This window comes from Actinocorallia aurea (assembly GCF_054783995.1).
On sequence record NZ_BAAGPQ010000019.1, the window covers coordinates 1 to 172,395 of the forward strand.

Here is a 172,395-nt window from a genome sequence, read left to right on the forward strand (position 1 = left end):
GGCCTTCAAGTACTGGATCAAGCAGGGCACCTACGGCTACGACCCCCGCAAGGTCAAGTAGCGGGACATCCCCTGGTCAGGAGGTCTGGTGGGGGATGAGGAGGCCGGTGGAGTCGAGCAGCGCCCGGGTGCCCAAGGGCGCCTTGAGGGGGACGTCGACGTAGGCGGTGGGCGAGTCGCCTTCGGCGGGCGGGACGGCGGTCTTGGGGAAGCAGAGGGTGACGGTCACCTTGACCTCGTCCTGCTTCTCGGCGGCCTTGAGGCCGCAGGATGCGGTGTCGTCGGTGGGGAGGGCGACCCACATGCGGACGGTCCTGCCGTCCGGCTGGACCTCGTAGTCGAGGACCTCGGCGGGGAGCTTCCGCAGCTTGCCCGAGAGCTTGGCGGCGGGCAGGGCGCGGGTGCGGTCGAGCGTGTTGGCGGGGGCCCCGGTCGGCTTGCGCGCGGGCTTCTCGGGCTTCGCCGCCTCATCGTCGCCGCCGGAGCACCCCGCGGCCAGCAGCACCGGGAGCAGGAGCGCGACGGGGATCAGCCGTGAACGCGTGAGAGAAGCCGAGAACGCCACTGGGAAACCGCACCCCTTGATACCTGTGCACCTCCGCCGACCCCCGGCGGCCCCAGAATTCTAGATCATCTCGCCGCTCCGGCCGTCCGCGCGAACGCGGGCGGGTCCCTCCCCTGCGTCGAACGCCGGGAAGGAACCCGCCCCGCGGTCAGGCGAGGGAGGCGAGGACCTCGCGGAGGTGGGCCGTGCTGTCGGTGACGAACGCCAGGCGCTCCTCCACCGGGACGGGCCGGGACAGCTCCTCGTACCCCGGGCGGAGGCCGTCGGCGACCGCCCTGCCGTAGCCGTCCGAGAGGCGGACGAGTTCGGCGAGGTCCCGGGTCGTGAGGTCCGGGTGGCCCTCGTGCCACTCGGGGTCGTAGATGGACAGGGGCAGGGGGAAGCGCCGCCCCATGACGCCCTCGATGGAGAGGGTCAGCCGGGGCGCGTGTTCGACCAGCGGACGCAGGAGGGCCGGCCAGTCGATGACGCCGCGGCCGCACGGCATCAGGAAGCGGCGGATGCCGTCGGGGGTGAGCAGCAGGGCGGCGTCGCGGACGTGCGTCTGGCGGACGTACGGGGCGACGCGGTGTGCGGCGGCGACGGGGTCCTCGCACCGCAGCAGGACGTTCGCGGTGTCGAAGGTGATGCCGAAGGCGTCCGGGCCCGCCTCCTCGATGAGCCGGACGAGTTCGAAGGTGGTGATCTCCTCGTGCGTCTCCAGGTTGAGGTGGGCGCCGACATCGCGCAGCAGCGGGCCGAGCCGGGCGAGGACCTTCGCCGTGGCCTCCAGCTGCTCGGTCCAGGTGACGTCGGTGCGGAACCTGTCGCAGCCGAGGCGGCCGGGCAGTGCGAACTTGTAGTTCGCGGTCGCCGACCACAGCTCTCGCACGCCCGCTTCCGCGCAGGCGACGATAAGCCTTTCCAGTCCCCGCAGGTAGTCGCCCTCGCCGAGTTCCCTCACCTCGGGCGCTTCCGGTGCGGCGAAGGGGTTCACCTTCGCCGTCCCGACCTCGACGTACAGGCCGAGCTCGTCGGCGAGCTGCACCACGGCGCGCAGCTCCCCGGGGTCGAGGGTCGGGCTCAGCTCCAGCGCCGACCGGAAGAACACCCCTTCGAGCCCCGCCTTGTGGACCTCCCTGAGGGTCCACTCGGCCCCGTTCTCCGGCGCTCCGGGGAACTTGCTGCTGTCCGTCCCGACGGGGACGGTCCGGGCGTCAGGCATCCGTGCCGCCCGACAGGTCCACGAGCCCGCGCCGGAACACGTTGTGCGGGTCGTACTCCCGCTTGATCCCGACGAGCCGCTCGTACTTCTCGCCGTAGATGTCCTTGGCCTCCATGGCGCTCACGACCTCGCTGGTGAAGTTCACGTACGAGCCCGCCTTGAACTCGTCCATGGCCGCGTCGAAGTCCCGCGTCCACTGGATCAGCTCGGGTCCCTCGGACGGGAACACCCACTCGGCGCCGGCGCTGGACATGAACTTCGCCTCCACCCGGTCGCCGACGGCGGTCGTCCACGGGTCGACGCGGGCCGCCTGGCCGCCGCGCGGGAACAGCTGGAACGGGCACGCGAAGTGCGGCGCGATGGTGGAGCCGGCCTGCAGGGGGCGCCCCGGGTAGCGGTCGGACCAGTGCAGGATCGTGTCGATGGCCTTGTCGGGCAGCTCGCGGAGGTTGCCGTTGCGCCAGTAGTGCCGGACCCCGTACCGGAAGTCGTCGTCGCAGGCGCGCTGGAGTTCCACGTGCGGGACGCTGTAGGAGGTGTCCCACACGGCCTTGGCCTGCGCGAACATCGGGTCGGTGACGGTGGGGTCGTCCGCGCCCCACTGGATCGTCGCGACGCTGACGATCTGGGTGCCGCGGTGCTCGGTCGGCACGACCGTCCAGTAGTCGGGCACCTCGACGGTCCGGGCGTAGGTGACGACGTTGTCGGGCGCGTCGTACGACCAGTCGCGGAAGAACCGCAGGACGGCGTGCCGGTCGTCGGTCGCGAAGAACGCCTGCCGGACGTTGGCGAGCTTCGTGAAAGGCACGTACTTGTACGTGAAGGACACCGCGACGCCGAAGTTGTGCCCGGCTCCGCGCAGCGCCCAGAACAGTTCGGGGTGCTCCTCGTCGGAGGCGGTGATGATCCGCCCGTCGGCGAGGACGAGTTCGACCGACAGCAGGTGGTCGACGGTCAGCCCGTACATGCGCGACAGGTAGCCGTTGCCGCCGCCGAGGGTGAGGCCCGCGACGCCGGTGTGCGAGACGGTCCCGGCCGGGACGACGACGCGCTCGTCGGCGCACGCCCGGTCGAGGTTGCCGAGGCGGCAGCCCGCGCCGACCTTGACGGTCCCGGCGGCCCGGTCGAAGGCGACCTCGCGCATGCCGCTCGTGTCGATCATGACGGCGCCGTCGGCGACGGAGCTGCCGGCCAGGTTGTGCCCGCCGCCCCGGACGGTGATGTCGAAGCCCTGGTCGAGGCACCAGGTGAGGGCGCGCGACACGTCGGCGGCGTCCCGGCAGGAGACGATCGCGGCGGGTTCGCGTTCGATGTCGGCGTTCCACACGTGCTTGGCCTGGTCGTAGCCGTGGTCGCCGGGGAGGATGACGGGGCAGGCCACGACGTCGCGCAGCCGTGCCGCGGCGGAGAGGGTCGAGGTGCTCAAGGGGGTTCCTTTCGGGGTCAGGCGGAGTACTGGCCGGGGGCGAAGCCGCCGAGGCGGGCCGCGCCGTCCGGCTGGGGCAGGCCGAGCACGTCGCGCAGGTGGCGGGCGCTCAGCGCGGTGAAGTCGTCGCGGGTGTAGGGGCTGCCGTCGCGCCACGCGTCCCGGTCGGGCGCCGCTCCGGCGGAGACGAGCGCGGCGTAGGCGGCGACCTGCCTGTCGATCTCGGCGAGTTCCGCCGCGGACAGGTCGGGGTGCGCCTCGCGCCAGACGGGCAGGGCGCTGTGCACGGTCATGTCGCGCTGGCCGTCGCCCGCGGGCTCGATCGTCAGCCGCTCGACGCCCGACAGCACGTCGAGCAGTGCCGTCCAGTCGATGACGCCGGTGCCGCAGGGCACGAGGTAGCGGCTGAGCCCGTCCGGGCAGCGGAACAGCGCGACGTCCCGCAGATGCGTGGCCCGTGTGTAAGGCGCGACCCGCCGGGCCGCCGCCAAGGGGTCCTCGCCGTGCACGTAGACGTTCGCGGAGTCGAAGGTGACGCCCAGGACGTCGGGTCCGACGCTCTCGACGAGCCGGACGACCTCCCACGAGGTGATCTCCTCGTGCGTCTCCAGCAGGAGCCGCGCCCCGTTCGCGCGCAGGCACGGCGCGAGCCTGCGCAGGAACCGCTCGGTGGCGGCGAGCTGGTCCGCCCAGGGCGCCTCGCCGCGGTACCGGTCGGTGGCGTGCACGCCGGGCAGGTGGGCCTTGTAGTTGCCGGTGGCGGTCCACAGGTCGGTGCAGCCGATCGCGGCGGCCGCCTCGATCATCGCCTCCATGCCGGCGAGGTAGCTGCCGCCGCCGAGGTCGCGCACCTCGGGCAGCTCGGCGATCATGTACGGGTTGACCTTGCCGACGCCGAGGTCGAGGTACAGGCCGAGGGAGTCGGCGTGCGCCCGCAGCTCCCGCAGGAACCCGCGGTCCAGCGAGGGCGACAGCTCGGCGAGGGTGCGGAACAGGACGCCGTCCAGCCCCGCCGCGCGCACCTCGTCGAGGATCTCCAGCGGGGGAGTGGCGACGGCGCCCTTCACGGGCCGCAGCGCCGAAGGCAGCTTGACGTCGAGGCCGATGCGCTTCATCGGGTGAGCTCCTTGTTGCGGAGGCGGCGCGCCCGGTCGGCCGCCGGGTCGGGGATGGGCACGGCGGCGAGCAGATCGCGGGTGTAGGGGTGGCGGGGGGAGCCGTAGACGGCGTCGCGGTCACCCTCCTCGACGACCCTGCCGTCCTTCAGCACGGTGATCCGGTCGCAGAGCTGGCGGACCACGGCGAGGTCGTGCGCGACGAACAGGATCGTCAGCCCGAGGTCGCGCCGCATGCCGCGCAGCAGGTTCACGACCTGCGCCTGCACCGAGACGTCGAGGGCGGAGACCGGCTCGTCGCACACCAGCACCTCGGGCCGCGAGACGAGCGCGCGGGCGATGGCGATGCGCTGGCGCTGACCGCCGGAGAATTGCGCGGGGCGACGCGGCAGCGCCGACCCGGTCAGCCCGACCCGCTCCAGCACCTCCACGACCCGGTCCCTGCGCTCGGCGCGGGACGCCTTCGGCTCGTGGACGCGCAGCGGCTCGGCGACGATCTCCTCGACCGTCATCCGGGGGTCGAGACTCGCGTACGGGTTCTGGAAGACCATCTGCACCTCGCGCCGGAACCTCCGCAGGTGCGCCCGGTCGGCGCGCAGCGCGTCGAACCCGGCGTAGGAGACGGTCCCCGCGTCGGGCCGCTCCAGCCCGACGAGGCAGCGCAGAATCGTCGACTTGCCCGACCCCGACTCACCGACGAGGCCGAGGGACTCGCCCTTCGCCAGCGCCAGCGACACGTCGTCCACCGCCTTGTGCTCCCCGAACGTCTTGCTCAGCCCGGAGATCTCCAGGAGCGCGCTCACGCGACCGCCCCTTCCGTGCCCGTCACGTGGCAGGCCACGGACCGGTTCCCGGCCAGCAGGGTCAGCGGGGGGTGGTCGGCGATGCAGCGCTCGTCCCAGCGGTCGCAGCGCGGGTGGAACGCGCAGCCTCCGGGCGGTTCCGCCGGGTTGGGCGGGACGCCGGGGATGAGGTCGAGGTCGGCGTCGACGTCCCGGTCGACGCGCGGCACCGACCGCAGCAGGCCCTGGGCGTAGGGGTGGCGCGGTCCGGCGAAGAACGCGTCGACGGCGCAGTCCTCGACCTTGCGGCCGGCGTACATGACGGCGACGCGGTCGGTGTACCCGGCGACGACGCCGAGGTCGTGCGTGATGAGCAGGACGGCCATGCCGCGCTCCGCGGCGAGTTCGTCGATGAGGTCGAGCACGGCCTGCTGGACGCGGACGTCCAGCGCGGTCGTCGGCTCGTCGGCGATGAGCACCTGCGGGTCGCCGATGATCGCCATCGCCAGGCAGACGCGCTGGCGCATCCCGCCGGAGAACTCGTGCGGGTAGGCCCGCATCCGCTCCTCGGCGCGAGCGACGCCGAGCCGGTCGAGGGCGTCGCGCGCCTTCGCCCGGGCCGTCGCGCGCGGCACACCGCGCAAGGTGAGGGCCTCGGTGAGCTGGTCGCCGATGGTGAGGACGGGGTTGAGCGTCGTCTGCGGGTCCTGCATCACCATGGCGATGCCCGCGCCGCGCACCGCGCGCAGTTCGCGTTCGCGCAGCGCCAGCAGGTCGCGCCCGCCGAAGCGGACCTCCCCGCCGAGGGCGGCGTGCCGGTCGAGCCGCAGGAGCGCGCGGGCCGTCACCGACTTGCCGGAGCCCGACTCGCCGACGAGCGCGACCCGCTCGCCGCGGCCGACCGCGAGGTCGAGATCGCGGACGATCCGCACGGACCTGTGCTTGGCGGCGGGGAAGTCGACGGTCAGCCCTCGGATGTCGAGGAGCGGCGCGGTGTCCGCCGGGTCGGCGGTGTCCGCCGGTCTGGTCTTGCTCTTCATCGGTCCTCCTGGCCGGTGCGGGCGCGCAGGGCGTCGCCGGCGAGGGCGAACGCGAGGGCGGTGAGCGCGATGACGGTGCCGGGGACCACGGCGGTCCACCAGGCGTTGGTGAGGAAGCGGGACCCGGTCTCGACCATCGCGCCCCACTCGGCGCTCGGCGGCTGGGCGCCCGCGCCGATGAACGACAGGCCCGCCATGATGAGGGTCGCGCCGCCGATCTCCAGCGTGACCTGGACGTACACGCTGTCGAGCGAGTTGGGCAGGACGTGCCGGGTCATCAGCCGCCACTTCGAGACCCCGGTGATGCGGGCCGCCTCCACATAGGTGGAGGCCATGGCGGTGCGCATCTCGGCGCGGGCGAGCCGGGCGAAGCTCGGCCACCACGACAGCAGCATCGCGATGATCGCCGAGCGCAGGCTCGGGCCGAGCGCGACGGAGATGCCGAGCGCCATCACCATGATCGGCAGGGACAGGGCGATGTCGCAGAGCCGCATGAGCGCCTCGTCGAGCCAGCGGGGCGCGAGCGCCGCGACCGCCGCGACGGCGACGCCGACGAGCGCCGACAGCGTGACCGCGGTGAGTGAGCCGAGGATCGTCGGCCGCGCGCCGACGAGGACGCGGCTGAGCACGTCCCGGCCGGAGCCGTCGGTGCCGAACCAGTGCTCGCCCGACGGCGGCAGCAGCGCCTTGGCGAGATCGACCTGGTAGGGGTCGTGCGGCGCGAGCAGCGGCCCGAACGCGACGACGAGCAGCAGCAGCCCGACGGTGGCGAACGCGGCCCGGTCGAGGGGTGGGAAGCGGCGCAGCCGCAGGAGGCCGGGCAGCCGCAGCACGCCGCGGCGCGGAAGGGCGGGGGCGGTCATGCCTTCGCTCCGAGCGGGGAGGCGCCGAACCGGTCGGCGCGGACCCTGGGGTCGCTGACGAGGTGGAGGAGGTCGACCAGCAGGTTGACCAGGGTGATCGTGACGCCGGTGAACAGCACCACGCCGAGGACCGCGAACGTGTCCTTCTGCTGGACGGCCTCGGTCAGGTAGGCGCCGACGCCGGGCCGTCCGAAGACGCCCTCGACGAGGACGGCGGCGCCGACCATCCAGCCGGCCTGCATCCCGAAGAGGGTGACGACCGGGCCGAGGCAGGTGCGCAGCCCGTGCCGGGTCATCACCCGCCACGGGGGCGTGCCCTTGGCGCGGGCCATGACGACGTGGTCGGCGTCCAACGCGGTGATCATGCTGCTGCGCACCAGCCGGACCGCGAACGCCACGAACGGCACCGAGAGCGTCGCCGCCGGGAGCACGAGGTGCTGGACGGCGTCCCACCAGGCGAACAGGTCGCCGGCGAGCAGCGCGTCGAGGGTGGTGAGGCCGGTGACGCGCGGCACGTCCACGCCGAGGGAGTGCGTGCCGGAGATCGGCAGCAGCCCCCACCGCGCGCCCAGCACGTGCTGGAGGATCAGCCCGAGCCAGAACAGCGGCAGTGCGCCACCGGCGATCGCGCCGAGCCGGATCGCCGCGTCGGTCCTGCCCCGCTCGTGGGCCGCCGCGAGCACGCCGATCGGGATGCTGAGGGTGACGAGCAGGACCAGGGCCGTCGCGACGAGTTCGACCGTGGCGGGCAGGGCGGTGCCGAGGTCGGCGGTGACCGGCCGGAACGTGAAGATCGAGCTGCCCAGGTCGCCGTGCAGGAGGCGGCCGAGGTAGGCGAGGTACTGGCCGAGGACCGGACGGTCCAGGCCCAGCCGCTCCCGGACCGCCTCGACCTGCTCGGGGGTGGCGGTGATGCCGGCGGCGCTCTGCGCCTCGTCGCCGGGGATGGCCTTGATCATGAAGAAGACGAGCGTGGCCAGCCCCCAGACCGACAGGGCGGCGAGGCCGAGCCGCTGGAGCAGATACCGTGTCAGGCGCCGTTCCATGGTCAGCCGACCTTGTAGGCCTGGGGCACGTAGCCGACGTGCGCCGGGTGGAACTCGATGCCGGTGACGCCCTTGGGCGCGACGACGACCGTCTCGTGGTCGGCGATGTTCATCGTGGCGGCGTCGGCGTCGATCAGGGTCTGCGCCTCCTTGTAGGCGTCGCACTGCGTCGCCGCGTCGCCGCTGCCGACGGCCTTGTCGAGCAGCGCGTCCACCGCGGGGTTGCTGTACTGGCCGTAGTTGGTGCCGGAGCCGACGAACTTGGAGCTGTAGGTGCGGTAGAGCAGCGAGCCGGCGTCGGGGGTGGGCGGGTTGTCCCACAGCAGCGACATTTGCGGGGTCGTCTCGACCTTCTTCAGCGAGGCGATGAAGTTCGGGTAGGTGACCGGCTTCAGCTCCAGCGTCACCCCGATCTCCTTGAGCGAGGACTGGAGCGCGGTCGCGGCCTCGGCGTGCTCGCTGAACATCGACTGGTAGGCCATCGTCAGCTTGACGCCCTTGTTGCCGGACTCCTCGACGAGCGCCTTCGCGGCGGCGAGGTCCTGCTCGGCGGGCGCGATGTCGGCGCGGCAGCCCATCGTGTCGGGCAGCGGGCCGGAGGCGACGCCGCCGAAGCCGCGCAGGATCGTGTCGGCGTGGCCCTGGTAGTCGTAGGACAGCCGGATCGCTTCGCGCAGCTTCTTGTCGGTGGTCGGGCCCTCCTGGGTGTTGAAGAAGACGTAGAGGCCCTGCGGCTTCTTCAGCCGGACGACCTGGCGGTTCGGGTCGGCCTCGAACTCGCCGACGTCGATCGGGTCGATCGCGTCGGACACGTCGATGTTGCCGGCGGCCAGTTCGTCGCGCTGGGTCGCGCTCTCCGGGATGAGCCGGTAGATGACGGTCTCGGCGATCTTCGGGTCGGCGCCCTCGACGCGGTGGTACTCGATCTGCTGGTTGGGCGCGTAGGAGGCGAGTTCGTACGGGCCGCTGCCCGCGGCGTGCGTGGCGAGCCAGGCCTGGCCGTGGTCGTCGCCCTCCTCCACCGCGTCGCCGTTCAGGATGTAGACCTTGCTGAGCGCGCCGACGAACAGCGACGACGGGGAGCTCAGCCGGATCGTGAAGGACGTGTCGTCGGTGATCTCGGTCTTGTCGTAGGCGGCGATCGAGTCCGCGACGCCCACGCCGAGAGCCTTGACGCGGTCGAGCGTGTAGGCGACGTCGGCGGAGGTGACCGGGCTGCCGTCGTGGAACCTCGCGCCCTCGCGGAGCTTGAAGGAGATCGAGCGGGCGTCGTCGGCGACGGTCCACTCGGCGGCGAGCACGCCGGTGATCTCGTTGTCCGGGCTGTAGTCCAGCAGCGCCTCGTACATCGGGACGACGGCCTGGTCGACGGTGGAGTTGACGGCCTGGACCGGGTCGAGGTTGGGCAGGGTGCCGTCCACGCCGAAGACGAGCGTGTCGCGCGCCCCGGCGGGTTCGGCCGCGCCGCCGCCGCCGGCGGTGCAGGCGGTGAGGGCCGCCGCGGCGAGGACGGCGAGGGGGACGGCGCGTCTGAAGTGCTTGCCCGGCAGAGCGGGACGGCGAGTGTTCACGGGTGGTCCTCCGGGAGGAGCAGGGGGTGTTTGGTATACCTTCTTCTAAGTCTTGGGGCTAAGACAAGGGCCCTGTGTAAACAAAACGAGCGAACCCTGTTTCGCCGCTGTTACTTGACCAGGCAAAACGTGAAAGTCTCTGGCGTGGGCCTGGTCTGGTCGCCCTGGTGGGCCCTAAGATCTGGCATACCAACTCCCCCCGAAGGAAGGTGGAAAGTCGTGGCGGACACGGACTTCCCGACCCTCACGCTCGCCGAGCGCGATCGCCGCTACCGCGCCCTGCGCGCCCTCATGGACGAACTCGGCCTCGCCGCCCTGCTCGTCGCCGGCACCGGCCGCGACCAGCTCGACCGCTACCTCACCAACGAGGGCACCCGCGGCCTGTGCCTGCTGCCGCGCGACGGCGAGCCGGTCACCATGGTCCCGAGCGGCAACACCACGCTCGGCCGCTACGACGTGCCCGGCCGCGCCTACGAGCGGTGGGTCGCCGACCAGCGCCTCACCGGCCGCGCCTACGGTCCCGCCGACGTCATCAGGGAGAAGGGCCTCGCCGGCGCGCGCATCGGCGTCGTCGGCCTCAGCAGCCGCGCGCCCGCGAGCATCGCCGGGACCATCCCCTACAACACCTGGAAGCGCATCCTCGACGCGCTGCCCGACGGCGAGTTCACCGACGTCTCAGGCCGCTTCGAGAGGGTGATGGTCGTGCACTCCGCGGAGGAGGTCGCGATGCTCCGCAAGTCCGCCGAGATCGGCGAGCACGCGACCGCCGCGATGCTCGCCGCGGCAGGGCCCGGCGTGCGCGAGAGCGAGATCGTCGCCGCCGGGATGCACGAGGTCACCCGGCGCGGCGGCATGTGGCTCACCGGGCCCCAGCGCAGCGGACCCGAGCGGCTCGGCTGGTCCGGCGCCGACTGGATCTGGATGGGTGGCGGCGGTCGCGTCCTGGACAAGGGCGACGCGTTCGGCGCCGAGCTCTTCACCTTCTACGGCGGCTTCGAGACCCAGCAGCAGGTCGACCTCTTCATCGGCGAGCCCGACGACGACCACCTCTTCCTGCACGAGGTCGCCGAGGCGTCCTACCGGGCGGGCGTCGCGGCCCTGCGCCCCGGCCTCACCTTCGCCGAGCTGTGCGCGGTGATGGAGGCGCCGCTGCGGGAGGCGGGCTGCTGGAACATGGGCCCGCTGGTCCAGACGGTCTCGCCCGTCATCTACAACAGCGCCACCCATGTCGGCCTCGACACCCAGCCTGGCCTCGCCGGCCTGCCGCTGCCCCCGACGACGCCCCGCGACGGCGACTTCGTCATCGAGCCGGGGGTGGCGTTCGCCTTCGAGCCGAACGCCTGCCGCGACCGCAAGCGCGTCTGCCTCGGCGGCACCGTTCTGGTCACCGACGACGGGTCCGAGGAACTGAACGCGCTCTGCAACCGCCTGAACGTAGTGTGATCCACATGGAGACCACCGCGGCCGCCGGGGTGCGGACCGGAGAGCTGAAGTCGCTGCCGGAGCAGATCTGCGACCACATCCGCGAGCTCATCATCGCCGACGAGCTGGAGCCTGGAAGCTGGCTGCGCGAACGCGACCTCGCCCAGCGCCTCGACGTCTCGCGCATCCCCGTCCGGGAGGCGCTGCTGATGCTGGAGACCGAGGGGTTCGTCCGGCTCGTGCCCCGGCGCGGCGCGATGGTGAGCACGCTGACCCTGGCCGAGGCCGAGAACCTCTTCGACGTCCGCGAGGCGCTGGAGGTGCAGGCCGCGCGGCTCGCCGCGCGGCGGCTCGGCGCGGGCGCGCAGACGCCGCTGCTCGACCTCATGGCGCGGGCGGAGGCCGCGGCCGAGGCGGGCGACCGGATGGCGCTGGAGGCCGCCAACGCGGCCTTCCACCACGAGGTGCTGGCCCTGTCGGGCAACCCCATCCTGGAGAGCCTGATGAGGTCCATCGCGGGCCGCGTCCGCTGGCTCTTCCGCAAGCTCCCCTCGCGCGACCCGGCCTCCCAGCTCGCCAAGCACCGCGAGTTGTGCGACGCCATCGCCAGCGGCAACCCCGACCTGGCCGCCGCCGTGGCGTTCGCCCAGATCAGCCGGTCCCGCATCAACGCGATGAAGGTCCTGCGGCCTCTGCTGCAAGGAGAGTGAACGGCGGCGGGCCGGTGCGCCGGCGCCGGGCCCGTCGCGGTCAGGCTTCGCCGGGGTTCGTCCAGGCGTCCATGACGGACTGGCGGAGGCGGGCCAGCACGTCGGGGTGGAGGGCGGCGAGGTCGGTCAGCTCGGCGGGGTCGGCGGCCAGGTCGTACAGCTCCCACTCCCAGCCGGGGCCCGGCCTGCGGTACTCCTCGGTGCGGCCGAAGCCGACGGCCTTCCAGCGGCCCTGCCGGGTGGCCGCGGCAGTCCGGTCGCCGCGCCCGTGGTCCTCCTTGACCTGCGACGGCGTCGTGCCGAAGTGGTTGCGGAACCAGAACAGCGGCCGGTCCTCGGGGACGTCGCCCTGGCCGGTGAGCAGGGGGCGCAGGGAGATCCCGTCGAGGCCCACCGGAACCGGCGCGCCCGCGAGGTCGGCGAGGGTCGGCAGCAGGTCGTAGTGGACGGCGGGCCGCGCCGTCGTCCGCCCGGCCGACCCGGCGAGCAGCCGCGGCGCCCAGATGATGAAGGGCACCCGGATGCCGCCCTCGTACAGGTTGCGCTTGTATCCGCGGAACTGCCCCGCGGCCTGGAAGAAGTCGGGGTTCACCCCGCCCTCCTCGTGCGGCCCGTTGTCGCTGGTGAACAGCACGATGGTGTTCTCGTGGAGGCCGCGCGCCCGCAGCCTGTCGAGGATCCGGCCCATACCGGAGTCCAGGAGGGTCACCTGGGCGGCGTGCCCCTTGGCGGCGTCGGTCCAGTCCTGTGCCGCGTACTGCCCGAGGTCGGGGACGACGGCGGGCGCGTGCGGGAGGTTGGGCGTGAGGAACATCAGGAACGGGTCCTCGGCCCGGACGTCGAGGAACGCCTCGGCGTGCTGGAGGATCAGCTCGGGTCCGTAGTCGGCGCCCGCCTCCCCGGTGTTGCCCGGGTAGCGCACCGCCTCCTTGTTGTGCCACAGGCGGGTGGGGTAGTAGTCGTGCGCCGCGTGGTGGGTGAGGTAGCCGTAGAACTCCGAGAAGCCGTGCTCGTTCGGGTGGTCGGGGCCCGGCTTGTCCAGGGAGAACCCCCACTTGCCGAACAGGCCCGTGCGGTAGCCGGCGTCGCGCAGCAGCGTCGCGATCGTGGGCAGCGGCCCGAGCGGCAGGTCGCCGCCCCGGCTCGGCGGGTTGCGCCGGACGGGGCTGTGCCCGGTGTGCAGACCGGTGAACAGGCAGGCCCGCGCGGGCGCGCAGACGGGCGCGGAGGTGTAGGCGTCGGTGAACCTGAGGCCTTCGGCGGCGAGCCTGTCGAGGTTCGGCGTCGCGATCTTGAGCTGGCCGTAGGAGCCGAGTTCGCCGTAGCCGAGATCGTCGGTGAGGACGACGATGATGTTCGGCCTACGCACCGGCGCGCGCGTGGGCGTCGCCGCCTTACCGGTCCCGGTCGAGCATCCTGCCGCGGTGAGCGCGAGCGCGCCCAGCCCGGCGAGCACCTTCCGCCGAGCCCATTCGCTCTCACCCACGCCGTGAAACCCACGGGACGGACGACGGGGGGACATGCACCACGAACTCCTCACAGACCAAGACGAATCACGGCACCCTACCGCCATGATCGGGTGCGTCGCAGGGCGAAGGCGGAGGGATGCGCCACAGGCCGGATACCCCGCGGAGGTGATCGCCAGCGCCGCCGGAGCCTTCCGCATCCGGCCGGATCCTCTTCGCCGGGAGTTCGCCTATCCTTCGTGATCGCGTTCCCCCCGACCCCTAGGAAGGCCCGGTCCATGACGGTTCTCGCGATCGACATCGGCGGCACCAAGTTCGCCGCGGCCCTCGCCGAACCGGACGGGACGCTGCGCGCCCGGTGCGAGATCCCCCTCGGCGGCGGCGACCCGACCGCGGTGCTCCACGCGCTCCTCGACCGCTTCGAGGCGGCCGGGGCCGAGGCCGTCGGGATCGGCTCGGCCGGCCCGCTCGACCTCGCGGCGGGCACGGTCAGCCCCGTCAACATCGGGGCCTGGCGGGACTTCCCGCTCGTCGCGGAGGTCGCGTCGAGGCTGCCCGGCCGTCCCGTCCGGCTCGCCGGGGACGCCCAGTGCATGGCGCTCGGCGAGTGGTCGCGCGGCGGGACGGGGGAGGCCTCCCTGCTCGGCGTCGTCGTCTCGACGGGTGTCGGCGGCGGACTCGTCCTGGACGGCCGCCCTTACCTCGGGGCGGCGGGCAACGCGGGGTTCCTCGGCCACGTCGTCGTCGACCCCGTCGGAGACCCGTGCGCCTGCGGCGCGAACGGCTGCCTGGAGACCCTCGCGAGCGGCCCGAGCATGGTGCGCCGCGCGTTGGCCGGCGGCTGGAGCCCCGGCACCGACCGCCCCGACGCCCGCGACCTCGCCGACGCGGCCCGCGCGGGCTCGGCTCCGGCCCTGGCCGCCTTCGCCGACGCGGGCGCCGCCCTCGGCGCCGTCATCGCCACCACCGCGACCGTCCTCGACCTCCGCCGCACCGTCATCGGCGGCGGCCTGGCCGCCGCCGCGGACCTCCTTCTGCCTCCGACGCGCCGCGCCGCCTCGGCCCTCCACCCCGTCGCCATCACCCCCACCGCCCTCGCCCGCGACGCCGGCCTCCACGGCGCCGCCGCCCTCGCCTCCCTTCCCGCCTGACCGCCCGGCCTGCGAGAATTGCAGTAGCGTCCCGCGGAATGGCGAGATCTGCGCAACTCCGGCGACCAAGGTGAACGGGTCCGCGGCGCGGATCGCCCTCGGAGCGGGGGCCGCCGCCGCCCCGCTCTCCTTCTGGGCCCGGCACGCAGGGCTCGACCAGGGAATGGCGCACAGGTAGATGAAATGCGCATTTCGGTCATTGGTCGACCGACTATTTTCGGTCCTGCTGGTGCTACTTGTCGGTAGGAATCCGGCCATTCATTAATGCGAAAGTGCTGCTAGGTTCTGACGAGTCAGAGACCACCCCTCGGCGGAAGCGACCCGGCACCCCGCGTGCCGCCATGCGCGGACGTTCCCGCGCGAGGCGGGCACGATGGAGTGACATGGCGATCGGCGAGAGCAGGGGGCCCTTCGGCGAGGGCAGGACGGCGAACGGCCGGCACGTGCGCGGAGGGCTCGCGACGGCCTCGGTCGAGGAGCTGATGACGCCCGAGTTCACCGCCCGTCCGGACGTCGTCCTCGACCGGCTGCGCGAGCGGTACGGACCCGTCGCCCCCGTCGGCCTGTTCGGGGTGCCCGTCTGGATCGTCCTCGGCTACCGCGAGGTCCTCGAGGTGCTGCACAACCGGAACCGGGCGTACAGCAAGGAGGTCAGGCACTGGAGGGCGCGCGCCGAAGGCAGGGTGCCCGCCGACTGGCCGATGCTCACCTCCCACGAGGCCGACAGCGTCCTGTTCCTCGAAGGCGCCCGGCACACCGAGCGCCGCGGCGCGTGGCTCGCCGCGCTGCCCCCGTTCACCGACCAGACCCACCCCCAGGCGCGCGACCTCCAGGATCGCTGCCGCGCCTACGCCGACCAGCTCGTCGACCTGTTCGCCGACGGCTCCGCGACGGGCTCGGCCGACCTCGCCGCGCAGTACGCCCGCCCGCTGATGCTGATGATCTGCCAGGAGATGATCGGCATCGAGGAGGCCACCGACGACCTCCTCCTCGACGTGTGGCGGGCCATGGACATGGGTCCGGACTCCCGGGCCGCGCTCGCCCGGGTGGCCGCGGTGATCACCGGGACGGTCAAGGAGAAGCGGGCGAAGCCGGGCGACGACCTGCCGTCCCTGATGGTCGCCGAGGCGGGCCCCGAACTCACCGACGAGGAGATCGCGGTCGACATGATCGCGCTGATCATCCACCTCGGCGACATGGCGGCCTCCCTCATCTGCACCACGGTGCTGGAGGTCGTCACCGGCGACTCCGGAGCCCGCGCCAGCCTCGCGGGCGGGCTCGTGCGCGAAAGCATCAACCGGACGATCCTCACCGAATCCCCCAACTCCCAGCTCAGCCTCCGGTTCGCCACCACCGACAGCGTGCTCGGCGGCGTCGCCATCGCGGCGGGCGATCCGGTGTTCCTGTCGGTGACCGGCGCGCACCGCGACCCGTCCTTCGCCGGGGCGCGCCAGCCGTCGGGCATCTTCAGCTCCCGCGCCCACCTCGCGTGGGGCGCGGGCGCGCACCGCTGCCCCGGCGCCGACCTCGCGATGACCCTCATGACGATCGCCGTCGAGCGGCTCTTCGACCGCCTCGCCGCCCTGGAACTCGCGATCCCCCCGGAGGAGCTGCCCTGGCGGCCCTCCCCCGCGGTGCGGGCGCTGCGCGCGCTCCCCGTCCACTTCCGCCTGCACGTGCAGACGGGGGCGCAGCCCGCCGTCGTGATCGAGGCGCCCGAGCCCCCGCAGGTGGCGGCCCGCCCGAGGCGGTCCGCGGGACGCGCCCTGCTGGGACGGATCATCCGGACGATCCGCACGGAGATGCGCCGAGAGATCTCGGACTAGGGGCCGAACGCGTTTTACCGGCGGCTTGCCTCCCGCCGACCGGAGCACCGGACGGTCCTGCCCGGCGACGGGTAGGGACAGCGCATGCGATCTTCGCCGGCCGCACCCGGCCCGGCGGCCTGAATGCTCGGGCTCGAACTCGTCGTCGCGCTCGGCGTCGCCGTCCTGGCCTGCTCGCTGGCGGCGCGCAGGCTCGGGATCGCGCCGCCGATCGCGCTGCTGCTCGGCGGGCTTCTCCTCGGGTTCGTGCCGGCCCTGCGCGCGGTGCGGCTGCCGCCCGAGGCCGTCTTGCTGCTGTTCCTCCCGGCCCTGTTGTACTGGGAGAGCTTGACGACGTCGCCGCGCGAGATCCGCCGGAACCTTCGAGGCATCGTGCTCTTGAGCACCGTCCTGGTCATCGTCACCGCCGCCGCGGTCGCCGCCGTCGCGCACGCGTTCGGCCTGCCGTGGGGGCCCGCCTGGGTGCTCGGCGCGGCCGTCGCCCCGACCGACGCGACCGCCGTCGGCGCGCTCGCCAAGATGCTCCCGCGCAGGCACATGACCGTGCTGCGGGCCGAGAGCCTCATCAACGACGGCACCGCCCTCGTCATCTACGGGCTCGCCGTGGGCGTCACCGTCGGGGAGGAGGCGCTCGGCGTCGCGCACGTCGCCTGGCTGTTCCTCGTCTCCTACGTCGGCGGCGCGCTCGTCGGCCTGGTGATCGCGCGGGTCGGGGTCGAGGTCCGCCGCGGCATCGCCGACCCGCTGCTCGGGAGCGTGGCGATGCTGCTCATCCCGTTCACGGCGTTCCTGGGGGCCGAGCTGCTCGACGCCTCGGGCGTGTTCGCCGTGGTGGTCTGCGGTCTCTTCATGAGCCAGGCGGGACCACACGTAGGCCGGGCCGCGACCCGGCTCCAGACGACGGAGTTCTACTCGCTCGCGGCCTTCGTGCTGAACGCGGCGCTGTTCGTGCTCATCGGACTGGAGGCCCAGACCGTCACCCGCGCGCTGGACGCGGCGGGCGTCGTGCGCGGGACCGTGCTCGTCGCGGTCGTCTGCGCCGTGCTCATCGCGGTCCGGATCGCCTTCCAGTTCGTCTCGGCCTATACGATCCGGCTGGTCGACCGGCGGCCGAAGCAGCGGGAGCTGCGGGTGAGCGACCGGTCCCGGATCGTCAGCGGGGTCGCCGGGTTCCGGGGCGCGGTGTCGCTCGCGGCGGCGCTGGGCGTGCCGATGACGCTGGCCTCGGGCGAACCGTTCCCCGACCGCGGCATGATCATCTTCGTGACGTTCGGGGTCATCGTCGTCACCGTCCTGGTGCAGGGGCTGCTGCTGCCCGCGGTCGTCCGGTGGGCGCGGTTCCCGGAGGACCTGTCGGTGGGGGAGGAGCGCAAGCTCGCCGAGACGCTGTCGGTCGAGGAGGCGCTGGAGGCGCTGCCCCGGCTCGTGGAGGACCTGCGGACCAGCCCGGAGATCGCCGAGCGGCTCAGGCTCGAATACGAGACGCACCTGGCCGTCCTCAACGCCGACGGGGAGGAGGCCGACACCGCGCTGCGCCGCAAGCGCGACGACACGGCCCTGCGGCTCGCCCTCGTCTCGTGCAAGCGGGCGACCGTCCTGCGGCTGCGCGACGACCGCCGGATCGACGACACGGTGCTCCGCCAGATCCAGGCGATCCTCGACATCGAGGAGGTCCGGCTGACCCGGCATCCGATCGCGGAATGAGGGCCCGACTCTCCGGAACTCCTGAAATCTCCGGAACTGGCGGAACCTGTGGTGCTGACCTGCGATTTCTCCCGGTACCGTTGACCGCCGCAGTCCCGTGGTGTCAGAGAAAGAGCCTCCCATGATCGATGAGTTCGCCGAGTTCGACATCCTGGGCGCCTGCGTCGCCCTGCTGTTCATGGCGATCGGGCTCGTGATCGTGTACCTCGGAGTGCGCGGCGTCTTCCAGGCGCGGGCCTTCGCCCGCAGGGCCCAGCGCGTCCCGGGCGTCGTCACCGACGTGAAGACCCGCCTCTCCGGAGTCGGCGACACGATGCGGGCCAGGACGCGGCCCGTGCTCGTGTTCACCACGCTGGAAGGGCGCGAGATCACCGTCGAGTCGCGTGAGGGGTCCGACCACGGCGTGGGCGCCGAGGTCGAGGTGTACTACGACCCGGCGAACCCGACCGCCGCGACCGCGGGCATGCCCACCTTCGCGGGGTTCGGGCAGGTCGCCGTGGGGCTGGCTCTCGCCGTCATGGCCTTCGGCCTGTTCTCGTTCACCGGCGGGCCGGACACGGTGCGGTCGTGGTTCGGCGACGGCGACGGCGGCTACGCCGACGAGTGCTTCATCAACGACCGGCCCGTCGACTGCTCCGACTTCGGCGGGTAGGGCTCAGCCCGCCTTCGCCGCGGTGATCGAGCGGCAGAGGAGACCGAGTTCGTCGACGACCGCGTCGAGCGGGGCGGAGGAGCGGCGGGCCTGGGCCATCACGAGGGCGCCTTCGAGGGCGCCGATGACCAGCACCGCGACGGACTCGGCCCGCTCCCGCTCGGCCCCGTCGGCGACGAGTTTGGCCGAGACCAGGCCGGTCAGCGAGCCGAACGCCTCGCCTGAGACGTCCCGGGCGGTCCGCTCGGTGCCGAGGGCCGCGGCCACGATCGGGCAGCCGATCTCGTAGTCGCCCGCCTCCAGGCCGCGCTGCCAGATGTCCGCCAGCGCGCGCAGGGCCGAGGGGGTGTCGGAGGCGTCGAGGATGCGGCCGACTGCCTTCTCCAGGTACGCGGCGGCGCTGCGCGTCGCGTCCTCCATCAGCTGGGACCTGCCCCCGGGGAAGTGGTGGTAGACCGAGCCCCGGGGCGCGCCGCTGTCGGCGAGCACGTCGGCGAACGACGTCGCGGCGACGCCCTGCCGGCGGATCATCCCGATCGCGCTCTGGATCATCGCGGCCCGCGGTCCGTCCGGGTCCTTGCGTCGCGGCACGGCCACCCTCCTCTTCGGCGCGTCCTCGTTCCTATGTATGGTTGCATACATAGGAAAACTTGTCTTCCCGCGAGGAGCCTCCGTGACCACGACCGACGCCCTGCACCCGTTCGACGAGGCGGTAGCGCTCAGCCCCGAGGCCGACGGCCGCTTCCAGGGCAAGACGGCCCCCGCCTACGCGAACATGGTCGGCCCGTTCGGCGGCATCACGGCCGCGACCCTCCTGCGCGCCGTCCAGCAGCACCCCGAGTGCCTCGGCGACCCGCTGTCCCTCACCGTGAACTTCGCGGGCCCCGTCGCCGACGGCGACTTCACGGTCACCGCGCGGCCCGTCCGGACCAACCGCACGACCCAGCACTGGGTGATCGAGCTGACCCAGGGCGGCACCGTCGCGACCACCGCCACCGCGGTCTTCGGCATCCGCCGCGACTCCTGGGCCGACGACGAGGCGGTCATGCCCGCCGTGCCCGCGCCCGAGGACGTCGAGCGCTCCGGGTTCCCCGAGTTCATCGTCTGGGCCGGGAACTACGAGATGCGCTTCGTCACGGGCGCCATCCCGGAGACGGAGGGCGAGAACCCGGACTCCACCACCACCCTGTGGATCCGCGACACCCCCGCTCGCCCCCTCGACTTCGCCGCCCTGACCTCCCTGTGTGACGTCTTCTACCCGCGCGTCTTCCTGCGCATGGGCACCTACCTGCCTGCGGGCACCGTCTCCCTCACCACCTACTTCCACGCCGACGCCGCCGAACTGGCCGCCCAAGGCACCGACTTCGTCCTCGGCACCGCCTCCGCCGCCCGCTTCTCCCGCGGCTACTTCGACCAGTCCGCCCAGATCTGGTCCCGCACCGGCACCCTCCTCGCCACCACCCACCAAATCGTCTACTTCAAGGGCTGAACCCCACCGACGTCCAAGAGACGAAGCCCCGCCCTCCCTACGAAAGGACGGGGCTTCGTCGTCTCCCTCAGCCCGTGACGGGCAGGCCCCGCCTCTCATTCCGCGGAGAGGCGGGGCCCTGCCCGTGTCCGTCTAGCGCGCGGTGCGGGCGGCTGTCATGAGGCGGCCTTGCGGGCCTCGTTGGCGCGCTGGTCTTCGACGCGCCGCCGGGCCTCGTCCCAGCCGACGGGCAGGTCGTCGGTCGGCGCCGTCCAGAAGACGAAGGTGGACTCCCGCATGACCGAGCGCTTGGCGCGCATGGCCGACCTGTGCGGTTCGGCCGAGGCGTAGGCGCGGACGGCCGCCTCGTCCTTCCAGGCCGAAAGCGTCCAGAAGGTGCGGCGGAGGAGATCGGCCTTGAGCGCGACGCCGTGCGCGCCGGGGGCGCGGCGGGCCTGGCGCCACAGGGCGAGTGAGCTGAGCAGGAATCCGGGGACGTTGCGGAAGGACCGGACTTCGAGCCGGGACGCCATGACGAGCACGGACGGGGCGGCGGGTGGCTCAAGGGAGGTCCAGGGAAGCGTGGGCACGGAAACGCCTTTCGTCGACTGCCGCGATCTAGTCACTGTCTAGATCAGCTGAAAGGCGTAACGCGGGACTCGTTATAGTCATTCCCGAGAGGAGGCGCACATCAGCGAACGCGGCTATCACCATGGCGACCTCCGCCGCGCCGTCCTCGACGCGGCGGTCGCGGCCATCGCCCAGTCGGGCACCTCCGGCTGGAGCATGCGGGAACTCGCCCGCCGCGCGGGCGTCTCGCACGCCGCCCCCGCCCACCACTTCGGCGACAAACGCGGCCTCTTCACCGCCCTCGCCGCGGAAGGTTTCGTGCTGTTCGCCGAGGCCCTGCGCGCCGCCGGAAACGACCTCGTCGACCTGGGCGTCGCCTACGTCCGCTTCGCCGTGGCCCACCGCGCCCACTTCGAGGTCATGTTCCGTCCCGACCTCTTCGACGGGGCGTCCCCCGACGTCCGTACCCCCGCCCTCGCCGCCCGCGCCATCCTCGACGAGGCCGCCACCCGCACCCTCCCCACGCCGGACGCCCCCGCCGCGTCCGGCGCCGCCTGGTCGATCGTCCACGGCTTCACCGAACTCTGGCTCCGCGGCGCCCTCCCCGAGTCCCTGGGCCCCGACCCCGAATCCGCCGCCCGCCGCACCCTCACCCTCCTCACCCGCCCCTGATCCTGCGCGAACTGGGCGCTGCCGGGCTCATCGACTTCGCCGCCGCGGTCCGCGACGTGAACGTCGTCTTCGCCTCGGGCTCCGACGACTACGGATTCCGCTCCGCTCCCTGGACGTCCCGGTCCCGTACGGCATCCATCTCGTCGAGTTCGGTTTCACCCCGCCCGGCGCGGACCTGGCCGATGCCGGCGCCCTCGCGGGGTCCGGCGCCGCCCGTGTCTCGGTCGAGGAGGTTCTCCCTCTGGCGGACGCGGCCAAGGCCGACGAGCTGAGCGAGACCGGCCGTCCTCAGGGCAAGATCGTGCTCCTGGTCGCCGAGGCCGGACTCAGGCGTCGGCGAAGAGGGATGCCGCATAGGCGTCGGCGGTGAGGGCCGCGCGGGGGAGGAGGGAGGCCAGGTCGGGGGTCTGGCGTTCCAAGGCGCCGGAGGCGGCGAGGGTTTCGAGGAAGGGGGCGGGGGAGGACCGGGGGACCGCTTTGACCGGGGTGCCGGAGGCGCGGGAGAGAGCCGCGGCGAGGGCGCGGAAGGTCCAGAGGGGGCCGGTGAGGTCGTAGGCGCGGTTCGTGTGGCCGTCGGTGGTGAGGACCCGGACTGCGGCCTCGGCCAGGTCGGCGCGGAACGCGGTGTTGAGGCCCCGGCCGCCGGTCCCGTCGGGCAGCTCGCCGGACGCGACCGCCTCCAGGAGCGACGGGTTGAGGAACGCCTCGCTGTAGAAGGGATTGCGGAGGAAGGTGTAAGGCAGGCCGCTGTCCTCGATCAGCCGTTCTGTCGCGTAGTGCGCGTCGGGAGGACCCGGCCGCTGGGTGCCCGCCCCGAGAAAACTCGTGTAGACGACGCTCCCGACGCCCGCGGACCTGGCCGCCTCCACCGCCGCACTGTGCTGGCCGATGCGCAGCGCGGGGTCGATTTCCGGGGAGGAGATGAGGAGAAGCCGATCGGCCCCGGTGAAGGCCGCGCGCAGGGACGCGGGATCGTCGTAGTCGCCCTGCCTGACGGCGAACCCGCGCGCGGCGAGATCGGAGGCCTTGCCCGCATCCCGCACCGCGGCGGTGATCTCCTCTTGCGGCAGGGCCCTGCGCAGGCCGTCCAGGACGAGCCGGCCGAGCGAACCCCCGGCCGCGGACACGACGATCATGTGTGCACCTCTCCAGCGTTGGAAGATCATCACCATGTCCGGGAGGGTGCCGGGCCGTCAACGGATTTTCGTCAGGTCCCCTCGGGGACGGCCAGGACGGGCAGCGGGGCCGAGGGCTTGATCTCCTCGAGGTGGAGCAGGGTGGTGATGCGCTGGGCGCCCTGGAGGGAGAGCTTCAGGAGGATGCGCTGGAGGTCGGGGACATCGCGGGCCATGATCACGATGATCATGTCGGTCTCGCCCGCGATGATGTCTGCGGTGATCACCTCGGGGATGCCCCGGAGCGTGTCATGGAACGCGCGTTCGAATTTCGGGGTGTGGCGGGCCAGGGAGATCGTCACGTAGACCTTCAGGGGGAACCCGATGAGGGCCGGGTCGAGATCTGCCCGGACCCGGCGGATCACACCCGATTCCTTGAGCTTCCGAATACGGTGCAGGGTCGCCGTGGGGGACAGGCCGACGAGCCGGGCGAGCTCCGCGTTGGTCCGATCGGCGTCGTGCTGGAGCTCGTCCAGCAGTCTGCGGTCGATTTCATCCAGTCCAGCGGCCATATCGCGCAATTTAGTAGCGTTCCGGCCTCGGACATGCCGATTTTGCGCTAGGACTTCCGATCCTTGAGGCATGCGAAACCTACGTTCCGGTCCTCTGATCGCCCTGATCGCCTCTGGCGTGCTGTGGGGGATCACCGTGCCCCTGACGAAGGTCGCCCTTGACGGGCTGGGGCCGATGTGGCTCACCGTCTTGCGCTTCGGGCTCGCCGCCCTGCCGCTCCTGGTGATGGCGGGCCGCACCGAACTCCGCAAGGCGTGGAAACCCAAGATCCTCGCGTGGGGCGCGGTCGGCTACGGAGCGGTGATCGTCCTGCAGAGTGTCGGGATCGCCCGGACCTCGGTCGCGCACGCGTCACTGATCGTCGGTCTGGTCCCCGTGCTGGGCGCGATCGCCGCGGTGATCCTCGGCCGAGGAGGTACCGGCCGGACCGGCTGGATCGGGTTCGGCGTCGCGTTCCTCGGTATCGCGCTCGTCGCCGGCGCGGGCGGCGGCGGCGCCACCCTGTCCGGTGACCTCCTGGTCTTCCTGAGCGCCGCGCTGTCCGCCGCGTTCCTCATGGTCCAGCCCGGCCTGCTCGCCGGACGCCGCCCGCTCGCCGTCACCGCCGTGCAGTTCACCGGCGCGGCGATCGCCGCGGCCCCGTTCGCCTACCTCACCGAAGGCGCCCCTGCCGTCCCCGAGGCCCAGGGCCCGCTGCTCGCGCTGATCGGCCTGGTCATCGCCGGCACCCTGATCCCGTACTGGCTGTTCGCCTACGCCCAGGCGTGGGTGGCCCCCGACCTCGCGGGCTCGTTCCTCAACATCGAGCCGGTGATCGGGTTCGGCATCGGCGTCGTCCTGTTCAGCGACCCGTTCGGCCCCCTGCAGATCGCCGGCGGCGTGGCGGTCATCCTCGGCCTCGTCCTCACCGCCCTCCCGCAGGGAGGCGACGACGCCCCGCCGCCCCCGCCGGAGGGCGCGGTCCCCGCACCGAGGACCGAACGCGTTCTCGCCACCACGGCGAGCGTCTAGATCGACCGCCTTCACCGCGCCCGGAACGGCCCCGGGCGTTGTGCGTTCCGCGGTCGGCTGGTGGAATGGGCTGGTGGACGCGGAGAAGGGCGCGCCCGTCGGACGGCGGGTCGTGCTCGGGATGCTGGGGCTGGGCGCGCTGGGCGTCGCGCTCGGCTCGCGCGCGCAGGAAGGCGTCGGCGAGGTGCTCGCGCCGATCTCGGGGATCATCCCCGCGGCGGGCGGATTCCGGTACTACACGGTCGTCTCGTCGGTCCCGGAGAAGACCGCGCAGACGTACCGGCTGGAGGTCTCCGGCCGGGTCGCCGCGAAGCGGAGCCTCACGCTCGCCGATCTCGCCGACCTTCCGCAGACGGCGCTGACCCGCGACTTCCAGTGCGTCACCGGGTGGCGCGTGAAGGACGTCGCCTGGAGCGGGGTCGCGCTCCCCGACCTCCTGGACGCCTGCGGGGCCGACCCGAAGGCCGCCGCGATCACGTTCACGTCGTTCGACGGCGTGTACACCGAGTCCCTGACGATGGAGCAGGCACGCCGCCGCGACATCCTCGTGGCCACCTCGATGCTCGGCGCGCCGGTCACCCACGACCACGGCGGGCCCGTCCGCCTGTTCGCCGCCCCGATGTACGGCTACAAGTCCCTGAAGTGGCTCGGCGGGATCGAGGTGGTCGACGAGGTGGAGCCCGGGTACTGGGAACTGCGCGGCTACGACGTGGACGCCTGGGTGGGCCGCTCGAACGGGAGGTCCGATGCGCCGACTTCCTAGGTTCGCCCGCGCCGAACGCGCCGTTCACCACGTCACGGCCCTGCTGATGATCGTCTGCCTGGCCACCGCGGCGCTGCTGTACTTCCCGGCGCTGGCCGAACGGGTCGGCCGCCGCGGCCTGCTCAAGCCGATCCACCTGTGGGCGGGGTTCCTGCTGCCGGTCCCGGTCCTGCTCGGCCTGCTGGCGAAGGCGTTCCGCGCGGACGTCCGGCGGCTCAACCGCTTCGCCCCCGCCGACTGGCAGTGGCTGCGCAGCCGCGAGCGCAGGGCCGTCCACGACGGAGTGGGCGTGGTCCCGATCGGCAAGTTCAACCCGGGGCAGAAGCTGAACGCGGCGTTCACCGCGGGCGCGATCCTGGTGATGCTCGGCACCGGCGCGATCATGGCGTTCCCCGACCCCTGGCCGGACGGCTGGCGCACCGGCGCGACGTTCGTCCATGACTGGCTGTTCCTCGCCGTCGCCGTCATGGTCGCGGGGCACCTCTGGTACGCCCTGCGGGACCGCGACGCCCTGGTGGGCATGGCCGTCGGAACGGTCCCGCCCTCCTGGGCCGCCGAACACCATCCCGCCTGGTACCGCGAGGTCACCGCCGACGACGAGACCCCTTCCCAGGCCCGGCCCGAGGCTTGACGCGATCTCGGCGCCAGGGCCCGCGCTCCCCTGGAAGCCGCCGGAGATCGAGCGGTTCGGCGATTCCCGCCGACCGTGTACGACGCGGCGGCCGCTGAACGCGTTTCCGCCGCGTTCGCCGCCCATGTCGACGACGGCGCGATCGCGACCTCGCGGAGCGCCGCCGGCTACGTGGACTCCGCGGCGGCGGGGTGGGGCCCGGGATGGGAGAGGGCGGCGTAGGCGAGGGCGGCGGCCAGTTGGGTGGCGGCGGCGGTGAGCAGGGTGAGGGGGAGGGAGAAGGTGGCCAGGGGCCCGGCCAGGGCGGCGCCGGCGGCGAAGCCGGTGATCTTGAGGCTGGCACCGGTGGTGAAGATCTGGCTGAGGAGGTGGGCGGGGGCCTCGCGGTGGCGGACGGCGAAGAGGGCGGTGAGCTGCGGGCCCTCGCCCAGACCCGCGATGACGGCGGCGGCGACGAGCGCGGCGGGGTGCGCGGTGGCGGCGAGGAGCAGGGCGGCCGCCAGGACCAGGGTGCTGGTCCAGATGACGGTGTCCGGGCGCATCAGGCCGGGGCGGCGGGAGAGCACGAAGTTGGCGGCGAGGGCGGAGGCGGCGACGACGGACAGGTGGAACGCGCCGTTGTCGGCGGCACCGAACGCGCGGGCGCCGAGAAGGGGGACCGAGGCGATCAGCATGCCCTGTCCCGTGCAGGAGACGACCGTCGTCGCCGTCGCGCGGGCCAGGGGGCGGGTGCGGGTGATGGCGCGGAAGCCCGCGGAGACGTCGGCGCGGAGCGGGGACGAGGTCCTCGGGCGTGGCGGCGGCGCGGGCAGCGCCAGCGCCGACGGGACGGCGAGGCAGATCAGCACGAGGGCCACGACCACCCCCGTCGACGCGCCGGCCCATCCCGCGACCGCGCCGGCCAGCGCAGGTCCCGCCAGGCTGGCCACGTTGAACGTCATCGCGTCGAGCGCGGTGGCGCGCGGCAGCCCTTCGGGGGGCACCGCGTGCGGCAGCTGGGAGGTCCAGCCGCCCGACAGCGCGGGCCCCAGCAGCCCGGCGTCGACCGCGATCGCGACGGTGAGGGCGATCGGGGCGCGGCCCAGCGTCAGCAGGATGACGGCGAGTCCCGCCGCGTAGACGGAGAACGCGGCGGCCAGCAGCCGTCCGGGCCGCGCCGCCCGGTCGAGCAGCGCCCCGAAGACCGGCCCGCCGACCGCCGCCGACACCGTGATGCCCGCCAGCAGCGACGACGCGGTCGCGGCGGAACCCGTCGCGGCGAACCCCGCCAGCAGCAGCGCGGGCCCGGACATCGCGTCCCCGGTGCGCGCCGTGACCGCTCCAGGGACATACGACCACAAGGCATACCGCTTCATCACTTGTGGGACGTTACTGTGCGACAACCCCGAACCTCGACCCCTCTGTCGGTTCCGGACCCGACGGTCTTTCTGGGATCTTTTCCGCGTTCGCCGTTGCACGGAGGCCGTCGTGCGGAAGAACAACGTTCAGAAGAACAAGGCTCAGAAGAACAAGGTTCAGAAGACCGAGACGACGCGCCCGCTGCCCCGGAAAGGTCGAAGGACATGGATCTCAATGCGCCCGCCGTGCGCGTCGCCGACCTGCCGACGATCGACACCGAGGTGCTGGTCGTGGGCGCCGGCCCGACCGGGCTCATGGCCGGGCTCGTGTGCGCCGCGCGCGGCCTGCCCGCCCTGGTCGTCGACAAGAAGACCGGCCCCACCCGGGAGTCCCGGGCGCTGGCGGTGCAGGCGAGGACGATGGAGCTCTACGACCAGCTCGACGTGGCCCAGCCCGTCCTCGACGGCGCGAACCCGGTGGTGCGCCTGCGGATCGGGGCGGGCGGCGGTCCCCTCGGGTTCGGTTTCGCGGAGCTCCAGCAGGACGCGACCCGGTTCCCCGGGGTCAAGATCTTCGAGCAGAGCCGCAACGAGCGGCTGCTGGTCGACGCGCTGGCCGAGCGCGGAGGAGAGGTCGCCTGGGGCCACCGGCTCGTGGACCTCGTCGACCGCACGCGCGAGGACGGCCCGGACGGCAGGGTCGAGGCGCTCCTGGAAGGCCCGGACGGGCTGGTCGTGGTGCGCGCCCGCTGGTGCGTCGGCGCCGACGGCGCGGCGTCGACGGTCCGCAGGGAGATCGACCTGCCCTTCGAGGGGGTGACCGACGACGCGACCTTCTGGGTCGCCGACCTCCACGACATCTCCGGAATTCCCGACGACGCCATTTCGGGCCGGTTCGGCGCGGAGACGTTCGCGATCACCTTCCCCCTCGGGCCGGGCGGCCACGCGAGGCTCATCGCCCTGGCCCCGCACGACTCCATCACCCAGGAGGCCGCGCTCCAGGCCGCTCGGGAGGACCTGGGCCTGGCCTTCGGCAGGGTCGACTGGTTCTCCACCTACCGCGTCCACCACAGGGTCGCCTCGCGCTTCCGGCTCGGCTCGGTGTTCCTCGCCGGCGACGCCGCCCACGTCCACTCGCCCATCGGCGGACAGGGCATGAACACCGGGCTGCAGGACGCCCACAACCTCGCCCTCCTCCTGGCCGACGTCGCCCAAGGCCACCTTGACCCATCGGCCCTCGACCGGTACGAGCGCGAACGTCGGCCCGTCGCGGAGAAGCTCATCAACGTCACCGACCGGGCGTTCGGCGTCATCGGGCGTCGCGGCAAGGGCGTCTCCCTGTTCCGCAACCGCTTCGGCTTCCTCGCGGCGCGGCTCCTGCCGCGGATCACCCGCTCCCGCCTCGGCCCCCGCCTGGGCGGCTACCTCGGCCAGTACCGCATCCGCTACCACTATCTGCCCGGCGGCCCGGCCCCCGCGTGGGCGCTGGACCCTGCCGTCGGCCGCCGCCTGCCCCCTTCGGACGCCAATGATGAACCGCTCCGCTCCCTGACCTGGCAGCTCCACACCTACGGCGGCGCGCCCGTCGCCCGCCCCGCACGGCCGCCCTGGATCGAGGGACCGCACGCCTTCGCCGCCGACCCGCACCAAGGGCTCCGCGCCGACCGCCTCTACCTCATCCGCCCCGACGGATTCGTCGCGGCGGCCCTTCCCGTCATCGCCGGCGCCGTCGACCAGCACGCCCTCGACGCCGCGGTGGCGGCCCACCGGCTCCTGGTCTGACCGCCGAGGAAGCGCCCGGCCTTCCGTCCTCGCGGCGGGCGGCTTTCCTTTCCGCGAATGACGTATACATTATTCTTTCCATTGGCGGGTGGGCAGGCGGGAGCGCGGCGAATGTTCATGATGCGGTTCGACATGCGGGCGCCGGAGACCGGGGCGGACGCGGCGGAACTGTACGCGGCCGCCCTCGACATGGCCGAGTGGGGCGAGCGGCACGGCTGTGTCACCGCGATGGTGTCGGAGCACCACGGAGCCGAAGACGGGTTCCTGCCTTCACCCGTCGTCCTTGCGAGTGCGATGGCGGCCCGGACGAAGACGCTGCCCATCACCGTCGCCGTCGTGATTCTGCCGTTGTGCGACCCCGTCCGGCTCGCCGAGGAGATGGCGGTCCTCGACGTCATCAGCCGGGGCCGCGTCATGTACGTCGCGGCCCTCGGCTACCGTCCGGAGGAGTACGCCATGTTCGGCGTCGACTTCCGCGCCCGCGGCGCGCTCGCCGAAGAGAAGCTCGGCGTCCTCCTCAAGGCCAAGACCGGCGACCCGTTCGAGTACGAGGGGCGGCGCGTGCACGTCACGCCCGCGCCGTTCACCGCTGGCGGGCCCATGGTCTCCTGGGGCGGCAGCAGCCGCGCGGCGGCCCGGCGGGCCGGAAGGCACGGCATCGGGTTCTTCGCCCAAGGCGGCGAGCCGGGGCTGGCGGACGTCTATCGCGAGGCGGCCATCGCCGCAGGGCACCGGCCGGGCATGTGCTTCGTACCGACGGTCGAGACGCCGACGACGGTATTCGTCGCCGAGGACGTCGACAAGGCATGGGGGGAGCTCGGCCCCTACCTGATGCACGACGTGCGCTCCTACGCCGCCTGGAACGAGGGTGCGTCCACGACCGCGAGCCTGTCGTTCGCGCGGACCGCGGCGGAGCTGCGCGCGGAGAACCGCAGCCACCGGATCCTGTCGGTCGAGGAGGCCGTCGCGCTCGTCCGCGGAGGCACGATGCTCGCCCTGCACCCGCTGCTCGGCGGACTGCCTCCGGAGATCGCCTGGCGCTACCTGCGCACGGTCTCCGACCAGGTGCTCCCCGCGCTCTCCTGAGAAGGACCTCCGTTCGTCTGCCTGCTGTTCATCTTCCGGTCGTATGCTCGGGCGCCGGACGATGTGGGGCGCCAGAGCAGGGGGATGCCGCTGTGATCAGTGTGGTGGGCGAGGCGCTCATCGACGTGCTCGTGACCGAGGACGACGAGGCGATCGCACGGCCGGGCGGCAGCCCGCTGAACGTCGCGGTGGGCCTCGGCAGACGGGGCGTGCCGGTGGCGCTGCTGACGCGGTTCGGCGCCGACGCCGACGGCGACGCCCTCGCGCGACACCTCCGGGACAGCGCGGTCGAACCGGTCGGTGATCCGCGCGACGCCCTGCCGACGAGCAAGGCCACGGCGCGGCTCGATCCGTCCGGCCGCACGGAGTACACGTTCCAGCTCGACTGGAGCATTCCGGACGTTCCGCTGCCGGAGGCGACGACCTGCCTGCACACCGGATCCCTTGCCGCGCACCTCGCGCCGGGCGCCGACCGCGTCCTCGACCTGCTCCGGGAATGGCACGGCAGGGCCGTCATCTCCTACGATCCGAACTGCAGGCCGTCGCTCATGGGAGATCCGGCCGAGGCCCGGTTGCGCGTCGACGAGTGCGCGGCGCTCGCCGACATCGTCAAGGCCAGCGCCGAGGACCTCGCCTGGCTGCACCCGCAGCTTCCCGCCGAGCAGGTCGCGGCAGGCTGGCTGACCCTGGGGCCGTCCCTCGTCGTGGTGACCCGCGGCGAGAAGGGCGCCACCGCCTACCTCGCCGACGGCACCGTGCCGCAACCGGCCGTCCGCGTGGACGTCGTCGACACGGTGGGCGCGGGGGACGCCTTCACCTCGGGCCTCCTCGCCGGCCTGCACACCCGCGGCCTCCTCACCCGCGAGGCGCTCCGCACCCTCTCCCCGTCGGCCCTCGCCCCCGCCCTGGCCGAGGCGGCCGCCCTCGCCGCCGACACCTGCACCCGCCCCGGCGCCGACCCGCCCCGCTGACCCGCGGATCCGCCTCAAGCGAGGCATCCCGCCCACTGAGCCCTGAGCCGCCGAGTCGCCGTGCGCGGGTCAGGAACGGTGCCAGCGGCCGCCGAGAGACTCGATCCAGGCGAGGGCTTCGTCGGGGTCCGCGGTGAAGGCGGTGAGGGGCACGGTCACCTCGGTGGCGCCCGCCTCGGCGAAGGCGGCCGCCCCGTCCAAGGTCCGGTCGAGGTCCGGAGAGCCGTCCGTCCGGACGACGGGCAAGGTGTGCCGGACCCTGGGGACCTCTCCTGCCCGGCCCGCCTTCGCCCAGGCGTCGCGGATGCGTGCGACGCCGTCGGCCACGCCTTGCGCGGTCTCGCCCATGATCGGGATCCAGCCGTCGCCGAGTTCGGTGGTGCGGCGGAGGTTCCGCGCCGTCAGCGGGCCGCCGAACAGGATCGCGGGACCACCGGGCTGCGCGGGCTTGGGGTCGCACCACAGGCCGGTGAAGGAGACGGTCGGGAGGTCCACGCTCGCCGGGCCGCCCGGCGCCCACAGCGCCTTGGCGGCGGTGACGGTGTCGTCGAGGAGCTGGGCGCGCTCTCCGAAGTCCAGGCCCATCGCGTCGTACTCTTCGCGCTGCCAGCCCGTTCCCACGCCCAGTTCGAGCCGTCCGCCCGACAGGGCGTCGAGCGTCGCGGCGGTCTTGGCGAGCAGCGGCGCGCGGCGCAGGCCGGCGATGAGGACGCCCGTGGACAGGCGGACCCGCGAGGTGGCGCCGGCGATGACCGCGAGCGTCGTCAGGGGCTCCAGCCAGGGCGATCCGTCGGGGAACGCGAAGGTCCCGAAGGGGTAGCGGTCGGTGCGGCCGCCCATCACCACGTGGTCGCTGTGCACGAGCGTGTCGATCCCCGCCGCGTCGGCGGCCTTCGCGAGATCGACGATCCTGTGCTGTTCGTCCGCCCTGTACAGGGTCGTCGCCACCGGCAGGCCCAACGCCAGCCGGGGCCGTCCGCCCGCGACGTCCATTCCGTGCCTCCTGCCCCGGTGCGGCCACTTCGCCTCCGGCATTCTGCGCAGGGAAGATCCACCACATCAAGCGCGCGGTGGGTGCGCCGAGGGGCACCGCGCGCCAGAGCGGGATATTTCCGGATCGACTGGCCGGATCGGGTCGATCGCGCTCAGTTCTGGAGGGACAGGACCGAGCGGATCGCGGAGAGCTCGGTGCGCCAGTCGGCGGGCGAGTGCAGCGGGGCCAGCACGAACTTGGAGAAACCGGCGTCGATGTAGCGGCGGAGTGCGCCTTCGAGGCCGTCGAGGGACGGGACCAGGTCGTCGAGGTCGGCGTCGCTCAGGTCCTTGCGGGGCACGCGGAGAGCGGGCGGGGCGGCGCCGTGGCGGTAGGCGAGGGTGACGCCGAAGTGCTCGGGGTCGATGGCGCGGCCGTGCTCGGCGGCCGTGCGCTCGATGAGGAGGCGGCCGCGTTCGGCTTCGGCGGGCATCAGGAAGGCGGCCAGCCAGCCGTCGGCGAGGCGGCCCGCGCGCCGCAGCTCGGCGTCGGCGGTGCCGCCCATCCACACGTCGAACGCGCCCTTGACGGGCCGAGGCCGCACCGACACCCCCTCGAAGGCGAACCGGGGCCCGTGATGGGTGACGGTCTCCCCGCTCCAGAACCTCCGCAGCAGCGGCAGCAGCTCCTCGAACAGCGCGACCCGCTCGCCGCGCGCGACACCGAACGCCTGGTGCTCGGCGTCGAGGCGCTGGCCGAGCCCGAAGGCGGGCAGCAGCCGCCCTCCCGAAAGCCGGTCCACCGTCGCGAGCTGCTGGGCGAGCAGCGCGGGCTGCCTTCCGGGCAGCGTCATCACCGCGGTGCCGAGCTTGATCCGCTCGGTCACCGCGCTCGCGTGCGCCAGCAGCGCGACGGGATCGCCGCCGGGCCCGGTCGCCCGCTCCGTCACCCAGAGCGAGTCGAAGCCCAACTCCTCAAGGCTCCGGCACAGCCCGGTGAAGTCGTCCCGCGCGGGGCCCCGGGCCCCCGGTGCGTACCCGATACGGATTTTCACCCCTCGATGCTAACCCGCACCTTTTGTCCCTTCCAGGCCTGTTCAGCTCCGGTTCGCGGGGAACAGCGCGGCGAGGGCCGCCGTGAAGGCGCGGGTGAGGGCGGCGGCGTCGACGGCATCGGGGTCGGCCAGGTGCTCGTGGGCGAGGCCGTTGGTGAGCGTGTGGAGGATCAGGGCGGCCGACTCGGTCGGGACCGTCGGGCGCGCGCCCGTGCGGTCCGCGACCTCGGCGATGGTGCGCGCGGCGGCCTCGCGCTGCGCGCGGCGCAGCGGGGCGAGCACCGCGCCGGTCCGCGGGTCGCGGGCGGCGCGCGCGGCGAACTCCAGGCCGAGTCGGGTCCGCTCGGTGTCCTCGACGACGCGGCGGGCCATGAGATGGGCGACGCGGTCGAAGAGTGCGGCCGGATCGTCGATGTCGCGGACGTCGGCGAGGACGTCGGAGAGCTCCGTCGAGGCCGCCTCGGCGAGGACCGCCGCGAAGAGTTCGGGCTTGCCTCCGAAGTTGGAGTAGACGGCGCCCTTGGTGAAGCCGGCGGCCGCCGCGATGTCCTCGATCCTGCTCTCGGTGTAGCCGTGCGCGGTGAAGGCGCGCGCGGCCTCGTCGAGCAGCCGCCGCCGCACCTCGGCGCGGGGGGTGCGCTTCACGGGAACGGGTGGTCCTGGCTCGGTCATGGCGTTAGCATACTCGGAGTATTCGATACTTTGAGTATTGAAATGTCGGAAAGCAACCCCGGGGGTCGTCTTGTCCACCTCTCGTTTCGACCGTGTCCTGCGTGCGGGCGGCGGAGCCGTGCTCCTGCTCGCCGCCCTCTCGGCGTGCGGCTCCTCCGCCGACGAAGCCGTGCCCGAAGACCGCGTCTTCGCCTACGACGGGACCGCGCTCACCATCGCCAAGGACCGCGGCGACCTCGAAGTCGCTCCGGCCGACGTGTCGGGGATCGAGGTGACCCGCTGGTTCACGAAATGGGCCTTCATCGGCTCCGACCCGCGCGCCACCTGGGACCTGCGCGACGGCACCCTCCGCCTCGCCACCGACTGCGACGCCCTCGTCGGCGGCTGCTCCGTCCGCTACCGGATCCTCGTGCCGCGCGGCACCGTCCTGACCGTCGAGGGGGAGAACGGCAGGATCGCCGCCAAGGGCTTCGCGACCGCCCTGACGATCCGCACCCAGAACGGCGCCGTCGCCGTCTCGGACTCCTCGGGACCACTCGACCTGCGCACCGAGAACGGCGAGATCCGCGGCACCGGCCTCGGCTCCGGCCGCGTCAAGGCCCGCACCCAGAACGGATCCGTCCGCCTCACGCACACCGCGGCACCCGCCTCGGTCGACGTCACCACCGAGAACGGAGCCGCCACCCTCGAACTCCCCGACGCCCCTTACCGGCAGTCGCTCAACTCCGAGAACGGCAAAGTCCGCAGCACGCTCCCGAACTCCCCGACAGGCCCCGCCGTCACCGTCCGGACCGAGAACGGCGCCATCACCCTCACCTCCTGAGCCGCCTCGGGAGGGTTCAGGCTCGGTGCGCCGCCGTCCCGCCGTCGGTGACCGGAGACGGCGCGCGTCAGGGACGCCGCCCGAGGGCGCGCGACCACTGAGCACGGCGGCTCGCCGCGTCTGTCAGGGCGCAGTCGCCGCATTTGCCTCCGCCGGGGATCCGGTAGTACAGGCAGCAGGTCGTACGCGTGAAGAACGCGACCCGCGGAGCGGCCTCGGTGAACGAGCCCGTTCCGCGCAGCCTCCCCATGCCGAGAAGCGCGTTCCCCAAGGCGAGCGCTTCGTCGGCCAGGTGGGGGCGGGCCGCCGCCAGCGCGCGCACGGCGCCGCCCAGAGCGGACGCGCTGTTGCCCCACAGCAGGCGGGGCGCCAGTTTCACCTCGCCGAGGACGAGCGCGTTGAGCCGCTCCTGCAACGCCTCGACCGCGCGGTAAAGCTCCCCGGCCGCTTCCACGGGATCGTCCACCGCCCGTCCGGAGATCACGGGCATCCGCATCGGAAGCGGGCCGCCGAGCGCGTCCTTCCACTCAAGGGCGTCCGCACGCCAGTCGAGCAGGACCCGATGCGCCACGAGCGCCCCCAGAACCGGCGACCACACCCTCGCCGCGATCCCCAGATGCACGACGGACGCCGCGACCCGCGCCTCGTCGGTCCCCATGTGCCCCGCGGCCGCCGCGACGCGCGCCGCGAAGCTCGCCTCGTCACCGAACAGCTCATCGAGCGGCCTCCACGGGCCCCCAGGAGCATCCCCGCCATAAAGATGGAAATACCCACTGATCTCCGACACGTCAGAGACCACCGCTTCCAGCGCCATCCGGCCCTTCCATCCCGCCCAGCCCCGAACCCCGCACCAGACGCTCTGCCGCTCCCGACCCCTGGCCGAATCCTCCGCCGAGTCTACTTCGGCCTCCCCGCCTTTCACTGTCCGAGCCTCGCGCCCCACGCTTCCAGCCGAGTCGCGCCCTCGCGGCGGGAAGGGCCGCAGGCAGGGGGCCGTCCTGCCTTGGCGGGAGCGGGGTCAGGCGCTGTGGGCGGTGATCCAGGTGGCGAGGGCTTCGGTGTCGGCGCGGGTGAGGCCGTGGCCGCCGGGGGAGCGGAGGGCGGTGACGGCGGCGCCCGACCCCTCGTGGAGGTACTTCCAGGTCCGGGCCTGGAGGTCGACGGGGATCACCGTGTCGGCGTCACCCTGCGCGACCAGGACGGGGACTCCGGCGAGGCGTCCAGGGTCCGTCGGGATTCCGGCGTCGAAAGGCAGCGTCGCGTACAGGGTGGCGAGGCCGGTGAAGCGGTCCGGCGCGTCCAGGAGGACACCGCCCGCGAAGGTCGCGCCGCCGCTGAAGCCGACGAGGATGACGGGGCGGCCTGCCTTCGCGACTTCGTCGAGCCATTCGCGGAACCAGGCGATGCCTTCACTGAGGGACGCGGCGAGCGGGCGGCCGATGCCGCGGTTGGCGAACCACGCGTAGCCGCCGCCTTCGCTGATGGGGCCCCGTACCGCCGCGTAGGCGACGTCTTCGGGGAGGAGGTCGGCGAGCCCGATGATGTCCCGCTCGTTCGAGCCTCGCCCGTGCAGGAGCACGACGAGCGGCTTAGTCGTCTTGTCTTCGCCGTGCCAGAGCACGGTCGGCCGCACTCGCGTGCTCACGCGCCCACCCCCTCGCTTTTCGTCCGAAATACTTCAACCTTGAAGGAAGGTAGCCGGGTTTAGTTCAAGCGTCAACTAAGCTTGGCGGGTGACCGAACACGTGCGCCCCGGAACGGACGAAGAGGGCGTCCGGTGGCTCACCCCGGAGCAGCGCCTTGCGTGGCTCGACATGGTCCGCGTCATCACGACGCTGCCCGCCTCCCTCGACGCGCAGCTGGAACGCGACGCGGGGCTGAGCTTCTTCGAGTACCACGTGCTATCGATGCTCTCGGAGCTCCCCGACCGGACGCTCCGGATGAGCCGCCTCGCCCAGCTCACCAGCTCCTCGCTCTCGCGGCTGTCGAACGTCGCCAAACGGCTGGAGGGGCGCGGCCTGCTGTGCCGCCGGCCCGACCCCGACGACCGCAGGGCCACCCTCGCCGTCATCACGGACGAGGGCGCGCGCCTCGTCGAGGAGGCCGCGCCGGTCCACGTGGCGCACGTCCGCGCGCTCGTCATCGACGCCCTCGCACCCGAGCAGCTGGCGCAGCTCCGCACCGCACAGCAGGCCGTGCTGGCCAGGCTCGACCCGACGGCCGCCACCCGCCCGGAGTGGCTCGACGGCTGAATCCCGCGACCCCGGATCCGCATCGACGGGGGTGGCTTCTGCGTTCGCCAGGTCGGCTGTCCAGCGCGGCCGGAGGCGGCGCTGAGATTTTTCGCTTTTTATTTTTCGGGCGAAGCGTGATGTGGTGGGATTTCGGGCGGAATGTATTTTGCTAATGTCGGGATCGCCGTCGGAATTTCCCGCCGGGTGGTGTGTTCTTGCTCCTGTGTTGAGGTGAATTCATGCGCGGTTCCGAGTTTGTCCGCTCTGGTCTTGTGATACTGGCCGTCGCCTCTCTGATCTGCGGCGTCTTCGCCGCTCCGGCGCAGGCCGTCCGCCTGCGGAAATATGTGGCGCTCGGGGATTCGTTCGCCGCGGGTCCCGGAATTCCACGGGAAGTCAATGAGAAGTGCGAAAGGTCGAGCCGCAATTACGCGCAGGTGCTCGCCCAGGGCCGCCTGGCGCTGACGGACGTCACCTGCAAAGGCGCCACCACCGACGCGCTCTTCTACCGGCAGAAGGCGGGCGTCGCCGCGCAGCTCGACGCGCTCACCGCCGACACCGAACTCGTCACGCTCACCGTGGGCGGCAACGACATCGGGTTCGGCGGCATCCTCCGGACCTGCGTCTTCGCCTCGTTCCTGCGCGGCTGCGAGCGGATCTTCACCGCCAACGGCAAGGACCGCATCGAGACGAAGATCGCCGCGACGGCCCCGAAGATCGACAAGGCGATCGAGCGGATCCGGGCCAAGGCCCCACGCGCCGTGATCGTCCTCGTCGGCTACCTGCGGCTGCTGCCCGACACCGCGCGCTGCGGCAAGTCCGTCGCCGTCAAACCCGAGGACATCCCCTACCTGGCCGCCAAGGAGCGCAGCCTGAACACGATGCTGGCCCGCCGCGCCGCCGCGGCAGGCATCCTCAGCGTCGACCCCTACGCCGCCAGCACAGGCCACGACGCCTGCCGCTCGCGCACCACCCGCTGGACCGAGCCCATGCGCGACCCATCCGGGGCGATCGCGATGCACCCCAACGCCCGAGGCATGGACGCGGTCGCCCGACTCATCTACCTGACCCTCGACCGCTGACCCACCCGAGCGCCCGAACGCGAACCGGCGAGGCGAGACTTCGCCCCCGCCGTGGGCCGACGTCGCCCCCGGCGGCCGCCGCCAGCACCATCCCGCGTCGGCCTCATCCACGACGGCCCGACAGCGGCCCGACTGTGTTGGGCCGGCAGGGGTGGTCTGGCCTTGGGGCGGGAATGCGGTGGTTCGACGGTGGTGAGCCGCCCATTGTCGGGGCTTCGCTGAGGAGGCGTAGGGAAGGGGGCCGGTTTCAGGAGAGCGGCCTCGGCCGTGCCGCGAGGCGGGTGAGGTTCCAGAGCCATCGGGCGGGTCGGATCTGAGTGGGAGCGCTCATGCGCGGGAGCCTTCACGCATCGACCCTGGGGCCGTGCGCATCAGACTTCGCTTCCGTTTCGGCCTCCGAGCCTTCGTCGCCTCCGCCTACACGCTCGTTGTCCTCGCTGCCTCCCTCGTCACGTACCTCTCCGCACGCGACGGTCCGGGCAGCATCCCGGTGTTCCTCCTCGTAGATCTCCCTCTCAGGGCCGTCCTCCCCGTGCCGGACCTGCCGAAGTGGGGATCCTCGGCGACCTCGTGATGCCCACGACCGCGGGACTCCTCCAAGCGTCCGCCCTCTGGGCGCTCTCCCTCCTCCCCGCACCCGAGTCCCACCGGAACGCCCAGGCCACCGGAACGCCCAGGCCACCGGCCACACGGGGAGGAGGGGAGGTCACCGGCGGGGGAGGGCGGGGATGAGGACGGCGGCGACGGCCACGTGGGCGAGGAGGAGGGTCAGGCGGGAGGCGGTGTCCGCCGCGCCGAGGGGGCCGAGGAGGGAGAGCGCCGAGACGGCGAGGGCGATCAGCGTCCAGGCGAAGCGGGGACGGGCGGCGCGGCGCTCCAGGACCGCAAGGAGGGCCCAGCCGGCGAGGCCCGCGACCGCGGCCGCGGCGGCGAACGACCCGGGGCCGACGGACCTGGTGCCGCCGCCCGATATGACGTCCAGCGACACGTCAAGGCACGGCACCGCGACGATCCAGACGAGGAGCGCGGCGGCAGGACCTGCGACGACAGAAAGGAGGAATCTCCGCACAGTGGTGTTCATGCCGCAAGGGTCGCCCGGGGAGCGTCGAGCCCACATCGGGCTTCCGGCCGCGCATCCCCCCACGAAAGTAGGGGTCACCACCTACTTTCGGGGCCAAGCGCTGCCCGATCAGGTCGCCCGGCCTGCGTGAGAGCTCGGCGACCTGCCGACGCCGCCCTGGGCACCGCGAGCGTCGTCGACGGCGCTGACGAGCCCATTTCTCGGCCGGCGCCGCGTCACGGAAGGTGCTCGCGGACGCGGCTCGTGTGGGGCCGCAGCCCCTACTTTGGTAGGTGACGGCGAGGCCGCGCAGCTCGTTAGCCTGGCGCGATGAGCGAGATGCGGAACCCTTCGTCCGTGGTCGTGGCCCGTGTCTCGGGTGCGGCCGGCACCACCGATGCGGGCTGCGTCGGCGGTGCGGGCGGCGTGGCTTGGACGGCCCATGTGGCAAGCGTGGTCGTCGGGATCGGGGGGCTGGCGGCCCTCACCGTGTGGGGGCGGTCGGGTGGCGCGCTGATCGCCGTCGACGTCGTCGCCGCGGTGGCGGGCACCGCTGCTGCGATCGTGCAGTTGCGGCGGCCGCTGCCGGGGGCGCTCGCCGCCGTGCTGCTGGCGGCGGTGTCCCCGGCGGCCACGCCGGCCGCGACGCTCGGCGCACTCCAGACGGCGCGGTGCGGACCGTTCGGCCGAGCGGCGGCCGTCGCGGCGCTGGGTGTCGCGGCCCACGTCGTCCAGGGCTTGGCGAGGCCCAATCCGGGCATCTCGCTCGGCTGGTGGCTGCTCCTCGTCTGCACCGCCTACGCGGCGCTGCTCGGCTGGGGCGCGCTGGCCCGATCCCGGCACGCGCTGCTCGTCTCGCTGCGCGAGCGCGCCGAGCGGGCGGAGGCCGAGCAGGGGAGGAGGGTCACCGAAGCGCGCATGGCCGAGCGCCGCGCGCTGGCCCGCGAGATGCACGATGTGCTCGCCCACCGGCTGACATTGATCGCCACCCACGCGGGGGCGCTCGAATACCGCCCGGACGCGGCTCCCGAGCAGGTCGCCCAGGCGGCGGGCGTGGTCCGCGAGGGGGTGCGCTCGGCGCTGGAGGAATTGCGTCAGGTGATCGGCCTGCTGCGCGAGGCGGACGAGCACGACGATCTCGTCCCCCCGCCGACGCTGGCCGACCTCCCGCGACTCGCCGACGAAGCCCGCCAAGCCGGGCAAAGGGTGCGGTTGCTGGACGAGACAGAAGGCGCCCTTCTGCCTTCGGGCGTCTCTCGGGCGGGCTACCGGGTCGTCCAGGAGGCGCTGACGAACGCCCGCAAGCACGCGCCAGGGCAGCCCGTGGAAGTCCACGTCCACGGCGCCCCCGGCGCATCCCTCCTCGTCGACATCCGAAATCCGCTGCCCGTCCCCCTCCGCGAAGCCCGGCCCTCGGGCCGAGGCAGGGCGCGGGACCAGACTGGGCAGGTCGGAGGTCTTCGTTCCTCCGCGCAGGGCAGGGCGCGCGACTCGCTGCCCGGCCAGGTCGGCGATCCTCCTGGCCCCGACAGGGTGCCGGACCCGCAGGCCGGGCAGGGCGGCGAAGCCCGTCCTGCTGGCCGGGGCAGGCTGGGGGATCCACAGAGCGGGCAGGTCGGCGGTGCTCGTCCGTCTGGGCCGGAAGCCGTACGGGATCCGCAGGCGGGGCAGGGCGGCCGTCCGCCTGGTCAAGGTGGTGTGCAGGAGACGCCGGGAGACCTCGACGCGGCGGCCGTGTCCGGTGGAGGCACCGGACTCGTCGGACTCACCGAGCGCGTGCGGCTGGCCGGCGGCGGGCTCGACCACCGTGCCGTAGACGGGGATTTCGTCCTGAATGCCCGGCTACCATGGCCCGCGTGATCAAGGTCCTGCTGGTCGACGACGACGCCCTCGTGCGGGCAGGCCTGCTGATGATGCTCGACGGCGCCGCCGGCATCACGGTCGTGGCCGAGGCCGCGGACGGCGCGGAGGCGGTCGCCGCGGTCGACGCGTACGCGCCCGACGTCGTCCTCATGGACCTGCGGATGCCGCGCGTCGACGGCATCACCGGCACCCGGAGGCTGCGCGCGCGGCCGCGCCCTCCCGAGGTGATCGTGCTGACCACGTTCGACACCGACGAGAACATCGTGCGCGCGCTGCGCGCCGGGGCGAGCGGCTTCCTGCTCAAGGACACTCCGCCGGCCCGGATCGTCGAGGCCGTCATCCGCGTGGCCGCGGGCGACCCGATCCTCTCTCCGGCGGTCACCCGCCGCCTCATGGACCGCACCGTCGCCCAGACCGGCGCCTACGAACGGGCCCGCGCCGCCCTCGCCGCCCTCACGCCCCGCGAACGCGACGTGGCCCTCGCGATCTCGCGCGGCGCCGCCAACGCCGACATCGCCGCGGCCCTCACCATGAGCCTCACCACGGTGAAGGCCCACGTCTCCAGCATCCTCACCAAACTCGACCTCGACAACCGCACCCAGATAGCCCTCCTCGCCCACGACGCCGGTCTCGTCTGACGCTGGTGCCGCAGCGAACGCGGCCACGCGATCCCACGTCCGGGAAACGTCAGAGGCGGGGGTTAGCGTGGGGGTCGTTCGGTGCGGGCGGGTGCGGGGCGGTCGAGGGACCGCCGCGGGGGAGGAGGGGGCATGCCTTTCGCGGAGGAACTGCTGGGACGGGAGGCCGTCGCCGGGCTGGCGGCGGTGCTCGACGGGATCGGGCGGCGGCCCGCGGCCGCAGCGGTTCGCGCGGTCGGCCCGGCGCTGGAAGGGATGGCCCTGCGCCCAAGGAGCGACGCGCTCTGCGCGGCGCTGCTCGGAGGGCTCCCTTCGGGCCACGTCGGCATGCGCGAGACCGTGCGGGCCGCGCTGCGGGATCCGGCGTTCACCGGGTGGATGACATGGCCCGTCACCGAGGCCGTGGTGTCGCGGGCGCTGGAGGAGGGGACCTCCGAGGCCTTCGACGAGGGGCTCGGCCTCCTCGCCGAACTCACCCCGAGGCTGACGGCCGAACTCGCCATCCGGCGGATGCTGATCGCCGACCTCGACCGCGCCCTCGCCGTCATCACGCCGTGGACGGCCCATCCGGACGAGCACGTGCGCAGGCTGGCGTCCGAGGGCACCCGGCCGCGGCTGCCCTGGGCGGTGCGGGTGCCGGGCATCCTGCGCGATCCGCGGGCGGCCCGCCCGATCCTCGACGTGCTCCACCGGGACACCTCGGAGTACGTGCGCAGATCGGTCGCCAACCACGTCAACGACATCAGCCATGCGGATCCGGCGCTGGCCGTCGAGATCGCCGAGGGGTGGGCGCAGGCGCCCGGTCCGAGCACAGTCCGGGTGACGCGGCACGCGCTGCGCACCGCGGTGAAACGCGGTGACCCGGGCGCGCTCGCCCTGCTGGGTTTCACTCCGGGGGCTCCGGTCACCGTCACCGGTCCCCGTATCACCTCCGGCGACATCGCCGTCGGAGGCTCCCTCGACTTCACGTTCGAGGTCGCCAACACCGGAGACCGCACGGCCCACCTGGTGATCGACTACATCGTCCACTACCGCAAGGCCGCGGGCCGCACCGCCCCGAAGGTCTTCAAGCTCACGACCCGCTCCCTGGCCCCCGGCGAGCGTGCCGCCCTGACCCGCCGCCACCCCCTCAAACCCCTCAGCACCCGCCCCCTCCACCCAGGCCTCCACACCCTCGAAATCCAAGTGAACGGCACCCCGCACAACCCCACCCCCTTCACCCTCAACCCACCCTGATCCCCGAACCCAACGGCCGACCCACCCCAGCCGCCCCCGCCCCCGGTCCGGAGGACCCCCCTGGACGCGGCAGCCGACAGGGAACCTGGCGGCTGTCGCTGTCGGTGGGCAGGTGCGCCGGGGTCGTCCGGGGCGGTGGGGGAGGCGGTCAGGGGGAGGCTATGGAGAGGGTGGTGCGGTGGTGGGTGGGGGTGTCGATCTGGTCTAGGAGGGCGAGGGCGAAGTCGGGGTAGGTGATGAGGTTGGCGGGGTCGGAGTGGGGGGTCGTCGTGTAGTGGCCGGTGGGGGTGCCGGTGTGGTCGAAGTCGCCGGTAGGGGCGGCGTAGAGCCAGTCGAAGGTGGCGGAGCGGAGTTCGGCGAGGCCCGCGGCGTGGCCCAGGATGAAGGGGAGGTGCTCGGGCGGGTAGTCCGCCTCGTCCACGAGGGGGACGCCGGACGGGCCCGGGAGGACGGGCGAGAGGCCGACGGCCACGAGACGGCCCACGCCCGCGGAGACGAGCCCGGCGGACAGGGCGCGGGAAGCGGACGTGAAGAACGCGTGCGGGTCCGCGTTGAGTTCGGCCGCGGCGTTGACGGCGGCGTCGTGTCCCGCCGCGGCGCGGTCCACGTCGGACGGGTCGGTGACGTCGCCCGCCACGATCCGGGCGCCTTCGGGGACGTCAGGGTGACGGGCGGGGTCCCGGACGACCGCCGTGACGCGGTGGCCGCGCCGCAGCCCCTCCGCGACGGCCCGCCGTCCCGCCCTGCCGCCCGCGCCGAAGACCACGAGATCCATGTCGATCCGCCTTTCCGAGGGGCCGGCGCCCGTGCGCCGACCGGTCCCCGGACGCTAACCGGAGCCCCGGTATCCGTTCGGATACCGGTTATCGTGGCGGCCATGAGAGAGCCACTGTCCGCGGACCTCTTCGACGAGCTCTGCCCCTCGTCCGTCAACCCGATCCGGGTCGGCGACAAGTGGGCGGCCCTCGTCCTGCGCTGCCTCGAAGACGGCCCGCGCCGCTTCTCCGAACTGCGCGTCCCGCTCCACCGCGTCACCCCCAAGGCCCTCACCAGCTCGCTGCGCTCCCTGGAGCGCGACGGCCTGGTGGCCCGCACCGTCCACCCGGCCGGCGCCACCCCGCACGTCGAGTACGCACTCACCGCCCTGGGCCGCTCCCTCCTCGTCCCCCTGGCCGCCGCCTGCGACTGGGCCACGGACCACTTCGACGCCCTCCTGGACGCCCGCGAGTCCTACGACGCCACCCACCCCCGCTGAGCCTCCCGCCCAGCCCCCCGAGGACCCCCACCGACCAAGCCCTGCAACGAAGCCCACCCCCGTTGGCCCGCCCGCTCAGGAGCACCCCCGCCGACCCTGCAACGAAGCCCAGCGCCCGCGCCGAGCCGTCTGCGGGTCTGCGCGAGCCGACGGGAACGAAGCACACCGCCGAGCCAAGAGGTCTGCGGGCCTACGCGAGCCGACGGGTGTGAAAGGCGCCAGCGGAGCGGTGTCGCCGATCTTCGGTGAACCTTTCGTCGGCGGAGGGCGTCGGACTGGGGGATCGAGCTCCCCCGCCCTGTCTTGCGGGCCGGTGCGCCCGCGGAGGAAGCCGATGAACGGAACAGCGCGTCCGGGGTTCGACGTGCGCGGCCGGCGGCCGGTGCGGGCGCGGAAGGCGGGCACGGTCGTGGCCGCGATGGTCTTCATGCTCCTGCACGCCGTCGTGGTGGGCTTCCTCGGCCTGGTGGCGGGGAGCCTGGCCGCCGGGGACTTCTCCGGGCTGCTCGGACTCGCGCCCGCCGGCCTTCTCGTCGTGCTCGCCTTCCTGCTCGCGTCGGGCCGCCGGGGGATCAGGACCGCCGCGCTGGTCGCGCTCGCGGCGGCGCTGTTCGGCCAGTGCGCCCTGTACTACACGGTGTTCTTCGCCGGCATCGGCGGCGACGACGGTGAGATGTTCCGGGATCCCGCCTTCTTCCTGATCTGGCTGCTGCCCACGCTCCTGCCGGGGATCGCCGCCTTCCTCTTCCTGTGCACCCGGTCCGCGCGTGCGTCGCTGAGGCCGGGCACCCGCTGACGGCACGGCCGGGACCGTCATGCGGGGCCCGGTCCGGCGGAGATCTCTGGCGATGATCGAAGGCGCCCGCCCAAGAGCGCGCGAGATTCCAGCAAGTAGTCGTGAATGTCCGTTTGATTACGCAGCGTAACGAGCAGGTTTCCTCGTGATCGCCCGTCCGTCCTCGCCCGCGCACAACGCCGTGCGCATCGGGGGCGGGCACCGGCCACCGTAAGGAGACCCGTGACATGGCCCAGCAGCTTCCTCCTCCGCTGACCCCGTTCCTGGAGCCCGCCGCCAAAGCGCTCGCCGAGGCGACGGACCCACACCCGCGCATCTATGAGGTGCCGCCGGAGAAGGGCCGGGACATCCTCGCGGGTCTGCAGAGCGGTGAGGGCGTCTCCCGCCCCGACGTGGACGAGCAGTGGGTCGAGGTCGACGCGGGCGAGTGGGGCAGGGTCCGCACCCGGATCATCCGGCCCAAGGGAGTGTCCGGGAACCTGCCCGTCGTGCTCTACATCCACGGCGCGGGCTGGGTCTTCGGCGACGACAAGACCCACGACCGGCTCTTCCGCGAGCTCGTCGTCGGCGCGAACGCGGTAGGCGTCTTCCCCGTCTACGACCGGGCGCCCGAGGCGAAGTACCCGACGCAGGTCGAGCAGAACTACGCCGTCGGCAAGTGGATCGCCGAGAACGGCGCCCAGTACGGCGCCGACCCTTCCCGCATGGCGGTGACGGGCGAGTCGGTCGGCGGCTGCATGTCGGCGGTGTTCGCGCTGATGGCCAAGGACCGGGGCGGTCCCGCGCTCAAGGCGCAGGTGCTGCTCTACCCGGTGACGAACGCCGACTTCAACACCCCGTCCTACCTCCAGTTCGCCGAGGGCTACTATCTGACCCGCGACGGCATGAAGTGGTTCTGGGACGCCTACACGAGCGAAGACTCCCAGCGCAAGGAGACCTACGCGTCGCCGCTCCAGGCGAGCCTTGAGGAGCTGAAGGGCCTCCCGCCGACCCTGGTGATCACCGACGAGGCCGACGTGCTGCGCGACGAGGGCGAGCAGTACGCGGCGAGGCTCCGCGAGGCGGGCGTCGACGTGACCGCGGTCCGCGTCGCGGGCATGGTCCACGACTTCCTGCTCCTGGACAGCCTCCGCGACACCCGCGCCGCGAACGTCGCCCGCCACCTGGCGATCGACGCCCTGAACAAGGCCCTGAACTAGACGCCGCAGGCCGCGGGTCCTCAGCGCCCGGGGTGCCGGGCTCGGTGAGCACGACAAGGCCCCCGCACGGAGCACCGTGCGGGGGCCGGGTCGCGCCTACGGCTCCTGGCCGTCGATCAGCGCGGTGAGGACGGTGAACGAGTCGTGCGCGGCGACGGCGGCGACGGCGCGGGCGACGCCGGTGCGCGAGACGTCGCGCGGCTGCATCCGCTCGCCGGCCTCGGCGGTGCAGACCGCCGCGAGGTAGGCCTCGGTGATCGCCGCCCGGTAGAGCGTCCACAGCCGGTCGGTGTCGGCGGCGACGCCCGCGTCCCGCAGCCGCTCCGCGTACCTTTCGACGAGTGGCCGCTCGATCTTGCGAAGCAGGTCGGGTTCGACGGACGTGGTCGCGAAGTAGGCGATGTCCCGGATGCCGGGTCCGGACATGGCGACCTGCCAGTCGAGGAAGCCCGGCGCGGCTCCTTCGAAGAAGAGGTTGCCGAGGTGGGTGTCGCCGTGGATCAGCGTCTGGGGCTGCGCCGCCCAGAAGGCGTCGATGTCGGCGCTGCGCTGGTAGAAGACGCGGCACTGGAGTTTCATCGGCTCGGGGATGAGGTCGGCGGCGTGCCCGTCGATCTTCTCCAGGAACCGGCGGCGGATCATGTCGCCGAGGCGGATGGCGCCGGGGGAGCGGTCGGCGAGGGGCGCGAGGTCGGTCTTGAAGCGGTCGGTGTCCCAGAACGCGGCGTGCAGCCCGGCGAGGGCGTCGGTGACGGCCTCGGCCTCCTCGCGGCTCACGGAGTCGACGACGGTCCGGAAGGTGGCGGTCTCCGAGAGGTCTTCCAGGACGAGGACGGAGCGGCGCCGGACCTCGTCGGCTTTGGCGGCATGGCAGCGCGGCACCCGCAAGGGCGGCGTCTCGCCTAGCGCACGGTAGGCGTGGATCTCCCTGACGCCCAGGTCGAACAGGTTCATCAGCACGTGCTGGAGGTAGTTGGTCGGCGGCAGCTTGAGGAACAGGTGCCCGGGGAGCTCTTCCGCGTCGGTCTCCACGGCCAGGCGGACGCGGGCGGCGGTGCCGGAGTGCTCGTCGGCGACGCGCACCGAGGTGATCGCGCCGGGGGCGAGGCCGAGGGCGTCGCTCAGCCACCGCTCGGTGATGCCGCCGACGCGCAGCGGCACGGAGCCGCCGGGCAGCGCCCGGTCGAGTCCGGCGCGGACGGCTTCCTTGACGGCCATGCCGAGGCCGGACGCGGTGACGAGGAACTGTGCGGTCATGGGGAGGCCCTCCTTCGGAGCTTCCGGATCCAACCACGTCGAAGATCCCGAATGTTGATCTTCGACGTGGTTGTCCGATGTAGGCCGTTCCGCTATCTGGCCTCCAGGCCCCGCAGGGTCGCCGTGACGAACTCCGCGACGAGCCCGGCCCGGACGGCCCTGGATCCGCGCATGGTGGCGAGCAGCGCGTACAGGCCCAGGAAGAAGAAGTAGCCGCTGTGCGCCGGATCGGCCTCCTCCCGGACTTCACCGCGTGCTCTGGCCTGCGCGATCTCCTCGATGATCATGACCATCACCGGGTGGTCGTCCCATTCGTCGATGTCGGGGCGCGAGGGGGAGAAGTAGAGGGCGAGGACGTCCTTGAACAGGGTCTTGCCGATCCGGCGCTCCGTCGCCAGAACGAGCCGGACGACCTCGCCGAGGGCCGTGCCGAGGTCGTGCGGAGCGGCGAGGGCGCGGCTGAGGCCGTCGGCGACGCGCCGCTCCTCGCGCCGGATGACCTCGGCGAGGACGTGCTCCTTGGTGGGGAAGTGGAAGTAGAACGTGCCGCGCGCGACCCCCGCCGCCGCGGTGATCGCGGCGATGTCCGCGGCCGCCGCGCCGTCCCTGCGGAACTCCGCGACGGCGGCCTCGAACACCCGCTGACGTGTCTCGATGCGCTGCGCGTCCCGCCGGGACGGTCCCTCCCGGAGTTCGGGCATCGCCTCCCCTTCCGTCCAGATCCGTCGATGAAAGTCAATGACGATCGTCAGTGACACATGTCGATCATAACGGCAGGGGCCCTTGACCGCCTCGAAAATCCGGTGGTAGACAGCTGGGGCGGGCATGCTGAGCGATCGCACAGCATGGGACTGGGCCGTGCGCCCGCGCTGCGGCGAGCCATGGAGGGAATGACGGTGGGCACTGAGGAACCGATCCGCTGGGACCCCTACGATCCGGTCATCGGCAAGGACCCCTACCCGGTGTACCGGCGGCTGCGGGAAGAGGCGCCGCTCTACTACGACGAAGCCCACGACTTCTACGCGGTCAGCCGCTACGAGGACCTCGACCGGGGCCTGCCGGACTGGCAGAACTTCTCCTCGGCCCGCGGCAACATCCTCGAGCTGATCAAGGCGGGCATCGAGATCCCGCCCGGCACCCTCATCTTCGAGGACCCCGACGCGCACGGCATCCACCGCCGCCTGCTCACCCGCATGTTCACGCCCCGCCGCATCGGCGCGCTGGAGCCGATGGTCCGCGACTACTGCAGGCGTACCCTCGACCCGCTCGTCGGCGAGAAGGGCTTCGACCTCGTGGCCGCCGTAGGCGCGGAGCTGCCCATGCGCGTCATCAGCGCGCTCCTCGGCATCCCGGAGGAGGACCAGGCGTCCATCCGTGACTCGGCCGACAAGTTCATCACCACCGAGGACGGCGGCCAGATGGACTTCAGCGCCGGCGCGGTGATGGACACCGAGCAGCTCAGCGCCTACATCGACTGGCGGATCAAGAACCCGTCCGACGACCTGGTGACGGAGCTGCTCACCGCCGAGTTCGAGGACGAGCACGGCGTCCGCCGCACCCTCGGCCGCGACGAGGTGGTCACCTACATGACCGTCGTCGCGGGCGCGGGCAACGAGACGACGGGCCGGCTCATCGGCTGGATCGGCTCGCTCCTCGCCCAGAACCCCGACCAGCGCCGCGATCTCGTCGCCGACCCGTCGCTGATCCCGAACGCGGTCGAGGAGGTGCTGCGGTACGAGCCCGCGGGCCACGCGATCGCCCGCGCGGTCATGACCGACCAGGAGTTCCACGGCCAGACCGTCCCGGCGGGCAGCGCGCTGCTGTTCATCGTGGCCGCCGCCAACCGCGACGAGCGCCGCTATCCCGACCCGGACCGCTTCGACGTCCGCCGCAGGATCCGGCACCAGATGACGTTCGGGTACGGCATCCACTACTGCCTGGGCGCGGCCCTCGCCCGCCTCGAAGGCAGGGTCGCGATGGAGGAGATCCTCAAGCGCTTCCCCGAGTGGGACGTCGACTGGGACAAGGCGAACCTCGCCTCGACCTCGACGGTGCGCGGATGGGAGTCGCTGCCCCTCGTCCTGCCGTAGGGTCCCTCAGCGCGCTAGAGCAGCTCTGCGGGCACGTCCACGGTGCGGGCGAGGAGGTATTCGCCGACGGCCTTGCCCACCTGGTCGACCCGCAGGTTGCTGGACCCGCCCGCGCCGAGGAGCCCGCGCAGCACGAAGTGGACCGCGCGCAGCTGCGGGAACTCGTGCCGGACGATCTCCAGGTCCGCTGCCTCGGGAAGGAGGCCGCGGACCGCCTCGGTGCTGAGCGCGGCGCGCAGCAAGGGCCAGGCTTCGGGGTCGGCCGTCCAGACGCCCACGTTGCTGTTGCCGCCCTTGTCGCCGCTCCGCGCGAAGGCGATCCGACCGAGCGGCACCCGCTCGGTCCGGCCGGACGGGTAGGGCGCGGGCTCGGGGTGGACGGGCTGCCCCGCGGGCGGCCTGGTGACCTTGGGCGGCGCGATCTCGATCGGCGTCCCGTCGTCGAGGACGGCGCGGTGCCCGACCGCCTCCAGCGGCAGCAGGCCCGGCCAGTACTCGACGCGCGGCTGCGGCGCGAGCGCGGGGGCCGCCGCGGTGTCGATGAAGAACCCGGGGACGCTGCTGAGGAAGAGCGCGTTCACCCGGGACGCGAAGTTCGCGTACTCCAGGGGTGCCCGCTCCTTGGCGGTGGCCATGATCCGAACCGGGACCGTGGCCTCCCACTGGCTGCGCGGATCGGCGGAGGCGGTGCCGAGCAGCGTCACGTCGATCTCCTCGACGCCCGGGGCGGCCATGGCGCGGATCTGCGCGGCGAGCAGCGCGTGCTTCTCCGCGATGCGCAGGCCCGTGAGGTAAGCCGTCATGACGATCTGGTGCCCGGTCGCCGCGAACAGCGCGACCTTCGTCGTGGGCGGCGGCGCCGATCCGGTCGTGCCCGACACCGCGACGCGGTCGGGTCCGTCCTGGCGCAGCCGGACGCCTTCCAGGTGCACGGTCACGTCGGGGTTGAGGTACTCGGGCCCCTGGATCTCGTAGACGATCTGCGCGGTGACGGTGTCGGCGGTGACCGCGCCGGGGTCGCGCCCGTGCTTGGTGATGACGCTGGACCCGTCGGCGGCGATCTCGGCGAGGGGGTAGCCGGGCCGGAGCGCTCCCGCGACGTCGGGCGACGCGCCGGGGATCGCGGTGAATCCGGAGAAGTTCCCGCCGGTCGCGTGCGGCCCGCACTCGATGATGTGCCCGGCGAGGACGGCCCCGGCGAGCGCGTCGAAGTCGTCCTCGGCCCAGCCGTGCCACCAGGCCGCGGGCCCGGAGGTGAGGGAGGCGTCCGTGACGCGTCCGCAGACGACGATGTCGGCCCCGGCCTCCAGCGCGGCGGCGATGCCCCGTCCACCGAGATAGGCGTTCGCGCTGATCGGCTCGGCCTCCCACGACGTGAGCGGCGCGCCGGTGTCCAGATGCGCGAGGTCGTGGCCCGCCTCCCGCAGCTCGGCGAGCCGCGGAAGCAGGTTGTCGCCCTCGACGTGCGCGACCCGCAGCGCGAGGCCCGCCGCTGAGATGACCTCCCGCAAGGCCGCCGCGAGCCCTGCGGGGTGGAACGCGCCGGCGTTCGTCACGACCTTGACACCGCGCTCCGCGATCGTCGGCAGATGCGGCCGGATCTGCCCGAGGAAGTACCCCACGTACCCCTTCGCCGGATCCGCCTGGTACCGCGCCGACAGCGACGCGAGGGTGACCTCGGCCAGGTAGTCCCCGACGAGGACGTCCACCGGATCCCCGCCCATGACCTCGTCGAGCGCGCTGTGGCGGTCGCCGAGATATCCGGAGAAGTTCGCGATCCGCACCGGCCGTCGGGTCATGGGGTTCCTCTCTGCACGCCGTCCGTCCGCGCGGGGGTGGCGCGCGCCGGGCTTGCGATGCTAGCCCCGCCGCGCCGAAAAAGTCAGGCTTGACTGTTTGTTTCGCGCGCGGGCATGATGCCGCGCGTGTCGTCTACCGCAGCGGGCCGGGTGCCGCAGGGCGAGCGGTCGCAGGCCATGCGCCGGCGGCTCCTCGACGCGACGGTCCGGTGCCTCGTCGAGTACGGGTGGAGCGGGACGTCCACGGTGCTGGTGTCGGAGCGCGCGGGGGTCAGCCGGGGCGCGCAGCTCCACCACTTCCCGACCAAGAACCACCTCGTGCTCGCCGCCGTCGAGCACCTGTGGGAGTCGCGGGCCGAGGCGCACCGCGCCGCCTTCGCCGCGCTGCCCGCGACACCCGAGACGCGGACGCCGGGCGACCTCCAGAACGCCCGGCGGCGCACCGACCGGGTCCGGCGGATCGTGCACCTGCTCGGCGAGCACTTCTCCGGCGATCTCTACACCGCGGCACTGGAGCTGTGGGTGGCCGCGCGCAGCGACCCCGCGCTGCACGAGGCGGTGGTCCGGCTGGAGCAGCGGATCGGCCGTGCCGCCCACCGCCGCACGATCGAGGCCCTCGGCGTGGACGAGTCGGTGCCGGGCGTGCGCGAACTCGTCCAGGCCACGCTCGACCTGGTGCGCGGCCTCGGCCTGGCCAACACGCTCACCGACGACTCCGCGCGCCGCGCCCGGATCCTCGACCGGTGGGCGCTGACGCTCGACCGCGCGCTGTGCGACCTGCCCGACACCCCCTGACCTCCGAGGAGCCCCCTTGCGGACCTGGACCCCAGAGCAGGAACTGCTGCGCGAGACCGCGCGCCGCTTCACCGAGCGCGAGATCACGCCGCACCTCGATGCCTGGGAGGACGTGGGCGAGATCCCGCGCGCCCTGCACCGGGAGGCCGCGAAGCACGGGCTCATGGGGCTCGGCTTCGCCGAGGACAAGGGCGGCGAAGGCGGCACCCTGCTCGACAGCATGGCCGCGCAGGAGGCGATGTTCGAGGCGGGCATGTCCAGCGGCCTCGCGGCGGCCCTGTTCACCCACGGCATCGCGCTGCCGCACATCGCCGCGCGCGGCGGCCCCGACCTCGTCGACCGGTACGTCAGGCCGACCCTCGCGGGCGAGCTGATCGGCGCCCTCGCCATCACCGAGCCCGGCGGCGGCTCCGACGTCGGCGCGCTGCGCACGACCGCGGTCCGCGACGGCGACCACTACGTCGTCAACGGGTCCAAGACCTTCATCACCAGCGGGGTGCGGGCCGACTTCCTCACCACCGCGGTCCGGACGGGCGGGCCGGGCTCGGGCGGCGTCAGCCTGCTCGTCATCGACAAGGACACGCCCGGCGTCACCGTCGACCGGGCGCTGCGCAAGATGGGCTGGCACTGTTCCGATACCGCCGAGCTGTCCTTCGTGGACGTGCGCGTCCCCGTCGCGCACCTCGTCGGCGAGGAGAACGCGGGCTTCGCCTACATCGCCGAGCAGTTCGTCGTGGAGCGCCTCGGTCTCGCCGTGCACGCCTACGGCATCGCCGCGCGCTCCCTGGCCCTCACCGCCGCCTACTGCCGCGAGCGGACCACGTTCGGCGCGCCGCTCGTCAGCCGCCAGGTCGTGCGGCACAAGCTCGTCGAGATGCGTCGGCAGGTGGAGGTCGCCCGCGCCTACACCCTGTCCGTCGCCGGCGGGTACGTCGCCGAGGGCCTCGACGCCGCGGTGATCGCCGCGGCCTGCCTCGCCAAGCAGACCGCGGTCGAATGCGCGACGCACGTCTGCGACGAGGCCGTCCAACTGCACGGAGGCGCCGGGTACATGCACGGCACCGAGGTCGAGCGGCACTACCGCGACGCCCGCCTCCTGCCCATCGGCGGCGGCGCCACCGAGGTGCTCACCGACCTCGCGGCCAAGCTCCTCGGCTACACGTCCTGAATGGTCATTCGCGTTCGCGGCGGGCCGCGTAGGAGCCGAGGGCGCGGATGAGGACGGCGTGGCGGGTGTACGGGAGGAGGGGCTGGAGAGGTGCCCAGGCCTCCTCCACCAGGGCGCGGGCCTCTTCCGTGCAGGCCTGGACGGCGCCGTGCGCGTGGAGTTCGGCGGCCGTCTCCCGGATGGCGGCGGTGTCGGCCGCGCCGTCGCGGACGGTGTGCCAGATGGCGCGCATCCGCGCGCGCGGGATCAGCGCGACGGCGTGGGCCAGCGGCATGGTGACCTTGCCCGCGCGCAGGTCCTCGGCGGCGTGCTTGGTGGCGACGCGCGTGCCGTCCCTGCCCGGGGCGGTGAGGCCGCGCAGGTCCATGACGTCGTCGCTGATCTGGTAGGCGAGGCCGACGGCCTCGAAGTAGGCGCCGAGCGCGTGCAGCCGGTCGGCGTCCGCGCCCGCGATCAGCGCGCCGATCTCGGCGAGGCCGCGGACGGGCGTCGCGGTCTTGAGCAGGTGCACGGTGCGGATCCGGCGTAGCAGCGCGGCGGCGTCGCCGGACTCGACCGCCGCGTCCATCGCGGCCCGGTGCCCGGCGATGTCCAGGGCCTGGCCCGCATGCCCGGCCCGCATGACGCGCAGGTACCTCCGGTAGACGCGGCGGTGCAGGCGGTCGTCGTCGGGGAGCACGTCGCGCAGCACACGGTCGAGGACGAAGTAGGCGGCAGTTCCGGAGTTGACGGCCGTCGCGTCGCCGAAGACGGTGTGCACCGAGGGCACCCCGCGCCGGGTGGGGGAGCGGTCCTCCACGTCGTCGACGACGAGGTTGCCGGTGTGCAGGATCTCGATCGCGCCCAGCAGCGGCCGGTAGGGTTCGCCGTCCACGCCGAACAGCTCGATCGCGGCGGTCGCGATGTAGGCGCGCAGGCTCTTGCCGAGACCGTCGGTGGCGTGGCGGAGCGGGCGGACGAGGGCGTCGTGCAGGTCGGCGGCGATCTGCGGGGTGAGGACCTCCGGGCGTTCCTCCAACCCCGCCAGCGCGGCGAGCGCGGCCGGATCGGGCCGGTCGGGGAGCAGGCGGCGGATCTCCCGGCCGGTGACGTCCCGGGCCCGCGCGACATACCGCTCGATGTCCCCGATCCGGGCGGCCGGCACGACCTCGACCAGGCCGCGCCCGCCGACGCGCCGCCCGGCCAGGAATCCGTCGGCCTCGACGTGGGCGACCAGGACGCCGGAGGGGAAGGCGAGCGACCGGACTTCCTGCGGCGGCCATGAGCGCAGGCGCAGCCTCAGGTCGTGGCCGGGGATCTCCAGCTTCCAGGCCGTGTCGTAGGTGGTGAAGGTGGCCAGCGACGTCCATGGCTCAGCACCCTGGAGCGACGCCTTGGCCTCGTGGCGTTCGCCGTCGGGAGAGCCGAGCACCGCATGGCACTCGTGCCGCGCGGTGGTCCCGGTGGCCACGTCGGTGCGTTCGGCGGTGAAGACCGCGACGTCCCAGCCGTTGTCCAGACGCAGCCGCGCGGAGGTCCGGCCCCAGTCCGCGTCCCCCACGATCTCCGTGACGGGCCCGGCGTCGCCGACGCGGTGCTCGTACCAGGCTTCCCCGGTCACCTCGACGGTGCGGCCCTCCCTTCGGACGTCGCCTTCCACCGCGAGACGGGGGACGAAGAAGGTGCGGACCCGGTGCGGGACGTCGTCCTCGGTGGTCTGCGCGGCGGCTCGCGGGGTCAGCCGCAGGGAGAACCCGTCAGGTCCGTCGGCCGCCATCCGGTAGGAGCCTTCGGCGTCCTTGCGCAGCCGGGCGACGCCGTAGTCGAGATCGAGGCCGTCCCCGAACCGGACGGGTCCGGGCAGCAGCCGGTCGGGCAGCGGCGGCCGATCCGCCGGAGCCTCCAGGAAGGCGCGCCGGACGCGCGGGTCGCTGGCCGGGTCCGCGGCCGCGAGCAGGCGGAACAGCTCCACGCTAGGACGGTCCACCCACGACTCGCCGGACGCGGTCGGGCGGTCGGGGCGGCCGTGCCGCCAGTAGACGGTGTGGGCGTCCAGCGGGCTCCCGTCGGGCCGGACGCCGCGGTGCCGCAGGAACCCGACGACGAGGGAGGATGCGCGGTCGCCCTCGCGCAGGCCGAGGGCGCACCACCACGCCTCGGCACCGCTGCCCGAACGGGGTGCGTCCGGATCCACGGGCTCGGGAACGGCTTCCGGTTCAGGTAGTTCGGTCCGCCGCGAATCCGCCGCCATCACGATCACTCCGTCGTTCGCCCCGTGTATGTATGATCACTTTAGGTAATCGGGTGAAGGGGATCGGGGAGGCTCGCGCTGTTGCGAAGCCGAGGCCGGCGGAGGCGGCGACACCTCCGGCCCGGCATGCGCTGGCGCCGCTTCGCCGCGGTGCTCGTCCCGTCGCTCGCCTGCGGCGGCGTCCTCGCCGCGGCCGTCGGGCAGGGCGCGCTCGCCGCGTCCGTCGCCGTGTCCGGCCGCGACATGAAGGTCTCCGCCGATCGGATCGAGGGCACCGGCTACGTCACCTACCCGTCCGTCGCCAGCTCCGCGGACGGCACCGAGCACGCCGTCACCGTCCTCGCCGTGAAGAGCGCGCGAGTGCGGGCCCTGTGCCAGTCGTCGGTCATCGACACGCCGCTCGGCCGCTACGTCGTCAGGCTCCGCTCCGCACCGGACGGCCCGCCCGTCCGGGTCAGCGGCCTCGCCCTGTCGGCGACCTCGGTCGACGCCGACCTCGACTTCACGAGCCTGGAGCTGAACCGCGACGCCGCCACCCTGGACGCGGTGCCGGGATCCACCGGAGTCCCCGGCCAGTACGGAATCCAGGCGCTCGGCTTCGCCGTCACCGACGTCCGGGTCCAGTCGTGGTCGGTGTTCAGCAGCTCGATCCACGTCAAGGGCATGCGCCTGTCCATCGGCCGCGACGAGGAGGAGTGCTTCTGATGGGCTTCCGCGCCTGGCGCGACGGCAGGCCCTTCGCCGCCGGAGTGCTCACCGCGCTCGCCGGAACCGAGATCGCGCTGACGCCCGTCGTGGGCGCAGGACTCCTCGTCCATACCGGGCTCGCCGGACAGCTCAGCCTCCTGCTCGGCCTTCTCCTCGTCGTCTTCGGGCTGCTGTTCTGGACGGCGCCCTCCCTCCGCGCCCTCGTCGGCGCCCTGACGATCGCCGTGGGCCTCGTCTCGTTCGTCACCGCCAACCTCGGCGGCTTCCTCGCCGGACTGCTGCTCGCCCTCGTCGGCGGCGCCGCGGGCCTCGCCTGGACCCCCGCTCCCGAACCCGCCCGTCCGGGCCGCCACCGCGCCGCCGCGCGCTGACCGGCTCCCACGCGATTCCAACGTGGGCCTGGGAAGGTCGGCGGATGAACGAGACGAACGGCCCCCGGGCCTGGCGACTGCCCGACGGCGACGTCCTCATCGAGGGACCGGCGTTCGACCTGCCGCCGCACTTCCACATGCCCGCCGGAGCGGAAGGTCCGGGGCTGTCCGAGACCCGCACCTACTACCGGGTCAGGGGCGGGGAACTGGTCGGCGTTCACGCGCCGATCCCGTGGAACGAGGGCTGGGAGTGCGGCATCGTGGCCCACAGCGTCATAGGGGACGCCCTGGTCGAGCACAGCGTGACCGTCGAGACGGGCCCGCCGAGCCGACGGGTCGGCGTCAAGCTCCGCGGGCTCGCCGCCCTGCCGCCCGAGGAGGCCCCCACCGCGGACCAGGTGCACGCCCTCGCGCGCCGCCACTGGCGGGAATCCGAGGCCAGAGGGCATCGCGTGGAGCACGACCACTGGCCGGGCGACGCCTACCGGAAGGACACCCCGCGCCGCTGACGCCCGCGCCCGGGAAGACGAAAGATCGTAATTCCGGGCACGGAGGGTAGGCACCCCTGTGGAAGATGTGGTCCTTCTCTTGCGTGGGGGTCGCCGTGCGGTCCGAAACCGTCGCCGTCTCCGCCCGTCCGCCCGAGGCGGGCGCCCGGTTCGTCGGGCCGCTCGTCCTCGCGCAGTTCGGGGTCTACCTGGCCTTCATCACACCGCTGGCGATCTCGCTGTCGATCCGGGTGGCCGCGCTCGCGCCCGGCAGGGTCGAGTACCTCGGCTACATCACCGGGACGGGCGCGCTCGTCACCGTCCTGGCCGGGCCGCTGCTGGGGGCGTTCAGCGACCGGACCCGGTGCCGGTACGGGCGGCGGCGGCCGTTCGTCGTCGGCGGGGCCGCGGTCGGCGTCGCGGGGCTCACCGTGATGGCGCTGGCGCCCGGCGTCGTCGTGCTGGGGGCCGGTTGGGTGCTGGCGGCCCTCGGCTGGCAGCAGGCGCTCACCAAACTCGTCGTCGTGCAGGCCGACCTGCTGCCCGCGGACCGGCGCGGGCGGGTCGCCGGGCTCGGCGGCTTCGCCACGATGGCCGCGCCCTTCGCCGGCGTCTCCCTCGCGAACGCGGTGAAGGACGATCCGCTGCTCCTGCTGGTCCTGCCGGGCCTCGTCGGGGCCGCCGCGGTGCTCCTGTTCGCGCTCACGTGCGGCGAGCCCGACAGCCGCGGGCTTCCCGCGCCGCCCCCGCTGACGGTCGGCGCGGTGTTCCGGTCGTACCTGTGGGACGTGCGCGGACACCGCGACTTCTCCCTCGTCTGGCTCGGCCGCTTCGCGTTCTACTTCGGGCTCACCCTCGTCACCACCTTCACCGCCTTCTTCTTCGCCTCCCGGCTCGCCGTGCCCGTTTCGGAGGCCGCCGGGATCCTCGCCGCGCTCGCCGGGGCGGGCGCCGCCGCGACCGCCGCGGGTTCGCTGGGCGGCGGCTTCCTGTCCGACAGGCTCGGCCGGCGACGCGTCTTCGTCCTGCTCTCCGGCGCCCTCTACGCGGCGGGCGCCTCGACGATGGCCCTGTCGCACGGCCTCGTGCCGCTCGCGGCGGGCTCGCTCGTCTGCGCGTTCGGCCTCGGCATGTTCTCGGCCGTCGACCAGGCCCTCGCCCTCGACGTGCTGCCCGACCGCACCACCGACGCGGGCCGCTACACCGCCATCCTCCAGTTCGCCACCTCCATCCCGCACTCCGCGGCCCCGGCCGCCGCCGCCCTGCTCCTGAACCTCGGCGTCGACGGCACGGCCAAGAACTACGCGCTCCTCTACCTGGTCGCCGGCGCCGCCACCCTCACCGGCGGCCTCATCGCCACCGCGGTCCGCTCCACCCGCTGACGGTCCCGTGGCGCAATGGCAGGCCAATCGTTATCGCCGCAGGTCCGGATGATCTCCGTTGGATCCGGAAGATCACTACTATCTCCGGAATGATCACCGCACGACGGTGGGCCGCCGGTCTGCTCGGCGCGCTCATCGCGATGGCGATGGCGGGCGCGGGCCCGGCCGTCGCCGACGAGACCCCCGCCAAAGAACCGCCGCGCGTGGAGCTGGTGCTGGACTCCAGCGGCTCGATGCGCGCCGCCGACATCGAAGGCCGCACCCGCATGGCCGTCGCCAAGCAGGCGTTCAACGACGTCGTGGACGCGCTGCCCGCCGAGACCAACCTCGGCATCCGGCTGCTCGGCGCCCAGCACCGCTTCCCCGGCAGCCCCAAATCCGTCGGGTGCAAGGACACCAACCTGCTGTTCCCCGTCGGCGTCGTCGACAAGGTCGAGGCCAAGACGGCGATCGCGACCCTCGCGCCGACCGGCTGGACCCCGATCGGCCGGGCGCTGCGCGCCGCCGCCAAGGACCTCGGGACCGGCGAGACGACCCGCCGGATCGTCCTCATCACCGACGGCGAGGACTCCTGCGGCCTGCCCGACCCCTGCGACGTCGCCCGGGAACTCGCCGCGCAGGGCACCCACCTGGTCATCGACACCCTCGGCCTCACCCTCGACGCCAAGGTGCGCCGGCAGCTGTCCTGCATCGCCGAGGCGACCGGCGGAACCTACACCGCCATCACCAACCAGGCGCAGCTCACCGATCGGCTCAACCAGCTCATCGACCGGGCCGAGGCCACCTACCAGGAGGCGCCCCTGCTCGTCGCGGGGACCGAGGCCTGCTCGGCCGCGCCCGTCCTCGCGCCCGGCGTCTACAGCGACCGCGAGCAGATCGGCGAGCACCGCTGGTACCGGGTGCGCGTCGCCGCGGGACAGGAACTGCGCGCCTCGGTCAGCCTCTCGCTCGACCGGCCGCTGAACCGCGACTACGGGGTGCTGCTCCGCGCGACCGGCACCGGCGGCCGCGAACTCGTCCGCGGCTCGGACGCGGGCAGCGGCAGGACCGACGTGCAGTCGGCCGGGCTGCGCTGGTTCGACGGGCGCTCCGCCGAAGACGAGGACGCCGAAGTGCGGACCGTCTGCCTCGTGGTGAGTAACTCCTTCGCCGCCGCGAACGGGGTGCGGACGTCGCCGGGCATGCCGCTGGAGCTGACCGTCGACCTCGTCGCGGCCTCCCCGGACCCGGGCGAGCCCGTGCTCGGCAAGGGCTGGGCGCTGCTCGGCGTGCTGGCGCTCGCGGGCCTGGTCGCCGGGCTCGTGCTCGGCTGGCTGGCCCGCTGGCGGATCGCGATCTGGAGGGAGAAGTGATGCGCGCGTTCCTCGCCTTCGCCGTGGGGGCCCTGCTGGCCTCCTCGACGGCGTTCCCGGCCAGGGCGGACGAGCCGGAGACCGCGGTCCCGGACCCGGTCGTCCGGACGGCGGGACCGTCGTTCCTGAGCGCGACGGAGATCCCCGCCGGGTCCGGCGCGGAGGTCTCGGCCACGACGGGCGACTACCTGTACTGGTCGTTCGCCGCCGCCGCGGGGCAGACTCACAAGATCGCGGTGAAGGTCACCCTGCCGCCCGCCGCGCAGCGGCACGGCGCGATGACCTGGACGCTCGACGTGTTCGACGGGCTGCGCCGCCGCCAGTCGTGCGCGTCCGGCGCGCAGAGCGCGACCGCGCAGCCCGCCGAGGCCGAGGCCGCGGTCGGCTGCACGCTGCGCCGGGTGCGCTCCTGGGCTGACCCGTGGTCGGCCGACCCGCTGCCCGGCACCTACTACCTGCGGCTGTCGGCCACCGGGCTGCCCGAACGCGACCTCGGCCGGCCCGTCCAGGCCGCGGTGCGGATGACCGTCGAGGAGGGCGCGGCCCAGCCCGCAGGGGCGCGCATGGAGGCGCCGCTCTCCCCGCCGGTCGACGCGGGCGCGACCCTGACGCCCGACGCCACCCCGACGGCGAGCGCGGTCGACTCCGCGCCCAAGCCCATGGTCCGGGCGGAGGGCTGGCTCACCCGCCTCACCGGCCGCTGGACCTGGACCATCGTCGGCGGCGTCGTGGCCGCCCTGATGGGCGTCCTCGGCTACACCCTCACCCGCCACCCGCGCCGCTGGTTCGCCCGCTGACCCCCGCCCCGCCGGGTGCCCCCCGCCTGGACCGTGTCCCGGCAAGGCTCCCGGCGGGGCGGGGCTCCGGCGGGAGGGGCGCGCGCGAGAGAATGGGCGGGTGAGAGCCGTCGTCATCTCCGACACGCACGCCCCGCGCCGCTGGAAGACGTGCCCGCCCGCCGTGGCGGCGCACCTGCGCGAGGCCGACGTCATCCTGCACGCGGGCGACGTGTGCACCGCCGCGGTGCTGGACGAACTGGCGGCCTTCGCCCCCGTGCACGCGGTGCTCGGCAACAACGACGGCCCCGACGTCGCCGCCTGGGGCGCGCCCGAGCGCCTCGAACTCGACCTCGACGGCCTGCGCGTCGCCATGATCCACGACAGCGGCCCTGCCAAGGGCAGGCACGCAAGGCTCCGGCGCGCCTTTCCCGACGCGGACCTCGTCGTCTTCGGACATTCGCACATCCCCTGGAACGAGTGCGCCGACGGCCTGCGCGTCTTCAACCCGGGCTCGCCCACCGACCGCCGCCGCCAGCCCCACGGCACCCTCGGCCTGCTCACCATCGAGGCGGGCGAACTCCGCGCCGCCGAAATCGTTCCCGTCACCTGAACCGCCTTCGGCGGCCCGGTGAGGCCGGAGGCCTGCTGCCGCCGCTGCCCGTGGCCCAGCTCTAACGCCCGCGACCTCCCCGACCTGCCCCGCCCCGGCAGCACGGCAGGGCCTCCAGGGGGTGGCCGCGCTGGATCCGGGCGACGGTGTCCGTCTCCTCGCGGGTCAGCAGGTTCTCCGTGGTCGGCGCGGCCGGGCCCACACCTTGGTGAGGATCCCGCACCGCAGGTGGGTCTCCGCCAGGGGCGTGATCCGGTACGCGTCGTGGTGCTCGGTGGCGCAGACCGGCCAGGGCTCGTCGGCGGGCCACAGCAGCGGGGCCGCCCACCGAGCTCTCGTGATCAACCGCATCCCATCAGGGGCCACCGACAGGATCGCGCGGCCTCCGCAACCCGCCGAGGAGTCGCGGCGGTCCCGGCCCCGGTCGGACGTCCGTGAGAGCGCCGCGTCAGGCGGCGGGGTCGTTCAGGCGGGCGACGAGGGCGGGGGCCAGCTCGTGGAGGACGTCGACGAGCAGGTCGACGTCGCCGGTCGTGGTGCGCCAGTTGACAATGGCGGGCCGGAAGACCTTGTGGCCCAGGTAGGTCGAGGTGCCGGCGTAGACCCGGCCGTCGGCGAGGAGGGCCTCGCCGAGGAGGCCGTTGAGTTCGTCCAGGCGGTCTTCGGGGACACCCGGCGGACGGTAGCGGAAGCACACGATGGACAGCCGGACGGGCGCGAGGAGTTCCAGGTCGGGCGCCTCCTCGACGCGCCTGCCGAGATGCGCGGCGACGTCGAGGTGTCGCTCCACCATCAGGCGGTGCCCTTCACGGCCGTAGGCGCGCAGCGTGGCCCAGATCGGCAGCGCGCGCGCTCGGCGGGACGACTCAGGGCCCAGCCTGTTGTAGTCGACCTGCCCGTCCGACGCCTCCGGCAGGTACGGGACGCCCCAGCCGCCGAAGGCACGCGACAGGCAGGCCCCGTCGCGAACGAACGAGAACCCGCTCTCGTAGGGCACGTTCAGCCATTTGTGGCCGTCCGCCGTGACGGAGTCGGCCCGCGCCACGCCGTCCGTCATGTGCGCGGTGCGCGGGGAGAGGGCGGCGAACAGGCCGAAGGCCCCGTCGACGTGCAGCCAGCAGCCGTAGCGGTCGCGCAGGTCGGCCAGGGCGGCGATCGGGTCGGAGTCGCCGCTGTGCACCTCCCCGACGTTGCCGACGAGGATCGCGGGCGCACCGTCGAGGTCGGCGAGGGCGGCCTCCAGGGCGGCGAGGTCGAGGGCCCCGGTGGCGTCGCGGGAGAAGGCGCGCAGGGTGTCCCGGCCGTGGCCGAGGATCTGCAGCGCCTTGCGGGTGCTCGGATGCACCAGGCCGCTGCTGAACACGGGCATCGGAGGCAGCCCGGCGAGGCCGTGCGCGGCGACGTCCACGCCGTGCCGCTCGGCCCACCACGTCCGCGCGCACGCCAGGCCGGTCACGTGCGCGAGCGTCGCGCTCGGGGTGAGCACGCCGCCGAACGGCGCGGGCAGGCCGAACAGGTCCTTCAGCCACCGCAGGACCGTCGTCTCCATCCGGGAGGCCAGCGGAGAGGACACCCAGAGCCCGGCGACCTGGTCGAGGAGGGAGGCCGTCCAGTCGGCGGCCATCGCGGCGGGCGTGGAGCCGCCGACGACGAGGTGGAAGAAGCGGGGGCCGGAGGAGTGGGTCGCCGCCCGGGTGCCGACGTCCAGCAGCCGCCCGATGCTCGCGGGCGCGCCTTCGCCGCGTTCGGGGAGCGGGCCTTCGAGATCCGCGAGGAGCCCGTCCGCGGCGGCGTCGTGCACCGCGCGGTCGGCGAGGACGTCGAGATACGGGCCGGCGGCCTGGAGGACGAGCTCCAGAGGGGAGGCGGCGGAGCTGACTTCGGAAAGCGGATCGCCCATGAGGGCAGTGAAGCACCGCCGCGGCCCGCGCGCGAGCGGCGGGCGATCTTCCCTGGCCATGTCGCGGCCACCGGGCGGACACCTCGGGATGGGAGTTTGCCGGGATGAAGAGGATTCTGGCGCTCGGTGCGCTGCTCGTTCCATTCGCCGCAGTGCCCGCGGGCGCGGCGCCGGCGCTCCCGACCGTCCTTCCGCAGGCCGAGACGCGGGCCATGCTCGACGACGAGGCGGGCGGCAACGCCAACGCCGACGACCCCGCCCTCTGGGTCCACCCCTCACAGAGCGGCAGGAGCCTCGTCCTGGGCACCGCCAAGGAAGGCGGCCTGGACGTCTACCGTCTCGACGGCTCGCTCGTGCAGCACTTCGCCGCGCCGCCCGCTCCGGGCGAGGACGACGAGAACGGCAGGTTCAACAACGTCGACGTCGTCTACGGGCTCGGCGGGCGGGACGTCGCCGTGGTCACCGACCGCGGCCGGGACACCCTCCGCTTCTACGCGATCGACCCGGGCCGCCCGGGCGAGCCGCTCTCCGACGTGACCGGCGAGGACGTGCCCTTCCTGTTCAACGCGACGCAGGAGGAGGTGAACGAGCAGCGGACCCCCTACGGCCTCACCACGTGGAAGGACAAGGGGCGCACCTACGCGCTCGTGAGCCGGCGCAGCACCACGACCGTCGCGCTCGTCGAAATCGTGAAGTCGGGACGCGGCCTGTCCTACCGCCTCGTCCGGCAGATCGCCCTGCCGAAGGAGTTCCCGATCCCCGGAGGCACCTGGACGCCTTGCGGTGACCCCGGCGACGACCCCCAGGTCGAGGGCATGGTCGTCGACCAGGAACGCGACGTGCTCTACGCGGCGCAGGAGGACGTCGGCATCTGGCGCATCCCCGCCGACCTGAAGGGCGAGCCCCGCCTCATCGAGCGCGTCCGCGAGTTCGGCACCCCGGCGGCCTACGACGCCGACGAGGACGAGTGCCTGCCCACCGGCCCCAACCCCGGCACCGGGGGGACGCACCTCACGGCCGACGCCGAAGGACTCACGATCTACGAGACCCGCGACGGCGGCGGCTACCTTCTCGCGTCCAGCCAGGGCGACAGCACCTTCGCCGTCTACTCCCGCACTTCCCCGGGCGCCTACCTGGGCGGCTTCACCGTCGGCGGTCCCGACGGCGCCCAGCACAGCGACGGCGCGGCAGTCGTCAACGTGCCCCTCGGCCGCGCCTTCCCCACCGGGCTCCTGGTCGTGCACGACGGTGAGAACACGCCGGTCCGTCTCGACGACGAGGGCGAGGTTCGCGAGAACACGAACTTCAAGTTCGTCCGCTGGGACGCGGTCGCGAACCCGCTGCACCTGAGGATCGACCTCGGCGGTGACCCCCGCCGCTGACCCCACCTGCCGACCCCACCTGCCGACCCCACCTGCCGACCCCGCGTCGCCGACCCGGCGCACCGCCCCCGCCGGGAAATGTCGGTGGGGGCGGCTACCGTCCCGATCATGGCGAGCAGCGTTGACGAAGTGGCGTGGGAGCGGCTGTGCGAGGCGGTGGAGACGGGCGATCCTCGGCGGGTCGCCGCGGTCGTGGGCGGGTTCGATGAGGCCGCCCGCAAGGAGATCGGCAAGCGGATGCCGGAGCTGCGGCGCTCCCTGGCGGAGGAGAACCGCGGCGGGAGCCTGAGGCTCGGGCCGCTGCGCGTCGCCGGGGCCGGATGCCTCGGCGGCGCGGCGGCGGCTTCCGCCTGGGTGGCGCGGCGGGATCTGCAGGGCTGGCGCGACAGGGACGGACTCGCCGAATCCATCGTCGCGGTCGTCGGCGCGCGGCCGAAGGAGTGGCGGATCGACTTCGCGCGGCGCCTCGCCGACAGGCTGCGGCCCGCGGAACTGCTCAGCTGGCGGGCGGACCGGGTCCTGTGGGACGTGGCGGCCGCGATCCTGCGCGCCGAAGGCGAAGCCCCTCCCACGAGCGCCGCCTTCGTCACCGGATGGCTGCTGTGGCGGCCCGCCGAACCCCTCGCGGCCGACCCGTTCTTCCCCGTGCTGCTCCCCGCCCTGTTCGACGCCGACGGGATCGGGCAGGCCCTGAACGAGCGCGCTCCGCTCGGCCCCCCGGCCTTCCGCCCGCCGGGCGGCGTCCCGACCCTCGCCGCCGAGATCCTCGCGCACGCCGACCGCGCCTTCCTGCTGGAAGGGTGCGTGCGCAGGTTCCTGCGCGGGGGAGACGGCAACCGCATCGCCTGGTACGTGGCGCTGCACCGCGAGCTCGCGCCGAGCCCGCAGGACGCCGCGCCCCTGGCGCGCGATTACGTGCGGCTGCTCCCGAGCGCGGCGGCGCCCGTCGCCGAGACGGCCTTCGGCCAGGTCAAGGCGATCGACGCGCTCGAACCCCTCACGCCCGAACTGTTCGCCGACGCCGCGGGCGCGATGCTGTTCCGGCCCGAGCGCAAGCTCCTCAAGGCCGCCCTCATCTGGCTCGACAAGACCGCCAAGGGCCGGGAGGACGCCGCAGTGACGCAGGCCGTGGCGGTGTTCTCCGTCGAGCACGCCGACACCCGCGACCGCGCCGTGCGCCTGGCCGTGCGGCACGCGGCACGGGTGGATCCGCTCACCGCCGAGGCGGTCCGCGAGGCGGCCGCGGCACTGCCGGGGCCGCTGCGGGAGAGGATCGCCGCCGCCTACGGGGGGACCTTCGAGCCGGAGGCGCCCGTCGAGGCGCCCCTGCTGTACGCCGCCGGCCCTCGCGACCTGGATCCGCCGATCGCGTCGGCCGCCGAGCTCCTCGAAGCGGTCATGGCCCATCTGCACGCGCCCGCCGACCGGCGCTGGCCGGAGTCGGAGCGGCTGCTCGCCGGGCTCGTCGCGCACGGCGGCGGCATCGTCGCCGAGCTGCGGGAGTACGGCGAGAAACACCCCTGGATCCTGCACCCCGACATGCGGCACCTGGAAGGCGTCCTGCTCGTGCTGCACCGGCTCGTCCACGGGCGGCCGAAGCGCGGCATGGTCGACTACCTGCGCGAACGCCACGGCCGCACCAAGGACTCCGTCCAGCGGCTCGCCCCCGCCCGGCTGCTCCACCAGCGCCTCTTCGACGCGACCGCGCACTTCGGGGCACCCGTCCTGCTCGCCACCCCGACGCTCTCGACGGGCCACGTCGACCCGGAGGTCTTCGCGGCCCGCCTGCGCGCGCTGGAAGAGGCAGGCCGCGAACCGGGCGCCTACGACCTCGACCAGGCGCTGCTGCGCCTCCCGGCCGACGCCCGCGCCTCGGTCCTGGACGGCCTGTCCTCACCCGCGGCGAAGACCGCCCGCGCCTGGATCGACGGCGGCGGGCTGCCCGGACCGCAGGCCTTCTACGAGATCGTCGGATTCCGCCGGCGCCGCCTCAACCACTGGGAACAGCAGCCCAAGACGTCGCACGGCAAGCGCCTGCGCGCCATCTTCGAGGGGAGCGCGCAGGGCACCGCGGGCCTGCTCACCGAGCTGGACACCGCCGCGGTCGCCGACGGCGCGGCGGTCCGCGCCGACGCCCGGTGGTGGGCGCCGACCCTGCCGTCGCACCGCGAGCTCACCGCGGCCCATCTGCTCCGCCAGGCCGAGCGCTGGCCCCTGGACCGCTACGAGCAGGGCGAAGTCCTCCTCGACCTCGCCGACGCGACCGGCGCCACGGGCCCGGCGACGGCCGCCCTGCTCGTCTACGCCCTGTCCTCCCCGCACGCCGCCGACCGCGCCGGAGCGCTGGACGCCCTCCTCGCCTTCGCCGCCCAGGACGCCCTCCCGGCCGCCGAGATGGGGGAACTCCTGCCCGTCCTGGTCAAGTCCGGCGACGTCTCGCTCTCCCGCACCGTCCAGGGCCTCCTCGAAGCCGCTCGGGCGGGCGCGAACCTCTGGCCGCTCTTCGCCCACGCGATCCCCCCGCTCCTGCCCGCCCCCGCCGAATCCGCCCCCGCGCCCCTCGCCGGCCTCCTCGCGGCAGCCTCCACCACCGCCACCCGCCACCACATCCGCACCCCCCTGCCCGCCCTCACCTCCTGGACCCCGAGATCCCGCACCTCCCGAGCCGCCAAGGAAGCCGAGAACCTCACCTCACTCCTCGCCTCCCCCTGAACACGACGACAGGGCCCGGTCGTGGCCGAGGGCCAGGGCCGGGACCGACCACGTCAACGCCATGACCGTGGCCTCCCAAGCCGGGCGGCACCGCGGCCCGGCCCCCTTCGTCATCCCCGGCGCCGACCTGGCCGCCCGGATCGCCGAGATCAAGGAGCGGGACGGCGGCGACCTCCTCATCCGGAGCGACGGCCGCCACACCGACGACCTCGCCCGGCACGGCGTCCTCGACGAATGCCGGATCTGGCCCGTTCTCAAGGGCGGGCGAGCCGCTGTTCCGCGCGGAGCGCGTCACCGGTGTCGGACTCGCCGACAGCGCCGCCTTCACCTCGGGCGTCACGGTCCTGACCTACCGACCGACCCCCGACTGAGCCTCGCGCGGCTGCTTTCGTGCATCAGTAGGCGACGGTGAAGCGCGATCGGTGGTGGGCGGGATGGTCGATCTCGTCGGCGAAGGCGATGGCGTAGTCGGCGCCGGAGATGTCGGAGCGCCCGGCGGCGTCGGTGATGAGGAGGTCGGTGCCGAGCCGGAACTTGCCCATCCGGGTGCCGGGGTTGACCGAACCGAAGGAGCCGGCGGGGCTGAGGTAGAACCAGTCGACCTCGGTGTCGGCGGCCTTCAGGGCGTCCAGGACGCGGGCGTGGGCCACGGCCTCGGGCTTGTACTCCTCGGGGAAGTCCGTGTCGAGGACACGCGGGCCGCCCTCGCGGATGAGCAGGCTGCCGGCGCCGCCGACCACGCCGAGCCTCGCGCCCTCGGTCTGCGCGGCCTTCAGCAGCGCCGGAACCGCGTCCTCCAGATCCGGCTCGTGCACGCCGTGGGCGCGGACGGCGACGACGACGGCGTCGGCCCCGCGCACGGTCTCGGCGAGGAACGCAGGGTCGTACAGCGAGCCGCTGCGCAGCGTGAGGCGCTCGTGCGGTGCGGCCTTGGCGGTGTCGCGGGCCACGCCGACGACGGTGTGCCCCCGGTCCAGCAGCTCCCGTGCGATGTGGCCGCCCGCGTAACCGGTGACGCCGAAGACGACGACGGTGGACATGGGATCCCCTTCCCTCGGGGGGCCGAGCCGGACGCTTCCCCGGCCACGGACGTGCCCCCGGCTTCAGACCTGCCCGGAGCCCGGAATCCCACGGGACTCGGGACGGTCAAGAACCGACAGGCAGGCCCGGTGCCGAGAAGCCGGCGGGTGGGTGGTCGCCGGCGGCGCCGTCCAGGAGTTCGCGCAGGATGTCCATGTGGCCCGCGTGCCGGGCCGTCTCCTCGATCATGTGGATGAGGACCCAGCGGAGCGTGACGGGACGGCCCCGCCAGGAGGTGCCTTCGGCCTCCAGGGGGAGGGCGGCGATGGTCTGGTCGGCGGCGGTGCGGGCGCGCGCGTAGAACGCGACGAGTTCGGCCGCGCTCTCGGACTCGGCGGCGGCCATGTCCTCGGTGAAGGGGTCGAACCACAGGGGCTCGGCGGGCAGCGCGAAGGCCTCGCGGAACCACGCGTACTCGACGCTCGCGAGGTGCTTCACCAGCCCGAGGAGGCTGGTGCCCGAGGGCGTCATGGGGCGGCGGAGCCGGGCGTCGGTGAGGCCGTCGAGCTTCCACAGGACGACGTCGCGTTGCCGGTCAAGGGCGGCGCGCAGGCTCTCCTTCTCGCCGTCGTCGGACGGCGCGTTCTCGTTCATGCGCCGACCGTAGCCGATCCCTCTGACAGTTCGGCGCGCCTGGAGCCCGCAGGACTGCCGGGGGCGGGCTCCGGGCGCGCTCGTCAGTGTTCGGCGGGCCGCTCCCGGGCGGTCTCGAAGAAGTGGGCGGCCGCGTCGTCGGCGGCGGTGCCGGGCGCGGGCCGGTCGGCGGGTGCGGGGATCGCGGCCGCCAGGGCGGCCTGGCGGAGGCGGTCGGTGTGCGGGCGGACGGGCTTGCCCGCGCCCGTCCGGCAGGGCGCGCCGACGTGGGCGGCGCAGCGGGGGCAGGCGACCTGGTAGGGCTTCACGTCGGTCGGCGGCGGCGCGGGACGCCGGTTCCGCGGCGGTCTGGGGCGTTCGGCGGGCTCGGGCGGGGCGGCTTCGCCGACCGCGGCCTCCACCGCCTCCGCCACCTCGGTCTCGGCGACCACCACGACCTCTTCGACGGGCCGCTCGTCGCTCGTCTCCACGCCGAGCATCCGCTGCAACTCCGCTTCGCGCTCCGCCCACTTGGCCAGGAGCCGCGCCTTCGTCTTCCCCATGAACGGCACCGTAGGGCAGAAAGCGGCCCCGGTGGCGAAGAAATGCCACGTCGTCAGGGTTTCCGGGTCGATTTCTGCCGCCGGACACGTTCCGTCGCCGGGCGAGGCAACGCCCGTGGGCCGGACAGGCGTCTAGAAGGTGTGAATTCTCGTGCCGTGGGGTCTTTGGCGGTGGCGCTCCTCCTCGCCGCAGGTTGCTCCGGCAGGGCACCGGACCCGCTCCCGGAGGAGCCTTCCGAGCGGCCTTCTGGGACGGTGCGGACGCTGCCGTCGGCGCCGATCCCCGCGCGCTCGTGGAGCGGCGCGGTGTGGACGGGCGCCGAGATGGTGGTGTGGGGCGGCGCGGTCGGCAAGGAGGTGCCGGAGGGGCGGAAGGTGCGGGTGGTCGTGGAGCCCCGGTCGGACGGGGCGGCCTACGACCCGGCGTCCGACCGCTGGCGGGTGCTCCCGGCCGCGCCGCTGCCGGGCCGCGAACGCCCGATCCTGCTGTGGACGGGCGAGCGTGTGCTGGTCTTCGGCGGGCACAGGCGAACCGAGGCCCCGCTGTCGGATGGCGCCGCCTACGATCCGGCCGCCGATTCCTGGGAGGCGCTGCCCGACGCCCCCGTGGCCTTGCCGGACCACGCGGTCTGGACGGGGACGGAGGCGGTGTTCGTGACGACGCGTGGCGGGACGGCCTACGACCCGGCCCGCCGCTCCTGGCGGCTCCTGCCGAAGTCGCCGCCGCTGGAGTGGGTCGAGGACGTCGTCTGGACGGGTTCGGAGGCGATCGTCCTGGGCTCGACCGGACGGCCGAATCTCGCCGCCACCGCCTATGATCCCGCCGCCGACCGGTGGCGGAGGCTGCCGGTCCCTGACATCTCCTCGTCCTCCGGCGCCGCGGCCGTCTGGACCTCCGGCAGGCTGTTCCTGGTGTCCCCGTCGCCGGAGCGGACCGACGGGGGTGAGGTGGACCCGTTCCCGAAGCCGCTCGACCCCGGCGGCGTCTACGATCCGGCCACGGACCGCTGGTCGGGGCTTCCGCTCCTGCCGCGCGGCACGCCGGGCGCGCGCGGCGGCGCCCTCACCTCGCAGGGCGTCGTCTTCTGGAACGGAGGGCCCGCCGCCACCGTCTACGATCCGGCCTCCGGGCGCTGGACCTCCACGCCCGTCCCGCGCGGCCCCGACCGCTCTGGCGGCCTCCTGATCTGGACGGGCGCCGAACTCGTCCTGTGGGGAGGCGACGGCTGCCCCGAGAACGCCGACTGCGCCCTCACGATCCCCCCGCCCGACGCCCTCGCGCTCACCCCCTAGGGGATGCGGGCCGTCCATTCGGCGGCGCCGAACTTCGTGGCGGCGAGGTGTTCGGCGCGGGCGAGTTCGTCGGGGGTGACGTGGCCGGGCGCGAGGCCGTGGCGGGCGGCGAAGGAGGCGAGCATGCGGTCGATGACGGTCTCGCGGGGGAGGCCGGTCTGACGGCGGAGCGGATCCACTCGCTTCTTGGCGCTCTTGGTGCCCTTGTCGGACATCTTCTCGCGGCCGATGCGCAGGACCTCCAGCATCTTGTCGGCGTCGATGTCGTAGCTCATGGTGACGTGGTGGAGGACGGCGCCAGGCCCGCCGTCGATGGGCGCGAGCCGCTTCTGGGCGGCGCCGCCGATCTTGCCCGCCTCGGTGGCGATGTCGTTGAGCGGCTGGTACCAGGCCTTGATGCCCATGTCGGCGAACGCGTTGAGCACCCAGTCGTCGAGGTAGGCGTAGGAGTCGGCGAACGACAGGCCCGAGACGAGCGGCGCGGGCACCGAGAGCGAGTAGGTGATGGTGTTGCCGGGTTCGACGAACATGGCGCCGCCGCCGGAGATCCGGCGGACCACCGTGATCCCGTGCCTGGCCGCGCCGTCGGGGTCGACCTCGTTGCGCAGCGACTGGAAGCTGCCGATGATCACCGAGGGCTCGGCCCATTCCCAGACGCGCAGGGTGGGCGGCCTGCGGCCTGCCGCGACCTCGGTGGTGATGACCTCGTCGAGCGCCATGTGCAGCGCCGGCGGCTGCGGCGCCTCGCGGATCAGCTGCCACTCGTAGTCGCTCCAGTCGGTGGCGCGGGCGAGCGCGCGCCGCACCGCGACGCCGATGCCCTCGGCGGTCACCCCGTACATGACCGTGCCTTCGGGCACCGCAGCCTGGATGCGCGCCGCGATCCCCTCCGCGCCGGTCTCCACGGGCGCCCCGACGAGTGCGGCGTCGATCGCCGCGAGCGCCTCGTCCGGCTCCAGGAAGAAGTCCCCCGCGACCCTGACGTCGCTCAGCGCACCGTCCACGACCTCCAGATCGACGACGACGAGCTTCCCGCCGGGGATCTTGTACTCACCGTGCATGTTGTCCTCTGCCCCTCGACTGACGGCCCCTTGAGGCAACGCCAGGCCCCCCGGTTCCCTTCCCGCGCCGCGCCGGGGCCGAACGCGTCGTGCGTGGTCAGGGCACCGCCTGCCGGCGGGCGTGGTGGGTGAGGTGGCGGTGGAGGTCGCGGACCGCGCTGGGGAGGCGGGGGGAGGGGCGGCCCTGGAGGAGCAGGCGCACCTCGGTAGGCGGGAGGGCGAGGGGCCGGGTGGTGATGGCGCCCAGCCGCTCCAGGGGGTCGCCTATGACGCTGTAGTCGGGCAGGAGGGTGACGCCCATGCCTTCGGCGACCATGAGCTTGCCCATCTCTGCGCCGTCGGTGGAGTAGGCGAAGGGGACGCGGCCGTCGTAGAGGCGATGGACGTAGCGGTGCATGAGGTAGCCGGCGCGCATGACGATGAGGGGTTCGGTGAGGAGGTCGTCGGTGGTGAGGGCGTCCAGGGAGGCCAGGGGGCTGTCGGCGCGGACGCAGGCGACGACCTTGCCGCGCAGCAGGAGGGTGCTGTCGAGGTCGTGCGGCGGGTCGTCGCCTTCCAGGACGTTGACGAGGCCGAGGTCGAGCGCGCCTTCGAGGAGGGAGCGGTGGATGTCGGCCTGCTGGGCGGGCATCACCTCGACGCGGGTCTCGGGGTGGGCGGCGCGGAACGCCCGCACGGCAGGGGCGAGCAGGGAGACGGTCGCGGCGTTGACGGTGCCGAGCCGGACCATCCGGTTGCTCTGGTGCTGCTGGTGGGCAGCCCGGTTGAGCCGGTCGACGGCTTCCAGGACGCCGGTGATGTAGGGCAGGAGCTCGCGTCCGTCGCCGCTGATGCTGGCGCCCGAGCGTTTGCGGTCCAGCAGGGTCACCGACAGTTCGCGTTCGAGGTTGCGGATGGTCTCGCTCAGCGCGGGCTGGGAGACGTGCAGTTCCTGGGCCGCCCGGCGCAGTGAGCCGAGTCGGGTGACCGCCGCCAGGTACTCCAGTTGCTCGATCCGCAATGCCGCTCCCGTCGTCGCCGGTGCAAGGGAATCCCTGCCTCCCCCTTGGCAGCGCCTATTTGACGCTGTGTGAGAACCGGGACAATACTAACAATGTCCATCGGAGAAGTAGGGAACATTCCCGCGCAGGTCACAGCCCATGGCATCGGGTGTGGTCGGGGTCACAATGCCCCGTGCGTCGGTCGCTCCCCGCGATACGCGACGGATCGGGCGCGCGACGCACTGCACGTGTCTCCCTGCCTCCCCGCGCTCCGGCGGCCCGCCCACGTCCGCACAGAGAGGTCCCCTCGGTGAACGCATCCGTCGACGGCATCGCCGTCATTCCGTCGATCCGTCAGGACGGAACGTTCCGCGGGGGCGCCGCGTGAGCGCCGCCGTGATCCGCACGGGCGAAGAGGCGGTCGCCGTCGCCCGCGACCTCGCCGTCGGCCTGGCCGAGGGCGCCTCCGCCCGCGACCTCGACCGCCGCCTCCCGCACGCCGAACTCGACGCCCTGTCCGCGGCGGGCCTCTTCGGCCTGACGGTCCCCGCCCGCCTCGGCGGCCCGGACGTGCCCGTCACCGCGCTCGTCGAGGTGTTCCGGCTGCTGGCCGCCGCCGACCCGAGCATCGGTCAGATCCCGCACAGCCACTTCGTCTTCCTCGAGGCGCTGCGCCTGCGCGGCACCGCGGCGCAGCAGGCGCGGTTCTTCGCCGAGGCCCTGGCCGGCCGCCGCTTCGCCAACGCCCAGTCCGAGCGCTCCGGCCGCACCATCGCCGACGACGCGACCACGCTCACGCCCGACGGCGCGGGCGGCTTCGTCCTGGACGGCGAGAAGTTCTACGCCACGGGCTCCCTGTTCGCGCACTGGCTCGTCGTCCGCGCGGTCCTCCCGCACGAGCCGCCGACCCCGTCCGGGGCGCTGCGCAAGGCCGTCGCCTACATCCCCGCCGACGCCCCGGGCGTCACGGTCGAGGACGACTGGGACGCGCTCGGCCAGCGCACCACCGGCAGCGGGACGGTCCGGCTCGCCCGGGTCGCGGTGCCCGCCGACGCGGTGGTGCCCTACACCGAGATCTTCGAGGTCCCCACGTCCTACGGCTCGTTCGCGCAGGTGCTGCACGCCGCGCTCGACGCGGGGATCGCCCGCGCCGCGCTCGACGAGGCGGTCCGGCAGGTCGCGCGGGCCCGGCCGTGGTTCGAGAGCGGCGCGGACCGCGCCGCCGAGGATCCGCTGCTGGTCCAGCAGGCGGGCGAGCTGGAGATCGCCGTCCGCGGCGCCGAGGCGCTGCTGCGGGAGGCCGCGACGGCCGTGGACGCCGCCCGCAGTGCGCCGGACGAGGAGAGCACCGCGCACGCGTCCGTCGCCGTCGCCGTCGCCAAGGTCGCGGCGGCCCGCGCCTGCGTGGAGGCGTCCTCTGCCCTGTTCGAACTCGCCGGGACGCGCGGCGCCCTCGCCGGGCTCAACCTCTCCCGCTACTGGCGCGACGCCCGCACCCACACCCTGCACGACCCGACCCGCTGGAAGGTCCAGCACATCGGCCGCCACCTGCTGGACGGCACCCCGCCGCCACGGCACGGCCTGCTCTGACCTGAGCCCCGGACCTCGCTCGATCCAGGAACGACCCCTCGAAGTAGAAAGACCACCAACGTGCGCAGAATCCTTCCTCCGCTGTCCGTCGCCTTCCTGAGCACGGTCCTGCTCGCCGCGTGCGGCGGCGCCGGCGGTGAAGACGCCGCGAACCTGACCCCGAAGCAGGGCGGCACCCTCGTCTACGCGACGGGCGACGACGAGCCGGCCTGCCTCGACCCGCAGACTCGCGGCAACGTCCCGCAGGCGCTGCTCGGCAGCCAGTTCCTGGAGAGCCTCTTCTACCAGGACGAGAAGGGCGAGATCCAGCCCTGGCTCGCCTCCTCGTGGAAGGTCTCGGACGACGGCAAGGCCTGGACGGTCGACGTCCGCCAGGACGTGAAGTTCTCCGACGGCACCCCGCTCAACGCCGAGGCCGTCAAGGTCAACATCGAGCGCGTCCTGAACCCCGACACCCAGTCGACGACCGGCCGGCTCGCGCTCTCCAAGGTGAAAAGCGTCGAGGTGACCGGCGAGTACACCGCGGTGATCCACCTGCTGCAGCCCGACGGCGCGCTCCTGGAGTCCCTGTCGCAGGTGTGGCTGCCGATCGAGTCGCCGACGGCCCTGAAGCGCAGCAACGAGGAGAACTGCCTGTCGCCGGTCGGCACCGGGCCGTTCAAGGTGGAGTCCTGGACGAAGCAGGACAACGTCACGCTCGTCCGCAACGACTCCTACGCCACCCCGCCGCCCGGCTCGTCGCACACCGGCCCGGCCTACCTCGACAAGATCGTCTGGCGGTTCGTGCCGGACGGCACCACCCGCTACGCGGCCCTCCAGAGCGGCCAGGTCAACGTCGTGGACGTCCTTGAGCCGCAGAACGCGGTCGCCGCCAAGAGCGTCCCGACGCTGGCGACGCTGATCGCCTCCCGGCCGGGCGAGCCGGTCGAGATCAAGCTGAACACCGGGCGCGCGCCGTTCGACGACGCGAAGGTCCGCGAGGCGTTCTTCTCCGCCATCGACGTCGCGGGCGCGCTGAAGAGCATCTACCTCGGCACCGTCGAGCAGGCGAAGTCGCCGCTCAGCTCCGCGACCCGCTACCGGGCCGACACCGTCAAGCAGTCCTACGACCCGGACACCGCCAACCGGCTCCTGGACGAGGCCGGCTGGACGACGAAGGACGCGGACGGCATCCGCGCCAAGGACGGCAAGGCCCTCACCGTCGTGCTGCCGTATGCCGCCACGATCCCGCTGGAGCCCGGCTTCTACGAGCAGGTCCAGGCGACCGCGAAGAAGGTCGGCTTCGACGTGCGGCTCCAGCCGCTGGAGACGGCCAAGTGGTGGGTCGTGAACAACGACTGGGAGTACGACGCGCTGCCGATCTACTACACGAAGAACTCCGCGGACGTCCTGCGCATCACCTCCCTCAGCTCCGCCAACACCGCGACGACGGTCGGCGGCTACCACTCGGGCAACACCGCCCTGAAGAGCCCCGAACTCGACGCGCTCCTGGAGAAGGCCGGCGAGAGCGCCGACGACACCGAGCGCGCCGACCTGTACCGCCGGGCACAGGAACTGCTGTCGAACGGCTACTACGTGCTGCCCGTCTACGACCAGCAGACCCGCCTCGGCTACGAGACCAAGGTGAAGGGTCTGCGCCTGCTCCCGTCGCTGAGCATGCCGACCTTCTACGACGCCTGGATCAACTCCTGATGGGACGGATCCTCGCACGCGTCCTGGGCGTGGTCTTCGTCCTGTGGGCCGTCGTGACCCTCGCCTTCTTCGGCGCTTACGCGATCCCCGGCGACCCCGCCGAGGCCGTCGTGGGAGGCGCGGGGTCGCGGTCGACGCCCGAGCAACTCGCCCAGATAGCCGCCCAGTACGGCTTCGACCGGCCGCTGTGGGTCCAGTACCTCGACACGCTGGGAGACCTGCTGCACGGAGACTTCGGCACGTCCTACTCGCTGAAGACACCGGTGGCGACGCTGATCGGGCAGACCGTCGGCGGGACCCTGGTCCTCGCCGTGCTCTCGCTGGCGGCGGCCTGGCTCATCGCGATCCTGGTCGCGCTCGGCTCGACCCGCGAAAGCAGGCTCGGCACGGCGCTGGGCTCGCTGCTGGAGGTCACCTCGGTGGCCGTGCCGCACTTCTGGCTCGGCAGCGTCCTCATCCTGGCGTTCAGCGTCGGCCTCGGCTGGCTGCCGCCGATCAGCACGCCGGGCGCGGCCGGGCTCGTCCTGCCGGTGCTCAGCCTGGCGCTGCCGCTGGCCGGATTCCTCGGCCAGGTGATGCGCGAGTCGTTCATCGCCGCGCTGGACGCGCCGTTCACGCTCTCGGCGCGGGCCCGCGGCGAGACCGAGACACGGGTCCGGCTGGTGCACGCGCTGCGCCACGCGGCGCTGCCCGCGATCAGCCTGTCGGGCTGGGCGTTCGGCTCGCTCATCAGCGGCGCCGTCGTCGTGGAGACCCTGTTCTCCCGGCCGGGACTCGGCCGGACCCTGCTCGCCGGGGTCCTCGCCGGGGACATCCCGGTGATCGTCGGCGTGGTCCTCGTCATCGCGGCCGTCTACATCCTGGTGACGTTCGCGACCGAGGCGGCCGACCGGATCGCCGACCCGCGGCTGAAGGCGGCCGCCCGTCCGGCGGAGGCGGCGGCATGGTGACCCGGTGGAGGTCGGTGCGGCCGGGGGAGGCCGTCGGCGCGGCCCTGGTGCTGCTTCTGATCGCGGCGATGGCCTTCCCCAGCGTTCTCGCCCCTTACGACCCGTACGAGATCAACCCGTCCGAGGCGTTCCAGGGACCGTCCCCAGGCCACTGGTTCGGCACCGACGAGTCGGGCCGCGACGCGTTCAGCCGGGTCGTCCACGGCACGCAGTCGTCGATCCTCATCGGCCTGCTGGCCATGGCGATCGGGCTGGGCCTCGCGGTCGTGCTCGGCACCCTGGCCGGGCTCGGCAGCCGCGCCCTGGACTTCGCCGTCGGCCGGGTGCTCGAAGTGCTCTTCGCGGTGCCGGTGCTGCTGCTGGCCCTCTTGTTCGTCGCGGTGCTCGGCAGCGGGGTGGTGCCGTCCGGCATCGCCGTCGGGCTGGCGACCGCGCCGGGATACGCCCGGCTCATCCGCACCCAGGTGATCAGCGCCCGCACCTCCGGTTACGCCGAGGCGGCGACCGTGCTCGGCCGCGGCCGCTGGACGTCGCTGCGCCGCCACATCCTGCCCAACATGGCGTCGCGGCTGTTCGTGCTGGCCACGCTGGGCGTCGGGCAGGCCGTGGTGTGGGCGTGCTCGCTCAGCTTCCTCGGCCTGGGCGTCGCGCCGCCGAACACCGAGTGGGGCGCCATGCTCGCCGCGGGCCGCGACTACATCGCGAACGCCTGGTGGCTGACGGTCTTCCCCGGCGTGTTCATCGTGCTCACCGCCGCGACCCTGACGCTGCTGGGCCGCTCCCTCCAGAACCGCTCCCGGGAGGCATGACATGACCCAGAACCAGGGGACCGTCCTGGAGATCGAAGGGCTCAACGTGTCCTTCGGGGAGGCCGAGGCCGTCGCGGACGTCTCCCTCGCTTTGGAGGCCGGGCGCTGCCTCGCCCTCGTCGGCGAGTCCGGCTCGGGCAAGAGCGTCACCGCGCGGTCCGTCATCGGGCTGGCCGGGCCGCGCGCGAAGGTCCGCGCCCGGACCCTGCGCGTGCTCGGCAAGGACGTCCTCGGCCTGTCGGCGAAGGGGCTCCGCGAGCTGCGCGGCCCGTCCGTCGGCCTGGTCCTGCAGGACGCGCTCGTCTCGCTCGACCCGCTGCGACCGGTCGGCAGGGAGATCGGCGACGCGCTCGCCCGGCACACCGGGCTGACGAGGGCCGAACGCCGCGCCAAGGTGGTCGGGCTGCTCACCGCCGCCGGGGTGCCCCGGCCCGAGGAACGGGCCGCGCAGCGCTCCGGCGAGCTGTCCGGCGGGCTGCGCCAGCGCGCGCTCATCGCCTCGGCCATCGCGCTCGACCCGCCGCTGCTCATCGCCGACGAGCCCACGACCGCCCTCGACGCGACGGTGCAGGAGCAGATCCTCGCACTGCTGCTGACCCTGAAGGATGCGGGCACGGCGGTCCTGCTCATCAGCCACGACCTCGCCGTGGTCAAGCGCATCGCCGACGACATCGCGGTGATGCACCACGGGAGGGTCGTCGAGCACGGCACCGCCGAGCAGGTCCTCGGCGACCCGCGCGACGACTACACGCGCCGGCTCATCGCGGCGATCCCCGGCGACCGCCCGCGCGGCGTCCGGCTGTCCGGCCCGCGCCTGGAGACGGCAGAGCGGACGCCGCCGGCGGAGGTGCCCGACGAGGAGATCCTCACCGCGACGGGCCTCGCCAAGTCCTACACCGGACCCGACGGGGTGCTCAGGCCCGTCGTCGAAGGCGTCTCGTTCGTGCTCAGGCGCGGTAGGACGCTCGGGCTCGTCGGCGAATCCGGGTCGGGCAAGACGACGACCGCGCGGATGGCCCTTGGGCTGGTGCGGCCCGACGCGGGCGAACTGCGCCTGGCGGGCCGCCCGTGGAGCGCGCTGCCCGAACCGGAACGCCGCCCGGAACGCCACAGGATCGGGGCGATCTACCAGGATCCGCTCGGCTCGTTCGATCCCCGGCACACCGTCGGGCAGATCCTCGCCGACGCGCTCAGCCGGGGCGAGACGATCCGGCCCCAACGGCACGCCAAGGAGATCGCCGAGCTGCTCGACGCGGTTGGGCTGCCCGCTTCCGTCGCCGACCGTCGCCCGCTGCGGCTGTCCGGCGGGCAGCGGCAGCGCGTCGCGATCGCCCGCGCGCTCGCCCCCCGGCCGGAACTGATCGTCTGCGACGAACCCGTCTCGGCGCTCGACGTGCTCGTCCAGGCCCAGGTCCTCGACCTGCTCGACGACCTCCAGCGCGACCTCGGCCTCGCCTACCTGTTCATCTCGCACGACCTCGGCGTCGTCCGGCATGTCAGCGACGACGTCGCCGTGATGGCCGACGGCCGGATCGTCGAGTCCGGCCCGGCCGAGCGGGTCTTCGCCGCGCCCGAGCACGACTACACGCGGGGGCTCCTCGCCGCCGCGCCCCGGCTCACGGGCGCCTGACCGATCCCAGACCCCCCTTTCTCCAGAAGGACAGAGGATGACGCTTCACTACAACGCGTTCGTCATGAACACCGCATCGCACATCCAGCACGGCCAGTGGCGGCATCCGGACTCCGGCCAGGTCGACTTCAACGACGTGGAGTTCTGGGTCGATCTCGCCAAGCGGCTGGAGGCGGGCCGCTTCGACGCGATCTTCTTCGCCGACGTGTCCGGGCTGTACGGGCCGGGCGACGGCGACTACGAGGTCTACACCCGACACGGCCTCCAGATCCCCAGCAACGACCCGGCCGTCCTGCTGTCGGCGCTCGCGGTGCACACCGAGCACCTGGGCCTGGCCTACACCAGCGGCATCTACCAGTTGCCGCCGTTCACCTTCGCCCGGCAGATCTCCACCCTCGACCACATCTCCAAGGGCCGCGTCGCCTGGAACGTGGTCACCGGCACCCAGGAGAACGGAGCCCGCAACCTCGGCCTCGACGGCCTCGTCGCGCATGACGAGCGGTACCGGCGGGCCGAGGAGTACGTCGACGTCGCCTACAAGCTCTGGGAGGGCTCGTGGGACGACGGCGCGCTCCTGAAGGACCGTGCGAGCGGGGTCTTCGCGGACCGTTCCAAGATCCACAAGATCCGGCACAAGGGCGAGTACTACTCCGTCGAGGGGCCGCACCTGCCGTCGCCGTCGGCGCAGCGCACCCCGCTGCTGTTCCAGGCCGGCGCGTCCGACGCCGGCCGCTCCTTCGCCGCCCGGCACGCCGAGGCGGTGTTCATCGCCGCGCCGAGCCCGCAGGTCGCCGCCGAAGGCATCGCCGCGACGCGGAAGCTCGCCGTCGAGGCGGGCCGTCTCGCCTCGGACATCAAGTTCTTCCAGGGCATCTCCTTCGTCGTCGGTGCCACCGAGGAGGAGGCGCGTCGCAAGGAGGCCGACCTGGAGGAGTACATCAGCACCGAGGGCCTGCTCGCCCACATGAACTTCGGGACGCGCCCCGACGGCACCGTGTACCCGCCCGAGACCCTGCTCAAGGACATCGACACCGAGGCGAGCAAGGGCATCCTCGAGTGGCTGCGACGCAGCGTTCCCGACCGGGAGCCGCGGGTGGCCGACCTCGGGGCGATCCTCGCCAAGCGCGCCCGGATCGTCGGGACGCCCGAGCAGATCGCCGACGCCATCCAGGAGTGGGCGCACGCGGGCGTGGACGGCATCAACGTCGTCAACTGGCGGCTTCCGTCCTCCTACCAGGAGTTCATCGACCACGTCATGCCCGTTCTGCGGGGGCGAGGCCTCGCCCAGGAGGAGTACGCCGACGGCTCGCTGCGCAAGAAGCTGTTCGGCTCCGACCTCATCAACGACCGCCACCCCGCCGCGCGCCACCGCGGCGCGTTCAAGGAGTCCGAATGAACGCCCCGCTGCCCGTCGCCGGCGAAGAGGCGGCCTACGAGGAGCTCGCGGCCCGGTTCCGGCCGGTGTTCGCGCGGATCGCTGAGGGCGCGGTGGACCGGGAACTCCGCCGCGGCCTCGCCTACGAGCCGATCGCCTGGCTGAAGGAGGCGGGGTTCGGCGCGGTGCGGGTGCCCGAGGAGTTCGGCGGGTCCGGCGCGAGCGTCACCCAGCTGTTCCGGCTGCTGGTCGAGCTCGGCGAGGCCGACTCGAACCTGCCGCAGATCCTGCGCGCCCACTTCGGCCTGCTCGAGGAGCGGCTGCACGACGCCGACGGGGAGGCCCGCGAGCGCTGGCTGAAGCGGATCGGCGCGGGCGCGATCATCGGCAACGCCACCACCGAGATCGGCGGCGGAGCCCTCGGCGCCGTCGCGACCGTGCTCACCGGCGACGGGCCGACGTGGCGGCTGACCGGCACGAAGCACTACAGCACCGGCAGCCTCTACGCCGACTGGATCGCGGTCCTCGCCCGCTGCGGCGACGAGGCGCAGGGCTTCGCGCTGGTGCCCGCCGACGCGCCCGGAGTCACCCGCGTCGACGACTGGGACGGCTTCGGCCAGCGCCTCACCGGCTCCGGCACCACGGTCCTGGACGGCGCGGAGGTCGAGCCCGCCGACGTGTTCTGGTTCGCCGACCGCGGCCCCAGCTACATGATCGCCTTCTACCAGCTGTTCCATCTGGCGGCGCTCAGCGGCATCGCCCGCGCCGTCGTCAGGGACGCCGTCGAGTACGTCCGGGGCCGCAAGCGCGTCTTCAGCCACGGCAGCGGCCCGTCGGCGGCCGAGGACCCGCTCGTCCAGCAGGTCGTCGGGCGGCTGTCCGGGCTGGCGTTCGCCGCCGAGGCGACGACCCTCGCCGCCGTCGCCCGGCTCGAGTCGATCAACACGCGGAGGGCCGCCGGGGACGTCCCGCAGGAGGCGTTCGACGCGGCAGAGATCGCCGCGTCCCAGGCGCACCTCACCGTCGCCGACACCGTCCTGCGGGCGGCGACCCTGCTGTTCGAGACCGGCGGCGCCTCGACCGTCCAGCGCGAGAGGGCGCTGGACCGGCACTGGCGCAACGCGCGCACCCTCGCGGTGCACAACCCGGTCATCTACAAGGAGCGCGTGGTCGGCGACCACCTGGTCAACCAGGCGGCGCCCGCCTACTCGTGGATCGTGGGAGTGAAGCAGTGAACCGACTCGACCTCGTCCCGGATCCGAGCGTCCCCGACGACCCGGAGTTGAGCCGCTGGCTGGGCGTCGCCGCCGAGGCGGCCGCTAAGCTGCGCGCCGACGTCGTGGAGCGCGACGCGGCCAACATGGAGCCGCACGCGGAGATGGCGCTGCTGCGCGCGCACGGGCTGCTCGCGCTGACTATCCCGGCGGAGTTCGGCGGGCACGGCGCGGCCTTCCGGACCGGCCTCATGGTCTCCCGGCTCATCGCCCGCACCGACGCCTCCGTCGCGCACATCCTCGCCTACCACTACGCGTGGCTGCGGGTCCTGGAGCACTTCCGGACGCCTGAGGCCGACGGGCAGCTCCGCGAGACCGCCGCGCGCGGCCTGCTGTGGGCGAGCCCGGGGCACAACCGGGCCGGATTCCCGAAGCTGATCCCGGCGGGCGGCGGCCACGTCGTGACCGGCGACAGCGGCTTCGCGACCGGCGCGCCCGTCTGCGACCGGATCTTCACCCGCGTCGTGCACGCCGAGACCGGCCACGCGATGGTCGTCGCGGTCGACGCCGCCGCCGAGGGGATCGCCTACACGGGCGGCTGGGACGTGCTCGGGCAGCGCCTCACCGCGAGCCGCGAGATCACCCTGACGGACGTGCCCGTATCCGCCGAGGCGATCGTCGCCGACCTGGGCCCGCTGGACGCGGCACCGCCGCCGCACCAGTCGCTCGGCGTGCTCAACTTCCAGCTCATCTTCGGCACCCTTCAGCTGGGCGTCGCGGAAGGCGCCCTGCTGGAAGGCGCCGAGTACACGCGCACCCGCACTCGGCCGTGGTACCACTCCCTGGTCGAGGAGGGCAGCGAGGAGCCTTTCATCCTCCAGGGGTACGGCGGTCACGTGGCCCGCCTCCAGGCGGTCTCCGCCCTCGTCGACCGCGCGGAGAGGGCCCTGGCATGGCTGCACGCCCGCGGCCCGGAAGCGACCCCCGCCGAGCGCGCGGCCGTCGCCGAGACCATCGTCAGCCTGAAGATCTCCTCCACGGAGGTCACGCTGAAGGCCGCGTCCGAACTGTTCGACCTCACGGGCGCCCGCTCCACCGGCACCGAGTACGCCCTGGGCCGCTTCTGGCGCGACCTGCGCACGCTGAGCCTCCACGACCCGGTCGCCTACAAGCAGCACGAGCTGGGCCGCTACTTCGTGAACGGCCACGAACCCGAAGCCTCCGGGTACCGCTGACCGTCCGCCGGTCCGGGCCCCGGCGACCCGGACCTCATCGGTCGGCGGAGGCCTCGTCGAACAGGGCCTCAGCCCACCCCCACATGCCGGTCCCCGCCGACGGATCCAGCACGCCCAGCACGTCGAGCACGGCGTGCAGCAACCGGTCGTCCTCGTTCACATACCCCGTAGTCATGACGGCGAGGATGCCGACACCCCCGCCGTGCCCGCTTCCCAGATGACCAGTCCTTGGCGGTCACGCACGCGAACAGTGAAGCAACCGCCGCCGAGGCGACCTTCGGCTGACCAACACCAGACCTCGCGCGAGCGCGGGGCGGGTCAGCCGAGGCGGCGGCAGACGTGCGCGCGGAGCGCTGGGAGCAGGGCCGCGGCCTCGGCGGGCGTGACGTCGGCGCGGCGGCCGGTGAACGCCGCGGAGACTTTCTCCACGATCGCGGCGGCAGGCAGGCCCTCGTCGAGGAGGGAGCAGATGGCGACGGCGCGGCGGAGCGCGCGGCGCTTCTGCGGGCCGTTCCGCACGAGGCGGGGGTCGGCCTGCGCCAGCGCGGCGAGGAACGCCCTGCGGTCGGCGGACGGCACCTGGTCGTAGGCGTCCGCCCGCGAGGTGGCCGTCTGCGCCGCGCCCTCGGCGACGGACGCGCGCCCTCCGGGCGCCTCCGCCGCCGACGCCGCGCAACCGCCGGTGAGCAGGAGGGCGGCCACCACGCTCGCGATTCGCATAAGGGCGAACGTAGCGACGCGCCGCCCGGCCCGTCCGGGAATCGGCGCAGGCGGTACGGATCGCGCCTGAAGGCCTTGCCCTTGACGCGCGGGTGAGGGGTTACGGTTCCGGGCGCCGGGCCCGGCGGAAGGGCCCGGACCTCAAGGAGGCACGTCATGGGTGTTGCGGTAGGGCAAGGTGTGATGCGGGAGATCCGGGTCGCCTCGGTGCCGGTGGGACTGCCGTCCGAGCGGGATCTCGCGTTGGTGGAGGCGCCGGTCCCGGCGGCGGGGGAGGGCGAGCTGCTGGTGCGCAACCGGTGGTTCGCGGTGTTCCCGTCGCTGCGGACGCTGCTGGGCGGCGGGGTGCCGGGCACGCCGTTCCCGGCCCTGCGGGCGGGTGACGCGCTGTTCGGGCCCGCGGTCGGCGAGGTGGTCGCGGCCCCCGCGGGCGGCCCCGAGCCGGGCACGCTCGTCGCGCATTTCCTCGGGTGGCGGGATTACGCCGCGGTCCCTGTGGCAGAGGCGGTCCCGCTGGACGACACGCTGCCCGACCCCGCCGCGCACCTGTCGCAGGGCGCGCTCGCGTACGCGGCCCTCACCCGGGACGCGGCCCTGCGGCCGGGGGAGACCGTGCTCGTGACGGGCGGAGCCGGCGGCGTCGGGTCGATGGCGGGCCAGGTCGCGCGGCTCCTCGGCGCGGGCCGCGTCATCGGGAGCACGGGCTCGGCGGAGAAGGCGGCGCGGATGACGGCGGAGCTGGGCTACGACGCCGTCGTGCCGAGAGACGCCGCCGGGCTGGCCGAGGCCGCGCCGGACGGCGTCGACGTCGTCATCGACACCGTCGGCGGCGCGCCCCTGCGCGCCGCGGTCGCCGCCGCCCGGCCGGGGGCGCGGATCGTGCTGGTCGGGACGCTGGGCGGCCAGCTCGACCCGGCCCGGACCGGCACCGACGCGCCGGTCGAACTGGACACCTTCCAGCTCGTCGCCAAGGCGGTCATGCTGCGCGGATTCGGCGGCCTCGACCCCGAGGAGCGCAGCGAGGGCACCCGGCGGCTCGGCTCCTGGCTGCGCTCCGGCGAGATCCGCTTCCCGCACACGCGTGTGCCGGGATTGTCCGGCGCGCCCAGGGCGTTGACCGAACTGCTGGCGGGCGTCCATCTCGGCACCGTCATCGTGGCGCTCTAGGCCCGGGAGGGGACCATGCGGATCGGGGACGCGGCGGCGGTCACGGGCACCACGCCGAGGGCGCTGCGCCTGTACGAGGAACGCGGCCTGCTCACGGTGCCGCGGACCCCGTCCGGTCAGCGCGAGTACGGGCCGCCCGAGCTCCGCCGCGTCCGCACCGTCCGCCTCCTGCTGTCGCTGGGCCTCACCATCGAGGACGTCCGCTCCTCGGCGGACCGCCTCGACGCCTTCGACGGCGAAGGGCTGCCCGCCTACGGGACGGCGCCCTGCCACTCCTCCCAGGGCGTCGCCGCCTCCCGCCTGGCCGCCCTCGACGCCGAGATCGCCCGCCTCACCCTGCTCCGCACCCGCCTGGCCGCCGCCCTCGCCACCCCGGCCGCCCACCCCTGCCGGACCACCCTGGCCGCCCACCCCTGACGGGAGAGGACCCCTGCACGGTGTCCACAAGTCCTCGTGCGCGCCGCGGCGCGAAGCTAGCGGCGCTTCCCGTGAGCGTCATCGGGGGAGGCGGTTCTGTCCGTCGGGGAGCGGCGCGGACGTGCTGTGGCTGGCGGTGAGTTCGGCGCCGAGGCGCGCCAGTTCGGCGCGGACGGTCTCGGGTTCGGTCACTTCGATGAGGGCGCCCCAGCCTGCCAGGTGGCGGGCGAGGTCGAGCGGGGTCGGGGCGGCGACGCGGGCCCGGGAGCGGCCGTCGCCGAGGTCGGCCTCGCTGCGGCAGTGGCGGCCGAACCTGTCGTGCAGGACGGGGAGGAGACCGGTCGGCAGCAGGACCGTCGCCCAGGTGCGCGAGCGCCGCTCCTCGATCTCGCCGACGGTCTGCGCCCAGGCCTCGGCGAGCACGAAGCCGTCCGGGCGGGCGAAGACCTCGTCCGTCGGCTGCGCGCCGAGGATGCGGTCGAGCCGGAACGTGCGGCGGCCCCGCTCCGTCCCGGCGATCAGGTACCAGGTGGCGTCCTTGTCGACGAGGCCCCACGGATCGACCAGCCGCTCGCCGGGCGCGCCGCGCACGGCCCGGTACTCCAGCCGGACCCTGGTCCGGCGCACCACGCAGCCTTGCAGCAGTTCCACCAGCGGCGGACGTCCGGTCTCGTTCTCGCCCCAGCCGGCCGGGTCGACCATGGTGGCGTCGGCGGCGGCCGCGGCGTCCGCGCGGAAGGTCCGCGGCAGGGCGCGGAGCAGTTTGCGCAGCGCCGTGCGCGCCTCGCCCGACCCGGCCGCGGCGGGGCCGAGCAGCAGGAACAGGCTGCGCGCCTCGGGTTCGGTGAGTCCGCTCAGGTCGGTGCGCGCGCCGCCGACCAGGGCCCAGCCGCCGCCTCTGCCCGGCTGCGGGTACACCGGCACTCCCGCTGCCGACAGCGCCTCGAGGTCGCGGCGGGCCGTCGCCACCGAGACCTCCAGTTCCCGGGCGAGGTCAGCGGCCTTCACCCGTTCCCGGGTCTGCAGGAAGAGAAGGGCGGCGACGAGCCGATCAGCGCGCATGAGTCCAGAATGCCCGGAAAAGTGCTCATGAGGTGAGCACTTTGCGGAGCAGCATGGGGTTCGACGAAAGGAACAGCCCATGTTGCGAGGACTCACCACCGTCAGCTTCTACGCCGACGACGTGGCGGCGGCCGCCGCCTGGTACACCGCCTTCCTGGACACCGACCCCTACTTCCGCCGCCCGGCCGAGGGCCCCGCCGCCTACGTGGAGTTCCGGATCGGGGACCACCAGCACGAACTGGGCATCATCGACGCCCGCTTCGCCCCCCACCGAGGTGAGGGCGGCGCGATCGTCTACTGGCACGTCGACGACGTCGAGTCCGCCGTCGACCGTCTGCTGGACCTGGGCGCGACCCTCCACGAGAAGCCCACCGAGCGCGGCCCGGGCTTCACCACCGCCGCGGTCCGCGACCCCTTCGGCAACCTCCTGGGCGTCATGTACAACCGCCACTACCTGGACATGTCCGCCCCCTGACCGACCGCCCCCTGACCGACCGCCCCCTGACGGACCGCCCCCGGGCAAGGCCTGCGCCCGGCCTGTTGCGCGTGGGCCCTGGCGCTCCGGCGATGCCGGTGTGAACGACTCGGGACGGCTGGTCGATTCACCCCTGAGCCGCGGTGGTCCGCGAGGACCACCGACCGGTCACCGCTGCCTGATCAGCCCGTGGGCCGTGGGTCCCGCGGCAGGGGCGCGGGAACCGCGGCGGCCGCCCGATCGGGGGCTCAGCTCTGGCCGGGCTTCAGCTCGATGGAGAGGCCCTCGAACTCGGAGCAGAGGGTGGTGTCGTGGAGAAGGCGGCCGTGGGCGAAGCGTTTGCGGCCTTCCTCGCGCACGTAGTCGATCTCGAAGTGGAGTTCGGTCTCGATGGGGGTGAGGGCGCGGAAGGAGGTGTTCAGGTAGGCGGTGCGGGAGGGGAGGCGGGTGCCGGAGGAGTTGGCGAGGTGCCCGAGGAGCGCGTCGAAGAGCAGGGTGATGGCGCCGCCGTGGACGGCCGAGGCGCGGCCCAGGTAGTACCGGCCGAAGGTGACCCTGCCGCGCAGGCGGGTGGCGTCGCAGTGGTCCACCGTGTAGACCGGGACGAAGGTCTGCCCCTGCCCCGGGCCGGCCAGATGACCCACGACCTGGAGCGACTCGGGCACCTGGTGCTCGGCGAGCTCGGCGGAGATCCGCTCGAAGTGCCCCCGCATCCGCGCGGACAGGGCCGGGGGCACGTCCGCACCCATCAGCCTGTCGTTCAGCAGGCGCAGCGCCTCGATCATCGGCGCGAAGTCCGGGCCGCCGTGATCGGCGGGCCAGACGACGCCCCAGCTCTCGGGCGCGGCACGGTGCGGGAGGGTCTGTTCGCTCATACCCGGCATTGATATCTGATCTGTCAGGGATCACTGACGGCCGGGTGGCCCTCAGCGCATCCCGAATCCGCCCGAGCACCCTTCACCGACACGGTCCATGTGATCGCGTTCCGCCACCCCGCCGCCTCCCTCACGTGAGGGAGATCGCGCTCAGTTCTCCTCGGCGATCGACTGGATGCGGAGGTCGAGGCTGCGCTGGAGGTGGGCGCGCATCTCGGCGCGGGCGGTCTCCGGATCGCGGTCGCGCAGCGCGGTCATGATCCGTCCGTGCTCGGCGTTGAGGAGTTCGAGGTCCCCGTAGGACGCGGGCGGGCCGCTGTCGTAGATCCGCAGCCGCGTCGTGAGCTTCTCCAGCAGCGACGTGATCGTCGTGTTGTGCGCGGCCTGCCACAGCGCCTCGTGGAAGCGGAAGTGGTTCGCCCGGCCCGTCGCCTCGTCGGCGGCGGTGCAGCACAGGTCGTGCTGGCGGGCCATCCGCGCGAGGTCGAGGTCGGTGCGGCGCAGCGCGGCGGCGCCGGCGGCCTCGGCCTCCAGGCCGATCCGCGCCTCGTAGATCTCCACGACGTCCTCGGGGCGGCCTGACCTGACCCGGTATCCGCGTGCGGCCCGCTCGATCAGCCCGTCGTGCTCCAGCAGCGTGAGGGCTTCGCGGATCGGTGCCCGCGACGTCCCGTAGCGGCTGCTGAGCGCGGTCTCCAGGAGGGTCGAGTCGCGCGGGAACGCGCCGTCCAGGATGTCCTGGCGGAGCTGCCAGTAGTGGGTGAGCCGGTCGGGGTGGGTGGTCTCGGTCAAGCGGGCCTCCGGGGGCGGTTTCGCCTAATCCTACCAACTGGGTAGTCTTGTGGAGACGCGTGTCGACACATGTCGACATGATGCGACACAAGGGGGAATTTTCGGAGTGCAGGAGTTGATCTCCGCGGCCGAGCTGGCCGCGATCGGCGACGCCCTCGTCCTCGACGTGACCGTGCGCCTGGCCGCGGCGGAGTTCGACGGCGACTACCGCTCGGAGTCCGGCAGGGGCCCGTGGCTCGACCGGCACATCCCAGGCTCGGCGCACGTGGACCTCAGGACGGTCTTCGCCGACCCGTTCGCGTCCTTCCACTTCGGCAGCCCCTCCCCGGCCCAGGTCGCCGCCGAGCTCGCCGAGCTCGGCGCCGTCCCGGGCCTGCCGATCGTCCTCTACGACGCAGGGTCCATGCAGTGGGCGGCCCGCGCCTGGTGGACGCTCCGCGACGCGGGCTTCGAGGCGCGCGTCCTGGACGGCGGCCTGCCCGCCTGGCAGGGCCCCGTCGCGTCCGGCGAGGAACCCGCCCGCCCCGCAGGGTGCCTTCCCGACCCGGGAAACAGCCGCGGCCTGTGGGCGAACCGCGCCGAGGCGCAGGCGCTGAGCCTCGGCAAGGCCCCCGGCGCACTCGTGTGCGCGCTGGGTCCCGACTACCTCGCCGGCGTCAACCCGACCCGCTACAGCCGCCGCGGATACATCCCCGGCAGCCTCAGCGTCCCCGCCAAGAGCCTGCTCACCGCGGAAGGCACGGTCCTTCCGGGCGCGGACCTCTCCGCCGCCCTGGCCGCCGCGCCCGGCGACCGGGATGAGCCCATCGTCGTCTACTGCGGCGGTGGCGTCTCCGCCTGCCTCACCGCCCTGGGCCTCGTCCTCGACGGCCACACGAACGTGCGCGTCTACGACGGCTCCCTTGAGGAGTGGAGCGCCGACCCGTCTCTGCCCCTCGTCTTCACCTGATCCCCCCGCCCGCCCTCAGAAGGGAACGTTCCATGACCGCCTCCGCCTCCGTCACGCCCTCCGCCGAAACCGCGGCCGCCGCGCTGGAGCGCCTGCGCGAGACCGTGCCGCTCGTCCAGTCGCTCACCAACATCGTCTCGGCCAACTACCTGACCAACGTGCTCCTGGCCGCGGGCGCCACCAACGCCGTCATCGACAACCCGCACGAGGCCGCGTTCTTCGCCGGAATCGCCGGGGGCGTCCTGGTCAACCTCGGCACCCCGACCGACTTCCAGGCCGCGGCCTTCGAAGAGGCCGCGCGCACCGCCCACGAGAAGGGCACCCCGTGGGTGCTCGACCCGGTCGGCGTCGGCGGGCTGCCCTGGCGCACCGGGCTCGCCGCCGAACTGCTCGCCCACCGGCCGACCGCGATCCGCGGCAACGGCTCGGAGATCTCAGCGGTCGCCGGGCTCGGCGGCGAGGGCCGCGGCGTGGACAGCTCCGCCGACGCCGCCGACGCGGTCCCGGCCGCGCTCGCCCTCCTCGACGTCGCCGGCGCCGTCTCGGCCTCCGGCCCCGTCGACTACATCGTCGGACGGGTCGACGGCACGCCGCAGACCGTCCGCGTCCACGGCGGAAGCGCGCTGCTGCCGCGCGTCACCGCCACCGGCTGCTCGCTCGGCGCCCTGTCCGCCGCCTACCTGGCCGTCGCCGACCCGTTCACCGGCCTCGTCGCCGCGCACGCCCACTTCGCGGTGGCTTCCGAGCGGGCCGAGAAGAACTCGTCCGGCCCGGGCACCTTCGCCCCGGCCTTCCTGGACGCGCTCGCCTCGGTCTCCCCGGACGATCTGCGCGAGAGCGCCCGAATCGAACAGGTGTGATCGCATGACCGTCAAGACCTTCTGGTACCTCAGCCCAGCCGACGGGGAGTACCCGTGGAGCCCGGACGGCCTCTACGACTTCGACCCAGCGCGCTACATCAAGCTCGCGAAGACCATCGACCAGGGAGGCTTCGAAGGCGCCCTGGTCGCGACGTGGCCGAACGACCCGTTCGTCTCGGCGTCCGTGGCTGCCGCGCACACGACGTCGATGAAGTTCCTCGTCGCGGTGTACGCCCGGATGATCCCGGCCCGGCTCCTGTCGGAGAAGGCCCTCGCCTTCGACGCGTTCTCTGCCGGCCGCCTGCTCATCAACTCGGTCAACGGGCGCGACAACATTCTCACCAAGTACGGGATGCAGACCGAGCACGACGAGCGCTACGAGCTCGGCCGCGCCTACTGGGAGGACTTCCGCCGCCTCTACCGGGAGGGCGCGGACTCCAACTTCCCGAACACCCCGCTGCGCATGGAGCCGACCGCGCCGAACGGAGTCCCGGTGTGGGGCGCGGGCGACTCCGAGGCGGGCCTCGCCAACTCCGGCCAGGTCCTCGACGCCTACCTGACGATGATGCGGCACCCGGACTTCCTCGCCGAGAAGTTCGGCACGGCCCGCGCGTCGGCCGAGGCCGCGGGCCGCGAGCTGACGGACTTCGGCGCGCTCGCCGGCGTCATCGTCCGCCCGACGGAGGCCGAGGCCCTGGACAGGCTCGCGTCCCTCTTCGAGGTCACCGGGATCGAGCGGATCACCGAGGTCCTCGACCAGGCGGTCCGCCGCCGCACCCACGGCGCCCAGGACCTGAAGACCTTCACCGCGCGCGACGCCCTCCGCCAGAGGTGGGTCGACACCCTCCTCGCCGGGCGGCTCCCGCACCCGCGCGACCTGAAGATCGGCGACAACCTCTACGCGGGCATCACCGCCTGGTCCCCGCTGGACATCTTCAGCACAGGCTCCTCGGCCGTCTACCTCGTGGGCACGCCCGACGCCCTCGCCGCGACCGTCGCCGACGCCCGCACCCGCACCGGCCTCACCGCCCTGATCCTCGCAGGCTGGCCCCTCACCGAAGAAGCCGACCAGGTGGCCGAACACCTCATCCCGAGGTTCAACGCGATCCCGTAGACCTTCGGCGGGCGCCGCACCCCGCACTCCGGGTGCGCGTTCCGGCGAACCGGATGGGTCGGACCGAGTCCGGGCCGCCGCTCGCCAGGACCCGGCGCCGCCCACGGCAGGCTGAGCCCGCCGACGGCTCCGAGCGCCCCGCACCGGCCGGGTCGGGACTCCGTGACGGCCGTCGCGGAGCCGCGCCGCCCGGCCCGGGTCGGCCTGTCCCTCATCCCGCGGTCTCGTCGGGCGCGACTCGACGCGGGCCGGGTCCTCCGCGCGAAGCGAGGGGGGAACGCGTCCGGTCTACGGGTGGGTGTGGAGGACGGCGAGGAGGCCGTGGGACGGGGTGCCGTCGGTGGATCGCCAGGGGCCGGAGACGTGGGCGGTCGCGTTCGGGGGGAGGACGGGGACGCCGTTCGGGGCGGGGGTGAGGACGCGGTGGAGGCGGAGGGTCGTGCCGTCCCGTCCGGACAGTTCGGTGGCCTCGCGGTCGTCGGTGGGGGTGCCGGTGAAGCCCGCGAGGGAGGTGCCGTTGAGGCAGGCGCGGGTGATGGTGCGGTCCGGCGTGTCGCTGGTGTTCTGGTCCTGGGGTTCGGCGCGTCCTTCGATCAGGGCGAGGAGTCGGGCGACGAGGACGGGGTCGTGGGCGCCGTCGTAGGCCCAGCGGCGGCCCAGCACGCCGTGCTCCATGGTGCCGACGAGGGCGTGGTCGGCGCCGTCGAGTGGAGCGGCCCGGTAGGTGAGCGGCACGAGGTAGGCGACGGGTTCGGGGGCGGCGGTGTCGGTCACGATGAGGAACTCGATGCCGACCTCGTCGGCGGGGTCGTCGAGGCGGAAGCCGCCCGCCTTGGCGAGGTCCGGCGTGCCCGGACCGGCGTACCAGGGTCGGGAGGGCAGCCAGGAGGTGAGGAGTTCCAGCTTGGACGGCTGGAGCGTGGTGCGGTGGATGACGGCCATGCCGGGGTCCCTCCGTTGGTCGGGTGCGCGTCCGCATCCTCGCACCGCCGCGCCGGAATCACCCGCGCTGCGCCCGGTCGCGCTCGGCGTCGAGGAGGGCGCCGATCCGGACGGTGTCCTCGCCTCGGCGCAGGGCCAGGCCGAGGAGGACCGTGCTGATGTGGTCGTGGAACGGCGGCGGGGCGTCGAGGGCGCCGGAGGACGCCAGCGCGGACAGCTGGGGGAGGGGGCGGCCGTCGGCGAGGAGGCGGTGGACGTCGCGGGTCAGGTCGCGGCCCGCGGCGGTGGCCGCGTCGGCGCGGATGCGGGCGACGGCGGCGCCGAGGGCGCAGGCGGAGACGAGGTCGTAGGCGTGCAGGGCTTCGGCGGGGGTGAAGCCCTGCCGGACGCAGAGGCCGAGGGCGGCGTCGATGTTGTCGGCCATGGCCTCGGCGCTGATGGCGCCGTCGATGTACTGCCTGAGCAGGCCGGGGTCGGCGACGAAGGCGCGCTGGATGTAGGTGGCCCACTCGTGGAACCAGACGGCCCAGTGCTGCCCGTGGTCGACGGGCAGGGCGAGGCGGCGCGCGGTCTGGTCAGCGGCGAGCGCGAACAGATCGTCGCGGCCGGCGACGTAGTGGTACAGGCTGGAGACGGTGACGCCGAGGCGTTCGGCGACCGTGCGCATGCTCAGGTCGGTCAGCGGGAGGGCGCCGGCCGCCGCCGCGATGGCGGCCCGGTCGATGCGCGGCGGCCTGCCCTTGCGGGGCGCGGTCCGCGCCGGGGCCGCCCGGTCCGCGGGGCCGGGCGGCTGGCGATCGCTCACGGTGCTCCGAAGGTAGCGGGACGGGTCAAGTCGTCAGGATCGCAGACCGACCTCCAAGGTGGGGTGCCGCCCCTGCGCGAGGAGGTCGGCGCGGGCGTGCAGTTGGGCGGCGGCGTCGCCGAGGTCGTCGGTGACGCAGTAGACGCCTTTGAGGACGCCTTCGAGGAGTTCCGCGGCGAGCTCGTCGAGCGGGCGCAGGGCGAGTTCGGCGCCGCGTTCGGCCATGAGCGCCTGGAACTGCCGGACGGTCATGCCGGGCCGCGCCCGGGGCCGTTCGCGGGCGAGATCGGAAGGGCGGTTGCGGTCGGCGGTCCACAGGCCGGTGTCGAGGACGCCGCCGCCCGGCAGGAACAGCGAGACGCCGAGGGGCGCGCCCTCGGCTTCGAGCCGCGCGGCGAGGCATTCGGTGAGGGTCGCCACGGCGGCCTTGCTCGCCGCGTACACCGACGCGTCCGGCAGCGGGTTCACCGCCCCGTCCGCGGACGCGGTGTTGACGACGTGGCCGGGCTCGCCGCTCGCCAGCATCCGCGGCACGAACGCCTGGACGCCGTGCGCGACCCCGAACACGTTGACGGAGTGGACCCATCGCCAGTCGTTCGGCGTCGTCTCCCACGGCGCGGCCGACGGGGCGCCGACCCCCGCGTTGTTCACCAGCACGTGAACCGCCCCATGGCTCGCGAACACCCCTTCGGCGAGCGCCTCGACGGACGCCGGATCGGTGACGTCGCACCGCACCCCGGTGACCTCCCCGCCCAGTTCTTCGACCGTGGCGGCGAGCGCCCCCTCCTCCACGTCGGCGAGGACGACCCGGGCCCGCTCCGCAGCGAACGCCTTCCCCAGCGCGCGGCCGATCCCGGACGCGCCCCCGGTGATGACGACGGTCCGGCCCGCGTAGCCGGTCAGACGGGCGCTCACGCGCCGCTCCCGTGGATCTCCGCGACGGTCGGCCCCACCCGCTCCACGTGCGGGGCGAGCGCGTCGAGGTCGAAGCCGTACACCTCGGCGGCGGTGAGCCCGAGGATGCGCCGCGCCTCGTCCTGCGGGATGCGCCCGAACCGCTCGGTGAGCCACGGCCTGGTGTTCGGCCAGGTGCCTTCGGGGTGCGGGTAGTCGCTGCCCCACATGAGGTTCCCGATGCCGATCTCGTGCCGCCGGTCGACCTCGACGTCGCCCATGACGGAGGCGGCCATGAAGCAGTTGCGGCGGAAATACTCGCCGGGCTTCATGGTGAGGCCGGAGCGGAAGGCGGCCGGGCCGAACTTGCGGGTGGCGTGGTGGCCTTCCCACTTGCTGTCCATGCGGCTGATGATGTCGGGCGTCCACCACGCGCCGTTCTCGGCGATGACGTACTTGAGGGCGGGGTGCCGCTCGAAGACGCCGCCGAGGATGAGCGCCCAGAGCGGGCGGGCGGCCCACCAGTAGGCCTCGGTGGCGTAGATGGCGATGAGGCCGGGGGTGTAGCCGTAGTCGTCGGGATCGGGGCCTACGCCGGAGTGCGTGTGCACGGGTAGGCCGGTCGCGGAGGCGGCCGCCCAGACGGGGTCGTAGACAGGGTCGTTGTACGACGGCAGAGCGCCCCACTTGGTCGGGATCATGATGCCGCCGCGCAGCCCGTGGCCGGCCGACCACTCGATCATCTTCACCGCGGCGCCGATGTCGTGCATCGGCACGATGGCGACGCCCGCGCGGCGCTCAGGGCTGTCCTGGCAGAACTCGGCGATCCACCGGTTGTGCGCCCAGGCTCCGGCGAGGGTCATCTCGGCGTCGTCGTCGCCGGTGGAGCCGAGTCCCGCGGAGAACGGGGTCTTGGCGACGCCGCCGACGCCGGCCGAGTCCGCGTCGGGGAAGACGACCTCGGCGGCCACCCCGTCGTGGTCCATCTCCTTGGTGCGGACGGCAGGGTCGTAGGCGCCCTTCATGCCGCCGTGGTGGCCGATCTCGGAGTTCCACTCGGCGAGGAACCTGCGGTGCTCGTCGTTCTCCGCGAGCTGCCGCATGGCCTCGGCCTCGACCTGGGCGGCGTCGAACGCCTCGTGGTACTTCGCGTCGATGTAGTCGCGGTAGCCCTCGGCGGGCAGGCCCGCGTGGGAATCGGTGGAGATAAGGACGAAGCGGTCGCTCATGGGGTGTCCTTCACTGATACCGGATCGGGGCGAACGGGGCGAACGCGTCAGGGTCGAGCGGGCCGACGACCTTGGGCGCGTTGACGCTGGACCGGCGCTGCCACGTCAGCGACAGGAGTGCGCGGACCGGCAGGTCGACGACGGGGCAGCCGGGCAGCTCCCGCAGGACCAGAACGCCCTCGACCCGCTCGACCGAGGCGGGCCTGCGGGTCTGCTCCATGACGACGAGCAGCGGTGCGCCGTCGAATCCGGCGCCGGAGACGGCGGGGGACGCCTTGATCCAGAACTGCCTGGCCGGATAGGGCTCTGGCGTCGGGAGCGCCCCGGTGACGCGCCCCGTCATCTCGATGAACGTGACGCCCTGGCGGGTGATGGTGCCGGAGACGGCGTCGCCTTCACGGGTGAGGGAGATGTCCGCGAGCTTCTTCGGCTCGCCGAACCGCTCGCGGCTGATCGCGATGGCCGGCTCCAAGTCGATCGGGATGAGCAGCGGGTACTCGCCGGGCCGCCCGTCGAGCTCGGCCTCGACGGCGAAGTAGCCGACGAGTTCCTTGTGCCGGTGCTCGCCGAACGTGAGGTCGATGTCGGTGACGCGGACGTGCACGCGCGGCTCGGCCGGCGGCTTCAGCGGGGGCGGGAGGACCTCGGCGAGGGCGGCCGGGTCGGTCAGGTAGACGGCTTCGAGGGCGGGCAGCGGCGGCAGGCCGTCGGCCAGGCTCGGGCCGGGCTTGGTCGGGGGCTGCACCCAGCGGGTCAGGCTCATCGGGTCTCCTGCTCGGTGTGGTCCGGCTGCGAATAGAACTGCCGGGACCAGCGGCGGTGCTCGGCGATGTCCTTCTCCATGGGCCGCAGGACGGGCGGGTCGCGGTAGACCTTGTTCTCCCAGATCGGGATGTCCTGGCTCAGACCGGTGCAGAACATCTCGGCGGCCTGCTCGGCGGCGTCGTCGCCGTTCGCGCGGGGCGCGGTGAAGACCCAGCGGACGTGCACGCTGTCCTCGTCGAGCGGGGTGGTGCTGGACAGGAACGTGGCGAAACCCTCGACGCGCAGGACGCCCAGGCCCAGCCCGAACCCTTCCCGCACGAAGGCCCCGCCCCGCCCTACGGCCCGCTTGTACGCGCCGTCCACGAAGAACTCCTCCTCGGGGACGGCGTCGGTGCCGTGGACGAACTTGAAGTGCGCCCGGTCCACGTTGTTCTCGGCCATCTCCTGGCAGCACGTCGCGATCTGGAACTCGCGGACGACGATCGGCAGCCAGTCCGGATCGTGGAACTCCGGCACCTCGGGCACGTCGTAGAAGGGCGCGCCGCCTTCGAGGTGGTGCCACGCCCAGATCATGTGGTTGCGCTCCAGCACCGGATACGCCCGCATGCCCGCGCGCCGGGGGATGTGCGCCACCTCGTCGTAAGGCACATCGACGCACTCGCCGGTGGCGCCGTCGAACTTCCAGCCGTGGAACGGGCAGCGGATGCACCCGTCCTCGACCTGCCCGCCGACGGCGAGATGCGCCCCGAGATGGGAGCAGTGCGCGTCCATGAGCCGCGCCGCGCCGTCCCTGCCGCGGAACAGCACGAGTTCCCGTCCGAAGCAGTGCACCGGTACGACGTCGCCGACCGCGAGGTCCGCCGCCGCGGCGACGATGAACCACCCGTTCGGCACGGGGAACGGAAAGCGCCCCCGCGCCTCCCGGAGCACCCGGGGCCTGCGCCCGGGTTCGAACAGCAACCGCGCGTCCCCGGGCATCGGCAGCCCGGGCAGGTTCCGCGGCGGAGGACCTTCCGGAGATGGGAGGACTTCGGTCCAAGGGGTGGCCACCAGCGCGACCTCATTTCCGAATGATTTTTTGAAATCTCTTCGAAAATACATCGCCGAAGCAGCCCGTCAAGGCCCGAAATCTTGGGCTCGGCGCGAGCGAGCGGGTCTGCCCGCTCGCGCCGAGCCCGGTGGCCACGGGTAACCGGAAAAGGCGTCAGATCTTGGTCGCGCCGTGGTCGACGGTGATCTGGGCGGCGGTGACGGTGCGGGACTCGTCGGAGGCGAGGAAGAGGACGGTCTCAGCGATGTCCTCGGGTTCGGAGATGTTCGGCTTGAAGAGGAGCTGGCCCATCGCCGCGCCGTAGGAGGGGTTGTCGCCGAAGACCTGCTGCCCTTCGACGCCCATCTCGCCCATCGGCGTGCGAACGCCCCACGGGTGGATGGTGTTGACCCGGATCCGGTACGGCGCGAGTTCGATCGCGGCGGACTTCGCGAGGCCGACGACGCCGTGCTTGGCCGCGCTGTAGTGGGACTGGCCCGGCAGGGACTTGATGCCGGCGACGGAGCTGGTGGCGATGATCGAGCCGCCGTTGCCCGCCTCGATCATCGCGGGCGCGGCGGCCCGCAGGGTGTTGAAGACACCGGTGAGGTTGATGTCGATCATGTCCTGCCAGCGCTGCGAGGTCATCTCCCAGAAGCGGCCCCAGGTGACGATGCCGGCCTTGGCGACGACGATGTCGAGCCGTCCCAGCTCGGCCACGCCCCGGGCGACGAGCGCCTCCAGCGCGGGCAGGTCCCGCACGTCGGCGATGGCGTGCACGACGCGGCGGCCGAGCTTCTCCACCTGCGCGACGGTCTCGGCCAGCTCCTCGGGGGTGGCGGCCGCGTAGTCGGTGTCGGTGGGGGAGGCGCACAGGTCGGTGAGGATGAGGTCGGCGCCCTCCTCGGCCAGTCTGACGGCCTCGGCGCGGCCCTGTCCGCGTGCGGCTCCGGTGATGAGGGCGACTTTGCCCTGGACCCTGTTCATGCGTTCCTTCTTTCGTCTTACGGCCGGTGGCGCGGGTCCGCGGCGCACCAGGGCCGAACTCCAGCGGCTGATCGGGGTGCGGGCCGCCGAGCTGTTCCAGGCCAAGGGTTTCCAGGCCACCACCGTCGAGGAGATCGCGGGAATCTCGCTGCGCACCTTCTACCGGCACTGCCCCGTCAAGGACGACGCGCTGACCCCGCTGCTCGCCCAGGGCGTTGACGACGTGGTGGCGGTCCTGGCCGCCAGGCCCGCCGACGAACCCCTCGTGGTGTCCGCGAGGGCCGCGCTGGTGGAGTCCACGGCGCGCACCGGCGAGAACAGTCGGAGCATCGCCCGCGTCATGCTCGCCGAGCCTTCGCTGAAAGCCCGCTGGCTCGCCGCGGGCAGGCAGGCCCAGGACCTCCTCGCGCCGGCCCTCCGCGAACGCCTCGGCCGAGGGGCCGGCGAACTCCAGGCGGCCGTCGCCGCCGGGCTGCTCATCAACGTCGCCACCACGGCCCTCGAACACTGGGCGCTGCACGACGTCGGCCCGCTCGAATCCGTCGTCGAGGAGGCCTTCGACGGCGTCGTCCACCTCATCGCGCGCTGACCGGGTGCGCGTCCGGCGAATCCGGGTAGGGGAAGAGGGCGAGGAGTGCCGGAATCCCCCCGTCGGGCGCTGGGCGATGTGAGCGAGGGGGACGCGATGCTGGAGAAACTGGAGGGCATGCCCGCCGGTGTGGACGGGGTCAAGGCCGTCGGCACCCTGACGCGGGAGGACTATGAGACGGTGATCGTCCCGCTCGTCGAGCAGGCCCGCAAGGAGGGCAGGCGCCTACGGGCCCTCGCCGAGGTGGGGCCCGACTTCCACGGCCTCACGCCGAGCGCCCTGTGGGAGGACGTCAAGGTGGGCCTGGGGGCGCTGCGCCTGTTCGACGGCTGCGCGATCGTCACCGACAGCAAGTGGATCAAGGAGTCGACCCGGCTCGCGGGATTCTTCATGCCCTGCCCGATGCGCGTCTTCCCCCTCGGCGAGCGCGAAACGGCGGCGAACTGGCTGAGCACCCTCCCGGAGGGCCCCGGGGTGTCGCATCGGCTCGTTCCCGAGTCGAACGTCCTGGTCGTCGAGGTCGCGGCGCCGCTGCGCGCCCAGGACTTCGAGGCGCTCGCGCAGACCGCCGACTCGTGGCTGGCGACGCACGCCGAACTCGCCGGGCTCGTCGTCCACGTCCGCGAGTTCCCCGGCTGGGAGAACGTGAAGGGCCTGCTGAAGCACGTCCGCTTCGTGCGCGACCACCACCGCAGGGTCCGGCGCGTCGCCCTGGTGTCCGACAGCCGCCTGGCCGACCTGGCGCCGTCCCTGGTGAACCACTTCGTGCACGCCGAAGTCCGCCACTTCGACTATCCCGATCTCGACGCCGCCATCGTCTGGGCCGGATCGGCCCCGGCCCAGAAGGTCGCCGACGCGGGCTGATCGGAGGTCACTCCAGAGTCCCGTGGTGCAGGTCGAACGCGGGCCGGATGCCGCGGATCGGCGGGATGGCGTCGAAGTTGTGGCGGGGCGGCGGGCAGGTGGTGGCCCATTCGAGGGAGCCGCCCGCGCCCCACGGGTCGTCGACCCCGACGGGGAGGGCCTGCCGGTGCGTGATCCACGCGTTCCACAGGAAGGCAAGGGTGGACGCGCCGAGCAGGAACGAGCCGAGCGAGGAGACGGCGTTGAGGGCGGTGAACTCCGAGGCGTAGTCGGCGTACCTGCGGGGCATTCCTTGCGCGCCGAGCAGATGGTGGACGAGAAAGGTCACCTGGAAGCCCGTGAAGAGCGCCCAGAAATGGACGCGGCCCCATTTCTCGTCGAGCCTCTTCCCGGTCATCTTCGGCCACCAGAAGTAGAAGCCGCCGAACATCGCGAAGACGACGGTGCCGAACAGGACGTAGTGCAGGTGCCCGACGACGAAGTAGCTGTCGGTGGTCTGGAAGTCCAGCGGAGGGGAGGCGAGGACGACGCCGGTGAGCCCGCCGAACAGGAACGTGACGAGGAATCCGACGGCGAACAGCATCGGTGTCTCGAAGGAAAGGCGGCCGCGCCACATCGTGCCGATCCAGTTGAAGAACTTGATCCCGGTCGGCACGGCGATGAGGAACGACATGAGGGAGAAGAACGGCAGCAGCACCTGTCCGGTGGCGAACATGTGGTGCGCCCAGACCGTCATCGACAGGCCGGTGATGCTGATGGTCGCCGCGACCATGCCGTAGTACCCGAAGAGGGGTTTGCGGCTGAAGACCGGGAGGATCTCGGTGATGATCCCGAAGAACGGCAGCGCGACGATGTAGACCTCGGGGTGGCCGAAGAACCAGAACAGGTGCTGCCAGAGGATCGCGCCGCCGTTCGCGGTGTCGAAGACGTGCGCGCCGTACTCGCGGTCGGCGTACAGGACGAGCAGCGCCGCGGCCAGCACGGGGAACGCGATCAGCACCATGAGCGCGGTGAACAGGACGTTCCACGTGAAGATCGGCATCCGGAACATCATCATGCCGGGCGCGCGCATCAGCGTGATGGTCGCGACGAGGTTGACGGAGCTGAGGATCGTGCCGACACCGGACAGGACGAGGCCGGCGATCCACAGGTCGGGTCCGGCCCCGGGGGAGCGGGAGGAGTCGGAGAGGGGCGTGTATCCCGTCCAGCCGAAGGCCGCCGCCCCGTTCTCGGTGAAGAATCCCGACAGGACGAGGAGCGCCCCGAACAGGAACAGGTAGTAGCCGAGGGTGTTGAGCCGGGGGAACGCGACGTCCGGGGCGCCGATCTGGAGCGGGACGAGGAAGTTGGCGAACCCGGAGAACAGCGGGGTCGCGAACAGCAGCAGCATGACGGTGCCGTGGATGGTGAACAGCTGGTTGTAGCCCTGGTGGGTCACGAACTGCATCCCGGGCTGGAGGAGTTCGGCCCGCATCACCATGGCCATCAGCCCTGCCGCGAGGAACATCGTGAAGGCCGTCGCGAGGTACAGGTGGCCGACGACCTTGTGGTCGGTGGTCGCCAGGACGCCGCTCAGCCGGGCGCCTCTCTTGGGCGCGGGCGTCGGCGGGCGCAGGCTCGCCGTGGGGGTTTCTCCGGTCAAGGGGCCTCCCGCGCCGCCGGTTGCTCGTCGCGACGACCTTGTCACATAATGGAGTCAGAGTGTCACTCCGCGTCGCGGTGTGTCATCCGTCCGCCATGCACAGGGGAACGCGCTTCCTCTTTCCCGCTTGTGGTCATGAAAAGTCACGTATGGGGCTTTTATTACGCTCGTGGTCGGGCATGGTCGGCCTATGCCCGACTGCACGGTGGGGGTCGAGGAGGAGTTCCTTCTCATCGATCCGGTGAGCGGCACGACCCGGGGACGCGGGCCGGAGGTCCTGGCCCGGGTCGGCGGCGCGGGGCCGGAACCGCCCGGCGGCTTCCACGCCGAGCTCCAGGCGACGCAGGTCGAGGCGGCGTCCGGGGTGCACACCTGTCTCGCGGGGCTGCGCCGCGACCTGGCGCGCGCCAGGAGGGCGCTCGGCGTCGCGGCGCGGGCCGAGGGCCTGGCCCTGATCAGCGTGGGCTCGCCCGTCGCGCCATCGCCCGACCCGCCCGTGGCGTCCGGAGAGCGGTACGCCCACGCCAAACGGACCTACGCGGGAGTGGTCCGGGACTACGAGTCGTGCGGCTGCCACGTCCACGTCGCCGTGCCCGACAGGGACACCGCGGTGGCCGTCGTCAACCACCTGCGCCCGTGGCTGCCGACGCTGCTCGCGCTGTCGGCGAACTCGCCGTTCGACCGGGGGAGGGACTCGGGGTACGCGAGCTGGCGGATGATCACGCAGGCGGCGTTCCCCGGCGGGGGGACACCTCCCCACTTCGCGTCGGCGGCCGAACACGACAGGGCGGTCGAGAAGCTCGTCGAGTGCGGCGTCCTCGTGGACGCGGGCACGACCTTCTGGACCGCGCGGCCGTCCCCGCGCTACCCGACGGTGGAGGTGCGGGCCGCCGACGCCTGCGGCACCCTCGACGAGGCGGTCCTGCAGGCCGCCTTGGCCCGCGCCCTGGTCGGCACCGCGCTGCGCGACCTCGCCGCGGGACGCGAGGCGGGCCGGCTCGATCCGCAGGTCTGCGCGGCGGCCCAGTGGACCGCCGCGCGCTACGGCCTCGCCGGCCCGGCCGTCGACCCGGTCGCGGGAGAGCTCGTGTCCGCCCGCGCCCGGGTCTCCGTGCTCTTCGACGCCGTCCGGCCCGCCCTGGAGGAGACCGGGGATCTGGCCGAGACCGAACTGCTGCTGCGCGGCGTCGTCGCGGGAGGTACGGGGGCGGAGCGGCAGCGCAAGGCGGGCGTCGAAGGGATGCCCGCGGTCCTGCGGATGCTGGCCGCGCAGACGGTCCCCGCTCCCCTCCAAGAGGAGGCGGACACCGGAGAGGAGACGGACAGCGCAGAAGAGACGGGCGCCTGAGACAGGACGGACACGGACGAAGAGAGGGAGCCATGACGACCACACCGGTGAGGCCGTACCGCGCGAGCGGCTCGGCCGCCCTGCCCGTACCGCGCGGACCGCTCTCCGCGGCCGTCACCGAGGCGCTCCGGGCCCCGCCCGGGACGCCGCTGCCGCCGCTGCCGCGTATCTCCGACCCGCTGGGCGAGGACGCGCAGCTCGCCCTCTACACCTGCTACGAGCTGCATTACCGCGGTTTCGCGGCGGTGGATCCCGAGTGGGAGTGGGATCCCGGCCTGCTCGGCCTGCGCGGCGCGCTGGAGCGTGGATTCCTCGACGCGCTGCGCGCGGACTTCCCGGACAGCGCCGACGTGGAGGCGGCGCTGGCGCCGCTGCTCATCGAGGACCCGACGGCACGCGGGCCGTCCCACTTCCTGAAGGACGAGGGCACGTGGCCGCAGTTGCGGGAGTTCCTCGTGCACCGCTCGATCTACCACCTCAAGGAGGCCGACCCGCACGCCTTCGTGATCCCGCGGCTCGAAGGCCAGGCCAAGGCGTCACTGGTGGCCGTGGAGTACGACGAGTACGGGGGCGGTCGCGGCGAGCGCGTCCACGCGCGGCTGTTCGCCGACCTCATGGACGACGCGGGGCTGGACAGCTCCTACCTGCGGTACCTCGACCTCGCGCCCGCGGTCTCGCTGGCCGTCGTGAACATGATGTCGCTGTTCGGACTGCACCGGGCGCTGCGCGGCGCGATGGTCGGGCACTTCGCCGCGGCCGAGATCAGCACCCCGCCCAGCGCGCGCAGGATGGCCGCCGCCCTTGCCCGGCTCGGCGCGGGGGAGAGGGCGCTGTACTTCTACACCGAGCACATCGAGGCCGACGCCGTCCACGAGCAGGTGCTCCGGCACGACGTCATCGGCGACCTCGTCGCGGGGGAGCCTGAGCTGGCCCGGGACGTCGTCTTCGGGGTGCACGCCACGGGATGGCTGGAAGACAGGCTGGGCACCTACCTGCTGGACAGGTGGCGGGAAGGCGAGTCCTCACTCCTCGCGCCGCTCTGACGGACGCGTCCGGCGGTGGCTGGTGTCGCAGAGCGGGTAGATGCGGCTGCGGCGGCACTGGCAGAGGGCGACGACGAACCTGTCGCAGACGACCAGGGACCCGTCGGGCATGACGATCTCGACGGGTCCCTCGATGAGCAGCGGCCCGCGCGGGTCGATCCTGATCCGGCGGGGCCGGTCACCGGCGTTCGGCACGGATCACCACGAGGTCGGCATGGTCCTGGCCGGGCGCGATCAACCCGGACGCGGCGAGTTCGGCGGCGCGCGGCCCCATGATCGAGCCGAAGCCGTCGGGCTCACGGCGGACCACCGTCGCGTGCAGGCCCGCGGAGCGGAGCGCGTCGAGGGTGGGGGAGATCCCGCAGAGCGCCGAGTGCACCAGCAGCAGGACGCCGCCCGGGGCGAGGAGATCGACGGCTCCGGCGCAGATCCGGTCCACGGCCGTGCGGCCGTCCGGGCCTGCGTCCCAGGCCCGCCCGCGCCCGTGCCTGCGCGGACGCCCCTGGGCCCTCGGCACGTAGGGTGGATTCGCGGTGATCAGGTCGAACCGCTCCCCGCCGACCGGGCCGAACAGGTCGCCGCGCCGCACCCGTACGCGGAGGCCGCGGAGGCGGGAGTTCACGGCAGCGCAGAGGACCGCCCTGCGGGAGATGTCGACGGCGGTCACCCGGGCGGCGCCGCCGCGGGCCGCGGCGATGGCGACCCGTCCCGTCCCGGTGCACACGTCGAGCGCGTGCGCGCCCGGTGGCACCGCGACGTCGTCTATCGCCCGGCACAGCATCCGGGTGTCACGTCGCGGTCGGTAGACCCCAGGAAGCCGCATAAGCCTCATAAAGGGCTGAATTCCCACATTTCGGTGGAGAGAAAACCCCCGGGCTCCCCATGGGACGGGAAAGGCCCGGGAGCGGGCCGGCCCCCGGAGGTCTCAGAAGCGGCCCGGCCGCGCCGTGAGGCGGTCGATCCGTCCGGGGCGGGCAGGCTACTCGGGGACCCGGTAGGACAGGGCGAGGCTGCCTGACCTGCGCAGGTAGTCGGCCGCGACGGTGAACGACTGCGGGACGGGGCGGTCCTTGCAGTCGGGCTCGGGGAAGAACGTGATGTCCTTGTCCGTGTGGTTCACCACGAGCCGGACATAGCTCATCGGCATCGGATGGCATCCCGGCGCGGGATTCACGACCTCGTGCTCGCCCACGCTCCCGGAAAGGCCCAGCGTGCCGGTCGCGGCCGAGGCCGCCGTCGGGACCGCCGCGAGCAGCGCGCACGACAGCGGGAGGGAGACGAGCAGGGCAAGGCGGCGAACGCGCAAGGGAGGCTCCGGTCGAGTCGGTCGGCAGGTCGCCTCACGTTTCCACAAGATCTCGTCACCCACCGTGACACCGCGCGGCGTGTCCGGTGCCGACGCGTCCCGTCGGCCGCGCGCTGATCGACGCATCGGTTCTTGGGCCTTGACGTCCGGCGGCCGGCGTTCTGTTGTGGGTGGCGGAGGTCACAATGTCAGGTGATGCGAAGGGTGCGGCCGCGGGTCGCCTTGAGGACGCCAAGGTCGAGGAGGCGAAGGCGGCGTTCGCGGACGGGCGGACCAGACCGCTCGCCTGGCGGCGGGCGCAGATCGAGGGGCTGCTCCGGCTGGTGCAGGAGGAGTCCGGTCGGATCGAGGAGGCACTGCACGACGACCTCGGCAAGAACGGCGTCGAGGCGTACTTCACCGAGGTCGACGCGGTCGTGCGGGAAGGGCGGATGGCGCTCCGCAACCTGCGGCGGTGGACCAGGGAGCGGCGCGTGCGGACCTCGTGGATGCTCGGGCCGAGCCGGGCGTCGATCCGGCGGGAGCCGCTCGGCACCGTGCTCATCGTCGGACCCTGGAACTACCCGTTCCACCTGCTGTTCCTCCCGCTCATCGGGGCGCTCGCGGCGGGCGACGCGGTCGTGCTCAAACCCAGCGAACTCGCCCCGAAGTGCGCGCGCCTCGTCGCCGAACTCGTCCCGGAGTACCTCGACGGGGAGGCCGTGCAGGTCGTCGAAGGCGGCGTCGAGGAGACGACCCGGCTTCTGGAGCATCCCTTCGACCACATCTTCTACACCGGGAACGGCGCCGTGGGGTCGATCGTCATGGCGGCGGCGGCCCGGCACCTGACGCCCGTCACCCTCGAACTCGGCGGCAAGTCGCCCGTCTGGGTCGACGGCTCCTATCCGCTGGAGAAAGCGGCGCGGACCATCGCGTGGGGGAAGTTCACGAACTGCGGGCAGACCTGCGTCGCGCCCGACTACGTGCTCACCACGCCGGACCTCGCGCCCGCCCTCGCCGCGGCGGTCGCCGAGGCCATCACCGAGTACTACGGGACCGAACCCCGCAAGTCGCCCGACTACGGGCGGATCGTCAACGAACGGCACGCGGCACGGCTCGCCGCGCTCCTGGACTCCGGCCGCGCCGTCGCGGGCGGCACCGCCGACGTCGCCGCGCGCTATGTCGCCCCGACGGTCCTCCTGGACGTGGCCGCGGACTCGCCCGTCATGCGCGAGGAGATCTTCGGCCCGATCCTGCCGATCGTCACCGTGCCCGACCACCGCGCCGCCGTCGCGTTCGTGAACGCCCGCCCCAAGCCCCTCGCCCTCTACGGGTTCACCAAGCGCGCCGAAGTCCGCGAGGCGTTCCTCACCGGGACGTCCTCCGGCGGCGTCGCGTTCGGCGCCGTCATGGTCCAGCTCGGCGTCCCCGCCCTCCCCTTCGGCGGCGTCGGCCCGAGCGGCACGGGCGCCTACCACGGCGAGCACACCGTCCGGACGTTCAGCCACGAGCGCGCGGTCCTCCGCCGCCTCCCCGGCCCTGACCTCGCCGCCTTCGTCCGCCCGCCCTTCACCCCCCTCAAGGCGAGACTCCTCCGCGGCCGCTGACAGTCGGCCCGCACTCACGGGGCCCGGCTTGGGGCGCCCGCGTCCCGGGATGAAGTCTGTGCGCCAGGCGGCGCCGGAGTTCACGCCGCCGTTCACCCCGGCGCCTCAGGCCGCGCGGCCGACCGCTGCGGAGTCGCCTTCGTCACTCTGACGGCGTTCGCGGGGTTCTGTTCATGTGCACCATGCATAATCCGTGCATCGTGCATACTGCTTCCCCCATTCAAGGAGTCATGGATTGAACCGTTCCCGACCTCCGGTCCGCGCCAACGCCGTCATCGCCACGCTGGCGCTGGCGGGGACGGTCGCGGCCATCATGCAGACGCTGGTCACGCCGCTCATCGCGGAACTTCCGCAGCTCCTGCACACCTCCGCCGCCAACGCGGCGTGGGTCATCACCATCACGCTGCTCGTGTCGTCGGTGTGCGTGCCCGTCACCGGGCGGCTCGGTGACATGGTCGGCAAGCGCAGGATGCTGCTGCTGTGCACGATCCCGCTCATCGGCGGCTCGGTGCTGTGCGCGCTGTCGTCCTCGCTCCTGCCGATGATCGTCGGACGCGGTCTGCAGGGCATGGGCATGGGCATGATCCCGCTCGGCATCGCGCTGCTGCGCGACGTCGTGCCCACCGAGCGGCTGAGCTCCGCGATCGCGCTGGTCAGCGCGTCGATGGGCATCGGCGGCGCGCTCGGCCTGCCGATCGCCTCCGCCGTCGCCCAGTACGCCAACTGGCGCGTGCTGTTCTGGGGCTCCGCAGCGCTCGCGGTGCTCATCGCCGTCACGGTCCACCTCGTCATCCCCGACGTCCCCGCCGCGGCCAAGGGCCAGAAGTTCGACTACGTCGGCGCGCTCGGCCTGGGCGCCGGGCTCGTCTGCCTGCTGCTCGCCGTCTCCAAGGGCGCCGACTGGGGCTGGGGCTCGGCGACGACCGTCGGCCTGTTCGCCGCGGCCGTCGTGATCCTGCTCGGCTGGGGCTTCGCGGAACTGCGCATCCACGACCCGCTCGTGGACCTGCGGACCACGGCCCGGCCCCGGGTGCTCGTCACCAACATCGCGTCGATCTTCGTCGGCGTCGGGATGTACGCGAGCATGCTCATCATGCCGCAGCTGCTGCAGTTCCCGTCCGCCACCGGCTACGGCCTCGGCCAGTCGATGCTCGCCGCGGGCCTGTGGATGGCGCCCGGCGGCCTCATGATGATGGTCGTCTCGCCGCTCGGCGGCAAGCTCACCAACCGCCGCGGCCCGAAGTTCACCCTCGTCGCCGGAGTGCTGGTCGTCGCCGCCGGCTACGCCGTCTCGTTCCCGCTCATGCAGTGGGCCTGGGGCATCATGCTCGTCGTCATGATCACCAGCGGCGGTGTGGGCCTCGCCTACGGGGCCATGCCCGCGCTCATCATGGGCTCGGTCCCGGTCTCGGAGACCGCCGCGGCCAACGGCTTCAACACGCTGATGCGCGCACTCGGCACGTCCACCGGCGCCGCGGTCATCGGCGTCGTCCTCGCGCACATGACGGTGGACGTCGGCGGCCACACGCTCACCTCCGAGGACGGGTTCCGCACCGGCCTGATCATCGGATGCGGCGTCGCGCTCGTCGCCGCCGCCATCGCCGCGCTCATCCCCGCCGACCGCGCGGGCCGCAAGCCCGAGACGGCGCCCGAGCCGGTCCGTGTGGAGGCCACCGCAGGCACCTGACCGGAACCAGCGCCGGAAGCGGCGCCGCTCACCACCCCGACGGCCCTTGCCTCCACCACAGGAGGCGAAGGGCCGTTGTGCGTTCCCGGGGGGCTCGCGACGGGGCCGAGGCTCTAGAGTCATCGGGTTCCCACCCCCAGCCCGGACAGGCGGTGCCGCATGAACGTCGAAGCAGGCAAGCAGCAGGTGGTCGACGCGCTCGTCGGCGAGTGGGCGGCGCTCGACGCCCTGCTCGACGGTCTCTCGCCCGAGCAGTGGGCGCTGCCGACCTGCCTTCCCGGCTGGCGGGTGACGGACGTCGTCGCCCATCTCATCGGCACCGAGGCGATGCTCGCCGGGGACCCGGTGCCCGAGACCGGCGTGGACGTCAAGGCGCTGCCGCACGTGCGCAACGACATCGCGGCCTTCAACGAGCAGTGGGTCGAGGCGTTGCGGGACACCGAGCCCGCCGGGATGCTCGCCGGGTTCCGCGAGATCACCGCGCGGCGGGCCGCGGCGCTCGCCGCGATGTCCGAGGCGGACTTCGCCGCGCCGAGCTGGACGCCCGCGGGCCAGGCGACCTACGGCAGGTTCATGCAGATCCGGATCTACGACTGCTGGACCCACGAGCAGGACATCCGCGCCGCGCTCGGCGCCCCCGGGAACGAGCACGGCCCCGCCGCGGAGGCCGCCCTCACCGAGGCGTCCCTGTCGATGGGGTACGTCATCGGCAAGCGCGCCGCGGCCCCGGACGGCAGCAGCGTCCTGATCGACCTCACCGGCCCGATGCGGCGCGCCCTGACCGTCAAGGTGGACGGTCGCGCCCAGCTCATCCCCGCCCCGGAGGAGCCGCCGACCTCGACGCTCCGCCTCTCCTCCTCGCTCTTCCTGCGCCTGTGCGCGGGCCGCCCCGCCTCGACCGACGCGGTGGAGCTGGCCGGGGACCGCGACCTCGCCGCCCGTGTCCTCGCCCATCTCGCCTTCACGATCTGAGATCGGACGGCTAGTGGTGGCCGTGGACGACGGCGTGGCCCTTGCCGCGGCCGATCAGCCACTTGTTGACCGGGGTGGTGACGGCGAAGGCGACGACGAAGCCGCCGAGGAGGGCCGCCCAGAAGAGGCCGTCGTCGAGGTGCGCGTCCATCGCGCCGGGCGTGACGGCGATGACGGCGTTGTCGACGAGTTCCATCACCGCGATGGACACCGTGTCGGCGGCGAGCGCCACCTTGACCGCGTCCTTCAGGCCCAGCCCGGCGCGCAGCACCGCGAACAGCGTGAACGAGTACCCGAACACGAACGCCAGCGCTATCGCCAGGACCATCGTGGGCGCGTTCCCCCACCCCAGCGCCGTGCCGACCGCCATCCCGACGATCTCGCCGATCGCGCATCCCACCAGGCAGTGCAGGGTGGCCCTCGCCGCCATCCCCCAGGACGCCCCTGCTCTGTGCCCGTGCTCCACATCCGCTCCTTCCGCAGCCCGACAGGACTGCCGAACAATATACCCCTAGGGGGTATTCCAGGAAGCGGATGTTTTCGAAGCGGAGACTCCCCGGCGCGTCCGCATGCGGGGGCGCGCGGCGCCGTGCAGGATCGGCACGTCCCGGGGACGCCTCGCGCAGGGGGAGAGGCGTCCCCGGATACGCGCCCTGTACGAGGGGCGGCCTGCGGGACCGGTCGCGCCGTCGCTAGAGCGGGCGGGTGGCGAGGGTCCGGGCGAGGCGGTCGTTCGCGCGGGCGGCCTTGCGGGCCTGGTAGGCGATGGGCATGTAGCGGACGCGCTCGGGCAGCAGCGGCGTGGTGCGGGAGATGGCCCGGCCGACGGCCTTGAGGGCGATCTCGTCGGACGCGCTCCACTTCAGGCCGAGCTTCTCGCGGGCGGCGGGCGGGAGGGTCCCGGTGGCGACGAGGCGGCCGAGGGAGCCCGCGCCCCGGTGCAGCGGGGCGAGGACGGGCCGGAGCCTCGGCGGGACGTTCGGCGGCACCTTGTCCATCATGTCCAGGACGTCGTGGGCGACGCGGTGGTCGATGAGGACGTTCTCCACCATGTCGTCGAAGTAGGTCCAGTAGTCCGCGACGGTCGGGGGCAGCAGCCGCTCGGGGACGCGCAGGATGCGCCCGAGGTCGAGGAACTCGGCGTACACCTGCTCGGCGTACGCGTCGGTCCACTTGGCGGGGTCGAAGTACCGGGCGGCCGACGCGGCGGCGTTGAACCCGGTGAGGTGGACCCACGCCCACGGCTCGCCGGCCAGGGCGTGGTGGGTGGTGCCGTGTTCGTCGACGGCCTTGAGGTCCTTGTGCATCTCGCGGAGGCGCTGCCCCTCCTCGATCGCGGTCCGGCCGCCGTAGATCCACGTCTGGACCGAGGCGAAGCTGCGCCGGGCCCGTCCGACGGGGTCGCGCCGGAAGCTCGAAAGCTGGTCCACCACGGTGCCGATCGACGGGTGCATCACCTGGAGGATGAAGGCGCTCTGCCCGGCGAACGCCGACGTCCACAGCCCGAACTCCTCCCACAGGACGGATCCGGGCCCGAAGGTGCGCAATTCCGGCGGGGCCTGTGTGCTCGTCGTCATTGGATCGCTCCTCGAATAGCGGGTGGCTTCCCAGTGAACTCCAATAAGTACTTACTTACAAGCCCGCGCCGGAGAAATCAGGCGTCGGCGCCCTACTTCGTCCCGCAGGCGCACCCGGCGTCGGCCGACTCGTCCGGGGCCGCCTCCGTGGTGGTGCAGCAGGCCTGGGGTGCGCCGTCGGCGCTCTTGCCGAGAGTGTCGGCGTCGGCCTTGACCGTGTAGACCTCCCACGGCTCGGCGCCGGGCGCGGTGACCCACACCTTGTCCTGGAGGGCGTAGCAGCACGACGTGTCGCTCTCCTCGAACGTCGCGAGGCCCGACTCGGCGAGCCGGGCGGTGGCGGCGGCGACCTCGGCGGTGGTCTCGACCTCGACGCCGAGGTGGTCGAGCCGGGTCGGCTCCCCCTCCGCGCCTTCGAGGAGGACGAGCTTGAGGGGAGGCGCGGCGATGGCGAAGTTGGCGTAGCCGGGCCGGACCTTCGCGGGTCCGGTGCCGAAGAGCCTGGTGTAGAAGGCGATGGAGCCTTCGAGGTCGGCGACGCGCAGGGCGAGCTGGACGCGGGACATGACGATCTCCTCGACGTTGTTGTCTCTAGGTTGTTGTATCGATGTCTGTCTATCTAGACTTGCACGCTGGATCGAGATACGTCAATATAGAAGAATGTCGAAACAAGAGCTGCGGGTCGTCGGCCGCGACGGCGCGGACGCCTGCTGCCCCGGTCTCCTGACGGCGCCGCTGGCGGCCGAAGAGGCGGCGGACCTCGCCCGGGTGTTCAAGGCGCTGGGCGACCCCGTCCGGCTGCAACTGCTGTCGATGATCGCCTCCCGCGCGGGCGGCGAGGTGTGCGTCTGCGACCTGACGCCCGCCTTCGACCTGTCCCAGCCGACGATCTCGCACCACCTCAAACTGCTGCGTGAAGCCGGCCTGATCGACGGCGAGCGGCGCGGCACCTGGGTGTACTACCGCCTGATCCCCGAGACCACCGACCGGCTCGCCGCGGTCCTCACCCGGCAGGGCTCGCCGACCCCCGAGGCCCGCCCGTGACCGCGGTCGCCGCGCAGGAGGCCCCGGCCCGGCTCTCGTTCACCGACCGGTACCTCGCGGTGTGGATCCTCGCGGCGATGGCCGCCGGGCTCGGGCTCGGCCGCGCGGTGCCCGGCCTGGGCGACGCGCTGGCGAAGGTCGAGCTCGGCGGGATCTCGCTGCCGATCGCCGTCGGGCTGCTGGTGATGATGTACCCGGTGCTGGCGAAGGTCCGCTACGACCGGCTCGACGCCGTCACCGGAGACCGGCGGCTCATGGCGGCGTCGCTGGCGGTGAACTGGCTCGTCGGCCCCGCCGTCATGTTCGCGCTCGCCTGGCTGCTCCTGCCCGACCAGCCCGAGTACCGCACCGGCCTCGTCATCGTCGGCCTCGCCCGCTGCATCGCCATGGTGATCATCTGGAACGACCTGGCGTGCGGCGACCGGGAGGCCGCCGCCGTCCTCGTCGCGCTCAACTCGGTGTTCCAGGTCGTCGCCTTCGGCCTGCTCGGCTGGTTCTACCTCGACCTGCTGCCCGGGTGGCTCGGCCTGGGCGAAGGCGAGTCCCTCGACATCTCGCCGTGGTCGATCGCCGGGAACGTCCTGGTGTTCCTCGGCGTCCCGCTCGTCGCGGGATTCCTCACCCGTCGTCTGGGTGAGCGTCGCCTTGGCAGGGACGCCTACGAGACGCGGTTCCTGCCGAAGATCGGGCCCTGGGCGCTGTACGGGCTGCTGTTCACGATCGTGGTCCTGTTCGCGCTGCAGGGCGACGCCATCACCGCGCGGCCCTGGGACGTCGCACGGATCGCGCTGCCCCTGCTCGGCTACTTCGCCGTCATGTGGTTCGGCACGTTCGCGCTCGGCAAAGCCATCGGCCTGCCTTACGACAGGACCGCGACCCTCGCCTTCACCGCCGCGGGCAACAACTTCGAGCTGGCCATCGCCGTCGCGATCGGCACCTTCGGCGTCGCCTCGGGGCAGGCGCTCGCCGGGGTCGTCGGGCCGCTCATCGAAGTGCCCGTCCTTGTCGGACTGGTCTACGTGGCGCTCGCCTGGCGGCGCCGCTTCACCGAAGGGAGCCCCGCCGATGCCCGGTAGGCCCACCGTCCTGTTCGTGTGCGTCCACAACGCGGGCCGCTCCCAGATGGCCGCGGCGTACCTGGCCCGCCTGTCGGGCGGCGCCGTCGAGGTCCGCTCCGCCGGGTCGGCGCCCGCGGCCTCGGTCAACCCGGCGGTCGTGGCGGCCATGGCCGAAGTGGGGATCGACCTGTCCGCCGAGACCCCGAAGGTCCTCACCCGCGACGCCGTCCAGGCCTCCGACGTGTGCGTCACGATGGGCTGCGGAGACGCCTGCCCCGTCTTCCCCGGCAAGACCTACCTGGACTGGACCCTCGAAGATCCGGCCGGTCAGGGCGTCGACGCGGTCCGCCCGATCCGCGACGAGATCGAACACCGCGTCCGCGGCCTCCTCGCCGACCTCGGCGTGCCCCGGATCGTCCCGATGCTCCCCGAGCACGCCGCCGACGTCCTGGCCATCTACCAGGCGGGCATCGACGAGGGCGACGCCACCTTCGAGACCACCGCCCCGACCTGGGAGGAGTTCGACGCCGGACGGCTCCCCGCGCACCGTCTCGTCGCCCTCGCCCCGGACGGCGCGGTCCTCGGCTGGGCCGCCGTCAGCCCCGTCTCCGACCGCTGCGCCTACTCCGGCGTCGTCGAGCACTCCGTCTACGTCGGCCCGAAGGCCCGCGCCCAAGGCGTCGGCCGCGCCCTCCTCACCGCCCTGCTCGCCTCCACGGAGTCCGCCGGGATCTGGACGGTCCAATCCGGGATCTTCCCCGAGAACTCCGCGAGCCTGGCCCTCCACCGACGCGCCGGCTTCCGCGTCGTGGGCACCCGCGAACGCCTCGGCCGCCACCACGGCCGCTGGCGCGACGTCCTCCTCCTGGAGCACCGCAGCCCGAGCCCGTGAGCGGGCACGTGGACGGGGCCGCGCGTCGAGTAGACGGGCGGCCCCGTCCACGCGGCCACCGCGGGTCGAGGTCGCGGCTAAGGGGCGCAGGTCCGGTCGGCAGGGGGCAGGACGCCGGTGGCGAGGTAGGCGTTGACCGCGGTGTCCACGCAGGCGCTGCCGTATTCGCCGTAGAGGCCGTGGGCGGTGGTGTCGCGGAGGGTGAGGAGGCGGGAGCCGGGGAGGGCGCGGTGCAGCGCCTGGCTGCCGGCGTAGGTGGTGGCGGTGTCGCCGGTCGCGGAGATGATCAGGGCGGGGGTGCGGTTGGCGACGCGGGTGAGCGGTTCGCGCGGCCGGGTCGGCCAGAAGGCGCACGGCCAGAGGTTGTTCTTGAGCGGGCCGAAGACGGGGTGGCGGGCGCGGCTGCGCTGGACCGCGGTCCAATAGGAGTCCGGGTCGGTGGGGGCGGCGCGGTCGCCGCAGACGATCGCGGCGGTCGGGCTCGCCGCCGAGGATCCGGCGCTGGTCAGGACGAACGCGAGGAGGCCGTCGAGTTCGGGGCCGGGCTCGGCGGGTCTGCGGTGCGCTGCCCGGTTCAGGGTCCGGACCATGGCGGAGAAGGACGCACGGGCCTCGGGCCTGTCGTCTCCCGAACCCGTGGACAGGAGGTAGGGGACGACCTGGCCGTCCACCTCGTGGTCGCCGACGCGCAGCGGCCGGTCCTCCGCGGCGGCGACGATCGCGTTCACGGTGGCGAGCACGCGGGCGGGCGTGGTGCCGAGGCCGTAGGCGTCGTGGCGCTGGGCGGCCCAGTCGGCCCAGCCGCGCAGCGCGCGTTCCGCCTCGTCCTCGGTGCCCCGCGTGGCCAGGGGACCCCACGTGTCCGGGTCGCCCGCGCTGTCGAAGACGGCGCGGTCGGTGCGGCCGGGGAACAACTGGGTGTAGACCGCGCCGAGGTAGGCGCCGTAGGAGTAGCCGAGGAAGGAGATCCGGCGCTCTCCGAGAGCGCGGCGCACGACGTCGAGGTCACGGGCCGTGTCGCGTGTGTTGGCGTAAGGGAGCACGTCGCCGTGGCGGGCGGCGCACCGCTCGGCGAGGTCGCGCTGGAGCGCCACCTGCTCGTCGAACCCGGCGCGGGTCGGGCCCGCCGAGCGGATCCACATGCCGACGGGCCAGCCGCAGTCGAGCGGGGTGCTGCGTCCGACGAAACGCGGATCCAGGCCGATCAGGTCGTAGCGGTCGGCGACGTCCTTCATGGCGGCGCGCACCGGGAGGGGCATGCCCAGCGAGGGCTCGCCGGGGCCGCCGCTGTTGAGGAGCAGGGAGCCGATGCGGTGGGCGCGGTCGGCGGCGGGCAGGCGGGACAGCGCGAGGGTGAGCGTGCGGCCGCCGGGATCGGCGTGGTCGAGCGGGACGGTGAGTTCCGCGCACCGCGCGCCCGCCCGGTCGAGTTCGCCGCCGACGGTGTCGTCGGAGCCTTGGGCGCACGCCTTCCATTCCAGCGGCGGTGCGGGGCTCTCTGCCCTGGCGAGGGGCACGACGGCGGCGGACGCGGCGATCAGGGCGAGCGCCGGGACGAGGCTTCTGCGGGTCCACTTCATGGCCGGGGACGCTAGTTCGGCAGGAGGCCCGCGCACGATACAGCGGGCCGCACGTGCGTTGGTACAGCCTGCTGTAGTGCCCGCCGGGGTCCGGGGGCGAAATAATGATCCCGTCGACGGGAGGTGCGCATGCGGGTGTTCCCGGGTTCGGCCTACCTGCTGGGCGTGCTCGGCACCGCCGTGGCCACGGCCCTCGCGCTGCCCGTGCTGCTGCTCGCGCCGCGGTTCGCGCGGCGCTGGGCGGGAGGGCACCTTCGGCGGGCCGGAAGGCTGCTCGGCGTCCCGGTCGGCGGGCAGCGGGCCCACCGGCGGAACCTCGCCTGGGCCCTCGCGCACATCGGCGCGGGGTTCACGCTCGGCTTGGCGGCCCTGCTGTGCCTGGGCAACCTCCTGGTCGCCGCCGTCGTCCTGACGCTCTGGTGGGCGTTTCCGCTCGACGCGCGCCCGAGCCTCTTCTCCGTCTTCGACGTCCAGGTCGGCGACTGGCCGACCGCGCTGGCGGGCGGCGTTGTCCAGATCGCCGTCCTCGGCGCGGCGGCCAGGTGGGTGCTCCCGGTGCCGGCCCGCCTGCACGCGCGGATGTGCGTGGTGCTGCTCGCCTGGCCGGCCCGCGAGGAACTCGCCGCGCGCGTCGAGGTGCTGACCCGGAGCCGGGTCGGCGTCGTCGACGCCCACGGCGCGGAGCTGAGGCGGATCGAACGCGACCTGCACGACGGGACGCAGGCGCGCCTGGTGACGATCGCGCTGCAACTCGGCCTGGCGCGTGAGTCGCTCGCCGACGATCAGGGCCCGGTGGCGGCGCTGCTCGCCCAGGCGCACGAGACCGCGGAGGAGGCGATGGTCGAACTCCGCTCGGTGCTCCAGACGATCTACCCGCCGATCCTCGCCGACCGCGGGCTCGACGGGGCGCTCGCGGCGCTCGCCGCCCGCTCGGGCGTGCCGGTCCGCGTCGACCTCGCCGACCCGGGCGCGCTTCCGGCGAGTGTCGAGGCGGTGGCCTACTTCGTGATCGCCGAGGCCCTCACGAACGTGACGAAGCACGCCGCCGCCACCCGGGCCGCCGTCCGGATCGAGCGGGCGGGCGACGTCCTGGCCGTCGAGGTCACCGACGACGGCAGGGGCGGCGCCGCCGAGGCGCGCGGCACCGGCATCGCGGGGATCCGCAGGCGGGTCGCGGCGCTGGACGGCACGGTCCGCCTCGACAGCCCGCCGGGCGGCCCTACCACGCTCACCGTCCGGGTGCCGTGCGCGCCGTGACCGTCTGAGGAGGCTTCGTGCGGGTCGTGATCGCCGAGGACAACGTGCTGCTGGCCGGCGGGCTGGAACTGCTGCTCGCGGCGAAGGGCTGCGAGGTCGCGGCGGTCGCCGCCGACGGCGAGTCGTTCCTCGCCGCCGTCGCCGCGCACCGCCCCGACATCGCCGTCGTCGACGTGCGGCTGCCGCCGTCGTTCCGCGACGAGGGGATCCACGCCGCGCTGCGGGCCCGCAGGGAGCACGGCGCGCTCCCGGTCCTGGTGCTGTCGCAGTACGTCGAGCGCGAGTACGCGGGCGAGCTCCTGGCCGACGGCCGCGGCGGCATCGGCTACCTTCTGAAGGACCGCATCGGCCGGGTGTCGGAGTTCGTCGACGCGCTGCGCCGCGTCGCGGCCGGCGGCACCGCCATGGACCCCGAGGTGGTGGCCCAGCTCATCGCACGCCGCGCCGGCGACCCGCTGGACGCCCTCACCCCCCGCGAGCGCGAGGCGCTCGCCCTCATGGCGCAGGGCCACGACAACGCAGCCATCGCGACCCGCATGCGCGTCTCCGACAACGCGGTCCACAAGCACATAGGCAACATCTTCGCCAAACTGGGGCTCAGCCCCGCCGACTCCGGCCACCGCCGAGTCCGCGCCGTCCTCGCCTACCTTGAGGACAACCCCCGCTGAGCCGCGTCCTGCGCCGTCTCGACGCGCCGTCAGGGGAGCTCGGTCCGGTCGCATGCGAGGACCTGGTAGCCGTCGCGTTCCCACGTGGGGGTGCAGTGGGCGAGGAGCGCGGCGGCGGCCTTCTGCTGGGTGGGGAGGTCCTGGAAGGGGGTCTGGAGGCGGGAGGTGTCGACGATGGCCCATTCGGCGGGGTGGGGGGCGCTGTCCCAGAGGAGGACGACGGCGCGGGAAGACAGGTAGGGGCCTACCGAGCTGACGGCGTCGACGGTGGCGCCGTCGGGGATCTGCTCGGCGGCGGCCTTGGCGGCCACCGTGTGGTCGGGGGTGCGGTAGAACGCCGGGGAGACGAGGTGGGGGAGGGGCGTCGTCGGGAGGAGGGCCGCGGAAGCGGCGACAAGGGCGGGCGGCCACCAACGCGCGGCGCGCAGCCGGGGGAGTTTGCTCGCGCCGTCGACCGCGGCGAGGAAGAGCGGGGCGAGGATGTACACGTTGTAGTGGAAGTCCGTGCTCCACCAGTTCGGCCACCGGTCGGACAGCATCCGCTCGGCCAGCAGCGGGACGGCCGCCAGGATGTGCGGCGAGCGCAGGCAGACGAACAGGAACGGCAGCAGCAGGAGGAGGACCGTCCACGCCTTCGTCGAGGGGGTGACGAGCGTCGTCGCGATGTCCCACGGGTGCGTGAACGCCTTCAGCGCGATCCCGGAGAAGGAGTCGGCGAGCCCGCCGTAGCCCCAGTAGTAGTCGGGGTCGCCGCCGAAGTGCGGCACGACGACCCGCGAAGCGAAAACCGCCCAGCCGAGCCCCGGGACGACGAACGCGGGCGCCCACCTGCGCTCGCCCCGCTGGGTGAGCAGGTACAGCCCGAACCCCGCGACGAGGAGTCCGGCGTCCTCCTTGATGAGCAGGATCGGGACGCACAGCGCCAGCGCCTGCCACCTCCGGCCCGCCTGCCACCGCTCGAACATCCAGAAGTACAGGAGGGGCGCGAAGGCGGTCTCGTGGAAGTCGACCCACAGCGCCTCGGCGACGGGCCAGGCGATCGTGTACGCGACCGCCGCGCACCAGGCCGCCGTGCTTCCGAGGATCCGCCGGGTGACGACCCACAGCGGCACGACCGCGAGCGCCAGCAGCACGGCCTGCGCGACGAGCAGGGTCGCGGGCCCGTCGTGGATCCAGTAGAGCGGCCCCAGCGTCGCGATGATCGGGGAGACGTGGTCGGCCAGCAGGTTGTAGTCGACCCCGAACCCGGCCCGCACCCCTTTGATCGGCGTGATGGGCGCGCCGAACCCGCTGTAGGCGCGCACGGCCTGGTCGAAGATGACCAGATCCCATGACCGCGTCCGCCCCGTCGAGAACCGCACGAGGGCGAGCAGCGAGTACACCAACGCCGTACCGACGGCGAAGCACAGGATTCCGACGCTCTCACGGCGGACGAGACGGCTGGCGATGACAACTCCGGACGTCGTCTGATCAGGGGGCCGCACCAGCATAGGGGAGCCCACCCCCACCCCCGCCGCCCCCGAAACAGCCGGTGCTCACCCGGTCTCTGGAAGGCACGAGGGAGGACGAGCCCGACCTCTCACTGCGCGAGGCTGCGTGGTCGCCGATGTGGTCGACCTCGACGGGTGACGACCACTTGAAGTGGGCTGTGGCGGTCGAGGGGATGCCCGAGCGGCGACGGGCAGCGGCGCATCGAGCGAGGTCGTGGTGTACGACGCGGTCGAAGCTCAGCGGGGTCGGCTGGGCGGGCGGGAACTTACTGTGTAAAGGCGGGTGGTCGGGCAAAGGTTGGGCAAGGGGGGCTTTGGGGATCGTGGAAGGGGCTCGGGGTGGGGGCGGGGGGCGTTAGGGATGGACCCTCAGTGGTCGAGAGTTGAGGGGAAGGGGCTTTCATGGGGCTGCGTTCGTGGGGGTGGGGCGGGCTTGTGGTGGCCGGTCCGCTCGTCGTCGGGCTCGGCGCGCCGGGGCATGCGGAGGCGCGGGTGCGGCTGGGGGATGTGTCGTGCACCGGGACTTATCGGATGGAGGTGAGTCCGCCGATCCGGTCGGTGGTGCTGGAGGGGGAGAAGGCGACGACGTTCACGGGGGCGATCGATCTGGAGGCGTGCGAGTCCGTCGCGCATCCGAAGATCACCAGCGGGCGGATGACGCTCAAGGCGACGGGGAAGGCGGCCTGCGACGTCACCCACGCGAACGTCCACGTCAGGGACGGTTCCGGGCGCGGCGCCATCACCTGGAACACCGGCGAGCGCTCCGCGTTCACCGCCGCCACCTGGAAGGGCGACCTCAGCGCGCTCACCCTCGGCAGGGGCGGGATCACCGACGGCCTGATGAAGGGCGGCCGGGTCGATCTGACCGCGGTCCCCGAGAACGGCGTCGTCGCCACGTCCTACGGCTGCTCGACGGTCGGCGTGGACCGCCTCGACGGCTCCATCCGCACCGCGGACTTCGCGGGCGCCTGACGCGCTGACCCGTCGGCCGGTCCCGCGGGACCGGCCGACGGCGCGGGCGTCACGGCGCGGGGGTAAGGGACGCGGCCTCCCACGGGAAGCCGTCCGGGTCGGTGAACGGGGCCTCGGCGCCGGTGAGCACGAGTCGGTGCGAGCCTGCGCCGTCGTTCGGCACGCCGGCGTCCTTGGCGAGGGCGCGGCGGCCGTAGAGGGCGAGCTTGACGGGCCCGCTGTCGAACTCGCAGTACTTGCGGCCGAAGCTCTTGGCGACGGTCAGGCCCCGCCCGACATAGAACTCCCTGGTCGCGGCCATGTCGGCGACGCCGAGGAGCAGGACGAACGCGTCGATCTCCCGGGCGGCGGGCCCGGAGTCCTTCTTCGACGACGAGGCGATCTTCCAGATCGTCCCGTCCGGGGCCTGGACGACGCCGCCATAGCCCCAGAAGGACTTCGCGGCCGGCTTGAGCACGGTCGCCCCGGCGGCGACCGCCGCGTCGAAGAAGGCGCGCACGTTGGCGGGCTGGGAGACGGTCAGGGACAGGGTGAAGCCGCGGAAGCCCGACGTCGCCGCCGTCGAGGCGCGCAGCCGCACCCGGTCGGCGACGCCGAAGGCGGTGTAGAAACGGTCGGCGGCCTCGACATCGGCCACTTCGAGGATCACGGTTTCCAGTGAGGTCATGTCCTCAACGTTAGGCTCGGCCCCCTGCCCGGGGCTTCTCGATTCCTGACCGGTCGGCTCAGCGCGCCTCCTGGATGCGGATCAGGTTGCCCGCCGGGTCGCGGAACGCGCAGTCGCGGGTCCCGTAAGGCTGCTCGGTCGGCTCCTGGACGACCTCGCCGCCCCGGTCCCGCACCTTCGCGAACGTGCCGTCGAGATCCCGGCTGGCGAGCAGCAGCCACCCGTAGGTGCCCTTGGCCATCATCTCGGCGATGACGCGCCGTTCGTCCTCGGTGATCCCGGGGTCCGCGGCGGGCGGCGCCAGCAGGATCGACGTCCCGGGCTGCCCCGCCGGACCGACGGTGATCCACCGCATGGTCCCCTGCCCGACGTCGCTGCGCACCTCGAACTCGAGCGCGTCCCGGTAGAACGCCAGCGACTCCTCCGGGTCGACGTGCGGCAGCGCGGTCGTATGAATGGTGATGTCCACCCCCCAACCCTAGGACGGCGCGGGCGCGGCGCCGGGTAGGCGGTGCCGAGGTGCAGTCAGGTGACCGATGCCGGGGGGAGGGGCGGCGGTCTAGCTTCGAGGCACGCGTTAGGCGACAGACCCCCCGGAGCGTTACATGACCGACGTCAAGTTCACTCATATCGGCGGCCCGACAGTTCTCATCGAGGTCGGAGGGTGGCGGCTGCTCACCGATCCGACGTTCGACCCGCCCGGGCGGACCTACCGGTTCGGGTGGGGGACGTCGTCGCGGAAGCTGACGGGTCCGGCCGTCGCGGTGGGCGACCTGCCGCCGCTGGACGCGGTGCTGCTGACCCACGACCACCACGCCGACAACCTCGACGACGCGGGGCGTGCGCTCCTGCCGGGCGCCGGGACCGTCGTGACGACGGCGTCGGGAGCCCGTCGTCTGGGCGGGGAGACTGTCGGGCTGCGCCCCGGCGGCACCCATGTGCTGACCGCTCCTGGCAAGCCCTCCATCACCCTCACCGCGACGCCCGCCCGGCACGGCCCGCCGCTGAGCCGTCCGATCAGCGGTGACGTCATCGGCTTCGCGCTCGCCTGGGCCGGGCAGGCCCACGGGCCGCTGTGGATCACCGGTGACACCGTCGTCCACCACGCGCTGCGCACCGCCGCCCGCGCCCTTCGGCCCGGCACGGTGCTGCTCCACCTGGGCGCGGTCCGGTTTCCGCAGACGGGCCCGCTCCGCTACACGATGGGCGCCGATGACGCCCTCCGCCTCCTCGACGGCCTCGCGCCCACCACGGTCCTGCCCGTCCACTACGAGGGCTGGCAGCACTTCAGCGAAGGGCAGGAGACCATCACCGAGGCCCTCGACCACGCCCCGTCCCCGCTGGCCCGGCCCTACACCTGGCTTCCCTTGGGCGCCGCCCGCACGGTGACCGTCTGAGCGGGAAACGCGGCGCCGGCCACCGGGGAGTCCCCGGTGGCCGGCGCGGTCGGTCCGTCCGGCTACTGCCGGGAGAGGGCGGGCGCGGTGTCGTGCCGCGAGTCGTCGTTCAGCCACGAGTGGTGGTGGTGCCGGGGCCTGTGGTGCCACTGCCCGTGGTGCCACTGCCCGTGGTGCCAGTGCTGGTGGTGCCAGCGGCGGTGCGCGACGCGGACGACCGCGGTCGCCACGTTCGACCGGACCTGGCGGCCCGCGATCGCGCTGACGGCGGTGGCCTGGGCCCGATTCCGGATCACCCGGTGCCGGAGGTCCGCGCGGGTCACCCGGTACCGGGCCGTGCACACGGCGGTCTGGCCGGGCTGGAGGGAGAACTCGCCGGGCTCCTGCCGGGGCCCGTCCGCGATGCGGCAGGTGAACTCGTCGGTCGCCACCCGGGAGTCCCGCACGCTCACATCGTTCAGGACCGTCGTGCCGGTGTTGGTGATCCGCAGCGTGTACCGCAGCCGCTGCCTCGCCCGGTGCACCCGGTGCGGGGTGACGGACTTGCGCAGGGTCAGCCCGTCGCCGGGCGCGGCGGCGATCCGGACGGTGACGGCCTCGGAGACGTCGGTGACGGTCTGCCCGGCCGGGTCCTCGGCCGTGGCGGTCGCGGTGTTGGTGATGGTCCCCGCGGCCGCGTCGGCGGCGGTCACGGTGTACTCGGCCGTGCATTCGACGGTGTCGGCCGGGTCGAGGATGATCGCGCCGTTGTCGAAGTCGCGGCCGTTCGGCCCGGTGCAGACGTACACGGTGGAGCCCGGCAGCCGGGAGTCGGTGATCTCCCCTTCCGTGAGCTGCTCGTCGCCGGTGTTGGTGACCGAGAAGGTGTAGGTGACGACGGAGCCCGCGCCCGGCACCTGGAGCGGTTCGGCGCTCTTGGTGATCGACAGGGCGCCATCGTCCTCGACGATGGGGATGACGAGGGTGTTGGAGTCGGCTTGGACGCCCCGCCCGTTGGGGTCGGTGCCCGCGACGTGCCCGGTGTTGCTCAGCTCGTCGCCTGACTCGATGTCGGCGGCCGTCACGGTGTACCGGGCGGTGCAGGAGGCCGTCGCGGCGGGGGCCAGGGAGAACGACCCGTTGACCAGCGGGCCGCCGACGCTGTTCACACAGGTCAGGACGGGCAGCAGCGGGTCGCTGACCAGGACGGCGGTGACCTGCTCGTCGCCGCTGTTGGCGACCGCGAAGGTGTACTGGACGATCTGGCCGACTCCGGTGATCCGGGTGGTGTCGGCGCTCTTCGTCAGCGTGAGGGCCGCGACCCGGGCGGCGGAGGCGGCAGACCCTCCCGCGATGGCGGGTAGCGCCGCCGCGCCCAGGGCGGCGACCACGGCCGCGGCCGCGATCCGGGAAACGTGAATGATCTTGAGGTGCACGCCGACGCAATCCCCGCCCGCGACGCCCCGGACGCGTCCCGCACCGAAGTTTGGCCCCCGATTGACCATCCCCAACCGTGCGGCGGCGGCTGCGAGAACTGTAAGCCGGAGAAGCGTTTCCCGGCATATCGGGGGAAGGGGTGCGGAGAGGGCCGCGGAGATCCGGGGGGTGTGCGGTGGCCGATGCCGGGATCGCGAAGCTGTCGTACTGGGTGGAGAGCGAGCCCGCCTGGGGCGGCGCGGACGGCGGGCCGCCCGCCGACGCGGACGTCGTGGTGCTCGGCGCGGGGATCGCGGGGCTGACGGCCGGGTACCTGCTGGCGCGGGCGGGCCGGTCGGTGACGGTGCTGGAGGCCGCGCGGGTCGCCGAAGGGGTCAGCGGGCACACCACCGCGAAGGTCACCGCGCAGCACAACGCGATCTACGCGGACCTCATCGGCGCTTTCGGCCGGGAGAAGGCGGAGCTCTACGCGCGGGCGCAGAGCGGGGCCGTCGAGTGGATCGCCGACCGCGTCGCCGCATGGGGCGTCGACTGCGACTTCCGGCGGCGCGACGCCTACGTGTACGCCGAGTCCGCCTCGTCGGCCGAGAAACTGCGCGAGGAGGCCGAGGCGGCGGCGTCGCTGGGGCTGCCCGCGGAGTTCACCACCGAGACGGGGCTGCCGTTCGCCGTCGAGGGCGCGGTCCGCTTCACCGGACAGGGCCAGTTCCATCCGCGCCGCTGGCTGCGCGCGCTCGCCGGCCGGCTCGTCGCCGCGGGCGGCACCATCCACGAGGGCGTCCGGGCCACCGGTCTGTCCGGTCTGTCCGGCACGACGGTCCGTACGACGGTGGGGGACATCCGGGCGCGCGACGTCGTGGTCGCCACCCATTACCCGGTGTTCGACCGGGGCCTGTACTTCGCCCGGCTGGAGCCCCGGCGCACCCTGCTCATGGCCGCGCCCGTCGACGCGGCGGCCGAGCCGCCCGGCATGTACATCTCCGCCGACAGCGGCCACACGGTCCGCGCGACGTCGGGTGAAGGCGGCCCGGTGCTCCTGGTCGGCGGCGAGGGGTATCCGCCCGGTGAGGACGACCACGTCCAGGGCAGGTTCGACCGCCTGGCCGTCTGGGGCCGCGACGCGTTCGGCATCGCGGAGTTCCCCTACCAATGGGCCTCCCAGGACAACACCACCCTGGACCGCCTGCCCTACATCGGTCGCTACCACCCGTTCACCGACCGCCTCTGGGTCGCCGCGGGCTTCGGGTTCTGGGGCATGACGAACGGCACCGTCGCGGGCCATCTGCTCACCGAGCTCATCACCGGCGCGGACACCCCGTACGCCGGCCTCTTCGACCCGGGCCGTTCCTCGATCCGGCGGTCCGCCGGGTCGCTCGCCGGTCTCGGCCTGCACACCGCCAAGCACTACGCCCTCGACTACCCGGCGGCGTTCCGCCCCGGCGAGGGCCCCGCCCCGCTCAGTCCCGGCGAGGGCCGCGTCACCCACTTCGGCCGCCACCCCGTGGCGGTCTCCCGCGATCTCGACGGCCGCCCGCACGCCGTCTCCGCCGTCTGCACCCACCTGGGCTGCCTGGTCGCGTTCAACGACGCCGAGCAGACCTGGGACTGCCCCTGCCACGGCTCCCGCTACGCGCCCGACGGCGCCGTCCTGCACGGCCCCGCCACCCGTCCGCTCACCCCCGTGGACCTCGACGGCACCCCCCACCCCGAAAACGAGCCCGAGCCCTAGCGACCCGGGTTCAGTCCCCGCCCCCGAGGGCGACCGGCCCGACCCACGTCAGGTCCGCCACGTTCACCACGACGGCCTCCTGCGTGGTGCGCGCGATGACCACCAGCGCCTCCTCGTCGGGATCGGGGTTCTCCTCCCGGTGCGGGACCCACGGCGGGACGTACACGTAGTCCCCGGGCCCGGTCCGCAGCCGGACCTCCTGTCCGCTCTCGTCGCGGAAGACGAACTCGGGCCGCCCGCTGACGACGTAGATGCCCGTCTCCGACGCCCCGTGGTGGTGGTTCCCCGACGACGCCGAAGGCAGCACCAGCGTCTGGCCCATCCACAGCCGGTCCGATCCGACCGTCGTCCCCGACAGCGCCTCGGTCCGCCGCATCCCCTCGGTCTGCGCGGTCCGCTCCGACAGGGCCCCGGCCGCCACCTGGTAGAGCCGCCGGTGAAAACCGTCCTCCACGCGCACCTCACTAAGTGAATAATTCCTACCTGTTTGACAGGTTAGTCGCCCCGGGTCGGCGGCGCGAGCCCGTCAGACGCCTTCGGTGGGGAGGAGGTGGTGGAGGAAGGCCCGGGTGGCGGGGTGTTCGGGGGAGGTGAAGAGGTCCGCGGGGGCGCCGCGCTCGATGAGGACGCCGTCGGACAGGAAGCAGACGGTGTCGGCGATCTCGCGGGCGAAGGCCATCTCGTGGGTGGCGATGATCATGGTGATGCCCTGGTGCCTGAGCTCGCGGATCAGGGCGAGGACCTCGGCGACCAGGGTGGGGTCGAGGGCCGAGGTGACCTCGTCCAGGAGGAGGAGTTCGGGGCGGCAGGCCAGGGCGCGGACGACGGCCACGCGCTGCTGCTGGCCGCCGGACAGGCGGTCCGGGTAGTCGTCGGCCTTGTCGGCCAGGCCGAAGCGCTCCAGTAGGGCGCGGGCCTCTTCGACGGCAGCCTCGCGAGGCCTGCGGTGCACCTTGACCGGCGCGAGGACGATGTTCTCCAGAACGGTCATGTGCGGGAACAGGTTGAACGACTGGAAGACCATGCCCACCTTCCGGCGCACCGCGTCCTCGTCGGCGTCCACCGCGGTGATCTCGGCGCCGTCGAGGAAGACCGCGCCGTCGTCGACGGAGTCCAGCAGGTTGACGCACCGCAGCAGCGTCGACTTGCCCGAGCCGGACGCCCCGATCAGGCAGACGACCTCGTGCGGTGCCACGTCGAGGTCGATCCCGCGCAGCACGGGACGGCCCCCGTAGGTCTTCCAGAGGTTCTCGATGCGGAGCAGGGTCATCAGCGGGCTCCCGGAGCGCGGCGGCGCTCGGCGCGGGCGGCGAGCCAGTCGGTGAACCGGGCGAGCGGCACCGTCAGCAGGACGAAGAGCAGCGCCGAGGCGAGGTAGGGCGTGTAGTTGAAGGTGAGCGCGGAGTGGATCTGCGCCTGGCGCAGCGCCTCGACGACGCCGAGGACGGCCACCAGCGCGGTGTCCTTCTGGAGTGAGGCGAAGTCGTTGAGCAGGGGCGGCACCACGGTCCGGACGGCCTGCGGCAGCACCACGTACCGCAGCGTCTGCGCCTGCCCGAGCCCGAGCGAGCGGGCCGCCGCGCGCTGGCTCGGGTGGACCGAGGCGATCCCGGCCCGGAACACCTCGGCGACGTAGGCGCCGTACGACAGGACGAGTGCGATGACGCCGAGCGTCATCGGGTCGGAGGGCGCGCCGGTCAGGTTGAGCGCCGGGACGCCGAACCCGACGAGGTAGACGAGCAGGATCGTCGGGATGCCCCGGAAGACGTCGGTGTAGGCGACGGCCAGCGCCCGGATCGGGAAGAACGCGGGCGTCCGCACGCCCCGGGCCAGCGCCACCGCGAGCCCGACGACCAGGACGAGCGGCTCGGCGATCAGGAAGATCTGGACGTTGACCCAGAAGCCGCTCAGCACGTCGCCGAACGAGCCGGTGAACTCCGACCACGAGAAGAACGTCGCCCGGACGCGCGGCCAGCCGGGCGACGACACCACGAGCCATCCGGCGAGCCCGAGCACCGCGACGGTCGAGGCGGTCGCGACCGCGCCCGACCGCCGCCCGGCGCGCCGCCGGAGCCGCTCGCGCTCCAGCTGCCGGTCGCTCTTCTGCCAGACGACGGTCACTGGAGGACGGGCGCGCCCGCCGACGCGGCGAGCCACTGATCCTGGATCTTCGCCAGGTCGCCGGACGACTTCAGCTCGCCGAGCGCCTGGTTCAGGCAGCCGACGAGGGCGCTGTCCTTCTCCAGGACGAGCCCGAACTGCTCGGGCGTCCCGCCGGCGGCCGGAAGCTGCCCGATGATCTTCGATCCGTCGACCTGGGCGGCGGTCACGTAGAAGGCGGTCGGCAGGTCCACGACGATCGCGTCGACCTGCCCGTTCTTCAGCGCGTTCACCGCGTCGATCTGGTTGTTGAAGACCTGTGGCTGCTCGCTCGGCTTGATCTGCTCCTGGACGGCGGTCAGCGACGTCGTGCCGACCTGGACGCCGATCTTCGCGTCCTTGAGCGTGGCGACGCCCGTCGCGGAGGCGAAGTCGCCCTTCTCCAGCCCGACGACGGCCTGGGCGACGTCGTAGTACCCGTCGCTGAACGTCACCGCCTTGGCCCGCGCCTCGCTGATGGAGACCTGGTTGATGTCGAAGTCGAAGGTCTTCGGGCCGGGCGCGTAGGAGGAGTCGAAGCCGACCGTCGTCCACTCGACCTCGGCCTGGGTGAACCCGAGCTTTCCGGCGACCGCGTAGGCGACGGCCGACTCGAACCCCTTGCCGTTCGAGGGGTCGTCGCCGGAGAACCAGGGCTCGTAGGCGGGCTTGTCCGTGCCGATGGTGAGCTTTCCTGACGCCTTGACCGGCAGGCTCTCCTTCGCGCAGGCGGCGGGCCCGGACGCCGAAGGCGCCGCCGTGGTGGCCTCGTCGGCCGGGGCGCAGGCCGCCGCGGCGACGAGCGCCACGAGCACGGGCAGGACGGTGAGACGACGCGGCAAAGCAGCCTCCAGCCGGTATTTCACACGATTTCTAGCGGAATCATCTGATCTTAATCGCGCTGACCGTCGCGCGCCCGCCGCCGCGCGGGCGCTCCGGCCGCCCCGCCGCAGTACAGCATGTAATTCCTACCGGTTTAGTTGACTTCATGCGGCCGGGCTGCCTATGCTCCATTTGTGCGAGTTAAGGGGACTTTGACCAGCCGCTACCACGTGGACCTGTGCCGCGTGGCGAGCGCGCTCTGTTCCGGCTGAGCCGTTCGGGGACCGAGTCGGCCCACCGGCTCACCGGGCCATGACGACCTCCCGACCCAGACCACTCCCGCCTCCGCGTCGCGGAGGCGGCTCCGCCCGGCGAGCCCCGCGCGCCGCCGACGCCGGCCACCCGCCCGCGAACCTCGCCCGGAAGCCGTGTCCCGGCCCCGCCCTCACCGACCCCCGCGACCGATCGCGCCCTGACGACCGGGCCGGAGGTCTCCTCTGACGCGCTCCCGCAGCGCGCCCTCCCGCAAGCCGTCTCCGCCGTGAGCCGTCTTCGCCGTGCCCGAGAACGAAAGGCCCCACCATGACCACCGACGAATCACTGCTCAGCGCGAGACCCCCGGCACCCGGGGACGACGCGGGGGAACTGCCCGCCAACGCGGTCTCCGGCCTCGGCGTGTTCGCCCAGGGCCTGGCCGCCGCGGCCCCCAGCGTCGCCGTCGCCGGCGTGCCCGGATCGCTGTTCCTCGTCGCGGGCAAGGGCGCGCTGTGGGCCGCCGTCATCGGCGGCGTCCTCGTCTTCCTCATCGCGACGGTGATCGCCCTTCAGGCGCGCCGGACCGTCTCGTCCGGGTCGCTCGGCACCTACGCGGGCAACGGGCTGGGGCCGGTGGCGGCGTTCGTCACCGGCTGGGCCCTGATCCTCGGGTACATCGGGTTCGCCGCGGGCGGCGTGCTCGGCGCCGTCCTCTACTTCAACGCGTTCCTCCAGGAGATCGGCCTGCACACCGACCACGTGGCGGTGAAGGTGCTGCTGCTGGTGCTCGCCTCGGCCGCGGCCTTCTACCTCCCGTACCGGGGGCTCGGCTTCTCGGTGAAGGCCGGGCTCGCCTTCGAGGTCGTCTCCCTGCTGGCGATCTCCGTCATCCTCGTCGCGTCCTACGTGCATTACGGCGCGAACTTCGACGCCGCCCAGTTCAGCCTCGACCACCTCGGGGACAACCTGACGCTCATCGCGGCGGTCACCGCGGTCGGGTCCTACGCGGGCTTCGAGAGCGCCGCCTCACTCGGCCACGAGGCGCGCGACGCGCACCGCAACGTCTCGCGGTCCGTGCTGCGCCTGGTCCTCGGCCTCGCCGTCGTCTACCTCTTCGCGACGTATCCCGAGGTACTCGGATTCCAGGGCCCGCGCACGCTCGACGCCGACAGCACCCCGCTGCCCGTCGTCGCGGAGAACGCGGGCGTCGAGTGGGTCAACTACATCGTCACCCTGTCGCTCGGCGCCGCGATGATCGTGTTCTCCTCCGCCGTCATCAACTCCGGCGCGCGCAGCCTCTTCACACTGGCCCGAGAGGGCGCGCTGCCCAGCGCGCTGGGACGGGTGCACACGGGCTTTCGCACGCCGCACGTGGCGATAGGGCTCGTCAGCCTCATCGGCTTCGTCGTCGGCCTGATCGGCACCGTCAACAGCGTGGGCCGCTTCCAGTGGGACGTCTACGTGGGCATCGTCTCCAGCTACGCCTACCTGTTCGCCTACCTCCTCGTGGCGATCGCGACGCCGCTGTGGCTGCGCAGGATCCGGGCGCTGTCCCCGGGCGGCGCGGCGGTCTCGGTCCTCGCCGCGCTCGGCATCCTCTACGTGATCTACAAGAACCTCGTCCCGGTCCCCGAAGGCGCCTACCGCTACCTGCCTTACGTGTTCCTCCTGCTGCTCCTGGTCGGCCTCGGCCGCTACCTCCACCTGCGGGCGACCCGGCCCGAGACCGCGGCACGGGTCGGCTCGATTCAGACGCTGTCGGAGGCCGAGCAGGAGCGCCTCGCCGAGCTGGGCATCCTCGACGCCGTCCGCGGCGGCCACCGAGAGGCGGGCGACCGATGACCATCGAGATCAGGGCGCTCGACGGGCAGGCCGAGGTCGACGCCGGGCTCCGCGTCTTCCTGCGCGCCATGGTCGGCCTGCCGTTCCACGGCGTCGACACCACCGGCATCACCGAGCCCGGCCGCTACCTGGGCGCCTTCGACGGGGCCGAGGTCGTCGGCGGCGCGGACTCCTACGGCGGCTGGCTCGTCGTGCCGGGCGGCGCGCGGGTGCCGCACGCGGCCGTCACCCACATCGGCGTCCTGCCGACGCACCGGCGGCGCGGCATCGTCAGCGCACTCGTCGCACGGCAGCTCGCGGAGGCGGCCGGGAGGGGTGAGGTCGTCGCCACGCTGCGGGCGTCCGAGGCGGTCATCTACGAGCGGTTCGGATACGGCGTCGCGTCCTCGGCGCAGTCAGCGCGGGTGACCCTCGCGAAGGCGCGGCTGCGTCCGGAGGTCCCCGGAGGCGGCGCGGTGAGGCTGGCGGACGACGCCCCCGACGCCGTGCTCGCCGAGATCACCGAGCAGGCCGCCTGGACCGGCGCGATCCACCGAGCCGAAGGCTGGTGGACGCTCGGGCGGCGGCTGCGCGGCGGCGTCCAGCACTACACGGCGGTGCACAGCACCGCCGGCGTCGACGACGGCTACGCCGTCTACCACCCGGCCGACACCGGCGGCTGGTTCGGCGGCGCCGACCGGACGGTCCAGGTCACCGACTTCGTAGCCCTGTCCGAGAGCGCCCGCGCCGGCCTGTGGCGGCACCTGCTCACCCTCGACCTCGTCGACACCGTCGCCTTCGACGCGCTCGCCCTCGACGACCTGCTGCCGCTCGCCGTCACCGACCGCAGGTCCGTCGCGCTCGGCGGCGCCCGCGACGAGACGTGGCTGCGCCTGATCGACGTCGAAGCGGCCCTGCGGGCCCGGGAGTTCGGTGACGCGGCGCCCGTGGTGGTCGGCGTCCGCGACCCGCTGCTGCCCGCGAACGACGGCGCCTACGAGATCGGCCCCAAGGGCGTCGCGCGCACCCTCGCGCCGCCGGACCTCACCGCCGGCGTCGAGGCGCTCGCCGCCGCCTACCTCGGCGGCACCCGGTGGCGGCACCTCGCCGCGACGGGCCGTGCCGAGGTCCGCGACCCGGACGCCCCGCGCCGCGCCGACGCCCTCTTCGCGACCGACGCACTGCCCTTCTCCGGAACCGTCTTCTGAAAGGCACGGCATGACCCGGCCCGACCCCCTGATCCTCTCCGCCTTCACCATGTCGACCGCCTCGCACGGCAACACCGGCCTGTGGCGGCACCCGGACGACCGGACCTCCCACTACCCGGAGCTGTCCTACTGGGTGGACCTCGCCCGCCGCCTCGACGCGGGCGGCTTCGACCTGCTCTTCATCGCCGACGCCGTCGGCCAGCTCGACGTGTACGGCGGCAGCGCCCGCGAGGCGCTGGCCCGCGCCGTCCAGACCCCGGTGACCGACCCGCTCCTGGTGGTCTCCGCGATGGCCGCCGCGACCGAGCACCTCGGTTTCGGCGTCACGGTCTCCACGACCTATGAGCACCCCTACCTGCTCGCCCGCAAGTTCAGCACGCTCGACCACCTGACCGGCGGCCGGATCGGCTGGAACATCGTCACCTCGCTGCTGGACAGCGCGGCCCGCAACATCATCGCCCGCGACCGCCAGATCGCCCACGACGAGCGCTACGCCATCGCCCAGGAGTTCCTGGAGGTCGTCTACAAGCTCTGGGAGGGCTCCTGGGAGGACGGCGCGGTGCTCCGCGACAGGGCGCGCGGGCTGTTCACCGACCCGGACAAGGTGCACGGCATCGAGCACGCCGGGCAGTACTTCACGGTGCCCGGAGCGCATCTCGTCGAGCCGTCGCCGCAGCGCTCTCCGCTGCTCCTCCAGGCCGGGACGTCGACGGCGGGCCGCGAGTTCGCCGCCCGCAACGCCGAGGTCGTCTTCGCCGCGGACCCCAGGCCGGAGACGCTGCGCCGGAACATCGACGACGTCCGCCGCAGGGCCGTCGGCCACGGGCGGCGGCCCGAGCACATCAAGTTCCTCACCTCGGTGACCGTCGTCGTCGACGAGAGCGACCGGGCCGCCGAGGCCAAGGCCGCCGACCTGCGGCGGTACCGCGACACCCGCGGCGGGCTCGTCCTGCTGTCGGCGCTCAGCGGCGTCGACTGGTCCGGCCACGACCTCGACCGGCCGATCGAGGAGTTCGAGACCGACGCGAGCCGCTCGGTGCTCGCCGCCGTCGCCGATCCCGAAGCCCGCAAGCGGCTCACCCTGCGCGATTACGTCGACGGGCTCAGCGGCTTCGGAGGCGAGGTCCTGGTCGGCGGCCCGAAGAGGGTCGCCGACGAACTGGAGGCCTACGCCGAGGCCACCGGCGTCGACGGCTTCAACTTCGTCTACCTCACCACTCCCGGCACGTTCGACGACCTCGCCGAGCACCTCATCCCGGAACTCGCCGAGCGAGGCCGCGTCCGCGAGCGCGGCGCGCCCGGCAGCATCCGCGACGCCCTCTTCGGCACCGGCCCGACCCTGCCCGCCGACCACCCGGGCACCGCCTTCCGCCGCGCCGCCGCGGCCCGCAGCCACCAGCCGTAGCAACCCCTCTGAAAGATCGGATGTCATGAGCACCACCAGACGCACCTTCCTGTCGCTGACCGCCGGGCTCGCCGGAGCCGCGGTGCTGGCCGCATGCGGCGGCGGAGGCTCCCCCGGAGGGGCGGCGGCCGCGGGCTCGCAGCCCCGCGACGGCGGAACCCTCATCGTCGGGCAGTACCAGGAGGTGACGCAGTTCGACCCGAACCGCCAGTACTCGTGGGAGACGTGGCGGATCGACCGCAACATCTACGAGACGCTCGTGGACGAGGACCTGTCGTCGCCCACCGGCGTGCCGAAGATCATCCCCAGGCTCGCGACCGAGTGGGAGGTCTCCGACGACGCCACGACCTACACCTTCAAGCTCCGCCAGGACGTGAAGTTCTCCGACGGCACCCCGTTCGACGCGGAGGCCGTCCGGTTCAACGTGCGCCGGTTCACCGACCCGGAGTTCGAGTACTACGACAAGGTCAGCGCCGCGACGATGTCGCTCGTCTACGCCGACCTCGACGAGTTCGAGGTCGTCGACCAGTACACGGTCCGCTACACCTTCAAGCACCCGTTCCTGGACTTCCTGCGCCAGATCCCCAACAGCGGCAACGCCGCCTCCGGCATCTTCAGCCCCGAGGCCCTGAAGAAGCACGGCCAGGACGGCCTCGCCCTGAATCCCGTCGGCACCGGCCCGTTCCTGTTCCAGGAGCGCGTCCGCGGCGACCACACGACCCTCGTGCGCAACCCCGCCTACTGGGGTCCGCGCCCCCACCTGGACAAGGTGATCTTCAAGCCGATCGGCGACGACCAGAGCCGGGTGGCCGCGCTGCGCAGCGGCGAGGTCGACTTCATCAGCCGCGTCCCCCCGGACTCCGTGCAGACGCTGGAGCAGGCCGGATTCGACGTGCCGAAGAACGAGGGCGTCCCGCAGATCATCTACTACAAGTACAACTTCAAGAACACCTACCTCCAGGACAAGCGCGTCCGGCAGGCGATCATCCACGCGATCGACCGCGCGCAGCTCGCCGAGAAGATCTACAAGGGCCACGCCAAGGCCGCCACCTCGATCATCAACCAGGGCAACGAGGCGTACGACCCGGCCGCCGTCGACTACCCCTTCGACCCGGAGGCCGCCAAGAAGCTCATCGCGGACGCGGGATACGAGCCGGGCGAGATCAAGTTCAAGATCCTCAGCGACACCACCGGCCAGCCCACCGCGGAGTTCATCCAGCAGGGCCTGAAGGACGTCGGCATCGACGCGCAGATCGAGTCCTTCGAGTGGATCACCTTCGGCACGCGCGCGGCCAACCTCACCCCGACCGACGGCCTGGTCCTCGGCGAGTGGGGCTACGTCGCACCGAACTGGGTGAAGATCGCGCACAACTACAACGTCGCGGTCCCCGGCGGCGACGAGTACTCCGACACCAGCGGCGACACCCTCAAGGCCATCGACGCCGCCGCGTACAACCCCGATCCCGGCAAGGCCAAGGAGCTGTGGCAGGCCGCCGCCCAGACGTGGGCGAAGGACGCGACGGTCATCCCGGTGCTGTCGTTCAACCGCTACTACGCGGTCGCCCCGCGCGTCGGCGGGTTCGTCTGGCCGCAGCAGGACCACTACGACCTGTCCGCGGTGTGGGTGGCGGACTGACCATGGCGCGCCGCATCCTCTGGAGGCTCGCGGGGCTGGTGCCGATGCTGTTCGTCATCAGCCTGCTGGTCTTCTTCATCGCCAAGGCCGGCCCGGCCGACCCGATCAGGGGCGCGCTCAGCCAGAAGATGTCGCCGGAGCAGATCGAGCAGATCCGCGAGGCCTACGGCCTGAACCGGCCCGCCTGGGCGCAGTACTTCGGCTGGCTCAAGGACCTGGTCACCGACGGTGGCGGCATCTCGCTCAGCGTCCGCAGCCCCGTGTCGGAGCTCGTCTACCCGGCGTTCGGCAACACCCTGATCCTCGGCGCGGCGTCCACGCTGCTCACCGTCGTCCTCGGGGTGGCGATCGGGTTCGTCTCGGGCCTGCGGCACGGCAGGCTCACCGACCGGATCGCGATGCTGTTCGTGCAGATCGGAAGCAACCTGCCGATCTACTGGTTCGGCCTCATCATCATCTGGCTCACCGCGGTCCGGTGGCGGTGGCTGCCCGCGGGAGGCATGCACGACCTGCGCGGCGACGGCGGCTTCGGCGACCTGCTGCTGCACCTCGTCGCGCCCGCCTTCGCGGCGTCGCTCGTCTCGATGCTCATCATCGCCCGGTTCGTCCGGGCGGCGGTGATCGAGAGCGAGCAGTCGGACTACATCCGCACCTACCGGTCGCAGGGCTTCGGGCGGGGCGCGATCCTCGGCAAGCACATCGGCCGCAACGTCCTACCGCCGATCGTCAACACGACCGGCCTGACGGTCGGCTCGGTGATCACCGGCGTGGTGTTCGTCGAGACGATCTTCTCCTGGCCGGGGATCGGGAGCGTCCTGCTCAACGCGATCGCCGGCTCGGACTACCCGGTGATCCAGTCGGGCATCCTGCTGGTCGCGGTGACGTTCGTGCTGGTCAACCTCGTCACCGATGTCGCGCTGGACCTGCTGAACCCGCGGCTCAGGCACGGTGGAGCATGAGCGCGATCCTCGCGGACGAGACCGTCCGCAAGACCCCGCCGCCTCGGCTGCGCCGGTCGGCCGCGGCCCGCTTCCTGCGCAACCGGGAGGCCGTGCTCGGATTCCTCGTGCTCGCCTTCGTGGTGGCCGTCTCGGTGCTCGCCCCGTGGCTGGCGCCGCACGACCCGAACGCGGGCGACGCCGAGAACGTGCTCGCGCCGATCGGCTCCGCCGGGCACCTCCTCGGCACCGACGACCAGGGCCGGGACGTGCTCAGCAGGGTCGTCCACGGAGGCCGGGGCGCCCTGGTGGTCTCCACCTCGGCGGTGGCCGCCGCCCTCGTGGCCGGGACCGCGCTCGGGCTCTTCGCGGCATTCGCCGGACGGCGCGTCTCGGGCGCCCTCATGCGGGTCGTGGACCTCCTGTTCGCCTTCCCGGTGATCCTCGTGGCGCTCTCCCTGGCCGCCGTCCTCCAGCCGGGCTCCTGGGTCCTCATCGGCACCGTCGTCTTCGCCGCGCTGCCCTACGTCACCCGGATCGTCTTCGCCGAGGCGAAGGTCGAGCGGGAGAAGGACTACGTCGAGGCGGCCCGTTCCCTTGGCGCGTCGGAAGCGGCGGTCGTCTGGACCGAGGTCCTGCCCAACCTGGTCTCCTCGGTGGTGATCTACGGGACCAGCCTCGTCGGGGTGAACATCGTCTTCACCGCGAGCCTCAGCGCGCTGGGCCTGGGCATCCAGCCGCCGGATCCGGACTGGGGCCGCATGATCTCCGAAGGCGCCAAGGTCCTGGTGACCGGCAACGCCGGAGTTGCCACGTTCCCCGCCGTCGCCATCCTGCTCGTCGCCCTGGCCTTCAACTGGCTCGGCGACGGCCTGCGCGACGTCCTCAACCCGTGAAGGAGGCGGACATGACACCCGTCCTCGAACTCGAAGGGCTCACCGTTGACTTCGCGCTGCCCGGCGCGGTCGTGCACGCGGTCCGGGGCGTCGACCTGGAGCTGCGGCCGGGCGAGGTGCTCGCGCTCGTCGGGGAGTCCGGTTCGGGCAAGAGCGTGACGGCGGCGGCGGTCCTCGGGCTGCTGCCGCGCGAGGCGCGCGTGACGTCCGGGGCGATCCGCTTCCGCGGCGCGGACCTGGTCGGGCTCCCGGAGAAGCGCCTCAACGCCCACCGGGGCTCCGGCATCGGGATGATCTTCCAGAACCCGGTCACCTCGCTCGATCCGTCCTTCGCCATCGGCAGTCAGCTCGGCGACACCGCCCGGCTCCACCTCGGCGCCACCCGCCGGGCGGCGGCGGGCGTCGCGCGGGAGTGGCTGGAGCGCGTGCGGATCCCCGACCCCGACCGCGTCCTGCGGTCGTACCCGCACGAGCTGAGCGGCGGGATGCGCCAGCGCGTCATGATCGCGCTGGCCGGGCTGTCGAAGCCCGCGGTGCTCATCGCCGACGAGCCGACGACCGCACTCGACGCCACGGTGCAGAAGCAGATCCTCGACCTGCTGCTCGACCTGTCCGCCGAGACGGGGACCGCGGTCCTGCTCATCACGCACGACTTCGGCGTGGTCGCGCACACCAGCACGCGGGTCGCGGTGATGCGGGAGGGCGTGGTCGTCGAGTCGGGGGAGACCGAACGGGTCCTGCGCGCGCCGGAGCACCCGTACACGAGGACGCTGATCGGGGCGGTGCCGGAGCTCGGGCGCCGCCGCCTCCCCGGCGACGGTCCGCGCAGGCTGCTCGGCGGAACGCCCGTCACGGAGCGGGTCCACCTGGCCCCGCGGCCGGAGAGGCCGGCGGAAAGACCGGCGGACGCTCCGGCGGACCGGCCGATCCTCGAACTCCGCGACGTGTCCAAGGAGTTCGTGCTCGGCGGCCTCGGCACCGGGCGGCACAAGTCCGCGGTCCGGGCCGTGGACGGGGTGTCCCTGGCCCTGCGCCGCGGCGAGACCTTCGGCCTCATCGGCGAGTCCGGCTCCGGCAAGTCGACCCTCGCCCGGGTCGCGGGCGCGCTGCTGCCGCTGAGCGGCGGCTCGGTCGTCTTCGACGGCGCCGACGTCGCCACCGCCGACGCCGAGGGCCGCCGGGACCTGCGCCGCCGCTTCCAGTACGTCTTCCAGGACGCGGCGACCGCGCTCAACCCCCGGCTCAAGGTCGGCGACCAGATCGCCCGCCCGCTCCTGCGCCTCGGCAAGGCCCCGAACCGCAAGGCCGCCGAGGCGCTGACGAGCCGGGCCCTCGACCTCGTCGGCCTCAGCGCCGGGTACGCCGACCGCTACCCCCGGGAGTTCTCCGGCGGGCAGCGCCAGCGCGTCGGCATCGCCCGCGCCATCGCCCTGGAGCCCGACCTGCTGATCCTCGACGAGCCGACCTCCGCCCTCGACGTCTCGACCCAGGCGACCGTCCTCAACCTGCTCCTCGACCTGAAGGACGAGCTCGACCTCACCTACCTGTTCATCGGCCACAACCTCGCGATCATCGAGTTCGTCTGCGACCGCGTCGGCGTCATGCGCGACGGCTCCCTGATCGAGACGTTCCCGGCCGGAGACCTGTTCCTGCCCGACCGCCACCCGGCGACCCGCGCCCTGCTCGACGCGGTCCTGCCCGTCGGCGTCGGCGGGGACCTCGCAGTCAAGGAGACCTCATGACCACCCCGCTGATCCTCAACGCCGTCGAGATGAACACCGCGGGCCATCTGGCGTTCGGCCTGTGGCGGCGGCACGCCGAGACCGCGCGCGACTACACCGACGTCGAGTACTGGGTCGAGCTCGGCCGGGTGCTGGAAGGCGGCGGCTTCGACGCGCTCTTCCTCGCCGACGCGCTCGGCCAGCTCGACATCTACCACCGCACGGCGGACCGGGCGCTCATCGACGCGGTGCAGACGCCGCTGGACGATCCGCTGCTCGTGGTCTCGGCGATCGCCGCGGCCACCCGCACGCTCGGCGTCGGCGTCACCGTCTCGACGACGTATGAGCACCCGTACCTCCTCGCCCGGAAGTTCAGCACCCTCGACCACCTCACCCGGGGGCGGATCGGGTGGAACATCGTCACCTCGCAGCTCGACAGCGCGGCCCGCAACCTGGGCCTGGACCGGCAGCTGCCGCATGACCAGCGCTACGAGCTCGGCCAGGAGTTCCTGGACGTCGTCTACAAGCTCTGGGAGGGCTCCTGGGACGAGGGCGCGGTCGTGAAGGACCGTGCGCGGGGCGTGTACGCCGACCCGGCGAAGGTCCACGCGATCGGCCACGCGGGGGAGTACTTCTCGGTGCCGAGCGCGCACCTGTCCGAGCCGTCGGCCCAGCGCACGCCCGTGCTCTTCCAGGCGGGCTCCTCGCCCCGGGGCAGGCTCTTCGCCGCCCGGAACGCCGAGGTGGTCTTCGTCGCCGGGGTCGAGCCGCCGGTGATCCGGCGGAACGTCGAGGAGATCAAGCGGCTGGCGAGGCTTGAGGGCCGCGGCCCGGACGCGATCCGGTTCCTCGGCCTCGCGACCGTCATCGCCGACTCGACCGACGCCGCCGCCCAGGCCAAGCTGCGCGACTACCAGCGCTACCGCAGCGTCGAGGGGGCCATCGCGCACTTCTCGGCCATCACCGGGATCGACTGGGGTCAGTACGACCTCGACGCGCCACTCGAATACGTGGAGAACGACAGCAACCGGTCGATCCTCGCGAGCGTCACCAAGGACGCGCCGGACCGGTCGTGGACCCTCCGGAAGCTGTTCGCCTCCCCCGACGCCGTCGGCGGATACGGCTCGCCCATCGTCGGGAGCGGCGCGACCGTCGCCGACCGGCTTGAGGAGATCGCCGCGGAGTCCGGGCTGGACGGCTTCAACATCGCGGGCGCGGTCGCGATCGAGGACTACCGGGCGTTCGGCGAGCACGTGACGCCGGTCCTCGCCGAGCGGGGCCGGGTCCGGGAGAAAGTGCCCGGCCGGACCCTGCGCGAGTCCCTGTTCGGCGCGTCCCCGCTGCTGCCCGCCGACCATCCGGGTGCGCGCTACCGCGGCGCGTTCGCCGGCCTGCCTTCGGCCGCCCCCTCCCTCCTCACCGCCGACGCGAAGGGCTGACCCGTGACCATCGTCAACGCACCCGCCGACACCACCTACCTGCGTCCGGCCACCGCCGCCGACGACGAGCTCGCCGCCCGCTTCCAGCCGGTGTTCGACCGGATCGCCGAGGGCAACGTGGCCCGCGAGAAGGAGCGGGTCCTGCCGCATGAGCAGGTGGGCTGGCTCAAGGAGGCCGGATTCGGACGGCTGCGGATCCCCGTGGAGTTCGGCGGCTTCGGCGCCTCCCTGGAGCAGGCGTTCGCGCTGCTCGCCGCGCTCGCCGAGGCCGACCCGAACGTCTCCCACATCTGGCGCAACCACCTCGCCTTCGTCGAGGACCGCCTCAACGCCGCGCCGTCGGCGACGAACGACCGGTGGATCGGCCGCTTCCTGAACGGCGAGTTCGTCGGCGGCGGCTGGACCGAGGCGAACAACGGGACCTTCGCCGACCTCAAGACGACGGTCCGCGCCGACGGCGACCGCTGGCTCGTCAGCGGCGCGAAGTTCTACGCCACCGGCAGCCTCTACGCCGACTGGCTCGACGTCCTCGGCAAGGGCGACGGCGACGCGGTGCTGACCGCCCTCGTCCGCCGCGACGACCCCGGCGTCCGCCTCGTGGACGACTGGACGGGCTTCGGCCAGCGCACCACCGCGAGCGGCACCGCCGAGTACCGCGACGTCCCGGCCGAGCCCGGCGACGTCTTCCCCGCCGGGGAGCGGTTCGCCTACCAGGGGCACTTCTACCAGACCGCGATGCTGTCGGTCCTGGTCGGCATCGCCCGCGCCGCCCAGCGCGACGGCATCGCGGCGCTGAAGGCGCGGGGCCGGAACTACCCGCAGGCGCTCGACCCGGTGCCTTCCGCCGACGCGCAGCTCCTCCAGGTCGTCGGGCAGGTCTCGGTGCACGTGTTCGCCGCGGAGGCCGCGCTGAGCAGGTCCTCGCGCACCCTCGACCTCGTCGCCGCCGCGCACGCCGCGGGGGACGCCGAGGCCCGCGGGGAGCGGGTGCTCCAGGCCGAGGTGGCGACCGCCCAGGCGCAGCTCGCGATCATCGAGGCGGCCCTCCAGGTGACCACCACGGTCTTCGACGCGCTCGGCGCCTCCGGCGTCTCGGAGCGGCTGCTCCTGGACCGGCACTGGCGCAACGCCCGCACCCTCGCCTCGCACAACCCGCGCGTCTACAAGGCCCGCATCCTCGGCGACTGGCTCGTCAACGCCAAGGACCCGGTGCCGGACCTCGCCGCGTTCGGCCGGGGCGGCCAGGGCGACTGACCGCCTTCGCTCCGCCGCCGTGTCCCGGGTGCGGCGGCGGAGCGGCACCGCGGTAACGAGCACCACAAATTAGATCATTGCGGCACAACTCTCGTTTCCCTACGGTGGTCTGGCGCTCCGCCGGGCGCGGCGGATGACGGAGAGAGGTTCGCGGTGACCGAGGAGTACGCGGTTCCTGCGGTGGTGGAGACGCCCGGAACCAGGGTGGAGCCGAAGCGGGCGCTCGGCCGCTGGCTGCTCAGGCACCGGGTCCAGCCCGTAGGGCCGGCGGCGGGCGGGCACGCCGAGCAGTACCCCTGGTGGAAGGTGATGTGCCTGACGGGGGTCGACTACTTCTCCAGCCTCGCCTACGTGCCCGCGATCGCCGTCTCGGCGGCCGGGGTGCTGTCCCCGTTCGCGACCCTCGTCATCGTCGCGCTCACCCTGCTGGGGATGCTGCCGATGTACCGGCGGGTGGCCCGGGAGAGCCCGCACGGCGCGGGCTCGGTGGCCATGCTGGAGGAACTGCTGCCGTTCTGGCGCGGCAAGGTCTTCGTGCTCGTCCTGCTGGGCTTCGTCGCCACCTCGTGGATCATCACCATCACCCTGTCGGCCGCAGACGCCTCCCTGCACGTCCTGGAGAACCCGCGCGCTCCCGAGGCCCTGCACGGGCACGCCGTCGCGTTTACCGTGGTGCTGCTGCTGGTGCTCGGCGGGGTGTTCCTGCTCGGGTTCAGCGAGGCGGTGAGCGTCGCGATCCCGCTGGTCGGGGTGTTCCTGCTGCTCAACGCGATAGTCGTCGGCGTCGGCCTGGTCGAGGTCGTCACCTCGCCCGCGGCCTGGGACGGCTGGACGGACGCGCTCGCCGCGAAGGGCGACGGACTCGGCGACTACGTGGTGCCGGTCGTGCTCGCCTTCCCGCTCCTGGTCCTCGGCCTTTCCGGGTTCGAGACCGGCGTGAGCATGATGCCCCTCGTCGCGGCCGAGGGCGACGACGACGAGCGGCGGCTGGAGTCGCGCATCGCCAACACCCGCAAACTCCTCACCGGCGCGGGCGTCATCATGAGCGGCTACCTGCTCGCGGCGAGCCTCGTCACCACGGTGCTCATCCCCGCCGCCGAGTTCGCGCCCGGCGGCGAGGCCAACGGCAGGGCGCTCGCCTGGCTCGCCCACGAGCGGCTCGGCGCGACGTTCGGCACCGTCTACGACATCAGCACCGTGCTCATCCTCTGGTTCGCGGGCGCCTCGGCCATGGCGGGCCTGGTCAACATCGTGCCCCGGTACCTGCCCGGCTACGGCATGGCGCCCGAATGGGGCCGTGCGGTCCGTCCCGTGGTGCTCGTGTACACGCTGATCAGCGTCGCGATCACGCTCGCGTTCGACGCCGATGTCGACGCCCAGGCCGGCGCCTACGCCACCGGCATCCTCGCCATGATGGTGTCCGGGGCGTTCGCCGTGACCGTCTCGGCGCTGACGCGGCGGCGGCCCCTGGCCTGCGCGGGGTTCGCCGTGCTGACCGCCGTGCTCGGCTACGCGCTGGTCGAGAACGTCATCGACAAGCCCGACGGCCTGGCCATCTCCGGCATGTTCATCGCCGGCATCGTCGTCGTCTCGCTCGTCTCGCGGGTCGCGCGCACCACCGAACTGCGCGCCGACCGCATCGAGTTCGACCCGGCCGCCCGCCGGTTCCTCACCGAGACCCTCTCCCACGACGGCCGGATCACCCTCGTCGCCAACCGCCGTGACGCCGGAGACGCCGCCGAGTACGCCTACAAGGAGGCCGAGCAGCGCCGCGACAACCCCGTGCCGGGCACCGCCGACGTCCTCTTCCTGGAGATCGACATCGTCGACCCCTCCGACTTCAGCGACGTCCTCGTGGTCCGGGGCGTCGAGGTCGAGGGGCACCGGGTCCTGCGCGCCTCGGCGTCGGCGGCCCCCAACGCGATCGCCGCGATCCTCCTCGCCCTGCGCGACACCACCGGCGTCCTCCCGCACTGCCACTTCGCGTGGGCCGAGGGCAGCCCCCTCGTCCACATGATCCGCTACTTCCTCCTCGGCCGTGGAGACACCGCCCCCGTCACCCGCGAGATCATCCGCGAGCAGGAGCCCGACCCCGCCCGCCGCCCCGGCATCCACGTGGGCGGCTGACGGGCGCGTCCTACTGCAGGCCGGTGCGGACCGAGGTGATGCGGCCGGTGTTGAAGCCGAGCCAGTGCATGCGGCCCAGGTAGCGGGCGTGCTCGATCTTCAGGCAGAGGTCCATGACGACGGTGGCGCCGCCCGCTTCGGCGATGCGGGCGCCCTCCTCGTTGACGACGCCGAACTGGCACCACAGGGCCTTGGCGCCGATCGCGACGGCGTCGGAGGCGATGCCCGGGAGCGCGTCGGGGGCGCGGAAGACGTTGACGACGTCGACGGGAACGGGGATGTCGCGCAGGGAGGCGTAGGACTTCTCGCCGAGGATCTCCGGCTCCCTGGGGTTCACCGGGATCACCCGGTAGCCGTGGCGTTTGAGGTAGTAACCGACGAAATGGCTGGCCCGCAGCTCGTTCCCGGACAGGCCGACGACGGCGATCGTCCGGGCGGTGTGCAGGACCCGCTGGATCGTCTTCGGCTCCTGGCGGCGCGCGAGGTCGCTCATGCCGTCGCCTCCTTCTCCGCCTCGGTCTCGGTCTCGGATTCGGCCTCGGACGCCGCGCTGAGGTTCGCGAACCCTTGCTCCAGGTCCCAGATGAGGTCGGCGACGGACTCGGTGCCGACCGACAGCCGCACCGTGCCCGGCCCCACCCCCGCCGCGCGCAGCTCGTCGTCGCCGAGTTGGCGGTGGGTCGTGCTCGCCGGGTGGATGACGAGGCTCTTGGCGTCGCCGACGTTCGCCAGATGCGACCAGAGCGTGACGCCCCGGATGAGGTCCTGCCCGCCTTCCCGGCCGCCCGCGCAGTCGAAGGAGAACACCGCGCCGGGCCCGAGAGGCAGGTACTGGTCCACGAGCGGCCGGTACTTGCTCGAAGGCAGCCCCGGGTACGTCACGTTGGAGGCGAGCGGGTGCCCTTCGAGGAACTCCGCGACGGCCCGGGCGTTGGCCACGTGCCGGTCCATCCGCAGCGACAGCGTCTCCAGCCCCTGCAGGAGCAGGAACGCGTTGAACGGGGACAGCGCGCCGCCCAGGTCGCGCAGGGTCTCGGCGCGGAGCTTCATCAGGTACCCGTAGGTCCCGAACGTCTCGTGGAACTTCAGCCCGTGGTAGGCGGGCGACGGCTCGGCGATGACGGGGAAGCGCCCGTTCGACCAGTCGAACTCCCCCGATTCGACCACGACGCCGCCGATGCTCGTCCCGTGCCCGCCGAGGAACTTCGTCGCCGAGTGGACGACGATGTCGGCGCCCCACTCGATCGGCCGGCACAGGTACGGCGTGGCGAACGTGTTGTCCACGACGAGCGGGATGTCGTACGCGTGTGCGACCTCCGCGACCGCCGCGATGTCCAGCACGTTCCCCGACGGGTTGCCGATCGTCTCGCCGTAGAACGCCTTCGTGTTCGGCCGGACCGCCTTGCGCCAGGACTCCGGATCGTCGGGGTCGACCCACGTCAGCTCGACGCTCATCTTGCGCAGCAGGTGCTTGAGCTGGTTCACCGTCCCGCCGTACAGGGCCGCCGACGACACCACGTGGTCTCCCGGCTCCAGCAGCGTGAACAGCGCCGCCGCCTGCGCCGCGATCCCGCTCGCGAACGCGACGCCGCCGACGGCGCCCTCCAGGTTGGCGACCCGCTCCTCGAACACCGCGACGGTCGGGTTCATGATGCGCGAGTACGTGTTCCCGTACTCCTGGAGGTTGAAGTACGCGGCGGCCGACTCCGGATCCTCGAAGACGTAGCTCGTCGTCTGGAAGATCGGCACCGCGCGGGCGCCGGTGTTCGGATCGGGCCGCTGGCCGGCGTGCAGTTGCCGCGTCTCGAACCCGAACGCGCGGGTCCCCTCGGCACGGGGGATCTCAGCACGGGGGATGTCGGTCATTCCATTTCTTTCTGGTCGAGGAATCGGCGGATCAGGGGCGTCTGCCGTGCCTCCTCCAGCAGGAAGCAGTCGTGGCCGTAGGGCGCGTCGATGACATGGGATTCCACCGGCTTGCCCAGCGCGCCGAGGGCGTCGGCGATCTCGGCCGACGCGGCGGGCGGGTAGAGCCAGTCGGAGCTGAAGGAGATGAGCAGCGTCCGCGCGGTGAGGGGGGCGAGCGCCGCCTCCAGGGAGCCGCCGCCGTGGGCGTGCGCGAGGTCGAAATAGGTGAGGGCGCGGGAGATGCGCAGGTAGCTGTTGGCGTCGAAGCGCCGCACGAACGCGGCGGCCTGGTGGCGGAGGTAGCTCTCGACCTCGTACTCCGGCTCGGTGAGCGTGTGCCGGATGTCGTCCGAGAACTGGAGCCGCCGCCCGAACTTCGCCTCCAGCGCGGGTGCGGACAGGTAGGTGACGTGGCCGACCATCCGGGCGACGCCCATGCCGGCGTCGGGCGCGCTGCCCGTGCCGTGGTACCGGCCGCCCCGCCACGCCGGGTCGCGCATGATCGCCTCGCGGGCGATCGCGTTCCAGGCGACGCCCTGCGGATGGAGCGCGTGCGTGCTGGCGATGACGACGATCGCGTCGACCTGGTCGGGGTAGGCGACCGCCCACTCCAGCGCGCGCATCCCGCCCAGGGAGCCGCCCGCGACGGCCGCGAGCCGCTCGATGCCGAGCGCGGCGAGGAACGCGCGCTCGGTGCGGACCATGTCGGCGACGGTGACGACGGGGAAGTCCGGGCCGTACGGCTCGCCCGTCTCCGGGTCGGGGGACGCCGGGCCCGTCGTGCCGCCGCAGCCGCCGAGCAGGTTCGTCGCGACGACGAAGTACCGGTCGGTGTCGAAGGCCTTGCCGGGGCCGATCATGCCGTCCCACCAGCCGAGTCCCCGGCCGGCGGAGCCGTCGCGCTCTTCGGCGGCGAACCCGTCGCGGGTGCTCTGGGCGGGCGGGGTCGCGGCGATGCCCGCCGCGTGGGCGTCGCCGCTGAGGGCGTGGCAGACGAGCAGGACGTTGTCGCGTTCGGGCGCGAGGGTCCCGTAGGTCTCGTAGGCGACCCGGACGCCGCGCAGCACCCGGCCGCAGTCGAGCGGCAGGGGGTCCGGGAGGTCGAGGAACCGGGTGGCGACGGTGCCGACCGACCCGGGTTCGCGGGTAGGGGCGGGTTCCGTCATAGGGGCTATGTTGCCCGCCCGACCCCGTGTATTGTCAAGTAACCCAGTAGGGAATACCAAAAAACACGGACAAAAGGGGCATCGCGCGATATGACCACGATCTCCAACGGAGTGAACGTGCAGGCGCTGCTGGACGCGCGCGAGGCGCTGAAGGACGCGCCCGAAGCCGCCCAGTTCACCTGGAAGGCCACCTCCGAGTGGCGGAACGGGGTGCACAGCACCACCCGCATCCAGCACTTCCACGGCCTCGGCCAGGAGCAGAGCCACAAGCAGGAGACGGTCTTCGAGGCCGACCACCCTGCCGTCTTCGCCGCCGAGGACAACGGCATCACCCCCATCGAATACCTGCTCGTCGGCCTCGCGAGCTGCCTCACCGCGGGCATCGCGTCCGTCGCGCAGAACCGCGGCATCCAGCTGCGCAAGGTCGAGGCCTCCGTCGAAGGCAGCCACGACATCCGCGGCATCCTCGGCGACACCGACGTGCGCAACGGCTACAACGACATCAAGGTCACGTTCGACATCGACGCGGACGCCACCCCGCAGGAGATCGAGGCGCTCGTCGCCCAGTCGCAGAAGCGCTCGGCCGTCTTCGACGCGCTCACCAACCCGACCGACGTCACCGTCACCGTCGCCTAGGAGCACCCCATCGAGCACGTTACGGCGGTCGTCGTCGGCGCGGGGCACGCGGGCCTCGCCGCGAGCCGCTGCCTCACCGCGTCCGGAATCGACCATGTCGTGCTGGAACGCGGCGAGGTCGCGCACTCGTGGCGGACCGAGCGCTGGGCGTCCCTGCGGCTGCTCACCCCCAACCGGCTGAGCGGCCTGCCGGGCCTGCCCTACGACGGCCCCGACCCGGACGGCTTCATGACCGCGGGCGAGACCGCCGACCTCATCGAACGCTTCGCCAAGGCCGCCGACGCCCCCGTCCGGACCGGGGTGGAGGTCACCTCGGTGCGGCGGGACGACGCCGGCTACGCGGTGGCGACGAGTGCGGGACCGCTCCGGTCCCGGGCCGTCGTCATCGCGAGCGGCGCCTGCAACCGCCCGGTCGTCCCGGGCCTCGCGGCCGGGGTTCCGGAGGCCGTCGCGCAGTACACGCCGTTCGACTACCGGGACCCTTCCGGGCTGCCCGAGGGCGGCGTCCTGGTCGTCGGCGGCTCGGCGACGGGCGTCCAGCTCGCGGCGGAGATAGCGCGCTCAGGCCGCCGCGTCACCCTCGCGACCGGCGAGCACACAAGGCTCCCGCGCACCTACCGAGGCCGCGACGTCCTCTGGTGGATGGACGCCTCAGGCGTCTGGGACCAGCGCCACGACGAACTCGACGACCTCACCCGAGCCCGCCGCCTCCCCTCCCCGCAACTCGTCGGCACCCCCGAACGCACCACCCTCGACCTCAACGCCCTCGCCGCCCAAGGCATCGAGATCGTCGGCCGCCTCGCCGCGATCCGCGACGGCGAGGCCCTCTTCTCCGGCGGCCTCCGCAACGTCTGCTCCCTGGCCGACCTCAAACTCAGCCGCCTCCTCGACACCTTCGACACCTGGGCCGCCGAGACCGCCCTCGACGCCCCCGCCCCGGAACGCTTCGCCCCCACGGAGCTCCCCGCCCCGTCCCGCCTCCGCCTGAACCTGGCCTCCGGCGAGATCCGCTCCATCCTCTGGGCCACCGGTTTCCGCCCCGAATACCCCTGGCTGGACCTCCCCGTCCTGGACCCCAAGGGCAACCTCATCCACAACGGCGGCGTCCTCGACCCCCCCGGCCTCTACGCCCTGTCCCTCCCCGTCCTCCGCCGCCGCAAGTCCACCTTCCTCCACGGCATAGAGCCCGACGCCCACGAGATCATCACCCACCTCACCGCCCACCTGAGCCGGTCCGGCTGACCCGTCGGGCCTCCGGGCACACCGAGCCGCGCCGTCGCCTGGAGTTGGCGCGGATCGCGAGCCCCCCGGCGCGCTCATCGACGTATCGGACACATGGGGCTGAGGGCGTAGGGCCCTTGAGTCGCGGCAGGCCCGCGACCTACCCGGGGACCGCTCCGCGACGATCGAGTTCCCGCGCGACAAGGACGACGCCCGCGAGGGGGCGGTCCACCTCGTCGGGCGTCATGTCGGGCCGTGGTCCCGCCTCGCGGCGTGTGGGCGGGTCAGGCGGTGTGAGGGGTCGCGGGGGTGAGGGCGAAGCGTTCGGCCAGCAGTTCGTAGGACGCCGTGCGGTCGGCGGGGTCCGGCGGTGAGGGTGTTGATCATGATCTCTTTTACGCCGTGGGTTGCGGCGAGGGCGGTGAGCCGTGCGTGGAGGGAGTCGGGGGTGCCGTGGAGGATTGCGGGGGAGTGAACGGCGGCCTGGCGGCTTTCGTCGGGGGTCCAGATGTGGCGGTCGAGGTCCGTCAGGGACGGGACGGGGGCGTCGTCGCCGAGGTCCTTGCGGGCTCGCCACAGGAGCATCGCGAGGGCCAGGGCCGCGGCGCGTTCCGGGTCGGCCGCGCCGACCGCACGGACGGCGAGGACCGGGCCTGCCGGGGCCGTGCCCGAAGGGAGGTGGGCGCGGTAGTCGGAGCGGACCGCCCTGCCGCGCAGGGGGTCGAAGAAGTGGCCGAAGGCGTAGCCGGCGCCGAGGGCCGCGGCCAGGGGCGCGCTCGATCCGCCCGCGCCCAGCACCCAAGGTTCGCGGTGGGCTCGGCGGGGTCGGCCGGGGTCTCGGCCGAGGCCAGGAGCCGATCCCGCAGTTCGGTGGCCTCCTGCCGAAGTCGGCGGCCGGACCGCCTCCGCGGCCGACGCCCACGTCGACCCTTCCGGGATGGACGAGCGCGAGCAGTCCCATGGTCTCGGCGACCTTGTCGGCTTGGTAGCGGGGAAGGAGAATCCCGCCGGTGCCGACCCGGGGCGCGAGGTGCGCTCCAGCGCGAGCGCCGCCAGCATCTCCGGTGACGTTCCCGCGAATGAGCGCGATCTGTGGTGTTCGGCGAACCACACGCGGTGGAAGCCGAGGTCGTCGGCCAGGCGGGCCAGGTCGAGGGAGTCTTCGAGGGTGTCGGTGGCCCCCGCGTCGTCGGTGCGCGGGGACTGGCCGAGGACGGAAAGGCGCATCGCGGACATGTCAGGCTCCATCGATGGTGGTGCGGACGGCGGGGACGATGCGCCAGTCGCGCTGGAAGACGAGGTTGTGCAGGTCGGCCGCGGCGATGGCGCGGAGGGTGGGGACGAGTTCGGCGGCCTGGTCGGCGGTGGCGACGTTGAGCGGCCATTCGCCGACGGTCGCGCCCTGCAGGTGCGGGTGGTGGAAGCCGGCGCCGTAGTGCGCGGTGAGCGTGATGGGCGCGATCCCGGCGGCGCGCTGCTCGGGCCAGGACAGCCGCCAGACGGCGCGAAGGCCGCCGCGCGGGTCGCGCCGCACTCCCGTCGCCTCGATGGCGCCGGTGCCGCGCAGCAGGTGCGCGTCGAACTCTTCGAGGACGGCGCGGGCGGGCCCGTCCAGGAGGGCGGCGGCTGCGAGGAAGGCCGCCTCCTTGCCTGCGCGGCTGGTCCGTCCGGCGTGGGTGCCGTCGCGCAGGTCGCCGAAGTGGCGGAGCAGCGCCTCCAGCGGGGCGGGTGCGGTCGAGGTCATGACAGGTCCTTTCCTGCGGCTGTCGCGGTGAGGGAGCGGAGTCCGTCGGCGAGGGCGGCGAGGACGCGGCCGGCGGGGTGCAGGACGTCGCCGTGCTCGGCTCCGGCCACCCGCGTCAGGCGGGCCGGGACTCCGTCGGCGCGGAGCCGCCGCGCGTACTCCGCGACGTCGTCGCGCACCGGGTCGTGCGCGCCGACGGCCAGGACGGCGGGTGCGGTCCCGGCGAGGCGGCCCGCTTCGAAGGGCGTCGAGTACAGGCGGGTGCCGTCCGCGTCGCGGGCGGGGGCGCCGTCGCCGCGCCAGGCCCGCCACGCCTGCCGCAGCGCCGCGGGGTCGGGGAACCGCCGCGGGACTGCCCGGTAGGACGGGGCTGCGCAGTCCGGGTCGAACGGGGGGTAGGCGAGGACCTGGGCGGCCAGGTCGCCGCCGCGGTCGCGCACGGCGAGCGCGGCGCACGCGGCGAGGGTGCCGCCCGCGCTGTCCCCGCCGACCGCGACGGGCAGGCCCGCCGCCCGGTCCGCGGCCCAGGCCAGCACGGCCAGGACGTCCTGGAGCGCGCTCGGGTGGCGGTGGCGCGGGGCAAGCCGGTAGTCGGCGCTGAGCACGGCCCAGCCGGACGCGGCCGCGAGCCGAGCGGTCGCCCCGCTCCACTGGCCGGAGGAGCCGCGCTGCCAGCTCCCGCCGTGCGCCCAGACGAGCCAGCCGCGCGGGTTCTCCGGCAGATGCGCCAGAACGGGGACGTCAGGGGCTCCGGCGGGGCCGGGAACGGTGCGCGGAGGTGCGGCGATCACGAGCGGGCCTCCTTTCGGGGCCGGGCGGGCGGCCGTGGCCGCCCGCCGGTGGGTGGCGTCAGGAGCGGGGGCGCAGGAGCACCGCGGCGATCGCGACGCCGAGGAGCACCAGGGCGGCGTTGACGCCGATCGCGACGGTGACGCCGTGGTGGACGGCCCCCGCCGTCACCGCGCCCGCGCTCGCCGCGGTGACGACCGCCGACATGATCGGGGTGCCGAGGGTGATGCCGATCTGCTGCGACATGCTGGCCAGGCCGGTGGCCAGGCCCTGCTCGCGATCCGGCAGCCCGGTGGTGGCGGTGAGCATGAACCCGACGATCACCAGCATGTTGCCGACGCCGCCGAGGAACGTCGCGGGCAGTAGCAGCCACATCGCGCCGGAGGTGTCCCCGAGCAGGAGCAGGATCGCGGTGAAGACGGCCTGGAGCATCCCGCCCCAGACGAGGACGGTGCGGGTGGAGGTCAGGCCGACGGCCTTCGGCGCGAGCAGGCCGCCGAGGACGGTGCCGAGGCCGAGGACGCCGAAGGAGAGGCCGGCGGCCAGGGCGGAGAAACCGAGGGTCTTCTGCAGGTAGAGGGTGAGCAGGTAGACCAGGGAGGTCTCGGTGACGAAGGCGAGGACCCCGAGCACGTTGCCCCAGGCGACGGTGCGCTTGCGCAGGACGTCGAGCGGCACGAGCGGTTCGGCGGCCCGGCGCTCGACCAGGACGAACACCACGAGCAGGACGGCGCCGACGGCGAGGGCGCCCAGCGCGCCGGGGTCGGTCCAGCCGTGCTCGCCGGCGAGGGTCAGGCCGTAGACGACGCCGAGCAGGCCGAGGGTGACGCTGAGCGCGCCGGGCACGTCGACCTTGGGCCGCCGCGCGGGCCGGGACTCGGCGATGACGGCGGGCGCGGTGAGCAGGACGGCGACGGCGACGGGCACGTTGATGAAGAACGCCCACCGCCAGGACAGCAGGTCGGTGAGGACGCCGCCGAGGACGGCGCCGGTGGTGAACCCGGCCGACATCAGCGCGCCGTTGAGGCCGAGCGCCTTCTGCCGCAGCGGCCCTTCGGCGAAGGACGTGGTGAGCAGCGCGAGGCCGGCCGGGGTGGCGGCGGCCGTCGCCAGGCCTTGGGCGACGCGGGCGATGATCAGCACCGTCGGGTCCGTGGCCAGCCCGCCGACGAGGGACGCGACGCCGAGGAGGCCGAGGCTGCCGAGGAAGATCCGCTTGCGTCCGATGAGGTCGCCGATGCGGCCGAAGAAGAGGGTGAACCCGGCGGCGGACAGCGCGAACGCGGTGGCGATCCACTGGAGGTGGGACAGGGAGAAACCGAGGTCGTCGCCGATCGCGGGCAGCGCCACGTTGAGGATGGAGAAGTCGACGGCCAGCATGAACTGGGCGGCGAGCAGGACCGCGAGGGTGACCTTGAGGCGGCCGGTGAGCCGCTGTGCGGGGGGTGCCGCGGTGCCGGAGGCGGGCGCGGTCTGGGTGGTGGTCATGGCAGGGTCCCTTCGGACATGCGGGAGGTTCGGTAATCGGCACCGGAGTTCCGTTTACAAAAGGGACTGTAGCACCGTTATCCTGTTAAGGGAACCAGAGTTCCTATACTGGGAGCCGAGCGAAGGAGACGCCATGGAGACCACCCCGCAGCCCGGCACCGTCCGTCCCGGAGGCCGCACCGCCCGCGTCCGCGAAGCCGTCTTCCAGGCGGCCGGGGACGTGCTGGCCGAGAAGGGCTTCGACGCCCTCGACCTCGCCGAGATCGCCCGGATCGCGGGCGTCGGCAAGACCACCGTCTACCGCCGCTGGGGCACCGCGGCCGCCCTGGCCGCCGACCTCCTGGACGACATGGCCGAGCAGTCGCTGCCCCGGGCCCGCACCGGCAGCGTCGAGAAGGACCTGCGCGCCAACGCCCGCCTCGTCGTGAAGACCCTCACCGACCCCCGCCAGGGCCGCCTCTTCAAGGCCCTGATCGCCGCTTCCCTGTGCGACGAGCAGGCCGCCCGCGCCCTGCACCGCTTCTACGCCGTCCGCATCGCCGAATGGGCCGGCTGCGTCACCGACGCCGTCGCCCGGGGCGAACTCCCCGAGGGCCTGGACGCGGAGAAGGTCGTCGCCAACGTCTCCGCACCCCTCTACTACGCCCTCCTCAACACCGGCGCCCCCCTCGACGACGACGCCGCCGACCGCGCGGCCGCCGCGGCCCTGGCCGCCGCCCGCGCCGGCCTCGCCTGACCCGAAGCGCGAGCGGTCAGCCCGCGTCGGTGAGGGCGTCGGCCAAGGCGGCGGCCCCCGCTTCGACGTCGGTGAGGGCGCCGAAGCCGAGGACGAGCCCGGGCGGGGCCGTCCTGCCGAACATCGACAGGGGGAAGACCGAGACGCCCCGGCGGGCCGCCGCGTCGCGGACCGCGGTGTCGTCGGAGCCCGGCGGAAGCAGCGCACCGAGGTGGAGCCCAGCGGCGGCCGACACAGGAGTGAGCGCGGAAGGCAGGGCGGCGAGGAGACGGGCCCGACGATCGGCGTAGACGCGGTGCATTCTTCGCACGTGCCTGGAGTACGACCCCTCGGTGAGGAAAGCGGCGAGGGCGGCCTGCTCGGGCAAGGGGGAGTGCCAGTCGGCGGCGTACTTCGCGGCTCGCAGGGCCGTGCGCACTCCCGGCGGGGCGAGGAGGAAGCCCAGACGGAGCGTCGGAAGCATCGTCTTGGAGAACGAGCCGACGTACACGACCCGCCCGGAGGTGTCGAGGGCGCGCAGCGTCTCCAGCGGGCGGCCCTCGAAGCGGAACTCGCTGTCGTAGTCGTCCTCGATGAGGGCCGCGTCGTGCCGGTCGGCCCACGCCAGCAGGGCGGCCCGCCGGTCCGGGGCCAGGGGCATGCCGAGCGGGAACTGGTGCGCCGGGGTGAGGTGGACCAGCCGGGCGTCGTCGGGCAGCGCTTCGACGATGAGGCCGCCCTCGTCGACCGGGACCCGGACCACCCGCGCCCCGGCCGCGGCGAGCGCGTGCCGCGCGGGCGGATAGCCGGGTTCCTCGACGGCCGCGGTCGCGCCCGGCGGCAGCAGCACCCGCGCGATGAGCCCGATGGCCTGCTGGACGCCCGAGGTGACGACGACGTCCTCGGGGTCGGCGGGCACGGACCGGGCCGCCGCGAGCCGCGCCGCGATCGCCGCCCGCAGGCCCGCGTGCCCCGCGGGCTCGGCGTACATGCCGCTGCCCGCCGCGCCCGCCCGCAGCTCCGCGGTGAGGAGCCTGCGCCACGCCGGCCAGGGGAACAGCGCGGCGTCGGGGTGGCCGGGCCGGAAGTCGTGGCGTAGGCCGTCGCCGAGCCCGGCGGGCGCGCGCAGCCCGTCCCACGCGGGGAGCGGGCGGAGCGCTCCGGCGGGCGGGGCCGGGGCGCGCCCCGCGAACCCGTCGGCGACGAACGTCCCCGATCCGCCGCGCGTGCGCAGGAACCCCTCGGCGGCCAGCCGCTCGTAGGCGGTGGCGACGGTGCCCCGGGCGATCCCCAGGTCGGCGGCGAGCACGCGGGTCGCCGGCAGCGCGGTGCCGGGCCGCAGCCGCCCGGCCAGGACGGCGTCCCTCACCTGCCGGTAGACCTGGCCCGCCAGATCGTCCCGGCCGCGCAGCACGACGTGCACGTCCACGCCGCCACCTTAGATCGGCCCAGTCTGCTTCGGGGTGAATTGGCCCTTCAGTCGGGCCGATCGGGCTCCTAGCCTCACGATCATGGACATCAGAGACCTGCACCGCCGCTCACTCGACGACCTCCATGCCCACCTCCTGCGGGTCCGCCCCGCCGATCTCGGCCTCCCCACCCCCTGCGCCGGCTGGGACCTGCGCACCCTCCTCGGCCACCTCGTCGCCGAGAACCGCGGCTTCGCCGGCGGCCCGACCTGGACCGACGCCGCCTTGGACCCCGACCACGCCACGGCCTTCCGGCAGACCGCCGACGCCGTCGTCGCCGCCTTCGCGGCCCCGGACGCCCTCGACCGGAAGGTGCCCGTGAACACGTTCGGCGTCTTCCCCGGAGCCATCGCCCTGCGCATGCACTTCATCGACAACGCCGCGCACACCTGGGACGTCGCCCGCACCCTGGGCCGCCCCTGGACGCCCGCCCCCGACCTCGCCGAAGCCGCCCTCGCCACCGCCCTGGCCTTCCCGCTCCCGCGCGGCGAGGGCGAGCCCTTCGCCGCCGAGATCCCCCTGCCTCCCGACGCGGCCCCCGAGGCCCGCTTCCTCGCCTTCACCGGCCGCGATCCCCGCTGACGCCGGGGCCCGGCCGCGCGGGCGTGCGGCGGGTGCGGATCGAGGGCGGAGGGACATCGGTGGAGATCCGCGGTTCGCCGCCCAACGGGGGCCGCGCGGGCGGCGGCCGACATCGGCGCGCTACCCGGCCGCGAAGCCGGGCCTCGACGTGCACGGCGACGATGAGGCCGCCCTCGACGAAACGGACCGGGCACGGCTGCTGGAGCTTCGAGCGGGCTCCCTTCGGCGTGAAGACGGCGATGAAAGCCGCATTCGGCGCTGTCGGGCCGAGGATCGCGGGTAAAGGAAGTCCCCTGAAACGGCCGGTCATGATGAGGCGGCGAAACTCGCGAGCGGCTCGGGCATGGTGCCGAAGTCCTGTCGAGGGACCCCGGGGTGGTCCGCCCGGCGGGAAAGACCCTGTGCGTGCTGGCCGGTGGTGGGTCTGCCCCCGCCGGGCGGCTACTATCAGTATATGTCCGATTACGGAGCGATGCACGGAACTCGAAATCTGGTGTGGGGCGTCCTGCTGGGGGTGCCCCTGGCCTTCGGGGGTCTGGTCGTCTCGGCGGCCTCGCCGGGCGTGGCCCCCAAGCCGACCGGCGAGCGCGGCCTGGTCCTCGCAGGCCCGGTGGCGGACCCGCGCCCAGGAGCCCGCACCCCTCACGCCCCCTGGTAGGACCCGGAGCCTTCCGACCCCGACGAACACGCCCGTCCCAGCAGGTGCGTCCCCGCCCGTTCTCGGCGAAGTCAATCTGCGCCGGCTCGACGCGCTCCGGTCCTGAACCGCGGTGGTCAGTTCGCCGTCAGGGAACCGCCGTGGAGCAGTGGAAGGAGCGCCGCGCAGTCGCGTGGAGAGAGGGCGAGGGCGGAGGCCGCGCGCAGGTAGGGGTCCGGCGCGGCTTGGGGCGGGTGGTGTCCTCGCCGCACAGGACGAGGCGGAAGCGGTCGGCCAGCCCGTGATGGGCGAGGGCCGCATCGACGAAGGCGCGCAGGCGCGGCAGCGCCACCTTCGCCTCGGTGTGCCCGCGCCGCTCGGCGAGGCCGCCGGGACGGGCGCGCAGCGGGAACACGTGTCCGGGCCGCTGGAGCTGGTCGGGGCGGGTGTCGGGGTCGGTCGGCAGCCGGAGCGTGCGCGCGCGGTCGGCCGCCGAGAGGTCGCCCTCGTTCTGTCGGTCCTCGTCGTCCACCACGATCATCGGCCGCCCGCCCTGCAGCGCCTCCACCGCCTCCCGGACCCCGTCCAGGACCGCGGCTCCCGCCTCGACGACCCCAGACCCCGCGTGCACACCGACCGCCTCCAGAGAGTTGCAGAACGTGGCGCTCGCGAAGCTAACACGCGGCCACCCAGACGGCGCGCAAGCGTGTGACCTGGGAATGCGTGTTGCCGTCACGTCGGGAATGGTGCCGCCTCGCGCGGCCGGGACGGCCGGCGGCGCGAGGCGGGGTTCTGGGGTCAGCCGCTGGAGGGGCGGAAGCGGGAGGGGACGGGGGTAAGGCCGAGGACGTGGTCGGCGGTGAGGCGGCCGGTCAGGGGGGCGAACTTGGCGGCGTGGCCGGAGCAGGCGGCCAGGAGGGTGAGGCGGTCGGCGGTGTCGATGACGAAGTCCTCGGTGGGCGTCATCGTGAACAGGCAGGCCGCCTCGGCGTAGGGCTCGGGGTCGAGGCCGGGCAGGAACTCGCGGACGTAGGCGGTGACCCGAGCCCGGTTGGACGGGTCGATCGCGCGGTCCGGATCGGCGGCCGAGGGAAGGACGGGACCGCCGCTGAACTCGGCGACCTTCTGCCCGGCGAAGCCCGCGTCCCGGCCGCCCGGCAGACCGTACATCTGCATGCCGGGCTCTTTGTGGATGAAGGTCGGCCACGCCGCGGCGGGGTCGCGCCAGCGGAAGTGGAAGATCTGCTCCTTGCGCACCTCGAAAGGCGGGAGAGCCGTCCGGAAGGCGTCCGGGACGGGCAGCCGCGCCAGCAGGTCCGGCAGGAACCCGCCCGCCGCCACGACGACGTCGCTCGCCCGCAGGGTCTCCTCACCGGAACCCGCACCGCCGGACGCCGCGACGTCGACGGCGAAGCCCGGCCCCTCCCGGCGGACCGCCACCGCCTCGGCGCCCGTCCGCACGTCCGCGCCCGCCCGGCTCGCGAGCCCGGCCATGGCCTCCACCGCGGTCTGGACGTCCACGGCCCCCGCGTCCGGGTGCCAGAGGACGGGCGTGGCGAACGCCATGTGCGGCCACCGCTCCCGGGCCGCCTCGGGGGCGAGCACCTCGTTGCGGACGCCGAGGGAGGCGAGCAGCTCCGACAGTTCCGGCGCGTCCCGCAGCGAGCCGTGGTCCACGGCACCGTGCGCGGTGAACAGCGCGGTGCCCGACGCCTCCTCGAGGTCGGCCCACGCCTCCCTCGCCCGGCGCACGAGATCGGCATAGAACGGGTCGGGATAGGCGTACCTGAAGATGCGCGACGATCCGTGCGAGCTGCCGAAGGCGCCGCCGGGGACGTCGCGCTCCAGCAGGGTGACCGCCACGCCGCGACGGGCGAGGTGCCAGGCGGTGGCCGCGCCGGAGAGCCCGGCCCCGATGACGAGGACGTGCCGCCCGGACATCAGGCCGCCGCCAGCTGACGGAAGCCGCTGGCGTGGAACACCAGGGGTGCCCGGTGCGGTTCGGCGTCCACCGCGCGGACGCGCAGCAGGACGATCTGGTGGTCCCCGGCCGGCAGCGCCGCCTCGACCGAGCACTCCAGCCATGCCGGCGCGCCCCGCAGGAGCACCGCGCCGCCGTCGGTGGTGCGCAGGTCGAGCCCGGCGAACCGGTCGGCTCCCGGCGCCGCCAGGGCCCGGCACGCCGGGCCCTGGTCCTCGCCCAGGACGCTGACGCCGAGGCGCGGCACGTCCTTCAGCCGCTCCCACGTGCGCGACTCGTTGGCGACACACACGGAGACCAGCGGCGGATCGAGCGAGACCGAGGTGAACGAACTGGCGGCCATGCCGACAGGTTCGCCGTCGACCAGCGCGCACAGCGCGGTGACCCCGCTGGGGAAGCAACTGAACGCGGTGCGCAGCAGGGGCGCGTCGGCGCCCTGGACGATGGGGATCAACGGAACTCCTTCGAGCAGGCGAGGGGCGGGGAGCCGGGGACGTCAGTTCGTGATCGCGGTGATGCCGCCGTTGCCCTTGACGGCGTAGCCGTCGGCGATCATGGCGGCGCCGAGTTCACGGGTGTAGTTGTCGACGCGGTAGTGGAGGGTGAAAGTGCGAGTATCCCGGTAAATCTGCTCAAGTTGGTAGGACTTGAACATCGACCGGGCGCCGCACACGTCCAGCGCGCGCTGGGTGATCTCCAGCGAGACCCGCTTGGCGACGGTCAGCGCCTGCACCGAGGCGTACTCGGCCGCCGCGGCGTCGTCGCCCTCCCACAGCCGGGCCGCCGCGAACAGGCCCTCGCGCGCGGCGAACAGGTTCGCCGACATCTCGCCGAGCTGGAACTGGATCAGTTCGCTGCCGGCGAGGTTCGGCCGGTCGCGGACCCACTCGGTGGCGAAGCGCAGCGCGCCGCGTGCCGAGCCGAGGTGGTTGGAGGCGAAGCCGAGGGTGAAGGTGCGCGGGTCGTGGGTCTCCCACCAGCCGGGCGCGCCGAAGACGGCGTCGGCGGGGATGGTCATCCCGGTGATCCGGACGCCCTGGCTGACGGTGGCGCGCATGCCGAGGGTGTCCCAGTTGTCGATCATCTCGACCTCGGGGGCGTGCCGGTCGACCAGGACCGCGACGCTGCGGTGGTCGTAGTCCTCGGTGCCGGGGACCGCGAGCCAGATGATGAAGTGGTCGGCGCCCGGCCCGAGGGAGGCGAAGTGCTTCTCGCAGGTGAGCGACCAGTTCCCGTCGGGCAGGCGGGTCAGTTCGGACGACGACGCGCCCGCGCCCTTCTTGCCGGGCACCGACTCGCTGCCGACGGACGCGACGCGCCGCCCGGCCTCGACGATCGGGATCAGGTACTTGCGCGCCTGCTCCTCGGTCGCGGCGTGCGCGAGCATGCCGATCGCGTGCAGGTGGACCTGGAGGAGCTGGCCGGTCGGCGGGTCGATGCTCGCCAGGTGCTCCAGGACCTCGTAGTACTCGACGAACCCTTCGTCGCCCCATAGGCCCTGGCCGCCCCACTTGACGGGCAGGGTCAGCGAGAGGATCCCGGCCGTGTGCAGGTCGCGGAAGTTCTCCTCGGGGAAGGCGGCGTCCCGGTCGTACTGCGGGGCGCGGGCCCGGAAGGCCTCGGCCAGGCCGTCGAGGGCTTCGATCCGCTTGGTCTGCTCAGGCGTGCGCATGGGAGGTCTCCTTGTCGTCGTGGTTCTGCGCGGAGCGGGCGGTGCCGCTCGGCTGGGGGATCAGGGGATAGGTGAGGGCCGACCACGGGTCGGTGAGCGGGGCCGTTCCCGGTTCGGTGGCGAGCCCCCCGGTGACGAGGCGCCGCCGGTCGGAGTCGCTCAGCTTGGCGAGCACGACGTCGGTCCAGCCGGGGTCGTCGGCGTCGCCGCGCGCGGTGCTCTCACCGGAGGCGGCCGTGCGGCCGTCGGCGAGAGTCACGGTGACCTCGCTGCGCCGGACGTGCGGGAAGATCGCGGTGAGGTCGGGGTCGACCACGATCTCGATGCGGGACATCAGCGCGGCGACGTCCGGGTCGGCGAGGCCGGTGGTGACGTCGGCCAGGCCGAAGCCCCCGTTGGCCAGCAGGCAGGCGACCGGCCAGGGCAGGTTGAACTGCGCCTCCTCCGAGGTGCGGGGCACGCCGCGGGAGAGGCCCGCGGCGGCCTCGAAGGTGCGGACCTCGATCCGGGTCACGTCTTCGGCCCGGAGGCCGGGGACGCCGAGCCGGTCGAGCAGCGCACGGGCCGCGGCGAGCGCCGGGTGCGCCCAGCGGCAGCACGGGAACGGCTTGACGTAGACGTCGAGGATCTCCCAGCGGCTGCCGAGCCCGTCGTCGGCGCGGCCTTCGAGGAACTCCGAGCGGTGCGCGGTGAAGCCCTCGGCGGCCAGCAGCGCGGCGGCCACGCCGGCCTGCGCGCCCCAGCCCATGGCGTCCTTGGCCATGGACGGCTCGGCGACGGCCCGCATGATGAGGTCGGTCGGGGAGTGGTACTCCGCGAGCCCCAGTGCGCTGTCGGTCTGCCTCGCGTCCAGCCCCAGGAGGTGCGCCGCCGCGGCCGCCGCCGCGATCGTGCCCCAGGTGCCGGTGGAGTGGAACAGCGGCCAGCGCTCGTGCTGCTGGACGGCGGCCCGCACCCCGATCTCGTAGCCGACGACCACGGCCGTCGCGAGCTCGGTGAGGTTCGCTCCGACGTGCTCGGCGACCGCGAGCGCCGCCGGGATGACGACGGCGCCGGGGTGGCCCTTGGCCAGCGGATGCCCGTCGTCGAAGTCGAGGGCGTTCATGAGGGTGCCGTTGGCCCAGGCCGCGCCGGGCGCCGACACTTTGCGGCCGTCGTACAGGCAGGTGGCGGCGGTGCCGCCGTACGCGGCGGAGGCGAAGTCGGCGGCGATCCGCGGGGCCTCCAGGCTCCGGGCCTGCTCGGCCGCGACGGAGACGTCGAGGAACAGCCAGGCGACGCGCTCGCGGACGGCCTCCGGCACGCCGTTCCAGGAGAGCCCGCCGATGAAGGCGAGGGTCGGGTCGGTCATCGGTGGTACCTCGCGGCGAACCCGGGGTCGGTGAGCGCGGGCCGGTCCAGGGCGAACGCGCCGATGGGGAACCCGGTCCGCCCGGTGGCGCTCACCTCGGCGAGGATCCGGCCCATGAGGCTCGCGAACTTGAACGCGTGCCCGGCCCCGACGAAGACGGTGACGCGCGGTTCGGTCTCCAGCGGGCCGAGGATGAAGTTCTGGTCCGGGGGGATCGTGTACAGGCAGGTCTTGGTGTACAGCTCAGGGCCGAGGAAGTCCGGCACGTGCTCGGCCAGGAACTCCCGCTGCCGCTCGCGCCGGACGGGGTCGGGCTCGAAGGTGCGGGTGTCGGCGGTGACCTCGTGCCCGCCGAGGTGCTCGCCCAGCTTCGTGGCGACCTCGCCGTAGATGGGGAATCCGTAGAAGTTGTGCGCGCCGTGCCACATGAACACGGGGAAGTTCGCGGGGCTGAAGCTCTTGAGGTGCGGGGTGGAGTAGTAGGTGACCTGCTCCTGGGTGACCTTCAGGGGGAACGGGCGGGCGTCGTCGGGGAGCAGTTCGTTGGTCCAGGCGTCGGCGGCGGTGATGACGCGGTCCACCAGGTAGGTCTCGCCGTCCGTGACCACCTCGATGCCCGCGGGGGTGGGCACGAGCTTGCGCACCGGTGTCCGCTCCAGGATCTCGGCGCCGTGCGCGCGGGCGAGCGAGATGTGGACGGCGTTGGCGCGTCCGGCGTCGACGATCGCGGAGTCCTTCTGCCAGAGGACCTGCTCGGAGCCCCGGAAGCGGAACTGGGGGTATCGCTCGGCCGCCTGTGCGGCGTCCCACAGCTCGTAGTCGACGCCGTGCCGTTCGAACATCGAGGTGTAGCCGCCGATGTTGCGGCTGCCGGTGTCGAGTCCTTCGCGGGCCGCGACGTCCTCGATGACCAGGCCGCCGGTCCTGGTGAGGACCTGCTGTCCGGACGCGGCCTCGATCTCGGCCCATGCGGCGTAGGCGGCGGGAGCGAGGGAGGCGTACGGCTCCTCGTGCTGCGCCAGCCGGAGGATGCGCGAGTGGTCCTGCGAGGCGCCGCGCGAGTGGAAGAGCTCGAATCGCTCGAAGCCTATGACGCCGGGGCCCGAGGCGGCCGACCAGTAGAGGGCCGCGGAGCCGATTCCTCCCAGGCCGATCACCGCGGTGCGGAAGCTGCGGTTCATCCCACCTCCCAAGCTGTTGTCATATCTGCAACTCAATTCTTCATAGTGACAACTCATTCTTGACCTGCCTGAGCCCGTCGCACAAGACGCGTTTTTTGTCGCGTGGATCTCAGTCGGTCGGATACGGCGCGAAGCCGAGCAGACGGCCCGGCACGCCCTGCGGGTTCGGGCCGTAAACGGCCAGCATGCGGGCATAATCGGGCGCGGCGTACGTGCCCGGCACGCCCGGAGGCACCTCGATGAGGTCGCCCGCGACCCCGACGACGGTGACGTCTCCGCACGTCACATGCAGGACGCCTTCGAGGACGTAGTTCAGCTCCACGTGGGCGTGCGCGTCGGCGAAGACCTGGGCGCGCAACTCCCACTCGGTGACCGCGACCCCCGCCCGGCCGGCCGCGGACGGCGGGATGAAGGCGTGGTTCGCGGGCCCGTTCCGGCCCGCGAGGAGCGGGCCTCCCCGCCGCAGCACGGGTCCGGGCGGAGGCTCCGGCGCGGTCATGCGCGGGCCCCGCTCGGCGGGACCGCCTCGGCGGCGCGGCTGATCAGGCACGACAGCAGCGCGGTCTTGGGCACGATGCTGCTCACCCGCACGGTCTCCCGTCTGCTGCACTGGTCGAAGGCGAGCGGCCCCATGCCGTCGATGGCCGCGGACGCGAACCGGGCGACGAAACTGGCGTCGGAGCCGCCCATCTCGGCGACGCGGCGCAGCGGCAGGCCCAAGGGAGCCGTCAGCCCTTCGGCGAGGGCGTACAGCCGGTCGGAGACCGTCCCGGGCATGGCCGGGCGCGTGACGCCGCCCGTCACCTCGACCGAGACGTCGGCGGTCGCCCGCGCGGCGGCCATCGCGCGGATGCGCGCGGCCAGGGCGTGGCCGTAGTCGGTGGCGGGCGCGCGGAGGTCCACGTGGAGTTCCGCGTGGTCGGGGACCACCTGGCGGGCCGTTCCCGACCGCAGGATGCCGACCGTGCAGATCGTTCGCCTCGCCCGGTCCGTCAGCGCCTCGAAGCCCTCCACCAGAGGTGCGACGGCGGCCAGCGCGCTCGCCCCCGTCGTCTCGGTGGAGTGAGCGGTCCGGCCGCGCGCGGTCAGCACCATGGCGCCGACCGCGCCGCGCGAGGTGATGAGCCCGCCGCCGTCGAGCCCCGCCTCCAGCGTGAAGCAGACGTCCGTGCGGCGGCCCAGGTCCTCGATCCACGCGCGGCTGCCGACGCTGCCCAGTTCCTCGTCGGGCACAAGGGCGTAGGTGATCCGGCCGACACCGGGCGTTCCGGCCTCCAGCGCGGCCCCGATCGCCGAGACTGCCATCGCCAGCGCGCACTTCATGTCACCGACACCGGGGCCGGACAGCACGTCGCCGTCCCTGGTGAACGGCCACTCGGCGGCCGTGCCCTCGGGCCAGACCGTGTCGGCGTGCCCGAGCACCAGGACCGAGACGCCTTCGCCGAGTTCCAGGGTCGCCTCGAAGCAGCGGCCCCGGTCGTCCCCGATCGAGGAGGCCGTCACCGCGAACCCGAGCGGGGCGAGATACTCGCCGATCAGGCCGCTCACCGCGTCGATTCCGGCGGGATCATGCGACCCGCTGTCGGTCTCCACGAGCCGCCGTGTTCGCTCCAGGATCTTCGGCAGCTCGCCGTCCAGCCGCGCGATCCGCTCCGCGAGCATGCCCTCGCACGGTTCAGACATGGTCGCGCTCCACGGTTCGCTCGTACTCGCGGGAGAAGACCTCGGCGTCGCCCTCCCAGGCCGTCACCGCCGACCAGAGCGCGAACTCCTTCGCGGTGCCCGCCATGCGGGTGCGGATCCGGATGCGGGTCCGCCACTCGCCGCGGCCGACGCGGATCGTGCGGTCCATGTCGACGGACGCCGACAGGGGGTCGTCCGGGAGCACTGAGAAGTCACAGCGCTCCTCGTCGGAGTAGCGCAGTCCGGAGGGGAAGACCTGGTCTCCGTTGAGATCCCGGACGAGGCGGAACGTGTGCCGTCCGGTCGCCTCGTCGAAGCCCGGCGTCATCTCGGGCCGGTGCGCCCGCAGCGACTCGATCGTCGGGGGAGCGGCGATCTGCGGCGGCCCGAAGGACACCGTCGTGGACGCGTCCGGCACGGTCGTCGGCAGCAGCAGGCGGCTGCCCTCACCGAGCCGGACGGTGATCTCGGGCGTCTCGGGAGCGGGCCAGATCCACGGCCAGTACTGGGTGGAGAGGGCGACCCGCAGCCGGTGCCCGGCCGGGATCCGCTCGCCGGCGCCGCCGAGCGGTACCCGCACCCGGTACTCGCGGCCCGGCTCCAGCGGCTCGGGCGCGGTGTGACCGTCCCGGTGGGTCAGGTTGAGCACGCCCCGGCTGACCAGGCTCGACGTCCCGTCCGGCGCGACCGCGCACAGCCGGGCCACGACGGTCGCCACCGGCCGGTCGGCGCTGATCACGAGGTCGAGGGCGGGCTCACCGAAGACGACGGTGTCCTCGGTCAGCGCGGGGGAGTCGAACGAGAGCGAGACGGCGTCGTCCTCGCGCTGGTCTGTCGGCAGGTCCGTCAGCGTGCCGTAGGGCAGCCATGATCCGGCGCTCGCGCCCAGCGTCAGCGGGCTGGAGTGCGAGACGGTCCGGCCGTCGCCCGGCGCGTCGGCGTCGAGCCCGGCCCCCGTCAGGTACCAGGCGGAGCCGGAACCGGGAGCCGGGACGTCGTCGGTCCCGTACCAGCGGCCCTCCCGCCAGGTGAGATCCGCGCGGGGTTCGGCGGTGTCCTGCGCGAACCAGCGGAGCAGCGGCTCGTCCTCGACGCCGTTCGGCACGTCCTTCAGCCACCGGTCCCACCATCGGACCGTCTCCTGGAGGAACCCGATGGACGGACCGGGCACCGCGCGCTCAGGCCAGGTGTGCCCCCACGGCCCGATGATGCCGCGCCGCAGGCCGGGAAGGTCGCGGACCAGGCGCAGCGCCGATTCGGTGTAGGCGTCCGACCAGCCGCCGACGACGAGCATCGGCACCTCCAACGCGCCCGGGTCGTCCCGCACCGAGAAGCGCTCCCAGTACGGATCGCGCCGCTGGTGGCCGACCCGTTCGAAGGAGAACGGGAGGTTCGCCTCCAGCCGCTCGAGCCACAGTTCGCGCCAGGCGTCGCCGACGACGGCCGGGTCGGGCGTGCGGGCGTTGAAAGAGAGCATCACATGCCCCCACACGGCCAGGTAGAACGCCAGGACCGCGCCGCCCATGTAGTGGACGTCGTTGCCGTAGTGGTCGTCGGAGGAGTAGACGCTGATCGCGGCCTTCAGCGCGGGCGGGCGGCGCGCGGCCAGGTGCAGCGTGTTGCACCCGCTCCACGACATCCCGGTCATGCCGACCGCTCCCGTGCACCAGGGCTGCTCGGCGAGCCAGGCGATCACGTCGGCGATGTCCTGCTGCTCCTGCGGGTGGTACTCGCCGGTGAGGACGCCCTCGGAGCTGCCGCTCCCGCGCAGGTCCATCCGGGCGCAGGCGTATCCGTGGCCCGCCACGTAGGCCATGCGCACGTGGTCGTCGGCCAGGGCGACGTCGTCCTTGCGGTACGGCATCGCCTCCAGCACCGCGGGGACGGGTCCGGCGGCGACTGGCAGCCACAGCTTGAGCGAGACGGAGACCCCGTCGCCCATCTCGACGAGCACGTGCTCGCGTACCTCGACCTCGTAAGGCAGGTCGGTGACGATCTCCGGTCCCTCAGACACCGAGGCCTCCTTCCACGGGGGCGAGCCCCGTCGCGCCGTCCGGGAACAGCGCCCGGTTCACGTATTCGCCGACCGACGGCCCGTACATCTCCCACAGCCGCCGCAGCTCCGCGAGCGGCGCGGTGTGGTCGTCGACCCGCAGGTCCACCAGCGGGAACGGCTGCTCCCCGTGCACGACGAGGGCGGCCGAGCGCAGCGGATCGTTCTCCCCGCCCGCGGCCAGCCCCGCCTCCAGCGCGGCGACGAGCCGAGCGGCGAGATCCGCCGATGGGTCGGCCAGGAACGCGACGCTCACGGCGGGCCCGACGTCCGGGGTGGCGAGGATGTTGCCGACCACCGCGTGGTCGTCGGCCAGGACCGTCGTCGCGGCGGAGGTGTCGATGCGAGAACCCGTGAAGGCCGCCGCGGGACCGGCCGCGCCGATCGCGGCGAGCTGCCTCCAGTCGGCGTGCGGGGTGGAGCCGACGGTCGCGCGCACGGCGTCCTCCGCGGTCGCGCCCGCGGCGAGGACGTCCAGCATGCGGGGGCCGAGGCGCGGGTCGGTGCGGTGCTGGGTGACGGTCGCGCCGACACCGCTGCGCACCCAGGGCACCCGCGCGCCGACGGCCATGTCGGAGGTGGCGGTGGCGACGCCCAGCAGCCCCGTCCGGGCGCAGCGGGCGATGATCGAGTACGTCATCCGGCCACCAGCCAGAGGTCGCGCGCCTGCCAGCCGACGCGGGCGGTCCCACCCGGCCGGAGGTCCGCGGGGAGGTTCCGGCTCGGCATCTCGGCCTTCACCGAGCGCCCGTCCGGCAGGCCCATCCGCACCGAGGTCTGCGCGCCGAGGAACGAGATGTCCTCGACGGTCCCCGCACACGTGAAGTCGGTCGGGTCCGCGGGCTCGATCGCGACGACCTCGGGCCGCAGGATCACGGTCGCCGTGCCGCCCGCCGAGACCTCGCCGCGGCCGGGGATCCGCGCCTCGCCGAGGCCGGGCAGCACCACGTCGTAGAGGCCGCCGGAGCTGCCGGTGACCTTGGCCTCCAGGCAGTTCGACGCGCCCACGAAATTCGCCGCGAACAGGGTCGCGGGCTCGTGGTAGACCTCCTGCGGCCCGCCGACCTGGACGAGCTCGCCGCTCTGCATGATGCCGACCCGGTCGGACATCGCGAACGCCTCCTCCTGGTCGTGCGTCACGTAGACGAAGGTGATGCCGAGCTCGTGCTGGACGGACTTCAGCAGCACCTGCATCTGCCGCCGCATCCGCAGGTCGAGCGCGCCGAGCGGCTCGTCGAGCAGCAGCACGCGCGGGCCGAGCACCAGGGAGCGGGCGAGCGCGACGCGCTGCTGCATGCCGCCGCTGAGCTGGCGCGGCCGGAGGGCCTCGCGGCCGCCCAGCTCGACCAGCTCAAGGATCGAGGAGACCTTCTCCCTGATCTCGGCAGCGCCCGCACGCCGCTCCTTCAGGCCGAAGGCGACGTTGTCGTACACGTTCAGGTGGGGGAACAACGCGTAGTTCTGGAAGACCGTGTGCACCGGGCGCCTGTGCGCGGGCGCGTCCTGGATCTCCCGGCCGTCCAGGAGGATCCGGCCGCTCGTCGCCTGCTCCAGGCCCGCGATCATGCGCAGGGTCGTGGTCTTGCCGCAGCCGCTCGGGCCGAGCAGCGAGAAGAACTCACCTCCCTCGATCCTCAGGTCGACGCTCTTCACGACGGGGTTGTCCGCGCCGAACGAGCAGCACAGCGCGTCGAGTTCGAGCGAGGCGCTGCCGTCCTCGACCGGGGCGGCCCTGCGGCGCGATGAGGTGGTCCCGATCATTGCGAGTCCTTTCTTGTGGTGCCGCCCCGCGCCGCTCCCTGTGCGGAGCGGGTCCGCCACCAGGAGGCGAGCCCGAACAGCGCGAGCGCGAGCATGGTCACCGCCATGAACGAGACGGCGATGGCGTTGACGTCCGGGGACACGCCCTGGCGGGACATGCCGAGGATGAGGATCGGCAGCGTCTCGGTCTCGGGTCCGGCGAGGAACACCGTGGAGACCACGTCGTCGAAGGAGAAGGTGAAGGACAGCAGGGAGCTGATGGCGATGGCCGGGAGCAGCATCGGCAGCAGCACCCGCACGAACGCGCGCCACGGGGTCGCGCCGAGGTCGGCGGCGGCCTCGTCGTAGGTGCCCTTCAGGGTGGCGAACCGCGCCTGGATGACCAGCGTCGCGTAAGCCGAGCAGAAGATGACGTGCCCGGCGACGACCGACCACATCCCGAGGCTCAGGTCGAGCTTGCGGATGAGCAGCAGCAGGCCGACCGCGATGACGACCTCGGGCAGCATCATCCGCGCGTAGGTGAGCGTCTGGAACCCGCGGCGCGCACGGGGGGAGAGCCTGGCCACGCCCATCACCGCGGTGACCGACAGGACCACCGCGATGACCGTGGACAGGCCCGCGATCGCGGCGCTGGTGAGGAAGTCGTCGATGACCCGCTCGCTGCCGAGCGCCTCGCGGAACCACCTCAGCGTGGCCCCGCCCCAGGAGTTGAGCGACTCGTCGGCGTTGAACGCGTTGACGATCACCTTGCCGATCGGCACGTAGAAGAAGACGAGGACGGCGACCAGCATGATCTGCGGCAGGCCGACACGGAAACTGCGGCGCTTCATCCGATGTCCTCCAACTGGTCGAGGCGGCGCCGCGACGCGAACATCACGACGAGCATGATCGCCATGAGCGCCGAGCCGATGGCCGCGCCGAAGGGGAAGTTCCCGGTGCCGAGGAACTGGTCGGCGGCGACGTTGCCGGCCATCAGCGTCTTCTCGCCACCGAGGATCGCCGGGATCGTGTACTCGCCCGTCGCCGGGATGCCGACGAGCAGGGCGCCCGCGATCGTGCCGGGCATGGCGAGCGGCACGATGATCTTCCAGAACACCTTGGCGCGGCCCAGCCCGAGGTCGTACCCGGCCTCGATCATCGCCGGGTCGATGCGCTCCAGCGCGACGTAGATCGGCAGGATCATCAGCGGCAGGTAGCCGTAGACCATGCCGACGCCGATCGCGAAAGTCGTGTAACGCAGCTCGGTGCCCTCGGGGATGAGGTGCAGGAACGTCAGGAACTCGTTGACCAGGCCGTTCGGCGCGAGCAGGTCGAGCCAGGCGTAGGTGCGCACGACGAAGCTGATCCAGTACGGCACGACCACGCCGACGAGGCAGAGCGTCCGCAGCGGACCCTTCAGCCGGCTGATGGCCAGTGCGACCGGGAAGCCGATGAGCACGCAGGTGAGGGTCGCGGTGACGGTCAGCGCGAGCGACCGGACGATCGCGCCGACGTAGACGCCGTCAACGAGCGCCCGGTAGTTGTCGAGGGTCCAGCCGAAGGACACCTCGAACGTCAGGACGTCGATGCGGCCGAGGCTGTAGACCAGCAGGAGGACCAGCGGCGCCACGAAGAACAGCGCCACGTAGAGCGACATCGGCGCGATGAGCAGGCGGGCGCGCCAGACCTGGAGGCGGGCGCCGCCCCTCCGACCCGTCGGCGCTGACGGGTCGGAGGGGCGGGACCCGGTCTTGAGGACCGTCATCAGGCGGCCTTGATGCGCTGCCACATCGCGTTGCGCGCCTCTTCGGTCTTCGTGTCGAGGAACTCCTCGGCGAGGAAGGGCGAGTCCGCGTTCGGCTTGAGCGCCTCGTTGTCGACGATCTTCTTGTCGATCGAGCCCTCGGCCTCCTGCATGAGGAAGGACGCACCGGTGGTGTTGATGAAGCCCGCGTAGTTCACCGGGTCGAGGTGGAAGTCCAGGAACTTCATGGCCGCGTCGGTGTGCTTCGCCTCGGCGACCGGCACGACGCCCTCGATGTAGCCGGGGGTGCCCTCGGTGGGGGAGATCCAGCCGATCTTGTCGCTCTCGGCGCCCGCGTAGGTGTAGTCGTAGAGGACGGCGATCTTCGCGGAGCCCGAGATCAGGGGCTTGTCCTGGTCGGAGGAGGCGAAGGCCAGGAGCTTGGGCTTGATGCCGGTGATGAGCTTCTCGGCCTCGGCCAGCTCCTCGGTGTCGGTCGAGTTCAGGTCGTGGCCGAGGGCGAGCAGGGCGATGGAGATGACGTCCCGGTCGTAGTCCGGGAAGACGATCTTGCCCTTGAACTCGTCGGCGCGCTCGAGCAGCTCCTTCCACGACTTCGGCGGGTTCGGGACCAGTTCCTTGTTGTAGGCGATGCCCACCTTGCCGGTGTTGGTCGGGACGCCCCAGGGGAAGGCGTCGCGGTACTCCTGCGGGATCTTCGCCAGGTTCGGCACGCTCGCCGGGTCGAACTCGCCGAGGAGCTTGCCGAGGTCGAGGCGCTTGGCCGTCACGTTGCCCGCGAGCACCAGGTCGTAGGCGCCCTTGTTCTGGGCGAGCTGGCTGGCCAGCGCGGCCGAGCCGCCCTCGGCGATCGCGGTCTCCTTGACCGTGATGCCGGAGTTCGCCTTCTGGAAGTCGGCGATCTCGGTCTCGCCGATCCAGCCCGGGTAGTTCAGGAAGGAGACGGTCGCCGAGTCGGTGGATCCCGTCTCGGAGTCTCCGCTTCCGCCACCGCAGGCCGTGAGCGCCGCGGACATCACGAGCACCCCTGCGACGGAAGCCAGCTTCCGCAAGGACGGTCGACGCATGGAACCTCCAGGTTGGATCACGGTTTGGATCACCGTTGCCATAGCTACAACTGATGTTGGTGTTGTGGCATGGAGGCTATGGTTCGCGTTAGCGCGACGGAAGGGCGGTTCTGTTAAGAGTTGGTTTCGTTGCACCAGAGGCAATCGGAGTTGTCATAATGACATCAGTCCTCTGGTGCGGCGCCCGGTGCGCTGCGCCCCGCAACGACCGAGTGAGGTGGCGATGGCGCCCGAGCGCGACACCAGCATCAGAAGGGGCCTGGACGTCCTGGCCGTCCTGGAGTCTCCCGAGGCGCTCGCCAAGGGAGGCCTCGGCGTCACCCGCATCGCGAACATCCTGGAGAAGGACAAGAGCCAGATCTCGCGCAGCCTCAAGGTCCTCGCCGAGTACGGGCTCATAGACCGCGACCCGAAGACCCTCGCCTACCGGCTGGGCTGGCGCATCTACTCGATGGCCCGGCGCAGCGGCGACCACCGGCTGCTGACGTCGGCCGAACCCGTTCTCGCCGACCTCCTCGCCGCCACCAACGAATCGGTCTACCTGTCCGTCATGTCCAACTACGAGGCACTCACCGTGCTGGAACGCGTGCCGAGCCACGCCGTCCAGGCCACCAGCGGCATCTGGCCGGTGTACTCGACCTCCGTCGGGCGGGTCCTGCTCGCCGGCATGCAGGACGCCGACATCCGACGCATGTACGACGGCGTGCCCGTGCAAACGCGAGGAGACGGTGGCGTCGACGGGATCGACGCGCTCCTGTCCCGCATCGCGGACGTCCGCCGGGACGGTTACGCCATCGTTTCCGACGAGTTCGAGGAGGGGCTGACCGCGGTCGGCGCCCCCGTGCGCGACCACCGCGGCGACGTCATCGCCGCGGTCGGCGTCTCCGGGCCGTCCTTCCGCTTCGCCGCCAAGGCGGGTGACGCGGTGCAGGCGGTCCGCGATGCCGCGGCGCGGATCGAGGAGCGCTTCGTCCAGCCGCACGAGACCGTGCTGATCGATGAGTGAGGCCCGGTCGGCCCGCGTCGCGGTCTGCCAGACCGAACCCGTCCTGCTCGACCTCGCCGCCAACGTCCGGGACACCGTCGACACCGTCCGCGGGTGCGTCGGGCGCGGCGCGGACGTCGTCGTGCTCCCCGAACTCGCCACGTCGGGCTACATGTTCGACAGCCTCGACGAGGCCCGCTCGACGGCGCTGCCGCTGAGCCATCCCGTCTTCACCGATTGGCGCGAGGCGCTCGGTGACGGCCGGACCGTGCTCGTCGCGGGCTTCGCCGAGGACGGGGGCGACGGGCGGATCTTCAACAGTGCGGTCGTGCTCGACCGTACGGGGATCCGAGCCGTCTACCGCAAGACCCATCTGTGGAACCGGGAGAAGCGGTTCTTCACCCCCGGGGACCGGCCGCCGCCCGTCGTGGACACCGAGCACGGACGCATCGGCGTCCTCATCTGCTACGACCTGGAGTTCCCCGAGATGCCCCGGTCGCTCGCCCTGGCGGGTGCCGACCTCATCGCCGCCCCCACGAACTGGTCCCGCGCCGAGATCCGCACCGGCACCGAGCCCCCGCAGGTGCTCGTCGCCCGCGCCGCGGCCCGCGCCAACCACGTCTTCCTCGCCGCCTGCGACCGCCGGGGCGTGGAGCGCGGACAGCACTTCACCGGCGGCACCATGCTCATCGACCCCGACGGCTGGCCCGTCGCCACCCCCGGCCCCGACCACGTCGCCCTCGCCGACGTCGACCTCGCCACCGCCCGCGACCGCGCCCTCTCCCCGGTCAACCACGTCTTCGCGGACCGTCGGCCCGAGCTCTACTCCCTCGGCGCCCCCTGACTGCCGGGAGGGACCCGCGCCTCGGGGAGATGCCGCTTCGCGCCCGCGGGCACGGCGGGCGCGAAGCGGGGTCCGGTGGCCTTCAGCGCCAGTAGTGGTTGGCCGCGGCGATCGTCTGAAACTCCAGGGTCACCACCTGGGCGGCGGCGATGAGCTTCGCCGCGTCGGCCGCGTACTGGGGTCGGCCTGCCTGGAGCACCTCCAGTTCGGGCTGGAGCGTGTGGACGGTGTTGCGGGCGATCGCGATGGCCAGCGCCCGACCCTCCTCGGCCGTCTCGGTGATGAGGGTGCCGCCGGGAACAAGGACGAGCGCCTCGTCGGGAACACGGGTCATGTCGCTGCCTCTCTCGGGGTGCTGCGGACCGGACCATCGTCGTCCCCACCCGCCTCCGCGCGCGTCGCGTATTCGACTGATCTCCGGGGACCCGCGCCGGGACCGGTGTCCCTGGCGGGGCGGACGGAGGTCCCCCTACCGTCGTGGGAAAGCCCTGGACGGAGGCTCGGATGCGAAAACTGATCGCGGGACTCGTGGGGGCTCCGCTGCTGGCCGGGGCCCTGGTCGTGGGCGGCGTCGCGGTGGCGGTGCCGCAGATCGACTGCCTGTGGAAGAAGGAGCGGCTGTTCGCCATCGAGTTCCCCGTCGCCCACCAGCCGCCGGAGGACTTCGCCCTCGCCTACCTCAGGACGCTGGTCGGCAACGACAAGGAGGGCGCGCGGGACCTGACCGCACCCGCCTTCTTCGCGCGCGAGACGGCGCCGGGCTTCGACAGCCACTTCTGCAACTGGATCGAGCTGTCCGACCCGCACGCCGACCGGCCGGGCGCCGCCGCGGCACCGGCACCGCCCGAGAACGGATTCACCGAGACCGTCCTCGTCCGGGTCCGCTTCGGCCTCGTCCAGCACGAGGAGGCCCTCCTCCCGGACGGGGACAACACCCTTCTGTACTCGCTGGGCCGACGCTCGTCCAGCGAACCGTGGCTCATCTACAACGTCGCGGAGGAACCGGTCAGCTAGTGAGAAGGTCTTGCCGCGGAACATGAGTGCGAGGCGGCAGGATGGCTCGGGTGACCGAGCCACGAGCCGACGACTCCGCACTTCTCCACGTCCGCCGGATCCGCATGGTGGAGTGCCCGCTGCCCGAACTCCCGGCGGAGCGCCGCCGCGCCATGGACCGCGCGTGGGACGAAGCGGTGAAGACCAACCCCGCCCTGTTCGACGGCCCCATGGTCGTGCTCTCCGACCTGCGCCTGGACGAAGCCGCCACCCTGACGCTGAAGTGGTCGCGCGCGACCTTCCGTTTCCACGCCCTGGGCGACGTCCCGGGAACCCCCGCCCTCTGCGGCCTCTACGCCTCGGTCGCACAGCCCACGACCGAAGGGGCCCTCCTCGTCGGCCGCATGGCCCCCTGGACGTCCGCCCCGGCCCGCTGGCAGCTCCCCGGCGGCACCGTCGAACCCCCCGCCGAAGGCACCCCCCTCGACGAGTCGGCCCTCCGCGCCCACGCAGCCCGCGAACTCCTTGAGGAGACCGGCATCGAAGTGCCCCCTGACGCCCTCACCCTCGTCACCGTCGCACGAGGCCGAAACGTCGGCGCCATCTTCAAGGCCCCGCCCCTCCCCGCCGCCACCATCCGCGCCACCTTCAGCCAGGCCACCGCCGCTGAATCCGCCGCCGGCCGCCCACCCGAACTGGACGCCATCACCTTCCTCCCCGCC

The 172,395-nt window shown here is 73.0% G+C and carries 171 protein-coding genes and 1 pseudogene; 88 read left to right on the forward strand and 84 right to left on the reverse strand.

Translation table 11 applies throughout. The features are described 5' to 3' along the window. Nucleotides 1-76 precede the first annotated feature (76 nt). The 9 genes from ACYVOM_RS23165 to ACYVOM_RS23205 form a co-directional block, all read right to left on the reverse strand. Nucleotides 77-565: a hypothetical protein gene (locus ACYVOM_RS23165; RefSeq protein WP_460305565.1), complete on the reverse strand. Its 489-nt coding sequence runs from the start codon at nt 563-565 to the stop codon at nt 77-79. A 148-nt stretch (nt 566-713) separates the two neighbouring features. After that, nucleotides 714-1,769, reverse strand: coding sequence for a sugar phosphate isomerase/epimerase family protein (locus ACYVOM_RS23170; RefSeq protein ID WP_460305566.1), 1,056 nt, complete (start codon nt 1,767-1,769; stop codon nt 714-716). Further along, nucleotides 1,762-3,195, reverse strand: coding sequence for an FAD-binding oxidoreductase (locus tag ACYVOM_RS23175; RefSeq protein ID WP_460305567.1), 1,434 nt, complete (start codon nt 3,193-3,195; stop codon nt 1,762-1,764). The genes ACYVOM_RS23170 and ACYVOM_RS23175 overlap by 8 nt, the downstream gene beginning before the upstream one ends. Nucleotides 3,196-3,212: 17 nt before the next feature. After that, a complete protein-coding gene (locus tag ACYVOM_RS23180; RefSeq protein ID WP_460305568.1) occupies nt 3,213-4,310 on the reverse strand; it encodes a sugar phosphate isomerase/epimerase family protein in 1,098 nt (365 codons plus the stop codon). Then, nucleotides 4,307-5,113, reverse strand: coding sequence for an ATP-binding cassette domain-containing protein (locus ACYVOM_RS23185; RefSeq protein WP_460305569.1), 807 nt, complete (start codon nt 5,111-5,113; stop codon nt 4,307-4,309). Before ACYVOM_RS23185 ends, ACYVOM_RS23180 begins: the two co-directional genes overlap by 4 nt. Beyond that, on the reverse strand, nt 5,110-6,132 hold the full coding sequence (locus tag ACYVOM_RS23190; RefSeq protein ID WP_460305570.1) for an ABC transporter ATP-binding protein: 1,023 nt from the start codon (nt 6,130-6,132) through the stop codon (nt 5,110-5,112). The genes ACYVOM_RS23185 and ACYVOM_RS23190 overlap by 4 nt, the downstream gene beginning before the upstream one ends. Then, nucleotides 6,129-6,995: an ABC transporter permease gene (locus tag ACYVOM_RS23195; protein WP_460305571.1), complete on the reverse strand. Its 867-nt coding sequence runs from the start codon at nt 6,993-6,995 to the stop codon at nt 6,129-6,131. Before ACYVOM_RS23195 ends, ACYVOM_RS23190 begins: the two co-directional genes overlap by 4 nt. Further along, nucleotides 6,992-8,041 (reverse strand): ABC transporter permease, encoded by a 1,050-nt coding sequence (locus tag ACYVOM_RS23200; protein ID WP_460305572.1) that lies wholly within the window; start codon nt 8,039-8,041, stop codon nt 6,992-6,994. Before ACYVOM_RS23200 ends, ACYVOM_RS23195 begins: the two co-directional genes overlap by 4 nt. 2 nt (nt 8,042-8,043) lie before the next feature. After that, a complete protein-coding gene (locus ACYVOM_RS23205; protein ID WP_460305573.1) occupies nt 8,044-9,612 on the reverse strand; it encodes an ABC transporter substrate-binding protein in 1,569 nt (522 codons plus the stop codon). 219 nt (nt 9,613-9,831) lie between these two features. Here ACYVOM_RS23205 and ACYVOM_RS23210 point away from each other — a divergent pair, with 219 nt between their 5' ends. Next, nucleotides 9,832-11,055: a M24 family metallopeptidase gene (locus ACYVOM_RS23210; RefSeq protein WP_460305574.1), complete on the forward strand. Its 1,224-nt coding sequence runs from the start codon at nt 9,832-9,834 to the stop codon at nt 11,053-11,055. Nucleotides 11,056-11,060: 5 nt separating this feature from the next. Further along, a complete protein-coding gene (locus ACYVOM_RS23215; protein ID WP_460305575.1) occupies nt 11,061-11,744 on the forward strand; it encodes a GntR family transcriptional regulator in 684 nt (227 codons plus the stop codon). Between the two features lie 40 nt (nt 11,745-11,784). Here ACYVOM_RS23215 and ACYVOM_RS23220 read toward each other — a convergent pair whose 3' ends face one another. Then, the gene (locus tag ACYVOM_RS23220; RefSeq protein WP_460305576.1) at nt 11,785-13,230 is read right to left on the reverse strand and encodes an arylsulfatase; all 1,446 of its coding nucleotides are present in this window, start codon (nt 13,228-13,230) and stop codon (nt 11,785-11,787) included. 258 nt (nt 13,231-13,488) lie between these two features. Between ACYVOM_RS23220 and ACYVOM_RS23225 the strand changes: the two genes are divergently transcribed. The 4 genes from ACYVOM_RS23225 (at nt 13,489) to ACYVOM_RS23240 (ending at nt 18,543) form a co-directional block, all read left to right on the forward strand. Then, nucleotides 13,489-14,361, forward strand: coding sequence for an ROK family protein (locus ACYVOM_RS23225; RefSeq protein ID WP_460305577.1), 873 nt, complete (start codon nt 13,489-13,491; stop codon nt 14,359-14,361). A 383-nt stretch (nt 14,362-14,744) separates the two neighbouring features. Further along, nucleotides 14,745-16,187: a cytochrome P450 gene (locus tag ACYVOM_RS23230; RefSeq protein ID WP_460305578.1), complete on the forward strand. Its 1,443-nt coding sequence runs from the start codon at nt 14,745-14,747 to the stop codon at nt 16,185-16,187. A gap of 123 nt (nt 16,188-16,310) precedes the next feature. Continuing rightward, nucleotides 16,311-17,891, forward strand: coding sequence for a Na+/H+ antiporter (locus ACYVOM_RS23235; protein WP_460305579.1), 1,581 nt, complete (start codon nt 16,311-16,313; stop codon nt 17,889-17,891). 121 nt (nt 17,892-18,012) lie between these two features. Beyond that, nucleotides 18,013-18,543 (forward strand): DUF3592 domain-containing protein, encoded by a 531-nt coding sequence (locus tag ACYVOM_RS23240; protein ID WP_460305580.1) that lies wholly within the window; start codon nt 18,013-18,015, stop codon nt 18,541-18,543. A 3-nt stretch (nt 18,544-18,546) separates the two neighbouring features. Here ACYVOM_RS23240 and ACYVOM_RS23245 read toward each other — a convergent pair whose 3' ends face one another. Beyond that, nucleotides 18,547-19,134, reverse strand: coding sequence for a TetR/AcrR family transcriptional regulator (locus ACYVOM_RS23245; protein WP_460305581.1), 588 nt, complete (start codon nt 19,132-19,134; stop codon nt 18,547-18,549). An 82-nt stretch (nt 19,135-19,216) separates the two neighbouring features. Between ACYVOM_RS23245 and ACYVOM_RS23250 the strand changes: the two genes are divergently transcribed. Beyond that, the gene (locus tag ACYVOM_RS23250) at nt 19,217-20,032 is read left to right on the forward strand and encodes an acyl-CoA thioesterase (protein ID WP_460305582.1); all 816 of its coding nucleotides are present in this window, start codon (nt 19,217-19,219) and stop codon (nt 20,030-20,032) included. 155 nt (nt 20,033-20,187) lie between these two features. On the opposite strand, the gene ACYVOM_RS23255 is transcribed toward ACYVOM_RS23250, so the two are convergent. Beyond that, on the reverse strand, nt 20,188-20,601 hold the full coding sequence (locus ACYVOM_RS23255; RefSeq protein ID WP_460305583.1) for a DUF3291 domain-containing protein: 414 nt from the start codon (nt 20,599-20,601) through the stop codon (nt 20,188-20,190). A 100-nt stretch (nt 20,602-20,701) separates the two neighbouring features. Between ACYVOM_RS23255 and ACYVOM_RS23260 the strand changes: the two genes are divergently transcribed. Continuing rightward, the gene (locus ACYVOM_RS23260; RefSeq protein WP_460305730.1) at nt 20,702-21,253 is read left to right on the forward strand and encodes a TetR/AcrR family transcriptional regulator; all 552 of its coding nucleotides are present in this window, start codon (nt 20,702-20,704) and stop codon (nt 21,251-21,253) included. Between the two features lie 133 nt (nt 21,254-21,386). After that, complete coding sequence (locus ACYVOM_RS23265; protein ID WP_460305731.1) at nt 21,387-21,623, forward strand: zinc-binding dehydrogenase; 237 nt, start codon at nt 21,387-21,389, stop codon at nt 21,621-21,623. Here ACYVOM_RS23265 and ACYVOM_RS23270 read toward each other — a convergent pair. Next, a complete protein-coding gene (locus ACYVOM_RS23270) occupies nt 21,580-22,389 on the reverse strand; it encodes an NAD(P)H-binding protein (RefSeq protein WP_460305584.1) in 810 nt (269 codons plus the stop codon). The genes ACYVOM_RS23265 and ACYVOM_RS23270 overlap by 44 nt on opposite strands. Before the next feature lie 71 nt (nt 22,390-22,460). Beyond that, the gene (locus ACYVOM_RS23275) at nt 22,461-22,940 is read right to left on the reverse strand and encodes an Lrp/AsnC family transcriptional regulator (RefSeq protein ID WP_460305585.1); all 480 of its coding nucleotides are present in this window, start codon (nt 22,938-22,940) and stop codon (nt 22,461-22,463) included. A gap of 70 nt (nt 22,941-23,010) precedes the next feature. Here ACYVOM_RS23275 and ACYVOM_RS23280 point away from each other — a divergent pair, with 70 nt between their 5' ends. From ACYVOM_RS23280 to ACYVOM_RS23290, 3 genes are all read left to right on the forward strand, one after another. Beyond that, nucleotides 23,011-23,952 carry a DMT family transporter gene (locus ACYVOM_RS23280; RefSeq protein WP_460305586.1) on the forward strand — a complete coding sequence of 314 codons (942 nt, stop codon included), beginning with the start codon at nt 23,011-23,013 and terminating at the stop codon, nt 23,950-23,952. 73 nt (nt 23,953-24,025) lie between these two features. Further along, nucleotides 24,026-24,715: a molybdopterin-dependent oxidoreductase gene (locus ACYVOM_RS23285; RefSeq protein WP_460305587.1), complete on the forward strand. Its 690-nt coding sequence runs from the start codon at nt 24,026-24,028 to the stop codon at nt 24,713-24,715. Further along, nucleotides 24,699-25,346 (forward strand): cytochrome b/b6 domain-containing protein, encoded by a 648-nt coding sequence (locus ACYVOM_RS23290; RefSeq protein WP_460305588.1) that lies wholly within the window; start codon nt 24,699-24,701, stop codon nt 25,344-25,346. The genes ACYVOM_RS23285 and ACYVOM_RS23290 overlap by 17 nt, the downstream gene beginning before the upstream one ends. A gap of 167 nt (nt 25,347-25,513) precedes the next feature. On the opposite strand, the gene ACYVOM_RS23295 is transcribed toward ACYVOM_RS23290, so the two are convergent. Continuing rightward, a complete protein-coding gene (locus ACYVOM_RS23295) occupies nt 25,514-26,701 on the reverse strand; it encodes an MFS transporter (RefSeq protein WP_460305732.1) in 1,188 nt (395 codons plus the stop codon). 207 nt (nt 26,702-26,908) lie between these two features. On the opposite strand from ACYVOM_RS23295, the gene ACYVOM_RS23300 reads away from it, so the two are divergent. The 3 genes from ACYVOM_RS23300 (at nt 26,909) to ACYVOM_RS23310 (ending at nt 30,522) form a co-directional block, all read left to right on the forward strand. Further along, on the forward strand, nt 26,909-28,465 hold the full coding sequence (locus ACYVOM_RS23300) for an FAD-dependent monooxygenase (RefSeq protein ID WP_460305589.1): 1,557 nt from the start codon (nt 26,909-26,911) through the stop codon (nt 28,463-28,465). 111 nt (nt 28,466-28,576) lie between these two features. Next, nucleotides 28,577-29,551, forward strand: a complete 975-nt coding sequence (locus ACYVOM_RS23305) for an LLM class flavin-dependent oxidoreductase (RefSeq protein ID WP_460305590.1) — start codon at nt 28,577-28,579, stop codon at nt 29,549-29,551. A gap of 92 nt (nt 29,552-29,643) precedes the next feature. Then, the gene (locus tag ACYVOM_RS23310) at nt 29,644-30,522 is read left to right on the forward strand and encodes a carbohydrate kinase family protein (protein WP_460305591.1); all 879 of its coding nucleotides are present in this window, start codon (nt 29,644-29,646) and stop codon (nt 30,520-30,522) included. A gap of 69 nt (nt 30,523-30,591) precedes the next feature. Here ACYVOM_RS23310 and ACYVOM_RS23315 read toward each other — a convergent pair whose 3' ends face one another. The 3 genes from ACYVOM_RS23315 to ACYVOM_RS23325 all read right to left on the reverse strand — a co-directional run bounded on the left by ACYVOM_RS23315 (nt 30,592) and on the right by ACYVOM_RS23325 (nt 33,221). Continuing rightward, the gene (locus ACYVOM_RS23315) at nt 30,592-31,515 is read right to left on the reverse strand and encodes a TIGR03619 family F420-dependent LLM class oxidoreductase (RefSeq protein WP_460305592.1); all 924 of its coding nucleotides are present in this window, start codon (nt 31,513-31,515) and stop codon (nt 30,592-30,594) included. A 152-nt stretch (nt 31,516-31,667) separates the two neighbouring features. Next, nucleotides 31,668-32,549 carry an LLM class flavin-dependent oxidoreductase gene (locus ACYVOM_RS23320; protein ID WP_460305593.1) on the reverse strand — a complete coding sequence of 294 codons (882 nt, stop codon included), beginning with the start codon at nt 32,547-32,549 and terminating at the stop codon, nt 31,668-31,670. A 42-nt stretch (nt 32,550-32,591) separates the two neighbouring features. Beyond that, entirely contained in the window at nt 32,592-33,221 is a 630-nt protein-coding gene (locus ACYVOM_RS23325) for a TetR/AcrR family transcriptional regulator (protein WP_460305594.1), read from the reverse strand. Nucleotides 33,222-33,291: 70 nt separating this feature from the next. Between ACYVOM_RS23325 and ACYVOM_RS23330 the strand changes: the two genes are divergently transcribed. Then, nucleotides 33,292-34,044, forward strand: a complete 753-nt coding sequence (locus tag ACYVOM_RS23330) for a DUF4097 family beta strand repeat-containing protein (RefSeq protein ID WP_460305595.1) — start codon at nt 33,292-33,294, stop codon at nt 34,042-34,044. Between the two features lie 67 nt (nt 34,045-34,111). On the opposite strand, the gene ACYVOM_RS23335 is transcribed toward ACYVOM_RS23330, so the two are convergent. Continuing rightward, a complete protein-coding gene (locus tag ACYVOM_RS23335) occupies nt 34,112-34,858 on the reverse strand; it encodes a (2Fe-2S)-binding protein (protein ID WP_460305596.1) in 747 nt (248 codons plus the stop codon). Between the two features lie 204 nt (nt 34,859-35,062). Further along, nucleotides 35,063-35,689: an alpha/beta hydrolase gene (locus tag ACYVOM_RS23340; RefSeq protein ID WP_460305597.1), complete on the reverse strand. Its 627-nt coding sequence runs from the start codon at nt 35,687-35,689 to the stop codon at nt 35,063-35,065. An 88-nt stretch (nt 35,690-35,777) separates the two neighbouring features. On the opposite strand from ACYVOM_RS23340, the gene ACYVOM_RS23345 reads away from it, so the two are divergent. From ACYVOM_RS23345 to ACYVOM_RS23355, 3 genes are all read left to right on the forward strand, one after another. After that, complete coding sequence (locus tag ACYVOM_RS23345; protein ID WP_460305598.1) at nt 35,778-36,296, forward strand: MarR family winged helix-turn-helix transcriptional regulator; 519 nt, start codon at nt 35,778-35,780, stop codon at nt 36,294-36,296. A gap of 221 nt (nt 36,297-36,517) precedes the next feature. After that, a complete protein-coding gene (locus ACYVOM_RS23350; protein ID WP_460305599.1) occupies nt 36,518-37,360 on the forward strand; it encodes an SGNH/GDSL hydrolase family protein in 843 nt (280 codons plus the stop codon). A gap of 364 nt (nt 37,361-37,724) precedes the next feature. Next, nucleotides 37,725-37,934: a hypothetical protein gene (locus ACYVOM_RS23355; RefSeq protein ID WP_460305600.1), complete on the forward strand. Its 210-nt coding sequence runs from the start codon at nt 37,725-37,727 to the stop codon at nt 37,932-37,934. A 132-nt stretch (nt 37,935-38,066) separates the two neighbouring features. Here ACYVOM_RS23355 and ACYVOM_RS23360 read toward each other — a convergent pair whose 3' ends face one another. Further along, entirely contained in the window at nt 38,067-38,441 is a 375-nt protein-coding gene (locus ACYVOM_RS23360) for a DUF6069 family protein (RefSeq protein ID WP_460305601.1), read from the reverse strand. A 309-nt stretch (nt 38,442-38,750) separates the two neighbouring features. On the opposite strand from ACYVOM_RS23360, the gene ACYVOM_RS23365 reads away from it, so the two are divergent. The 3 genes from ACYVOM_RS23365 to ACYVOM_RS23375 all read left to right on the forward strand — a co-directional run bounded on the left by ACYVOM_RS23365 (nt 38,751) and on the right by ACYVOM_RS23375 (nt 42,157). Then, a complete protein-coding gene (locus tag ACYVOM_RS23365; RefSeq protein WP_460305602.1) occupies nt 38,751-40,280 on the forward strand; it encodes a sensor histidine kinase in 1,530 nt (509 codons plus the stop codon). Further along, complete coding sequence (locus ACYVOM_RS23370; RefSeq protein WP_460305603.1) at nt 40,268-40,921, forward strand: response regulator transcription factor; 654 nt, start codon at nt 40,268-40,270, stop codon at nt 40,919-40,921. The genes ACYVOM_RS23365 and ACYVOM_RS23370 overlap by 13 nt, the downstream gene beginning before the upstream one ends. Nucleotides 40,922-41,053: 132 nt before the next feature. Next, nucleotides 41,054-42,157, forward strand: a complete 1,104-nt coding sequence (locus ACYVOM_RS23375; protein WP_460305604.1) for a DNA alkylation repair protein — start codon at nt 41,054-41,056, stop codon at nt 42,155-42,157. 148 nt (nt 42,158-42,305) lie between these two features. Here ACYVOM_RS23375 and ACYVOM_RS23380 read toward each other — a convergent pair whose 3' ends face one another. Next, the gene (locus tag ACYVOM_RS23380; RefSeq protein ID WP_460305605.1) at nt 42,306-42,932 is read right to left on the reverse strand and encodes an NAD(P)-dependent oxidoreductase; all 627 of its coding nucleotides are present in this window, start codon (nt 42,930-42,932) and stop codon (nt 42,306-42,308) included. Nucleotides 42,933-43,034: 102 nt separating this feature from the next. Between ACYVOM_RS23380 and ACYVOM_RS23385 the strand changes: the two genes are divergently transcribed. The 3 genes from ACYVOM_RS23385 to ACYVOM_RS23395 all read left to right on the forward strand — a co-directional run bounded on the left by ACYVOM_RS23385 (nt 43,035) and on the right by ACYVOM_RS23395 (nt 45,407). Then, nucleotides 43,035-43,412 (forward strand): winged helix-turn-helix transcriptional regulator, encoded by a 378-nt coding sequence (locus tag ACYVOM_RS23385; RefSeq protein WP_460305606.1) that lies wholly within the window; start codon nt 43,035-43,037, stop codon nt 43,410-43,412. 334 nt (nt 43,413-43,746) lie between these two features. Beyond that, nucleotides 43,747-44,208 carry a hypothetical protein gene (locus ACYVOM_RS23390; protein ID WP_460305607.1) on the forward strand — a complete coding sequence of 154 codons (462 nt, stop codon included), beginning with the start codon at nt 43,747-43,749 and terminating at the stop codon, nt 44,206-44,208. Between the two features lie 227 nt (nt 44,209-44,435). Continuing rightward, nucleotides 44,436-45,407 carry an alpha/beta hydrolase gene (locus ACYVOM_RS23395; RefSeq protein WP_460305608.1) on the forward strand — a complete coding sequence of 324 codons (972 nt, stop codon included), beginning with the start codon at nt 44,436-44,438 and terminating at the stop codon, nt 45,405-45,407. 96 nt (nt 45,408-45,503) lie between these two features. Here the strand turns inward: ACYVOM_RS23395 and ACYVOM_RS23400 are convergent, their stop codons facing one another. After that, nucleotides 45,504-46,664, reverse strand: a complete 1,161-nt coding sequence (locus ACYVOM_RS23400) for a phosphotransferase family protein (RefSeq protein WP_460305609.1) — start codon at nt 46,662-46,664, stop codon at nt 45,504-45,506. A 92-nt stretch (nt 46,665-46,756) separates the two neighbouring features. Beyond that, nucleotides 46,757-47,365, reverse strand: a complete 609-nt coding sequence (locus ACYVOM_RS23405) for a TetR family transcriptional regulator (RefSeq protein WP_460305610.1) — start codon at nt 47,363-47,365, stop codon at nt 46,757-46,759. Between the two features lie 195 nt (nt 47,366-47,560). On the opposite strand from ACYVOM_RS23405, the gene ACYVOM_RS23410 reads away from it, so the two are divergent. After that, complete coding sequence (locus tag ACYVOM_RS23410; RefSeq protein ID WP_460305611.1) at nt 47,561-48,754, forward strand: cytochrome P450; 1,194 nt, start codon at nt 47,561-47,563, stop codon at nt 48,752-48,754. A gap of 14 nt (nt 48,755-48,768) precedes the next feature. Here ACYVOM_RS23410 and ACYVOM_RS23415 read toward each other — a convergent pair whose 3' ends face one another. Beyond that, a complete protein-coding gene (locus tag ACYVOM_RS23415; protein WP_460305612.1) occupies nt 48,769-50,553 on the reverse strand; it encodes an acyclic terpene utilization AtuA family protein in 1,785 nt (594 codons plus the stop codon). Between the two features lie 126 nt (nt 50,554-50,679). On the opposite strand from ACYVOM_RS23415, the gene ACYVOM_RS23420 reads away from it, so the two are divergent. Beyond that, complete coding sequence (locus ACYVOM_RS23420; RefSeq protein WP_460305613.1) at nt 50,680-51,348, forward strand: TetR/AcrR family transcriptional regulator; 669 nt, start codon at nt 50,680-50,682, stop codon at nt 51,346-51,348. 16 nt (nt 51,349-51,364) lie between these two features. Next, entirely contained in the window at nt 51,365-52,516 is a 1,152-nt protein-coding gene (locus ACYVOM_RS23425) for an acyl-CoA dehydrogenase family protein (RefSeq protein ID WP_460305614.1), read from the forward strand. Nucleotides 52,517-52,520: 4 nt separating this feature from the next. On the opposite strand, the gene ACYVOM_RS23430 is transcribed toward ACYVOM_RS23425, so the two are convergent. Then, nucleotides 52,521-54,746, reverse strand: coding sequence for a polyprenyl synthetase family protein (locus tag ACYVOM_RS23430; protein WP_460305615.1), 2,226 nt, complete (start codon nt 54,744-54,746; stop codon nt 52,521-52,523). A 126-nt stretch (nt 54,747-54,872) separates the two neighbouring features. Between ACYVOM_RS23430 and ACYVOM_RS23435 the strand changes: the two genes are divergently transcribed. From ACYVOM_RS23435 to ACYVOM_RS23465, 7 genes are all read left to right on the forward strand, one after another. Beyond that, the gene (locus tag ACYVOM_RS23435; RefSeq protein ID WP_460305616.1) at nt 54,873-55,451 is read left to right on the forward strand and encodes a DUF6230 family protein; all 579 of its coding nucleotides are present in this window, start codon (nt 54,873-54,875) and stop codon (nt 55,449-55,451) included. Beyond that, nucleotides 55,451-55,825, forward strand: coding sequence for a DUF6114 domain-containing protein (locus ACYVOM_RS23440; protein ID WP_460305617.1), 375 nt, complete (start codon nt 55,451-55,453; stop codon nt 55,823-55,825). Before ACYVOM_RS23435 ends, ACYVOM_RS23440 begins: the two co-directional genes overlap by 1 nt. Nucleotides 55,826-55,869: 44 nt before the next feature. After that, the gene (locus ACYVOM_RS23445) at nt 55,870-56,334 is read left to right on the forward strand and encodes a hypothetical protein (protein WP_460305618.1); all 465 of its coding nucleotides are present in this window, start codon (nt 55,870-55,872) and stop codon (nt 56,332-56,334) included. Nucleotides 56,335-56,429: 95 nt separating this feature from the next. After that, complete coding sequence (locus ACYVOM_RS23450; RefSeq protein WP_460305619.1) at nt 56,430-57,695, forward strand: MFS transporter; 1,266 nt, start codon at nt 56,430-56,432, stop codon at nt 57,693-57,695. Between the two features lie 89 nt (nt 57,696-57,784). Continuing rightward, nucleotides 57,785-59,047 carry a VWA domain-containing protein gene (locus ACYVOM_RS23455; RefSeq protein WP_460305620.1) on the forward strand — a complete coding sequence of 421 codons (1,263 nt, stop codon included), beginning with the start codon at nt 57,785-57,787 and terminating at the stop codon, nt 59,045-59,047. Beyond that, nucleotides 59,047-59,844 (forward strand): hypothetical protein, encoded by a 798-nt coding sequence (locus ACYVOM_RS23460; protein ID WP_460305621.1) that lies wholly within the window; start codon nt 59,047-59,049, stop codon nt 59,842-59,844. Before ACYVOM_RS23455 ends, ACYVOM_RS23460 begins: the two co-directional genes overlap by 1 nt. Before the next feature lie 100 nt (nt 59,845-59,944). Beyond that, nucleotides 59,945-60,436: a metallophosphoesterase family protein gene (locus tag ACYVOM_RS23465; RefSeq protein ID WP_460305622.1), complete on the forward strand. Its 492-nt coding sequence runs from the start codon at nt 59,945-59,947 to the stop codon at nt 60,434-60,436. A 165-nt stretch (nt 60,437-60,601) separates the two neighbouring features. On the opposite strand, the gene ACYVOM_RS23470 is transcribed toward ACYVOM_RS23465, so the two are convergent. Together ACYVOM_RS23470 and ACYVOM_RS23475 are read right to left on the reverse strand one after the other, a co-directional pair. Further along, nucleotides 60,602-60,787, reverse strand: a complete 186-nt coding sequence (locus tag ACYVOM_RS23470) for a hypothetical protein (RefSeq protein ID WP_460305623.1) — start codon at nt 60,785-60,787, stop codon at nt 60,602-60,604. 97 nt (nt 60,788-60,884) lie between these two features. After that, the gene (locus ACYVOM_RS23475) at nt 60,885-62,336 is read right to left on the reverse strand and encodes a pyridoxal phosphate-dependent decarboxylase family protein (RefSeq protein WP_460305624.1); all 1,452 of its coding nucleotides are present in this window, start codon (nt 62,334-62,336) and stop codon (nt 60,885-60,887) included. Between the two features lie 104 nt (nt 62,337-62,440). On the opposite strand from ACYVOM_RS23475, the gene ACYVOM_RS23480 reads away from it, so the two are divergent. Further along, nucleotides 62,441-63,718 carry a phytase gene (locus ACYVOM_RS23480; protein WP_460305625.1) on the forward strand — a complete coding sequence of 426 codons (1,278 nt, stop codon included), beginning with the start codon at nt 62,441-62,443 and terminating at the stop codon, nt 63,716-63,718. 108 nt (nt 63,719-63,826) lie between these two features. After that, nucleotides 63,827-66,430, forward strand: coding sequence for a hypothetical protein (locus tag ACYVOM_RS23485; RefSeq protein WP_460305626.1), 2,604 nt, complete (start codon nt 63,827-63,829; stop codon nt 66,428-66,430). A gap of 395 nt (nt 66,431-66,825) precedes the next feature. On the opposite strand, the gene ACYVOM_RS23490 is transcribed toward ACYVOM_RS23485, so the two are convergent. From ACYVOM_RS23490 to ACYVOM_RS23500, 3 genes are all read right to left on the reverse strand, one after another. After that, nucleotides 66,826-67,470, reverse strand: coding sequence for an NAD(P)-dependent oxidoreductase (locus ACYVOM_RS23490; protein ID WP_460305627.1), 645 nt, complete (start codon nt 67,468-67,470; stop codon nt 66,826-66,828). Nucleotides 67,471-67,576: 106 nt separating this feature from the next. After that, nucleotides 67,577-68,104: a DinB family protein gene (locus tag ACYVOM_RS23495; RefSeq protein ID WP_460305628.1), complete on the reverse strand. Its 528-nt coding sequence runs from the start codon at nt 68,102-68,104 to the stop codon at nt 67,577-67,579. An 83-nt stretch (nt 68,105-68,187) separates the two neighbouring features. Next, the gene (locus ACYVOM_RS23500; RefSeq protein ID WP_460305629.1) at nt 68,188-68,646 is read right to left on the reverse strand and encodes a zinc finger domain-containing protein; all 459 of its coding nucleotides are present in this window, start codon (nt 68,644-68,646) and stop codon (nt 68,188-68,190) included. Nucleotides 68,647-68,802: 156 nt separating this feature from the next. Between ACYVOM_RS23500 and ACYVOM_RS23505 the strand changes: the two genes are divergently transcribed. Further along, nucleotides 68,803-69,939 (forward strand): Kelch repeat-containing protein, encoded by a 1,137-nt coding sequence (locus tag ACYVOM_RS23505; RefSeq protein WP_460305630.1) that lies wholly within the window; start codon nt 68,803-68,805, stop codon nt 69,937-69,939. Here ACYVOM_RS23505 and ACYVOM_RS23510 read toward each other — a convergent pair. Next, nucleotides 69,936-71,000 (reverse strand): lipoate--protein ligase family protein, encoded by a 1,065-nt coding sequence (locus tag ACYVOM_RS23510; protein WP_460305631.1) that lies wholly within the window; start codon nt 70,998-71,000, stop codon nt 69,936-69,938. The two genes, ACYVOM_RS23505 and ACYVOM_RS23510, sit on opposite strands and share 4 nt — an antisense overlap. 97 nt (nt 71,001-71,097) lie before the next feature. Beyond that, nucleotides 71,098-72,000, reverse strand: a complete 903-nt coding sequence (locus tag ACYVOM_RS23515; protein ID WP_460305632.1) for a LysR family transcriptional regulator — start codon at nt 71,998-72,000, stop codon at nt 71,098-71,100. 364 nt (nt 72,001-72,364) lie between these two features. On the opposite strand from ACYVOM_RS23515, the gene ACYVOM_RS23520 reads away from it, so the two are divergent. Genes ACYVOM_RS23520 through ACYVOM_RS23555 form a run of 8 tightly spaced genes read left to right on the forward strand, consistent with a single transcriptional unit; the run spans nt 72,365 to nt 82,475 of the window. Beyond that, complete coding sequence (locus ACYVOM_RS23520; protein WP_460305633.1) at nt 72,365-73,570, forward strand: SfnB family sulfur acquisition oxidoreductase; 1,206 nt, start codon at nt 72,365-72,367, stop codon at nt 73,568-73,570. A 60-nt stretch (nt 73,571-73,630) separates the two neighbouring features. Beyond that, nucleotides 73,631-75,262, forward strand: a complete 1,632-nt coding sequence (locus ACYVOM_RS23525) for an ABC transporter substrate-binding protein (protein WP_460305634.1) — start codon at nt 73,631-73,633, stop codon at nt 75,260-75,262. Beyond that, complete coding sequence (locus ACYVOM_RS23530; protein ID WP_460305635.1) at nt 75,262-76,212, forward strand: ABC transporter permease; 951 nt, start codon at nt 75,262-75,264, stop codon at nt 76,210-76,212. Before ACYVOM_RS23525 ends, ACYVOM_RS23530 begins: the two co-directional genes overlap by 1 nt. Further along, nucleotides 76,206-77,021, forward strand: coding sequence for an ABC transporter permease (locus ACYVOM_RS23535; RefSeq protein WP_460305636.1), 816 nt, complete (start codon nt 76,206-76,208; stop codon nt 77,019-77,021). Before ACYVOM_RS23530 ends, ACYVOM_RS23535 begins: the two co-directional genes overlap by 7 nt. Nucleotide 77,022: 1 nt before the next feature. Continuing rightward, on the forward strand, nt 77,023-78,651 hold the full coding sequence (locus ACYVOM_RS23540; RefSeq protein WP_460305637.1) for a dipeptide ABC transporter ATP-binding protein: 1,629 nt from the start codon (nt 77,023-77,025) through the stop codon (nt 78,649-78,651). Nucleotides 78,652-78,688: 37 nt separating this feature from the next. Then, complete coding sequence (locus tag ACYVOM_RS23545) at nt 78,689-80,047, forward strand: LLM class flavin-dependent oxidoreductase (RefSeq protein ID WP_460305638.1); 1,359 nt, start codon at nt 78,689-78,691, stop codon at nt 80,045-80,047. Next, the gene (locus ACYVOM_RS23550; RefSeq protein ID WP_460305639.1) at nt 80,044-81,261 is read left to right on the forward strand and encodes an acyl-CoA dehydrogenase family protein; all 1,218 of its coding nucleotides are present in this window, start codon (nt 80,044-80,046) and stop codon (nt 81,259-81,261) included. Before ACYVOM_RS23545 ends, ACYVOM_RS23550 begins: the two co-directional genes overlap by 4 nt. After that, nucleotides 81,258-82,475: an acyl-CoA dehydrogenase family protein gene (locus tag ACYVOM_RS23555; RefSeq protein ID WP_460305640.1), complete on the forward strand. Its 1,218-nt coding sequence runs from the start codon at nt 81,258-81,260 to the stop codon at nt 82,473-82,475. Before ACYVOM_RS23550 ends, ACYVOM_RS23555 begins: the two co-directional genes overlap by 4 nt. A gap of 34 nt (nt 82,476-82,509) precedes the next feature. On the opposite strand, the gene ACYVOM_RS23560 is transcribed toward ACYVOM_RS23555, so the two are convergent. Both ACYVOM_RS23560 and ACYVOM_RS23565 read right to left on the reverse strand, forming a co-directional pair. Continuing rightward, complete coding sequence (locus ACYVOM_RS23560) at nt 82,510-82,650, reverse strand: hypothetical protein (protein WP_460305641.1); 141 nt, start codon at nt 82,648-82,650, stop codon at nt 82,510-82,512. A gap of 143 nt (nt 82,651-82,793) precedes the next feature. Beyond that, nucleotides 82,794-83,195, reverse strand: a complete 402-nt coding sequence (locus ACYVOM_RS23565; protein ID WP_460305642.1) for a DUF732 domain-containing protein — start codon at nt 83,193-83,195, stop codon at nt 82,794-82,796. Between the two features lie 183 nt (nt 83,196-83,378). Between ACYVOM_RS23565 and ACYVOM_RS23570 the strand changes: the two genes are divergently transcribed. Both ACYVOM_RS23570 and ACYVOM_RS23575 read left to right on the forward strand, forming a co-directional pair. Continuing rightward, nucleotides 83,379-84,362, forward strand: coding sequence for a zinc-binding dehydrogenase (locus ACYVOM_RS23570; RefSeq protein WP_460305643.1), 984 nt, complete (start codon nt 83,379-83,381; stop codon nt 84,360-84,362). Nucleotides 84,363-84,377: 15 nt separating this feature from the next. Beyond that, nucleotides 84,378-84,779, forward strand: a complete 402-nt coding sequence (locus ACYVOM_RS23575; RefSeq protein WP_460305644.1) for a MerR family transcriptional regulator — start codon at nt 84,378-84,380, stop codon at nt 84,777-84,779. 78 nt (nt 84,780-84,857) lie between these two features. Here ACYVOM_RS23575 and ACYVOM_RS23580 read toward each other — a convergent pair whose 3' ends face one another. Next, nucleotides 84,858-85,841, reverse strand: a complete 984-nt coding sequence (locus tag ACYVOM_RS23580; protein WP_460305645.1) for a helix-turn-helix transcriptional regulator — start codon at nt 85,839-85,841, stop codon at nt 84,858-84,860. 79 nt (nt 85,842-85,920) lie between these two features. Here ACYVOM_RS23580 and ACYVOM_RS23585 point away from each other — a divergent pair, with 79 nt between their 5' ends. Next, nucleotides 85,921-86,316, forward strand: a complete 396-nt coding sequence (locus ACYVOM_RS23585; RefSeq protein ID WP_460305646.1) for a VOC family protein — start codon at nt 85,921-85,923, stop codon at nt 86,314-86,316. 248 nt (nt 86,317-86,564) lie between these two features. On the opposite strand, the gene ACYVOM_RS23590 is transcribed toward ACYVOM_RS23585, so the two are convergent. Both ACYVOM_RS23590 and ACYVOM_RS23595 read right to left on the reverse strand, forming a co-directional pair. Continuing rightward, the gene (locus ACYVOM_RS23590) at nt 86,565-87,191 is read right to left on the reverse strand and encodes a PaaI family thioesterase (protein ID WP_460305647.1); all 627 of its coding nucleotides are present in this window, start codon (nt 87,189-87,191) and stop codon (nt 86,565-86,567) included. A 150-nt stretch (nt 87,192-87,341) separates the two neighbouring features. After that, nucleotides 87,342-87,983 carry a GntR family transcriptional regulator gene (locus ACYVOM_RS23595; protein WP_460305648.1) on the reverse strand — a complete coding sequence of 214 codons (642 nt, stop codon included), beginning with the start codon at nt 87,981-87,983 and terminating at the stop codon, nt 87,342-87,344. A 106-nt stretch (nt 87,984-88,089) separates the two neighbouring features. Here ACYVOM_RS23595 and ACYVOM_RS23600 point away from each other — a divergent pair, with 106 nt between their 5' ends. Genes ACYVOM_RS23600 through ACYVOM_RS23610 form a run of 3 tightly spaced genes read left to right on the forward strand, consistent with a single transcriptional unit; the run spans nt 88,090 to nt 90,906 of the window. Further along, nucleotides 88,090-88,932, forward strand: coding sequence for a sulfurtransferase (locus tag ACYVOM_RS23600; RefSeq protein ID WP_460305649.1), 843 nt, complete (start codon nt 88,090-88,092; stop codon nt 88,930-88,932). Nucleotides 88,933-88,964: 32 nt separating this feature from the next. After that, nucleotides 88,965-89,792, forward strand: a complete 828-nt coding sequence (gene thiM / locus ACYVOM_RS23605) for a hydroxyethylthiazole kinase (protein ID WP_460305650.1) — start codon at nt 88,965-88,967, stop codon at nt 89,790-89,792. A 4-nt stretch (nt 89,793-89,796) separates the two neighbouring features. Further along, nucleotides 89,797-90,906 carry an LLM class flavin-dependent oxidoreductase gene (locus tag ACYVOM_RS23610; protein WP_460305651.1) on the forward strand — a complete coding sequence of 370 codons (1,110 nt, stop codon included), beginning with the start codon at nt 89,797-89,799 and terminating at the stop codon, nt 90,904-90,906. Nucleotides 90,907-91,194: 288 nt separating this feature from the next. Here the strand turns inward: ACYVOM_RS23610 and ACYVOM_RS23615 are convergent, their stop codons facing one another. The 7 genes from ACYVOM_RS23615 to ACYVOM_RS23645 form a co-directional block, all read right to left on the reverse strand. Beyond that, complete coding sequence (locus ACYVOM_RS23615; RefSeq protein ID WP_460305652.1) at nt 91,195-91,848, reverse strand: maltokinase N-terminal cap-like domain-containing protein; 654 nt, start codon at nt 91,846-91,848, stop codon at nt 91,195-91,197. 58 nt (nt 91,849-91,906) lie between these two features. Then, nucleotides 91,907-92,653 (reverse strand): TetR/AcrR family transcriptional regulator, encoded by a 747-nt coding sequence (locus ACYVOM_RS23620; protein WP_460305653.1) that lies wholly within the window; start codon nt 92,651-92,653, stop codon nt 91,907-91,909. A 33-nt stretch (nt 92,654-92,686) separates the two neighbouring features. Further along, nucleotides 92,687-93,568, reverse strand: coding sequence for an SDR family NAD(P)-dependent oxidoreductase (locus ACYVOM_RS23625; RefSeq protein ID WP_460305654.1), 882 nt, complete (start codon nt 93,566-93,568; stop codon nt 92,687-92,689). Next, a complete protein-coding gene (locus tag ACYVOM_RS23630; protein WP_460305655.1) occupies nt 93,565-94,776 on the reverse strand; it encodes an amidohydrolase family protein in 1,212 nt (403 codons plus the stop codon). Before ACYVOM_RS23630 ends, ACYVOM_RS23625 begins: the two co-directional genes overlap by 4 nt. 10 nt (nt 94,777-94,786) lie before the next feature. Further along, a complete protein-coding gene (locus ACYVOM_RS23635) occupies nt 94,787-95,539 on the reverse strand; it encodes an acetoacetate decarboxylase family protein (protein WP_460305656.1) in 753 nt (250 codons plus the stop codon). After that, a complete protein-coding gene (locus tag ACYVOM_RS23640) occupies nt 95,536-96,501 on the reverse strand; it encodes a Rieske 2Fe-2S domain-containing protein (protein WP_460305657.1) in 966 nt (321 codons plus the stop codon). The genes ACYVOM_RS23635 and ACYVOM_RS23640 overlap by 4 nt, the downstream gene beginning before the upstream one ends. 244 nt (nt 96,502-96,745) lie before the next feature. Next, complete coding sequence (locus tag ACYVOM_RS23645; RefSeq protein ID WP_460305658.1) at nt 96,746-97,558, reverse strand: mycofactocin-coupled SDR family oxidoreductase; 813 nt, start codon at nt 97,556-97,558, stop codon at nt 96,746-96,748. Here ACYVOM_RS23645 and ACYVOM_RS23650 point away from each other — a divergent pair. Both ACYVOM_RS23650 and ACYVOM_RS23655 read left to right on the forward strand, forming a co-directional pair. Further along, the gene (locus ACYVOM_RS23650; protein ID WP_460305659.1) at nt 97,557-98,147 is read left to right on the forward strand and encodes a TetR/AcrR family transcriptional regulator; all 591 of its coding nucleotides are present in this window, start codon (nt 97,557-97,559) and stop codon (nt 98,145-98,147) included. The two genes, ACYVOM_RS23645 and ACYVOM_RS23650, sit on opposite strands and share 2 nt — an antisense overlap. A 96-nt stretch (nt 98,148-98,243) precedes the next feature. Then, on the forward strand, nt 98,244-99,011 hold the full coding sequence (locus ACYVOM_RS23655; RefSeq protein WP_460305660.1) for a SpoIIAA family protein: 768 nt from the start codon (nt 98,244-98,246) through the stop codon (nt 99,009-99,011). Between the two features lie 7 nt (nt 99,012-99,018). On the opposite strand, the gene ctaD is transcribed toward ACYVOM_RS23655, so the two are convergent. Beyond that, the gene (ctaD, locus tag ACYVOM_RS23660) at nt 99,019-100,653 is read right to left on the reverse strand and encodes an aa3-type cytochrome oxidase subunit I (protein WP_460305661.1); all 1,635 of its coding nucleotides are present in this window, start codon (nt 100,651-100,653) and stop codon (nt 99,019-99,021) included. A gap of 190 nt (nt 100,654-100,843) precedes the next feature. Between ctaD and ACYVOM_RS23665 the strand changes: the two genes are divergently transcribed. Both ACYVOM_RS23665 and ACYVOM_RS23670 read left to right on the forward strand, forming a co-directional pair. Continuing rightward, nucleotides 100,844-102,001: a carboxylate-amine ligase gene (locus ACYVOM_RS23665; RefSeq protein ID WP_460305662.1), complete on the forward strand. Its 1,158-nt coding sequence runs from the start codon at nt 100,844-100,846 to the stop codon at nt 101,999-102,001. Nucleotides 102,002-102,033: 32 nt separating this feature from the next. Beyond that, nucleotides 102,034-103,044, forward strand: coding sequence for an iron-containing redox enzyme family protein (locus ACYVOM_RS23670; RefSeq protein ID WP_460305663.1), 1,011 nt, complete (start codon nt 102,034-102,036; stop codon nt 103,042-103,044). On the opposite strand, the gene ACYVOM_RS23675 is transcribed toward ACYVOM_RS23670, so the two are convergent. The 3 genes from ACYVOM_RS23675 to ACYVOM_RS23685 form a co-directional block, all read right to left on the reverse strand. Next, on the reverse strand, nt 103,024-103,239 hold the full coding sequence (locus ACYVOM_RS23675; RefSeq protein ID WP_460305664.1) for a CDGSH iron-sulfur domain-containing protein: 216 nt from the start codon (nt 103,237-103,239) through the stop codon (nt 103,024-103,026). The genes ACYVOM_RS23670 and ACYVOM_RS23675 overlap by 21 nt on opposite strands. After that, entirely contained in the window at nt 103,223-103,867 is a 645-nt protein-coding gene (locus ACYVOM_RS23680; protein ID WP_460305665.1) for a HemK2/MTQ2 family protein methyltransferase, read from the reverse strand. Before ACYVOM_RS23680 ends, ACYVOM_RS23675 begins: the two co-directional genes overlap by 17 nt. Before the next feature lie 156 nt (nt 103,868-104,023). Then, entirely contained in the window at nt 104,024-104,350 is a 327-nt protein-coding gene (locus tag ACYVOM_RS23685) for a hypothetical protein (RefSeq protein ID WP_460305666.1), read from the reverse strand. Between the two features lie 185 nt (nt 104,351-104,535). Between ACYVOM_RS23685 and ACYVOM_RS23690 the strand changes: the two genes are divergently transcribed. From ACYVOM_RS23690 to ACYVOM_RS23700, 3 genes are all read left to right on the forward strand, one after another. Then, entirely contained in the window at nt 104,536-105,936 is a 1,401-nt protein-coding gene (locus ACYVOM_RS23690) for an aldehyde dehydrogenase family protein (protein ID WP_460305667.1), read from the forward strand. A gap of 235 nt (nt 105,937-106,171) precedes the next feature. Then, nucleotides 106,172-107,623 (forward strand): MFS transporter, encoded by a 1,452-nt coding sequence (locus ACYVOM_RS23695; protein WP_460305668.1) that lies wholly within the window; start codon nt 106,172-106,174, stop codon nt 107,621-107,623. Nucleotides 107,624-107,782: 159 nt separating this feature from the next. Beyond that, nucleotides 107,783-108,595 carry a maleylpyruvate isomerase family mycothiol-dependent enzyme gene (locus tag ACYVOM_RS23700; RefSeq protein WP_460305669.1) on the forward strand — a complete coding sequence of 271 codons (813 nt, stop codon included), beginning with the start codon at nt 107,783-107,785 and terminating at the stop codon, nt 108,593-108,595. A 10-nt stretch (nt 108,596-108,605) separates the two neighbouring features. Here ACYVOM_RS23700 and ACYVOM_RS23705 read toward each other — a convergent pair whose 3' ends face one another. The 3 genes from ACYVOM_RS23705 to ACYVOM_RS23715 all read right to left on the reverse strand — a co-directional run bounded on the left by ACYVOM_RS23705 (nt 108,606) and on the right by ACYVOM_RS23715 (nt 110,738). Continuing rightward, a complete protein-coding gene (locus ACYVOM_RS23705) occupies nt 108,606-109,061 on the reverse strand; it encodes a DUF4396 domain-containing protein (protein WP_460305670.1) in 456 nt (151 codons plus the stop codon). Nucleotides 109,062-109,287: 226 nt separating this feature from the next. Then, nucleotides 109,288-110,172 carry an oxygenase MpaB family protein gene (locus tag ACYVOM_RS23710; protein ID WP_460305671.1) on the reverse strand — a complete coding sequence of 295 codons (885 nt, stop codon included), beginning with the start codon at nt 110,170-110,172 and terminating at the stop codon, nt 109,288-109,290. A 92-nt stretch (nt 110,173-110,264) separates the two neighbouring features. Beyond that, on the reverse strand, nt 110,265-110,738 hold the full coding sequence (locus ACYVOM_RS23715) for an ArsI/CadI family heavy metal resistance metalloenzyme (RefSeq protein ID WP_460305672.1): 474 nt from the start codon (nt 110,736-110,738) through the stop codon (nt 110,265-110,267). A gap of 94 nt (nt 110,739-110,832) precedes the next feature. Here ACYVOM_RS23715 and ACYVOM_RS23720 point away from each other — a divergent pair, with 94 nt between their 5' ends. From ACYVOM_RS23720 to ACYVOM_RS23735, 4 genes and pseudogenes are all read left to right on the forward strand, one after another. Continuing rightward, a complete protein-coding gene (locus ACYVOM_RS23720) occupies nt 110,833-111,216 on the forward strand; it encodes an ArsR/SmtB family transcription factor (RefSeq protein WP_460305673.1) in 384 nt (127 codons plus the stop codon). Then, nucleotides 111,213-112,292, forward strand: coding sequence for an ACR3 family arsenite efflux transporter (arsB, locus tag ACYVOM_RS23725; RefSeq protein WP_460305674.1), 1,080 nt, complete (start codon nt 111,213-111,215; stop codon nt 112,290-112,292). The genes ACYVOM_RS23720 and arsB overlap by 4 nt, the downstream gene beginning before the upstream one ends. Further along, nucleotides 112,282-112,674, forward strand: a pseudogene (locus ACYVOM_RS23730) (arsenate reductase ArsC); the annotation flags it as partial. The gene arsB and the pseudogene ACYVOM_RS23730, both read left to right, overlap by 11 nt. A gap of 21 nt (nt 112,675-112,695) precedes the next feature. Next, nucleotides 112,696-113,166: a GNAT family N-acetyltransferase gene (locus tag ACYVOM_RS23735; RefSeq protein ID WP_460305733.1), complete on the forward strand. Its 471-nt coding sequence runs from the start codon at nt 112,696-112,698 to the stop codon at nt 113,164-113,166. A gap of 77 nt (nt 113,167-113,243) precedes the next feature. Here the strand turns inward: ACYVOM_RS23735 and ACYVOM_RS23740 are convergent, their stop codons facing one another. Next, nucleotides 113,244-114,746, reverse strand: coding sequence for an alpha/beta hydrolase (locus tag ACYVOM_RS23740; protein WP_460305675.1), 1,503 nt, complete (start codon nt 114,744-114,746; stop codon nt 113,244-113,246). 129 nt (nt 114,747-114,875) lie between these two features. On the opposite strand from ACYVOM_RS23740, the gene ACYVOM_RS23745 reads away from it, so the two are divergent. Further along, the gene (locus ACYVOM_RS23745; RefSeq protein ID WP_460305676.1) at nt 114,876-116,003 is read left to right on the forward strand and encodes a sensor histidine kinase; all 1,128 of its coding nucleotides are present in this window, start codon (nt 114,876-114,878) and stop codon (nt 116,001-116,003) included. Nucleotides 116,004-116,020: 17 nt separating this feature from the next. Next, nucleotides 116,021-116,671 (forward strand): response regulator transcription factor, encoded by a 651-nt coding sequence (locus ACYVOM_RS23750; protein WP_460305677.1) that lies wholly within the window; start codon nt 116,021-116,023, stop codon nt 116,669-116,671. A gap of 29 nt (nt 116,672-116,700) precedes the next feature. On the opposite strand, the gene ACYVOM_RS23755 is transcribed toward ACYVOM_RS23750, so the two are convergent. Further along, nucleotides 116,701-118,155, reverse strand: coding sequence for a DUF2079 domain-containing protein (locus ACYVOM_RS23755; protein ID WP_460305678.1), 1,455 nt, complete (start codon nt 118,153-118,155; stop codon nt 116,701-116,703). A gap of 408 nt (nt 118,156-118,563) precedes the next feature. Here ACYVOM_RS23755 and ACYVOM_RS23760 point away from each other — a divergent pair, with 408 nt between their 5' ends. Continuing rightward, nucleotides 118,564-119,133: a hypothetical protein gene (locus ACYVOM_RS23760; protein WP_460305679.1), complete on the forward strand. Its 570-nt coding sequence runs from the start codon at nt 118,564-118,566 to the stop codon at nt 119,131-119,133. 49 nt (nt 119,134-119,182) lie between these two features. Here the strand turns inward: ACYVOM_RS23760 and ACYVOM_RS23765 are convergent, their stop codons facing one another. Together ACYVOM_RS23765 and ACYVOM_RS23770 are read right to left on the reverse strand one after the other, a co-directional pair. Beyond that, nucleotides 119,183-119,800 (reverse strand): glyoxalase, encoded by a 618-nt coding sequence (locus ACYVOM_RS23765; protein WP_460305680.1) that lies wholly within the window; start codon nt 119,798-119,800, stop codon nt 119,183-119,185. A 58-nt stretch (nt 119,801-119,858) separates the two neighbouring features. Continuing rightward, nucleotides 119,859-120,269, reverse strand: a complete 411-nt coding sequence (locus tag ACYVOM_RS23770) for a VOC family protein (protein WP_460305681.1) — start codon at nt 120,267-120,269, stop codon at nt 119,859-119,861. Between the two features lie 136 nt (nt 120,270-120,405). Here ACYVOM_RS23770 and ACYVOM_RS23775 point away from each other — a divergent pair, with 136 nt between their 5' ends. Then, complete coding sequence (locus ACYVOM_RS23775) at nt 120,406-121,197, forward strand: MBL fold metallo-hydrolase (protein WP_460305682.1); 792 nt, start codon at nt 120,406-120,408, stop codon at nt 121,195-121,197. 62 nt (nt 121,198-121,259) lie between these two features. Here the strand turns inward: ACYVOM_RS23775 and ACYVOM_RS23780 are convergent, their stop codons facing one another. Continuing rightward, nucleotides 121,260-122,612: a DUF7507 domain-containing protein gene (locus tag ACYVOM_RS23780; protein ID WP_460305683.1), complete on the reverse strand. Its 1,353-nt coding sequence runs from the start codon at nt 122,610-122,612 to the stop codon at nt 121,260-121,262. 176 nt (nt 122,613-122,788) lie between these two features. Here ACYVOM_RS23780 and ACYVOM_RS23785 point away from each other — a divergent pair, with 176 nt between their 5' ends. Continuing rightward, nucleotides 122,789-124,342, forward strand: a complete 1,554-nt coding sequence (locus ACYVOM_RS23785) for an FAD-dependent oxidoreductase (protein ID WP_460305684.1) — start codon at nt 122,789-122,791, stop codon at nt 124,340-124,342. A 10-nt stretch (nt 124,343-124,352) separates the two neighbouring features. Here the strand turns inward: ACYVOM_RS23785 and ACYVOM_RS23790 are convergent, their stop codons facing one another. The 4 genes from ACYVOM_RS23790 to ACYVOM_RS23805 form a co-directional block, all read right to left on the reverse strand. Continuing rightward, nucleotides 124,353-124,796, reverse strand: coding sequence for a cupin domain-containing protein (locus ACYVOM_RS23790; protein ID WP_460305685.1), 444 nt, complete (start codon nt 124,794-124,796; stop codon nt 124,353-124,355). Nucleotides 124,797-124,868: 72 nt separating this feature from the next. Next, a complete protein-coding gene (locus tag ACYVOM_RS23795; protein WP_460305686.1) occupies nt 124,869-125,612 on the reverse strand; it encodes an amino acid ABC transporter ATP-binding protein in 744 nt (247 codons plus the stop codon). Continuing rightward, a complete protein-coding gene (locus tag ACYVOM_RS23800) occupies nt 125,612-126,463 on the reverse strand; it encodes an amino acid ABC transporter permease (protein WP_460305687.1) in 852 nt (283 codons plus the stop codon). The genes ACYVOM_RS23795 and ACYVOM_RS23800 overlap by 1 nt, the downstream gene beginning before the upstream one ends. Continuing rightward, nucleotides 126,460-127,323, reverse strand: coding sequence for an ABC transporter substrate-binding protein (locus ACYVOM_RS23805; RefSeq protein ID WP_460305688.1), 864 nt, complete (start codon nt 127,321-127,323; stop codon nt 126,460-126,462). The genes ACYVOM_RS23800 and ACYVOM_RS23805 overlap by 4 nt, the downstream gene beginning before the upstream one ends. A 174-nt stretch (nt 127,324-127,497) precedes the next feature. Between ACYVOM_RS23805 and ACYVOM_RS23810 the strand changes: the two genes are divergently transcribed. The 11 genes from ACYVOM_RS23810 to ACYVOM_RS23860 all read left to right on the forward strand — a co-directional run bounded on the left by ACYVOM_RS23810 (nt 127,498) and on the right by ACYVOM_RS23860 (nt 142,003). Continuing rightward, a complete protein-coding gene (locus ACYVOM_RS23810) occupies nt 127,498-127,575 on the forward strand; it encodes a putative leader peptide (RefSeq protein WP_460305734.1) in 78 nt (25 codons plus the stop codon). A 310-nt stretch (nt 127,576-127,885) separates the two neighbouring features. Further along, nucleotides 127,886-129,400, forward strand: coding sequence for an APC family permease (locus tag ACYVOM_RS23815; protein ID WP_460305689.1), 1,515 nt, complete (start codon nt 127,886-127,888; stop codon nt 129,398-129,400). Then, nucleotides 129,397-130,587 carry a GNAT family N-acetyltransferase gene (locus ACYVOM_RS23820; protein WP_460305690.1) on the forward strand — a complete coding sequence of 397 codons (1,191 nt, stop codon included), beginning with the start codon at nt 129,397-129,399 and terminating at the stop codon, nt 130,585-130,587. The genes ACYVOM_RS23815 and ACYVOM_RS23820 overlap by 4 nt, the downstream gene beginning before the upstream one ends. Before the next feature lie 10 nt (nt 130,588-130,597). After that, complete coding sequence (locus ACYVOM_RS23825; protein WP_460305691.1) at nt 130,598-131,992, forward strand: LLM class flavin-dependent oxidoreductase; 1,395 nt, start codon at nt 130,598-130,600, stop codon at nt 131,990-131,992. 25 nt (nt 131,993-132,017) lie between these two features. Beyond that, complete coding sequence (locus tag ACYVOM_RS23830) at nt 132,018-133,628, forward strand: ABC transporter substrate-binding protein (protein ID WP_460305692.1); 1,611 nt, start codon at nt 132,018-132,020, stop codon at nt 133,626-133,628. Between the two features lie 2 nt (nt 133,629-133,630). Next, entirely contained in the window at nt 133,631-134,587 is a 957-nt protein-coding gene (locus tag ACYVOM_RS23835; RefSeq protein WP_460305693.1) for an ABC transporter permease, read from the forward strand. Continuing rightward, nucleotides 134,584-135,462, forward strand: coding sequence for an ABC transporter permease (locus tag ACYVOM_RS23840; RefSeq protein WP_460305694.1), 879 nt, complete (start codon nt 134,584-134,586; stop codon nt 135,460-135,462). Before ACYVOM_RS23835 ends, ACYVOM_RS23840 begins: the two co-directional genes overlap by 4 nt. Before the next feature lie 11 nt (nt 135,463-135,473). Next, entirely contained in the window at nt 135,474-137,204 is a 1,731-nt protein-coding gene (locus tag ACYVOM_RS23845) for a dipeptide ABC transporter ATP-binding protein (protein WP_460305695.1), read from the forward strand. Next, nucleotides 137,201-138,622, forward strand: a complete 1,422-nt coding sequence (locus ACYVOM_RS23850; protein WP_460305696.1) for an LLM class flavin-dependent oxidoreductase — start codon at nt 137,201-137,203, stop codon at nt 138,620-138,622. Before ACYVOM_RS23845 ends, ACYVOM_RS23850 begins: the two co-directional genes overlap by 4 nt. Nucleotides 138,623-138,625: 3 nt before the next feature. Beyond that, nucleotides 138,626-139,876, forward strand: a complete 1,251-nt coding sequence (locus tag ACYVOM_RS23855; RefSeq protein ID WP_460305697.1) for an acyl-CoA dehydrogenase family protein — start codon at nt 138,626-138,628, stop codon at nt 139,874-139,876. A 153-nt stretch (nt 139,877-140,029) separates the two neighbouring features. Then, complete coding sequence (locus ACYVOM_RS23860; protein WP_460305698.1) at nt 140,030-142,003, forward strand: APC family permease; 1,974 nt, start codon at nt 140,030-140,032, stop codon at nt 142,001-142,003. A gap of 10 nt (nt 142,004-142,013) precedes the next feature. On the opposite strand, the gene ACYVOM_RS23865 is transcribed toward ACYVOM_RS23860, so the two are convergent. The 3 genes from ACYVOM_RS23865 to metX are packed head-to-tail and all read right to left on the reverse strand — an operon-like array spanning nt 142,014 to nt 145,077. After that, nucleotides 142,014-142,496 carry a CoA-binding protein gene (locus tag ACYVOM_RS23865; RefSeq protein ID WP_460305699.1) on the reverse strand — a complete coding sequence of 161 codons (483 nt, stop codon included), beginning with the start codon at nt 142,494-142,496 and terminating at the stop codon, nt 142,014-142,016. Next, on the reverse strand, nt 142,493-143,869 hold the full coding sequence (locus tag ACYVOM_RS23870; RefSeq protein ID WP_460305700.1) for an O-acetylhomoserine aminocarboxypropyltransferase/cysteine synthase family protein: 1,377 nt from the start codon (nt 143,867-143,869) through the stop codon (nt 142,493-142,495). Before ACYVOM_RS23870 ends, ACYVOM_RS23865 begins: the two co-directional genes overlap by 4 nt. Continuing rightward, on the reverse strand, nt 143,866-145,077 hold the full coding sequence (gene metX / locus ACYVOM_RS23875) for a homoserine O-acetyltransferase MetX (RefSeq protein ID WP_460305701.1): 1,212 nt from the start codon (nt 145,075-145,077) through the stop codon (nt 143,866-143,868). The genes ACYVOM_RS23870 and metX overlap by 4 nt, the downstream gene beginning before the upstream one ends. Before the next feature lie 90 nt (nt 145,078-145,167). Here metX and ACYVOM_RS23880 point away from each other — a divergent pair, with 90 nt between their 5' ends. Together ACYVOM_RS23880 and ACYVOM_RS23885 are read left to right on the forward strand one after the other, a co-directional pair. After that, nucleotides 145,168-145,713, forward strand: a complete 546-nt coding sequence (locus ACYVOM_RS23880) for an OsmC family protein (RefSeq protein ID WP_460305702.1) — start codon at nt 145,168-145,170, stop codon at nt 145,711-145,713. A 9-nt stretch (nt 145,714-145,722) separates the two neighbouring features. Continuing rightward, entirely contained in the window at nt 145,723-146,955 is a 1,233-nt protein-coding gene (locus tag ACYVOM_RS23885) for a flavin-containing monooxygenase (RefSeq protein ID WP_460305735.1), read from the forward strand. 222 nt (nt 146,956-147,177) lie between these two features. On the opposite strand, the gene ACYVOM_RS23890 is transcribed toward ACYVOM_RS23885, so the two are convergent. From ACYVOM_RS23890 to ACYVOM_RS23905, 4 genes are read right to left on the reverse strand one after another with little or no spacing between them, the layout of a single operon-like run. After that, a complete protein-coding gene (locus ACYVOM_RS23890; RefSeq protein WP_460305703.1) occupies nt 147,178-148,170 on the reverse strand; it encodes an LLM class flavin-dependent oxidoreductase in 993 nt (330 codons plus the stop codon). Nucleotide 148,171: 1 nt separating this feature from the next. Beyond that, nucleotides 148,172-148,678 carry a hypothetical protein gene (locus ACYVOM_RS23895; RefSeq protein WP_460305704.1) on the reverse strand — a complete coding sequence of 169 codons (507 nt, stop codon included), beginning with the start codon at nt 148,676-148,678 and terminating at the stop codon, nt 148,172-148,174. Then, nucleotides 148,675-149,469 carry an alpha/beta hydrolase gene (locus tag ACYVOM_RS23900; RefSeq protein ID WP_460305705.1) on the reverse strand — a complete coding sequence of 265 codons (795 nt, stop codon included), beginning with the start codon at nt 149,467-149,469 and terminating at the stop codon, nt 148,675-148,677. Before ACYVOM_RS23900 ends, ACYVOM_RS23895 begins: the two co-directional genes overlap by 4 nt. Before the next feature lie 58 nt (nt 149,470-149,527). Beyond that, a complete protein-coding gene (locus ACYVOM_RS23905; RefSeq protein ID WP_460305706.1) occupies nt 149,528-150,955 on the reverse strand; it encodes an MFS transporter in 1,428 nt (475 codons plus the stop codon). 133 nt (nt 150,956-151,088) lie between these two features. Here ACYVOM_RS23905 and ACYVOM_RS23910 point away from each other — a divergent pair, with 133 nt between their 5' ends. After that, a complete protein-coding gene (locus ACYVOM_RS23910) occupies nt 151,089-151,691 on the forward strand; it encodes a TetR/AcrR family transcriptional regulator (RefSeq protein ID WP_460305707.1) in 603 nt (200 codons plus the stop codon). A 16-nt stretch (nt 151,692-151,707) separates the two neighbouring features. Here the strand turns inward: ACYVOM_RS23910 and pdxR are convergent, their stop codons facing one another. Then, nucleotides 151,708-153,099 carry a MocR-like pyridoxine biosynthesis transcription factor PdxR gene (gene pdxR, locus ACYVOM_RS23915; RefSeq protein WP_460305708.1) on the reverse strand — a complete coding sequence of 464 codons (1,392 nt, stop codon included), beginning with the start codon at nt 153,097-153,099 and terminating at the stop codon, nt 151,708-151,710. A gap of 82 nt (nt 153,100-153,181) precedes the next feature. Between pdxR and ACYVOM_RS23920 the strand changes: the two genes are divergently transcribed. Then, a complete protein-coding gene (locus ACYVOM_RS23920) occupies nt 153,182-153,721 on the forward strand; it encodes a TIGR03086 family metal-binding protein (RefSeq protein ID WP_460305709.1) in 540 nt (179 codons plus the stop codon). Between the two features lie 454 nt (nt 153,722-154,175). After that, complete coding sequence (locus ACYVOM_RS23925) at nt 154,176-154,379, forward strand: hypothetical protein (protein ID WP_460305710.1); 204 nt, start codon at nt 154,176-154,178, stop codon at nt 154,377-154,379. 127 nt (nt 154,380-154,506) lie between these two features. Here the strand turns inward: ACYVOM_RS23925 and ACYVOM_RS23930 are convergent, their stop codons facing one another. From ACYVOM_RS23930 to ACYVOM_RS23995, 14 genes are all read right to left on the reverse strand, one after another. Continuing rightward, a complete protein-coding gene (locus ACYVOM_RS23930) occupies nt 154,507-154,989 on the reverse strand; it encodes a 3,4-dihydroxy-2-butanone-4-phosphate synthase (protein ID WP_460305711.1) in 483 nt (160 codons plus the stop codon). A 167-nt stretch (nt 154,990-155,156) separates the two neighbouring features. Then, nucleotides 155,157-156,299, reverse strand: coding sequence for an FAD-dependent oxidoreductase (locus tag ACYVOM_RS23935; RefSeq protein WP_460305712.1), 1,143 nt, complete (start codon nt 156,297-156,299; stop codon nt 155,157-155,159). Continuing rightward, nucleotides 156,299-156,793, reverse strand: a complete 495-nt coding sequence (locus ACYVOM_RS23940) for a flavin reductase family protein (protein ID WP_460305713.1) — start codon at nt 156,791-156,793, stop codon at nt 156,299-156,301. Before ACYVOM_RS23940 ends, ACYVOM_RS23935 begins: the two co-directional genes overlap by 1 nt. A 42-nt stretch (nt 156,794-156,835) precedes the next feature. Beyond that, a complete protein-coding gene (locus ACYVOM_RS23945) occupies nt 156,836-158,011 on the reverse strand; it encodes an acyl-CoA dehydrogenase family protein (protein ID WP_460305714.1) in 1,176 nt (391 codons plus the stop codon). Beyond that, nucleotides 157,998-159,362 carry an MmgE/PrpD family protein gene (locus ACYVOM_RS23950; RefSeq protein WP_460305715.1) on the reverse strand — a complete coding sequence of 455 codons (1,365 nt, stop codon included), beginning with the start codon at nt 159,360-159,362 and terminating at the stop codon, nt 157,998-158,000. Before ACYVOM_RS23950 ends, ACYVOM_RS23945 begins: the two co-directional genes overlap by 14 nt. Further along, a complete protein-coding gene (solA, locus tag ACYVOM_RS23955; RefSeq protein WP_460305716.1) occupies nt 159,359-160,543 on the reverse strand; it encodes an N-methyl-L-tryptophan oxidase in 1,185 nt (394 codons plus the stop codon). Before solA ends, ACYVOM_RS23950 begins: the two co-directional genes overlap by 4 nt. A 109-nt stretch (nt 160,544-160,652) precedes the next feature. Next, nucleotides 160,653-161,042 carry a cupin domain-containing protein gene (locus ACYVOM_RS23960; protein WP_460305717.1) on the reverse strand — a complete coding sequence of 130 codons (390 nt, stop codon included), beginning with the start codon at nt 161,040-161,042 and terminating at the stop codon, nt 160,653-160,655. Beyond that, on the reverse strand, nt 161,039-162,226 hold the full coding sequence (locus tag ACYVOM_RS23965) for a M20/M25/M40 family metallo-hydrolase (protein ID WP_460305718.1): 1,188 nt from the start codon (nt 162,224-162,226) through the stop codon (nt 161,039-161,041). Before ACYVOM_RS23965 ends, ACYVOM_RS23960 begins: the two co-directional genes overlap by 4 nt. Further along, on the reverse strand, nt 162,219-164,240 hold the full coding sequence (locus tag ACYVOM_RS23970; protein ID WP_460305719.1) for a CocE/NonD family hydrolase: 2,022 nt from the start codon (nt 164,238-164,240) through the stop codon (nt 162,219-162,221). Before ACYVOM_RS23970 ends, ACYVOM_RS23965 begins: the two co-directional genes overlap by 8 nt. Next, the gene (locus ACYVOM_RS23975) at nt 164,233-164,919 is read right to left on the reverse strand and encodes a DUF1028 domain-containing protein (RefSeq protein WP_460305720.1); all 687 of its coding nucleotides are present in this window, start codon (nt 164,917-164,919) and stop codon (nt 164,233-164,235) included. The genes ACYVOM_RS23970 and ACYVOM_RS23975 overlap by 8 nt, the downstream gene beginning before the upstream one ends. Beyond that, complete coding sequence (locus ACYVOM_RS23980; RefSeq protein ID WP_460305721.1) at nt 164,916-166,040, reverse strand: ABC transporter ATP-binding protein; 1,125 nt, start codon at nt 166,038-166,040, stop codon at nt 164,916-164,918. The genes ACYVOM_RS23975 and ACYVOM_RS23980 overlap by 4 nt, the downstream gene beginning before the upstream one ends. Continuing rightward, on the reverse strand, nt 166,037-166,870 hold the full coding sequence (locus ACYVOM_RS23985; protein ID WP_460305722.1) for an ABC transporter permease: 834 nt from the start codon (nt 166,868-166,870) through the stop codon (nt 166,037-166,039). The genes ACYVOM_RS23980 and ACYVOM_RS23985 overlap by 4 nt, the downstream gene beginning before the upstream one ends. Then, nucleotides 166,867-167,784 (reverse strand): ABC transporter permease, encoded by a 918-nt coding sequence (locus ACYVOM_RS23990; RefSeq protein ID WP_460305723.1) that lies wholly within the window; start codon nt 167,782-167,784, stop codon nt 166,867-166,869. The genes ACYVOM_RS23985 and ACYVOM_RS23990 overlap by 4 nt, the downstream gene beginning before the upstream one ends. Further along, entirely contained in the window at nt 167,784-168,800 is a 1,017-nt protein-coding gene (locus ACYVOM_RS23995) for an ABC transporter substrate-binding protein (RefSeq protein ID WP_460305724.1), read from the reverse strand. The genes ACYVOM_RS23990 and ACYVOM_RS23995 overlap by 1 nt, the downstream gene beginning before the upstream one ends. Nucleotides 168,801-169,074: 274 nt before the next feature. Between ACYVOM_RS23995 and ACYVOM_RS24000 the strand changes: the two genes are divergently transcribed. Further along, nucleotides 169,075-169,857, forward strand: coding sequence for an IclR family transcriptional regulator (locus ACYVOM_RS24000; RefSeq protein WP_460305725.1), 783 nt, complete (start codon nt 169,075-169,077; stop codon nt 169,855-169,857). After that, complete coding sequence (locus ACYVOM_RS24005) at nt 169,850-170,680, forward strand: nitrilase-related carbon-nitrogen hydrolase (RefSeq protein WP_460305726.1); 831 nt, start codon at nt 169,850-169,852, stop codon at nt 170,678-170,680. The genes ACYVOM_RS24000 and ACYVOM_RS24005 overlap by 8 nt, the downstream gene beginning before the upstream one ends. Before the next feature lie 82 nt (nt 170,681-170,762). Here ACYVOM_RS24005 and ACYVOM_RS24010 read toward each other — a convergent pair whose 3' ends face one another. Continuing rightward, nucleotides 170,763-171,014 carry a hexameric tyrosine-coordinated heme protein gene (locus tag ACYVOM_RS24010; RefSeq protein WP_460305727.1) on the reverse strand — a complete coding sequence of 84 codons (252 nt, stop codon included), beginning with the start codon at nt 171,012-171,014 and terminating at the stop codon, nt 170,763-170,765. A gap of 170 nt (nt 171,015-171,184) precedes the next feature. On the opposite strand from ACYVOM_RS24010, the gene ACYVOM_RS24015 reads away from it, so the two are divergent. Both ACYVOM_RS24015 and ACYVOM_RS24020 read left to right on the forward strand, forming a co-directional pair. Further along, entirely contained in the window at nt 171,185-171,694 is a 510-nt protein-coding gene (locus ACYVOM_RS24015) for a hypothetical protein (protein WP_460305728.1), read from the forward strand. Between the two features lie 50 nt (nt 171,695-171,744). After that, nucleotides 171,745-172,395, forward strand: a 651-nt coding sequence (locus ACYVOM_RS24020) for an NUDIX hydrolase (protein ID WP_460305729.1), incomplete at its 3' end; no start/stop codon positions are given.

What these genes read in the sequence shown, in the direction of transcription:
- ACYVOM_RS23170 (WP_460305566.1), bottom strand. Translation starts at nt 1,769, where the DNA reads ATGCCTGACGCCCGGACCGTCCCCGTCGGGACGGACAGCAGCAAGTTC.
- ACYVOM_RS23180 (WP_460305568.1), bottom strand. Translation starts at nt 4,310, where the DNA reads ATGAAGCGCATCGGCCTCGACGTCAAGCTGCCTTCGGCGCTGCGGCCC.
- ACYVOM_RS23190 (WP_460305570.1), bottom strand. Translation starts at nt 6,132, where the DNA reads ATGAAGAGCAAGACCAGACCGGCGGACACCGCCGACCCGGCGGACACC.
- ACYVOM_RS23195 (WP_460305571.1), bottom strand. Translation starts at nt 6,995, where the DNA reads ATGACCGCCCCCGCCCTTCCGCGCCGCGGCGTGCTGCGGCTGCCCGGC.
- ACYVOM_RS23200 (WP_460305572.1), bottom strand. Translation starts at nt 8,041, where the DNA reads ATGGAACGGCGCCTGACACGGTATCTGCTCCAGCGGCTCGGCCTCGCC.
- ACYVOM_RS23215 (WP_460305575.1), top strand. Translation starts at nt 11,061, where the DNA reads ATGGAGACCACCGCGGCCGCCGGGGTGCGGACCGGAGAGCTGAAGTCG.
- ACYVOM_RS23225 (WP_460305577.1), top strand. Translation starts at nt 13,489, where the DNA reads ATGACGGTTCTCGCGATCGACATCGGCGGCACCAAGTTCGCCGCGGCC.
- ACYVOM_RS23230 (WP_460305578.1), top strand. Translation starts at nt 14,745, where the DNA reads ATGGCGATCGGCGAGAGCAGGGGGCCCTTCGGCGAGGGCAGGACGGCG.
- ACYVOM_RS23235 (WP_460305579.1), top strand. Translation starts at nt 16,311, where the DNA reads ATGCTCGGGCTCGAACTCGTCGTCGCGCTCGGCGTCGCCGTCCTGGCC.
- ACYVOM_RS23240 (WP_460305580.1), top strand. Translation starts at nt 18,013, where the DNA reads ATGATCGATGAGTTCGCCGAGTTCGACATCCTGGGCGCCTGCGTCGCC.
- ACYVOM_RS23270 (WP_460305584.1), bottom strand. Translation starts at nt 22,389, where the DNA reads ATGATCGTCGTGTCCGCGGCCGGGGGTTCGCTCGGCCGGCTCGTCCTG.
- ACYVOM_RS23275 (WP_460305585.1), bottom strand. Translation starts at nt 22,940, where the DNA reads ATGGCCGCTGGACTGGATGAAATCGACCGCAGACTGCTGGACGAGCTC.
- ACYVOM_RS23280 (WP_460305586.1), top strand. Translation starts at nt 23,011, where the DNA reads ATGCGAAACCTACGTTCCGGTCCTCTGATCGCCCTGATCGCCTCTGGC.
- ACYVOM_RS23290 (WP_460305588.1), top strand. Translation starts at nt 24,699, where the DNA reads ATGCGCCGACTTCCTAGGTTCGCCCGCGCCGAACGCGCCGTTCACCAC.
- ACYVOM_RS23295 (WP_460305732.1), bottom strand. Translation starts at nt 26,701, where the DNA reads ATGAAGCGGTATGCCTTGTGGTCGTATGTCCCTGGAGCGGTCACGGCG.
- ACYVOM_RS23300 (WP_460305589.1), top strand. Translation starts at nt 26,909, where the DNA reads ATGGATCTCAATGCGCCCGCCGTGCGCGTCGCCGACCTGCCGACGATC.
- ACYVOM_RS23305 (WP_460305590.1), top strand. Translation starts at nt 28,577, where the DNA reads ATGTTCATGATGCGGTTCGACATGCGGGCGCCGGAGACCGGGGCGGAC.
- ACYVOM_RS23315 (WP_460305592.1), bottom strand. Translation starts at nt 31,515, where the DNA reads ATGGACGTCGCGGGCGGACGGCCCCGGCTGGCGTTGGGCCTGCCGGTG.
- ACYVOM_RS23325 (WP_460305594.1), bottom strand. Translation starts at nt 33,221, where the DNA reads ATGACCGAGCCAGGACCACCCGTTCCCGTGAAGCGCACCCCCCGCGCC.
- ACYVOM_RS23335 (WP_460305596.1), bottom strand. Translation starts at nt 34,858, where the DNA reads ATGGCGCTGGAAGCGGTGGTCTCTGACGTGTCGGAGATCAGTGGGTAT.
- ACYVOM_RS23350 (WP_460305599.1), top strand. Translation starts at nt 36,518, where the DNA reads ATGCGCGGTTCCGAGTTTGTCCGCTCTGGTCTTGTGATACTGGCCGTC.
- ACYVOM_RS23360 (WP_460305601.1), bottom strand. Translation starts at nt 38,441, where the DNA reads ATGAACACCACTGTGCGGAGATTCCTCCTTTCTGTCGTCGCAGGTCCT.
- ACYVOM_RS23365 (WP_460305602.1), top strand. Translation starts at nt 38,751, where the DNA reads ATGAGCGAGATGCGGAACCCTTCGTCCGTGGTCGTGGCCCGTGTCTCG.
- ACYVOM_RS23370 (WP_460305603.1), top strand. Translation starts at nt 40,268, where the DNA reads ATGGCCCGCGTGATCAAGGTCCTGCTGGTCGACGACGACGCCCTCGTG.
- ACYVOM_RS23375 (WP_460305604.1), top strand. Translation starts at nt 41,054, where the DNA reads ATGCCTTTCGCGGAGGAACTGCTGGGACGGGAGGCCGTCGCCGGGCTG.
- ACYVOM_RS23380 (WP_460305605.1), bottom strand. Translation starts at nt 42,932, where the DNA reads ATGGATCTCGTGGTCTTCGGCGCGGGCGGCAGGGCGGGACGGCGGGCC.
- ACYVOM_RS23385 (WP_460305606.1), top strand. Translation starts at nt 43,035, where the DNA reads ATGAGAGAGCCACTGTCCGCGGACCTCTTCGACGAGCTCTGCCCCTCG.
- ACYVOM_RS23390 (WP_460305607.1), top strand. Translation starts at nt 43,747, where the DNA reads ATGAACGGAACAGCGCGTCCGGGGTTCGACGTGCGCGGCCGGCGGCCG.
- ACYVOM_RS23395 (WP_460305608.1), top strand. Translation starts at nt 44,436, where the DNA reads ATGGCCCAGCAGCTTCCTCCTCCGCTGACCCCGTTCCTGGAGCCCGCC.
- ACYVOM_RS23400 (WP_460305609.1), bottom strand. Translation starts at nt 46,664, where the DNA reads ATGACCGCACAGTTCCTCGTCACCGCGTCCGGCCTCGGCATGGCCGTC.
- ACYVOM_RS23405 (WP_460305610.1), bottom strand. Translation starts at nt 47,365, where the DNA reads ATGCCCGAACTCCGGGAGGGACCGTCCCGGCGGGACGCGCAGCGCATC.
- ACYVOM_RS23415 (WP_460305612.1), bottom strand. Translation starts at nt 50,553, where the DNA reads ATGACCCGACGGCCGGTGCGGATCGCGAACTTCTCCGGATATCTCGGC.
- ACYVOM_RS23430 (WP_460305615.1), bottom strand. Translation starts at nt 54,746, where the DNA reads ATGGCGGCGGATTCGCGGCGGACCGAACTACCTGAACCGGAAGCCGTT.
- ACYVOM_RS23435 (WP_460305616.1), top strand. Translation starts at nt 54,873, where the DNA reads ATGCGCTGGCGCCGCTTCGCCGCGGTGCTCGTCCCGTCGCTCGCCTGC.
- ACYVOM_RS23440 (WP_460305617.1), top strand. Translation starts at nt 55,451, where the DNA reads ATGGGCTTCCGCGCCTGGCGCGACGGCAGGCCCTTCGCCGCCGGAGTG.
- ACYVOM_RS23445 (WP_460305618.1), top strand. Translation starts at nt 55,870, where the DNA reads ATGAACGAGACGAACGGCCCCCGGGCCTGGCGACTGCCCGACGGCGAC.
- ACYVOM_RS23455 (WP_460305620.1), top strand. Translation starts at nt 57,785, where the DNA reads ATGATCACCGCACGACGGTGGGCCGCCGGTCTGCTCGGCGCGCTCATC.
- ACYVOM_RS23460 (WP_460305621.1), top strand. Translation starts at nt 59,047, where the DNA reads ATGCGCGCGTTCCTCGCCTTCGCCGTGGGGGCCCTGCTGGCCTCCTCG.
- ACYVOM_RS23470 (WP_460305623.1), bottom strand. Translation starts at nt 60,787, where the DNA reads ATGCGGTTGATCACGAGAGCTCGGTGGGCGGCCCCGCTGCTGTGGCCC.
- ACYVOM_RS23475 (WP_460305624.1), bottom strand. Translation starts at nt 62,336, where the DNA reads ATGGGCGATCCGCTTTCCGAAGTCAGCTCCGCCGCCTCCCCTCTGGAG.
- ACYVOM_RS23480 (WP_460305625.1), top strand. Translation starts at nt 62,441, where the DNA reads ATGAAGAGGATTCTGGCGCTCGGTGCGCTGCTCGTTCCATTCGCCGCA.
- ACYVOM_RS23485 (WP_460305626.1), top strand. Translation starts at nt 63,827, where the DNA reads ATGGCGAGCAGCGTTGACGAAGTGGCGTGGGAGCGGCTGTGCGAGGCG.
- ACYVOM_RS23490 (WP_460305627.1), bottom strand. Translation starts at nt 67,470, where the DNA reads ATGTCCACCGTCGTCGTCTTCGGCGTCACCGGTTACGCGGGCGGCCAC.
- ACYVOM_RS23495 (WP_460305628.1), bottom strand. Translation starts at nt 68,104, where the DNA reads ATGAACGAGAACGCGCCGTCCGACGACGGCGAGAAGGAGAGCCTGCGC.
- ACYVOM_RS23500 (WP_460305629.1), bottom strand. Translation starts at nt 68,646, where the DNA reads ATGGGGAAGACGAAGGCGCGGCTCCTGGCCAAGTGGGCGGAGCGCGAA.
- ACYVOM_RS23510 (WP_460305631.1), bottom strand. Translation starts at nt 71,000, where the DNA reads ATGCACGGTGAGTACAAGATCCCCGGCGGGAAGCTCGTCGTCGTCGAT.
- ACYVOM_RS23530 (WP_460305635.1), top strand. Translation starts at nt 75,262, where the DNA reads ATGGGACGGATCCTCGCACGCGTCCTGGGCGTGGTCTTCGTCCTGTGG.
- ACYVOM_RS23535 (WP_460305636.1), top strand. Translation starts at nt 76,206, where the DNA reads ATGGTGACCCGGTGGAGGTCGGTGCGGCCGGGGGAGGCCGTCGGCGCG.
- ACYVOM_RS23540 (WP_460305637.1), top strand. Translation starts at nt 77,023, where the DNA reads ATGACCCAGAACCAGGGGACCGTCCTGGAGATCGAAGGGCTCAACGTG.
- ACYVOM_RS23545 (WP_460305638.1), top strand. Translation starts at nt 78,689, where the DNA reads ATGACGCTTCACTACAACGCGTTCGTCATGAACACCGCATCGCACATC.
- ACYVOM_RS23550 (WP_460305639.1), top strand. Translation starts at nt 80,044, where the DNA reads ATGAACGCCCCGCTGCCCGTCGCCGGCGAAGAGGCGGCCTACGAGGAG.
- ACYVOM_RS23560 (WP_460305641.1), bottom strand. Translation starts at nt 82,650, where the DNA reads ATGACTACGGGGTATGTGAACGAGGACGACCGGTTGCTGCACGCCGTG.
- ACYVOM_RS23565 (WP_460305642.1), bottom strand. Translation starts at nt 83,195, where the DNA reads ATGCGAATCGCGAGCGTGGTGGCCGCCCTCCTGCTCACCGGCGGTTGC.
- ACYVOM_RS23570 (WP_460305643.1), top strand. Translation starts at nt 83,379, where the DNA reads ATGCGGGAGATCCGGGTCGCCTCGGTGCCGGTGGGACTGCCGTCCGAG.
- ACYVOM_RS23575 (WP_460305644.1), top strand. Translation starts at nt 84,378, where the DNA reads ATGCGGATCGGGGACGCGGCGGCGGTCACGGGCACCACGCCGAGGGCG.
- ACYVOM_RS23580 (WP_460305645.1), bottom strand. Translation starts at nt 85,841, where the DNA reads ATGCGCGCTGATCGGCTCGTCGCCGCCCTTCTCTTCCTGCAGACCCGG.
- ACYVOM_RS23585 (WP_460305646.1), top strand. Translation starts at nt 85,921, where the DNA reads ATGTTGCGAGGACTCACCACCGTCAGCTTCTACGCCGACGACGTGGCG.
- ACYVOM_RS23590 (WP_460305647.1), bottom strand. Translation starts at nt 87,191, where the DNA reads ATGAGCGAACAGACCCTCCCGCACCGTGCCGCGCCCGAGAGCTGGGGC.
- thiM (WP_460305650.1), top strand. Translation starts at nt 88,965, where the DNA reads ATGACCGCCTCCGCCTCCGTCACGCCCTCCGCCGAAACCGCGGCCGCC.
- ACYVOM_RS23610 (WP_460305651.1), top strand. Translation starts at nt 89,797, where the DNA reads ATGACCGTCAAGACCTTCTGGTACCTCAGCCCAGCCGACGGGGAGTAC.
- ACYVOM_RS23615 (WP_460305652.1), bottom strand. Translation starts at nt 91,848, where the DNA reads ATGGCCGTCATCCACCGCACCACGCTCCAGCCGTCCAAGCTGGAACTC.
- ACYVOM_RS23630 (WP_460305655.1), bottom strand. Translation starts at nt 94,776, where the DNA reads ATGAGCGACCGCTTCGTCCTTATCTCCACCGATTCCCACGCGGGCCTG.
- ACYVOM_RS23635 (WP_460305656.1), bottom strand. Translation starts at nt 95,539, where the DNA reads ATGAGCCTGACCCGCTGGGTGCAGCCCCCGACCAAGCCCGGCCCGAGC.
- ACYVOM_RS23650 (WP_460305659.1), top strand. Translation starts at nt 97,557, where the DNA reads ATGCGTTCCTTCTTTCGTCTTACGGCCGGTGGCGCGGGTCCGCGGCGC.
- ACYVOM_RS23645 (WP_460305658.1), bottom strand. Translation starts at nt 97,558, where the DNA reads ATGAACAGGGTCCAGGGCAAAGTCGCCCTCATCACCGGAGCCGCACGC.
- ACYVOM_RS23655 (WP_460305660.1), top strand. Translation starts at nt 98,244, where the DNA reads ATGCTGGAGAAACTGGAGGGCATGCCCGCCGGTGTGGACGGGGTCAAG.
- ACYVOM_RS23665 (WP_460305662.1), top strand. Translation starts at nt 100,844, where the DNA reads ATGCCCGACTGCACGGTGGGGGTCGAGGAGGAGTTCCTTCTCATCGAT.
- ACYVOM_RS23670 (WP_460305663.1), top strand. Translation starts at nt 102,034, where the DNA reads ATGACGACCACACCGGTGAGGCCGTACCGCGCGAGCGGCTCGGCCGCC.
- ACYVOM_RS23680 (WP_460305665.1), bottom strand. Translation starts at nt 103,867, where the DNA reads ATGCGGCTTCCTGGGGTCTACCGACCGCGACGTGACACCCGGATGCTG.
- ACYVOM_RS23690 (WP_460305667.1), top strand. Translation starts at nt 104,536, where the DNA reads ATGTCAGGTGATGCGAAGGGTGCGGCCGCGGGTCGCCTTGAGGACGCC.
- ACYVOM_RS23700 (WP_460305669.1), top strand. Translation starts at nt 107,783, where the DNA reads ATGAACGTCGAAGCAGGCAAGCAGCAGGTGGTCGACGCGCTCGTCGGC.
- ACYVOM_RS23710 (WP_460305671.1), bottom strand. Translation starts at nt 110,172, where the DNA reads ATGACGACGAGCACACAGGCCCCGCCGGAATTGCGCACCTTCGGGCCC.
- ACYVOM_RS23715 (WP_460305672.1), bottom strand. Translation starts at nt 110,738, where the DNA reads ATGTCCCGCGTCCAGCTCGCCCTGCGCGTCGCCGACCTCGAAGGCTCC.
- ACYVOM_RS23720 (WP_460305673.1), top strand. Translation starts at nt 110,833, where the DNA reads ATGTCGAAACAAGAGCTGCGGGTCGTCGGCCGCGACGGCGCGGACGCC.
- ACYVOM_RS23735 (WP_460305733.1), top strand. Translation starts at nt 112,696, where the DNA reads ATGCTCCCCGAGCACGCCGCCGACGTCCTGGCCATCTACCAGGCGGGC.
- ACYVOM_RS23740 (WP_460305675.1), bottom strand. Translation starts at nt 114,746, where the DNA reads ATGAAGTGGACCCGCAGAAGCCTCGTCCCGGCGCTCGCCCTGATCGCC.
- ACYVOM_RS23745 (WP_460305676.1), top strand. Translation starts at nt 114,876, where the DNA reads ATGCGGGTGTTCCCGGGTTCGGCCTACCTGCTGGGCGTGCTCGGCACC.
- ACYVOM_RS23760 (WP_460305679.1), top strand. Translation starts at nt 118,564, where the DNA reads ATGGGGCTGCGTTCGTGGGGGTGGGGCGGGCTTGTGGTGGCCGGTCCG.
- ACYVOM_RS23765 (WP_460305680.1), bottom strand. Translation starts at nt 119,800, where the DNA reads ATGACCTCACTGGAAACCGTGATCCTCGAAGTGGCCGATGTCGAGGCC.
- ACYVOM_RS23775 (WP_460305682.1), top strand. Translation starts at nt 120,406, where the DNA reads ATGACCGACGTCAAGTTCACTCATATCGGCGGCCCGACAGTTCTCATC.
- ACYVOM_RS23795 (WP_460305686.1), bottom strand. Translation starts at nt 125,612, where the DNA reads ATGACCCTGCTCCGCATCGAGAACCTCTGGAAGACCTACGGGGGCCGT.
- ACYVOM_RS23815 (WP_460305689.1), top strand. Translation starts at nt 127,886, where the DNA reads ATGACCACCGACGAATCACTGCTCAGCGCGAGACCCCCGGCACCCGGG.
- ACYVOM_RS23820 (WP_460305690.1), top strand. Translation starts at nt 129,397, where the DNA reads ATGACCATCGAGATCAGGGCGCTCGACGGGCAGGCCGAGGTCGACGCC.
- ACYVOM_RS23825 (WP_460305691.1), top strand. Translation starts at nt 130,598, where the DNA reads ATGACCCGGCCCGACCCCCTGATCCTCTCCGCCTTCACCATGTCGACC.
- ACYVOM_RS23830 (WP_460305692.1), top strand. Translation starts at nt 132,018, where the DNA reads ATGAGCACCACCAGACGCACCTTCCTGTCGCTGACCGCCGGGCTCGCC.
- ACYVOM_RS23835 (WP_460305693.1), top strand. Translation starts at nt 133,631, where the DNA reads ATGGCGCGCCGCATCCTCTGGAGGCTCGCGGGGCTGGTGCCGATGCTG.
- ACYVOM_RS23840 (WP_460305694.1), top strand. Translation starts at nt 134,584, where the DNA reads ATGAGCGCGATCCTCGCGGACGAGACCGTCCGCAAGACCCCGCCGCCT.
- ACYVOM_RS23845 (WP_460305695.1), top strand. Translation starts at nt 135,474, where the DNA reads ATGACACCCGTCCTCGAACTCGAAGGGCTCACCGTTGACTTCGCGCTG.
- ACYVOM_RS23850 (WP_460305696.1), top strand. Translation starts at nt 137,201, where the DNA reads ATGACCACCCCGCTGATCCTCAACGCCGTCGAGATGAACACCGCGGGC.
- ACYVOM_RS23865 (WP_460305699.1), bottom strand. Translation starts at nt 142,496, where the DNA reads ATGAGCGACCTCGCGCGCCGCCAGGAGCCGAAGACGATCCAGCGGGTC.
- ACYVOM_RS23870 (WP_460305700.1), bottom strand. Translation starts at nt 143,869, where the DNA reads ATGACCGACATCCCCCGTGCTGAGATCCCCCGTGCCGAGGGGACCCGC.
- metX (WP_460305701.1), bottom strand. Translation starts at nt 145,077, where the DNA reads ATGACGGAACCCGCCCCTACCCGCGAACCCGGGTCGGTCGGCACCGTC.
- ACYVOM_RS23880 (WP_460305702.1), top strand. Translation starts at nt 145,168, where the DNA reads ATGACCACGATCTCCAACGGAGTGAACGTGCAGGCGCTGCTGGACGCG.
- ACYVOM_RS23890 (WP_460305703.1), bottom strand. Translation starts at nt 148,170, where the DNA reads ATGTCCGCGATGCGCCTTTCCGTCCTCGGCCAGTCCCCGCGCACCGAC.
- ACYVOM_RS23895 (WP_460305704.1), bottom strand. Translation starts at nt 148,678, where the DNA reads ATGACCTCGACCGCACCCGCCCCGCTGGAGGCGCTGCTCCGCCACTTC.
- ACYVOM_RS23905 (WP_460305706.1), bottom strand. Translation starts at nt 150,955, where the DNA reads ATGACCACCACCCAGACCGCGCCCGCCTCCGGCACCGCGGCACCCCCC.
- ACYVOM_RS23910 (WP_460305707.1), top strand. Translation starts at nt 151,089, where the DNA reads ATGGAGACCACCCCGCAGCCCGGCACCGTCCGTCCCGGAGGCCGCACC.
- ACYVOM_RS23920 (WP_460305709.1), top strand. Translation starts at nt 153,182, where the DNA reads ATGGACATCAGAGACCTGCACCGCCGCTCACTCGACGACCTCCATGCC.
- ACYVOM_RS23925 (WP_460305710.1), top strand. Translation starts at nt 154,176, where the DNA reads ATGTCCGATTACGGAGCGATGCACGGAACTCGAAATCTGGTGTGGGGC.
- ACYVOM_RS23935 (WP_460305712.1), bottom strand. Translation starts at nt 156,299, where the DNA reads ATGTCCGGGCGGCACGTCCTCGTCATCGGGGCCGGGCTCTCCGGCGCG.
- ACYVOM_RS23945 (WP_460305714.1), bottom strand. Translation starts at nt 158,011, where the DNA reads ATGCGCACGCCTGAGCAGACCAAGCGGATCGAAGCCCTCGACGGCCTG.
- ACYVOM_RS23950 (WP_460305715.1), bottom strand. Translation starts at nt 159,362, where the DNA reads ATGACCGACCCGACCCTCGCCTTCATCGGCGGGCTCTCCTGGAACGGC.
- solA (WP_460305716.1), bottom strand. Translation starts at nt 160,543, where the DNA reads ATGAACCGCAGCTTCCGCACCGCGGTGATCGGCCTGGGAGGAATCGGC.
- ACYVOM_RS23960 (WP_460305717.1), bottom strand. Translation starts at nt 161,042, where the DNA reads ATGACCGCGCCGGAGCCTCCGCCCGGACCCGTGCTGCGGCGGGGAGGC.
- ACYVOM_RS23965 (WP_460305718.1), bottom strand. Translation starts at nt 162,226, where the DNA reads ATGTCTGAACCGTGCGAGGGCATGCTCGCGGAGCGGATCGCGCGGCTG.
- ACYVOM_RS23975 (WP_460305720.1), bottom strand. Translation starts at nt 164,919, where the DNA reads ATGACGTACTCGATCATCGCCCGCTGCGCCCGGACGGGGCTGCTGGGC.
- ACYVOM_RS23980 (WP_460305721.1), bottom strand. Translation starts at nt 166,040, where the DNA reads ATGATCGGGACCACCTCATCGCGCCGCAGGGCCGCCCCGGTCGAGGAC.
- ACYVOM_RS23985 (WP_460305722.1), bottom strand. Translation starts at nt 166,870, where the DNA reads ATGAAGCGCCGCAGTTTCCGTGTCGGCCTGCCGCAGATCATGCTGGTC.
- ACYVOM_RS23990 (WP_460305723.1), bottom strand. Translation starts at nt 167,784, where the DNA reads ATGACGGTCCTCAAGACCGGGTCCCGCCCCTCCGACCCGTCAGCGCCG.
- ACYVOM_RS23995 (WP_460305724.1), bottom strand. Translation starts at nt 168,800, where the DNA reads ATGTCCGCGGCGCTCACGGCCTGCGGTGGCGGAAGCGGAGACTCCGAG.
- ACYVOM_RS24000 (WP_460305725.1), top strand. Translation starts at nt 169,075, where the DNA reads ATGGCGCCCGAGCGCGACACCAGCATCAGAAGGGGCCTGGACGTCCTG.
- ACYVOM_RS24005 (WP_460305726.1), top strand. Translation starts at nt 169,850, where the DNA reads ATGAGTGAGGCCCGGTCGGCCCGCGTCGCGGTCTGCCAGACCGAACCC.
- ACYVOM_RS24010 (WP_460305727.1), bottom strand. Translation starts at nt 171,014, where the DNA reads ATGACCCGTGTTCCCGACGAGGCGCTCGTCCTTGTTCCCGGCGGCACC.
- ACYVOM_RS24015 (WP_460305728.1), top strand. Translation starts at nt 171,185, where the DNA reads ATGCGAAAACTGATCGCGGGACTCGTGGGGGCTCCGCTGCTGGCCGGG.